General features: G+C 72.1%; 213 protein-coding genes, 3 tRNA genes and 1 other RNA gene (2 of these 217 running past the window's edge). 116 read left to right on the forward strand and 101 right to left on the reverse strand.

The window, feature by feature from the left end; translation table 11 throughout:
* From Bra3105_RS16960 to Bra3105_RS17010, 11 genes are all read left to right on the forward strand, one after another.
* Positions 1-1566 carry the 3' portion of a transglutaminase TgpA family protein gene (locus Bra3105_RS16960; RefSeq protein WP_228357851.1) on the forward strand. The gene continues 1203 nt to the left of window position 1, outside the view, so the window shows 1566 of its 2769 coding nt (coding positions 1204-2769); the start codon falls outside the window, past its left edge; the stop codon is at positions 1564-1566.
* Complete coding sequence (locus Bra3105_RS16965) at positions 1563-3647, forward strand: RDD family protein (RefSeq protein WP_228357852.1); 2085 nt, start codon at positions 1563-1565, stop codon at positions 3645-3647. The genes Bra3105_RS16960 and Bra3105_RS16965 overlap by 4 nt, the downstream gene beginning before the upstream one ends.
* Entirely contained in the window at positions 3644-4588 is a 945-nt protein-coding gene (locus Bra3105_RS16970; RefSeq protein WP_228357853.1) for a PP2C family protein-serine/threonine phosphatase, read from the forward strand. The genes Bra3105_RS16965 and Bra3105_RS16970 overlap by 4 nt, the downstream gene beginning before the upstream one ends.
* A complete protein-coding gene (locus tag Bra3105_RS16975; protein ID WP_228357854.1) occupies positions 4585-7026 on the forward strand; it encodes an FHA domain-containing protein in 2442 nt (813 codons plus the stop codon). Before Bra3105_RS16970 ends, Bra3105_RS16975 begins: the two co-directional genes overlap by 4 nt.
* Complete coding sequence (locus Bra3105_RS16980) at positions 7023-8696, forward strand: serine/threonine-protein kinase (RefSeq protein WP_228357855.1); 1674 nt, start codon at positions 7023-7025, stop codon at positions 8694-8696. The genes Bra3105_RS16975 and Bra3105_RS16980 overlap by 4 nt, the downstream gene beginning before the upstream one ends.
* 48 nt (positions 8697-8744) lie before the next feature.
* Complete coding sequence (locus Bra3105_RS16985) at positions 8745-9464, forward strand: FHA domain-containing protein (RefSeq protein WP_228357856.1); 720 nt, start codon at positions 8745-8747, stop codon at positions 9462-9464.
* 15 nt (positions 9465-9479) lie between these two features.
* Complete coding sequence (locus Bra3105_RS16990; protein WP_228357857.1) at positions 9480-13946, forward strand: type VII secretion EssC family protein; 4467 nt, start codon at positions 9480-9482, stop codon at positions 13944-13946.
* 184 nt (positions 13947-14130) lie between these two features.
* On the forward strand, positions 14131-14397 hold the full coding sequence (locus tag Bra3105_RS16995; protein WP_228357858.1) for a WXG100 family type VII secretion target: 267 nt from the start codon (positions 14131-14133) through the stop codon (positions 14395-14397).
* Positions 14398-14643: 246 nt separating this feature from the next.
* Positions 14644-15123, forward strand: a complete 480-nt coding sequence (locus Bra3105_RS17000) for a hypothetical protein (protein WP_228357859.1) — start codon at positions 14644-14646, stop codon at positions 15121-15123.
* Positions 15124-15482: 359 nt separating this feature from the next.
* Positions 15483-15749, forward strand: coding sequence for a WXG100 family type VII secretion target (locus tag Bra3105_RS17005; RefSeq protein WP_200503017.1), 267 nt, complete (start codon positions 15483-15485; stop codon positions 15747-15749).
* A 105-nt stretch (positions 15750-15854) separates the two neighbouring features.
* Entirely contained in the window at positions 15855-16127 is a 273-nt protein-coding gene (locus Bra3105_RS17010) for a WXG100 family type VII secretion target (RefSeq protein WP_200503018.1), read from the forward strand.
* Positions 16128-16279: 152 nt separating this feature from the next.
* On the opposite strand, the gene Bra3105_RS17015 is transcribed toward Bra3105_RS17010, so the two are convergent.
* Complete coding sequence (locus Bra3105_RS17015) at positions 16280-16768, reverse strand: YajQ family cyclic di-GMP-binding protein (RefSeq protein ID WP_228357860.1); 489 nt, start codon at positions 16766-16768, stop codon at positions 16280-16282.
* Positions 16769-16939: 171 nt separating this feature from the next.
* Here Bra3105_RS17015 and Bra3105_RS17020 point away from each other — a divergent pair.
* The 11 genes from Bra3105_RS17020 (at position 16940) to Bra3105_RS17070 (ending at position 24801) form a co-directional block, all read left to right on the forward strand.
* A tRNA-Tyr gene (locus Bra3105_RS17020) sits at positions 16940-17021 on the forward strand.
* Positions 17022-17111: 90 nt separating this feature from the next.
* Positions 17112-17184 (forward strand) — tRNA-Thr (locus Bra3105_RS17025).
* 53 nt (positions 17185-17237) lie between these two features.
* Positions 17238-17314: transfer RNA gene (locus Bra3105_RS17030), tRNA-Met, on the forward strand.
* An 87-nt stretch (positions 17315-17401) separates the two neighbouring features.
* Positions 17402-17572 carry a 50S ribosomal protein L33 gene (gene rpmG / locus Bra3105_RS17035; RefSeq protein WP_017823818.1) on the forward strand — a complete coding sequence of 57 codons (171 nt, stop codon included), beginning with the start codon at positions 17402-17404 and terminating at the stop codon, positions 17570-17572.
* 146 nt (positions 17573-17718) lie between these two features.
* Entirely contained in the window at positions 17719-18168 is a 450-nt protein-coding gene (locus Bra3105_RS17040) for an FAS1-like dehydratase domain-containing protein (RefSeq protein WP_228357861.1), read from the forward strand.
* A gap of 17 nt (positions 18169-18185) precedes the next feature.
* Positions 18186-18719, forward strand: coding sequence for a MaoC/PaaZ C-terminal domain-containing protein (locus tag Bra3105_RS17045; protein WP_228357862.1), 534 nt, complete (start codon positions 18186-18188; stop codon positions 18717-18719).
* A complete protein-coding gene (locus Bra3105_RS17050) occupies positions 18716-19843 on the forward strand; it encodes a UDP-N-acetylmuramate dehydrogenase (protein ID WP_228357863.1) in 1128 nt (375 codons plus the stop codon). The genes Bra3105_RS17045 and Bra3105_RS17050 overlap by 4 nt, the downstream gene beginning before the upstream one ends.
* A 168-nt stretch (positions 19844-20011) precedes the next feature.
* Entirely contained in the window at positions 20012-21280 is a 1269-nt protein-coding gene (gene glyA / locus Bra3105_RS17055) for a serine hydroxymethyltransferase (RefSeq protein WP_228357864.1), read from the forward strand.
* 128 nt (positions 21281-21408) lie between these two features.
* Entirely contained in the window at positions 21409-22308 is a 900-nt protein-coding gene (locus tag Bra3105_RS17060) for a bifunctional methylenetetrahydrofolate dehydrogenase/methenyltetrahydrofolate cyclohydrolase (protein ID WP_228357865.1), read from the forward strand.
* Positions 22309-22474: 166 nt separating this feature from the next.
* A complete protein-coding gene (locus Bra3105_RS17065) occupies positions 22475-23788 on the forward strand; it encodes a WXG100 family type VII secretion target (RefSeq protein ID WP_228357866.1) in 1314 nt (437 codons plus the stop codon).
* Between the two features lie 146 nt (positions 23789-23934).
* Entirely contained in the window at positions 23935-24801 is an 867-nt protein-coding gene (locus Bra3105_RS17070; protein WP_228357867.1) for an exodeoxyribonuclease III, read from the forward strand.
* Between the two features lie 180 nt (positions 24802-24981).
* Here the strand turns inward: Bra3105_RS17070 and Bra3105_RS17075 are convergent, their stop codons facing one another.
* From Bra3105_RS17075 to sdhC, 4 genes are read right to left on the reverse strand one after another with little or no spacing between them, the layout of a single operon-like run.
* The gene (locus Bra3105_RS17075) at positions 24982-25749 is read right to left on the reverse strand and encodes a succinate dehydrogenase iron-sulfur subunit (protein ID WP_228357868.1); all 768 of its coding nucleotides are present in this window, start codon (positions 25747-25749) and stop codon (positions 24982-24984) included.
* The gene (gene sdhA / locus Bra3105_RS17080) at positions 25749-27521 is read right to left on the reverse strand and encodes a succinate dehydrogenase flavoprotein subunit (RefSeq protein ID WP_228357869.1); all 1773 of its coding nucleotides are present in this window, start codon (positions 27519-27521) and stop codon (positions 25749-25751) included. Before sdhA ends, Bra3105_RS17075 begins: the two co-directional genes overlap by 1 nt.
* A gap of 18 nt (positions 27522-27539) precedes the next feature.
* Entirely contained in the window at positions 27540-27989 is a 450-nt protein-coding gene (locus Bra3105_RS17085; protein WP_152354435.1) for a succinate dehydrogenase hydrophobic membrane anchor subunit, read from the reverse strand.
* Positions 27990-27993: 4 nt separating this feature from the next.
* Positions 27994-28374, reverse strand: a complete 381-nt coding sequence (sdhC, locus tag Bra3105_RS17090; protein ID WP_152354434.1) for a succinate dehydrogenase, cytochrome b556 subunit — start codon at positions 28372-28374, stop codon at positions 27994-27996.
* A 306-nt stretch (positions 28375-28680) separates the two neighbouring features.
* Here sdhC and Bra3105_RS17095 point away from each other — a divergent pair, with 306 nt between their 5' ends.
* The 8 genes from Bra3105_RS17095 to Bra3105_RS17130 all read left to right on the forward strand — a co-directional run bounded on the left by Bra3105_RS17095 (position 28681) and on the right by Bra3105_RS17130 (position 39225).
* On the forward strand, positions 28681-29901 hold the full coding sequence (locus tag Bra3105_RS17095) for a mannose-1-phosphate guanylyltransferase (protein WP_267061932.1): 1221 nt from the start codon (positions 28681-28683) through the stop codon (positions 29899-29901).
* Positions 29902-29957: 56 nt separating this feature from the next.
* Entirely contained in the window at positions 29958-31184 is a 1227-nt protein-coding gene (locus Bra3105_RS17100; RefSeq protein ID WP_228357871.1) for an amidohydrolase, read from the forward strand.
* Between the two features lie 375 nt (positions 31185-31559).
* On the forward strand, positions 31560-32675 hold the full coding sequence (locus tag Bra3105_RS17105) for a BMP family lipoprotein (RefSeq protein WP_228357872.1): 1116 nt from the start codon (positions 31560-31562) through the stop codon (positions 32673-32675).
* Between the two features lie 202 nt (positions 32676-32877).
* Entirely contained in the window at positions 32878-34449 is a 1572-nt protein-coding gene (locus Bra3105_RS17110) for an ABC transporter ATP-binding protein (RefSeq protein WP_228357873.1), read from the forward strand.
* A complete protein-coding gene (locus Bra3105_RS17115) occupies positions 34446-36023 on the forward strand; it encodes an ABC transporter permease (protein ID WP_228357874.1) in 1578 nt (525 codons plus the stop codon). The genes Bra3105_RS17110 and Bra3105_RS17115 overlap by 4 nt, the downstream gene beginning before the upstream one ends.
* Positions 36020-37375 (forward strand): ABC transporter permease, encoded by a 1356-nt coding sequence (locus Bra3105_RS17120; RefSeq protein WP_228357875.1) that lies wholly within the window; start codon positions 36020-36022, stop codon positions 37373-37375. Before Bra3105_RS17115 ends, Bra3105_RS17120 begins: the two co-directional genes overlap by 4 nt.
* Before the next feature lie 4 nt (positions 37376-37379).
* Positions 37380-37859: a cytidine deaminase gene (locus tag Bra3105_RS17125; RefSeq protein WP_228357876.1), complete on the forward strand. Its 480-nt coding sequence runs from the start codon at positions 37380-37382 to the stop codon at positions 37857-37859.
* Between the two features lie 79 nt (positions 37860-37938).
* Positions 37939-39225: a thymidine phosphorylase gene (locus Bra3105_RS17130; protein ID WP_228357877.1), complete on the forward strand. Its 1287-nt coding sequence runs from the start codon at positions 37939-37941 to the stop codon at positions 39223-39225.
* Between the two features lie 20 nt (positions 39226-39245).
* Here Bra3105_RS17130 and Bra3105_RS17135 read toward each other — a convergent pair whose 3' ends face one another.
* The 4 genes from Bra3105_RS17135 to Bra3105_RS17150 all read right to left on the reverse strand — a co-directional run bounded on the left by Bra3105_RS17135 (position 39246) and on the right by Bra3105_RS17150 (position 43704).
* Entirely contained in the window at positions 39246-40367 is a 1122-nt protein-coding gene (locus Bra3105_RS17135; protein ID WP_200503037.1) for an NUDIX domain-containing protein, read from the reverse strand.
* Positions 40368-40419: 52 nt separating this feature from the next.
* Positions 40420-41430, reverse strand: a complete 1011-nt coding sequence (locus tag Bra3105_RS17140) for an L-idonate 5-dehydrogenase (RefSeq protein ID WP_228357878.1) — start codon at positions 41428-41430, stop codon at positions 40420-40422.
* Positions 41431-41500: 70 nt separating this feature from the next.
* Positions 41501-42292, reverse strand: coding sequence for a FadR/GntR family transcriptional regulator (locus Bra3105_RS17145; protein WP_200503039.1), 792 nt, complete (start codon positions 42290-42292; stop codon positions 41501-41503).
* Complete coding sequence (locus tag Bra3105_RS17150; RefSeq protein WP_228357879.1) at positions 42289-43704, reverse strand: Nramp family divalent metal transporter; 1416 nt, start codon at positions 43702-43704, stop codon at positions 42289-42291. The genes Bra3105_RS17145 and Bra3105_RS17150 overlap by 4 nt, the downstream gene beginning before the upstream one ends.
* Positions 43705-43908: 204 nt before the next feature.
* Here Bra3105_RS17150 and deoC point away from each other — a divergent pair, with 204 nt between their 5' ends.
* Positions 43909-44577 carry a deoxyribose-phosphate aldolase gene (deoC, locus tag Bra3105_RS17155; RefSeq protein WP_200503041.1) on the forward strand — a complete coding sequence of 223 codons (669 nt, stop codon included), beginning with the start codon at positions 43909-43911 and terminating at the stop codon, positions 44575-44577.
* 22 nt (positions 44578-44599) lie between these two features.
* The gene (locus tag Bra3105_RS17160) at positions 44600-45364 is read left to right on the forward strand and encodes an SDR family NAD(P)-dependent oxidoreductase (RefSeq protein ID WP_228357880.1); all 765 of its coding nucleotides are present in this window, start codon (positions 44600-44602) and stop codon (positions 45362-45364) included.
* 25 nt (positions 45365-45389) lie between these two features.
* On the opposite strand, the gene Bra3105_RS17165 is transcribed toward Bra3105_RS17160, so the two are convergent.
* On the reverse strand, positions 45390-46139 hold the full coding sequence (locus tag Bra3105_RS17165) for a VOC family protein (protein WP_228357881.1): 750 nt from the start codon (positions 46137-46139) through the stop codon (positions 45390-45392).
* A gap of 132 nt (positions 46140-46271) precedes the next feature.
* Here Bra3105_RS17165 and Bra3105_RS18600 point away from each other — a divergent pair, with 132 nt between their 5' ends.
* Together Bra3105_RS18600 and Bra3105_RS18605 are read left to right on the forward strand one after the other, a co-directional pair.
* Positions 46272-46586 carry a hypothetical protein gene (locus tag Bra3105_RS18600; RefSeq protein WP_323188832.1) on the forward strand — a complete coding sequence of 105 codons (315 nt, stop codon included), beginning with the start codon at positions 46272-46274 and terminating at the stop codon, positions 46584-46586.
* A gap of 30 nt (positions 46587-46616) precedes the next feature.
* Positions 46617-46952 (forward strand): dihydrofolate reductase family protein, encoded by a 336-nt coding sequence (locus tag Bra3105_RS18605; RefSeq protein WP_323188864.1) that lies wholly within the window; start codon positions 46617-46619, stop codon positions 46950-46952.
* On the opposite strand, the gene Bra3105_RS17175 is transcribed toward Bra3105_RS18605, so the two are convergent.
* The 4 genes from Bra3105_RS17175 to Bra3105_RS17190 are packed head-to-tail and all read right to left on the reverse strand — an operon-like array spanning position 46953 to position 51089.
* Positions 46953-47963 carry an alpha/beta fold hydrolase gene (locus Bra3105_RS17175; RefSeq protein WP_228357882.1) on the reverse strand — a complete coding sequence of 337 codons (1011 nt, stop codon included), beginning with the start codon at positions 47961-47963 and terminating at the stop codon, positions 46953-46955.
* Positions 47963-48523 (reverse strand): P-loop NTPase family protein, encoded by a 561-nt coding sequence (locus tag Bra3105_RS17180; RefSeq protein WP_228357883.1) that lies wholly within the window; start codon positions 48521-48523, stop codon positions 47963-47965. Before Bra3105_RS17180 ends, Bra3105_RS17175 begins: the two co-directional genes overlap by 1 nt.
* 8 nt (positions 48524-48531) lie before the next feature.
* Positions 48532-50265, reverse strand: a complete 1734-nt coding sequence (locus Bra3105_RS17185; RefSeq protein ID WP_228357884.1) for a phospho-sugar mutase — start codon at positions 50263-50265, stop codon at positions 48532-48534.
* A complete protein-coding gene (locus Bra3105_RS17190; RefSeq protein WP_228357885.1) occupies positions 50265-51089 on the reverse strand; it encodes a purine-nucleoside phosphorylase in 825 nt (274 codons plus the stop codon). Before Bra3105_RS17190 ends, Bra3105_RS17185 begins: the two co-directional genes overlap by 1 nt.
* Positions 51090-51129: 40 nt before the next feature.
* On the opposite strand from Bra3105_RS17190, the gene Bra3105_RS17195 reads away from it, so the two are divergent.
* On the forward strand, positions 51130-52638 hold the full coding sequence (locus tag Bra3105_RS17195) for an NAD(P)H-quinone dehydrogenase (RefSeq protein WP_228357886.1): 1509 nt from the start codon (positions 51130-51132) through the stop codon (positions 52636-52638).
* Positions 52639-52702: 64 nt separating this feature from the next.
* Here Bra3105_RS17195 and Bra3105_RS17200 read toward each other — a convergent pair whose 3' ends face one another.
* The 5 genes from Bra3105_RS17200 to Bra3105_RS17220 form a co-directional block, all read right to left on the reverse strand.
* Positions 52703-54481, reverse strand: a complete 1779-nt coding sequence (locus tag Bra3105_RS17200) for an acetyl/propionyl/methylcrotonyl-CoA carboxylase subunit alpha (RefSeq protein ID WP_228357887.1) — start codon at positions 54479-54481, stop codon at positions 52703-52705.
* Between the two features lie 108 nt (positions 54482-54589).
* Positions 54590-55237: a Maf family protein gene (locus tag Bra3105_RS17205; protein WP_228357888.1), complete on the reverse strand. Its 648-nt coding sequence runs from the start codon at positions 55235-55237 to the stop codon at positions 54590-54592.
* Positions 55234-56922, reverse strand: a complete 1689-nt coding sequence (locus Bra3105_RS17210; protein ID WP_228357889.1) for a DUF885 domain-containing protein — start codon at positions 56920-56922, stop codon at positions 55234-55236. The genes Bra3105_RS17205 and Bra3105_RS17210 overlap by 4 nt, the downstream gene beginning before the upstream one ends.
* 48 nt (positions 56923-56970) lie before the next feature.
* On the reverse strand, positions 56971-57276 hold the full coding sequence (locus Bra3105_RS17215; RefSeq protein WP_228357890.1) for a hypothetical protein: 306 nt from the start codon (positions 57274-57276) through the stop codon (positions 56971-56973).
* Positions 57273-58862, reverse strand: coding sequence for an acyl-CoA carboxylase subunit beta (locus tag Bra3105_RS17220; RefSeq protein WP_228357891.1), 1590 nt, complete (start codon positions 58860-58862; stop codon positions 57273-57275). Before Bra3105_RS17220 ends, Bra3105_RS17215 begins: the two co-directional genes overlap by 4 nt.
* A 144-nt stretch (positions 58863-59006) precedes the next feature.
* On the opposite strand from Bra3105_RS17220, the gene Bra3105_RS17225 reads away from it, so the two are divergent.
* The 13 genes from Bra3105_RS17225 (at position 59007) to Bra3105_RS17285 (ending at position 74733) form a co-directional block, all read left to right on the forward strand.
* Positions 59007-59930, forward strand: coding sequence for a biotin--[acetyl-CoA-carboxylase] ligase (locus tag Bra3105_RS17225; RefSeq protein ID WP_228357892.1), 924 nt, complete (start codon positions 59007-59009; stop codon positions 59928-59930).
* Positions 59927-61159 (forward strand): adenylate/guanylate cyclase domain-containing protein, encoded by a 1233-nt coding sequence (locus Bra3105_RS17230; protein ID WP_228357893.1) that lies wholly within the window; start codon positions 59927-59929, stop codon positions 61157-61159. The genes Bra3105_RS17225 and Bra3105_RS17230 overlap by 4 nt, the downstream gene beginning before the upstream one ends.
* A 73-nt stretch (positions 61160-61232) precedes the next feature.
* Positions 61233-61928 (forward strand): response regulator transcription factor, encoded by a 696-nt coding sequence (locus tag Bra3105_RS17235; RefSeq protein WP_228357894.1) that lies wholly within the window; start codon positions 61233-61235, stop codon positions 61926-61928.
* A gap of 3 nt (positions 61929-61931) precedes the next feature.
* Positions 61932-63356 carry an ATP-binding protein gene (locus Bra3105_RS17240; protein ID WP_228357895.1) on the forward strand — a complete coding sequence of 475 codons (1425 nt, stop codon included), beginning with the start codon at positions 61932-61934 and terminating at the stop codon, positions 63354-63356.
* Positions 63357-63365: 9 nt separating this feature from the next.
* Positions 63366-64592 carry a 5-(carboxyamino)imidazole ribonucleotide synthase gene (locus tag Bra3105_RS17245; protein ID WP_228357896.1) on the forward strand — a complete coding sequence of 409 codons (1227 nt, stop codon included), beginning with the start codon at positions 63366-63368 and terminating at the stop codon, positions 64590-64592.
* Positions 64589-65116 (forward strand): 5-(carboxyamino)imidazole ribonucleotide mutase, encoded by a 528-nt coding sequence (purE, locus tag Bra3105_RS17250; protein WP_228357897.1) that lies wholly within the window; start codon positions 64589-64591, stop codon positions 65114-65116. The genes Bra3105_RS17245 and purE overlap by 4 nt, the downstream gene beginning before the upstream one ends.
* 27 nt (positions 65117-65143) lie before the next feature.
* Entirely contained in the window at positions 65144-65839 is a 696-nt protein-coding gene (locus Bra3105_RS17255) for an acyltransferase (RefSeq protein WP_228357898.1), read from the forward strand.
* Entirely contained in the window at positions 65836-66960 is a 1125-nt protein-coding gene (locus tag Bra3105_RS17260) for a DegT/DnrJ/EryC1/StrS family aminotransferase (protein WP_228357899.1), read from the forward strand. The genes Bra3105_RS17255 and Bra3105_RS17260 overlap by 4 nt, the downstream gene beginning before the upstream one ends.
* A complete protein-coding gene (locus tag Bra3105_RS17265; protein WP_228357900.1) occupies positions 66957-67997 on the forward strand; it encodes a Gfo/Idh/MocA family protein in 1041 nt (346 codons plus the stop codon). The genes Bra3105_RS17260 and Bra3105_RS17265 overlap by 4 nt, the downstream gene beginning before the upstream one ends.
* Positions 67998-68011: 14 nt before the next feature.
* Positions 68012-69592, forward strand: coding sequence for a glycosyltransferase (locus tag Bra3105_RS17270; RefSeq protein ID WP_228357901.1), 1581 nt, complete (start codon positions 68012-68014; stop codon positions 69590-69592).
* Positions 69589-71661: a DUF6541 family protein gene (locus Bra3105_RS17275; protein WP_228357902.1), complete on the forward strand. Its 2073-nt coding sequence runs from the start codon at positions 69589-69591 to the stop codon at positions 71659-71661. The genes Bra3105_RS17270 and Bra3105_RS17275 overlap by 4 nt, the downstream gene beginning before the upstream one ends.
* Positions 71662-71752: 91 nt before the next feature.
* The gene (locus Bra3105_RS17280) at positions 71753-73609 is read left to right on the forward strand and encodes an ABC transporter ATP-binding protein (protein ID WP_228357903.1); all 1857 of its coding nucleotides are present in this window, start codon (positions 71753-71755) and stop codon (positions 73607-73609) included.
* On the forward strand, positions 73606-74733 hold the full coding sequence (locus Bra3105_RS17285) for a glycosyltransferase family protein (protein ID WP_228357904.1): 1128 nt from the start codon (positions 73606-73608) through the stop codon (positions 74731-74733). The genes Bra3105_RS17280 and Bra3105_RS17285 overlap by 4 nt, the downstream gene beginning before the upstream one ends.
* 221 nt (positions 74734-74954) lie before the next feature.
* Here the strand turns inward: Bra3105_RS17285 and Bra3105_RS17290 are convergent, their stop codons facing one another.
* Together Bra3105_RS17290 and Bra3105_RS17295 are read right to left on the reverse strand one after the other, a co-directional pair.
* Entirely contained in the window at positions 74955-75242 is a 288-nt protein-coding gene (locus Bra3105_RS17290; protein WP_228357905.1) for a hypothetical protein, read from the reverse strand.
* A 38-nt stretch (positions 75243-75280) separates the two neighbouring features.
* Entirely contained in the window at positions 75281-76111 is an 831-nt protein-coding gene (locus Bra3105_RS17295) for a DeoR/GlpR family DNA-binding transcription regulator (RefSeq protein ID WP_228357906.1), read from the reverse strand.
* 104 nt (positions 76112-76215) lie between these two features.
* Here Bra3105_RS17295 and melA point away from each other — a divergent pair, with 104 nt between their 5' ends.
* The 6 genes from melA (at position 76216) to Bra3105_RS17325 (ending at position 82024) form a co-directional block, all read left to right on the forward strand.
* Positions 76216-77532, forward strand: coding sequence for an alpha-galactosidase (melA, locus tag Bra3105_RS17300; protein WP_228357907.1), 1317 nt, complete (start codon positions 76216-76218; stop codon positions 77530-77532).
* A gap of 44 nt (positions 77533-77576) precedes the next feature.
* A complete protein-coding gene (locus Bra3105_RS17305; RefSeq protein ID WP_228357908.1) occupies positions 77577-78914 on the forward strand; it encodes an extracellular solute-binding protein in 1338 nt (445 codons plus the stop codon).
* Between the two features lie 10 nt (positions 78915-78924).
* Positions 78925-79881 carry a carbohydrate ABC transporter permease gene (locus Bra3105_RS17310; RefSeq protein WP_228357909.1) on the forward strand — a complete coding sequence of 319 codons (957 nt, stop codon included), beginning with the start codon at positions 78925-78927 and terminating at the stop codon, positions 79879-79881.
* Entirely contained in the window at positions 79878-80756 is an 879-nt protein-coding gene (locus Bra3105_RS17315) for a carbohydrate ABC transporter permease (protein WP_228357910.1), read from the forward strand. Before Bra3105_RS17310 ends, Bra3105_RS17315 begins: the two co-directional genes overlap by 4 nt.
* A 55-nt stretch (positions 80757-80811) precedes the next feature.
* Entirely contained in the window at positions 80812-81738 is a 927-nt protein-coding gene (locus tag Bra3105_RS17320; RefSeq protein WP_228357911.1) for an N-acetylglucosamine kinase, read from the forward strand.
* 85 nt (positions 81739-81823) lie between these two features.
* Positions 81824-82024 (forward strand): hypothetical protein, encoded by a 201-nt coding sequence (locus Bra3105_RS17325; protein ID WP_228357912.1) that lies wholly within the window; start codon positions 81824-81826, stop codon positions 82022-82024.
* Between the two features lie 79 nt (positions 82025-82103).
* Here Bra3105_RS17325 and Bra3105_RS17330 read toward each other — a convergent pair whose 3' ends face one another.
* Genes Bra3105_RS17330 through Bra3105_RS17340 form a run of 3 tightly spaced genes read right to left on the reverse strand, consistent with a single transcriptional unit; the run spans position 82104 to position 85749 of the window.
* Positions 82104-83228 carry a glycosyltransferase family 2 protein gene (locus Bra3105_RS17330; RefSeq protein ID WP_228357913.1) on the reverse strand — a complete coding sequence of 375 codons (1125 nt, stop codon included), beginning with the start codon at positions 83226-83228 and terminating at the stop codon, positions 82104-82106.
* The gene (locus tag Bra3105_RS17335; RefSeq protein WP_228357914.1) at positions 83225-84367 is read right to left on the reverse strand and encodes a glycosyltransferase; all 1143 of its coding nucleotides are present in this window, start codon (positions 84365-84367) and stop codon (positions 83225-83227) included. The genes Bra3105_RS17330 and Bra3105_RS17335 overlap by 4 nt, the downstream gene beginning before the upstream one ends.
* Positions 84364-85749 carry a glycosyltransferase gene (locus tag Bra3105_RS17340; protein ID WP_228357915.1) on the reverse strand — a complete coding sequence of 462 codons (1386 nt, stop codon included), beginning with the start codon at positions 85747-85749 and terminating at the stop codon, positions 84364-84366. Before Bra3105_RS17340 ends, Bra3105_RS17335 begins: the two co-directional genes overlap by 4 nt.
* Positions 85750-85829: 80 nt before the next feature.
* Here Bra3105_RS17340 and wecB point away from each other — a divergent pair, with 80 nt between their 5' ends.
* Together wecB and Bra3105_RS17350 are read left to right on the forward strand one after the other, a co-directional pair.
* Complete coding sequence (gene wecB, locus Bra3105_RS17345; protein ID WP_228357916.1) at positions 85830-86897, forward strand: non-hydrolyzing UDP-N-acetylglucosamine 2-epimerase; 1068 nt, start codon at positions 85830-85832, stop codon at positions 86895-86897.
* Positions 86894-88078 (forward strand): glycosyltransferase, encoded by a 1185-nt coding sequence (locus Bra3105_RS17350; RefSeq protein ID WP_228357917.1) that lies wholly within the window; start codon positions 86894-86896, stop codon positions 88076-88078. The genes wecB and Bra3105_RS17350 overlap by 4 nt, the downstream gene beginning before the upstream one ends.
* A gap of 51 nt (positions 88079-88129) precedes the next feature.
* Here Bra3105_RS17350 and Bra3105_RS17355 read toward each other — a convergent pair whose 3' ends face one another.
* Genes Bra3105_RS17355 through Bra3105_RS17370 form a run of 4 tightly spaced genes read right to left on the reverse strand, consistent with a single transcriptional unit; the run spans position 88130 to position 92988 of the window.
* Positions 88130-89257, reverse strand: a complete 1128-nt coding sequence (locus Bra3105_RS17355; RefSeq protein ID WP_228357918.1) for an acyltransferase — start codon at positions 89255-89257, stop codon at positions 88130-88132.
* Between the two features lie 20 nt (positions 89258-89277).
* A complete protein-coding gene (locus Bra3105_RS17360; protein WP_228357919.1) occupies positions 89278-91278 on the reverse strand; it encodes a DUF6541 family protein in 2001 nt (666 codons plus the stop codon).
* Positions 91275-91646 (reverse strand): DUF2304 domain-containing protein, encoded by a 372-nt coding sequence (locus Bra3105_RS17365; protein ID WP_200503070.1) that lies wholly within the window; start codon positions 91644-91646, stop codon positions 91275-91277. Before Bra3105_RS17365 ends, Bra3105_RS17360 begins: the two co-directional genes overlap by 4 nt.
* Positions 91647-91659: 13 nt before the next feature.
* A complete protein-coding gene (locus Bra3105_RS17370; RefSeq protein WP_228357920.1) occupies positions 91660-92988 on the reverse strand; it encodes a nucleotide sugar dehydrogenase in 1329 nt (442 codons plus the stop codon).
* Positions 92989-93143: 155 nt separating this feature from the next.
* Between Bra3105_RS17370 and Bra3105_RS17375 the strand changes: the two genes are divergently transcribed.
* Positions 93144-93854 (forward strand): glycosyltransferase family 2 protein, encoded by a 711-nt coding sequence (locus tag Bra3105_RS17375; RefSeq protein ID WP_228357921.1) that lies wholly within the window; start codon positions 93144-93146, stop codon positions 93852-93854.
* Between the two features lie 7 nt (positions 93855-93861).
* Here Bra3105_RS17375 and Bra3105_RS17380 read toward each other — a convergent pair whose 3' ends face one another.
* Positions 93862-95238, reverse strand: coding sequence for an LCP family protein (locus Bra3105_RS17380; RefSeq protein ID WP_228357922.1), 1377 nt, complete (start codon positions 95236-95238; stop codon positions 93862-93864).
* A 233-nt stretch (positions 95239-95471) separates the two neighbouring features.
* Here Bra3105_RS17380 and Bra3105_RS17385 point away from each other — a divergent pair, with 233 nt between their 5' ends.
* From Bra3105_RS17385 to Bra3105_RS17400, 4 genes are all read left to right on the forward strand, one after another.
* A complete protein-coding gene (locus tag Bra3105_RS17385; RefSeq protein ID WP_228357923.1) occupies positions 95472-96449 on the forward strand; it encodes a glycosyltransferase in 978 nt (325 codons plus the stop codon).
* Positions 96446-97324, forward strand: a complete 879-nt coding sequence (locus tag Bra3105_RS17390; RefSeq protein WP_228357924.1) for a glycosyltransferase — start codon at positions 96446-96448, stop codon at positions 97322-97324. The genes Bra3105_RS17385 and Bra3105_RS17390 overlap by 4 nt, the downstream gene beginning before the upstream one ends.
* A gap of 192 nt (positions 97325-97516) precedes the next feature.
* Positions 97517-98677 carry a UDP-galactopyranose mutase gene (gene glf, locus Bra3105_RS17395; RefSeq protein ID WP_228357925.1) on the forward strand — a complete coding sequence of 387 codons (1161 nt, stop codon included), beginning with the start codon at positions 97517-97519 and terminating at the stop codon, positions 98675-98677.
* Between the two features lie 45 nt (positions 98678-98722).
* The gene (locus Bra3105_RS17400; protein ID WP_323188833.1) at positions 98723-100840 is read left to right on the forward strand and encodes a glycosyltransferase; all 2118 of its coding nucleotides are present in this window, start codon (positions 98723-98725) and stop codon (positions 100838-100840) included.
* Positions 100841-100847: 7 nt separating this feature from the next.
* Here Bra3105_RS17400 and Bra3105_RS17405 read toward each other — a convergent pair whose 3' ends face one another.
* The 3 genes from Bra3105_RS17405 to cofE all read right to left on the reverse strand — a co-directional run bounded on the left by Bra3105_RS17405 (position 100848) and on the right by cofE (position 104478).
* Entirely contained in the window at positions 100848-102449 is a 1602-nt protein-coding gene (locus Bra3105_RS17405) for an HNH endonuclease signature motif containing protein (protein ID WP_228357926.1), read from the reverse strand.
* A 185-nt stretch (positions 102450-102634) separates the two neighbouring features.
* Positions 102635-103339 carry a TIGR03089 family protein gene (locus Bra3105_RS17410; RefSeq protein WP_228357927.1) on the reverse strand — a complete coding sequence of 235 codons (705 nt, stop codon included), beginning with the start codon at positions 103337-103339 and terminating at the stop codon, positions 102635-102637.
* The gene (gene cofE / locus Bra3105_RS17415) at positions 103336-104478 is read right to left on the reverse strand and encodes a coenzyme F420-0:L-glutamate ligase (RefSeq protein ID WP_228357928.1); all 1143 of its coding nucleotides are present in this window, start codon (positions 104476-104478) and stop codon (positions 103336-103338) included. Before cofE ends, Bra3105_RS17410 begins: the two co-directional genes overlap by 4 nt.
* A 164-nt stretch (positions 104479-104642) precedes the next feature.
* Between cofE and Bra3105_RS17420 the strand changes: the two genes are divergently transcribed.
* Genes Bra3105_RS17420 through Bra3105_RS17430 form a run of 3 tightly spaced genes read left to right on the forward strand, consistent with a single transcriptional unit; the run spans position 104643 to position 109973 of the window.
* On the forward strand, positions 104643-104942 hold the full coding sequence (locus tag Bra3105_RS17420) for a WhiB family transcriptional regulator (RefSeq protein WP_152354387.1): 300 nt from the start codon (positions 104643-104645) through the stop codon (positions 104940-104942).
* A 28-nt stretch (positions 104943-104970) separates the two neighbouring features.
* Positions 104971-108393 carry a hypothetical protein gene (locus tag Bra3105_RS17425; RefSeq protein WP_228357929.1) on the forward strand — a complete coding sequence of 1141 codons (3423 nt, stop codon included), beginning with the start codon at positions 104971-104973 and terminating at the stop codon, positions 108391-108393.
* The gene (locus Bra3105_RS17430; RefSeq protein WP_228357930.1) at positions 108390-109973 is read left to right on the forward strand and encodes a DUF5719 family protein; all 1584 of its coding nucleotides are present in this window, start codon (positions 108390-108392) and stop codon (positions 109971-109973) included. The genes Bra3105_RS17425 and Bra3105_RS17430 overlap by 4 nt, the downstream gene beginning before the upstream one ends.
* 6 nt (positions 109974-109979) lie before the next feature.
* Here the strand turns inward: Bra3105_RS17430 and Bra3105_RS17435 are convergent, their stop codons facing one another.
* Positions 109980-110444 (reverse strand): metallopeptidase family protein, encoded by a 465-nt coding sequence (locus Bra3105_RS17435; protein ID WP_228357931.1) that lies wholly within the window; start codon positions 110442-110444, stop codon positions 109980-109982.
* A gap of 68 nt (positions 110445-110512) precedes the next feature.
* Here Bra3105_RS17435 and Bra3105_RS17440 point away from each other — a divergent pair, with 68 nt between their 5' ends.
* Together Bra3105_RS17440 and Bra3105_RS17445 are read left to right on the forward strand one after the other, a co-directional pair.
* Complete coding sequence (locus tag Bra3105_RS17440) at positions 110513-110881, forward strand: DUF3499 family protein (RefSeq protein ID WP_228357932.1); 369 nt, start codon at positions 110513-110515, stop codon at positions 110879-110881.
* Positions 110874-112517 carry a phosphohexomutase domain-containing protein gene (locus tag Bra3105_RS17445; protein WP_228357933.1) on the forward strand — a complete coding sequence of 548 codons (1644 nt, stop codon included), beginning with the start codon at positions 110874-110876 and terminating at the stop codon, positions 112515-112517. The genes Bra3105_RS17440 and Bra3105_RS17445 overlap by 8 nt, the downstream gene beginning before the upstream one ends.
* Positions 112518-112551: 34 nt before the next feature.
* Here Bra3105_RS17445 and Bra3105_RS17450 read toward each other — a convergent pair whose 3' ends face one another.
* Entirely contained in the window at positions 112552-113406 is an 855-nt protein-coding gene (locus tag Bra3105_RS17450) for an RDD family protein (protein ID WP_228357934.1), read from the reverse strand.
* Positions 113407-113522: 116 nt separating this feature from the next.
* On the opposite strand from Bra3105_RS17450, the gene Bra3105_RS17455 reads away from it, so the two are divergent.
* Positions 113523-114518 carry a stage II sporulation protein M gene (locus tag Bra3105_RS17455; RefSeq protein ID WP_228357935.1) on the forward strand — a complete coding sequence of 332 codons (996 nt, stop codon included), beginning with the start codon at positions 113523-113525 and terminating at the stop codon, positions 114516-114518.
* A 39-nt stretch (positions 114519-114557) separates the two neighbouring features.
* Here Bra3105_RS17455 and Bra3105_RS17460 read toward each other — a convergent pair whose 3' ends face one another.
* Genes Bra3105_RS17460 through Bra3105_RS17480 form a run of 5 tightly spaced genes read right to left on the reverse strand, consistent with a single transcriptional unit; the run spans position 114558 to position 119806 of the window.
* Positions 114558-115862, reverse strand: a complete 1305-nt coding sequence (locus Bra3105_RS17460; protein ID WP_323188834.1) for a DUF58 domain-containing protein — start codon at positions 115860-115862, stop codon at positions 114558-114560.
* Positions 115863-115872: 10 nt separating this feature from the next.
* The gene (locus Bra3105_RS17465; RefSeq protein ID WP_228357936.1) at positions 115873-116859 is read right to left on the reverse strand and encodes an AAA family ATPase; all 987 of its coding nucleotides are present in this window, start codon (positions 116857-116859) and stop codon (positions 115873-115875) included.
* A complete protein-coding gene (locus Bra3105_RS17470) occupies positions 116856-118058 on the reverse strand; it encodes a DUF4350 domain-containing protein (protein WP_228357937.1) in 1203 nt (400 codons plus the stop codon). Before Bra3105_RS17470 ends, Bra3105_RS17465 begins: the two co-directional genes overlap by 4 nt.
* Positions 118055-118669 (reverse strand): DUF4129 domain-containing protein, encoded by a 615-nt coding sequence (locus Bra3105_RS17475; RefSeq protein ID WP_228357938.1) that lies wholly within the window; start codon positions 118667-118669, stop codon positions 118055-118057. Before Bra3105_RS17475 ends, Bra3105_RS17470 begins: the two co-directional genes overlap by 4 nt.
* Before the next feature lie 6 nt (positions 118670-118675).
* On the reverse strand, positions 118676-119806 hold the full coding sequence (locus tag Bra3105_RS17480; RefSeq protein WP_228357939.1) for a glycerophosphodiester phosphodiesterase: 1131 nt from the start codon (positions 119804-119806) through the stop codon (positions 118676-118678).
* Between the two features lie 169 nt (positions 119807-119975).
* On the opposite strand from Bra3105_RS17480, the gene mtrA reads away from it, so the two are divergent.
* The 7 genes from mtrA (at position 119976) to secA (ending at position 130505) form a co-directional block, all read left to right on the forward strand.
* Positions 119976-120662: an MtrAB system response regulator MtrA gene (gene mtrA, locus Bra3105_RS17485; RefSeq protein WP_200503088.1), complete on the forward strand. Its 687-nt coding sequence runs from the start codon at positions 119976-119978 to the stop codon at positions 120660-120662.
* Positions 120663-120697: 35 nt separating this feature from the next.
* A complete protein-coding gene (mtrB, locus tag Bra3105_RS17490; protein ID WP_228357940.1) occupies positions 120698-122452 on the forward strand; it encodes an MtrAB system histidine kinase MtrB in 1755 nt (584 codons plus the stop codon).
* Positions 122445-124148: an LpqB family beta-propeller domain-containing protein gene (locus Bra3105_RS17495; RefSeq protein WP_228357941.1), complete on the forward strand. Its 1704-nt coding sequence runs from the start codon at positions 122445-122447 to the stop codon at positions 124146-124148. Before mtrB ends, Bra3105_RS17495 begins: the two co-directional genes overlap by 8 nt.
* A gap of 127 nt (positions 124149-124275) precedes the next feature.
* Positions 124276-125079, forward strand: a complete 804-nt coding sequence (locus Bra3105_RS17500; RefSeq protein WP_228357942.1) for a ComF family protein — start codon at positions 124276-124278, stop codon at positions 125077-125079.
* Between the two features lie 140 nt (positions 125080-125219).
* Positions 125220-125921, forward strand: a complete 702-nt coding sequence (hpf, locus tag Bra3105_RS17505; protein WP_200503091.1) for a ribosome hibernation-promoting factor, HPF/YfiA family — start codon at positions 125220-125222, stop codon at positions 125919-125921.
* 135 nt (positions 125922-126056) lie between these two features.
* Positions 126057-127367 (forward strand): winged helix-turn-helix domain-containing protein, encoded by a 1311-nt coding sequence (locus Bra3105_RS17510; protein WP_228357943.1) that lies wholly within the window; start codon positions 126057-126059, stop codon positions 127365-127367.
* Between the two features lie 201 nt (positions 127368-127568).
* The gene (gene secA, locus Bra3105_RS17515; protein WP_228357944.1) at positions 127569-130505 is read left to right on the forward strand and encodes a preprotein translocase subunit SecA; all 2937 of its coding nucleotides are present in this window, start codon (positions 127569-127571) and stop codon (positions 130503-130505) included.
* Positions 130506-130520: 15 nt separating this feature from the next.
* Here the strand turns inward: secA and Bra3105_RS17520 are convergent, their stop codons facing one another.
* Together Bra3105_RS17520 and Bra3105_RS17525 are read right to left on the reverse strand one after the other, a co-directional pair.
* Positions 130521-130922: an Rv3235 family protein gene (locus Bra3105_RS17520; protein WP_228357945.1), complete on the reverse strand. Its 402-nt coding sequence runs from the start codon at positions 130920-130922 to the stop codon at positions 130521-130523.
* Positions 130919-131881 carry a LysM peptidoglycan-binding domain-containing protein gene (locus tag Bra3105_RS17525; RefSeq protein WP_228357946.1) on the reverse strand — a complete coding sequence of 321 codons (963 nt, stop codon included), beginning with the start codon at positions 131879-131881 and terminating at the stop codon, positions 130919-130921. The genes Bra3105_RS17520 and Bra3105_RS17525 overlap by 4 nt, the downstream gene beginning before the upstream one ends.
* Positions 131882-132043: 162 nt before the next feature.
* On the opposite strand from Bra3105_RS17525, the gene Bra3105_RS17530 reads away from it, so the two are divergent.
* The gene (locus tag Bra3105_RS17530) at positions 132044-132598 is read left to right on the forward strand and encodes a hypothetical protein (RefSeq protein WP_228357947.1); all 555 of its coding nucleotides are present in this window, start codon (positions 132044-132046) and stop codon (positions 132596-132598) included.
* A gap of 5 nt (positions 132599-132603) precedes the next feature.
* Here Bra3105_RS17530 and Bra3105_RS17535 read toward each other — a convergent pair whose 3' ends face one another.
* Positions 132604-132855 carry a helix-turn-helix transcriptional regulator gene (locus Bra3105_RS17535; protein WP_228357948.1) on the reverse strand — a complete coding sequence of 84 codons (252 nt, stop codon included), beginning with the start codon at positions 132853-132855 and terminating at the stop codon, positions 132604-132606.
* Positions 132856-133081: 226 nt separating this feature from the next.
* On the opposite strand from Bra3105_RS17535, the gene Bra3105_RS17540 reads away from it, so the two are divergent.
* The 3 genes from Bra3105_RS17540 to Bra3105_RS17550 are packed head-to-tail and all read left to right on the forward strand — an operon-like array spanning position 133082 to position 135464.
* Complete coding sequence (locus Bra3105_RS17540) at positions 133082-133720, forward strand: SAF domain-containing protein (protein ID WP_228357949.1); 639 nt, start codon at positions 133082-133084, stop codon at positions 133718-133720.
* A complete protein-coding gene (locus Bra3105_RS17545; RefSeq protein ID WP_228357950.1) occupies positions 133717-135015 on the forward strand; it encodes a CpaE/TadZ family protein in 1299 nt (432 codons plus the stop codon). The genes Bra3105_RS17540 and Bra3105_RS17545 overlap by 4 nt, the downstream gene beginning before the upstream one ends.
* Before the next feature lie 5 nt (positions 135016-135020).
* Positions 135021-135464, forward strand: a complete 444-nt coding sequence (locus Bra3105_RS17550; protein ID WP_228357951.1) for a DUF6912 family protein — start codon at positions 135021-135023, stop codon at positions 135462-135464.
* Here Bra3105_RS17550 and Bra3105_RS17555 read toward each other — a convergent pair.
* Complete coding sequence (locus Bra3105_RS17555) at positions 135440-135943, reverse strand: DUF2505 domain-containing protein (protein ID WP_228357952.1); 504 nt, start codon at positions 135941-135943, stop codon at positions 135440-135442. The two genes, Bra3105_RS17550 and Bra3105_RS17555, sit on opposite strands and share 25 nt — an antisense overlap.
* A gap of 144 nt (positions 135944-136087) precedes the next feature.
* Between Bra3105_RS17555 and Bra3105_RS17560 the strand changes: the two genes are divergently transcribed.
* Positions 136088-137593, forward strand: a complete 1506-nt coding sequence (locus Bra3105_RS17560) for a sensor histidine kinase (protein WP_228357953.1) — start codon at positions 136088-136090, stop codon at positions 137591-137593.
* A 108-nt stretch (positions 137594-137701) separates the two neighbouring features.
* Here the strand turns inward: Bra3105_RS17560 and Bra3105_RS17565 are convergent, their stop codons facing one another.
* Entirely contained in the window at positions 137702-137950 is a 249-nt protein-coding gene (locus Bra3105_RS17565) for a WhiB family transcriptional regulator (RefSeq protein WP_152354364.1), read from the reverse strand.
* A gap of 261 nt (positions 137951-138211) precedes the next feature.
* On the opposite strand from Bra3105_RS17565, the gene Bra3105_RS17570 reads away from it, so the two are divergent.
* On the forward strand, positions 138212-138682 hold the full coding sequence (locus Bra3105_RS17570; protein WP_228357954.1) for a hypothetical protein: 471 nt from the start codon (positions 138212-138214) through the stop codon (positions 138680-138682).
* A gap of 36 nt (positions 138683-138718) precedes the next feature.
* Here the strand turns inward: Bra3105_RS17570 and Bra3105_RS17575 are convergent, their stop codons facing one another.
* The 5 genes from Bra3105_RS17575 to Bra3105_RS17595 all read right to left on the reverse strand — a co-directional run bounded on the left by Bra3105_RS17575 (position 138719) and on the right by Bra3105_RS17595 (position 145559).
* Positions 138719-141244: an FtsX-like permease family protein gene (locus Bra3105_RS17575; RefSeq protein WP_228357955.1), complete on the reverse strand. Its 2526-nt coding sequence runs from the start codon at positions 141242-141244 to the stop codon at positions 138719-138721.
* Positions 141241-142038, reverse strand: a complete 798-nt coding sequence (locus Bra3105_RS17580) for an ABC transporter ATP-binding protein (RefSeq protein WP_228357956.1) — start codon at positions 142036-142038, stop codon at positions 141241-141243. The genes Bra3105_RS17575 and Bra3105_RS17580 overlap by 4 nt, the downstream gene beginning before the upstream one ends.
* A 197-nt stretch (positions 142039-142235) precedes the next feature.
* Positions 142236-142964: a response regulator gene (locus tag Bra3105_RS17585; RefSeq protein WP_200503106.1), complete on the reverse strand. Its 729-nt coding sequence runs from the start codon at positions 142962-142964 to the stop codon at positions 142236-142238.
* Positions 142964-144220, reverse strand: coding sequence for a sensor histidine kinase (locus Bra3105_RS17590; protein ID WP_228357957.1), 1257 nt, complete (start codon positions 144218-144220; stop codon positions 142964-142966). The genes Bra3105_RS17585 and Bra3105_RS17590 overlap by 1 nt, the downstream gene beginning before the upstream one ends.
* Before the next feature lie 94 nt (positions 144221-144314).
* Positions 144315-145559: a YihY/virulence factor BrkB family protein gene (locus Bra3105_RS17595; protein WP_228357958.1), complete on the reverse strand. Its 1245-nt coding sequence runs from the start codon at positions 145557-145559 to the stop codon at positions 144315-144317.
* Positions 145560-145886: 327 nt separating this feature from the next.
* On the opposite strand from Bra3105_RS17595, the gene Bra3105_RS17600 reads away from it, so the two are divergent.
* From Bra3105_RS17600 to Bra3105_RS17630, 7 genes are all read left to right on the forward strand, one after another.
* Positions 145887-147116 carry a TadA family conjugal transfer-associated ATPase gene (locus tag Bra3105_RS17600; RefSeq protein ID WP_228357959.1) on the forward strand — a complete coding sequence of 410 codons (1230 nt, stop codon included), beginning with the start codon at positions 145887-145889 and terminating at the stop codon, positions 147114-147116.
* Positions 147113-147985, forward strand: coding sequence for a type II secretion system F family protein (locus Bra3105_RS17605; RefSeq protein ID WP_228357960.1), 873 nt, complete (start codon positions 147113-147115; stop codon positions 147983-147985). The genes Bra3105_RS17600 and Bra3105_RS17605 overlap by 4 nt, the downstream gene beginning before the upstream one ends.
* Positions 147982-148926, forward strand: coding sequence for a type II secretion system F family protein (locus Bra3105_RS17610; protein ID WP_228357961.1), 945 nt, complete (start codon positions 147982-147984; stop codon positions 148924-148926). The genes Bra3105_RS17605 and Bra3105_RS17610 overlap by 4 nt, the downstream gene beginning before the upstream one ends.
* Positions 148927-149014: 88 nt before the next feature.
* Complete coding sequence (locus Bra3105_RS17615) at positions 149015-149176, forward strand: hypothetical protein (protein WP_228357962.1); 162 nt, start codon at positions 149015-149017, stop codon at positions 149174-149176.
* 133 nt (positions 149177-149309) lie between these two features.
* Positions 149310-149516, forward strand: coding sequence for a hypothetical protein (locus Bra3105_RS17620; protein WP_228357963.1), 207 nt, complete (start codon positions 149310-149312; stop codon positions 149514-149516).
* Between the two features lie 41 nt (positions 149517-149557).
* Positions 149558-149722 carry a hypothetical protein gene (locus tag Bra3105_RS17625; protein WP_228357964.1) on the forward strand — a complete coding sequence of 55 codons (165 nt, stop codon included), beginning with the start codon at positions 149558-149560 and terminating at the stop codon, positions 149720-149722.
* Positions 149719-150063 carry a hypothetical protein gene (locus Bra3105_RS17630; protein WP_228357965.1) on the forward strand — a complete coding sequence of 115 codons (345 nt, stop codon included), beginning with the start codon at positions 149719-149721 and terminating at the stop codon, positions 150061-150063. The genes Bra3105_RS17625 and Bra3105_RS17630 overlap by 4 nt, the downstream gene beginning before the upstream one ends.
* A gap of 156 nt (positions 150064-150219) precedes the next feature.
* On the opposite strand, the gene Bra3105_RS17635 is transcribed toward Bra3105_RS17630, so the two are convergent.
* The 45 genes from Bra3105_RS17635 to Bra3105_RS17865 form a co-directional block, all read right to left on the reverse strand.
* Positions 150220-150489 (reverse strand): holin, encoded by a 270-nt coding sequence (locus Bra3105_RS17635; protein ID WP_228357966.1) that lies wholly within the window; start codon positions 150487-150489, stop codon positions 150220-150222.
* The gene (locus Bra3105_RS17640) at positions 150486-151442 is read right to left on the reverse strand and encodes a collagen-like protein (RefSeq protein WP_228357967.1); all 957 of its coding nucleotides are present in this window, start codon (positions 151440-151442) and stop codon (positions 150486-150488) included. Before Bra3105_RS17640 ends, Bra3105_RS17635 begins: the two co-directional genes overlap by 4 nt.
* Complete coding sequence (locus Bra3105_RS17645) at positions 151442-151708, reverse strand: hypothetical protein (RefSeq protein ID WP_228357968.1); 267 nt, start codon at positions 151706-151708, stop codon at positions 151442-151444. The genes Bra3105_RS17640 and Bra3105_RS17645 overlap by 1 nt, the downstream gene beginning before the upstream one ends.
* Before the next feature lie 35 nt (positions 151709-151743).
* Positions 151744-152637 (reverse strand): hypothetical protein, encoded by an 894-nt coding sequence (locus Bra3105_RS17650; RefSeq protein ID WP_228357969.1) that lies wholly within the window; start codon positions 152635-152637, stop codon positions 151744-151746.
* A gap of 66 nt (positions 152638-152703) precedes the next feature.
* Complete coding sequence (locus Bra3105_RS17655) at positions 152704-152862, reverse strand: hypothetical protein (RefSeq protein ID WP_228357970.1); 159 nt, start codon at positions 152860-152862, stop codon at positions 152704-152706.
* Positions 152855-154123, reverse strand: a complete 1269-nt coding sequence (locus Bra3105_RS17660; protein ID WP_228357971.1) for a tail fiber domain-containing protein — start codon at positions 154121-154123, stop codon at positions 152855-152857. The genes Bra3105_RS17655 and Bra3105_RS17660 overlap by 8 nt, the downstream gene beginning before the upstream one ends.
* Positions 154117-155334 (reverse strand): siphovirus ReqiPepy6 Gp37-like family protein, encoded by a 1218-nt coding sequence (locus tag Bra3105_RS17665; protein ID WP_228357972.1) that lies wholly within the window; start codon positions 155332-155334, stop codon positions 154117-154119. Before Bra3105_RS17665 ends, Bra3105_RS17660 begins: the two co-directional genes overlap by 7 nt.
* Entirely contained in the window at positions 155331-156206 is an 876-nt protein-coding gene (locus tag Bra3105_RS17670; RefSeq protein WP_228357973.1) for a hypothetical protein, read from the reverse strand. Before Bra3105_RS17670 ends, Bra3105_RS17665 begins: the two co-directional genes overlap by 4 nt.
* A gap of 13 nt (positions 156207-156219) precedes the next feature.
* Positions 156220-160221: a carbohydrate binding domain-containing protein gene (locus Bra3105_RS17675; RefSeq protein ID WP_228357974.1), complete on the reverse strand. Its 4002-nt coding sequence runs from the start codon at positions 160219-160221 to the stop codon at positions 156220-156222.
* Positions 160222-160233: 12 nt separating this feature from the next.
* Positions 160234-165105 (reverse strand): phage tail protein, encoded by a 4872-nt coding sequence (locus Bra3105_RS17680; protein ID WP_228357975.1) that lies wholly within the window; start codon positions 165103-165105, stop codon positions 160234-160236.
* A gap of 9 nt (positions 165106-165114) precedes the next feature.
* Positions 165115-165348: a hypothetical protein gene (locus Bra3105_RS17685; protein ID WP_228357976.1), complete on the reverse strand. Its 234-nt coding sequence runs from the start codon at positions 165346-165348 to the stop codon at positions 165115-165117.
* A gap of 140 nt (positions 165349-165488) precedes the next feature.
* On the reverse strand, positions 165489-165863 hold the full coding sequence (locus tag Bra3105_RS17690; RefSeq protein ID WP_228357977.1) for a hypothetical protein: 375 nt from the start codon (positions 165861-165863) through the stop codon (positions 165489-165491).
* Positions 165864-165968: 105 nt separating this feature from the next.
* A complete protein-coding gene (locus tag Bra3105_RS17695; protein WP_228357978.1) occupies positions 165969-166556 on the reverse strand; it encodes a phage tail tube protein in 588 nt (195 codons plus the stop codon).
* Positions 166557-166638: 82 nt separating this feature from the next.
* Positions 166639-167052, reverse strand: a complete 414-nt coding sequence (locus Bra3105_RS17700; protein ID WP_228357979.1) for a hypothetical protein — start codon at positions 167050-167052, stop codon at positions 166639-166641.
* A complete protein-coding gene (locus tag Bra3105_RS17705; RefSeq protein ID WP_228357980.1) occupies positions 167052-167357 on the reverse strand; it encodes a DUF5403 family protein in 306 nt (101 codons plus the stop codon). Before Bra3105_RS17705 ends, Bra3105_RS17700 begins: the two co-directional genes overlap by 1 nt.
* Positions 167357-167710: a hypothetical protein gene (locus Bra3105_RS17710; protein ID WP_228357981.1), complete on the reverse strand. Its 354-nt coding sequence runs from the start codon at positions 167708-167710 to the stop codon at positions 167357-167359. Before Bra3105_RS17710 ends, Bra3105_RS17705 begins: the two co-directional genes overlap by 1 nt.
* Positions 167707-168177, reverse strand: coding sequence for a Gp19/Gp15/Gp42 family protein (locus tag Bra3105_RS17715; protein ID WP_228357982.1), 471 nt, complete (start codon positions 168175-168177; stop codon positions 167707-167709). Before Bra3105_RS17715 ends, Bra3105_RS17710 begins: the two co-directional genes overlap by 4 nt.
* Before the next feature lie 87 nt (positions 168178-168264).
* Entirely contained in the window at positions 168265-169176 is a 912-nt protein-coding gene (locus Bra3105_RS17720; RefSeq protein WP_228357983.1) for a phage major capsid protein, read from the reverse strand.
* A gap of 27 nt (positions 169177-169203) precedes the next feature.
* Positions 169204-169674: a hypothetical protein gene (locus Bra3105_RS17725; RefSeq protein ID WP_228357984.1), complete on the reverse strand. Its 471-nt coding sequence runs from the start codon at positions 169672-169674 to the stop codon at positions 169204-169206.
* 62 nt (positions 169675-169736) lie between these two features.
* Positions 169737-170693, reverse strand: coding sequence for a VG15 protein (locus Bra3105_RS17730; RefSeq protein WP_228357985.1), 957 nt, complete (start codon positions 170691-170693; stop codon positions 169737-169739).
* Positions 170693-171949, reverse strand: a complete 1257-nt coding sequence (locus tag Bra3105_RS17735; RefSeq protein ID WP_228357986.1) for a phage portal protein — start codon at positions 171947-171949, stop codon at positions 170693-170695. Before Bra3105_RS17735 ends, Bra3105_RS17730 begins: the two co-directional genes overlap by 1 nt.
* Entirely contained in the window at positions 171946-173559 is a 1614-nt protein-coding gene (locus Bra3105_RS17740; protein ID WP_228357987.1) for a hypothetical protein, read from the reverse strand. The genes Bra3105_RS17735 and Bra3105_RS17740 overlap by 4 nt, the downstream gene beginning before the upstream one ends.
* Positions 173560-173582: 23 nt before the next feature.
* On the reverse strand, positions 173583-173984 hold the full coding sequence (locus Bra3105_RS17745) for a phage terminase small subunit (RefSeq protein WP_228357988.1): 402 nt from the start codon (positions 173982-173984) through the stop codon (positions 173583-173585).
* Positions 173985-174172: 188 nt separating this feature from the next.
* Positions 174173-174493, reverse strand: a complete 321-nt coding sequence (locus Bra3105_RS17750; RefSeq protein ID WP_228357989.1) for an HNH endonuclease — start codon at positions 174491-174493, stop codon at positions 174173-174175.
* Positions 174493-174702 carry a hypothetical protein gene (locus Bra3105_RS17755; RefSeq protein WP_228357990.1) on the reverse strand — a complete coding sequence of 70 codons (210 nt, stop codon included), beginning with the start codon at positions 174700-174702 and terminating at the stop codon, positions 174493-174495. Before Bra3105_RS17755 ends, Bra3105_RS17750 begins: the two co-directional genes overlap by 1 nt.
* Before the next feature lie 22 nt (positions 174703-174724).
* Positions 174725-175552, reverse strand: coding sequence for a hypothetical protein (locus tag Bra3105_RS17760; RefSeq protein WP_228357991.1), 828 nt, complete (start codon positions 175550-175552; stop codon positions 174725-174727).
* A 246-nt stretch (positions 175553-175798) separates the two neighbouring features.
* Positions 175799-176080 (reverse strand): hypothetical protein, encoded by a 282-nt coding sequence (locus Bra3105_RS17765; protein WP_228357992.1) that lies wholly within the window; start codon positions 176078-176080, stop codon positions 175799-175801.
* Positions 176077-176712, reverse strand: a complete 636-nt coding sequence (locus Bra3105_RS17770; RefSeq protein WP_228357993.1) for a hypothetical protein — start codon at positions 176710-176712, stop codon at positions 176077-176079. Before Bra3105_RS17770 ends, Bra3105_RS17765 begins: the two co-directional genes overlap by 4 nt.
* Complete coding sequence (locus Bra3105_RS17775) at positions 176709-176903, reverse strand: hypothetical protein (RefSeq protein WP_228357994.1); 195 nt, start codon at positions 176901-176903, stop codon at positions 176709-176711. Before Bra3105_RS17775 ends, Bra3105_RS17770 begins: the two co-directional genes overlap by 4 nt.
* Complete coding sequence (locus tag Bra3105_RS17780) at positions 176900-177391, reverse strand: hypothetical protein (RefSeq protein WP_228357995.1); 492 nt, start codon at positions 177389-177391, stop codon at positions 176900-176902. The genes Bra3105_RS17775 and Bra3105_RS17780 overlap by 4 nt, the downstream gene beginning before the upstream one ends.
* The gene (locus Bra3105_RS17785; protein WP_228357996.1) at positions 177388-178857 is read right to left on the reverse strand and encodes a DEAD/DEAH box helicase; all 1470 of its coding nucleotides are present in this window, start codon (positions 178855-178857) and stop codon (positions 177388-177390) included. Before Bra3105_RS17785 ends, Bra3105_RS17780 begins: the two co-directional genes overlap by 4 nt.
* Positions 178851-181286 (reverse strand): bifunctional DNA primase/polymerase, encoded by a 2436-nt coding sequence (locus tag Bra3105_RS18525; RefSeq protein WP_267061962.1) that lies wholly within the window; start codon positions 181284-181286, stop codon positions 178851-178853. Before Bra3105_RS18525 ends, Bra3105_RS17785 begins: the two co-directional genes overlap by 7 nt.
* Positions 181287-181288: 2 nt before the next feature.
* Positions 181289-181696, reverse strand: a complete 408-nt coding sequence (locus Bra3105_RS17805) for a hypothetical protein (RefSeq protein ID WP_228357997.1) — start codon at positions 181694-181696, stop codon at positions 181289-181291.
* Positions 181693-182154 carry a hypothetical protein gene (locus Bra3105_RS17810; protein WP_228357998.1) on the reverse strand — a complete coding sequence of 154 codons (462 nt, stop codon included), beginning with the start codon at positions 182152-182154 and terminating at the stop codon, positions 181693-181695. The genes Bra3105_RS17805 and Bra3105_RS17810 overlap by 4 nt, the downstream gene beginning before the upstream one ends.
* Positions 182151-182486 carry a hypothetical protein gene (locus Bra3105_RS17815; RefSeq protein WP_228357999.1) on the reverse strand — a complete coding sequence of 112 codons (336 nt, stop codon included), beginning with the start codon at positions 182484-182486 and terminating at the stop codon, positions 182151-182153. The genes Bra3105_RS17810 and Bra3105_RS17815 overlap by 4 nt, the downstream gene beginning before the upstream one ends.
* Positions 182483-182782, reverse strand: a complete 300-nt coding sequence (locus Bra3105_RS17820; RefSeq protein ID WP_228358000.1) for a hypothetical protein — start codon at positions 182780-182782, stop codon at positions 182483-182485. The genes Bra3105_RS17815 and Bra3105_RS17820 overlap by 4 nt, the downstream gene beginning before the upstream one ends.
* A gap of 40 nt (positions 182783-182822) precedes the next feature.
* Positions 182823-183080 (reverse strand): hypothetical protein, encoded by a 258-nt coding sequence (locus Bra3105_RS17825; RefSeq protein WP_228358001.1) that lies wholly within the window; start codon positions 183078-183080, stop codon positions 182823-182825.
* Entirely contained in the window at positions 183077-183472 is a 396-nt protein-coding gene (locus Bra3105_RS17830) for a hypothetical protein (RefSeq protein ID WP_228358002.1), read from the reverse strand. Before Bra3105_RS17830 ends, Bra3105_RS17825 begins: the two co-directional genes overlap by 4 nt.
* Positions 183473-183566: 94 nt before the next feature.
* A complete protein-coding gene (locus Bra3105_RS17835; RefSeq protein WP_228358003.1) occupies positions 183567-184211 on the reverse strand; it encodes a hypothetical protein in 645 nt (214 codons plus the stop codon).
* On the reverse strand, positions 184208-185023 hold the full coding sequence (locus Bra3105_RS17840) for a hypothetical protein (protein ID WP_228358004.1): 816 nt from the start codon (positions 185021-185023) through the stop codon (positions 184208-184210). Before Bra3105_RS17840 ends, Bra3105_RS17835 begins: the two co-directional genes overlap by 4 nt.
* Positions 185020-185382 (reverse strand): hypothetical protein, encoded by a 363-nt coding sequence (locus tag Bra3105_RS17845; RefSeq protein WP_228358005.1) that lies wholly within the window; start codon positions 185380-185382, stop codon positions 185020-185022. The genes Bra3105_RS17840 and Bra3105_RS17845 overlap by 4 nt, the downstream gene beginning before the upstream one ends.
* Positions 185382-185735 carry a lipoate--protein ligase family protein gene (locus tag Bra3105_RS17850; protein WP_228358006.1) on the reverse strand — a complete coding sequence of 118 codons (354 nt, stop codon included), beginning with the start codon at positions 185733-185735 and terminating at the stop codon, positions 185382-185384. Before Bra3105_RS17850 ends, Bra3105_RS17845 begins: the two co-directional genes overlap by 1 nt.
* Entirely contained in the window at positions 185732-185875 is a 144-nt protein-coding gene (locus tag Bra3105_RS17855; RefSeq protein WP_228358007.1) for a hypothetical protein, read from the reverse strand. The genes Bra3105_RS17850 and Bra3105_RS17855 overlap by 4 nt, the downstream gene beginning before the upstream one ends.
* Positions 185872-186111, reverse strand: a complete 240-nt coding sequence (locus Bra3105_RS17860) for a hypothetical protein (protein WP_228358008.1) — start codon at positions 186109-186111, stop codon at positions 185872-185874. The genes Bra3105_RS17855 and Bra3105_RS17860 overlap by 4 nt, the downstream gene beginning before the upstream one ends.
* Before the next feature lie 64 nt (positions 186112-186175).
* The gene (locus tag Bra3105_RS17865; RefSeq protein ID WP_228358009.1) at positions 186176-186448 is read right to left on the reverse strand and encodes a helix-turn-helix transcriptional regulator; all 273 of its coding nucleotides are present in this window, start codon (positions 186446-186448) and stop codon (positions 186176-186178) included.
* Between the two features lie 260 nt (positions 186449-186708).
* Here Bra3105_RS17865 and Bra3105_RS17870 point away from each other — a divergent pair, with 260 nt between their 5' ends.
* The 16 genes from Bra3105_RS17870 (at position 186709) to smpB (ending at position 199200) form a co-directional block, all read left to right on the forward strand.
* Positions 186709-187359, forward strand: a complete 651-nt coding sequence (locus Bra3105_RS17870; RefSeq protein ID WP_228358010.1) for a helix-turn-helix domain-containing protein — start codon at positions 186709-186711, stop codon at positions 187357-187359.
* Positions 187356-187619 carry a hypothetical protein gene (locus Bra3105_RS17875; protein ID WP_152353276.1) on the forward strand — a complete coding sequence of 88 codons (264 nt, stop codon included), beginning with the start codon at positions 187356-187358 and terminating at the stop codon, positions 187617-187619. Before Bra3105_RS17870 ends, Bra3105_RS17875 begins: the two co-directional genes overlap by 4 nt.
* A gap of 32 nt (positions 187620-187651) precedes the next feature.
* Positions 187652-188272: a hypothetical protein gene (locus tag Bra3105_RS17880; RefSeq protein WP_228358011.1), complete on the forward strand. Its 621-nt coding sequence runs from the start codon at positions 187652-187654 to the stop codon at positions 188270-188272.
* The gene (locus Bra3105_RS17885; protein WP_228358012.1) at positions 188269-188781 is read left to right on the forward strand and encodes a hypothetical protein; all 513 of its coding nucleotides are present in this window, start codon (positions 188269-188271) and stop codon (positions 188779-188781) included. The genes Bra3105_RS17880 and Bra3105_RS17885 overlap by 4 nt, the downstream gene beginning before the upstream one ends.
* 30 nt (positions 188782-188811) lie before the next feature.
* Positions 188812-189195 carry an ImmA/IrrE family metallo-endopeptidase gene (locus Bra3105_RS17890; protein WP_228358013.1) on the forward strand — a complete coding sequence of 128 codons (384 nt, stop codon included), beginning with the start codon at positions 188812-188814 and terminating at the stop codon, positions 189193-189195.
* Positions 189196-189281: 86 nt separating this feature from the next.
* Positions 189282-189719, forward strand: a complete 438-nt coding sequence (locus Bra3105_RS17895) for a hypothetical protein (RefSeq protein WP_228358014.1) — start codon at positions 189282-189284, stop codon at positions 189717-189719.
* Between the two features lie 3 nt (positions 189720-189722).
* On the forward strand, positions 189723-191168 hold the full coding sequence (locus tag Bra3105_RS17900) for a recombinase family protein (RefSeq protein WP_228358015.1): 1446 nt from the start codon (positions 189723-189725) through the stop codon (positions 191166-191168).
* Between the two features lie 130 nt (positions 191169-191298).
* On the forward strand, positions 191299-191667 hold the full coding sequence (locus Bra3105_RS17905) for a TadE/TadG family type IV pilus assembly protein (protein ID WP_228359688.1): 369 nt from the start codon (positions 191299-191301) through the stop codon (positions 191665-191667).
* A 53-nt stretch (positions 191668-191720) separates the two neighbouring features.
* Positions 191721-192269 carry a TadE/TadG family type IV pilus assembly protein gene (locus tag Bra3105_RS17910; protein WP_228358016.1) on the forward strand — a complete coding sequence of 183 codons (549 nt, stop codon included), beginning with the start codon at positions 191721-191723 and terminating at the stop codon, positions 192267-192269.
* Complete coding sequence (locus Bra3105_RS17915; RefSeq protein WP_228358017.1) at positions 192266-192757, forward strand: pilus assembly protein TadG-related protein; 492 nt, start codon at positions 192266-192268, stop codon at positions 192755-192757. Before Bra3105_RS17910 ends, Bra3105_RS17915 begins: the two co-directional genes overlap by 4 nt.
* Before the next feature lie 77 nt (positions 192758-192834).
* On the forward strand, positions 192835-193989 hold the full coding sequence (locus Bra3105_RS17920) for a glycerate kinase (protein WP_228358018.1): 1155 nt from the start codon (positions 192835-192837) through the stop codon (positions 193987-193989).
* A gap of 76 nt (positions 193990-194065) precedes the next feature.
* The gene (gene prfB, locus Bra3105_RS17925) at positions 194066-195190 is read left to right on the forward strand and encodes a peptide chain release factor 2 (RefSeq protein ID WP_228358019.1); all 1125 of its coding nucleotides are present in this window, start codon (positions 194066-194068) and stop codon (positions 195188-195190) included.
* 131 nt (positions 195191-195321) lie between these two features.
* Entirely contained in the window at positions 195322-196293 is a 972-nt protein-coding gene (gene ftsE / locus Bra3105_RS17930; RefSeq protein WP_228358020.1) for a cell division ATP-binding protein FtsE, read from the forward strand.
* A complete protein-coding gene (gene ftsX, locus Bra3105_RS17935; protein ID WP_200503116.1) occupies positions 196290-197207 on the forward strand; it encodes a permease-like cell division protein FtsX in 918 nt (305 codons plus the stop codon). The genes ftsE and ftsX overlap by 4 nt, the downstream gene beginning before the upstream one ends.
* A 2-nt stretch (positions 197208-197209) precedes the next feature.
* Positions 197210-198547 carry a M23 family metallopeptidase gene (locus Bra3105_RS17940; protein ID WP_200503117.1) on the forward strand — a complete coding sequence of 446 codons (1338 nt, stop codon included), beginning with the start codon at positions 197210-197212 and terminating at the stop codon, positions 198545-198547.
* A 146-nt stretch (positions 198548-198693) separates the two neighbouring features.
* Positions 198694-199200, forward strand: a complete 507-nt coding sequence (smpB, locus tag Bra3105_RS17945) for an SsrA-binding protein SmpB (RefSeq protein WP_228358021.1) — start codon at positions 198694-198696, stop codon at positions 199198-199200.
* A gap of 52 nt (positions 199201-199252) precedes the next feature.
* Here smpB and Bra3105_RS17950 read toward each other — a convergent pair whose 3' ends face one another.
* Positions 199253-199822, reverse strand: coding sequence for a hypothetical protein (locus Bra3105_RS17950; protein WP_228358022.1), 570 nt, complete (start codon positions 199820-199822; stop codon positions 199253-199255).
* 188 nt (positions 199823-200010) lie between these two features.
* Between Bra3105_RS17950 and ssrA the strand changes: the two genes are divergently transcribed.
* Positions 200011-200381, forward strand: a transfer-messenger RNA (tmRNA) gene (gene ssrA, locus Bra3105_RS17955).
* 332 nt (positions 200382-200713) lie between these two features.
* Here ssrA and Bra3105_RS17960 read toward each other — a convergent pair.
* A complete protein-coding gene (locus tag Bra3105_RS17960; RefSeq protein WP_228358023.1) occupies positions 200714-202801 on the reverse strand; it encodes a glycoside hydrolase family 3 protein in 2088 nt (695 codons plus the stop codon).
* A 130-nt stretch (positions 202802-202931) separates the two neighbouring features.
* Here Bra3105_RS17960 and Bra3105_RS17965 point away from each other — a divergent pair, with 130 nt between their 5' ends.
* The 3 genes from Bra3105_RS17965 to Bra3105_RS17975 all read left to right on the forward strand — a co-directional run bounded on the left by Bra3105_RS17965 (position 202932) and on the right by Bra3105_RS17975 (position 207121).
* Positions 202932-204416: a SulP family inorganic anion transporter gene (locus tag Bra3105_RS17965; RefSeq protein ID WP_228358024.1), complete on the forward strand. Its 1485-nt coding sequence runs from the start codon at positions 202932-202934 to the stop codon at positions 204414-204416.
* 224 nt (positions 204417-204640) lie between these two features.
* On the forward strand, positions 204641-206050 hold the full coding sequence (locus Bra3105_RS17970; protein ID WP_228358025.1) for an MFS transporter: 1410 nt from the start codon (positions 204641-204643) through the stop codon (positions 206048-206050).
* Positions 206051-206113: 63 nt separating this feature from the next.
* On the forward strand, positions 206114-207121 hold the full coding sequence (locus Bra3105_RS17975) for a phosphotransferase (protein WP_228358026.1): 1008 nt from the start codon (positions 206114-206116) through the stop codon (positions 207119-207121).
* A gap of 21 nt (positions 207122-207142) precedes the next feature.
* Here the strand turns inward: Bra3105_RS17975 and Bra3105_RS17980 are convergent, their stop codons facing one another.
* From Bra3105_RS17980 to tdh, 3 genes are all read right to left on the reverse strand, one after another.
* The gene (locus tag Bra3105_RS17980; protein WP_228358027.1) at positions 207143-207661 is read right to left on the reverse strand and encodes a hypothetical protein; all 519 of its coding nucleotides are present in this window, start codon (positions 207659-207661) and stop codon (positions 207143-207145) included.
* A gap of 5 nt (positions 207662-207666) precedes the next feature.
* A complete protein-coding gene (locus Bra3105_RS17985) occupies positions 207667-208884 on the reverse strand; it encodes a glycine C-acetyltransferase (RefSeq protein ID WP_228358028.1) in 1218 nt (405 codons plus the stop codon).
* A 191-nt stretch (positions 208885-209075) separates the two neighbouring features.
* Positions 209076-210140 (reverse strand): L-threonine 3-dehydrogenase, encoded by a 1065-nt coding sequence (gene tdh / locus Bra3105_RS17990; protein WP_228359689.1) that lies wholly within the window; start codon positions 210138-210140, stop codon positions 209076-209078.
* Positions 210141-210330: 190 nt separating this feature from the next.
* On the opposite strand from tdh, the gene hrpA reads away from it, so the two are divergent.
* The 9 genes from hrpA (at position 210331) to Bra3105_RS18035 (ending at position 224633) form a co-directional block, all read left to right on the forward strand.
* Positions 210331-214236: an ATP-dependent RNA helicase HrpA gene (gene hrpA, locus Bra3105_RS17995; RefSeq protein WP_228358029.1), complete on the forward strand. Its 3906-nt coding sequence runs from the start codon at positions 210331-210333 to the stop codon at positions 214234-214236.
* 332 nt (positions 214237-214568) lie between these two features.
* Positions 214569-215153 carry a hypothetical protein gene (locus Bra3105_RS18000; protein ID WP_200503123.1) on the forward strand — a complete coding sequence of 195 codons (585 nt, stop codon included), beginning with the start codon at positions 214569-214571 and terminating at the stop codon, positions 215151-215153.
* Positions 215154-215283: 130 nt separating this feature from the next.
* Positions 215284-216735 carry an NAD-dependent malic enzyme gene (locus Bra3105_RS18005; protein WP_228358030.1) on the forward strand — a complete coding sequence of 484 codons (1452 nt, stop codon included), beginning with the start codon at positions 215284-215286 and terminating at the stop codon, positions 216733-216735.
* Positions 216736-216858: 123 nt separating this feature from the next.
* A complete protein-coding gene (locus tag Bra3105_RS18010) occupies positions 216859-218061 on the forward strand; it encodes an exo-beta-N-acetylmuramidase NamZ family protein (RefSeq protein ID WP_228358031.1) in 1203 nt (400 codons plus the stop codon).
* Positions 218058-219194: a GNAT family N-acetyltransferase gene (locus Bra3105_RS18015; protein WP_228358032.1), complete on the forward strand. Its 1137-nt coding sequence runs from the start codon at positions 218058-218060 to the stop codon at positions 219192-219194. Before Bra3105_RS18010 ends, Bra3105_RS18015 begins: the two co-directional genes overlap by 4 nt.
* On the forward strand, positions 219191-220870 hold the full coding sequence (locus Bra3105_RS18020; protein WP_228358033.1) for an ABC transporter substrate-binding protein: 1680 nt from the start codon (positions 219191-219193) through the stop codon (positions 220868-220870). The genes Bra3105_RS18015 and Bra3105_RS18020 overlap by 4 nt, the downstream gene beginning before the upstream one ends.
* 11 nt (positions 220871-220881) lie before the next feature.
* Positions 220882-221859 carry an ABC transporter permease gene (locus Bra3105_RS18025; RefSeq protein ID WP_228358034.1) on the forward strand — a complete coding sequence of 326 codons (978 nt, stop codon included), beginning with the start codon at positions 220882-220884 and terminating at the stop codon, positions 221857-221859.
* Positions 221860-221862: 3 nt separating this feature from the next.
* Positions 221863-223722: a dipeptide/oligopeptide/nickel ABC transporter permease/ATP-binding protein gene (locus tag Bra3105_RS18030; protein ID WP_228358035.1), complete on the forward strand. Its 1860-nt coding sequence runs from the start codon at positions 221863-221865 to the stop codon at positions 223720-223722.
* Complete coding sequence (locus Bra3105_RS18035; RefSeq protein WP_228358036.1) at positions 223719-224633, forward strand: ABC transporter ATP-binding protein; 915 nt, start codon at positions 223719-223721, stop codon at positions 224631-224633. Before Bra3105_RS18030 ends, Bra3105_RS18035 begins: the two co-directional genes overlap by 4 nt.
* Here the strand turns inward: Bra3105_RS18035 and Bra3105_RS18040 are convergent.
* Both Bra3105_RS18040 and Bra3105_RS18045 read right to left on the reverse strand, forming a co-directional pair.
* Positions 224548-224979, reverse strand: a complete 432-nt coding sequence (locus tag Bra3105_RS18040; protein WP_228358037.1) for a VanZ family protein — start codon at positions 224977-224979, stop codon at positions 224548-224550. The genes Bra3105_RS18035 and Bra3105_RS18040 overlap by 86 nt on opposite strands.
* Positions 224976-225541, reverse strand: partial view of a serine hydrolase domain-containing protein gene (locus Bra3105_RS18045; RefSeq protein ID WP_228358038.1) — the final stretch only. It continues 658 nt past the right edge of the window; the window shows 566 of its 1224 coding nt (coding positions 659-1224); the start codon falls outside the window, past its right edge; it ends in the stop codon at positions 224976-224978. Before Bra3105_RS18045 ends, Bra3105_RS18040 begins: the two co-directional genes overlap by 4 nt.

Genomic DNA, 225541 nt, shown 5'->3' on the forward strand with positions numbered 1-225541 from the left:
ATCGGCGGCTACCACGGGGTGTGGATGCCCAGCCTGGGCACCACGACCGATCGCGTCGACCCCGATCAGGAGCCGACGGCGCAGCGGCCTTCGGGGTCCGCGCGACTGGGCGACTCCCTCTTCCTCAACCGTCGCTCCCAGACGCTCGTGGACTCGTCCTCGCTGCGCGAGGGCGACAGCTACGACGTCACCTACGAGCCGTACAGGAGCGCGTCCGAGGACGCGCAGCACTCGATGCGCTTCGCCGCCGGCGTGGCGGACGAGCTCCCGCCCCTCGAAGGGCTGGACCCGAAGTTCAAGCAGGCCGCCGAGGAGTGGGCCGGCGACGAGCCCAACGACTACGCGACCATGAGCAACCTGATGGTCGGCATCAAGACCGAGGCCGAGTACTCCCACGGCATCGAGGACCAGCAGGCCTCGCTCTCCGGTCACGGGGAGTCCCGCCTGCTCGCGATGCTCAACGATCCGAGCTTCGACCGCTCCGAGCCCGACGCCATGCCGCAGGGCAGGATCGGCGACGAGGAGCAGTTCGCGGCCCTCACCGCCGTCCTCGCCCGGGAGATCGGGATCCCCGCCCGCGTGGTGATGGGCTTCGAGGTCTCCGGCTCCGATGCGGGGACCGCGACCGTCACCGGCGACGACGTCACCGCCTGGGTCGAGGTCGCCTTCCAGGAGCCCGGATCCGACACCGTCCACTGGCAGCGGTTCGATCCGGCTCCCGACAACGACGACACCCTCACCCAGCCCGAGCAGAAGACCACCGACAAGCCGCAGCCGCAGGTGCCCCAGCCCCCGCCGCCGCCCGCGGACCCGCCGACGCCCCCGCCGGGCGCCACGGCGGAGGACCAGCCGGACCCGCCGGATCCGCCCGAGCCGGCCCCGCTGTGGGTCGGGTACGTCTCCGGAACCGGCCTGCTCGCCGTGCTCGTCGCCGCGACGCTCGGCGCGATCGCCGGCGCGAAGGTGTTGCGCCGACGCCACCGCAGGCTGCGCGGAGCCCCCGGGGACCGCATCGACGGAGGCTGGCGGGAGATCGTGGATCTGCGCACCGACCTGGGACGGCGCGGCGCGCCGTCGGACACCAGGAAGGAGACCGCCGAGGCGATCATCGCCGAGCTCGACGCCGAGGCGGCCGCGGACCTGCGGCATCTGGCCTCCGGCGCCGATCGGGCGACCTTCGCGCCCGACGCCCCGTCGGAGTCCGACCTCGAGTCCTACTGGGCCTCGGTCGCCGCCGCGCGCCGTCGGATGACCGAGGACCTGCCCTGGCACCGTCGGGCGCGCGCAGCGGTCTCGCTGCGCTCCTTCCGGGTGCGGCGCCGCGCGGACCGTCGCGCCGAGCAGCGGCTGCGAGCGGCCTCCGCCCAGCGCTCCGCGGAGGACTCCCGCAGAGGGAGCGTCGCGGATCGTGCATCCCGGACAGGCGGCGCGTTCTCCCTGCGCGGCGCCCCCGAGCGGGCCATGCAGAGGGTCCGATCGTTCGTGGGCGGGGCCGCGGACCGATACCGTGCATGGCGCAGAACATCGAGCGCACGGCGCGGACCGCGCCGCAGGAGGGACCGATGATGAGCATCCAGGCAGGCCACGGGGGTCCGTCCGGCGCGCAGGGCGGGACGCCCCGCTACTGCAGCACCTGCGGGGCACTGCTGAGCGCCGGTGCGGCCCTCTGCGGCGAGTGCGGCGCCCGGTACCGGGAGTCGCCCTACGAGAAGCGCGCGACCGACGCACCCGGCGCCTGGTCGGCGCCGCCGCGGCGACGCGCCGAGGCGGCCGCGGACAGCGCGCCCGCCGAGGACTCCGATCAGATCCAGCTGCTGGGCAGCAGCGCCCCGGAGCCGCCGGATCCCGCCGGGACGGCGCTGCGGGGACGGCCCCAGTACGATCGTGGGATGGACGCACAGCAGCCCGCCGGCGTGTGGGGGCAGCCGCCCTCCCCGGCGCAGGACCGACCCGCCGACCCCGGTGGGCCCGCGCCCCTCGAACCGCCGCTGGACGGTTGCGCCCCAGCGGGCACCGGCAAGCGCGTGCTCGCCTTCATCATCGACGGAGTGATCGCGGGCATCACCGCACTGCCCCTGTGGATCGGCACGATCCTCCTGGTCCTGCAGTCGCATCCGACGCTCGCGACGATCCTGACCGGCCTCGGCGCGGCCCTGCCGATCGCTTACGCACTCGTGATCGTGTGGCTGCAGGGGAGCCGCGGCTTCACCTTGGGAGGACTCATCATGGGCCTGCGGGTCGTGCGCGAGGACACCGGCGCACCCCTCGGCTTCGGCCGCTCGCTGGCCCGGTACGTGGTGCTCGCGCTGCTCACCTGGATCGCGGGGCTGACGACGTTCCTCGACCCCGAGCGCCACGGGCGCGGCCTGCACGACCGCATGATCAGCACGATCCTCGTGGACGCGCGCGCCGGTCGCGACCCCTACGCCTCTCGGCCCGACGACTTCGCCCGGCCCGACGCCGCCCAGTACCTCGGTGACCCCTCGGTGCCGGTGTCCGTGCGCGAGAACCTCACCGCGAAGCCCGGTGCCGCCTGGGAGGAGCCTGCCGCGAACGGGAGCCCGGCTGGCGGCACGTCGCAGGGCGGTGCCGCATCACCGGCCGCCGCATCAGCCGCCCCTGCACCGCCCGCGTGGGGATCTCCGGCGCCCGCGCCGTCCCCGGCGCAGGCACAGCCCTCGCCCGCGTGGGGCTCGCCACCCGATGGTGCGCGCGAGCAGTCCTGGGACGCTCCCGCGGCATCTCCCGAGGCCCCTCAGGGCGCCGTCGCACCGTCGTCCGACCGGGTGGAGGAGCCGATCATCACCTCCTCGCCCTGGGCCCCGCCGCCCCCGGCACCGCACGACGAGTCATCCGCGCCTGCGCCGGCCGCCGCCGAGGACTCACCCCCCGCGGACCCCCGTCCGGCCGACTCGCACAGCGCACAGGCCGACGAGATCGTCGACCCCTGGGCCCCGCCTTCGGAGGGATCGGCCGCGGCGGCGAGCGAGCCCGCCGAGCCCGTGCAGCCCATCGAGCCCGTCGCCGGCAACGATCCGAGTGCTGCGTGGACGAGCTCGCCGGCGCCCGAGGCCGAGCCCGTGCAGTCGGCCACGGAGCCTGCTCCCGCTCCGGCCGCGGAGCCTGCTCCCGCTCCGGCCGCGGAATCTTCTCCTGCCCCGGCGCCGACGCCCGCGCCGGCCCAGGCTCCGGCACCGTCCTCGACGCCCGCGCCCGTCGGCGCTCCCGCCGACCTCGACGAGTCGACGCGTCTGACGCACCCGACGGAGGACCTCGGCGATGTCGAGGCGACCCGGGTCGTCCCCGCGCGCCGCGATCGCCGCCCTGGCTACCGCCTGCTGCTCGACGACGGCTCCGTGCACGAGGTGCGCGGCGTCGCGACGCTCGGGCGCAACCCTGCGGCCGAGACCGGGGAGGAACGGCTCGTCCTCGCGGACGAGACCCGCTCGGTCTCGAAGTCGCACCTCCGTCTCGAAGCCACCGTCGAGGGCCTGCAGGTCACGGACCTCGGCTCGACGAACGGCTCGGCGCTGATCCTCGCCGACGGCTCCTCCCAGGATCTCGACCCGCACTCGCCCCTGTCTCTGCCCGATGGCGCCACGCTGTTGATCGGGGACCGAACCCTCACCGTGGAGCGCATCCAGTGATCGACGCATCCCTCACCGATCCCGACCTCCCCGGCACCGTCCGCGTGGTCTCCGCCCATGCGACCGATGTCGGCCGCGTACGAGAGACCAACGAGGACTCCGTGCTCGACGCGCACCCGATCCACATGGTCGCCGACGGCATGGGCGGGCACAACGCCGGTGAGGTCGCGAGCGCGATCGCCGTCGAGGAGTTCGAGAAGCTCACCGTCCAGGAGAACGTGACCATCGAGCAGCTCGGCGACGCCCTGCGCTCGGCGGGAGCCCGCATCAGCGGTCTCAGCGCCGACGACGAGCGCGGCGCGGGCACCACGGTCGCCCTGGTCGCGACGATGGTGCTGGACGGCGTGGGCTACTGGGTGGTCATGAACCTGGGCGACTCCCGCGTCTACCGCCTCTCCGGCGAGCTGTTCGAGCAGGTCAGCGTGGACCATTCCGTCGTCCAGGAGCTCATCGACCACGGCGACCTCACCGATGCCGAGGCCCGCGTGCACCCCTACCGGCACATGATCACCCGCGCCCTGGGCGTGGGCGCGGAGCCGGATCCGGACTTCTGGCTGATCCCCGCGGAGGTGGGCGACCGCATCCTCGTGTGCTCCGACGGCCTCACCAACGAGATCTCCGACGAGGCCATCGAGCGCCTCCTGCGCAGCGACGCCGACGTCGACGACCTGAGCCGCGCGTTCGTGCGCCATGCCGTCGAGGCCGGAGGGCACGACAACGTGAGCGTCGTGGTCGTCGAGGCGACGGCGCTCGTCGGGCTCTCCGCGGGCGACGCCCAGCAGCGGGGGAGCGGTGCGCCCCAGCCGGCCATCGAGGTCGAGGAGGACACCCACCCGCGCGGTGCGGACGGCGCCGGGAGCAGCGGCGAGGACGCGCAGCACGAGACGGACGGGACGGACGACGCAAAGGACGGCGACGGGACCGAGGACCGATCGCAGTGAGCGGGGATTCCTCGCTCCTGGGACGCGGCACCTGGTTCAATCCCGGCCCCGCGACGCTCGTCGTGCGGCCCTCCGGCTGGATGCTGCTCGTCCCCGGCGTCAAGAGCTCCCTGGTCGCGTCCGCATGGCGGGTGCTCGGCGAGCCCCCGGCGGCCGACGCGCTGCTCGGGGACCTCGCCTCGGGCAGCGAGTTCGAGACCGAGGACCGCCTGCCCCCGGTGCTGTTCGCGCTCGGCGACGGCACGCGCCGGACGATCGGTCTCACCGGTACGAGTCCCCTCGCGGTGTACACGGCAGAGGGTCGGCAGCTGCTCGCGGGAACCGAGGAGGGCCCCGCCGTCATCACCGAGCTCGACGGCGTGCACCGGATCGCCTTCGGCGATCTGCCGGCGGAGAATCCGGCCGCCGCGCTGAGGACTGTCGAGGGCATGAGCCGCGTCCGCGGGTTCGTGCTCATGACCATCGACCCCGCGGAGCTCGAGGAGACGGCGCGCACTCAGCTCGCCGAGCAGGTCGAGGCCGACGGCAGCTCCATCCTCGACCCCGCCGCCAAGGAGCGCGCCGCGCAGCGCAAGGCGGCGCGCGACAAGGAGAAGCGCGAGCGCGAGGAGCGCCGCGCGCAGGAGTCCGCCGCGCGGGCGGAGTCTGCGTCCGCACCGTCGAGCTCGCGGTCCTCGTCATCGCCCGCACGGAATGCCGCCGCGGAGGCCCCCGCCGGGCCCAGCATGTTCGACGACCTCTTCGCACCCTCCGCCGCTGCCCAGGCCTCGCCGCCCGCGGCCGACGCGGGGACGTCCGAGCAGCCGTCCCCGGCCGCGGCGCCTGCGTCCTCGTCGGCAGACCCCGCGCCCGCATCGTCACCTGCACCTGCACCTGCACCCGCACCTGCACCTGCACCCGCACCTGAACCTGCGCCTGCGCCCGCACCCGCGCCGGTCCCCGCCAGGGCCACGCCTGCACCCGTCGCCGCATCCGTCGAGTCCGCCGAGCCCGTTGCGGCGCACCGTCCGCAGACGCCCGCGTCCGGCCGCTCGACCAGGCTGGTGACCTCATCGCTGTTCGATCGCCGTGCCGCGCGCAGCGCTGAGCGCACGACGGAGACGACGACGGGCCCGACGCCCTCACCGTCGCCCGCACCCGCACCCCCAGCCGCTCCCACAGCCACACCCACGCCGACGCCGACGGGAGACAGCGCCCAGGCGCCGGCGCCCACGGAGATGGCCGCGACCGACTCGGCACCCGTGACGCGGGTCGAACCGATCGACCCCGACGCCGCGGAGCAGGCCGGCGCCCCTGAGCCCGGTGCCTCGCCGGTCCCGATCGCCGATCCTCCGCACCCGGATCCCGCTCCGCACCCCGATCCCTCCGCCGCCGCAGCCGCCCGTGATCCCGACGCCGCCGCCACCGACGCGGAATCATCTCCGGGGCCCGCCCGGGCCGCCGGCGCGAGCGACCTCGGCGCGGTGATCGGCGAGGGCGGGAGCGCCTACGACGATCTGTTCGGGCGCACCCTCCACCGCAGCATCGAGGCCGCCGCGGTCCGCGCCGCGGGTGAGGACGGGGACGCCGCGGAGGGCGAGCGCGCCTCGGAGGCGACGCTCGACGTCGAGTCCCTCGACCTCGACGCCGCCGGTGCCACGGGCGAGGAAGCACCGTCCGACGGAACAACCGCCGAGCCCGTCGGCCCCGAGCCCACCCTCTCGATGACCGGGGACGAGCCACGGGAATCCTCCGGGGACTTCATCGACTGGGTGCCCGGCATGCGACGCACCGCCCCCGAGGTGGCGCAGGCGGCGCGCGCTGCGGCCCGCACCGGCGCCGAGCGAGCGCAGGCCCCGAACGCGCCCGCCGCAGTCCCGGGTCCCGGCACCGGTCGTGATGGTGCCCCGTCGGATGCCGCGGCCCTGCCGCGCTCCGCGACCTCGGCCGGCTCCCCTGCGCAGCCGACCGGCCAGGCGCCCACCGCCCCCGCCCAGGCGGTCACCCTTCCCGGTGCCGTCTGCGAGAACCGCCATGCGAATCCGCCCGAGGCCACGACCTGCCGCTGGTGCGGCGCCCGCATCCGCGGGGGAGTGCGCACCGTCGCGCGCCCGCCGCTCGGGATGATCGAGATCAGCACCGGCGGACGGTTCCTGCTCGACCGCTCGGCGATCGTCGGCCGCCGACCCCGCGCCTCGCGCGTGAGCGGCGACGACGTCCCCCAGCTGATCACCGTCCCCAGCCCCCAGCAGGACATCTCGCGCTCCCACGTCGCGCTGCGCCTCGAGGGCTGGCACGTGGTCGCGGAGGACCTGCGCACCACCAACGGCACCACCCTGCTGCGCTCCGGCGAGGCGCCGCAGCGTCTGCGCTCGGGCCAGAGCTCCGTCCTCGCCGACGGGGACCGCCTCGACCTGGGCGACGGAGTGGTCCTCACCCTGCTGGGGAGGCCCTCATGAGCCCCCGCCCGCCGGCCCCGCCGCCGCAGCTCGCGGGGTACGAGTACGAGCGTCTGCTGGGATCGGGCGGCTTCGCCGACGTCCACCTGTACCGCCAGCTGCGCCCGCAGCGGAGCGTCGCGATCAAGGTGCTGCTCGCGAGCGTCCTCGACGACGCCGTGCGCCGGCAGTTCGACGCCGAGGCGAACGTGATGGCGACCATGTCGACCCATCCCTCGATCGTCACCATCCACCAGGCGGAGGTGACCAGGGAGCACCGCGCCTGCATCGTCATGGAGTACTGCCCGCGCCCGAACTACGGGGCGCGCTTCCGCCGCGAGCGCATCTCCGTCGCCGAGGCGCTGCGCGTGGGCGTGCAGATCGCGGGCGCCGTGGAGACCGCGCACCGCGCCGGCATCCTGCACCGCGACATCAAGCCCGCGAACATCCTGGTCACCGAGTACAACAGGCCGGCGCTCACGGACTTCGGGATCTCCGTGGCCGCGGGCAACGCCCTCGAGCCCGAGTCCAGCCACGGGCTGTCGATCCCCTGGTCCCCGCCGGAGGCCTTCGAGGACCCGCCGAGCGCCGACGAGCGCAGCGACGTGTTCTCCCTCGCCGCGACCCTGTACTCGCTGCTGGCCGCGCGCACCCCCTTCGAGCGCAGCGCGGGCGGGAACACCGCGAGCGATCTCATCGCCCGGATCTCCTCCGAGCCGCTCGCTCCGCTCAGCCGCCCCGACGTCCCCGAGATGCTGAACCGTACCCTCTCGGTCGCGATGGCGAAGGACCCCGCGAGCCGCTACGAGTCCGCGCTCGCCCTCGGCCGCGCCCTCCAGCAGGTCGAGATGGCCCTCTCCCTGCCCATCACGCAGATGGACGTGCTCGACGAGCACGGCCCCGAGCACCCGCCCGAGCACACGGGGGAGGGAGACCTCGAGGCCCACACGAACATCCGCCGCGTCTCCACCGTCGACCCCGACGCCCCGTCGTCGCGCGTCCTGGACCCCTTCGCCGGTGTCGCCCCCGCGCTGGGCGGCGGGCGGCCCGCCCGGTCCCGATCGCTCGCGCCCGGGCAGGGGGACGACACCACCCTCGTGCGTCCCTCGCCGGCGCCGGATGCGCCGTCCGGCGCCTCCGCGGGAGCCGGAGGATCGGCCGGGCCGGGTGGATCCGGGGCACCGTCCGCTGCTGCGGCGCCCGGAGCGCCCGTGCGCCGCCGGCCGATGTGGCCCCTAGTGACGCTCGCCGCCGTGCTCGTGCTGGGCATCGGGGTGGGGACGATGGCGGTCGTGCGCAGCACCTTCATCGAGCCCGAGGAGCCCACGACCGCCGCCCCCACGACCAGCGAGGACTGGAAGCCGGGCGCGCAGGACCCTCCGAAGGACATCTCGATGACGGTCCTCGAGAAGGAGCGCGGCACCACGCCGGGCAGTGTGAAGATCAGCTGGAGCACGCCCGAGGGGATGACGTCGAACGACGACATCAAGATCGCCTGGCAGAACCTCCCCGAGGAGTACGAGGGCGTGGAGACGGAGACGCTCGCGCGGGGAAGCTCCAGCATCACTGTCAACGTGCCGCTGGCCTGGGACAAGCCGTGCTTCGTGCTCACCGTGGTGACGAAGAACGGCGGGATCGGACCGTCCACGAAGCAGCAGTGCGTCGACACGAAGGAGCTGCGGGGATCATGAGGCACGCAGAGCACGCAGGCAGGACCGCACGAAGAGGGAGGCAGGGGCATGGCAGCGTCGATCTCGGTCGAGTTCTGCGGTGAGTGGTACCGCGCGGAGGAGGGCGGGGAGCTGAGCATCGGCCGCGAGGCCGATCTCGTCGTCGACGAGGACAACCCGTACCTCCATCGCCGGTTCCTCACGATCACGCAGGTGGACTCCCTGTGGTGGCTCTCGAACGTGGGGTCGCGGCTCTCCGCGACCATCACCGACTCCGCGGGCGCGCTGCAGGCGTGGCTCGCGCCCGGTGCTCGCCTGCCGCTGGTCTTCGACGTCACCAAGGTGGTGTTCACGGCGGGGCCGACGACCTATGAGCTGGACGTGCACACCGAGACCCCGGAGTTCGAGCGCTCGCCGTCCCCGGAGGACCCGGTCGGCGAGACCACCGTGGGTTCGGTGCAGCTCACCGAGAGCCAGAAGCAGCTGATCCTCGCCCTCGCCGAGCCCATGCTCGTGCGCGAGGGCAGCGGCATGAGCGCGGTGCCCACGTCCGCCCAGGCCGCGGAGCGCCTGGGGTGGCCACGCACCAAGTTCAACCGCAAGCTCGACAACGTCTGCGACAAGCTCGATCGGATGGGCGTGCGCGGACTGCGCGGCGGGCCGGGAAAGCTCGCGAGCAATCGGCGGGCGCGACTCGTCGAGCACGCCGTGTTCACCCGTCTGGTCACCGCCGAGGACCTTCCGCTGCTGGACAGGGCCACCGCCGACGCCGACGCCGACGAGGACTGACGAGGACACCACCGCATGCGCATCAAGCTCACGCTGCGTCGACCCGAGGACCGGATGACGGACCTCGAGGTCACCGCCGACGCCACGGCCACCGTCGCCGACGTCGCCGGCGCCCTCTACCTGGGCGATCCGCTGCGCGGCGCCGCCGAGGCGCCCGAGGGACTGACCCTGCAGGTGCAGGACGCCGGGGCGGGCCCGGGCGCGGCCGGAGTGCGCTCCCTGGACCGCGGCATCGACCTGATCTCCGCCGGCCTGCGCTCCGGTTCCGTGGTCTCCATCGCCCGCTCCTCCACCGAGTACGCCACGCGCGCCGAGTCGCGCGGCGCCGCCGTCGCCCTGCTGCGCGTGCTCTCCGGCCCCGAGGAGGGACGCGAGTTCCCCCTGCCCAGCGGCTCGAGCGTGATCGGTCGCGAGGGCGATGTGGACATCCGCATCGCCGACCCGATGCTCTCCAAGCGCCATGCCCGCATCAACGTCGCCGACGCCGTGGAGATCGTGGACCTGCGCTCGGCCAACGGCGTGGAGATCGGCGGGGAGCGCGTGGGGCGCGCCGTCGTGGGCCCTGCCGACACGGTCGAGGTGGGCGGCACCACCTTCTCGGTGATCATGCTGCACCGCGCGGGCGGCAGCGCCCCGAACTCCCCGGTCGTCGAGTTCAACCGCTCCCCGCGCGTGGTGCCGCGCTTCGAGTACCGCGAGATGACCCCGCCGCAGCCGCCGCGCGAACCGCAGCCGCAGTTCTTCCCGATCTTCATGATGTTCGCGCCGCTGCTCATGGGCGGGCTCATGTTCGCGGTCACGCGCAGCCCCTACTCGCTGATCTTCGTGCTGATGATGCCGATGATGGCGACGGCCGGGTACCTCAACCGCAAGTACCAGTCGCGCAAGCAGCTCGAGCGGCAGATCAAGAACTTCGAGGAGTCCCTGGCCTCCCTCAAGCGCCGCGTCACCGCCGCCCAGGACCTGGAGCGCGCGGTCCGGCTCGTGGAGACCCCCTCCACGGCGGACGCGGTGGACTCCGCCTACCGGCTCGGCCGCCTGCTGTGGACCCATCGACCCGAGCACGAGGCCTTCACGACCGTGCGCCTGGGCCTCGGCGTCGCCGAGTCCCGCGTCGGCATCCCGATGCCCGGTGAGAACAACGCGATCGCCCAGTACTGGGACCAGCTCGACGACATGCACGAGGAGTACAGGATGATCGCGGGGGTGCCGATCGTCGGCGACCTGCGGGAGTCCGGCGGGATCGGCGTCGCCGGGGGAGGGGAACAGGCCGACGCCGTCGCCCGCGGCCTGGTCACCCAGCTGTTCGCCCTGCACTCGCCCACGGACCTCGCGATCGCCGCGATCACCTCGCGCTCCTCGCGCGCCCTCTGGGACTGGCTGAAGTGGCTCCCGCACACGTCGAGCCCCCATTCGCCGCTGGACGGGGATCATCTGGCCGACGGCGCGCTCAGCGGCATCTCCCTGGTCTCGCGCATCGAGGAGCTCATCGAGGAGCGCTCCGAGGGCGCGCCGGCCCAGCTGCGCCGCGCGGTGCGCGCCCCCGTCTCCGCCGACCCTGTGCCCGCGCCCGACCCGGTCACCCCGAACCTCGTGCTCGTCGTCGAGGACGACGCCCCCGTGGACCGCGCCCGCCTGGTGCGCATCGCCGAGCGCGGACCCGACGTGGGGGTCTTCGTGATCTGGAGCGCGGCGACTATCGCGGCCCTGCCCGCCGCCTGCCGCACCTACCTCTCGAGCGAGGACGGCGTGGACGGGGCGAATGCCGGCATCGTGCGCCGCGGCGAGCGCTACTACCCCGTGAGCGTGGAGACCGTCGGCCTCGACGTCGCCGCGGGCGTGGCCCGGCACCTCTCCCCGGTGGTCGACGCGGGCGTGCCGGTGGACGACGACTCCGACCTCCCGCGCGCCATCTCCTACCTCACCCTGGCCGGGACAGAGCTCGCCGAGGAGCCCGGCGCGGTCATCGAGCACTGGAAGGAGACCGGCTCGCTGACCCCGCGCGACGGGTCGCCGCCGGTCCCGCGCAAGCACGATGCGAACCTGCGCGGGCTCATCGGCCACGACGGCCAGGACGCCTACCACCTCGACCTGCGCACCCACGGCCCGCACGCCCTGGTCGGCGGCACGACGGGCGCCGGCAAGTCCGAGTTCCTCCAGGCCTGGGTGATGGGCATGGCCACCGCCCACTCGCCCGACCGGGTGACGTTCCTGTTCGTCGACTACAAGGGCGGATCCGCCTTCGCCGACTGCATCGAGCTCCCGCACGCCGTGGGCATGGTCACCGACCTGTCCCCGCACCTGGTGCGCCGCGCGCTGACCTCCCTGCGCGCCGAGCTGCACCATCGCGAGCACCTGCTGAACCGCAAGAAGGCCAAGGACCTCGTGTCCCTCGAGCGCACCGGCGACCCCGAGGCGCCCCCGAGCCTGATCATCATCGTCGACGAGTTCGCCGCCCTCGCGAAGGAGGTCCCGGAGTTCGTCGACGGGGTTGTCGACGTCGCCGCCCGCGGCCGCTCCCTCGGCCTGCACCTGATCCTCGCGACCCAGCGCCCGGCGGGCGTCATCAAGGACAACCTGCGCGCGAACACGAACCTGCGCATCGCACTGCGGATGGCCGACGAGGCGGACTCGAAGGACATCCTGGGCGACGCCATGGCCGCCCATTTCGATCCCGGAATCCCCGGTCGCGCCGCCGCGAAGACCGGCCCGGGCCGCATCGCGACCTTCCAGACCGGCTACGCGGGCGGATGGACGACCGACGAGCCCGAGCGCGCGCGCATCGACATCGTCGAGCGGGAGTTCGGCACCGGCGACATCTGGGACGTCCCGAGGCCGCCGTCCCCCGCGCGCAGCGAGCTGGGCCCCAACGACATCTCCCGCATGGTGCGCACGATCGGACGCGCCGCCGACGATGCCGGGGTCCCCGAACCGCGCAAGCCCTGGCTGTCCGAGCTCGCCCCCGCCTACGACCTCTCCCTGCTGCCCAGCCGCCGTACCGACGAGGACCTCCTGCTGGGGGTCATGGACACCCCGGAGGACCAGGCCCAGCCCACGGTCTCCTACGTGCCCGACCGCGACGGCAACATGGCGATCTACGGCACGGGCGGCTCGGGCAAATCCACGACCCTGCGCACGATCGCGATCTCCGCGGCGAGCGCGACCGCCCGCGGCGGCCCCGTGCACGTGTACGGGATCGACTTCGGCGCCTCGGGGCTGCAGATGCTCGAGGAGCTGCCGCACGTGGGCGCGATCATCCCCGGCGACGACGAGGAGCGCGTGATCCGCCTGCTGCGCACGCTGCGCGGTCTGATCGACGAGCGCGCCAAGAAGTTCGCCGCGGTGCGCGCCGGTTCGATCGCCGAGTACCGGGAGCTCGCGGGGGAGCCCGAGGCTCCGCGCATCCTGCTGCTGCTCGACGGCATGGCCGCCTTCCGCGAGGCCTACGACTTCTCGAACCTCTCCAAGTGGTTCACGACGTTCGTGCAGATCGCGACCGACGGACGCCAGGTGGGCGTCCACGTGATCGTCACCGGCGACCGGCCGAACGCCGTGCCGACCTCCCTGGGCTCCTCCATCCAGCGTCGGCTGATCCACCGCATGGCCTCGACCGACGACTACATGAACTTCGGCGTGCCCCGGGACGTGCTCGACGGCGCCTCCCCGCCCGGACGCGCGATCCTCGACGGCCACGAGGCGCAGATCGCCGTGCACGGCGGGGACTCGAACGTCGCGATCCAGGCGCGCGAGGTCGGCGAGCTCGCGAAGGCCATGCGGCGCGCGGGAGTCGACCCCGCGCCCGGCGTCGAGTCCCTCCCGGAGCGGGTGGAGCTCTCGCGTCTGCGGCCCGTGGTGGACGGTCGGCCCGTGATCGGCGTCGGAGACGAGGACCTCGAGGAGATCACCATCGAGCCGCGCGGCGCCTTCATGGTCACCGGGCCCGGCAGCTCCGGCCGCACCACGGCGGTGCGCACGATCGCCACGAGCCTCAGGGCGCTCCCGCAGGGCATGCGCCTGGTGCGGTTCTCCGCGCGCCGCACTCCGCTGACCGGCCTGGACCTGTGGGACGTCGAGGCCTCGGACGCCGAGACGGTCAAGGAGCTCGCCGGGCAGCTGCGCCAGACGCTCGAGTCGGGGAACCTGGGGGAGGGGCGCCTCACGCTGATCCTCGACGGGATCGCCGACTTCACCGGCAGCGGCACGGAGAAGGACCTCGACGCTCTGGTGCGCTCGTGCGTGCGCGAGGGCCAGTTCGTGATCGGCGAGAACGAGAACTCGACCTGGAACCAGGCGTACACCCTCGCCCAGCCGTTCAAGGCCGGGCGGCGCGGACTCCTGCTCCAGCCCTCGGACATGGACGGGGATTCGCTGCTGGGCACCCCGCTGGGCCGCTTCCGCCGCGCCGACTTCCCGCCGGGACGCGGGTTCCTCGTCGGCTCGGGCCGCGCCTCGAAGCTCCAGGTCGCCCAGATCACGGAGTGAGGGAGCGGGTCCTCCCCAGAGGGGCGTCGTCCACATGGGTACTTGTCCCCATGTCGGATCCGCCGAACACTCCCTACAGTGGCCGCAGGAGCACGGCGGACGACCGTCGGACCCGGTGGGGCGCAGACAGGCCCTGCCGCGGTGACCGGAGGGTCCGGGAGGCCCCAGAACACGAGGAGGAGCCATGGCCGAGAAGGGCATGGACGTCGACCAGGTGCTGAAGATGGCCAAGCAGCTGAACAGCGCGGCCGAGGACATCACCACCATGCAGAGCGACCTCACCACCGGTCTCGAGGAGGTCGACTGGACCGGCCCCGACGCCGATGACTTCCGCGGCAGCTGGGAGTCCGAGATGGTGCCGGCGCTCAAGAACATCCAGACCGCGGTCGAGCAGCTCGGGGCCACCGCCGAGTCCAACGCGAGCGAGCAGACGACCGTCTCCTCGCACTGACGCGCGGCGATGGTGCTCGACAGCACTCGGCCCTGCGGCCGGCGCCGACGGGACGCGTGAGCGGGCCCGGACCACCAGGACAGCAGCCGTCCGGGGTCCGGGCCCGCTCATGCGTCCTGCGCCGCTCGCGTGCGGCCGACGGGGCGCGGCGCCCGTTCCCGACAGGGAGTCCGCACCCGGGTCTGCACCGCGAGGGGCCCTGATAGATTCGCCGGGATCTTCCCGGCACGGACGGACGGAGCGGCAATGACGGTGCAGATCTCCTATCCCAGCGAGAAGTTCCCTCCGCCGGTCGGCTTCCGTCTCGAGGTCCCGGACGACTGGGAGACCCTCTCGGTCCCCGGCGTGCAGATGGCCGTCGCCGCACCGCGCCGCGAGGGCAGCTTCCGCGCCAATGTGGTGCTCACCGTGCAGCGCTGCCCGGCCGCGACGCCTATGCAGAGCGTGCACGAGAGCCTCGAGGCGCGCAAGGCGGCGCTCCCGCAGCTCGAGGAGATCGACACCGGCGAGCTCGAGATCGACGGGGTCCCCTGGCTCGCGAGCGAGTACGGCTACACCCAGCCCGGTCAGCGCACGGTCGTCCAGGCGGCGCGGTACACGATGGTGCCGCGCTCGGCCCATGCCTCCGACATCCTCGAGGTCGTCGCGAGCTGCGGCGCCGAGGATGCCGATGCCCAGATCTCCGTGCTGCGCCGGATCCAGGACTCCGTGCGACCGGTCGTCTGAGCCGGCCGCCGATCCGCCGACGGTCCCGCGCCCGTGGGCCGACGGACCTCCGCCGACGAGTCGGCGGACCTGCGCCGACGGGGTGGCGGAGGCCCCAGGGGGACGCCCGAGGGACCGTTGTGGACGGCCGCCACATGGGGAGGAAGCGCGAAAGCGCCCCATGACCTGCATCGAGGGCAGGGTCGGGCCGTCGGAAGACGGTGCGGGGCGGGCATGGGTACTTCTCCCCATCGCCAATCCGTGAGTGCCTGCATACGGTTGTCACATCACCTGGAGAACAGGGATGAACGGAACGGGATCGGCCGCCGCATCGACTCTCCGCGGTGCGACCGAAGTACACAGCGACACGAGGAGTGGACATGGCTGAGAAGAAGGGTATGGATCCTGAGGCCGTCAAGCAGATGGCGCAGAGCATCCGTGATGCGGGCGAGGACGCACAGGCGGCCTTCGACGACGTCAAGGGCAAGGTCGACGAGCTCGACTGGACCGGTGAGGACCACGACGACTACGTCTCGGAGTTCGAGGATCTCGCGGACAAGGTGAAGCAGCTCAAGCAGAAGGCCGATGACTTCGCGGAGTCGGCCGAGAAGAACGCCAAGGAGCAGACGACGGCGTCGTCGCGCTGATCCCGGCGATCGGCATGAGCGCCCGGCGCGCTCCCAGCACATCACCCATCACAGAATCCAGCACAGAGCACGGGCCGTGAGAGCGGCCGGGAACAGGGGAGAAACATGTCTTTCAAGGGAATGGATCCGGAGCAGGCACGCGATGTCGCCAAGGACGTGACCCAGGCGGGCGAGAAGATCAAGCAGGCCTTCGCCGACCTCGACGGGACCGTCCAGGGCATCGAGTGGAAGGGACCCGACGCGGACACCTTCAAGGACGACTGGCGCAGCTTCCAGTCGAGCGATGTCTCGAGCGTCGCGGACCTGTTCAAGTCCCACGGCGACAGCCTCTCGGACCAGGCCGACGAGCAGGATCAGACCTCGAACTCGAACGCCTGAGCCGCCGGGAGCGGGTGAGCACGGGCATCGCAGCCCCTCACCCTCCACGGAGACCACGAGGGCCCCCGGTCGTACGACCGGGGGCCCTCGTGCTCACGTGGACGGGACACCGGACGCGGCCGCCGCGCCAGGTCCCACCCGCCTCCCGAATGTCAGCGGTAGTTGACGAACTGCAGCGCGACCTCGAGGTCCTCGCCCTTCAGCAGGGCGATGACGGCCTGCAGGTCGTCGCGCTTCTTCGAGGAGACCCGCAGCTCGTCGCCCTGGATCTGCGCCTTCACGCCCTTGGGGCCCTCGTCGCGGATGATCTTGGAGATCTTCTTGGCCTGCTCCGAGCTGATGCCCTCCTTGAGGTCGGCGACCAGACGCACGGTCTTCCCGGACTGGACGGGCTCGCCCACCTCGATGCTCTTCAGGGAGAGGCCGCGCCGCAGCAGCTTGGTCTGCAGGACGTCCAGCACCGCGCGCACGCGCTCGTCGGCGTTGGCGGTCATGACGATCTGCTCCCCGCTGAGCGTCACCGAGGCGTCGGTGCCGCGGAAGTCGTAGCGCTGGGAGACCTCCTTCGCCGCCTGGTTGACGGCGTTGTCCACCTCCTGGCGATCGAGCTTGCTGACGATGTCGAACGACGAATCGGCCATCTGCTGTCCTCCTGCGGGGATGGGTCGATGAAACTGCTGGTCAGAACGCTGTGAGGAGCATCATGCGCGGTGAGGCCCCTTCTGGTTGGCCCCGCTCCTGCGCGCCCAGTATGCTAGTCCAGGTCCACGAGCGGACGAGGTCGAGAGGCCTTCCGCGCATGGATCGGACTCGGCAGGTTACCCAAGCGGCCAAAGGGATCTGACTGTAAATCAGCTGGCATTGCCTTCGGGGGTTCGAATCCCTCACCTGCCACGCCGAGGATCACCACCGTGTGATTCCAGGCACCGAGTTCCACCAGCGGTTTGCTCGCCGAGCGGGCCGCCGGTAAAGTTCTCGGGGCTTGCCCTGATAGCTCAGTCGGCAGAGCATCTCCATGGTAAGGAGAAGGTCAAGGGTTCGATTCCCTTTCAGGGCTCTGATGGATGGTCGGCCCGGTCTCGGATGAGATCGGGCCGTTCCATCGATCGCGCCGGGGTAGCTCAGACGGTCAGAGCGCACGACTCATAATCGTGAGGTCGCGGGTTCGATCCCCGCCCTCGGTACCACGCCGGCCCCGCCGGAGTGCACGAACGCAGCCCCCATCGCGGGGACCACGTGGCGCGGCAGACGCGCCTTGGAGAAAGAGGCGAACCATGGCGAGCAAGAGCTCGGACGTGCGTCCCAAGATCACCATGGCCTGCACCGAGTGCAAGGCGCGGAACTACATCACCAAGAAGAACCGTCGGAACACCCCCGACCGTCTCGAGCTGTCGAAGTTCTGCCCCACCTGCGGCAAGCAGACCGCGCACCGCGAGACCCGCTGAACGGTCCGCGTGCGACGCACGCTTCTCGACGAGAGCCACCCGGCGCTGCCGGGTGGCTCTCGTCATGTCCGGGGGAGGACGCGGGACAGTGGCAGGATGGTTCCGCAGTTCCCGTCCGCCCCGCCCGTCCTTCCAGGAGTGCATCGATGACATCCACGCCGGATCCGGCCTTCGCCGGCCGCACCTACCCCAGCGGCCCCGTCCACGTCGTCTCCGGCGCGAAGATCGCCGAGTTCGCGCGGGCCACGGGCGCCACCGACCCGGTGCACACCGATGACGCCGCCGCCCGCGCCGCGGGATACGCAGGCGTCGTGGCGACGCCGACCTTCCTGGTCTCCCTGGCGCAGTCCGCCGAGGCCGCCTACATCGAGGACCCCGAGGCGGGCATCGACTTCTCGCGGGTCGTCCACGGCGAGGAGGGCTTCGAGCTGCACCGCCCCGTCGTCGCGGGCGACCGTCTGATCCCCACCCTCACCGTCGAGTCGGTCCGCGCCGCGGGCGGGCACTCCATGATCACCACCCGTGTGGACGTGGCCGACGAGGACGGCAGCGCCGTCGCCGCCGTCCGCTCCGTCATCGTCGTGCGCGGCGAGTGAGCGCAGGAAGGAACGCCATGACCAGCACCTCCAGCACCTCCAGCAGTCCCGGCGCCCCGCGCGGGGGCGCCGCCGGACCAGCGCTGCGCCTCGACGACCTCGCCAAGGGCCAGGAGCTCGCGCGGCGCGAGTACCCGATCTCGCGCGACACCCTGGTGCGCTACGCGGGCGCCTCGGGCGACTTCAACCCCATCCACTACAACGACGCCTTCGCGACGCAGGTGGGCCTCCCCGGGGTCATCGCCCACGGCATGCTGACGATGGGCACGGCGATGAGCGCCGTGCTGGACGTCGTCGGCGACCCCACGGCCGTGCGCGCGTGCGCGACCCGCTTCACCAAGCCCGTCGAGGTGCCCGCGCTCGAGCCGACCACGCTGAGCGTCGTCGTCACCGTGCGCGGGGTCGACGCGGAGGCCGGCACGGCGGAGCTCGACGTGACCGCCGAGGCCGGCGGCGCGAAGGTGCTCGGCCGCGCCCGGGCGACCGTCGCCCTGGCACTGCGCTCCGCGGACGGCGGGACCGCGGCTGCCCCTTCGGAGCCGACGGCGTGAACCTCTCCGAGCTCACCACGCTGCGCGTGGGCGGGCGCATCCGCACGCTCGTCGAGGCCCGCACCGACCAGGAGGTCATCGACGCCGTTCGCACCGCGGACGACGCGGGGGAGACCCTGCTCGTGCTCGGCGGCGGCTCGAACTTCCTGCCCTCGGACGAGCCCTTCGACGGCACCGTGGTGCTGCTGCGCGATCCCGAGCAGCCGCCGGCCCTCGACGCGACCTGCGACATCGTCCCGTCGGGCGAACCGGACACGACGCCCGCCGACCCTGCGGACCTCACCCCTCTCGAGCCGAGCTGCGGCGGAGCCCTCGCCGAGCACTTCGCGGGGGTGTCCTGGGACCGGGCGGTCGCCTACGCCGTCGCCCGCGGCATGATCGGCATCGAGGCGCTCTCGGGGATCCCCGGCTGCGTGGGCGCCACCCCCATCCAGAACGTCGGCGCCTACGGCCAGGAGGTCGCCGACACGATCACCCGGGTGCGGACCTGGGACCGCGAGGACCGCAGGGTGCGCACCTTCTACGCGGCCGACTGCGGCTTCGGCTACCGCACCTCCGTCTTCAAGCACACCCCGTACGGCGGCCCGGTCGCGTCCCCGACCGGGCGGTACGTGGTGCTCTCGGTGAGCTTCCAGCACCGGGTGGGGGAGATGTCCGAGCCGATCCGCTACGGCCAGCTCGCCCAGCACCTGGGCGTCGAGGCGGGGGACCGGGTGCCCATGGCGCGCGTGCGCGAGGCGGTCCTCGCGATCCGAGCCTCGAAGGGCATGGTCCTGGACGCCGCCGACCACGACACCTGGAGCGCCGGCAGCTTCTTCACCAACCCCCTCCTCGCGCCGGAGCAGGCGGCGACCCTCCCCGAGGAGGCGCCGCGCTTCCCCGCGGAGGGAGGCCGCGTGAAGTCGAGCGCCGCCTGGCTGATCAGCCATGCCGGGTTCGATCGCGGCTTCTCCGTCGGCCCCCGCGCGAGCCTGTCCACCAAGCATTCGCTGGCCCTGACCAACCGGGGCGACGCCCGTGCGGCGGACATCGCCGACCTCGCCCGCGCCGTGCGCGACGGCGTCGAGGACGCCTTCGGGGTGCGGCTCGAGCCCGAGCCCGTCCGCTGGGGAGTGGACATCTGAGGAGGCTCCAGGTCCTCCGCGGCCGCAGTGGACATCCGCCGCGTCGCGGGGCCGCACGCGCCTAGGATGGACGCGCGGTCCCGCGTCGCCCGACGGCCGGCCCCGCACCCCGGCACCCGTCCACGACCCGTCGCCGATCCCCGCGTGCGACACCGCCCAGGAGGCCCAGTGAACGTCCTCGACCAGTCCATCGCCGACCTCGACCCCGACATCGCGCGGGTCCTGGACCGGGAGCTCGACCGCCAGCGCGGTACGCTCGAGATGATCGCCTCGGAGAACTTCGTCCCCCGCGCCGTGCTCCAGGCGCAGGGCTCGGTGCTCACCAACAAGTACGCCGAGGGCTACCCGGGTCGCCGCTACTACGGCGGCTGCGAGGAGGTCGACGTCGCCGAGGAGATCGCGATCGAGCGCGCCAAGAGCCTGTTCGGCGCCGACCACGCGAACGTCCAGCCGCACTCCGGCGCCACCGCGAACGCCGCGGTGATGCACGCCCTCGCGCGTGCTGGCGACACGCTGATGGGACTCTCCCTCGCCCACGGCGGCCACCTCACGCACGGCATGAAGATCAACTTCTCCGGTCGCCTCTACGACATCGCCGCCTACGAGCTGGACCCCGCCACGGGCCGCATCGACATGGACAAGGTGCGCGAGCTCGCCCTGGAGACCCACCCCAAGGTGATCTGCGCCGGCTGGTCGGCCTATCCCCGCCACCTGGACTTCGAGGCCTTCCGCTCGATCGCGGACGAGGTCGGTGCGTCGCTGTGGGTGGACATGGCCCACTTCGCGGGCCTGGTCGCCGCCGACCTGCACCCGAGCCCCGTGCCCTTCGCCGACGTCACCTCGACCACGATCCACAAGACGATCGGCGGCCCCCGCTCCGGCATGATCCTCTCGACCCAGGACTGGGCGAAGAAGATCGACTCCGCCGTGTTCCCCGGCCAGCAGGGCGGCCCGCTCATGCACGTGATCGCCGCGAAGGCCGTCGCCCTCAAGATCGCCGCGGGCGAGGACTTCGTGGACCGCCAGCGCCGCACCCTCGAGGGCGCGCAGATCCTCGCGGACCGTCTGCAGGCGGCCGACGCCGCGGCGGCGGGCGTCAAGGTGCTCTCCGGCGGCACCGACGTGCACCTCGTGCTCGTGGACCTCGTCGACTCCCGGCTCGACGGCCAGCAGGCCGAGGACCGCCTCCACGAGGTCGGCATCACCGTGAACCGCAACGCGGTCCCGAACGACCCGCGCCCGCCGCGCGTGACCTCCGGCCTGCGCATCGGCACCCCGGCGCTCGCCACCCGCGGCTTCGGCAAGGACGAGTTCACCGAGATCGCCGACGTCATCGCCCTGGCGCTCCAGGACGCGCCCGACGTCGAGGCGCTGCGCGCTCGCACCCGCGCGCTCACCGAGAAGAAGCCCCTGTACGCGGGGCTGCAGCAGTACTGAGAGCACGGGACCGCCCGCGGGCAGATGCCGCGGGCGGCCCCGTGATCCCCGCCCCGCACACCAGCAGCCACCGCACGCACCTCCGCGTGCCGCCCCGCATGCCGCCGTGCATGCAGCGAGGAGTCCGCATGACCGCACAGACGCTCGACGGCCGCGCCACGGCCAAGGAGATCACCCAGGAGCTCGCCGAGCGGGTGGCCGCGCTCAGGGAGCGGGGCGTCACCCCGGGGATCGCGACCGTGCTGGTGGGCGATGACCCGGGGTCGAAGCTCTACGTCGGCATGAAGCACCGCCGCTCCGAGGCGATCGGCATGAACTCGATCCAGATCGAGCTTCCCGCGAGCGCCACCCAGGAGGAGGTCGAGCAGATCGTGGACCGCCTGAACGCGGACCCCGAGTGCCACGGCTTCATCGTGCAGCTGCCGCTTCCCGACCATCTCGACACCGACGCGATCCTGGAGCGCATCGACCCCGACAAGGACGCAGACGGCCTGCACCCCACGAACCTGGGGCGCCTGGTGCTCAACGTCAACGCGCCCATCACCTCGCCGCTGCCCTGCACGCCGCGCGCGGCGATCGAGCTCCTGCTGCGCCACGACGTGGACCTCAAGGGCAAGGACGTGGTGGTCGTGGGCCGCGGCGTGACCATCGGACGCTCGATCGGGCTGATCCTCACCCGCCGCGCGATCAACGCGACCGTCACCCTCACCCACACCGGGACCACGGACCTCTCCTCCCACCTGCGTCGGGCCGACGTCATCGTCGCCGCCGCGGGCGTCAAGCACCTCGTGCGCGCCGAGGACGTCAAGCCCGGTGCGGCGGTCCTCGACGTGGGCGTCACCCGCGGGGAGAAGATCCCCGAGACCGGGAAGTACAGGGTGTACGGCGACGTCGCCCCCGACGTCGTCGAGGTCGCGGGGCATCTCTCGCCGAACCCCGGCGGGGTCGGGCCGATGACCGTCGCCCTGCTGATGACCAACGTGGTCGAGGCGGCCGAGCGTGCTGCGGGGATCGCGCCGGAGGGTTGAGCAGGACGGGGCCGAGCTGATCCGGCAAGACGGTGTGCGCACCGCCTGCACGCTCCGACGGGGCGGGTCCATGGGGAGTTCTCCCCATGGACCCGCCCCCTCCGCTCTGCGAGGCTGACCGAGCGCGAGAACGACCCGCGCGAAGCCGAGCGGAGGAGACGTCCTGATGAGCGGTTTCCTGGGCATGGACACCGCGGCCGTCCGTGATCAGGGCAGTCGCACGAGGGACGCCGCAGCCCGGCTCGAGGAGATCCTCCGCGGGATCTCAGCGGCCGTCGCAGACGCCGAGTGGACAGGACCCGATGCCGAGGCCTTCCGCGGGCGATTCTCGACCGACGTCACGGCTGCCGGGGCGCGCGCGTGCTCGGCACTGTCGACGTATGGGCGCGATCTCGCCGAGCAGGCGACGGAGCAGGAGCAGGCCTCGTCCACGGACGACGGCGGACCGGGTCCTCACGCCGGAGCGCCCGCGCCGCCCCATCCCTGGCCGGACGTGCTCACGGCGACGGCCACGGCGAGCGGGACGAGCGATGCCATCGGATGGGGCAAGGATCGCCTCCACGACGCCGGGAACCTCCTGGGCGGGGCGGCGCACACGGCGTCCGACGCTGTCGGAGGCGCCTGGGACGCGGTGAAGCCCGAGTTCAAGACGGTCCAGCCCGTGCGCGAGGACGACATCGACCGCAGCCCGAAAGGGCTCAAGGACCCGCACAGCACCCAGGACCTCCTGGAGAACCTCAGCCGCGCGAGCGCAGGCACCCGTCACACCGACGACCACGCCAACATCACCGTCCAGACGATCCATGGGCCCGACGGCGAAGACCACTACGTGGTCTACGTGCCCGGCTCGAAGGGGCCGATGGCCGCCACGGCCAACCCCCTCCACGAGGGAACCAACAATCCGATGGGCTGGGACCAGAACGGGCCTGCCCTCATGGGCCGGAACACCGATTCAGCCGATGCCGTTCGTGCGGCCATGGCGGCGTACGGCGTGCCGAAGGGCGCGGACGTGACGATGGTGGGTCACTCGCAGGGCGGGATCGCGGCCTCCAACCTCGCTGCGGATCCGCACTTCAACGGCGGCGACGGCTACCACGTCTCGACGGTGGTCACCGCGGGCAGCCCCGTCGAGAACGCACAGGTGCCCCGAGGCACGCAGACCATCAACTTCGACCACCAGGGCTCCTACGGCGTCGGTGACGATCCGGTCCCCAACCTCGATGGCGACCCATCGATCAGCGCGAGGCTCCCCGGTCCCCTGGATCGGGCGTCCAACCGCCACGAAGTGCCGCTGTACGGACGCTCGGAGTACCTCTTCGCCAACCATGGCGCGGACACGTATGCCCAGAGCGTCGGCGACGAGGTCTCACGGCACCCGCACGGTCCCACGGCGCGCTTCGAGCACGATCATCTCGCGAACGTCGTGGGTCCCGGGACGCGCGCCACCGGCGGAGCGGACATCCCCGTCACCCGCCGCTGATCCGGCGGGGCGTCCTCATCGGGATTGTTGACCGACCCTGGTGATCGGCCCGGCTGCCCGGCCCGCAGCATGCCGCAGCATGGATGCATCCGCCCTCTCGTCGCGGCCGTCCCTGTCCGTCCGTCCCGGCTGGAATACTGGCGGACATGACATTCACACTCGCCACCGTCAACGTGAACGGACTGCGCGCCGCGGCCCGCAAGGGCATGGGCGACTGGCTCGCCGAGACCCCCGCGGACGTCGTCACCCTGCAGGAGGTGCGCGCTCCCGAGGAGCTGCTCGCGGACCTCGTGGGGGAGGGCTGGAGGATCGTCGGCCTGCCCTCCGAGCTGAAGGGCCGCGCGGGCGTCGCGATCGCCGCGCGCACCGAGCTCGACAGCATCGACCTCGACGGGGTGCGCGCCGGGCTGCCCGGTCTCACCGAGCCCACCCACACGGGCCGCTGGCTGGAGGCGGACCTCGCCGACCCGCTCGGCGACGGCCGCACCCTCACGGTGATCTCCTGCTACATGCACTCGGGCAACACCGAGAAGCCGCAGACGATGACCGACAAGTACGCCTTCCTCGACGTGATGATGCAGCGGCTCGCGGACCTGCGCTCCGACGGCCGGCACGTCGTCCTCACGGGCGACCTGAACATCGCCCACACCGAGTGGGACATCAAGAACTGGAAGGGCAATCTGAAGTCCGCGGGCTTCCTGCCCGAGGAGCGCGCGTACCTCGACCGCCTGGTCGGCACGGACGGCCCGACGGTCCGGGCCGAGGGCGGCGGCACCGGCGACGGCGCCGACTGGGTCGACGTGCAGCGACGCGTCGTCGGCGAGGGCCCCGGCCCCTACACCTGGTGGTCGCAGCGCGGGAAGGCCTTCGACAACGACTCGGGCTGGAGGATCGACTACCAGCTGGCCGATCCTGACCTCGCCGCCCGGGCGACGAGCGCGCAGGTCGATCGGGCCCCGAGCTACGACACCCGCTGGTCCGACCACGCCCCGCTGGTGATCAGCTTCAGCTGACGGACCGGCCCCGCCGCCGGTCGCCGAGCCGCTGGTCCCCGAGGCCGGCGGACCGCAGCGCAGGCAGGACGCGGAAAAGGGAACGTTCCGTGCCATGGACGCCGGTCCATGGCACGGAACGCTCCCTTCTCCGTGCTGCGCGGCGGCCCGAGGGCCGACGGTGCAGACGCGGCCGCGGGGTCAGACGCGGCCGCGGATGACCGCCTGCTTGACCTCGGCGATCGCCTTGGTGATCTGGATGCCGCGGGGGCACGCCTCGGTGCAGTTGAAGGTGGTGCGGCAGCGCCACACGCCCTCCTTGGAGTTCAGGATCTCCAGGCGCTGCTCGCCCGCATCGTCGCGCGAGTCGAAGATGAAGCGGTGCGCGTTCACGATCGCGGCCGGACCGAAGTACTGGCCGTCGGTCCAGAAGATCGGGCACGACGAGGTGCACGCGGCGCACAGGATGCACTTGGTGGTGTCGTCGAAGACCTCGCGCTGCTCGGCGCTCTGGAGGCGCTCGCGGCTGGGCTCCTGGCCCTCGGCCACGAGGAACGGCATGACCTCGCGGTAGGCGTCGAAGAAGGGCTCCATGTCGACGATGAGGTCCTTCTCGACCGGGAGGCCCTTGATCGGCTCGACCGTGATGGGCTTGGAGATGTCCAGGTCCTTCAGCAGGGTCTTGCAGGCCAGGCGGTTGCGGCCGTTGATGCGCATGGCGTCGGAGCCGCACACGCCGTGCGCGCACGAGCGGCGGAAGGTCAGCGACCCGTCCAGGTGCCACTTCACCTCGTGGAGCGCGTCCAGGACACGGTCGGTGCCGTGCATGATGACGGTGAACTCCTGCCAGTAGGGCTTGGGCTTGCCCTCGGCGTCGGGGTTGAACCGGTTGATCTTGAGCGTGACCTCGAAGGAGGGGATCTCCTGGGCCTGCGGCTCGGCGTCGGTCCTCTCTGCGACAGCAGTCATCAGAACGTGCGCTCCTTCGGCTCGTAGCGGGTGATGATGACTTCCTTGGTGCCGAGCACGATGTCCGTGCCCTCCAGGCCCTCGCCGTCGAGCGTCTTGTAGGCCATGGTGTGCGTGAGGAAGTTGACGTCGTCGCGCTTCGGGAAGTCCTCGCGGAAGTGGCCCCCGCGGGACTCCTTGCGCTCGAGGGCGCCGAGGGCGACGACCTCCGCGAGCTCGAGGAGGAAGCCCAGCTCGACGGCCTCGAGGAGGTCGAGGTTGTAGCGCAGGCCCTTGTCCTGCACGGCCACGGTCTCGTAGCGCTTCTTGAGCTCGGTGATGTCCGACAGGGCCTTGCGGCAGGTCTCGTCGGTGCGGAACACCTGGACGTTGGCGTCCATGGTCTCCTGCAGGTCCTTGCGGATGTCGGCCACGCGGTCCTCGGTGGCGGGACGGTCGCGCAGGCGCTGCAGCAGCTCGACGACGGGGGACTCGACGCCCTCGGGCAGCTCGGCGAGCTCGACCTGCTGGGCGTGCTCGGCGGCGGCGACGCCCGCGCGCTTGCCGAAGACGTTGATGTCCAGCAGCGAGTTCGTGCCCAGACGGTTGCCGCCGTGCACGGAGACGCAGGCGACCTCGCCTGCCGCGTACATCCCGGGGATCACGTCGTGCTCGTTGCGCAGCACCTCGCCCATGATGTTCGTCGGGATGCCGCCCATGCCGTAGTGGGCCGTCGGGAAGACGGGCACCGGCTCCGTGTAGGGCTCGACGCCCAGGTAGGTGCGCGCGAACTCGGTGATGTCCGGGAGCTTCGCGTCGATGTGCGCGGGCTCGAGGTGCGTGAGGTCCAGCAGCACGTAGTCCTTGTTCGGACCGCAGCCGCGGCCCTCACGGACCTCGTTGGCCATCGCGCGGGCGACGACGTCGCGGGGGGCGAGGTCCTTCAGCGTCGGCGCGTAGGTCTCCATGAACCGCTCCATGTTGGAGTTGCGCAGGATGCCGCCCTCGCCGCGGGCCGCCTCGGAGAGCAGGATGCCCAGACCCGCGAGACCCGTCGGATGGAACTGGAAGAACTCCATGTCCTCGAGCGGGATGCCGCGGTTCAGCGCCATCGCCGGGCCGTCGCCCGTGAGGGTGTGGGCGTTCGAGGTGGTCTTGAACATCTTGCCGAAGCCGCCGGTCGCGAACACGACCGACTTGGCGCGGAAGATGTGGATCTCGCCGGTCGCGAGCTCGTAGGCCACGATGCCGGCGGCGCGGACGTTCTCGTCGTTCCGGGGATCGCCCGTGAGCAGCACGTCCAGCGCGTAGTACTCGTTGAAGAACTCCACGTGCTGCTTGACGCAGTTCTGGTAGAGGGTCTGCAGGATCATGTGGCCGGTGCGGTCCGCCGCGTAGCAGGAGCGGCGCACGGGCGCCTCACCGTGCTCGCGGGTGTGACCGCCGAAGCGGCGCTGGTCGATGCGGCCCTCGGGCGTGCGGTTGAAGGGCAGGCCCATCTTCTCGAGGTCGAGCACCGCGTCGATGGCCTCCTTGGCCATGACCTCGGCGGCGTCCTGGTCCACCAGGTAGTCGCCGCCCTTGACGGTGTCGTAGGTGTGCCACTCCCAGTTGTCCTCCTCGACGTTCGCGAGGGCGGCGCACATGCCGCCCTGGGCGGCGCCGGTGTGGGAGCGGGTGGGGTAGAGCTTCGTGATCACGGCGGTGCGTGCGCGGGGGCCCGACTCGAGGGCCGCGCGCATTCCCGCGCCGCCGGCGCCGACGATGACCACGTCGTAGGTGTGGATCTGCATGTCAGGGGGTCTCCAGGATCACTCGGAGCAGATGGAGGGCAGGAGCGAGGGGTCGGCGCCCGCGGGGCACGGCGAGAAGGTGAAGATCACCAGGGTGCCGAGCACGACGGTCACGACCACGGCGACGTACAGCAGGACCTTCAGGACCAGGCGCAGCGTCGAGGAGCGCGCGTAGTCGTTGATGATCGTGCGCACGCCGTTGCCGCCGTGGAACATGCCCAGCCACAGCATGAGCAGGTCCCAGGTCTGCCAGAACGGGTTGGCCCACTTGCCCGAGACGAAGGCGAAGTCGATGCGCTGCACGCCCTCGCCCAGCCACAGGTTCACGAACAGGTGGCCGAACACGAGGATCACGAGGATCGCGCCGGAGAAGCGCATGAACAGCCACGAGAGCATCTCGGCGTTCACGCCGCGCCGGCCGGTGCGCGCGTAGCGCGTGCGGGGCTCGGGGATCTTGGTCGCGGTCATCAGGTCACCACCATCCGAACATGTGGCCCAGCTGGCGGGGCACGAAGCCGATCATGAGCAGCACCCACACCACGACGACGCCCCAGAACAGGGCGCGCTGGCGGCGGGCGCCCTGGGACCAGAAGTCCACGAGGATCACCCGGATGCCGTTGAGGGCGTGGAAGCAGATCGCGGCCACGAGGCCGATCTCTCCGAGCCCGAACACGATCGTCTTGTAGTGCCCGATCACCTCGTTGTAGGCCTCGGGGGACACGCGCACCAGGGCGGTGTCCATGACGTGCACGATCAGGAACAGGAAGATGAGCATTCCCGAGATGCGGTGCGCGACCCAGGACCACATGCCCTCGCCGCCGCGATAGAGCGTCCCGGCCTCTGCTGATGCCACGGATTCCTCCGACTTGTACTGGTGTGTGCCGGGCGGCTCCGACCTGCGCAGTCCAGGTGGGGCCTCGGTGCCCACGGGCCAGCGCCCGTGACCACGACGACGTCCTCATCGTGCCCGGCGTGGGGCTCTGCCACAGTAGCACCGCCGCAGGTCGCGACGGGGACGGCCGACACCCCGGATACCCTGGGCGCCATGCCGAGCGCCGTATCCCACGACGACCCGCTGACAGCGCCCCGAGAGGTTCCTGACCAGGTGTCAGGACACGACCCGGAGCGGACGGCGGCCCCTGTGCGTCCTTTCGTCCCCGTGGTCCCCGCCGGGGGCGCGGGTACACGCCTGTGGCCACTCTCACGCGCCGACCGGCCGAAGTTCCTCCTGGACCCGCTGGGGCAGGGGCGCTCGCTGCTGCAGGCCACGCTCGCCCGCGTCGAGCCCTCGGCCGATCGACCCGCGATCGTGGTCACCGGCGCCCGGCACGCGCAGGCCGTCGCCGCGCAGCTCGGGTCCCGGGTCGCCGGCGCGGAGGGGGCCGTCGGGGCCGGTTCCGACGCGAGGCCGCGCATCCTGCGCGAACCCTCGCCGCGCAACTCGATGCCCGCGATCGCCCTCGCCGCCGCTCTCGCCGAGGCCGAGGACCCCGACGCCGTGATCGGCTCCTTCCCGGCGGACCACCTGGTGGGGGACGAGGCCGCGCTCACCCGCGCGATCGCCGCGGCCCGCGCCGCCGCCGCCCGCGGGTACCTCGTGACCATCGGCATCGAGCCCACCCGCGCCGCCACGGGGTTCGGCTACATCGAGAGGGCCGACGAGGCACCGGACGCCGGCGGACCGCTCGCCCAGCCCCTCCCGTCCCTCGCCGGCACGGGCGCGCAGCGGGTCGCGAGCTTCGTCGAGAAGCCCGACGCCGAGCGCGCGGCCCGCTATCTCGCCGGAGGTCGTCACCTCTGGAACGCGGGCATCTTCGTCGCGGGCGCCCGCGAGCTGCTCGACGCCCTCGCCGCGCAGATCCCGCCCCTCGCCGCAGGGGTGCGCAGGATCGCCGCCGCTCGGGTCCGCGACGAGCCGCGCGAGCACCCGGGCGACCGGGATGGCGACCAGGTCGCCGACCGGGCTGCCGACCGGGCTGCCGACAGGGTGCTCGAGGAGGTGTGGCCGACCCTCACGAGCATCGCGATCGACCACGCGCTGGCCGAGCCGCTGGCCGCGCAGGGGAGGGTCGCCGTCGTCCCCGCGGACCTCGACTGGGACGACGTCGGCGACTTCGCGGCGCTCGCTCGGCAGCTGCGCCGGACAGGGGACGCGGAGGGACGCGACGTGGTCGTCGTCGGCGGCGCCCGGACGGTCGATCGGGACGCGCACGCCACGGTGTACGGTTCGTCGCAGCGTCCGATCGCACTGGTCGGCGTGGACGGTCTGAGCGTCGTCGAGACCGATGACGTGCTCCTGATCGCCGCCGACTCCGGTGCCCGCGACCTCGCCGAGCTCGTCGCCGGGCTCGAGGACGAGGGCCTCGCGGATCTGCGCTGAGGCGGACGGACGGCGCGTTCGACGCGCAGTGGACGAGGGGAAGGGCGGACGAGGTCGTGGACAGCGGTGTCGAGGAGCAGGTGCGCACGATGCTGGGGGAGGACGGACTGATCCGTCGGACCCTCGTCGAGCGCGGTGACGAGCTGCGGGAGGTGCGGCGGCATCTGCACCGCCACCCCGAGCTGAGCCACGAGGAGCACGCGACGACCGACGTCATCGCCGCGCATCTCAGCGACCTCGGACTCGCGCCCGTGCGCATGCCCCGCACCGGGCTGATCTGCGACATCCCGGGCTCCGATCCCGACCTCGCCCCGATCGCGCTGCGCGCGGACATGGACGCCCTGGGCATCCCCGAGCTCACGAGCGTGCACTACCGCTCCGAGGTCGAGGGCGTCTCCCACGCCTGCGGCCACGACGTCCACATGAGCGCCGTGCTCGGCGCCGCCATGGCCCTCGTGAGGGTCGCCGACGCCGGGGCGCTGCGCCGCACCGTGCGCCTGGTCTACCAGCCCTCCGAGGAGCGCCACCCCTGCGGCGCGCTCGAGCTCATCGGCGAGGGCGTCGTCGACGGCATCGACTCGATCTTCGCGCTGCACTGCGACCCGGGCGTCGACGTCGGGCACGTGGGCCTCAAGCCCGGCCCGATCACCTCGGCCACCGATCCCGTGCGCATCGAGGTGCGCGGCGCCGGCGGCCACACCTCCCGGCCCCACCTCACCCAGGACCTCATTTACGCGCTCGGGCAGATCGTCACCCAGGTGCCCGCGGCCTTCAGCCGGCGGATGGACCCGCGCAGCGGCGTGAACCTCACCTGGGGGTCGATCCACGCTGGCTCCGCGTTCAACGCGATCCCCTCCTCGGGCGTCCTCGAGGGGACGCTGCGCTGCCTCGACCACGATGCCTGGGACCGTGCCGAGGAGCTGCTCGAGGAGCTCCTGGGCGAGATCGCCCGCATGTGGGGCGTGACCGTGACCGTCCAGCACGATCGCGGCGTCCCGCCCGTCTCCAACGACCCGCTCAGCGTGCGCTTCCTCGAGGAGGCCGTGGTGCGCGTGCGCGGCCGCGACCAGCTCGACACCGCCCGCCAGTCGCTCGGCGGGGAGGACTTCGCCTGGTATCTCGAGAAGGTGCCGGGCGCCCTCGCGCGCCTGGGGACGCGCACCCCGGGCGGGCGCACCTACGACCTGCACATGGGCGACTTCACGGTCGACGAGCGGGCGATCACGATCGGTGCGGACGTGCTCGCCCACGTCTGCCTGCTGCGGGACGCGCCGCTCGCCTGAGACCCCCGCAGTGCTCCTGCTGCGACCCGCGCTGCGAACCCCGCCGGGGCCCGCTGCGCACCCCGCGGGGACCCCTGCCCGCCTCACCCCGCGGACGCGGGATGCGCGCACGGGCACGGTCTGATAACGGTTCGGGCACAGGCGACGGATCGGGCATCGTGTGATGCAGGCGACGGCTACTGTGAACGCCGTGCGTCCCGGACGTGGACGATCGGGGCACGGGAGCTTCCCCCATCCCTCTCCCGGCGGCCCGCGAGCGATCGCCCGCGCTCGGGCCACCCCGCTCCTCATCCCTCGTCGCAGCGCACCGCAGCAGTGCACCACCGCGTCGCAGCATCGGCGACATCCCTTCCGCCCGAACCTCCGGAGGACCCGTTGAAGAACCTGTCCCGCTCCCTCGCCCTTCTCGGCGTCAGCGCCCTCGCCCTCGCCGCCTGCGGCAGCGCTCCCGAGGAGGCATCCTCGGGCAGCGACGGCGGCGGCAAGGCCGCCTCCTCCGACTTCAAGGCCTGCATGGTCTCCGACTCCGGCGGCTTCGAGGACAAGTCGTTCAACGAGTCCGGGTACAACGGCCTGAAGACGGCCGAGTCCGATCTGAAGATCCAGACGCAGACCGCCGAGTCCACCGATCCCTCGCAGTTCTCGACGAACATCGACAACCTGGTCACGGGCGACTGCAACCTCATCTTCACCGTCGGCTTCCTGCTCGCCCCCGCGACCGGCACCGCCGCGAAGGCGAACTCCGACGTCGAGTTCGCGATCATCGACTCGACCGCGCAGGACGAGGACGGCAAGGCCATCGAGGTCGACAACGTCAAGCCGCTCTCCTTCGACACGGCCCAGGCCGCCTACCTCGCCGGCTACGTCGCCGCGGGCACCTCGGAGACCGGCACGGTCGCGACCTACGGCGGCATGCAGATCCCGACCGTCACCATCTTCATGGACGGCTTCGCCGACGGCGTCGCCAAGTACAACGAGGTCCACAAGAAGGACGTCAAGCTGCTGGGCTGGGACAAGAAGACCCAGAAGGGCTCCTTCACCGGCAACTTCGAGGACCAGTCCAAGGGCAAGGCCCTCTCCGACAGCTTCTACTCCCAGGGCGCCGACATCGTCATGCCCGTCGCCGGGCCCGTCGGCTCCGGCACCCTGGCCTCCGCCAAGGAGGGCAAGGACCGCTACGTCATCTGGGTCGACTCCGACGGCTACGAGTCCGTGACCGACGGTGACGCCAAGAAGCTCATCCTCACTTCGGTCCAGAAGGGCATCGGGAACTCCGTCGAGGACGTCACGAAGGCCGCGGCCGGAGGGAAGTTCGAGAACGAGCCGTACGTCGGCACCCTCGAGAACGGCGGCGTGGACCTCGCGCCGTACCACGAGCTCGATTCCAAGGTCCCCGCCGACCTCAAGAAGGAGGTCGACGGGCTCAAGCAGGACATCATCGACGGGAAGATCACCGTCGAGTCCGCCGCCTCGCCCCAGAACCTCGGCTGATCCCTCCGGCGGGCCGATGCCCGCCGACCCCGACGGCCCCGGATCCCGGGGGCGCGACCGCTCGGTCCGCCCCGGAGCCCCGGGGCCGTCGGCCCGCCGTCGGACCCCTCCGCCGGCATCCCCGCCGACGGACCGCCCGTCGACCCCGCGCCGCCGGAGCCCGTCGGCCCGACCCAGCCCCGTCCTGAGGAGGAGAGCCGGCGTGAAGCTCGAGCTCAGAGGGATCACGAAGGTCTTCGGCACCTTCGTGGCCAACGATTCGATCGACCTCGTGGTCGAGCCCGGCCAGATCCACAGCCTGCTGGGGGAGAACGGCGCCGGGAAGTCCACGCTCATGAACGTGCTGTACGGGCTCTACCGGCCCGACGGCGGCCAGATCCTGCTGGACGAGCAGCCGGTGCGCTTCGGCGGGCCCGGCGATGCGATGCGCGCCGGCATCGGCATGGTCCACCAGCACTTCATGCTCGTGCCGCCCTTCACCGTCGCCGAGAACGTGGTGCTCGGCCACGAGCCGACCTCCGGGGGCCTGCTCGACCTCGCGAGCGCGCGCCGCACGGTCCGCGAGATCTCCTCCCGCTTCGGCTTCGACCTGGACCCCGACGCCGTCGTCGAGGACCTGCCCGTCGGCGCCCAGCAGCGCGTCGAGATCATCAAGGCGCTCTCGCGCCGCGCCGAGATCCTCGTGCTCGACGAGCCCACCGCCGTGCTCACCCCGCACGAGACCGACGAGCTCATGGACATCATGCGCCAGCTGCGCGACGAGGGCACCTCGATCGTGTTCATCACCCACAAGCTGCGCGAGGTCAAGGCCGTCTCCGACACGATCACCGTGATCCGCCGCGGGAAGGTCGTGGGCACCGCAGACCCCGCGACGGACCAGACCGAGCTCGCCTCCCTCATGGTGGGCCGCGCCGTCGAGCTCAGCCTCCAGAAGGAGGCGGCCGAGCCCGGGGAGACGGCCCTGTCCGTCCGCGGCCTAGGCGTCACCGATCCCTCGGGCGTCACCGTGCTGGACGACGTCGACCTCGACGTCGCCGCCGGCGAGGTGCTCGGCATCGCGGGCGTTCAGGGCAACGGCCAGACGGAGCTCACCGAGGCGCTGCTGGGCCTGCAGAAGGAGCTGCGCGGCTCCGTGCGCCTGGACGGGAAGGAGCTCGTGGGGCGCTCGACCCGCGAGATCCTCGACGCGGGCGTGGGCTTCGTCCCCGAGGACCGCACCCACGACGCCCTCGTCGCCGACTTCTCCGTCGCCGAGAACCTCGTGCTCGACCAGCACCATCGCGCCCCCTACGGCACGGGACCCGTGCTGCACCCCCGCGCGGTCCGCGAGAGGGCGGTGCGCGACGTCGCCGAGTACGACGTGCGCACCGGCTCGATCGACGACCCGGTCTCCACGCTCTCGGGCGGCAACCAGCAGAAGGTCGTGATGGCCCGTGCGCTCGGGCGCGACCTCTCGCTGTTCATCGCCTCCCAGCCCACCCGCGGCGTCGACGTCGGCTCCATCGAGTTCCTGCACCGGCGGATCATCGCCGAGCGCGACAAGGGCACCCCCGTCATCATCGTCTCCACCGAGCTCGACGAGGTCATCCAGCTCGCCGACCGCATCGCCGTGATGTACCGCGGCGGGATCCTGGGCGTCGTCCCGGCCGACGAGGACCGCGACGTCCTCGGCCTGATGATGGCCGGCTACACCGTCGAGGCGGCGCGCGAGGCCGTCGCCGCCGGCGCCCGCACCACCGACTCCCAGCTCGTGGACGAAGGAGAGATCGCATGAGCGCGAGCATCGACGGCGAGGTCCGCCCGGTCGCCCCCGGCACCGCGGTCCAGCCCGGCGACCCCGGCACCACGAGCGAGACCGGAGGGCCGGGGGACTCCTCGCGCCCGACGTCCGTCGCGGGCCTCGCCCAGCGCCTGGCGCGCGGCAACGTGGTCGTGGTCGTGGGCGCCTTCGTCTTCGCCTTCATCATCGGCTCGGTGCTGATCCTCGTCTCCGACGCGCAGGTCCGCACCGCCCTCGGCTACTTCTTCGCGCGCCCCGCCGACACCTTCAGCGCCGGCTGGAGCGCGATCTCGGAGGCGTACGCGGCGATGTTCCGCGGATCGATCTTCGACTACCGGGCCTTCGGCAAGGTCGCCGACGACCTCCGCGCGCGGGGAGGCTCGGGCACCTACGTCCTGCTGCCCGCCCTCGCGCGCGGCTTCAAGCCGCTGCTGGAGACCCTCACGGTCGCGACCCCGCTGATCATCGCCTCGGTCGGCATGGCCGTCTCCTTCCGCTCGGGCCTGTTCAACATCGGCGGCACCGGCCAGCTGATCGTGGGCGCGTCGGCCGCCGGGTACGTCGGCTTCGCCGTGCCGATGCCGCCGGTCATCCACCTGATCGTCTGCCTCGTGGTCGGCATCGTCGCGGGCGGCGTCTACGGCGGAATCGCCGGATACCTCAAGGCCCGTTTCGGGTCGAGCGAGGTGATCTCCACGATCATGCTCAACTGGATCGCGACCTACGGGCTGGCATTCGCCCTGACCACCTCGGCCTTCACGGGCTCGAACAAGGCACAGCCCACCTCGCCCTCCGTGCTCTCGAGCGCCCGCCTCCCGCTGCTCGCGGGCGAGGGGTACCGCCTGCACCTCGGGCTGCTCATCGCGCTCGCCTCGATCGTGTTCCTGTGGTGGCTGATGAGCCGCTCGACCATCGGCTTCCGCTTCCGCGCCGTGGGATCGAACCCGCGCGCGGCCGAGGTCGCCGGCATCGACGTGGGCCGCAGCGCGATCGGCGTCATGTTCGTCGCGGGAGCGCTCGTGGGCCTCGCCGGCGCCGTGCACGTGCTGGGCACCGAGCACCGCCTCACCGGGTCGATCGCCGGATCCATCGGCTTCGACGCGATCACCGTGGCGCTGCTGGGCCGCTCCGGACCGATCGGCATCCTGCTCGCCGGCATCCTGTTCGCCGCGCTCTCCACCGGCGGGCGCTTCATGGAGACCTCGCAGGGCGTGCCGATCGACCTCGTCCAGGTGATCCAGGCGCTCGTGGTGCTGTTCATCGCCGCGCCGCCGCTCGTGCGCTTCCTGCTGGGTCTGCGCCGCGTCGACCAGCCCGGCAGGGCTCGTCGGGTGCGCCGCGCGAAGCCCGCCGGCGAGGCGCGGCCGGGCACCGATGTGGAGACGCCTGGTGCTGACGCGCCCGACGGCACTCCCGACGGCACCGCCTCCGAGGCCCCGTCCTCCTCCGGGGACCACCCGGACCCGGATCCGGGCGGGCCCCCGGCATCGGCCGGACCCCCGGCATCGTCCCGACCGGACCCGGACGCATCAGACGCAGAGAACACGACGGGAGGCCAGGAGCGATGACCGCCCTCGACCAGTCCAGCCCCGCAGCCGCGCCCACGCCCGAGCCCTCCCGTGCGGGCGCATCCGGCGGCGCCGGCGAGCGCCCCCGGCGCTGGTGGCTGCTGCCCACCGTGCTCACCGCGCTCGCCCTGATCGCCGTGCTCGTCTTCGGCCTGCTCGCCCCCTCGGGCGTCCAGACCGCCTACCGGATCGCCGCGCCCGGCGACCTCAACCCCGGCGGGATCATCCCCGGCGACGTCCCCGTGCCCACGAAGGTCGCCGCGATCGTGCTGGCCGTGCTCGCGCTCGCCGTCGCCGTCTACCTGTGGGTGCGCGCCGCCCGGGGCGCCATGCCCCGCGGGCGGGCCCGCGTCGCCGTGATCGTCGGCTTCGGCGTGCTGTGGGTGCTGTCGTTCCTCACCTGGGCGTTCAAGGGCGCCACCGTGGATCTGGGCGCCCTGCTGCAGACCATGATGCTGCTCGCCGTGCCGCTCGCCTTCGGCGCGCTCTCGGGCGTGCTCTCCGAGCGGGCGGGCGTCATCAACATCGCCATCGAGGGCCAGCTGCTGTTCGGCGCCTTCGGGGCGGTGCTCGTCGGCTCCGTGACCGGCAGCGCCTGGGCGGGGCTCGTCGCCGCGCCGATCATGGCGCTCGTGATCGGCGCCCTGCTCGCCCTGTTCGCGATCGGCTACCAGGTCCAGCAGATCATCGTGGGCGTGGTCCTCAACGTCTTCGCGATCGGGCTGACCAGCTTCTTCTTCGGCACCGTGATGAAGCAGAACCCCGGCATGTTCAACCAGCCGCTGCGCCTGCTCACGATCCGCATCCCTCTGCTCGCGGACATCCCGATCATCGGCCGCGTGCTGTTCGAGCAGACCGTGCTGGTCTACCTCATGTGGATCATCGTCGCCGTGCTCACCGTCGCCCTGTTCCGCACCCGCTGGGGCCTGCGCGTGCGCGCCGTCGGCGAGCACCCGCGGGCCGCGGACACCGTGGGCATCGACGTGAGCCGCACCCGCTGGTCCAACGTGCTGCTGGGATCGGCCGTCGCCGGGCTGGGCGGCGCGACCCTCACGATCGGCACCGGCGTCGCCTTCGGCGAGGAGATGAGCGCCGGCAAGGGGTACATCGCGCTCGCCGCCATGATCCTGGGCCGCTACCACCCGGTGGGCGCGCTGCTCGCGGCGCTGCTCTTCGCCTTCGCGGACGCCCTGCAGCTGAACCTGTCCTCCCTGCCCTCGGGAACGGGCGCCGGGATCCCGAGCCAGTTCCTGCTGATGCTCCCGTACATCGTCACCCTGTTCGCGGTCGCGGGAGTGGTGGGGCGCGTGCGCGTCCCCGCCGCCGACGGCGTCCCCTACGTGAAACAGTGAGCGCATGACGAGCGAGCAGCAGGCGAGCGAGCGGACGACGAGGGCGCGCACGGACGCCGAGCGCACCGGCGACGGGACCGCGGACTTCGACGAGCTGGTCGAGGCCGCGCGCGCCGTCGCCCAGCGCGCCTACGCCCCGTACTCCCGCTACCGGGTCGGGGCCGCGGCCACGACGGACGACGGCCGCGTGGTCACGGGCTGCAACGTCGAGAACGCCGGCTACGGCGTCACCCTGTGCGCCGAGTGCGGCATGGTCAGCGACCTCGTCGCCGGCGGAGGCGGGACGCTGCGGCGCTTCGTGTGCGTGGGCGGGGACGAGCACGTCGCAGCCGGCGACCGCGAGGTCGTCATGCCCTGCGGCCGCTGCCGCCAGCTGCTCTCCGAGCACGCGGGCCCGCAGTTCCGCATGCTCTCCCCGCACGGGGTGCTCGACCTCGAGGGACTGCTCCCGCAGGCCTTCGGCCCCGCCGACCTCGCGGGATGATCGAGGGACCCGTCGGGCACGCCCCGTCGACCCCGACGACCCCGCCGCTGCACCGTTCGAGACCCGAGGAGACGGCCCCATGACCGAAGCATTCGACGCGATCGACGTCATCCGCGACAAGCGCGACGGCGCCCGCCTGAGCGACGAGAAGATCGACTGGGTGATCGACGCCTACACCCGCGGCGTCGTCGCCGAGGAGCAGATGGCGGCGCTCGCCATTGCCATCTTCCTGCGCGGCATGGACCGCGAGGAGATCGCCCGCTGGACCGCCGCGATGATCGCCTCCGGCGAGCGCATGGACTTCGGCTCGCTGTCCAAGGACACGACGGACAAGCACTCCACCGGCGGCGTGGGCGACAAGATCACGCTCCCGCTCGCCCCGCTCGTGGCGAGCTTCGGCGTCGCCGTCCCGCAGCTCTCCGGGCGCGGGCTCGGCCACACCGGGGGCACCCTGGACAAGCTCGAGTCCATCCCGGGCTGGCGGGCCGACCTCGGCAACGAGGAGATGATGGCACAGCTCGAGGACGTGGGCGCCGTGATCTGCGCGGCCGGCTCCGGACTCGCCCCGGCCGACAAGAAGCTCTACGCGCTGCGGGACGTCACCGGCACCGTCGAGGCGATCCCCCTGATCGCGAGCTCGATCATGAGCAAGAAGATCGCCGAGGGCACCGCCGCGCTGGTCCTCGACGTGAAGACCGGCGCCGGCGCCTTCATGCGCGAGGAGTCCGACGCCCGCGAGCTCGCCCGCACGATGGTCGACCTCGGCACCGACGCGGGCGTGCGCACCGTCGCCCTGCTCACCGACATGTCCGCGCCCCTCGGCCGGATGGTCGGCAACGCCCTCGAGGTCCGCGAGAGCGTCGACGTGCTCGCGGGCGGCGGCCCCGCGGACGTCGTCGAGCTCACGGTGGCGCTGGCCCGCGAGATGCTCGCCGCCGCCGGGAAGGACGACGTCGACGTCGAGGCCGCCCTCGCCGACGGCCGCGCGATGGACACCTGGAAGCGCATGATCTCCGCCCAGGGCGGCGATCCCGAGGCGCCTCTGCCCGTGGCATCGGACACCGAGGAGGTCCGGGCGTCGGCCGACGGCGTGGTCACGGGCCTGGACGCCCTGCAGGTCGGCGTGGCCGGCTGGCGCCTGGGCGCCGGGCGGTCCCGTCCCGGCGAGGCCGTGCAGGCCGGCGCGGGCGTCGAGCTCCACAAGGTGGTGGGGGAGAGGGTCGCCGCGGGCGAGGTGCTCGCGACCCTGCACACCGACACGCCCGACCGCTTCGGCCGCGCGCTCGAGGCGATCGACGGCGCCTGGACGATCGAGGCGACCGCCGCCGAGGACACGCGCCGGATCGTGCTGGACCGCATCGCCTGAGGCCCGCGGGGCGGTCCCGCTCAGCCCAGCAGCGAGCGCAGGCGCGGGACGATGTGATCGGTCATCAGCGGCGCGAGCTGCACCCCGGGGGCATCGTCCGCGCCGAGAGGGAACCAGCGGCCCTCCTCGAGCTCCGCGAAGACCTCGACGTCGCGGGGCAGGGAGTCCGAGGGGGCGAGGAACACGCTCGCCCGCACGATGGTCTCGGCCTCGTTCGCGGCCGGGGCCTCGAACTCGCCGAGCAGCTCCAGGCCCTCCTCCTCGAGCACGACGTCGAGCTCCTCGATCACCTCGCGGACGGCCGCCTCACGGGCGTCCTCCCCGGGCTCGAGCTTGCCGCCGACCTGCATGAACGCGTCGGTGCCGCGCTTGCGGACCGCGAACAGCTCGAGTCCCGACGGGCCCTCGCGCAGGAAGCAGACCGCCGCGATGGTGAGCACGGCCGGCCCGGTCCCGCCCGATGCCGGCCCGGGGGCTGCCTCGGGAACGCCGACGGAGCGCGCCGGGCTCTGCGCCCGGGCCTCGGCGCGGGCCGTGTCCGCGAGGGCCCGCAGGTGGGCGGTGCCCTCGCGCAGGCCGACGCAGCGCATCCCGGCCGCCCTCCAGCGGGCCACGTCGCCGCGCTGGTCGCGGGCGAGTCCCCAGCCGCGTCGCACGAGCGTGAGCGGGGGCTTGCGGGACTGGGAGAGATCACGGGCCAGGCGCAGGGAGAACACGAGGGGCGCGGGGCGGTCGACGACGAGGGCGTCGGCGAGCAGGCCCGCCGCCCGCAGCGGGGCGATGAGCTCGGCCGCGAAGATGCCCTCGGCGACGATGACCCGCTCCTCGTCGACCTCGAGCCTGCGTGTGCCGGTGCGCCGCGAGCGGGAGATCGAGTACTCGGGGATGTCCGCCCGGCCGTCGTGGGCGAGAGCGGTGAGCGCCTCGAGCGCCGCGCCCACGTTCCAGGACGCCGGGTCGTCCCAGTCGACGATCCCGAAGCGCTGCGGGAGGGCCTCGTCGTCGCCGTCGCGGTAGAACTCGTCGAGGGGCACGAGCGGCAGCCCGCTGCGCTGCGTCATCACGCCCTTGCCGCTGCCCGAGGGGCCCGCCACCAGGACGATCCGACGGGGTGGGGCGGGGGCTGCGGCGGGGTCTGTCATGGGGTCCGAGTCTAGGGGATCGGGCCTCGACGAGGACGCGGGAACCGCCCGCTCAGCCGATGCGCAGGATCACCTTGCTGCTCGTGGGATCGGTCGCGGCGGTGGTGAAGGCGGCCTCGGCCTCGTCGAGGGGGAACTCGTGGCTGATCACGCGCTCCGCCGTGTCGCTCCCGGCCAGCAGGCGCACCGCGACCTCGATCTCGGCGACGAAGCGGAAGGTGCCGCGGTAGTCGATCTCCTTGGAGACGATCGGCCCCAGGGAGACCGTCACGGGGGTCACGGGCAGGTTCCCGACCTGCACGATCGTGGAGGCGCGGGGGATGCAGCGGATGATCCCGTCGAGGGAGGCGGGCGCCCCGGAGCACTCGAAGGCGACGCTGATGCGCTCGTCCATGCCCTCGGGGGAGTCGGTCGTGACGTCGGCCCCCACGGAGGCGGCCGCGGCGCGCGCGGGCTCGGCGAGGTCGATCGCGGTGACGTGGGCGGCGCCCGCCGCCTTCACGGCGAGGACGACCAGGAGGCCGACGGGGCCGCAGCCACTGACCAGCACGTGCGCGCCCTCGACGTCGCCCGCACGGTGGACGGCGTGCATCGCGACGCCCAGCGGCTCCGCGAGTACGGCCCGTCGCGTGTCGAGGCCCTCGGGCAGCGGGACCACCTGCGCGGCGCGCACCTGCAGCACCTGTGCGAAGCCGCCGTCGGTGTGCGGGTCGCGCATGGCGGAGCCGAGGTAGGTGAGATCGGGATGGAGGTTGTCCCGTCCGGCGAGGCGCTCGGGCAGGGGACCGGTGGTCCGCGCGGGGTGGACGGTGACCGCCTGGCCCACCGTCAGCCCCGCGACGTCCGGGCCGAGGGCGCGAATGCGGCCGGAGACCTCGTGGCCCAGCACGAGCGGGTGGCGCATCTGGGCGGTCCCGGTCGCGCCGTGGCGCCAGTAGCCGAGGTCCGAGCCGCAGACGCCGCCCCACTCGACGTCGATCTGGACGTCGTCGGGACCGAGCTCGGGGATTTCGCGGTCGACGACCCGGAGGTCCTGCGCCTTCTGGAGCTGGAGAGCGCGCATGGTGTTCGCCTTTCGAGGGAGCGGTGGAGTGGAAGTGCAGTGCGAGGGGAGCGGGAGCGGCCCCGCGGGGTCAGCCCGGGTGCGGGTGCGTGCGCCGGGGCGCGGTCGGCGCGTCCAGGGAGGCGACGGCCTCCATGTGCTCGGCCATGGCGGCCTCGGCGCCGCGGGCGTCTCCCGCGAGGATCGCCTCGACGATGCGGACGTGCTCGGCGTGCTCGGCGCCCACGAGGCCGCGGGTGTCGCGCGTGGCGCGCAGGTCCTGCATGGCGCGGAACAGGGGAGTGCGCACGGCGTCGAGCACGCCCTGCAGCGCGAGGTTCCCGCTGAGCCGGGCGATCTCGCCGTGCAGGCGCAGGTCCAGCTGCGGGTAGCGCTCGGAGTCCTCGAGCGCCTCGCCCATCTTCCGGAGCAGGTCGGCGAGGCCCTGACGGTCCGCCGACCGCTCCTCGGACGCGAGGGACACGGCGGCGAGGCGGGCCGCCCGCGCCTCGAGCGGGGAGCGCAGGTCCATGAGGGCGGTGAATCCTCCGCCCGGCGACTCGCGCAGGGCGCGCGCGAGGGAGAAGCGGATGAGGGAGTGGTCCTGTGCGCGCACGCTCGCGCTGCGACCGTTGGCGATCTCGATGATGCCCAACGCCGCGAGCGCGCTCAGGGCCTCGCGGACGACCGTGCGCGAGACCCCGAAGCGCTCGGCGAGCGCGCCGGTCGCGGGCAGGGTGTCGCCCTCGCCGAGCCCGTCGTCGTCGATGAGGTCGAGCACCGCCTGGCGGGCGCGGGCGGCGAGGGACTCGCGGCTGAGGGCGGTCCCCTCCTCGCCGGTCCCGTCGTCCGAGAGGTAGGCCCAGGCGGGCGTCGTGCTCACAGGGAGTTCACCAGTCCGATCACACCCACCATGATGATCGCGATCGCGGAGATCCACAGCATCACCGAGGTGGGACGCCCGTCGCGGATCGCCGGCGAGGTCTGCGTGCGCGCGAGGTACAGGGTCGCGATCGCGGCGCCGATGAGGAAGATCGCGTTGAGGATGCCCGCGATGACCACGAGGGTCAGCGGCGAGGAGACGAGCGTGCCGAGCACGCCCCATCCGATCGGCAGCACGATCATGATCACCCGCTGCCAGCGGTCGCGGACCACCTGGTCGGACCAGTCGTAGGCGCCGAAGATCGCGAGGGTGTGCCCGACCTGGCGGCCCAGGCTCGGGACGTTCGCGAGGATCGTCTTGAACAGGGCGAGGCCCGCGCCGGCGAGGAAGACGACCCCGCCCCAGGTGCCGACCGTCGAGTCGAAGATCGACGAGATCGTCACCATCACCTCGTTGCCCTCCGGCACCAGGCCCTGCGGGTGCAGGACGGCCGCGCCGAGCATGAAGAAGGCCGCGGTCGAGCAGGTGTAGATGACCCAGGAGACCCAGACGTCGACCTTCATCACCGAGATCCATCCGCGGGCGCGGTCGATCCAGGCCTGCGAGCCGTCGTCGACGCCGGTCCAGGCCGCGTAGCCCTTCTCGACGACCCAGTAGGTGTAGGCGGTGGTCTCGCCGGCGCCGACGCCGGTCATGCCGAACATCGCCAGGGCGACGCCCGCGGATCCCGCGGCGATCCGCAGCTGCATGCCGTCGGCCACGTCGCCCAGGGTCCAGGCGTACTCGGTGCCGTTGAGCAGGAACAGCATGATCACGGCGAAGGCGGTCACCACCAGCACGAGCACCGTCGAGACGTTCTCGACGACCGCGTAGCGGTTGAAGACATGGATCCCGATCGCGACCACCACGAGGATCGCGACCCACACGCCGATCGACAGCAGCGAATAGGGCTCGGAGCCGATCGGCATCAGGGAGCTGAAGGCGAAGGCGGAGGCGCTGATCACGCCGGCCTGGCCGATGAAGAACTGCAGGAACATGAGCAGCACGAGCCAGGAGATCCAGCCGCGCTTGAGGATGCGGGGAGGGACGTCGTCGTAGCCGTCGATCGCGACCCTGCCGGTGGAGATCGACCAGCGGGCGAGCTCGATCTGCACCCACACCTTGAGGAACGTCGAGACCAGCACGAGCCACAGCAGCATGAAGCCGACCTGCGCGCCCAGCGTGGTCGCGGTGAGCAGCTCACCGGAGCCGACGACGGCGGCCGAGGTGATCATGCCCGGACCCAGGAAGCGCAGCTTGCCGCGGAAGGTGCGCGGCGGATCGGTGATCTGCGAGCCGTCGACCCTGTACGGATCCACTCGCGCGGACAGGGTGGCGCGCTCTGGGGGTGACGACTGCACGGACGTCGACATCGACGGGACTCCTCCGGAGAGACTGGGTGGGGATCGCTGTGCCCGGCGACGGGGCGCATCGGGTGCGCCGGGGGTGAAGCCCTCGGGGCGGATCCTGCGTGCGGCGCCGAACGACGAATCGAACCTATCACACAGGTAGATAGGTGGCGTTGGCGTGTGATGGGGCAGTCCCGCCCCCGAGCTGCGCGTGGAAGAATCTGCGTCATGACGAACCTCCCGAATGATCAGCTCGCCCCGATGATCGACCACACCCTGCTCAAGCCCGAGGCCACGCGGGCCGACGTCGACGCCCTCGCCCGCGAGGCCGAGGAGCTCGGCACCTACTCGATCTGCGTCTCGCCCTCGATGCTCCCGGTCGAGACCACCGTCAAGGTCGCGACCGTGTGCGGCTTCCCCTCGGGCCAGCACCAGAGCTCGATCAAGGCCGCCGAGGCCGCGGACTCCGTGGCGCGCGGGGCGGACGAGGTCGACATGGTCATCAACGTGGGCCTCGCGGTCTCCGGCGACGTCGACGGCGTCGAGGCCGACATCCGCGCCGTGCGCGAGGCGGTTCCCGCGCCGACCGTGCTCAAGGTGATCATCGAGTCGGCCGTGCTCAGCGACGAGCAGATCGTGGCCGCGTGCGAGGCGGCCGAGCGCGCGGGCGCCGACTTCGTGAAGACCTCCACCGGCTTCCACCCCGCGGGCGGAGCCACCGAGCACGCGGTCGCCCTCATGCGCAGGACGGTCGGCGACCGGCTCGGCGTGAAGGCCTCGGGCGGCGTGCGCACGCGCGAGGCCGCCGAGGCGATGGTCGCCGCCGGCGCCTCCCGGCTCGGCCTCTCCGGCTCCCGCGGCGTCCTCGAGGGCGACGCCGCCGGCTCCGGGTACTGAGCACGGGGTCGGGAGAGCACCGATGACGCGGACGTCGCTCATCACCGGGGCGAGCGCGGGACTGGGCGCGGAGTACGCCCGTGCCCTCGCCCGTCGCGGCGATCATCTGGTGCTCGTCGCGCGCCGGGCATCGGCGCTCGAGGAGCTGGCGACCGAGCTCGAGGGCCTCGGCGCCGACGGCATCGAGGTGCTGTCCGCGGACCTCGCGCAGGACGCGGACGTGCAGGCCGTCGTCGCCCGCCTCTCGGAGCCCTCGCGTCCCGTCGACGTCCTCGTGAGCAGCGCCGGCTTCGGACTGCCCCTCGCCTTCGAGCGCAACGACATCGAGGACGAGGTGCGCCATCTGCGCCTGCACGACGAGGTGCCCATGCGACTGATGCATGCGGTCCTCCCCGGCATGCTCGAGCGCGGGCGCGGGGCGATCCTGAACATCGCCTCGGTCGCCGCCTTCACCCCGCGCTCCACGTACTCGGCCGCGAAGGCCTGGACCGTGAGCTTCTCCCGCTGGGCGAACGCCCGATACCGGCCGCGCGGCGTGAGCGTCACGGCGGTCTGCCCCGGCTTCACCCACACGGAGTTCCATGCCCGGATGGGCCTGGCGCGGGGCAAGGAGGGCATCCCCGGGTGGATGTGGCTCGATGCGCCGCGGGTCGTCGAGGAGGCCCTGCACGACATCGCCCGCGGCAGGGCGATCTCCGTGCCGAGCCGCCGCTACCGGGCGATCGTCGCACTCACCCGCTTCCTCCCCACGGGGCTGCTCGCGAAGGCGGCCGCCCGCGGGCGCTGAGTTCGGGTCGGGCGTGCAGATCCGCTCAGTGCGGCAGGGCGACGCGCACGACGAACTCGTTGCCGTCCGGATCCGTCATCGTCCTCGACGACGCACCGGCCGGCGGACCGCCCGCTGATGCGACGCGCGCGCCGAGGCGCTCCAGCCGCTCGCACGCGGTGCTCAGCTCCGCGGCGTTCCCCACGCGGAGGGCGAGGCGGATCCGGTCCCTCCCGTGGCGCGGCATCAGAGGCGTGCCCGACCAGGTGATCTTGGCACCACCGCGGGGCGACTGGATCGCGGTCTCCTCACCCTCGTCCCAAACCAGCGGCCAGCCCAGGGCCGCACTCCAGAACTCGCCCAGCGCGCGGGTGCCGTCGCAGTTGACGGCGCCGATCACCCCGGTGCCGCGGAGGAATCCGTTGTCCGGCTCGATGATGCACATCTTGTTGCCCTCGGGATCCGCGAGGACCTCGTGCGGGTCCTCGTCGCCCTGGCCGATGTCGGCCCGCCGACCCCCTGCGCGGAGCGCACGCGCGATCATCGCCTCCATCGACGAGGCGCTCGCGGTGGTGAGATCGAGATGGATGCGGTTCTGCGAGGCCTTCCGGACGCTCGTCGGCACGAAGCGCAGGCGGAGGCCCTCTCCCTCACCCCCAAGGCCGGGCGGGACGACGCACCAGTCGCTTCCCGTCCCGGGTGCCGCCTCGCGGTCGAGGAGGGCGGCCCAGAAGATCGCGAGCGTCTCCGGCGAGTGCGCGTCGACATCGATGCCGTCCAGAGCCAGTCCGGTCATGGCGCGAGGGTATGCCCGCGCTCATCGGCGGACCAGCGAATTCCGAGCAGCCGGGAGGACCTGCGGGAGAGCGAGGTCAGGGCCCGCACGAACGGACACGCGCGCGAAGAGCACGGCGCGCATACTCGAGGCATGAGCGCCGAACGCACCGACCCCACGTCCTCCGCCGATGCCTCGCGGACCCGCGTGCAGGGCATGTTCGTCTCCCTCGACGGGTACGCCGCAGGCTCCTACGTGACCTTCGAGGAGCCGTTCGGCGAGGCGATCGCGCTCACCCGAGGGTTCGACGGCCGCGCCATCCACGGCGTCGACAAGATCGAGGACCTCAGCTTCGACGCCGCGATGACGAGCCTGTGGGGCCAGGGCATCGGCGTCGAGATCATGGGCCGACGCAAGTTCGGCCCGCAGACGGGGCCGTGGACCGATGACGGCTGGCGCGGCTGGTAGGGCGAGGAGCCGCCGTTCCGCACGCCCGTCATCGTCCTCACCCACCACGAGCGAGAGCCGATCGCCTTCGACAACGGCACCGTCTTCCACTTCCTGGACGCCTCGCCGCAGGAGGCGCTGCAGAGGGCGCATGAGCTCGCCCCGGGCACGGACGTGCGGATCGGCGGCGGCCCGACCACGGTGCGGGAGTTCCTCGCGGCCGACCTCGTGGACACGATGCACCTCACGATCGTGCCGGTCACCATCGGATCGGGCACGCGCCTGCTCGACGGGGGCCTGCCCTCCTCCGACGACTTCTTCATCGAGTCGGTCACGCTGCCCAGCGGTCGCGCCCATCAGATCTGGTACCGGCGCCGCGAGGACTGATCAGCGGCCGACGCGATCCAGCAGCCTCGCGTTCGCGGCGCTCCACGACTCGACCATGGACGTGCCGCCGTGCCCGTCCTGCTCGTCGATGACGAGCGTCGATCCCGGCCAGCGCCGGTGCAGCTCCCACGCCGTCACGGCGGGGCCCGAGACGTCCCGACGACCATGGATCAGCACCGCGGGCACACCCTCGAGCGCCGCCATGTTCTCGAGCAGCGGCGGATCCAGGAATCCGTCGTGCGACCAGTGGTGCGTGGTCAGGCGCACGAAGGCGAGACGGAACGCGTCGTCCTCCCAGCGCGGATCGCGGCGGACGGCAGGAGGGAGCCCCCTGTGCTCCGCATCGTCACGAGAGCCGGGACCGCCGGTGCCGATCGAGACGTGGATGTCCTCCCACAGCGCCCACTCCCGCGAGGCCTCGTCGCGCACGGCCGCGTCCGCGGAGTTCACCAGGCGAGCGTAGGCCTCGACGATCCGGCCCTCGCCGCGCCTGTATCCGATGCCCGCGCCCTCGGCGAAGGAGGCGAAGCGGTCCCAGGCCTCCGGGAAGATCGCCCCAACGCCCTCGGTGATCCAGTCGATCTCCCGGCGGCGGGTCGTCGTCACCGCGAACAGCACCACGCCGAGCACCCGCTCGGGATGGGACTGCGCGTACGCGAGGGCGAGGGTGGAGCCCCAGGACACCCCGTTGAGGATCCAGCGCTCCACGCCGCGCGCCTCGCGCAGGGCCTCGATGTCGTCGATGAGGTGCTGCGTCGTGTGCGCCGCCAGGGGCACCTCGGGATCCGAGGCGTGCGGCAGCGAACGCCCGCAGCCGCGTTGCTCGAGTCCGATCACCCGGGTGCGCTCGAGGTCGAACCGGTGGCGATACCCGCTCCTGCCGAGCCCGCCGCCCGGTCCGCCGTGGAGATACAGGGCGGGGACACCGTCGGGGGCGCCCCACTCCTCCCAGTAGATGCTCTGGCCGTCGGCGACGGGGAGCAGACCGCTCTCGCGCGGACCATCGGTCATCACTGGTCATCTCCTCCGTGCGCCGTGGGGTGCGCGTCTCGCACCGGGCTCGTCGATCGGCGCGCCGAGAGGTCACGCAGCCAGCGCCGCGCCCGCCGTCGGCTCGTCAGCCGCACGACGTCGACGTGCTCGGCGACCTGGGCCATCTCGGCGATCATCCGGGGACGCATGCGCTGCCGGTAGGTCACGACGTACCGGAGCACCTCGAGGTTCAGCCGATTGTGCACCCCGTTCGCGTGCTGACCGGCGCCATGGCGCACCTGCCGCCAGAGGACCCCGAGGAGTGCGCTCGTGGTGGGAACGTCCATCATCACCACGGTGTCGCATGCGGCAAGACGGATCGGAAGCGTCGTGCAGTGATTCCCGTCGATCACCCACCGGTCCCCGCTGACGATCTCGCGCTGGCGGGTCGCGAACGACTCGGCGGGCAGCGGATGCCAGTCCTCGTCGTAGTACTCGGCGTCGAGATGCGTGACCGGGACATCGAGCATCTTCCCGAGCGCGCGGGACACGTAGGTCTTGCCGCTCCCGCCCGATCCGACGACGGCGATCCTCTGCATGGCGCCCCTCATGCCCCGGTCAGGGACGTCCGCATCTCCTGGGTGATCTGCTCGAGGTGCGCGGCGGCGGTCGTGCGCACGTCGCCGAGCGCTGCCGCGTCGGCCTCCGGGTCCACGGCCTCGTGCACCTCGATGTAGCACTTGAGCTTGGGCTCGGTGCCGGAGGGGCGGACGATCACACGGGAGTCGTCGGCCGTGGCGAGCAGGACGCCGTCGGTGGGCGGCAGGCCCGTGGTCGCGACGGAGCCCTCGGCGAGGTCCTGCACCTCGGTGACGGCGCTGGCCGCGAGCGCGCGGGGCGGCTGCTCGCGCAGGCGGGCCATCATCACGTCGCGCTCGGAGAGCTCGGTGACGCGGATCGAGAGCTGCGAGGTCGCGAAGAGGCCCGTCGACCGCGCGAGGTCGTCGAGGTCCTCCACGAGGCTGCGCCCGCGGGCACGCGCATCGGCCGCGGCCTCGGCGACCAGCAGCGCCGCGGAGAGCCCGTCCTTGTCGCGCACCACGTCCGGCAGCACGCAGTAGCCGATCGCCTCCTCGTAGCCGAAGACGATCCCGGGGGTGCGGGCGATCCACTTGAAGCCCGTGAGCGTGGTCGCGGCATCGCGCCCGTCGGCCCGGGCGATCCGCGAGAGCCAGCGCGAGGAGACCACGGAGTTCGCGAACACGCCGCGGGCGCCGTGGCCGCGCAGCAGCCGCGCCCCCAGCAGCACGCCGAGCTCATCGCCCGTGAGCATCCGCCAGTCGCCCAGATGCGGATCGACGACGGCCGCGGCGCAGCGGTCCGCGTCGGGATCGTTCGCGATCACCACGTCGGCCTCGAGCGTCCGCGCGAGCTCGAGGGCGAGGTCGATCGCCCCCTTCTCCTCGGGATTCGGGAAGGCGACGGTCGGGAAGTCCGGATCCGGATCGGCCTGCTTCGCGACCGAGTGCACGTCGGTGAAGGCGTTCTGGTGCAGGGCGGCGATCGCCGTCGCCCCGCCCACGCCGTGCATGGCCGTGTGCACGATCCGCACCTCGCGCGGCGAGTCCGGCTGAAGGATCGTGGAGATCGCCTCGAGATAGGCCGCGGGGACGGAGGGGTCCATGACCTGCCAGCCCGAGGCAGCGCGTGGGATCTCCCGGACGGGGCCGACGGCCGCGATGCGCGCGGCGATCTGCGCGTCCGACGGCGGGACGATCTGCACGCCCCGGCCATCGGGCTCGCTCGCGCGTCCGCCCAGGTAGACCTTGTAGCCGTTGTCGGCCGGAGGATTGTGGGATGCGGTGACGACGACCCCGGCGTCGGCGTCCAGGTGCCGGGTCGCGAAGGCCACGAGCGGGGTCGGGCAGTGCCCGTCGGAGAGGACCACCCGGCAGCCGGCGGCCGTCATGATCGCCGCGGACTCCCGCGCGAACGCCTCGGAGTGGTGGCGGGCGTCGTGCCCGATCACCACGAGAGGCGCCGCGTCGGTGCCGCCTCCGCCGAGCTCGCCGAGCAGGTGGTCGGCCAGCCCGCGGGCGGCGCGGGAGACCACGGAGAGGTTCATGCGGTGCGGGCCGGGGCCCATGCGACCGCGCAGGCCCGCGGTGCCGAAGGCGAGGGTGCCGTCGAAGGCGTCGGCCAGCTCCTCGGCCGCGGCCGCCGCCTCCTGGCCCGTGCCGTCCGCCTGGTCGAGCAGGCCCTGCAGCGCGGCCCGCGTCGACGGGTCGGGATCGTCGTCCATCCACTCCTGCGCGCGGGAGCGCAGCTGCACGTCGATCATCACGCCGCCTCGGCGATCCTGCGCACCACGCGCGCGAGCAGATCCGCGATGCGCGGCCCTGCCTCGCGACCCGCCTCGACGACCTCCTCGTGGCTGAGCGGGGTCGGGCTGATGCCCGCCGCCAGGTTCGTCACCAGGGAGATGCCCAGGATGTCCATGCCCGCCTCGCGGGCGGCGATCGCCTCGAGCGCGGTGGACATGCCCACGAGCGTCGCGCCCATCGTGCGTGCCATGCGGACCTCGGCGGGGGTCTCGTAGCTGGGGCCGCGGAACTGCATGTACACGCCCTCGGCGAGGGAGGGGTCGACCTCGTGGGCCACGTCCCGCAGGCGCGGGGTGTACAGGTCGGTGACGTCCACGAAGGTCGCGCCGCGCAGCGGGCTCGCGCCCGTGAAGTTGATCTGGTCGGAGATCAGCACCGGGGTGCCGGGCGCCCAGGACTCGTCGATCCCGCCGCACCCGTTGGTCAGCACCATGGTGCCGGCGCCGGTCGCTGCGGCGGTGCGCACGCCGTGCACCACCGCCTCGACCCCCGCGCCCTCGTAGTAGTGGGTGCGGGCCCCGATCACGAGCGCGTGGGCGTCGCCGCCCTCGATCGCGATGGAGCGCAGCGTCCCCACGTGGCCCGCGAGGGCGGGCGCGCGGAAGCCGGGGACCTGGGTCGCGGGAGCCTCCCAGACGGTCTCACCCAGCAGGTCGGCCGCGCCGCCCCACCCGGAGCCCAGCACCAGGGCGATGTCATGACGGGGGACGCCGCTGAGTTCCGCGATGCGGGCGGCCGCCTCGCGGGCGGCGGCCTGTGGATCGACGTCGAGTTCGCTCATGCGCCCCAGCCTACGGCGGCTCGTGGGCCACAATGAGCAGATGGCCGATCCGAGCACAGCACTGCCCCCGGACCCCGACCGCACCGGCCCCGACGACGGCGCGGAGCCGCGGGTCGTGATCATCGGCGGAGGTCCCGGAGGATACGAGGCGGCGCTGACGGCCGCGCGCACCGGCGCCCGGGTGACCCTCGTCGAGGAGCGCGGCATCGGCGGCGCGGCGGTGCTCACCGACGTGGTCCCCTCCAAGAGCCTCGTCGCCACGGCCGACGTCCTCGACGTCGTCGGCGCCTCGGCCGGGCTCGGCATCCGCGACGCCGAGGACGCCGGAGAGCCCGTCGCCGGATCCCTCACGGTGGACCTCGCCCGCGTGAACGAGCGCCTGCGCGCCCTCGCCCGCGCCCAGTCGGAGGACATCGCGGCCTCGCTCGCGGCCTCAGGCGTCGTGGTGCGCGCGGGGCGCGGACGCCTCGAGGACGCCGAGCACGTGGCGGTGCTCTCGGCGGACGGCGAGGTCGTCGAGGTGCTCCCGGCCGACGTGGTCCTGCTGTCCGTCGGCGCGCGACCCCGCGAGCTGCCCGAGGGGCGTCCCGACGGCGAGCGGATCCTGTCCTGGACCCAGCTCTACGACCTCGACGAGCTGCCCTCGCACCTGATCGTCGTCGGCTCGGGCGTCACCGGTGCCGAGTTCGCGAGCGCCTACCGCGCCCTCGGCAGCGAGGTCACCCTGGTCTCCTCGCGCGACCAGGTGCTCCCGGGAGGCGACGAGGACGCCGCAGCTGTCCTCGAGGAGGCCTTCACCCGCCGCGGCGTCACCCTGTGCTCCCGCTCGCGCGCCGCGTCCGCGCGGCGCGAACGGGTCGCCGACGGCGACGGCGCCGACGGCGGGGACGACGGTGACGGCAGCGGGGAAGGAGTCGTCGTCACCCTCGAGGACGGCCGGGAGATCCGCGGGAGCCACGTGCTGATGGCCCTCGGCGCGGTCCCCGCGACGGCGGGGCTGGGGCTCGAGGAGGCGGGCGTGCGCCTGCGGCCGAGCGGTCACATCGACACCGACCGGGTCTCCCGCACCTCCGTGCGCGGGGTCTACGCGGCGGGCGACTGCACGGGCGTCCACCCGCTCGCCTCCGTCGCCGCCATGCAGGGGCGCATCGCCATGCACCACGCCCTCGGCGATGCGGTGAGCCCTCTCATCCACCAGCAGGTGTCCTCGGCCGTGTTCACGAGCCCCGAGATCGCCATGGTCGGGCTCGGCGCCCGCGAGCTCGTCGACGGGGCCGACGGCGAGGTGCACGTGCTCCCGCTCGCGACGAACCCGCGCGCGAAGATGCAGGGGCTCACGGCCGGTTTCGTGAAGCTCGTCGTGCGCCCCGGATCGGGGACCGTGATGGGCGGGGTGGTCGTCGCCCCGCGGGCGAGCGAGCTCATCCACCCCATCACCCTCGCCGTCGCGCAGCGGATGACGGCCGACGAGCTCGCCTCGGCCTTCACCGTCTACCCCTCGCTCACCGGCTCGATCGCCGAGGCGGCGAGACGGCCCGCGGGGGAGTAGGCGTCGCAGCACCCCGGGACGCGCCGGGGAGCGCGTGCCCGCGCGGGTGAGGTGACGAGCGCTCTCAGTCCTCGATGCTGCAGAGCACGGCGCCCGCGGACACGGTGGCGCCGACCTCGGCGTCCAGGCCCGAGATCTTCCCGGAGCGGTGCGCGGTGATGGGCTGCTCCATCTTCATCGCCTCGAGGACGAGCACGAGGTCGCCGTCGGCGACGCTCTGCCCGTTCTCGACCATGATCTTCACGATCGTGCCCTGCATCGGCGCGGTGACGGCGGCGCCGCCCGCGGAACCGGCCTCCGCCTGGCGCTTGCCGACGCGGCGACGCTGGCGCACGGGCTGCTGCGGGGCGCGCAGGGAGGCCGGCAGGCTGACCTCGACGCGGCGGCCGTCGACCTCGACGACCACGGACTCGCGGCCCTCGGGCTCCTCGGGCTGCGCCGGCAGCGCGGCCTGCGGGATGTCGTTGTCGAACTCGGTCTCGATCCAGCGGGTGTGGACAGAGAACGGGGTCTTCGCATCCGACGGGGCGAACGCCGGGTCGCTCACGACCTTCCGGTGGAAGGGGAGCACCGTGGGCATGCCCTCGATGCGGAACTCCTCGAGCGCGCGGCGGGAGCGCTCGAGCGCCTCCTGGCGGGTGGCGCCGGTGATGATGAGCTTGCCGAGCATCGAGTCGAAGGCGCCGGAGACCTCGTCGCCCTCGCGCACGCCGGAATCGACGCGCACGCCCGGGCCCGACGGCGGGGAGAAGAGCTTGACGACGCCGGGCGAGGGCAGGAAGCCGCGCCCCGCGTCCTCGCCGTTGAGGCGGAACTCGAAGGAGTGCCCGCGCGCGATCGGATCGGTCGAGGAGATCTTCTCGCCGGCGGCGATGCGGAACTGCTCGCGCACCAGGTCCACGCCCGCGACCTCCTCGGAGACCGGGTGCTCGACCTGGAGGCGCGTGTTGACCTCGAGGAAGGAGATGGTGCCGTCCATGCCCACGAGGAACTCGCAGGTGCCGGCGCCCACGTAGCCGGCCTCGGCGAGGATCGACTTGGAGGCGGCCACGAGCTCTGCGTTCTGCTCGCGCGAGAGGAAGGGTGCGGGCGCCTCCTCGACGAGCTTCTGATGGCGGCGCTGCAGGGAGCAGTCGCGGGTCGAGACGACCTGGATGTTGCCATGGGCGTCGGCCAGGCACTGGGTCTCCACGTGCCGGGGGGCGTCGAGGTACTTCTCGACGAAGCACTCGCCGCGGCCGAAGGCTGCGGTGGCCTCGCGCACCGCGGAGTCGAACAGCTCGCGGACCTCGGACTCCTCGCGGGCGACCTTGAGGCCGCGGCCGCCGCCGCCGAAGGCGGCCTTGATCGCGATCGGCAGGCCGTGCTCGCGGGCGAACTCGACGACCTCGTCGCTGCCCTCGACCGGGTCCTTGGTGCCGGCGACGAGCGGGGCGCCGGCCTTCTCGGCGATGTGGCGCGCGGAGACCTTGTCGCCGAGGGACTCGATGGCCGACGGGGGCGGACCGATCCACACCAGCCCCGCATCGATCACGGCCTGCGCGAACTCGGCGTTCTCCGAGAGGAAGCCGTAGCCGGGGTGGACGGCCTCGGCGCCCGAGCGCTCGGCGATGTCCAGCAGCTTGTCCACGACCAGGTACGAGTTCGCGGCGGTCTCGCCGCCCAGCGCGTAGGCCTCGTCGGCCACCGTGGTGTGCAGGGCGTTGCGATCGGGGTCCGCGTAGACGGCGATCGAGCGCAGTCCCGCGTCCTTGCAGGCCCTGGCCACACGTACCGCGATCTCCCCGCGATTGGCGATGAGCACCGATCCGAACGGGCGGTGCTGGGAGCTGCGAGATGCCATGGGGCGGGTCCTTCCGGGGGAGATGATCGGGTCGAGTCTAGTTCAGCGGGCGCGCGCGTCGAATCCTCCCGGGCGGCGCGCCGCGCACGTCACTGGGCGCCTGCGGTCTCAGTCCTCGCGCCAGAGCTCGTGCACGCCGATGCCGATCAGGCCGAGCAGATCGCGCAGCAGGGGGAGGCTCAGACCGACGACCGCGTGCGGATCGCCCGTCACGGAGGTGATGAAGGGCCCTCCGAGGCCGTCGATCGTGAATCCGCCCGCGACGCCGAGGGGCTCGCCGGTGGCGACGTAGGCCTCGATCTCCTCGTCGGAGAGATCGGCGAAGGAGACCTCGGCGCTCGCCGTCGCCCCGATCGTCGCGCCCGTGCCCTCGTCCTCGACGTCCCGGTCGTCCACGAGCCAGTGCCCGCTGTGGAGCACGGCGGTGCGGCCGCGCAGCTCCCGCCAGCGCTCCGTCGCCCGCTCCGGGGTGTGCGGCTTGCCGATGACCTCGCCGTCGACCTCGAGCATCGAGTCGCAGCCCAGGACGACGTACCCGCCCTCGGACTCCTCGAGGACCGCATGGGCCTTCTCCCGGGCGAGCAGCAGCACCGCCTCGGCGGGCTCGAGATCGCCCGCGGCCGCGAGCAGGGCGTCCTCGTCGAGATCGGCCGCCATCGCATCGAACTCGATGCCCGCCCGCTCGAGGGTCGAGCGCCGGCCCTGCGAGGCGGAGGCGAGGAGGAGCAGGGGCAGGGACTCGTCGACGGCGCTCATGCCAGGGCCTCCTTGAGGACGGACAGCGGCAGGCTGCCGAGCTCGAGGGCCCGGCGGTGGAAGTCGCGAGGGTCGCCGCCCGCGGGGACGTGCTGCGCGCGCAGCTGCTCCCAGGTGCGGCGGCCGACGGCGTAGGACGGCGCCTGGCCCGGCCAGCCCGTGTAGCGGTTGAGCTCGAAGCGGCGCTCGGCCTCGCTCGCGCCCCAGTTCGGCGCCATGAAGTCCCAGGCGGCGTCGAAGGTCCACGCGCCGCCGTCGGCCCCCGGCAGTCCCGTGGGCATCGGCAGCTGCAGGTGCAGGCCGATGTCCAGGACCACGCGGCCCGCGCGCATGCGCTGGGAGTCGAGCATGCCGAGGCGGTCGCCGTCGTCCTCGAGGTACCCCAGGGAGTCCATGAGCTTCTCGGCGTACAGCGCCCAGCCCTCGCCGTGCGCGGAGACCCAGCACATCAGGGCGCGCCAGCGGTTCAGGGTCGCCGCCTGGAGGGTCTGCGTGCCGACCTGCAGGTGATGCCCGGGAACGCCCTCGTGGTAGACGGTCGTGGTCTCCGTCCAGGTGCGGAACTCGGTGTTCTCGGGCGGCACGTCCCACCACATGCGGCCGGGCCGCGTGAAGTCCTCGCTGGGACCGGTGTAGTAGATGCCGCCCGAGCCCGTGCGGGCGATCATGCACTCCAGGCGCTGGAGCTGCTCGGGGATGTCGAAGTGGGTGCCGGTGAGCTCGCGCAGCGCGGTGTCGGACTTCTCCTGCATCCAGGTGCGCAGCGCCTCGGTGCCGTGGAGGATGCGCGCGGGATCCGCGTCCAGAGAGGCCCGGGCGGCCTCGATCGAGGAGCCGCCGCCGTTGCCGTAGTGGGCGTTCAGACGGCCCGCCACCTGCTCCTGCTCCGCGATGATCTCGTGGAGCTGATCGATGCCCCACGCGTACGTCTCCTCGAGGTCGACCTCCTCGCCGAGGAACACGCGGGAGGCCAGCCGGTAGTGGTCGCGCCCGACGGCGTCCGCGTCCGGGGCCTGCTCGCGCAGCGACTCGAGGACCTCGGCGATCCCGCGGTATCCGCGGGAGGCCTCCTGCGCGGCGGCGGCGACGTACTCGCGCTGGGCGTCGTCGCCCTTCGCCTCGCGGGCGAAGGCGGGGAAGAAGTCCTCGGCGTAGCCGCGCGCCTGGGCGGCGCCCAGATCCAGCTGCCGGCGGGCGGAGACGACCCCCGCGGCGGCGGCCTCGCGCAGGGACTGCGCCCAGCCCTCGAGCGAGTCGGGGATCTTCGCGAGGCGCTCGGCGATGACCTCCCAGTCCTCCGCGGTCCCGGTCGCCATCTGGTCGAACACGTCACGGATCTGCAGCGTCGAGGCGAGATTGTTGACGGTCGCGACGTCGAGGTGCTGCTCGGCGAGCTCGATCTCGAGGCCCAGGCGCTCGCGCATGGCGGCGCGGGTGACCGCGTCGACCGCGTCCTCGTCGGGGGTGCTCTCGATGCGCTCGAGGGTCCGACGGGCCTGATCGGTGCGCGCGGCGATCGCCGCGGGGGAGAAGTCGGTGACCTCGCCCTCGTGCCCGGGGACCCCCAGCTCGGTCGCGAGGAACGGATCGGCGGCGATGGAGCGCTCGACGTGCTCGTCGGCGACGGCGTCCAGGGCCGTGCGCGTGCGCTGCGAGGGGGACTGCGGGGGAGCGTCTGAGGTCATGGCGCCAGCCTAGGCGAGGAGCCCCGGCGTCTCGGCCGAACGCGCGGGTCAGCGGTCCGAGAACATCCAGGCGGACTCGGAGGGGAGGGCGCGCAGCGCATGAGAGCGGGGGAAGCTGTGGGCGGCGTCGGACCAGGCCCCTGCGGCCCCGCGGTGCTCGTCGGCCAGGGCGCGCTCGCCGGCCTCGATGCGACTCGCGACGCTCATCGCGGAGACCGCGACGGCGATCGCGGCGAGCTCGTCGTCGGCCAGGCGCCCGGCGACCAGCCGCACGTCCCCGCCGGCGACGGCGACGGCCTGGCCGCCGCGCAGGTCCGGCTCTCCCGCGCCGCCGTTCGCGCTGCCCGCGCTCACAGCGGGATGTTCCCGTGCTTCTTGGTGGGCAGCGACTGGCGCTTGGTGCGCAGCATGCGCAGCGCGCGGGCGATCTGGATGCGCGTGGCGGAGGGCTCGATGACGCTGTCGATCCAGCCGCGCTCGGCGGCGGCGTACGGGGTCGCGAACTCCTCTTCGTACTCCGTCTGCAGCTTCGCGCGCTCGGCCTCGACGTCGCCGCCCTCCTCCGCGACCTTCTTCAGGTTCTGGCGGTGCAGGATGTTCACGGCGCCCTGGGCGCCCATCACGGCGATCTGCGCGGTGGGCCAGGCGAGGTTCACATCGGCCCCGAGGTCCTTCGAGCCCATGACGATGTAGGCGCCGCCGTAGGCCTTGCGGGTGATCACCGTGACCAGCGGCACGGTCGCCTCGGCGTACGCGTACAGCAGCTTCGCGCCGCGGCGGATGATGCCGCTGAACTCCTGGTCGGTGCCGGGCAGGAATCCGGGGGTGTCCACGAAGGTCAGCACGGGGATGTTGTTCGCGTCGCATAGGCGCACGAAGCGGGCCGCCTTCTCGGAGGCGTCGATGTCCAGGGTGCCCGCGAAGTGCGAGGGCTGGTTGGCGATGATGCCGACGCTGCCGCCCTCGATGCGGCCGAAGCCGACCATGATGTTCTGCGCGAAGCTCGGCTGGACCTCGAGGAACTCGCCGTCGTCCAGCACCGTCTGCAGCACCTGCAGCATGTCGTAGGGCTGGTTGGGGGAGTCCGGGATCAGCTGGTCCAGCGTCCGGTCCTCGGAGGTGGTCTGCTCGTCGAACGGGGTGGGGAACGACGGGGCGGGGCTCAGCGTGTTCGAGGGCAGGTAGCTCAGCACGTCCTTGACGTACTCGATCGCATCGTCCTCGTCGGGCGCCATGTAGTGGGCCACGCCCGAGCGCGTCGAATGGGTGCGGGCGCCGCCGAGCTCCTCGAAGCCGACGTCCTCGCCGGTGACGGTGCGGATCACGTCGGGCCCGGTGATGAACATGTGCGAGGTCTTCTCGACCATCACGATGATGTCCGTGAGCGCGGGGGAGTACACGGCGCCGCCCGCGGCCGGGCCCATCACGAGCGAGATCTGCGGGATCACGCCCGAGGCGCGCGTGTTGCGGCGCATGATGCCGGCGAACATCGCGAGCGAGGCGACGCCCTCCTGGATGCGCGCGCCGCCGCCGTCGAGGATGCCGATGATCGGCACGCCCGTGGACAGCGCGAGGTCCTGCACCTTCTGGATCTTGCGGCCGTGGGCCTCGCCGAGCGAGCCTCCGAAGACCGTGAAGTCCTGCGAGTAGACGCACACCTGGCGGCCGTCGATCGTGCCGTAGCCGGTGACGATGCCGTCGCCGTCGGGACGGCGCTTCTCGAGTCCGAAGGCATGCGACTGATGCGTCACGAAACGATCGGTCTCGACGAACGAGCCGTCGTCCAGGAGGTCGGTGATGCGCTCGCGGGCGGTCTTCTTGCCGCGCGCATGCTGCTTCTCGACCGCGACCTCGTCGGCTGCGTGGACGACTCGGTCCTCGCGTTTCTGCAGGTCGGCGAGTCGTTCGGCCGTGTTCAGAGGCCGGGGGGCGTCGGTCACGGAACCTCCTGTGCGGACCGTCGGGGAAACACGGGGATACTACGCTACCCAGGCGCTCCGCCCCCGCATCAGGGGCGGTGCGGGCAGGTCGCGGCCCTCATGAGGGGACGCGAGGAGCGGGACGATCAGGAGGGCGGAGCGGGCATGGCCAGCAGCGAGTCGACGTCGCGAGGCGGGGGTGCACCCTCCCTGCATGTTCTCGCCCACACCTCCTCCACCCAGGACGCCGCCCGGGAGCTGCTGCACGCGGGCGCCGGGGCTCCGCTGGCGGTCCTCACCCGGGACCAGCGCAGCGGGCGCGGCCGCCTCGGCCGCCCTTGGAGCACGCCGCCGGGAGGGGGGCTCGCGCTCACGCTCGCCCGCAGGAGCACGATCGGCCCCGCGGCTCGCACCTGGTACCCGCTGGTGGTGGGGCTGGGCGCGCTCGAGGCGCTGCGGGGTGCGACCGGTGCGGGCGAGCGCATCGGGCTCAAGTGGCCCAACGACCTGCTGACCGCCGACGCGCGCAAGCTCGGCGGCATCCTCCTCGAGGGGGACGGCGCAGACCATGTGCTGGTGGGCATCGGGATCAACCTCGCCGGACCCATCGAGCTCTCCGATCCCGCGGCGCTCCCGCCCGCCTGGCTCTGGGGCGAGGGCGGCATCGCCGTCTCCGGGCCCGGGGTCGGCGTCCCCGTGAGCGATGCCGCCGCGAGCGCCCTGGCCTCGGCCGTCGCCGAGGGAGTCGAGCGCGAGCTCGCCCTGCTCGATGCCCACGGAGGGGACGCGATGGCGAGCGGCCAGCGCGGGCGCTATGGTATGGCGTGCCTCACACTGGGGCGCGAGGTGCGCTTCGACGATCTCTCGACGCCGACCGCGGCGGCCCCTGCGACGGGCCGGGCGCAGCGCCTGGACGGCGACGGCCGGCTCGTCATGCGCCTGCCCACGGGTGCGGAGCGGGTCGTCTCGGCCGGGGACGTGCGGCACCTGCGCGCGCTCGGCGACGACCCTCCGTCCTCGCCCGCCGGTCGTCCCGATGCGGCCTGCGCCCCTGCTTCCCCCGACGACACCCAGGAGACCCATCCGTGACCGACGAGAACCCGGACCTCGCCTCGGACCTCGAGCCCGACGCCCGCGACGCCGACCTCGGCGCGGAGCCCGCGGACGCCGCGCCCGGAGAGCGCGTCCCGCACGACGCCCTCGCCGCGATCGACGACCTCGAGGGCTCCGAGACCCTGCGCGAGGGGGAGATCTCCCCGGAGGAGATGGCCGCCCTCAACCGCCGCTTCCAGTCGGTGCGCCGCAGCGTGGGCGCCCTCGAGCGCGTGCTCCTGCAGGGGCCGCGCGAGCACTCCCGGCGCGACCTCGCCGAGCAGCAGGGCATCCCCGAGCGCCTCATCTCCACCTACTGGCGCTCGCTCGGCTTCGGACCCGTCGACGAGGACACCGTGGTCTTCACCGACGAGGACGCCTTCGCGATCGGCGACCTCGTCGCCATGGTCGACGATGGCGCGATCTCCGAGCGGGCCTTCACCTCGATCTCCCGCGGGCTCGGCTACCACATGGGGCGGCTGGCCATGTGGATCACCGAGGCCCTCGTCGAGGAGGCCAAGACCCGCGACGGGAAGGACGACGGCGAGGCCCGCGAGCAGATGCTCGAGACGGTCCCGCAGCTCATCGAGACCCTCGAGACCCAGGTGCTGTTCACCTTCCGCCGCCAGCTCGCCGCCTACTCGGCGCGCGCCGGCTCCGAGGTGCTTCAGGCCACCGAGAACGGCACCCACGACGAGGTGTTCCCCCTGAACCGGGCCGTCGGCTTCGCGGATCTCGTCCAGTTCACACGGCTCTCGCGCTCCCTCGGCGGCGCGGAGCTGGCCGACGTCGTCACCCAGTTCGAGGTCACCTGCCGCGACATCATCTCCGTCGGCGGCGGGCGCGTGGTCAAGACCGTGGGCGACGAGATCATGTTCCTGGCCGACGCGCCCGAGGACGGCGCACAGATCGCGGTGTCGATCGCCGAGGCGATCCGCGACGACCCCGACCTGCCGTCGGCCCGGGTCGGCATGTGCTGGGGGTCGATGTTCTCGCGCTACGGCGACGTCTTCGGCCCGACGGTGAACCTCTCGGCGCGCCTGGAGAGCGTCGCCGACCCCGGCGGGGTGCTCGTGGACCTCGCCACCGCGGAGGCCGTCGAGCGCGCGCTGCCCGGGGGCTTCGAGTCGTCGGAGATCCGGCCCACCGAGCTGCACGGCATCGGCACGGTCGAGGCCGTCGCCCTCACCCGCGGCACCTCCGAGCCGCTGGACATGGGCCTGTGATGCGGGCGGCCGGGAGTGCGGATCCGCACGCGCCTCGGAGCGGGCGCACAGGTCGGGACGTAGGATGCCTCCTGTGACACGTCTGCTGCTCGTCGAAGACGATTCCGCGATCGCCGAACCGCTGTCCCGCGCGCTCGACCGCGAGGGCTACACGGTCACGCGCGCCTCGCGCGGTATGGATGCCCTCGGCATCGCCGCCGCCGGGGACCCGATCGACCTGGTCATCCTGGATCTGGGGCTCCCGGACCTCGATGGCCTCGAGGTCGCTCGGCGCCTGCGCAAGGGCGGCCTGGAGTCCCCGATCCTCATCCTCACGGCCCGCGCCGACGAGGTCGACGCCGTCGTCGGCCTCGACGCCGGGGCCGACGACTACGTCACCAAGCCCTTCCGGCTGGGCGAGCTGCAGGCGCGCATCCGCGCGCTGCTGCGACGCGCCCAGACCGTCGAGGAGTCCACGAGCGCCTTCGACGTCAACGGCGTGTCCCTGGACGTCTCCGCCCGGCGCGCCTACGTCGACGGCGAGGAGCTCAGCCTCTCCGCCAAGGAGTACGACCTGCTCACCGTCCTCGTGCGCGAGGCCGGCAGCGTCGTCACCCGCGACGACCTCATGCGCGAGGTCTGGGGCGCCGAGTGGTGGGGCTCGACCAAGACCCTCGACATGCACATCTCCTGGCTGCGTCGGAAGCTGGGCGATGACGCCACCAATCCCCGCAGGATCACCACCGTCCGCGGCGTCGGCTTCCGTTTCGAGACCGGCGACGGGAGCTGACGCGTGCGCACGCGAGTGCTGCAGGCGACGGTCATCACGGTCATCCTCACGGTCCTGCTGCTGGGCATCCCGCTGGCGTACTCGTGGCTTCAGCTGACCGACCAGAACCTCACCGCGCGCGCCACCTCCATCGCCAACGAGGTCCGCACCAACGCCGAGAAGCGCATCAGCGACGACCGGCCCATCGACAAGGCGATGCTCCAGCAGATCGCCGATTCCCAGCCCGACCTGGCCGTGCACATCACGGTGACCTATGAGGGCCGCACCATCGAGGCGGGACCCGACCCGGGCAACAGCACGAAGGTGATCTCCACGCCCGGCACCTCCGGCGTGAACGTCACCGTCACCATCACCAAGGCCGACGTGCGCGCGCACACCGCGAGCGCGGCCGTGCTCATCATCGTCGCCGGCCTCGCGGCGATCTCCATCGGCGTCTCCGTCGCCCTCTGGCAGGCCCAGCGGATCTCCGCGCCGCTCGCTCGGCTCACCCGCCGGGCCGAGGAGATGGGCTCGGGCCGCGCGCGCGGACCCTGGCGGCCCAGCGGCATCACCGAGATCGACACCGTCGCCGAGGAGCTCGCGAACTCCGGCGCCCAGCTCACCGAGCGGCTCGAGGCCGAGAGCCGACTCGCCTCCGATGCCTCCCACCAGCTGCGCACGCCGCTCACCGCGCTCTCCATGCGCCTGGACGAGATCCTCGCCACCAGCTCCGAGGAGTGGGTGCGCGACGAGGCCCGGATCTCGCTCGAGCAGATCGACCGCCTCACCGAGGTCGTCCACGACCTCATCAACGCCCCGCGCTCCTCGCAGCGCCGCACCCCCGGCGTCGTCGAGCTGCGCACCGTGCTCACCCAGCAGAGCGAGGAGTGGTCCCCGGCCTACCGCGCCGCCGGCCGCGAGCTGCGCATCCAGGTGCCGCGAGCCGCCGCCGTCTGGGGCTCCACCGGCCCGCTCACCCAGGTCGTGGCGACCCTCGTGGAGAACTCCCTCACCCACGGCGGAGGGCGCACCCTGGTCAAGGTGCGCCGGAACGAGAAGTCCACGGTCGTCGAGATCTCCGACGAGGGCCCCGGCATCGACCCCGCGCTGGGCAAGCGCATCTTCGAGCGCTCGGTCTCCGGGCGCACCTCGGGCACGGGCGTCGGCCTCGCGCTCGCCCGCACCCTCGTGGAGGACGACGGCGGGCGCCTCGAGCTGCTCAGCGAGCAGCCCGCGACCTTCGGCGTCTTCCTCATCTCCGCGCCCGACGAGGACACCGCCGGCGCGGAGGACATGGTGCTCGGCGCCGAGTCGGCCGACGAGCTGGGCTCCCTTCCGCAGGGCGCGGTGCTGCCGCGCCGCCGCCGGGGGAGCGCCGGGCACGGACACGGCCACCGCGCGCGCACGTCGGTCCGGACGGCCGCACCCGAGGACCGCAGCCGCTCCTAGGATGGGGCCGTGCCCCCGAACTCCGCGCCCCACGACCCCGCCCCGACCAGTGCTCCCGCGGCTCCGCGCATCGGCGTCGTCGGCGGCGGGCAGCTCGCCCGGATGATGCTCGGTCCGGCGATCGAGCTCGGCCTGCCGCTCACGGTGCTCGCCACCGATCCCGCCGAATCGGCCGCCCAGGGCGCTGCCCGCGTGAGGATCGGCCGCCATGACGACGAGGAGGCCGTGCGCGCTCTCGCCGCCGAGGTCGACGTCCTCACCTTCGACCACGAGCACGTGCCGCCGCGCATCCTCGAGGGCATCGAGCGCGACGGCCTCGCCGCGGTGCGGCCGGGACCCTCGGCCCTCGTCCACGCCCAGGACAAGCTCCTCATGCGCGAGCGCCTCAGCGCCCTCGGCCACCCGTGCCCGCACTGGTGGCGCGCGGTCTCCGCGGCCGATGTCGACGCCGCGCTCGCCGAGATCGGCGCGGCCGCCGGGGAGGGCGCCGCGCCAGCGCCCCGCGCCGTGGTGAAGACCCCGCGCGGCGGCTACGACGGCCACGGAGTGCGCATCGTCTCCGCGGGCGGCGACGTCGCCGACTGGTTCGAGGAGCACGACGAGCTGCTCGTCGAGGAGCTCGTGCCCTTCACCCGGGAGCTCTCCGCGCAGGTCGCGCGCCGGCCCGGCGGCGAGATGCTCGCCTTCCCGGTGGTGCGCTCGACGCAGAAGGACGGCGTGTGCTTCGAGGTGCTCGCCCCCGCCCCGGACCTCTCCGCCGCCGATCAGGAGCGCATCCAGCACCTCGCCCTGCGGATCGCCGAGGACCTCGGCGTCACCGGCATGCTCGCCGTCGAGCTGTTCGAGACCACCGCCGGCGAGGTGCTCGTCAACGAGCTCGCCATGCGCCCCCACAACACCGGCCACTGGTCGATGGAGGGCGCGGTCACCGGCCAGTTCGAGCAGCACCTGCGGGCCGTCGCCGACCTCCCGCTCGGGGCGAGCGCGCCCCGCGCCCCGCACGCCGTCATGGTGAACCTCCTGGGCGGCTCGCGCGAGGACCTCGCCGCCGGCGCCCGCGAAGCCATGGCGCGCGACCCCGAGCTGAAGATCCACCTCTACGGGAAGACCGTGCGGCCCGGCCGCAAGGTCGGCCACGTGACGCTCGCGGGGGAGGACCCCGCGGACCTGCTCGCGCGCGCCCACCGCGCCGAGCGCCTCATCATCGACGCCGTGCACGAGGAGCAGAGCGCATGAGCACACCCCAGGACCACACCGCCCCGCGCGTCGCGATCGTGATGGGCTCGGACTCCGACTGGCCGACGCTCAGCCCTGCCCGCGACGCCCTCGCGGAGTTCGGCCTGGACGCCCACGTGGACGTCGTCTCCGCCCACCGCATGCCCGAGGACATGGTCGAGTTCGGGCGCACCGCCGCGGGCCGCGGCCTGCGCGTGATCATCGCGGGAGCCGGCGGCGCCGCCCACCTGCCCGGCATGCTCGCCGCCCTCACCCCGCTGCCCGTGATCGGCGTGCCCGTCCCGCTCAAGCACCTGGACGGGATGGACTCCCTGCTCTCGATCGTGCAGATGCCCGCCGGGGTTCCGGTCGCGACGGTCTCCATCGGCGGCGCCCGCAACGCGGGACTTCTCGCCGCCCGCATCCTCGGTGCGGCCGACGACGCCGAGGGCGAGCGCCTGCGCGAGCGCATGCGCGCCTTCCAGGGCGAGCTGCGCGACCTTGCGCACGCCAAGGGCGAGTCGCTGCGCTCGTCCCTGTCCTGAGCGGCGGCCTCCGATAGATTCGGGGGCATGAACGAGACCTCTGAGCCGTCCGGGGCGGCCCCCGCGCGCGCGGGCGTGCGCATCGTGGACTCCGCCGACGTCGCCGAGACGGCCCGCATCGGCGAGGGGAGCGCGATCTGGCACCTCGCCCAGGTGCGCGAGGACGCCGAGCTGGGCCGCGACTGCATCGTGGGCCGCGGCGCCTACATCGGCACCGGCGTGCACATGGGCGACGGCTGCAAGGTCCAGAACTACGCGCTCGTCTACGAGCCCGCGCGCCTGGCCGAGGGCGTCTTCGTCGGCCCCGCGGCCGTCTTCACCAACGACCATCGGCCGCGCGCGATCAACCCCGACCTCACCCCGAAGTCCGCCGACGACTGGGACGCGGTGGGCGTCACCTGCGAGACGGGCGCCGCGATCGGAGCGCGCGCCGTGTGCGTCGCCCCCGTGACCATCGGCGCCTGGTCGATGGTCGCCGCCGGATCGACCGTCACCCGCGACGTCGTGCCCCACGCCCTGGTCGCGGGCGCCCCCGCCCGCCGCATCGCCTGGGTGGGCCGCTCGGGGGAGAAGCTCGAGCCGGCCTCCGACGGGACCGACGCCTGGGTGTGCCGGACGACGGGCGAGTGGTACGTGGCCGACGAGACGACGGGCGGGCTCACCCTCGCCGCCGACGCCGGGGCCGAGAAGCAGGACGAGACGACGGACGGAGAGCACGCATGAGCGAGCAGATGATCCCCGCGGCCCGCCCCCTCATCGGGGACGAGGAGCGCGAGGCCGTGGACCGGGTGCTGAGGAGCGGCATGGTCGCGCAGGGCCCCGAGGTGGCGGCCTTCGAGCACGAGTTCGCCGCCGAGCTCGCCGCCTCCCGCCCCACGGTCGCCGTGAACTCCGGCACCTCCGGCCAGCACCTGGGGATGCTCGCCCTGGGCCTCGGCCCGGGCGACGAGGTCATCGTCCCCTCCTTCACCTTCGCGGCGACCGCGAACTCCGTGGCCGTCTGCGGCGCGACCCCGGTGTTCGTCGACATCGACCTCGAGACCTTCTGCATCGACCCCTCCGCGATCGAGGGCGCGATCACCGAGCGCACCGTGGGCATCCAGCCCGTGCACCTCTACGGCCACCCCGCCGAGATCGACACGATCGCCGAGATCGCCGCCCGCCGCGGCCTGTGGGTCGCCGAGGACGCCGCCCAGGCGCACGGCGCCGCCTGGAAGGGGCAGCAGGTCGGCACCTTCGGCCGCTTCGGGATGTTCTCCCTGTACCCGACGAAGAACATGACCAGCGGCGAGGGCGGCATGGTCGCCTGCGAGGACGAGGAGCTCGCCCGCGCCGTGCGCCTGCTGCGCAACCAGGGCATGGAGGTCCAGTACGCCAACGAGGTCGCCGGCTTCAACAACCGCATGACCGACCTGCACGCCGCCATCGGCCGCGTCCAGCTCACCAAGCTCGCCGGCTGGACCGCGCAGCGCCGGGCGAACGCCGCCGCGCTCGACGAGGGGCTCGCGGGCATCGCGGGCGTGCGCACGCCCGTCGTCCGCGAGGGCGCCGAGCACGTCTACCACCAGTACACGATCCGCCTCGAGGGCGCGAGCGCCGCCGAGCGAGACGCCTTCGCGACCGCCCTGCGCGAGGAGCACCAGGTGGGCTGCGGCGTCTACTACCCGACGCCCGTGCACCGCCTGCCCTCCTTCGGCCTCGACCTCGACCTCCCGGTCACCGAGCAGGCCGCCCGCGAGGTGCTGTCCCTGCCCGTCCACCCGAGCCTGACCGCGCACGACCTCGATCGCATCATCGCCGCGGTCTCGGCCGTCGCCGCTGCGGGAACCGGGAGCGCCGCATGAGCACGAGCACCCCGAGCACCGGCGCGAGCCCCCACCGGCCCCTGCGGGCCGGACTCATCGGCCTGGGCATGATGGGCCGTCACCACGCCCGCAACCTGCGCGCCCTCGAGGGCGTCGAGCTCGTCGCCGTCGCCGACCCCCAGGGCGACCCACACGGCGCGGCCCCCGGCTACGACGTGCTGCCCGATGCTCGCGCCCTCGTCGAGGCCGGCATCGACTACGCCGTCATCGCCGTGCCCACCCAGTTCCACCGCGACGTCGCGCTCACCTTCGCCGAGGCGGGAGTCCACTGCCTCGTCGAGAAGCCGCTGGCCTTCGACGTCGCCGAGGCCGAGGAGATCGCCGCCGCCTACGAGCAGGCGGGCCTGGTGGGCGCCGTCGGCTACATCGAGCGCTTCAACCCGGCCCTGCAGGAGATGCGCCGGCGCCTGGCCGACGGCCAGCTCGGCGAGATCTTCCAGATCTCGACCCGCCGCCAGGGCGGGTTCCCCGCCCGCATCTCCGACGTGGGCGTGGTGAAGGACCTCGCGACCCACGACCTCGACCTCACCGCCTGGGTCGCCGGCAGCGATTTCGCGCAGGTAGCGGCGTTCTCCACGCGCCGCTCCGGGCGTGAGGACGAGGACATGGTCTCGGTCTCCGGGCAGCTCGCGAGCGGCACCATCACCAGCCACCTGGTCAACTGGCTCTCGCCCTTCAAGGAGCGCGTGACCGTGGTGACCGGCGAGAACGGCTCCCTGGTCGCGGACACCGTGAACGCGGACCTCACCTTCTGCGCCAACGGTGAGAGCGCGACGAACCTCTGGGACTCCATGGCCTCCTTCCGCGGGGTCAGCGAGGGCGACATGGTCCGCTACTCCCTGCGCCGCACCGAGCCGCTGCGGACCGAGCACGAGGCGTTCCGCGACGCGGTCCTCGGCGATCCCTCGAACATCGTCACCATGCGCGAGGGTCTGCAGACCGTCCGCGCCGTCGAGGCCGTGCTGTGCTCGGCCCGCGAGGGTCGGATCGTCCGCCCCGACGACGTCGCCCCGTGAGCGCGGGGGAGGGCATGAGCGCCCGTCGCGCGTCGTCGGCGGGATCGGCGTCGTCCGCACTCGCGACGCTGCGGCGCCGGGCCCTGGGCGCCGGCGTGGCCGCGGCCTCGGTGCTCCCGGGCGGATTCGGTGCGCGGGCGCGCTACCTCCGCCTCACCCGGCGCATGGACCGCGGCGAGGTCCCGTCCGTCTGGCGCGGAGAGATGCTCGCGCAGCTGCGGCGGGCCGATGCGCTGCTCGCGCGCGGTGACGACGACGGGGCCGTCGAGTGGTTCGACAAGGCCCTGCGCGTGGGCTATCACGCCTCGCTCCACTACGGGCTCGAGGACTCCCCGCTGATCGCCGACCCCGAAGGATTCCTCGCGCCCGTGCGCGCGAGCGACGTGGGCCGCCTGCTGCTCGCCCCGCCCACGCGCGACGACGGCCCCTCCCGACCCGCCCCGCGGCAGCGTGCGGACTCGGCCGGCGCCGGCGCGGGAGCGTCGGACGCGCCCGTGCGGCTGCTCGTGATCGCCCAGCGCAACTGGACCTTCGTGAACCCCGTCATCGACGCCCTCGAGCAGAACGGCTTCGAGGTGCGGCGCTTCGAGGTCGACGATCTCCCGCCCTCCGAGCGGCCCACCCGCGAGCGGGTGCTGCGCGCGCGCATGGAGCTCGCCCGCACGGGACGGCGCCTGCCCACTCCCGCCGTCCTGGCCGCGGAGTTCGACTGGGCCGACGTGGTGCTCGTCGAGTGGGGCCATCACGTGCTCACCTGGGTCTCCCTGCTCGCGGAGATGCCGCGCGTCACCGCCGCGCGGATCCATCGCTTCGAGGCCTACACCCCCTTCCCCCTGCTCACGGTCTTCGACGTCGTCGACCGGGTGCTGTTCGTCTCCCCGCACGTGCGCACGCTCATCCAGCACCTCACGGCGAACCTCGAGCGCGCGGGGGAGATCATCGGCGTCGACAACTTCCTCGCCTACGGGCTGGGTCCGGAGCCGCGCGGGGACCGCGATACCCACCTGCTCGCCCAGGTGGGATGGCTGCGCCCCGTGAAGGACGTGCTGTTCACCCTGGACCTGCTCGAGCGCGTGCGCGCCGAGGACCCTCGGCATCGCCTGCAGCTCATCGGCCCCGGACTGCCCGAGGACCCCGCGCAGGACACCGCCTTCCAGGCCCGCGTGCGCCGGCGGCTCGCCGAGTTCCCCACCGGCGCCGTGCAGGTGCTGGGCGCCCGCTCGGACGTGCCCGACCTGCTCGCGATGGCCGGATGGATCGTCTCCTCCTCGCTGCACGAGGGAGTCCACGAGGCGGTCATGGAGGGCATCGCGGCCGGCTGCGTCCCGCTGATCAGGAACTGGCCCGACGCCCGCCCCTACGGAGGCGCGGGCGTCATCTATCCCGACCGCTGGGTGGTCGAGGACCTCGACGGGGCCGTGGACCGCGTGCTGCGCATCGAGCGCGAGCACGCCCTCGCCGAGGTCTCGGCCGAGGCGCGCGCGTGGGTCGTCGAGCGCCGCACCGCCTCGACCGTGACCCGCGGGTACATCGAGGCGCTCTCGCCGCAGGAGCCGCCGGCCGGTGAGGACCCGACCGGATCGACGCCCCGATGACCTTGGACTGGCTCCTGCCCGTGGTGGGAGCCTGGGCACTGCTGTGCGCCCCCGGCGCACTGCTGCTCGCCGCGGGCGGAGCCCGCATCGGATGGCGCTGGGGAGCGGCCCCCGCGATCACCGTGCTGCTGGCCGTGCTCCTCGGCGCCCTCGATCACCTGCTGGGCATCCCGTGGACGCCGCTCGCCGCCGGCGTGCAGCTGCTCGTGGTGCTCGCCCTCGTGGTCGGCGCGCGCCTGCTGATCGAACGGTCCCGGGACACGAACCGACGGGTCGACAGGGGCGGAGCGGACCTCGCGCGCCGGCGGACCGGCGCGCCGCTGCGGCCGCACGGACCCCTGCGGGAGAGCGCACCCCTGCGGGAGCGCGCCCTGCTCCTCGCGCCGGGCGCCCTCGCGCTCGCCCTGGGACTGCTGATGGCGGGCTCGGCCGCCCACCACATGGGCGGCATCGCCACCCTCAACGGCAGCTACGACGCCTCCTTCCACATCGCGGCGATCGCCTTCGCGCGCGCGGACCACGACGCGTTCCTGCTCACCGCCCTGCAGGGCATCTACCACGAGCCCACGTTCTACCCCGCCGGCTGGGACGTCCTCGCGGCGCTGCTCCCGGGCGATGCGATCAGCGCCGCCAACGCCATGGCGCTCGCGATGGTCGCCGCGATCCCCGGCGCCCTCGGCGCCATGGTCGCGCTGCTCCAGGGCGCCCGGGGCACCGTGCGAGAGGTGCGCGTGCTGCCCCTGCTGGCCGCGCTGTGCGCACCGATGTTCCTCTCGCTGCCCGTGATGATCCTGGTGATGGGACTGTGGCCCTCTGCCCTGGGCGCGCTGTGCCTGCCGCCCGCGCTCGGCGCCCTGTGGGCGATCTATCGCGCCTTGCGCACCGGTGAGCGCCGCGCCGCCGAGCTCTGGCCCTGCGTCCTGCTCCTGGTCGGAGCGGTCGCGGCGCATCCCTCGACGCTCTTCTCGCTCGCCGTCGCCCTGCTCGCGGGGATCCTCGGCCAGGGCATCCTCGACGTTTCGCGCGCCCGCACGCGCCGCCGGGGGATCCTCGAGCTCGCCGCGATCGCTCTCGTGCTCGTGGCCTACGGGATCACGTCCCATCTGCTGCTCGCCTCGATGGACCTCACCACCACCCGGTCGTGGCCCTGGACGGCGTTCCTCGCCTCGCTCGTCACCGACCGGCCCCGCGTCTCCGCGCTCGGGAGCTTCCAGTGGCCGATCCTCGCCCTCTGGGGGCTGTCCCTGCTCGGCGCGGTGCAGGCGATCCGCGAGCGCCGCCGGCTGGGCGCCACGGCCATCGTGCTGCTGGCCCTCGCGATCGGCCTGAGCGTCCTGACGAACCTCGACTCGATCTGGGCGCGCACCTGGGTGAACCCCTGGTACGGGGCGCGCGAGCGGATCGCCCCGCTGCTCATGTGCGCCCTCGTCGCCCTCGCGGCCATCGGCCTCGACGCGCTGTGGACGCGCGACGCATCGGCCGCAGCGGCGGGCGGCGGATCAGGGCGGGGCGGGTCAGCCCGCGGAGCGCCCCTGGGCGGCAAGTCCCCGCGCGGCACGTCGGCCCTGGTCATCATCGCTCTCATCTCCCTGGTGGCGGCCGTGCTGCCCGGTCGTCTGCCCTTCGCGGGGTCGCTGGCCTACACCGACTACGGCGTGCAGATCGCCTCCTATGCGACCCCCGAGGAGCGCGCCTTCATCGAGCGCACCGCGGCCGCGCTGCCCGCGGACGCCGTGGTGATCGGCAACCCGCGCGACGGCGAGGGCCTGTACTGGTCCGTCGGCGGCGTCGAGACCGTCTTCCCAACCCTGGCCGAGCCCCAGACGCTCGACTCGCGCCGCGTCGCCCGCTACGCCTTCAAGGCCGACCGCGATCAGAAGGTGTGCACCTCGCTGCGCAAGGTCGGCCCCACTCATCTCTACGTGGACAGCTCCGCGGAGTCCGGCGAGCAGATCGCCCCCGAGCAGTCCGTGCTCTGGGAGGGGCTCGCGAAGATCCCGCGCTCCAAGCTGCGCCTCGTGGACCGCGAGGGGCCGTACGCCCTCTACGAGATCGAGCCCCTGTGCTGACCCCCGGCGCAGGATCCTCACGGTCCGCGCACGGTAGCGTGAGCGCACCCGGCGCGGTCCGCCCGCCCGCACCCCGCGAAGGAAGGCCCCTGTGAAGCGCACCGTCCAGACCGTGCTGCGCACGCTGTCCGTGCTCCCGCGCGAGTCCCGGAGGTTCCTGTGGACCTTCGCGATCATCATGAGCCTGCTCGCGCTGCTCGACGTCGTCGCCCTCGGGGCCATGGCCATCGCCCTCCAGGCCCTCCTGGGCGGCGAGGAGGTCGTGGTCATCCCCGTGGTCGGCTGGCGCTTCGAGGGCTTCGGCCAGGTCGTCTGGCTCGTCGCCGTGTTCGTCGTGCTCACGATCATCAAGAGCGCCCTGAACCTGCTGACGATCCGCGAGGCCACCAAGCGCTTCGCCAAGCACGAGGTCGCCATCGGCCAGATGCTCTTCCGCTCCTACATGGCCTCACCTTGGGTGGACCGCACGTCCCGCTCGAGCCAGGAGATCATCCGCATGGTCGACTCGGGCGTCGCGGCCGTGGTCGCGAACGTCCTCATGCCCTCGATGACCGTGGTCAGCGAGTTCGCGACGATCTCCGTCATCACCGTGGGCCTGTTCGTCATGGATTGGAAGCTCGCGCTCGCGACGATGCTCTACCTGGGGCTCGTGGCCCTCGTGATGTCGCGCGTGATCTCGCCGCTCGCGGTGCGGAACGGCGCCGTGAACCGCGACAACTCGATCCGCGTGGTCCGCCTGCTCGGCGAGGTGCTCTCGGCGCTCAAGGAGATCACCCTCAAGGGCAACGAGAAGGAGGTCGAGGACATCGTCGCCGACCGTCGCAACCTCGCCTCCGAGACCCGCGCCTTCGCCCAGTACTACAACCAGATGCCGCGCTTCGTGCTCGAGGCGGGGCTCGTGGGCGGCTTCGTCGTCGTCGGCGGCGTCGGCTACCTCTCCGGCGGGCCGACGGGCGCGCTCTCCTCGGTCGCGCTGTTCGGCGTGGCGGGCTTCCGCCTCGTGCCCTCCCTGACCCGCTTCCAGTCCACGCAGAACCGGATCCTCACCAACGCCGCGTTCTCCGACTACATCATCGACGACATCGAGCAGGCCCGCGAGAACGTCTCCCGCACCGAGCGCCCGGACTCCGCGGAGCTCGCCCCCGGCGATCGCGACATCGTCCTCGACGACGTCACCTTCGTCTACCCCAGCCGGGAGGAGCCCGCCGTCCGCGGCGTCTCCCTGCGCATCCCCGCCGGGGCGTCGGCCGCCTTCGTCGGCACCTCCGGAGCCGGCAAATCCACCATGGTGGACCTGCTGCTGGGACTGATCACCCCCACCGGCGGTCGGATCCTGGTGGGCGGGCAGGACATCACGACGGTCATGCGCCAGTGGCGCTCACAGGTCGGCTACGTGCCCCAGGAGGTCGCCCTGTTCGACGTGAGCGTCGCCGAGAACGTGGCGCTGACCTGGGACCCCTCCGACGTCGACGAGGACCGGGTGACCGAGGCCCTCTCCCGCGCGCAGCTGCTGGAGACGATCGAGGAGCGCCCCGGGGGCATCCACGGGGCCGTCGGCGAGCGCGGCACCACGCTCTCCGGCGGGCAGCGCCAGCGGCTCGGCATCGCCCGCGGCCTCTACGCGGACCCTCGCGTGCTCGTGCTCGACGAGGCCACGAGCGCCCTGGACACCTCCACGGAGGCCGCCGTCACCGCGGGCATCCGCGACCTCGGCGAGGAGGTCACCACGATCACCATCGCCCATCGTCTGGCCACCATCCAGCACTGCGACATCGTCTTCTACATGCAGGAGGGCGAGGTGCTCGCCCAGGGGACCTTCGAGGAGGTCGTCCGCGCGGTGCCCGCCTTCGCCGAGCAGGCCGCGCTCGCCGGGCTCGTGAGCGCCGGCGCCCAGGCGGAGGTCGCCCGGGGCGTCGAGGACGGACTGGGGGAGGAGAGCGCCCGATGAGCCCGAGCCTCGTGATCCTGTCCTTCTCGCGCCTGGTGAGCGACCCGCGCGTGCAGCGGCAGATCGCCCTGTTCGCACCGCTGTACGACGTGACCACCGTCGGCTTCGGCCCGAGCCCGCACCCCGGCGTCACCCACGTCGAGATCCCCGAGGGCACGCGCGCCTGGCCCGACTCCAAGCAGCACCTGCTCACGCGCCGCTTCCGCGGCGCCTACTGGGCGATGAGCGCGGTGCGCGCCGCCCACGATCTCCTCGAGGGCCGACGGGGCACGATGGATGCGGTCCTGGCCAACGACACGAACACCCTGCCGCTCGCCCTCTGGCTCGAGCCGAGGCGCGGCGTCCACGCGGACCTGCACGAGTACGCGCCGCGCGAGAAGGAGCACCAGCGCAGCTGGCGCTGGTTCGTCGCGCCGTACCAGCGCTGGCTGTGCCGCACGTGCCTGCCGCGCGTCGCCTCGGTGACCACGGTCTCGCCCGGCCTCGCCCGCGAGTACGCGGCGCGCTTCGGTGTGGACGTCGAGGTCGTCACCAACGCCTCGGCCCACCGGGAGCTGCCGGTGCGGCCGACGGGGAACCCGATCCGCCTGCTGCACACGGGCGTCGCCCGCGCCAACCGGCACCTCGAGTCGATGCTCGAGGCGATGCGCGGACTCGAGGGCCGGGCGACCCTCGATCTCATGCTGATGCCCAGCGAGCCGGGGTACATCGAGCGCCTCGCGCAGCTCGCCGAGGAGGTGCCCGGCGTGGCGCTGCGCGACCCCGTGCCCTTCGCGCAGCTCGTGGACACGGTCGCCGAGTACGACGTCTCCCTCGTGGTCTTCCCGAACACCACGTTCAACCTCGAGTACTCCCTGCCCAACAAGCTCTTCGAGGCGGTCCAGGCGCGCACCGGCGTGATCGTCGGCCCCTCCCCGGACATGGCGGAGCTGGTGCGCGCGCACGGCCTCGGCGCCGTGCTCCCGGCGGCCGATGCCGAGGCGATGCACGCGGAGATCGCGGGCCTGACCCCGGGGACGGTCGACGGGTGGAAGCGCGCGAGCGATGCGGCCGCGGGGGAGCTGAGCGCCGAGCAGCAGGTGAGGACCTGGGAGAAGACGGTCGCGGCGATCCTCGGGGACTGAGCAGTCCTCAGCCGGCGAACGCCATGATCACATCCTCCCGATCGACCGCGCCGGGGACGAACCCCGGTGCCTGGACGAACGTGAGGTGGATAGTCGCGCCGTCGCGCGAGACCGACCCGTAGAAGGGCGGGGCTCACCGTGCAGGAAGTCGATCCGGAAGCCGAGGCGATCGAGGTAGAACGCGGGCGCCGCGACATCGGCGGCGAACAGCACCGGGATGGCTACAGCGGACGGCGTCGTCGGCGCCGGACACACCGTCGCTGGAGCAACGCGCGGGAGAACAGGGGATCGACCCGAACCGCGAGCTCGTCCCAGCTGACGCATCCTGCCTCGAGGGCAATGACCTCCTGGGCCTCGACGCGGGTGAACGGCCGGGCGAGCACGTCGAGGTCGTTGAGCTCCGCATATCCCGGCAGGCGGCGGATGCGCCCGCCGACGGGCCGGTTGCCCTCGCGGTGCCAGCGCACCAGCTGCTCGGCCTGCGCCGTGCACCTCTCGAGTGCGGCCATGGTTCCTGCTCCATCGGAGCCGATGACGGTGCAGATGCTCAGCCGGCCGTGGTGGTGATCACGTGGAGCCGGACTCCCGCCGATCGGAGCTCGTCGATGACCTCGAGGTCCACGCCGTCGTCCGTCACCAGATCGTCGATCTCGCCGACCTCGGCGACCTGGGCGAAGGTCGCGCGCCCGATCTTGCTGGAGTCGGCGACGACGATCGTGCGCTCCGCGCTGCGGATCATGGCCGCGTTCGTGCGCGCCTCGACCTCATCGTGCGTGGTGATCCCGCCCTTGAGGCTCACACCGTCGGCACCCAGGACTGCGGTGCCGATGTTGACGGCGCTGAAGGTTTGCTCCGCCAGCCGTCCCACGAGTTCATAGGAGCTGGAGCGGACGATGCCACCGGTCATGATCACGCGCAGGTTGGGCAGCATGGAGATCTCGTTTGCCGTGCTCAGAGAATTCGTGACGATCGTGAGCTGCTGCCTCTCCACGAGGCCATGAGCCACAGCTGCTGCCGTCGTACCGCCGCCGATCGCGATGGCGTAGGGCCCCGGCGGCAGGAGAGCCGCCGCCCGCTGCGCGATGCGCTGCTTGGAGACCTGGGATTTTCCGACCCGCAGATGCACCGGGACCTCCGTCATCGACGGGTTCCCCTGAGCCCCGCCGGAGGTGCGCAGGAGGAGTCCCTGGCGATCCAGGTCGGAGAGGTCTCGTCGCGCCGTCGCCGGCGAGATCAAGAGCTTCTCGACGAGCTCTTGGACCGAGAGCTGTCCGTGCTCGCCGAGGAGCTCGAGAATGCGGAGCATCCGTCGAGAGCGCTTGTCCGAGCCCGAGATCGGCGTCGGGGCTGAGGACTCCGACGAGAGTGAGCGAATCATAGGACGAGCATAGTGCTCATTCTGATCGGTACACGATCATAAAAAATGAGCAGATCGAGCGGAATCGTTGCTCGCGAATGCCAGGCCCGCGCATGCTGTCCACCATGACTCGGATCACGTTCGTCGGCGCAGGAAGCGTCGTCTTCACCCGCCAGCTGCTCGCGGATCTTCTCGGGTATGACGATCTCCCTGCCCTCGAGCTTCGTCTGCTCGATATCGACGAGCGTCGTCTCGATGTCGCCGTCGCCACTGCCAGACAGGTCGCCGACAGGCTGGGTCGGGATCTCGACATCATCGCCACGACCGACCGCCGACGCGCTCTCGCCGATGCCGACTTCGTCGTGAACATGGTGCAGATCGGCGGGATCGACGCCACGCGCAAGGATCTCGAGATCCCCGAACGCTACGGGCTGTATCAGACGATCGGCGACACCACGGGTGTCGGAGGTGTGTTCCGCGGTCTGCGCACCTTCCCCTTCCTCACGGCGCTGACCCGAGACATGCGTGACGTAGCACCCTCTGCGGTCCTGCTCAACTACACCAACCCGATGGCGATGAACATCTGGTGGGTTCATGAGGTCGCCCCTGACATCACCGCGCTGGGCCTGTGCCACAGCGTCTACTGGACGGCTCACGATCTCGCCGACCTCGTCGGTCTCGACGTCGAGCAGACTCAGTACCGTGCTGCGGGGGTCAACCATCAGGCATGGATGCTGCAGTGGACTCACGAGGGCGAGGACCTCTATCCCCGGCTGCGCGAGACGATCCGCAGGGATCGAGAGCTCGAGCGCCGCGTGCGCGTCGAGATCTACCGACGCATCGGCTACTACCCGACGGAGACGAGCGAGCACTCGTCGGAGTATCTTTCCTGGTTCCTCCGGTCGCCCGAGCAGGTCGAGCGCTTCCGGCTGCAGCCGCTGGAGTACATGGGCATCTCCGAGCAGAACGTCGCGGAGTTCGAGGCCGCCGAGCGGGATCTCGCGGAGGGCAGGGAGCTCCATCTCGAGCAGGAGGCGGCCGAGTACGCGCCCCAGGTGATCCATTCGCTCGTCACCGGGACCGAGCGCGAGATCCACGCGAACGTGGTCAACGACGGTCTCATCGACAATCTCCCCCAGGGGTGCGTCGTGGAGGTGCCGACCCGCGTCGGCGCCGACGGGATCCGGCCGCAGCCGATGGGCGCTCTGCCCCTCGCTGCTGCGGCGACCAACCGGCCGTACGTCTCCGTCAACGAGCTCACGATCGCTGCCGCCCGGACCGGTGACCCGCTCCTCGTCCGCCAGGCGGTGCTCATGGACCCGAACGCCTCGTCGACCCTCTCGCCGGCTCAGATCTGGGCCCTGTGCAACGACCTGGTGGATGCCCATGGGGACCTGCTGCCGGAGGCGCTCCGCACGCACATCGACCCCACTGCGCTCTGAGCGGCCCGTACCAGTCCGCGTCACGACGTCCGAAGGAGGATGCCATGAGACCGAGATACGCCGCGCCGGGCGCGCCGTCGCGCCGGCAGCTGCTGCACGCCGTTCCGCTCGCCGTCAGCGGGGCCCTCGGTGCCTCGTCGCTCGCGGCCTGCGCGCCCGAGCCCGTCACGGTTCTGGACACTGAAGCTCCCACCACTGTGACCATGTGGTCCGGGCAGAGCCAGGAGGCTCAGGAGATCCTCGAAGAGCTGGTCGCGGAGTTCGAGGACGCGAACCCCCAGGTGACCTTCGATCTCTCCCCGGGAGCATCCTCGACCGAGGAGCTGCTCCAGAAGCTCGCAGCCTCCTTCGCGAGCAACGACACCCCCGACATCTCGTACGCCTTCGGCTCCTGGGCGAGCCAGCTCGAACGCTCCGGCCGCACTCTGGATCTGCGCCATCACGTGGAGGACCCCGCAGTGAAGTGGAAGCAGTTCACGAAAGCGGCACGGGCGACGGCCCAGCCGACGGGCGCCAGAGTCATCGGCTTCCCGGCGGTCGTCGACAACATCTCGCTCTTCTTCAACACCACGATCTTCGACCGCGTCGGCGTCCCGCACCCGACGCCGGACTGGACCTGGGAGGACTTCCGTGCAGCGGCGAAGCAGCTCACGGACCCTGAGAGCCAGACCTTCGGATACGGGTATTCCGTGTCCGGCAGCGAGGAGACGACGTGGCAGTTCTGGCCGCACCTGTGGCAGAACGGCGGATCCGTGCTCGACGCACAGGGAACTGCGTCGTTCGCATCGGATGCCGGGGTTTCGGCGCTCACCTTCCTCACGGATATGGCGATCACGGACAAGAGCATCTATCTCGACCAGACGGACACCAAGTTCTCCCAACTCTTCGCGAGCGACCGCATCGCGATGATGACGTCCGGACCCTGGCAGCTGTCGGAGCTGAAGACCGCCAAGACGTCGTACGGCGTCGTCCCGCTTCCCGGCACCGAGGGCGACCACCAGACGGTGTCCGGTCCGGACCTGTGGGCGCTCTTCGACAATCAGGACGTGAACCGTGCGTACTGGGCCACGGAGTTCGTGACCTGGCTGACCGCCGTCGAGCAGGATGTCCGGTTCAACGTGGCGATCGGCAACCTTCCCCTGCGCTCCAGCGAGGCGGAGACCGAGGACTTCCGCGCGCAGGTCGAGGAGTTGCCCGGTCTCGATGTCCTGCAGGCCAACTCGAAGAACGCGGTGACGGCACGTCCCACCGTCGCCGGCTACAACGGACTCAGCGAGGCGGTGGGCAATGCCATCGCCCATGTCCTCCAGGGCGATGGAGACCCCCGATCTGCCCTGATGGCAGCCGCTCAGGACGCAGACAAGGCCCTGAGCCGTGCCTGAGGAGGCCACGATGTCCCACACGGCAACACTGCCCGCTCCCGCGGCTGCTCCGCCGGCCCCTGCACCGCAGAGACGGCAGGCGCGCTCCCGCGCTCGTGCTCGAGAATCCCTCGCGGGGTGGGGGTTCGTCGCGCCCGCTCTGCTCGTCGTGCTCGGACTGACGCTCTTCCCCGGGATCTGGGCACTCGTGCTGTCGTTCCAGAAGTGGGACGGGTTCAGTCCCGCGGAGTTCGTCGGGGTGAGGAACTACACCGACATCGTCGTCGATGACTCGGTGCTCGCGGCGGTGCTGCACACGATCATCTACACAGCCGTGTTCGTCCCGGCATCGATCGCTCTCGGCGTGTTCCTCGCGACGGCGCTGAACCGCAGAATCCGCTTCATCGGTCTGTATCGCACGGCGATCTTCGTCCCGTTCGTGGCCTCCCCGGTGGTCACAGGCATCCTCACGACGTATCTGTTCAGCCCCCAGTTCGGCATCGTGAACAACATCCTCAGGAAGCTCCATGTCCCGCCCCAGGGGTGGTTGGAGGACCGTTCGCTCGCGATGGTGGTCGTCATCATCATGTCGCTGTGGGGGCAGGCGGCATTCACGACGGTCATCTACCTCGCTGCGCTCCAGGACGTTCCCGGTGATGTCCTGGAGGCGTCCACGATCGACGGTGCATCGCGCTGGCAGCGCTTCCGTCATGTGGTGTGGCCTCAGCTGCGACCGGTGACTGCCTTCATCGCGGTCTACCAGGCCATACAGGCGATCCAGCTCTTCGACCTCGTCTACGCGACCACTCGGGGAGGTCCCCTCGGGGCGACGGAGACCATCGTCTATTACGTGTGGAAGATCGCCTTCCAGAAGCTCCAGTTCGGGTACGGATCGGCGATCGCGTACGCGCTGTTCTTCGTGACCCTCATCGTGACAGTGATCGTGACCCTCGCCCAGCGCAGGGCCGGAGCGCAGGAGGCTCGATGACCACCCGAACCCACGCACCCGCCGCGAGGACCGGGGATGCTCGACGCCCCTCGTCGCGCCGACGTCTGCCCTTCAGCCCCTGGCACCTTCTGCTCCTGCCCGTGGCGATCGTCTTCCTGGTGCCCTTCCTGGAGATGTTCCTGACCTCGCTGGAACCGGCATCGGAGATCAACAAGTTCCCGCCCACCCTTCTCCCGCGTGAACTCACGCTGAGCGGCTATGGGAAGCTCTTCGCGCAGTCCGACGTCCTGCACTGGCTGGTCAACACGGTGATCGTCTCCGGGGCCGGCATCGTGTCGCACCTGGTGCTCTGCTCGCTGGCCGGCTACGGCTTCGCCCGCCTGCGTTTCCCCGGGAGGAACGTGGGGTTCGTCGCCGTGCTCGCGACGATCATGATCCCGGCGCAGCTGCTGATGATCCCGACGTACGTCATGTTCTCCAAGCTGCATCTGATCAACAATCTCGGTGCGGCGATCGTGCCGTGGCTGGCGTCTGCGTTCGGGATCTTCCTCATGCGGCAGTTCTTCATGTCCCTGCCGCGAGAGGTGGAGGAGGCAGGGATGATCGACGGGTGCAGCCGCCTCCAGGTCTTCTTCCGCATCGTGCTCCCGCTTGCGCGTCCAGCTCTGACGACGCTCGCCATCTTCACGCTGCTCGGTTCCTGGAACGATCTGGTCTGGCCGCTCATCGCCATCAACGACCAGGACTCGTTCACCCTCCAGCTGGGCCTCACCAACTTCCAGGGAACACGTCGCACCGACTGGTCGCTGCTGATGGCGGGGAACGTGATCGCGACCGTCCCGCTCCTGGTCCTCTTCCTCGTCGCTCAGCGACAGTTCGTCGCCACCATGGCATCGGCAGGTCTGAAAGGCTGACGGCTGCGCCCGAGCAGCTCCGACCGCGTCGTCCCTCGAACCCCTGGGAGCACTGATGCACCTCTATCTCGGCATGGACGGCGGCGGGACCAAGACCGCCTTCGTGCTCATCGACGAGCGACGTCGGATGCTTGCGAGCTGCCGGCGTCCCTCGGGGCCGTGGTTCGAGGAGGGGACCGCCGCGGTGCGCGAGAACATCGCTGCGGGCGTCGAGGCCGTGCTGGGGGAGGTCGGAGCAGCACCGGGGGATCTCGACCATGCATTCTTCGGCTTCCCAGGTCACGGGGAGGACTCCGCGCGCTCGGCCGCGCTGGAACAGGCCCCGTTCGAGGTGCTGGGACACCACCGGTACCACTGCGGCAACGACATGCTGTCGGGCTGGGCCGGTGCGCTCGACGGCGCCGACGGGATCAATGTCGTGGCGGGAACGGGGTCGATCGCGTACGGCGAGTACCGCGGGCGCTCGTGCCGGATCGGGGGCTGGAGCGAGGTCATGGGAGACGAGGGATCCGCCTATTGGATCGGTGCCCGCGGCCTGCGTGCCTTCGCGCGCATGGCCGATGGGCGGTGTCCGCGCACCTCCCTGTACATGCGCGTCCGGGATCATCTCGGGGTCATCAGCGACCTCGATGTGATCGGACTGGTGATGACCCGATGGGAGGGCGACAGGGCGCGCATCGCAGCATTGGCGCCGGTGGTCGTGGCCTGTGCGGAGCAGGGGGATCCCGAGGCGTCGCCCATCGTGGAGGACGCGGTGGAGGAGCTCGTCCGGCACGTCAGTGCCGGAGCCGATGCTCTGGAGGTGGACGGGGACGGAGTCATACCCGTGACAGGAACCGGCGGAGTGTTCAGCTCGTCCCATGTCCTGCAGCTGTGGAAACAGTCTCTGGCCTCTGAGCGTCGCGCACGGTGGACCCCCTCTCGACACGGACCGGAGTTCGGCAGTGCGCTGTGCGCACTGCGCGGGGCCTCCGCGGTCTGATCCGGGTCGCCGCGAAGCACCGCACGCGTGCGTTCTCGCACCATCGCCCGCTGGCCTCGAGCGCTGCGATCCCACCGAGTCCTGCATGGATACCTACGGTGAGGTCCCCACCGATGGCCTCGGGATCCTCGACGCCCCGTCGTCCCGCATGAGAGCGCCGGGCCGTCCGGAGACGGAGCTGCTCGGGGAGGTGCCGAATGCCAACGCGCGACGGGGAGTCGAGCTCGGGGGACTGCGGGACGGCCAGGTCCTCCTCGTCGACGGCGGTCTGCCGCGGATCATCTGAGGTCGAAGCGCATACCGAACGATCCGACGAGACGATCGATCTGACGTCTCCACCCCCAGGTGACGTTCCCGCGGGAACGTCACCGCGGCTGCTGGGCCTTCCTTCGCCGCACTCGCGGCAGCATCTGCACGGCGAACGACGCCGCCATGAACCGCGGCGGCGCCTCGCGCGCGAGCACCTGGGTGATCTCGCGGGGGAGCAGCGTCGCGGGACGTCCGTGGCGGCGCCGCTCGCGCGCGGCGGCCATGAGCTCGTCGGCCCCGATCCCGGGGTCGAGGCACGCATCGAGCAGGCGGCGGTCGGCCCGCGAGAGCGGACGCTCGCAGCCGGGCGCGCGGCGCAGCACGTCGGCCGAGATCTCCGCGAGCGCCTCGCGCTCCTCCCGGGTCCAGATCTCGGCGTCCTGGCGGTAGAAGACAGCCCCGAACACGTGGATGCGCAGCAGCTTCGTGCCGATCGCACGGTGCGCGGAGCGGGGGAGCGCGGTGAACCAGTCGGCCTCGAGCAGGTCGGGGAAGAAGCCGAGCTGCTCGCGCATCGGCCGGATCACGTAGGTGACGCGGTCCCCGGCGTCCTCGCCGATCACGTACGGTGGGCCGAAGCGGTCGTAGGCGGTGGGCACGGTCCCCATCAGCCGCGTCACCATGCCCACGTCGCCGCCCACGGTCGCGCCCTCCACGAGGTGCGCGCCGGTGCGCGCGAGCATCGCCCGGCTCATGAGCCCTAGCGGGGCCGAGCGGTAGGCGAGGCGGTCGCGCGCGAGGTCCACGAGGCCCCCTCGCAGCATCCGCACCGCGGGCGTCGGCACCCCGTGGCCGGCGGTGCCGAGGGCCAGCCGGGTGATGACGAACTCGGCGCCCGTGCGCTCCTGCACGGCGAGCCAGGAGGCGACGGCGCCCGGGGCGAGGGTGTCGTCCGAGCCCATGATCGCGACGAAGGGCGCCGTGTCCTCGCCGCTGCCGGCGTCGCGCATCCCGGCGTTGAAGGGACCCGAGGCGGAGCGGAAGGAGTCGCGGTGCTCGAGGATCCGCACGCGGTCGCGGTGCTCGGGGCGGATCGCCCCGCGGATCTCCCCGGCGGGCCGGTTGTGGGCGACGACCAGCACGTTCGCGTGTTCGGCATTGCCCTCGAGGATGGAGGTGACCGCGCGGCCGACGGGGCGCTCGGGCGTGTGGCAGGCGATGACGACGTCGACGGGCTTCATCGCGGCAGCCCCGCCCTCTCGAGCCCGTCGCCCGCATCGCCGGCGGCCTCGTCCAGCAGCCGCGTGTACTGGGCGGCGTAGGCGGCGCCGACGGCCCGGGTCGAGAAGCGCTCGCCGATGGTCGCGGCGATCTCCTCGCTGCCCAGATCCCGGGTGCGGGCGTCGACCTCGAGGATCGCCTCGGCGTAGCGCACGGGGTCCTGGGCGTCGATGAGGGAGCCGACGGAGGGCTCGACGTACTCGCCCTGCCCGCCCGTCGCGCCGAGCACCACGGGGCGGCCGGCGACGATCGCCTCGGCGGCCGAGACGAAGAAGTTGTCGGCCCGCGTCGGCCCGAAGAAGAGGTCCGCGCGGCCCAGCGCCTCGCGCACGCCCTCCCCGCTCGCCGTGCCCGGAAGCGCGATCCGGCCCGCGATGCCGAGCTCGGCCGCGAGGGCGAGCGTCGCCTCGCGCAGCGGGCCCTCCCCGAGCCAGGTGAGGTGGGTGTCGATGCCGCGGCTGGTCAGCTCGGCGACGGTGCGCACCGCGACCAGCGGATCCTTGCGGTCGATGAGCCCGCCCGTGGAGACCAGCCGCAGCATGTCGTCTGCCCGCTCGCGGCGGGGGACCAGAGGGCCGGGATCCACGATGCACGGGACGACGTCGGTGGGACGGTGGCCGCGCACGGCGCGCAGCGGCTCGGCGAGGTACTCGCACACGGCGGTCGCCCGATCGGGCCTCGCGAGCAGACGGGAGAGGGCGGGCAGCGCGATCCGCGCGGGGGCCGGCAGCGTCTCCGGGGTGGTGAGCGCCGACCAGTGCTCGGTGTGCAGCCAGGGCGCGCGGGGCCGGCGCAGGGCGAGCGGCAGCAGGGTCGAGAACGCCATCGAGTGGACCACGTCGGACCCCTCGAGCGCGGGGCCGAGCGCCCGGGCGGCGCGTAGCACCCGGTCGGGGCGGCGCGGATCCATGGGGAGCCGCAGCACGTCCAGGCCCTCGTGGACGAGCCGACGGGTGCCGTCGTCGTCGGCGGGCGGCACCAGGTGCACGAGCCGGACATCGGCGTGCTCGGCGATCGCGAGCGCGTCGCGCACCACGAAGGACCCGCGGGAGGGCGCCTCCTGCGTGGGGAACCAGGTGGTCAGCAGAGTCGCTCTCATGCGTCCTCCCCGGTGAGCACCGGACGGTAGGCCTCCAGCAGGCCCTCGGCCTCGACCTCCCAGGTGAGGTCCGGTGCGGCCTCGCGGGCACGCTCCCGATAGTCCTCGGGGGAGGCCAGGATGCGCTGCAGGGCGGCGGCGAGCTCGACGGGGTCCGAGCCCTCGAAGACCTCCCCGACGCCCAGCTCCTCGACCACGGCCCGCATGTCCGGGAGGTCGGCGGCGGCGATCGGAAGGCCCGCGCGGATCGACTCGAAGAGCTTGTTGGGCAGGGCGAAGCGGTAGGACAGGCACACGGGCTGCACGTGCACCACCGCGACGTCACCATCGGCCAGCGCCGCGGACACCTCCGCGGGGGCGACAGCGCCCACCAGATGCACGCGGTCCTGGACCCCGGCCGCCCGGGCGGCGGCGAGGATCGAGCGCTCGTAGTCTGCCTCCCCGTAGCCGAGCAGCACGAAGTGCACGTGCGCATCCAGATGGGGGAGCGCGGAGATGGTCTCCTCGATGCCTCGCGCGGTGGTGAGCCGGCCGCCGTAGGCGATCACCAGGTCGTCCTCGGCCAGGCCCGCGCGCTCGCGCAGCACGCCCTGCGCCCGCTCGGGCACAGGTCCGGCCGCGGGCACGTTGCGCACCAGCAGCGGGCGCGAGCGCAGGTCATAGGTGCGCTGCAGCCAGTCGGCGATCGAGGGGGAGACCGTGATCACGGCGTCCGCGCGCGGGACTGCGACGTACTCGATGAGCGCCTCGAGCAGCGGGGCGAGCAGACGGCGCTCGCCGACGTTGCGGTGGCGCCAGAGCTCGTGGGAGTCGAAGACGATCCGCACCCGGCGACCCTCGCGGCGGGCGAGCAGCTGCACGGCGAGGGCGGGGACCAGCGTGTTCGTGTCGTTCGCGTGGATCACGTCGGGAGCGAAGGCTCGGGCCGCACGTGCCGAGCGCCACCAGTAGGTGCCCAGCTCGATCGTGCGGTATGCGCGCCGGCCGAGGTCCCCGGCGACGGCCGTGCCCCGACGGCGCAGGCGGGCGGCGGGGCCCGGTGTCGTGGCGGTGCGCGAGTCAGTGCGTGCCGAAGGAGCCCCGGCGGCCGACGGCGGGGCCACCGGTTCACCCGGCGCGGCGTCCCCGCCGCGCCGGGTGAACCGCGTCAGCTGCGGCGCGATCCGCTCGAGGGCGAACTCGGGGACCCGCTCGAGGACGATCCCGCCCGCGAGTTGGGTGAGCCCCGCCGCATGCCCCTTCAGACGGCGCTCGACGGCGATGATCCTCACGTCCAACCCCGCCGCGCGCAGCGTCGCGGACTCCTTGAGGACCCGCGAGTCGTTCGCGGCATCGTTGTGCACGAGGACCGCGACGCGCGGCGCGGGGGCAGGCTCGGGCATGGCGCTCCTGGGACGAATATCGTGGGTCGGGCACACTGTACCTGCGTGATCGTCCCCGAGCCCCCAGGAGAACCAGCCCGATGAAGATCCTGTCCGTGGTGGGCGCGCGCCCGCAGTTCGTGAAGCTCGCGGCGGTCGCCGACGCCGCCGCGCAGCGGGATGACGTCCAGCACGTCATCGTCCACACCGGGCAGCACTACGACGCCGCCATGAGCGACGTCTTCTTCGCCGATCTGCGCATCCCCGCTCCCGACGTGAACCTCGGCGCGGGCTCGGGCAGCCACGGCCGCCAGACGGGCTCGATGCTCGCGGCGATGGACGAGGTGCTCGAGCAGCAGCAGCCGGACTGGGTGCTCGTCTACGGCGACACCAATTCGACGCTCGCGGGCACCCTCGCCGCGGTGAAGATGCATGTGCGGGTCGCCCACCTCGAGGCGGGGCTGCGCTCCTTCAACCGCCGCATGCCCGAGGAGCACAACCGCGTGCTCACCGACCACGCGGCTGATCTGCTGCTGGCTCCCACCGAGGTCGCCCGCGAGCACCTCGAGGCCGAGGGCCTGGCCGCCCGCACGCTCGTGGTCGGCGACGTGATGACCGACGTCTGCCTGCGGGTCGCGGGCGCCGTCGCCGGTCAGGCCCTGCGCCTCCCGGACGGGATCGATCCCGCGGGCGAGTTCGCGGTCGCCACCATCCACCGGGCCGACAACACCGACGACCCGGACCGCCTCGCCGCGATCCTCGCCGCCCTGCAGGATGCACCCCTGCCGATCGCCCTGCTCGCCCACCCCCGCCTGGCCACGAAGGCCCGCGAGGCGGGCCTCGCTCTCGAGGGCGGCAGCGTGCATGTGGGGGAGCCGCTCGCCTACCCGGATCTGATCGCGGCCGTCTCCCGCGCCCGCGCCGTCGTCACCGACTCCGGCGGTCTGCAGAAGGAGGCCTACCTGCTGGGCACACCCTGCGTCACCGTGCGCACCGAGACCGAGTGGGTCGAGACCCTCGAGGACGGGTGGAACCAGCTGGTCCCCGACCCCGCGGGCATCGCGCGGGCCCTGGGCCGTCCCCGCCCCGACTCCGAGCGGCCCGACCACTACGGCGACGGGCACGCCGCCGAGCGCGTCGTCGACGCCCTGCGCGAGCGCACCCGATGAGCCGGGCGCGCGGAAGCATCCCGCCCCGCATCGTCCTGGCGACCCGCGTCTTCACCCCCGAAGCCGTCGCCGCCGCCTTCCGCGAGGAGGCCCTCGTGCGCGCCCTCGAGGAGGCGGGCGCCGAGGTCACCGTGCTCACCACCCGCCCCCCTCGCGGCGTCAACGGGAGGGACCGGGCCCGCCGCGTCTCCCGCTTCCCCGTCAAGCGCGACCACCAGCAGCAGGTGCGCGGCTACCTCTGCTACATGAGCTTCGACGTGCCGCTCGCCCTGCGGCTGCTGCTGCGGCGCCGGCCCGACGTGATCATCGCCGAGCCGCCGCCCACGACCGGCCTGGTCGCGACCGTGCTCGGCGTGCTGCGGCGGGTCCCGACGGTCTTCTACGCGGCCGATGTCTGGTCGGACGCGACCGAGAGCGTCGAGGGCGTCCCCGCCCCGATCCGCGCCGCCGTGCGGCTCATGGAGACCACGACCTGGAAGCGCGCCGCGAAGGTCCTCACGATCTCCCCGGGGGTCGACGACCGGGTCGCCGCCCTCATCGGCCGCCGCCCCTCGCTCACCATGGTCGGCAACGGCATCGACACCGACGTCTTCACCCCCGACGGGCCGCAGCCCGACGAGGAGACCGCGGCCGGGCCGTACTTCGTCTACGGCGGGACGGTCTCCGAGTGGCAGGGGGCCGACGTCTTCGTCGAGGCCTTCGCGCGCGTGAGCGCCGAGCGCCCCGACGCCCGCCTGCTGTTCTTCAGCGAGGGCAGCGGCAAGGAGGCCCTCGCGCAGAAGGTGGCCGACGAGGGCATCGAGGGCATCGAGTTCCGCGGCCGTCTCGCCCCCGCGGACATGTCGCGCGTGCTGCGCGGCGCGGTGGCCGGGCTCAGCTCGATCACGCCGGGGCTGGGCTACGAGTTCGCCCTGCCCACGAAGATCTACGCGGCCACGGCCTCGGGCACGCCCGTGATCCACGCCGGCGAGGGCGCCGCCTTGGAGCGGGTGCGCGATGCGGATCTGGGCTGGGCGAGCGCCTACGATCCCGCCGCCGTCGCCGCCTCGATGCTCGCCGCGCTCGCGGGCGAGGACCGGCCGACGCCGGAGCACCTGCGCTCCTGGACCCTGGAGAACGCCTCCCTGCAGGGCGCCGCCGAGCGCGCCGCCGCAGCCGTCCTCGAGGCGGCGCGCGGATAGAGCCGGCCCGAGAACACCGCCCCGAGAACACCGGCCTCAGAGCACCCGCGTCTAGAACACCAGGCGCACTCCGGGGATCCTCTGCGCGAGCAGGGAGAGGGCGAAGGAGACCGGCACCACGACCGCGTACGCGACCGCCATCTGCCAGAGCTCGTCGCCGTCGCCCATCGGCGGAAGCTGCCGCAGCAGCACCAGGATCGCGAAGTGCGCGAGGAACACACCGAAGGTCGCGTCGCCGAGCGTGCGCAGCACGCGCTGGGCGCGCGGTCCGACTCGCCACCCCAGCGCGAGCGCCGCGACGCCCGCGAACAGGGCGATCGAGTAGATCATCACCAGCGGGGAGGTGTAGCCCGAGCCGAGCACGGCGATCCCCGCCGAGGCCGCAGACCCCGACCCCGCGCCGCCCCGGCCCGCCTCGTACACGGCGGTCAGGGCGATCACGCACGGCAGGCACATCGCGAGCAGCCACACGCCGGTGCGTCGGGACGGCGGGGCGGCGACGGCCGCCCGCCCGATCACGAAGTAGCCGGCGAAGGCGAGGCCGAAGGTCAGGGCGCCCGCCTCGAGCGGCCGGTGCTGGGAGAGGCCGCCGAGGGCCCCGCCCGCCGTCGGCCCGGCGGTGAGGAAGGGGACGGCGAAGGCGAGGGCGGTCCACCCGCACCCGAGAAGGCCCATCCACCACGCCCGTCGCCCCTCGCGGGATGCGTCCTCGTGGAGGAACGCGGCGATCACGGGCGCGAGGGCGTAGAGCCCCAGCACCGCCCACAGGAAGTAGAGGTGGACGGCGGTCTTGGCGGTGATGATCTCGTCGAGGGCGGAGCCGAGCGTGACGTCGGCCCCCGCGAGGGGATCGATGAGCAGCATGTACACGACCGACCACACCACGAGGGCGGGCACCACGCGCACCGCACGGCGCCTCCAGAAGACGCCCGGGCCGCGCCGAAGGGCGGCGGGATGCAGGTTCAGGGCGCCGGTCATCATGAGGAAGACGGGGACGGCGGCGGAGGCCGCCATGTCGAGCGCCGTCACGCCGATGCCGACGGTCCCGGCCTCGACGCCGCCTCCCAGCACGTGCACCAGCACGACGCCGAGGATCGCGGTGATCCTCAGGACGTCGAGGAGGGGCAGGTACACGCGCGCCGGGGCGGGCGGCGCCGGCGAGTGGGCGGAGGAGGTCATGCCGGGAGAGTGCGGTCCTCTCAGGTGCCGGAGTCGCAGTCGACGCGGATCAGCTGCGAGTGGTCGGTCGTGAACACGGTGGTGCCCAGGTCCTGCGAAGCGCGGTTGACCAGGTCGAACGTGGAGGACCACGAGTAGGTGGTGTACTCCTTGTAGATGTAGCCGACGTTCGCGTCCTCGAGCATCTGGCACTGCTCGGCGAGCGGCACGGGGCCGTTCGACCCGGAGATGGCGTAGAGCAGCGCCCTGTCCTGCGAGGTCAGGGCCATCCCGGCGACGGGGAAGTACACCTGCTGTCCGTGGATCGCGTACATGTGGGAGGCACCGGAGAACGGGCTCGCGAGCACCTTCCTGCTCGTGTCCATCTCCGGAGCGGCCTTCGCCCAGGCCTCGACCTCGTCCTGCTGGAGGAAGCGTCCGCGGCCCTCGTAGGTCCAGGCCAAGTTCATCTGGGCGTTGTCGATCCGGGTGGGCACGGAGCTCGCGGCCGCGACCACTGCCAGGAGTGTCAGCACGGCGGCGCCCCAGCGCGGGATCTTCTCGCCGTGCGGCGCGATCACCCGGGACCAGGCGCGCAGCCCGGGGATCACGAGAACGCTCGTGAGCATCGTGACCGGCATCGAGAGGCGGTCCTGGCCGCGGTAGTAGAGGGTCGAGAGGTTCAGCGGGGAGTCGATCGCGGAGTCGAAGTAGAGCACGCCCATCACGATCCAGGCGATCACGAGCCAGCGCTGCGGGCTGCGCCAGGAGGCCACGAGGCCCGGCCACCACAGCAGGGCGAGGATGACGCCGAGCGCCATCGGCCAGACCGTGAGCAGGCCGAGCAGCAGCTCGCCCAGGCCCGTCCACCACGAGACCTTCAGCCCTCCGCCGAAGTCGGTGACGACCGCGGCGAGGGGAGTCCAGGAGAGCAGGCCGACGGGCACGAGCGCCGCGATCGGCACGGCGAGCAGCCAGAGACGGCGCCGGGCGTGGGGGAGGGCGGTCACCGCGCTCAGTGCGGCGATCAGCAGCAGGGCAGTGACGGCGACGTTCGGGTGCATGAGCGCGAGCCCCAGCCCCGCCCCGCCGAGCGCGAGCACGGAGGCCAGATGCCGCAGCACCGGCCGACCGGGGATGCCGTGGCCGGGGGCGGGACTGTCGCCCGGGCCCTCACCGGTGGCCTCCTTCAGCAGGGCGCCCCAGAGAGCGACGATCGCCGCGGTCACGCCGGGCAGCATCGCGAAGCCCACCATGTTCGGGATCGCCGAGAGGTGGATCCACTCGTCCCACGGCGCGGCGGGGGCGAGCAGCCCGACGACGCTCGCGGCGAACGGCCCCCAGCTCACCTCGGGCCACAGTGCCCGGGCGAGCAGGGCCAGCCCGCTCACCCACGGCACCACGGCGAGCACCAGGCACGCGGCGTTCAGCAGCACCGGGATCGGCACCAGGGGGACCAGGGAGGCGAGCGCGTGGAAGCCGCCGGGGTACGGGTTCGGCTGCCCGGTCGTGCTCGCGACCGTGCCGATCACCAGGGAGGACGCATCGCCCGTCTCGCGGATCCGCTCGAGGGCGGAGAGATGGTAGAGGGTGTCCCAGCGCTCGAGGATCCGGTCGGCCCCTCCCGCCGCGTACGCGATCGGGACGATCGCGACGAGCGCCGCACCGAGGATCCACCAGGGGCCTCCCGGGACACGACGACGCAGAGCGGGCCCGTCGGAGGCGTCGGCCCCGTCGGAGCCCTCGACGACAGGGCGCCCGTCGAGCACGGTCGCCGGCAGGCGCAGGCCCAAGCGTCGGGCGAGCAGCCCGATCGCGATCATGAGCGTGGAGAGCACCCCGAAGGTCGCGAGCGACCAGGGCACGCCGGCCTTCCCAGCGATCACCGCTCCCACGCCCGCGATCGCGGAGCCCAGGGCGGGGGCGAGCGCGAGGGCGAGCAGGCGCCCGCCGCCGAGGACGCGCACGGCGAGGAACCCGGGGACGACGGCTGCGGCGAGGACCACGATCCCCGCGACCACCAGCAGCAGCAGGTCGGTCATGCGCCGCCCTGCGTGCGCTCGCGGTAGGCGGCGGGCTGCTCGGCCTCGTCCAGGGCGATCCGGCGGGCGAGGTAGGTGATGCGCTTCTCCTCGTTCTTCGCGCGGACCTCCTGCAGGGCGATGACGCCCAGCAGGACGATCACGGTCGCGTACAGCAGCAGGTCGGCGCCGCGGCCCACGCCCACCAGGTGGGCGACGCGCGTGAGCAGGCGGGGGGAGACGACGGCGGCGACGGCGAACAGCGCGAAGCCGAGGATCAGCAGTCGCCGCACGGCCAGCTGCCGGGCCCCGCGCGTGCGGAACAGCCAGAACGTGATCCCCAGGATCCCGAGGATCAGCAGGATCTGGATGACGAGCGTCGACCCCATCGCGCCCACCACGTCAGCCCCTGTCGGAGGGCTCGTCGTGGGTCGAGGCCGACCCGTCGCCGAGGACGAGGCGGGGCACGCCCTGCCAGTTCTCGGCGGTGGTGATGTCGCGGCCGTCGACGACGAGGCGGACGCCCGGGACGTCGCCCGCGCCGAGCTCCCGGTACTCCGGGTGGTTGGTCTGGACGATCACCAAGTCGGCGTCCTCGCCCCGGTGCCAGGCGGCCCAGCCGAAGGAGGAGAGCTCCTCGTCGGAGTAGAACGGGTCCTGCACGCTCACCTGCGCGCCGCGGCGCTGGAGCTCCGCGACGACCGGGAAGACGCCCGAGAACGCCGTCTCCTTGACGCCCGCCCGGTAGGACGCGCCGAGGACCACGGCCCGCAGACCCGCGAGCGATCCGAGCAGCTCCTCGGCGCGCTGCACGAGGCGCGCCGGCACGGAGGCGTTCAGGGCGCGGGCCGTGCGCACGGTCTCGGCGTGCGGATCGGTCGAGAGGTACAGGCGCGGGTAGACAGGGATGCAGTGCCCGCCCACGGCGATGCCGGGCTGGTGGATGTGCGAGTACGGCTGGGAGTTGGAGGCCTCGATCACCTTGTAGACGTCGATGCCGTTGTCCTGCGCGAACAGGGCGAACTCGTTGGCCAGAGCGATGTTCACGTCGCGATAGGTGGTCTCGGCGAGCTTCGCGAGCTCTGCTGCCTCGGGGGAGCCCAGGTCCCACACGCCGTTGGGGCGGGCGAGGTCGGAGCGCTCGTCGAAGGTGAGCACCGACTCGTAGAACTCGCGCGCGCGCCGGGTGCCCTCGTCGTCGATCGCGCCGATCAGCTTCGGGTACTTGCGCAGGTCCGCGAACACGCGCCCGGTGAGCACGCGCTCGGGGGAGAAGACCATGAAGAAGTCCTCGCCCTGGGTGAGGCCGGAGATCTCCTCGATCATCGGGGTGAAGCGGCCGCGCAGCGTCCCCACCGGCAGGGTCGTCTCGTAGATGACCGTCGTGCCTGCGGTGAGGTGCTGGGCCAGGGAGCGGGTCGCCTCGTCCATCCAGCCGAAGTCCGGCTCGGAGGTCTCCTCGTCCACGAACAGCGGGACGACCAGCACCACGGTGTCGGCCTGGGGGATCGCCTCGGCGTAGTCGGTGGTCGCGCGCAGGCGCCCGGAGGGGACGAGTTCGGCGAGCTTCTCGGCGAGATGGGCCTCGCCGGGGAAGGGCTCGCGGGCCTCGTTGATCGCCTCGACCTGGCGCGGGTTCACGTCGACGCCCACCACCTGGCTCCCGGCCTCGGCGAACTGGACGGCGAGCGGCAGCCCGATCTTCCCGAGAGCGACGACGGCTGTGTTCACCGGTACCTGCTTCCTCCCGCGCGCGGGAGCGCGGATGTGACGTGCTGTCTGGGCGGGGCGCGCCCGGCGTGCGGGCGCGGGATCGTCCCCGGTGGACAGGGTATCGTCCTGGGCCTGAGCGCACCCAGCGCGGACGTCGTCCCGGGAGGAAGTGGATGAGCGAGTCCCCCGACGGGACCGTCGAGCAGGCGGATCCGGGCGTCACCTCGACCTGGTTCGTCATCCCCCTGTTCAACGAGGCCCAGGTCATCGGCGACGTCGTCACCGAGCTGCGCCGCCGCTATCCGCTCGTGGTGTGCGTGGACGACGGCAGCCGCGACGGCTCCGCGGAGATCGCGGCCGAGGCCGGGGCGGCCGTGGTGCGTCACCCCTTCAACATGGGCCAGGGCGCCGCCCTGAAGACCGGCATCGACTATGCGCTGCGCGATCCCGCGATGCGCCAGGTCGTGACCTTCGACGCCGACGGCCAGCACCAGGTCGACGACGCCTCGGCGATGATCGGCCTGCGCGAGCGCGAGGACGTGGACCTCGTGCTGGGGTCGCGCTTCCTCGACCAGCGCACGCGCCCGGGTCTGCTCAAGCGCCTCGTGCTGCGCGCTGCCGTGCGCTACACCAACCTCACCACCGGGGTGAAGCTCACCGACGCCCACAACGGTCTGCGCGTGATCGGCCGCGGCGCCTGCCGCCGGATCACCATCGAGCAGAACCGGATGGCGCACGCCTCCGAGATCGTTGAGGAGATCGGGAGGCTGCGCCTGAGCGTGCGCGAGCACCCGGTGCACATCCTCTACACCGACTACTCGAAGCAGAAGGGCCAGTCGATGCTCAACTCGGTGAACATCGTCATCGACATGCTCTTCCGCTGAGCCTCGCTCAGTCCCCGGACTTCGCGGTCGCGGTGCCGTCCTGGATCGAGGAGAAGAACTGCTTCGTCTCGGTCTCGTCGGTGAGGATCGCGACGCCCGAGTTGTTGGTCTGGTAGTTCTCGGTGACGATCGGGATCGACAGGTTCGTGCCGTCCTTCATCGAACGCCGCATGGCCAGCCCCGCCCGTCCCAGGTCCACGAGGCCCGTGTGGTCGTCGGTCAGCAGGGCGCCCGAGCCGGCGCCGGCGAGCTTCGCCTGCGCGAAGGGGTTCAGCAGCACCGCCGGCGAGGTCACGCGGTCCATGAGCGCGGCGACGAACTGCTGCTGGCGGGCCTGGCGGCCGATGTCGGCCGTGGGGTCGAAGTAGCGGGCGCGCACATAGGCGAGCGCCTGCTCCCCGCCCACGTCGTGGCAGCCCTTGGTCATCTTCAGCCCGGACTTCTTGTCGTCCACGTCCTTGTCGATGCACAGGTTCACGTGGCCCACGGCGTCCACGGTGTCCGTGACGCCGTCGAAGCCCACCTCGACGTAGTGGTCGATGGTCATCCCCGTGAACTCCTCCACGGTCTTGACCATGAGCTTCGGCCCGCCGAAGGAGTAGGCGGCGTTGAGCTTGTACTTCCCGTGCCCGGGGATGTCCACGAGGGTGTCGCGCGGCAGGGAGACCAGGTACGACTTCCCGTTGGCGGCGCGGTGCAGGAGCATCATCGTGTCGGCGCGCCCGCCCTCGGTGCCGTCATCGGCGACGCTCTTGCCGCCGCGGGCGTCCGAGCCCGCGATGAGGTACGTCGTGCCGGGCGTGTCCGCCGCCCCCGAGAGCGCGTCGACGTGCTCGATCCGCGAGTTCGCCCAGAGGGCGAGTCCGGCGCCCCAGCCCAGCACGATCACCAGCAGCAGGGCGACGAGGGTCATGCCCAGCCGCATCGGCCGGGGGATGCGGGAGCGCCGACGGGGGCCTCCGGGCCGCTGCGGTCCGCCGGGCTGGTCCGGTCCCTGAGGGCCCGAGGGCGGGACGGCCGCGCCGCCGCCCGCGGAGCCGGCGCCCTCGTGGTGATGCACCGGGGCGGCCTGGCGGGAGGACGGACGGGACGGCGAGGCGGGGGAGGAGCCCTGCTGCGCGGAGGGGCCCTGCGGCGCCCTCTCGCTCACGGGGAGGGCTCGCGTGGGCTGCTCGGGCTGTCGGGCGCGTGCGCCCGAGGCGGGGCCGACGGCCTGGACGCTGCTGCCGACGCGGGCCCGAGAGCGCGGGGTGGGCCGGCGCGGTGCGCCGGGTCGTGGTGCGCGAGGGCGCGCGCCGCCGCGGGCGGGATCAGCGCGAGGGGTGTCCTCGAACGGGTCCTCCTGGTCGGAGGGGCGTGCCGAGCGTTCGTCCCGGTCGTCCACGGGCAGGATCCTTCCGTCGTGTGCGCCGACGAGGGGGAAGCGGGGTCGGCGCGCGTGCCCGACAGACTAGCCCCGGGATCTCCGAGCGCCCAGCGGCTGCGCGGCGCGGACGTGACGTGTTCGTGGCGCGCGCCCGGACGGCTGGGTGAACACGGGGCGGCCTCCGTAGACTTCGACGCACGCGGAGGCGCCGCCGTGACCTGCCCTTCGCCCGCAGACCCGGAGGAGACCCCGTGCAGGACGCCCCCATCACGCGAGACGCCGCGAGCAGCGGTGTGAGAGTCGTCGCGGTCGTCGTCACGTACAACCGCGCCGAGCTGCTCGAGTCCTGCCTCGATGCGCTCGCGGCGCAGGACCGTCGGCCCGACGCGGTCGTGGTCGTGGACAACGCCTCGACCGACGCCTCGGGGAGCGTGGCCGACGCCCACCCGATCGGGGCCGACGTGGTGCACCTGCACGAGAACGTCGGCGGAGCCGGCGGCTTCGCGACCGGCATCGCCCGCGCGCTCGAGCAGCACCGCGCCGACTGGGTGTGGCTCATGGACGACGACACCATCCCGCGGCCGGGCGCCCTGGCCGCCCTCACGGACGCGATCGACGCCTCTCCCGCGCGTCTGTCCGTGCTGAGCTCGCGGGCCGTGTGGACCGACGGCCGTGCCCACCCCATGAACCTGCCGCGCCTGCGCGTGGGCGCGAGCGCGCAGGAGCGGGCCGATGCGCAGGCCGCCGGCGGGTACCCGATCCGCACCGCGAGCTATGTCTCGGTGCTCCTGCGGGCCGAGGACGTGCGCCGCCTGGGCCTCCCGCACGCGGACTACTTCATCTGGTCCGACGACTTCGAGCACACGGGCCGCCTGCTGCGCCGCGGGCGCGGCATCCACGTCCCCGCCTCCGTCGTCGAGCACCGCACGAAGGTCTTCGCCAACGCGCAGGCCTCCCCGGGCGACCGCTTCTACTTCGACGTCCGCAACCGCCTGTGGGCGCTCACCCGCACGCGGTCGTTCACCCTCTGGGAGCGCGCGATGTACGGCGGGAGCACCGTGCGCGGATGGCTGCGCCAGCTCGTGCGCCACCCCGAGCTCGCCCGCGTCGGCGCCCGCGGTCTGCGCGACGCCCTGCGCGGAGGCCCCCGCCCCGGCGCACAGGTCCTCGACCAGGACCCCGGGGCGGCGTCCTCGATCGCCCGCGTCGAGCGGTCCGCCGGGCGATGAGCGCGACCACCCCGTCGGACGGCCCCGTCCCGTCGGACCGGCCCGTCGCCCGCGACGTCACCGTGCTCATGCCCGTCTGGCGCGGCGACAGGGCCGATCGCTTCGCGGCGGCAGTCGCCTCCGCGACCACGCAGCAGACCCTCGCGCCGGCCGAGCTGCTGCTGAGCATCGACGGGCCGCTGACCCCCGAGCTCGACGTCGTCGTCGCCGCGATCGAATCCGGCGAGCACGGTCCCGCCCGGGTGCTGCGCGCCGAGGCCCACCAAGGCCTCGCCCTCACCCTCCAGCGAGGCCTCGAGGCCGCGGCCACGGCGCTCGTGGCCCGCGCCGACGCCGACGACCTCTGCCGCCCCGAGCGCCTCGCCCTGCAGGTCGGCGCGATGCGGGAGGGCGGCCTGGACCTGCTCAGCGGCACCCTCCAGGAGTTCTCCGACGCGGTGCCCCTCGGCACCGGCCCTCTGCGCACGCGGCCGCTGACGCACGCCGAGATCCTCGCCTACCTCCCGCGCCACAGCCCCTTCCAGCACCCGGCGGTGATGATGCGCCGCGAGGCCGCGCTCGCCGTCGGCGGCTACCTCGAGCTCGACCACCTCGAGGACTACTGGCTGTGGGAGCGCATGCTGCTGGGCGGCGCGCGCAGCGCGAACCTCCCCGAGGTGCTCGTGGACTACCGGGTCGACGAGGACCTCTTCGCCCGCCGCGGCGGCGCCCGCATGTTCCGCTCGGATCTGCGCCTGCAGCGCACCTTCCTGCGCGACGGCATCACCACGCCCATCGGGGCGGCGACGAACCTCGCGCGCCGCGGGGCCTACCGCTTCGCGCCCGGCTGGATGCGCCGTCTGGGGTACCGCCTGCTCGTGGAGCGCATGCGCTGACGTGACCTGGGCCTCGCCCGCCCCGACGCCGGGTGAACACCCGGTGACATCGGATCGGCCGGGCGGTGACGCCTCCGTGAGCGTCCGGTGGAGCATGCACGCCATGCCCTGATCAGGGCTCTGAAGTGCGCGGACGCGCCGCAGCGCTGGGCTAGGGTGGTCGCGATCGAGCACCCGTCGAAAGGTATCCCCGTGGCGTCTCCTGACCTGCTGATCGTCGGCTCCGGCCTCTTCGGACTGACGGTCGCCGAGCGCGCAGCCGTCGAGCACGGCGCGAAGGTCGTCATCATCGACCGCCGCGACCACATCGGCGGCAACGCCTACTCGGAGGTCGACGAGACCACCGGGATCGAGATCCACAAGTACGGGGCGCACCTCTTCCACACCTCGAACGAGCGCGTGTGGGAGTACGTCAACCGCTTCACGGAGTTCACCGGCTACGTCCACAAGGTCTATACGAACCACAAGGGCGTGGTCTACCCGCTGCCGATCAACCTGGGCACGATCAACCAGTTCTTCGGCGCCTCCTACTCGCCCGACGAGGCGCGGGCGCTGATCGCCGAGCAGGCCGGCGAGCTCGCGGGCACCGACCCCGAGAACCTCGACGAGAAGGGGATCTCGCTCATCGGCCGGCCCCTCTACGAGGCGTTCATCAAGAACTACACCGGCAAGCAGTGGCAGACGGACCCCAAGGACCTGCCCGCGGGGATCATCTCCCGCCTGCCCGTCCGCTACACCTACGACAACCGCTACTTCAACGACACCCACGAGGGCCTGCCGGCCCAGGGGTACACGGCCTGGCTCGAGCGCATGGCCGACCACCCCAACATCGAGGTGCGGCTGGGCACGGACTACTTCGACACCACGCAGGAGTACCACCGCGACGCCGTGCGCGGGCAGCTCCCGGTGATCTACACGGGGCCCGTCGACCGCTACTTCGACTACGAGCTGGGCGACCTCAAGTGGCGCACCATCGACCTGGAGACCGAGCACCTCGAGAGCACGGGCGACTTCCAGGGCACGTCGGTCATGAACTACGCCGACGCGGACATCCCCTACACCCGCATCATCGAGCCGCGCCACTTCCACCCCGAGCGCGACTACCCCGCGGACCGCACCGTCATCCAGCGCGAGTACTCCCGCTTCGCGGCGCGCGAGGACGAGCCGTACTACCCCGTGAACTCGGGGACGGACCGCGAGACCCTGCTGGCCTACCGGGAGATGGCGGACGCCGAGCCGGGCACCCTGTTCGGCGGTCGCCTGGGCACCTACAAGTACCTCGACATGCACATGGCGATCGGCTCTGCCCTGAGCCTCGTGGACAACAAGCTGGCCGACCTGCTTCGCCAGTGAACGATCAGCCGCGCCCCTGAGTGGCCGGCCGGGAGGACCCCCACAGTGAGCATCACCAGCACCCCTGCGACAGCCATGCCCTCCTCCGCGGAGGAGGCCGACGGCACGAACACCCCGTCGACCCCGCAGCGCGTGATCCAGCGGCTCATCATGCCGCTCGTGCCGACGCCGGACATCGTGCCCCTCTACGTCGAGTCCCACACGGCCCGCTCGGGCATCTCGACGGCCTCCTTCGGCCTCGGCGGCGAGGAGGAGGAGACCCACGAGGCCGCCGCCCCCAGCGCGGAGAACCCGACCACGGACGTCGACGAGCTCAGCGCGCGCCACAGCATCGAGGTCGGCCCGCACTCGGTGCGCTCGTTCGGCACCTACTTCAACGCCTTCCCCGCCGGCTACTGGCGGCGCTGGACGCCCGTGCGCTCCGTGCGGCTCACGGTGAGCACCTCCGGCAGCGGTCAGGTCATCGTCTACCGCTCGAACGCGCGCGGAGCGATCCAGCGCCACGAGTTCCGCACGGTGCGCGAGAACACGGAATCGGTCTTCGAGCTGCCGCTGACGGCCTTCGGCGACGGCGGCTGGTACTGGTTCGACGTGATCGCGGGGGCGGACCCCGTCGCCGTCGTGAATGCCCAGTGGACCGCCGACGCCGACCTTGCCCGCACCGAGGGCACCTTCTCCATCGGCATGACCACGATGAACAAGGTGTCCTACTGCCTGGACAACATCGGCCTGATCAGCCGCGACGACGACCTGCGCGAGCGGCTGGACGCCATGTACGTCGTCGACCAGGGGTCCGACCGTCTCAGCGACCACGAGGAGCTCGCGCCGCTGCAGGCGGCGATGGGCGAGCAGCTGCAGATCATCGGGCAGGGCAACATCGGCGGCTCCGGCGGCTTCTCGCGCGGCATGTACGAGGCGGCGACCAACGGGCGCTCGACCTACGTCATCAACTGCGACGACGACATCGACATCGAGCCCGAGTCGCTGCTGCGCATGCTGACCTTCGCGGACTTCACGACCACGCCCATGCTCGTGGGCGCCCACATGTTCGACCTGAACAACCGCTCGGTGCTGCACGCCTTCGGCGAGGGCGTCGACCCGTGGGCGATCCAGCCGCGCGTGGTCAGCCCCGGCGGACGCCTCGGCCACGACTTCGGCTTCGAGCCGCTGCGCTCGACGCCGTGGCTGCACCGCCGCGCCGACGTCGACTACAACGGCTGGTGGACCTGCCTGATCCCCACCGAGACGGTGCGCGCGATCGGCCTCAGCCTGCCCGTGTTCATCAAGTGGGACGACGCCGAGTACGGGCTCCGCGCGAAGGCCGCCGGCTACCCGACGGTGTCCCTGCCCGGCGCCGCGGTCTGGCACATCACCTGGACCGACAAGAGCGATGCCCTGGACTGGCAGGTCTACTTCCACGAGCGCAACCGCATCATCACCGCGCTCCTGCACTCGGTCTACGAGCGCGGCGGCCATGTGATCACCGAGTCGCAGAGCATCGACTTCAAGCACATGATCTCCATGCAGTACTACACCGAGTCCGCGCGGCTGATGGCGCAGGAGGACGTGCTGCGCGGGCCCGACGGCCTGCACGACCAGATCGGGACCAAGCTGCCCGAGCTGCGCGCGATGGCCAAGCAGTACGACGATTCCGCGACGCTCACCGACGCCCAGCAGTTCCCGGCCGTGCGCATGGCCAAGCCCCCGCGCAAGGGCCGTGAATTCGCGCCGCCGCGCCGCTCCCGGCTGCCGCTGTGGGCCGCGCGCACGATGGCCCGGCAGATGTTCGCTCCGCCGCGCGAGACCTCGCGGCTGCACCCGCAGGCCGAGATCCCGCACCTGGATGCGAAGTGGTGGACGCTCAGCCACTACGACAGCGCCGTGGTCTCCAACGCCGACGGCACGAAGCTCGCCTGGTACAAGCGCCGGCCCGATCACGTGCGGGAGATGCTCACCCGCAGCCTGCGCACCCATGCGGACCTCTACCGCCACTGGAACGACCTGCGTCGTCAGTACCGTCGGGCCGCCGCGGAGCTCACCTCCTTCGAGGCCTGGGAGAGGACCTTCGCCGCGAACCCCGCTCCCGTGAGGGCGCAGGACGCACAGGAGAAGAAGCCGGAGACGGGAAACGATTCGGGGTCGGCGAGCGAGTCCGTCGCCTGAGGGCCGTTCACTCGTCGGGGTCGGGGTCGGACTCGTACAGCGCGTCGACGACGTCCCGCAGACGGAATCCGAAGCCGGCGGTCGTCGGCGCGATCCTCGTGTCCCCCTCGCCCCACTGGTAGCGCGGACCGCTCTCGCCGTCCCGCACGAGAGGGTGCTCCGGCTCCAGCGGGACGATGACCGCCTGCTCGAGCACGTGCGGCCAGTACGCCTGGACGGGCGTCCCCGTGGAGTCGAGCACGTCGACGCGCGGACCGTCGGTCGGCGCATGCGGCGCAGATGATCGCGCCGGCCGGATCATCAGCCCGCCCTCGTGGACGAGCACGTGATGGCGCCGGCACAGCAGCACGAGGTTCTCGATGTCCGTGCCGCCGCCGCTCGACCAGGGCGCGAGGTGGTGGGCGTCGAGGTGCCTCGTCTGATGGCAGCCCGGGAAGCCGCACGTGCGCTGGGCGACGCGCAGGGCGCGGCGCTGTGCGCGGGATGCGAGACGGCGAGTGCGTCCCAGGTGCAGGATCTCGCCGTTCTCACCGGTGACCAGCAGGGCGATCAGCCCTGTGCAGGCAAGCCGCTGCGCCGTGGCGGCCTCGAGGGGCCCCGCACCCACGATCTCGCAGCGGTTCCGGAGGGGAGGGGACGCGGCGGACGCATCGGGGCGGGTGGCTGAATGCGTACCGGCGTCTGTCGCAGGCGTTCCCGCGGGAACGTCACCGACTGCCAGGACTGTCAGATCCCGAGTGGGCTCCGAGCGGTCTGGTCCGACGGACCCCTCGTGCGGTTCCGATCCCCGAGGGTCCCCGGACACCAGCGTGTCCGGTGTCGCATGGACGACGACGAGATGCCGGTCCTCGCCGCTGCGGTCGGAGGGCGTCGTGTCGAGGTAGGCGCGGGCCATGTCGACGAGGGCGTCGGCCCGGGTCTGCTCGATGATCGGCGGGACATCCTGTTCGGCGTCCGCGGGAACGTCGCCTGCGTCCTGCTCGCGCTGCGTCGCGAGGTCGAGCGCCGCGGCGACCTCCGCGCCCACCTCGGCGGGCAGGACCGCGCGGACCTCGATCATCCCGTCCTCCCGCATCCGCCACGAGGCCTCGCGGCGGGCTTCCTGCGGGAGCCGCGTGCCCTCCGCGGCCCGGTACGCGCGCAGCGCAGAGGCGAGCTGCGCGGCCGTCATCTCCCGCGCGAGCAGCACCAGCGTCTCCTCGTCGACGAGGCCCGCCACGCGGGTCATCTCCCGCACCTTGGAGAAGGACAGGCGGCCCCGGGCGAACTCCTCGTGGGTCGGCGGCATCCCGCGCAGCGCCCGGGCGACCCGCACGTGCTCGCGGGCGGTGCCGGGCGTCATCGAGCACGTCCAACCCAGCCAGTGCGCGAGCGACTTCACGCCCACGTACCAGCGGGTCCCCTCGCCCGCGTCGAACTCGCCGATGAGGTCCAGCAGCGCGCACTCGGCCTCCGCGACGTGCGCGGCATGCGCCTGGATCCGGGTCGCGAGCTCCTCGGCCTCCGCGTCGTCGAGCAGGCGGGGGCCGTCCTCGGGCGGCACCGTGCCACCGCTCCCGCCGCTCTCAGCGCTGCTCGCTGCGGGCGGTCCCTCCATCACCGTGCTCATCACGACCCCCTCGTCGCCGTCCGTCGATCGCCGTCCCGACCGGGAACCACGCAGGCCCCGCGGGACGACCAGACCTCAGCACATCACGAGGGTGGGACATTCCGGACAGGCATGCGGAGGATGTGGACGACGGGGGAGTGGGGAGGAACGGCGGGCCCCGACGGCGAGGGAGGGGGCGGAGGCGACTACGCCTCGCGCGCGTCCTCCTGCTGCGCCTGGTGCGGCGTGACCGACTCCGCCGGGCCGACGATCCCGCGGCCGTCGAGCAGTGCCGCGAGCAGGGCGGACGGGTCGGCGAGACCGTCGGCCGCGACCAGGAGACGGGATCCCGAGGCCTCGATGAGGGAGGTCGGCAGCGGCGAGGGCTCGGGCCCCGCCCAGGGTCCGAGCGGCACCGAGAGGTGATCCGGGTGCGCGCGGACCTCCTGGGCCCAGTCGTGGACGAGCGGCGGCAGCTCGCCGTCGAAGCGCAGCGAGAGGGAGCGTGCATCCAGGGCGAGGACCTCGTCGGCGTCGTCGGCGCGCGCCGCGGAGCCGGGGCGGTCCGTGGCCAGCACGCGCACCTCGGCGTCGGCGGGGAGCGCCGGGTCGGAGCCCGGGCCGTCGCCGATCGCGACGCGTGCGCCCAGACCCCAGGCGGCGAGGGCGAGCACGAGCCGCTTCCAGTGCGGCGGGAGGTCGAGCAGCACGAGGTCGTCGCGCTCGAGCATGACCTCGGCGTCGAGGTGGCCCACGGTCTTGATCACCCAGTTCGCCAGCACGTGTCCCGAGAGCTCGATCCGACTCTGCTCCCCGTACCAGACCAGGGCGGGCCGTGGGCCGAGCGCCTCGAGGGAGGAGAGCAGCGCCTGGAGGGAGGGGAGCGGGAGAGGGGACGAGGCGGAGGTCATGGCTCCATCCTCGCGCGGGGGCCCTCGACGCGCACGTCGACGGGAAGATCGCGGGCGATGGACTCGGCCCCGATCGCGGTGCGCAGGCGCTCCGCGAACTCGCCGGCGGCCGCCCAGGACGCTCCCCGGTCGTCGTGCGGGCGCACCACCAGCGCGAGCCGCCCCGTCGGCCCGGGTCCCTCGTCCTCGAGGATCGGCGCGGGGGAGGGCGTGGTGGACGTGGAGGGGAACGGACGGGGAGCCGTCCGTGCAGGAGTGCGCGCGATCTCGATCGCCCGGTGCAGGCGCAGAGCGTCGGACTCCGGGTCCATCGCCGCGACGGGCTCGTCCTCGGCCGCGATGCCGAGGGCCTGCCAGACGGACTCGAGGCTCGGACGGCGGAACCAGTCGTCCTCCCCGGTGCGGCTGAGGGCGCGCGCGGGGACGGCGTCGGCCGGATCGACGACGACGCCTCCGAGGCCGCGGACGACGACCGCCGGCACACCGCTGGCCTTGCCCTTGACGAGGTCCGCCGCCGCGGAGATCTCGTCGGCCAGCGCGCGCACGGTGACGTGGAGGGGACGGCCGTCGGCATCGGTGCTCCCGCGCAGGTCCTCGAGCGCGCGCAGCCCCGCCGCGCCGAGCGCGATGTCGCCGACGCCCACCCGCCAGATGCGTGAGGAGGTGTCCGAGAGCACCACCCCGAGGCGCCTGCCCGTGGCGCGCACGAGCGCCGCGCGCAGCTCCTCCGCCTCGGTGTCCGGGTCCCCGGGCAGGAGCAGGAGGCCGCCGGGGGAGTTCGAGCCGTCGATGCCTGCGGCGGCCATCACCGGGCCCGCCGGGACCTCGACGATCGAGGTGGTGGTGCGCACGTGGCGTCGGCGGGCGACGAGGCGCACGGTCTGCTCCGCGATCGCCTCCTGCTTGCCCTCGGCGGGGATGACAAGACCCCTGGTCTTCGAGATGATCTTGGTGGACACGCACAGCACGTCGTCGTCGGAGAGGGCGACCCCGGAGGCCTCGAGCGCGCCGAGCAGGAGCGCGGCGACGTCGTCACCCGCACGGACCTCGCCGAGTCCGACCACCGGCAGCACGCGGAGACCGGACGAAGCGGACGGCTGGGCGGGCCCCACGGGCTCGGCGGGAGGGGTCGTGGTCATCGCATCTCCTGGTCGCGGGCGTGCACCGGCTTGACGGGGCCGAGTTACACGGGTGTATTTTAGGCTGTATCCCGGCGGCTCCCCCCGCCTCGTCCCGAACCCCGTCGGTCGCCATGGAGCGGCCTCACGACGTGAAGCGTCCCCCTGAGGAAGGAACTGTGCCGATGGAACGCACGCGCGACGAGGATGATGCGCAGTCGGAGGAATTCTCCCTCCTACAGCTGGTGGCCGACGGCGAAGAGGCCGAGGTCTCGTGGCAGGAGCGCGCACTGTGCGCCCAGACGGACCCCGAGGCCTTCTTCCCCGAGAAGGGCGGGTCCACGCGCGAGGCGAAGAAGGTGTGCGTCTCCTGCGAGGTGCGCGCCGAGTGCCTCGAGTACGCCCTCGAGAACGACGAGCGCTTCGGCATCTGGGGCGGTCTCTCCGAGCGCGAGCGCCGCAAGCTCAAGCGCCGCGCCGTCTGACCGGCCCCGCGAACCCGGCCCGCCGCCTGTGACCTCGCGCGACGTCACCGCCGTCCTCCTGCTCGGCGGACGCGACGACCCCGAATCCCTCTCGACCGCCCTCGCCGCTCTCTCCGCCCAGGAGAGGGCGGCCGATCGCGTCGCGGTGATCGCCCGCGGGCAGCTCGGCGAGGAGCGCGAGGCACAGGTCGCCGCGTTCGCCGACGAGGGAGCGATCGACGAGGTGCTGCGGATCCCCGCCGGCGCGGGACTCGCGAGCGCGGTCCGGGAGATCATGACGTCCCTGTCCAGCGGGGTGCTCACGAACGTCCAGCAGCGGGACGTCTCCGAGGCCGCCCCACGCGCGGGCGGTCACATGCGCCCCATCGACCGCGATGCGCACGAGCGCGGACTCGTGCGCGAGGCCGAGGAGACCGCGCAGATCCCGACCCGCCTGCGCGAGGGCGGCGCGGCGATCGCCGCTCCCTCGGCGGGCAGGCGCCGCGCCTCCGCCGACTCCGAGAGCTGGTTCTGGCTGCTCACGGAGGACGCGCTGCCCGGTCGCGCCTCCCTGCGCGCCCTCGTGGACGCCGCCGAGGCCTCGCCCACGGCCGCCCTCATCGGCTCCAAGCGCCTGCGCCCCGCGGAGTCCAACGAGGACGACGACGCCACGGACGAGACCCCGGGCGAGAGCACCTCCCGCCCGACGGCCGACGACGCCGACGTGCTCGTGGACGTGGGTCTCACTCTCACCCACAGCGGCCGGATCGTCACCGGCGTGGAGCCCGGCGAGATCGATCAGGGGCAGTCCGACTGGCGCCACGACGTGCTCGGCGTCGCCCTTCCCGGTCTGCTCGTGCGCGAGAGCACCCTCGCGCGGCTCGGCGGCACCGACCCCGCGCTCGGCTCGCCCTTCGCCGAGATCGACCTCGGCCAGAGGGTCTGGCGTGGCGGGGAGCGCGTCGAGGTCGCTCCCGACGCGCGCGTGCTGACCCCGCATCGCGAGGCTCCCGCCCCCGACCTGCTGCGCGAGCACCGGCGCGGGCAGATGCTCCTGCTGCTCAAGCACCGCCCGCTGCTGGGCGTCGTGCTCACCCTCCTGCTGAGCATGCCGCTCGGGACCCTGGCGCGGATGCTCGGGCAGGTCGCCGCCCAGTCGCCCTGTCTCGCGCTCGCCGAGCTGCGTGGGACCCTCGCCGCATACCGGCGCGCTCCCGGCGTCATCGCCCGCGGCGCGCGGGCCTCCCGCAGGGCGCTCGCGCCCCGGCGGCGCCTCGCGCCCCTGTACCTGCCGCGCACCGAGGCGCTGCGCCGCCGCCTCGAGGCGATCTGGACGCGTGTGTTCGCCGACGACGAGCGCGCCCGCCGCATCCGCCGCACCACGTGGGGGATCGCCGGCACCACCCACGGCTCCGACGACGCGGACTTCGGCCGGCACGGCGTGTGGACGATCATCCTCGCGGCGCTCGCGCTGGTCGCCGGGATCGTGGGCGCGCGTCCGCTGCTCGCGCGCGGCCACCTCGAGGGCCCGCAGCTGCAGACCCTCGCGGACGACTGGCGAGAGCGCACGCAGATCGCCTGGTCGAGCTGGGTGCCCGGCGGCGACGGGGGACTGGGCGCGCGCGGACCGGGCGACGCCCTGCTGCGCCTGATCGCCCCGCTCCCTCTGCCCGAGAGCGCGCTCGGCGCGCTGCTCGTCCTCGCGGTGCCGCTGGCCGCGATGGGCGCCTGGTGGGCCGCCGGCGCCCTCACCCGCGCCGTCGGCGCCCGCCTCGCCCTGGCCGTGGCCTGGGCCGTCGGCCCGCCCCTCCTCGCCTCCCTGGGCTCCGGCGCCTGGCCGCTCGTGCTCGTCCACCTGCTGCTGCCCCTGCTCGCCCTCGCGGTGGGCCGGGCCATCGGACTGGTCCACAAGGTCTCCCAGGCGAGCGTCTCCGCGGCCGCCGCCGCGGGGCTCGTGCTGCTCGTGATCGGCGCCGTGCAGCCCGTGCTCGTGATCCTCGTCGGCCTCGCCCTCGCCCTGCTCGCGGCCTTCGTGCCGGGCAGGCGGCGGCGCCTCATCTGGGTGCTGGTGCCCTCGCTCGCCCTGCAGCTGCCCTACCTCGGCGTCTTCATCGCCCACCCGTCCGCGCTGCTGCACGTCGCCGGCGTCCCCGCCTCCGCCGAGGCCCCCTCGGGGCTCGAGCTGCTCGCCCTGTGGCCCGCGCCCGCACCCTCCTGGACGGCGCTCGAGGGGCTTCTCGGCGCGTCCGCGGCAGGCGCGCCGCCCGTGCTGCTGATGGCCCCGGTGCTGCTGGGCGCGCTGCTCGCCCCCTTCCAGCAGGCCGACGCGGGCCGCGCGGGGCGGCTCGCGATCGTACTCGCCGCTCTCGCCATGGCGACGGCCCTGCTGGCCCACGCCGTGCCCACCGAGGTCGGTGACGAGAAGCTGCTGAGCGCACCGATCGGCGGCGTGCTCAGCCTCGCCCTTCTCGCCCTCCTCGTGGGCTGCGCGGCGACCTGCGACGCCCTGGCGCGCCGCAGCGGCCGCGAATCCGGCGCGCGCCGCGCGGCGACCGTCGCGATCGCCGGTCTCGTCGCCGCCTGCTGCCTCGTCGCCACGATCGGTTGGACCCTCGGCCTGCCCGACGCGCTGCAGGTGCACCGCACGCAGAGCGACGAGGTGCCGCAGGCCGCGAGCGACCTCGGGACCTCCGAGGCGCGCGGACGCGTCCTCGTGCTCTCCCAGGGCGACGACGACTCGGTCGATGCCCACCTCGTCGTGGACGGTGGGCCCACCGCCCAGCAGGACTCCGGCACCATCGCCGCGCGCACCCTCGCCGCGGCGGGCTCGGGCGCCGCCGTCGACCAGGATCCCGCCTCGACCGCGCTGCGCGAGGCCACCGGCGAGCTGCTCACGGCCGACGCCGCGAGCGATCCCGTGCGCCTGCGCACCCTCGGCGTCGGCTACGTCGTCGTGCCCGGGTCCTCGCAGGACGCGCCGGCCCTCACGGACGCCCTCGACTCCTCCCCGCAGCTCGAGAAGGTCACCGAGGGCAGCAGCGGCGGCATGTGGCGCGTCGTCGATGCGGGAGCCCGCGTCGTGATCCGCCCGGCGGGGGAGAACCCGTCGGCCGACGACGAGACCACCGTCGCGAGCGGCGTGATCGACGCCGAGGGCGAGGTGGCCGCAGCCCAGGGCGAGCGCACCGTGGTGCTCTCGGAGCGCCGTGAGGGCGGCTGGGAGGCCACGCTCGACGGCGAGGCGCTCGCGCCCGTCACCGTCGACGGCTGGGCCCAGGGCTTCACCGTCCCCGCCGGCGCCTCGGGGCACCTCGAGATCCACCGCCAGGATCCCTGGCGCCTGGTGCTCGCGATCGTGCTCGCGCTGACCGTGCTGATCACCGCCGTGGTCGCCGTGCCCTGGCGGGCCGGCCCCGGCCGCCGTCGGGGCGAGGAGCCCTGGCAGGAGAGCCAGGAGAGTGGTGCCCTGTGACCCGATCGATGCGGCCCGCACTGGCCCTCGCGAGCGTGGTGCCGATCCTCGTGCTCGGCGCCGGAGCGCTCGTCGGCCCTCTGGCCGGCGGGTCCCCGGACCGCTCGGTCGAGCGCGCCGAGACCACGGCCTCGCCGAGCGCCGCCGCGCTCGTCTGCCCCGGGCCCGTCCAGGTCCCGAAGGAGCTGCAGGGGAGCACGGGGGACAAGAAGCTCTCCTCGAGCGGGCCGAACGGACGCGTGGGTGTGCGCAGCCTGGGCCTGGATGCGGACTCCTCGCTGCTCTTCGGCCGCGTCGCCGCCTCCAGCACGAGGCAGGACGCCGACGGCAACCCGCTCGCGCCGTCGATCAGCGCCGCCGATGCCGCGGGCGAGGACCTCGGCATCGACACCGCGACGGGCGACCTGGGCGCGAGCGCCCAGACCATCTCCTCGATCTCGAACGGCCCGCAGGTCACGGTGCGCGGATCGCAGGATCAGCAGGTCGTCGCGGATGCCGTGCAGACCACGACGACCGACGCGGGCGACTTCCGCTCCCTCAGCGCGACCCGCTGCACCGGCGCCTCCACCCAGGCGAGCTTCCTCGGCGCCTCCACCGCGAGCGGCGCGAGCGCCTCCCTGCTGCTGCGCAGCACCACCGACCGGCCCGCGACCGCCTCCATCCAGGTCTGGACGGCCGACGGCCCCGCCGACATGGGCGGCCGCTCCCAGGTCGTGGTGGCCCCGGGCAAGGAGGAGCGCGTGCTGCTCGAGTCGATCGTCCCCGACCAGGACGTGATCGGTGTGAGCGTGAGCACCGTCGGCGCGCCGCTGGCGATGTCCCTCCAGGACACCGAGCGCGACGGGCTCACCCCGCTGGGAGGCGAGATCCTCTCCGACCTCCCGGAGGCCTCCCGCAGCTCCGTGATCCCCGGCGTGCGCATCGGCAAGGGCACGAAGGCCCAGGTGGTGCTGATGAACGAGTCCGGCGCGGACGCGCACGTGCAGCTCGCCGCCCAGGACGCCAAGGGCGCGGTGGATCTGCCCGGGCTCGGCGACGAGGTCACCGTGCCCGCGGGATCGGTCACCACGGTGCCCGTCGAGGGCGTCGACGGCGACCTCGCGATCACCGCTGACTCCGACCAGAAGGTGAGCGCCGTGGTCCGCTCGCACGTCCAGTCCGAGAAGAAGCTCGGCAAGACGATCGGGAAGCCCTCGGACCTCGCCGTCGCCCAGCCCGCCCCGGCGCTGCGCGACTCCGGGGTGATCGCCCTCCCGACCGACGGCGCCCACGGCGCCCTCTCCCTGGCCGCGACCGACGACACCCACGTCACCGTCATCCCCGTCGGGGCCGACGGCGGCGCGGGGAAGAGCGTCGAGCTCGACCTCGCCGGCGACAGCGCGACCGACGTCCCCGCGGGAGACCTCACGGGCACGAAGGGCGGCATCGCCGGGCTCGTCGTGGTCCCCGACGATCCCGATGCGGTCCACGCCGCCTGGATCCAGACCGAGGCGAACGCGAAGGCCGGGCCCCTGCTGACCTCGGTCCCCGTGATTCCCGCCGCGACCGGCGGCTCGGGGACGACGGTGCGACTGGGCTGAGGGGCTTCAGTCCTCGCCCCAGGCCTCGGGGTCCACGTCCTCGGGGTCCAGGTGCAGCAGGGAGGCGATCTGGTCGGCCAGGACCTGGCGCACCAGCAGCTCGAGATCGCCGGGCAGGGAGCAGCGGGTCTGGATCGGCCGACGGAACAGCACCACGCGCGGCGGGTGGTCGCGGTCCGCGGGGAACGCCCGGCCGAGTGCGACGGCGCTCTCCTCCCACGGCGCAGGATCCGTCAGCGGGACCTCCTCGACCGCGACCTCGAGATGCTCGAGGCGCCGCGGGTATCGCTCCACGAGCGCGCGAGCCGCGTCGAGCACGGTGTCCTCGAAGAGCTCGCGGCGGGAGAGATGACCGGGCAGGTGGGGCGGCAACAGGTCACCGCGCAGTCCGCGTCCGTGCCGGTCACGACGCCGTCCGCGCGAGCGGCCCACCGGGCCCGAGGCGCCGCCGAGAACTCGCTGACCCGTCATGCATCGCACTCTAACGCGCTCGTGTCGCGGGCCGCGGCCCGGCTCGCCCACTGCGTACACTCGAGGGCGTGCCTCATCGCGACTGCTCGAAGACCGGCTGCACCCGCCCCGCCGTCAGCTCCCTGACCTTCGTGTACGAGGACTCGACGCTCGTGGTGGGACCGCTCGCCCGCACCGCCGACCCCCACGCCTACGACCTCTGCGAGGAGCACGCGTCGCGGATGACGCCGCCGCGCGGCTGGACCATGCTGCGGGTCGCGGGCAGCGCCGACGCCGTCGACGACCTCGTCGCGCTCGCCGCCGCGCTCGACGCGCACGAGACGGAGGACGCCGCCGGCGCCCCGCCCGTCGACCGCGACGCCGCGCGCGCGAACGGCCGCCCCGAGCCGCGTCCCGCCGAGCGCCACCTGCACGTGGTGAGGTCGAGCGATGACTGATCACGATCTGCGCCCGATCGTCCTGGCCAATGACGTGCGCGGCGTCGCCGGGAAGACCCTGGACGAGGACGTCGTGCGCGCCTTCGGCGCCGCGTTCGCCGACAGCCTCGAGGCCAAGGACCTGATCCTCGGCCACGACATGCGCCTGAGCTCCCCTCAGCTCGCCCGTGCCTTCGCCGAGGGCGCGGTGCGCCGCGGAGCCACGGTCGGCCTCGCCGGGCTGAGCGCGACCGACCAGCTGTACTGCGCCTCCGGCCTCTACCGGGCGGCGGGCGCCATGATCACCGCCTCCCACAACCCCGGGCAGGACAACGGCATCAAGCTGTGCCTGCCCGGCGCGCGCCCCATCAGCCGCGACACCGGCCTCGACGGCCTCCGCATGCGCGCCGAGGAGCTGCTCGACGCCGGGGAGATCCCCGAGATCCCCGGCGGCCGGCTGCAGGAGCTCGACACCCTCGAGGACTACGTCGCGACCGTGCTGCGGCTCGCCCCCGTGCCGGGGACGCGGGCGCTCAGGGTGGTCGTCGACGCCGGCAACGGGATGGCCGGGCTGACGATGCCCGCCGTGGCCGCCCACCTGCCCGGCGTCGAGATGATCGGTCTGCACCTCGAGCTCGACGGCTCGTTCCCGCACCATCCCGCCGATCCGACGGACCCCGCGAACCTCGCCGATCTGGCCGCGCGCGTGCGCGAGGAGGACGCCGACCTGGGGCTCGCCTTCGACGGCGACGCGGACCGCTGCACCGTGGTCGACGAGACCGGCGCCCCGGTGCCGCCCTCGGCCGTGACCGCGCTGATCGCCGCACGGGAGATCGCCCGGGCGCGCGCCCGGGGCGAGGAGTCCCCGACGGTGGTCGCGAACGTCGTCTCCTCCCGGCACGTCGCCGAGACCGTCGAGGCCGCGGGCGGGCGCTTCCTGGTGACCCCCGTCGGGCACTCGCTCATCAAGGCGATCATGGAGCGCGAGGACGCCGTGTTCGGCGGCGAGCACTCCGCCCACTACTACTTCCGCGAGTTCTTCCGCGCCGACTCCGGCATGCTCGCGGCCCTGCACGTGCTCGCGGCGCTCGCGGAGAGCGGATCGAGCATGTCCGCGCTGGTCGCAGGGCACACGCCCTATGCCGCGAGCGGGGAGATCAATCGCCGTCCCGCATCCGCCGCCGCGATGCGCGAGGCGGTCCGTGCGGCCTTCGCCCCGCTCGAGGGCGTCGAGATCGACGAGCTCGACGGGCTGACCGTGCGGCACTGGGACGCGGAGGGGGTGCAGTGGTGGTTCTCCCTGCGCTCCTCCAACACCCAGCAGGCGCTGCGGCTGAACGTCGAGGCTGCCGACGAGGGGACCATGCGCGCCGTGCGCGACGAGGTGCTCGCGATGATCGACGAGGGCACGGGCGACGACACGGTGCGCGAGGACGAGAGCGGGGGCGGGGACGCGATGAGCAGCGAGGCCGGATTCGACGGGCCGGCGTGGCTGCGCCGGGTCCTGCGCTGCCCCCAGTGCGGGGCGGAGCTCTCCGACGCCGTCTCGCAGGATGGTGCGGAGGACGGCGCGGCCGACGTGCTGCGCTGCACCGAGCAGGGGCACGAGTACCGCATCCGCGGCGGCATCCCCGTGCTCATCGCCGGGCGCGACTGACCGCTGCGCGCCCCTCCCTGCAGCGCGGCGAACGCTACTGCGCGAAGGGCACCACACGCACGTCCGCCGCGAGCTCGCGCTCGCGCTCCGCGGCGGCGCGCAGCTTCTCCTCGTCGCGTCGGGAGCGCTCGGCGAGCACGGCCCGCAGGAACATCTCGGGATCGGTCCCGGGCGGCGGCGCGGGCGTCACCGAGGGCATGGTGCGCTGCAGCAGATCGCGGGCGATCTCGCGGCGCGAATCCGGATTCAGCGCGTGCGCGCGGGGCAGGAACGAGCGCACGTCCTGCAGCAGCGGCAGCGGCAGGCGGCCCACGTCTGCCCCCGCCGCCCAGGCACTGAGCTCTTCGGGCATCCGCTCGCGCACCGGACGCGGGGCGCGCATGCGCTCCTGGATCACCATGGTGCCGGCGAGTATGTCGCCGAGCCGCCGCGAGCGCCGGTCGACGAGCGCCGTGACCAGGGCGATCGCACCCGTCGTCGACCAGATCTCGAGCATCGCCATGAGGGCCCGCAGCAGGCTCTGGCGCGCATGCACCGGGCCTCCGTCCTCGCGCACCACGCGCGTGCCCGTCGCCAGGCGGCCCAGGCTGCGCCCGCCCATCAGCAGCTCGGTGAGCACAGGGTAGCCGAGGAAGGCGAGCACGCTCGCGAGGACCAGGGCGGCCTGCACGAAGCCGGAGTCCAGCCCCGTGCGGGAGGCGAGCGCGACGACGCCCACCGTCGACCCGATGCTCAGGGCGAGCATGACGGCGCCGTCGATCAGATAGGACAGCAGGCGGGTCGCGAAGGAGGCGGGGCGCAGGTCCAGGTGGACGGCCTCGCCGGTGACGATCGCATCGCGCGAGGCGCTCGGGGCGCTCCCGTTCGTCGGACCCGCTGCCGTGGACATGCGCCCAGTCTCCCATCGGCGCGCGCGAACGGCCTCACCCGGTGGTCGACGAGCGCACCGCGGCGCCTCGACTTTCGTCGCACGTGCGCTCCGCGCGCCTCGCCTACGCTGGCGAGGTGGACACCGACGCCTTCATCGCCGTGCACCGCGAGGACTGGGACCGCCTCGCGGTGCTCACCCGCACCCGCGATCTGGACGCCGCGGGCATCGACGAGCTGATCGCGCTGTACCGGCGCACCGCGACCCACCTGTCCACGGTGCGCTCGACGAACCCAGATCCGGTGCTCACCGCGCGCCTGTCCGTGCTGCTGCAGCGCGCGCGGCTGCGGATCACCGGGGCGCGGGTCCCTCTGTGGCGGCGCGTGCGCGACCTGCTCTGGGAGGACCTGCCCGCGGCCCTGCACGAGGCCCGCTGGTGGGTCGCCGGATGCGCCGCGCTGCTGCTCGTGACCGCGCTGGTGTCCGGCTTGTGGTTCGGCCTGGACCCGTCGGCCCGCTCCGCCGTGCTCACCGAGGCCGAGCAGCGCCGGCTCGCCCAGCACGACTTCGTCGGCTACTACTTCCAGGGCGAGGCCAGCGGCTTCGCGGCGAGCGTATGGACGAACAACGCCTGGATCGCCCTGCAGTCGGTGGTCCTCGGCGTGACCGGCGTGTGGCCGGCGTGGATGCTGCTGAACAACGGACTGAACATCGGGCTCTCGGGCGGGGTCCTCGCCGCGCACGGCCACCTGGGCACGCTGCTGGTGTACCTGCTGCCGCACGGGCTGCTCGAGCTCACGGCGATCTGCGTGGGCGCGGGCGCCGGTCTGCGCCTGTTCTGGGCGTGGGTGCACCCCGGGCCGCTGCCGCGCACGTGGGCGCTCGCCCGCGCGGCCCGCGCGATGATCACCGTGGGCGTGGGGCTCGTGGCCGTGCTGCTGGTCTCCGGGCTGATCGAGGCCTTCGTGACTCCCAGCTCCCTCCCCGCCGCCGTGCGCATCGGCATCGGCGTGCTCGCCTGGGCCGCGTTCCTCGCGGTGATGATCGTCCGCGGGCGCCGGGTCGCCCGCGCCGGGATCACCGGCGACCTCCCCGAGGAGGTCGTGGGGGATCAGGTGGCCGTCGCCGCCTGAGCGCCGCCGGCGACCGGCGAACGGCGAACGGCGAACGGCTCAGAGCCGGCCGGCGGCCTTGAGGGCGAGGTACTGATCGGCGATCGCCTGGGGGAGGTCGTCGGGGACGACGTCCACGACATGCGCCCCGCAGCGCTCGAGCGCACGTGCCGTGCCCTCGCGCTCGATGGTCTCCTGCTCGGCCGACGCGGCACGGTAGACAGCGCCGATGCTCCCGCGCTCGCGCGCCATGCTCGTGAGCGCCGGGTCCGCCGCGGAGCCGACGATCAGCGGATGATCGGCGGCGATGCGGGAGGCGACGGGAAGCAGTCCCTGGCCCGCCGCTCCCGGCTCGATCGGCGTGAGCAGGACGACGAGGGCTCCGCGGCGGGCCCGTCGGCGGATCTCCGAGGCCACCATCTCCCAGTCGGTCTCGACGAGGGCCGGCTCGACCGGGGCGGTCGCCGCGACCACGTCGTGCAGCACCGTGCGGGGGTTGCCGCCGTGCACCTGCACGTGCGGGACGCGGTCGGCGCACAGCACGTCCACCCGATCGCCGGCCTGCGCGGCGAGCGCCGTGAGCAGCAGCGTGGCATCGAGCGCGGAGTCCAGCCGCGGGGCGTCGCCCACGCGGCCCGCGGACGTCCGCGAGGTGTCCTCGACGATCAGTACGTGACGGTCGCGCTCGGGCCGCCAGGTGCGCACCACGACGCTGCGGCGGCGGGCGGTCGCCCGCCAGTCGATCGAGCGCACGTCGTCGCCGTCCACGAAGTCCCGCAGGGAGTCGAACTCCGTGCCCTGGCCGCGCTGGTGGACGGCCGCGAGGCCCTCGATCTCCCGCAGGCGGCGCATGCGCGAGGGCAGGTGTCGGCGCGAGCCGAAGGCGTGCAGGGCCAGCAGCTCCCCGGGCACCTGCCGCGTCCCGCGGCGCTCGATCAGACCCAGCCTGCCGCGCACGGCGAGCACGAGCGCGCGGCTCGTGTGCCGGCCGCGCCGGGTGGGGCGGAACATCTGGTCCACGGCCCGGCGCTCCCGCGCGGGGATCGTGAGCTCTGCGCGCTGGTCGGCGAGTCCGGCCGTCGGGTTCCAGGCGTCGCGCAGGCGGACGTCGACGCCGCGGTCGCCGGGGTTCGTCACCAGCAGGCGGCCCGTGCCCTCCTCCCCGAGACGCACCTGCCCGGGGGAGCGGCGCCGCACCAGCAGGGTCTTGGGCGACGGCGTGAGCAGGAGGTCGAGCACCAGCAGCGCGACCCACACGAGGGCGCACACCAGCACGGTCGCCCAGTGCGGGACGAGCACGATCGGCAGCGCGCCGACGACGCCCAGCAGGGCGCCGCGCAGCCTCAGGGCGGGCAGGTCCCTCACGTCCGGCTCCTCAGCGGGGGACCGGCACGCCGGCCAGCGTCGCGGCGAGCACCGCCTGCACCTGCGAGCCCTCGAGCTCGGCCTCGGTGGTCAGGCGCACCCGGTGGGAGAGGGTCGCAGGGCCCATGGTCTTCACGTCGTCGGGCGTCACGAAGTCGCGGCCGGTGAGGTACGCCCAGGCGCTCGCCGTGCGCAGCAGTGCGATCGCCCCGCGCGGGGAGACGCCGAGGGACAGGCTCGGGGAGCGCCGGGTCGCGCGGCACACGTCCACCACGTACTCGAGGACGCTCTGCTCGGCGCGCACCTGGCGCACCTCCTCCTGGGCGGCGCGCAGGGAGGCGGGATCGGCGACGGTGCGCAGCCCCGCCGCGGCGAGGTCCCGGGTGTCGAAGCCCTCCGCGTGGCGGCGCAGCACGTCCACCTCCTGCTCGCGCTCGGGCAGCGGCAGCACGGCCTTGAGGAGGAAGCGGTCCAGCTGCGCCTCGGGCAGGGCGTAGGTGCCGTCGAACTCGATGGGGTTCTGCGTGGCGACCACCATGAACGGATCCGGGAGCGCGCGCGGCCGGCCGTCGATCGTCACCTGCCGCTCCTCCATCGCCTCGAGCAGCGCCGACTGGGTCTTCGGGGGCGTGCGGTTGATCTCGTCGGCCAGCAGCAGGTTCGTGAACACGGGGCCCTCGCGGAAGACGAGGTCCGAGGTCGAGTTGTCGTAGACCAGGGAGCCGGTGACGTCGCCCGGCATCATGTCCGGCGTGAACTGGACGCGGCGCATGTCCACGTCGAGCGCCTCGGCGAGGGAGCGCACCAGCAGGGTCTTGGCGACGCCCGGCACGCCCTCGAGGAGCACGTGGCCGCGGCACAGCAGCGCGACCACCAGGCTGGTGACGGCCGCGTCCTGGCCCACCACCGCCTTGTGGATCTCGTCGCTCAGGGCGCGCAGGCGCTCGCGCGGGCTCTCGGGCGCGGGCGGCGTCGGCTGATCGGGGACTGCGCTCATCGGTCGATCTCCTTCTCGAGGGCGTCGAGGTCTTCGCTCAGGCGCAGCAGCTCCTGGTCGCTGCGCACGGGGGTGGGGCCCAGCAGCGTCCGCAGCTGCTCGGGCGCGAGAGAGGTATGGGGCGCGAGGGCCGCGATCAGCGCGTCCAGGCGGCCCTCGCGGCGCACGCCGAGCCGGGAGGCCAGACGCACGGCGGTCCGCGCCCGCAGCGAGCGGGCCGCGGCGTCGCGCGCATCGGCCCGATGCAGCAGGTGGGCCCGGCCCACGGTCAGCTCGCGGGCGCGCACGCTCACGGGCAGGGGCTCGACGACCACCGGGCCGAGCCGGCGCGAGAGGGCGAGGAGGACGGCGAGGATGATCGCGCACGCCCACAGCGCCAGCGGCAGCGCGAAGTCCGGCAGCCGGTCCAGGAGCGAGGGGTGCTCCTCGGCGAGGGGGTCCGTGGGCGAGGGGACGTACCAGGTGAGGGCGGAGGCGCCGTCGTCCCCGCCGAGGGCGTTCAGGGCGACCGCCGCGTTGTCGAGGTCCCCCACTCCCGCGTTGGTCAGCAGCGTCGCCGAGCCCAGCACCGTGACGCCCTCCCCGGTGACCACGGCCGCGCCGTCGCCATGGCGGAAGCACGCATCGAAGCCGTCCCCCGCGCGGTAGAGGGTCGCGCTCTTCGCGACGTCCTCCGCGGGACCCACGCGGATCTCGCGGGCGTGCAGGGACGCCGCCGCGCAGGAGTCGTCGGCCCCCAGGCTCGTGGTCTCCTTCAGCGACCCGGCGGGACGGATGTCCGGGGCCAGGTGCGCGAGGACGAAGAAGCTCGGGCGCACGAGCACCAGGTGCCCGTGGCCGCTCGCGCGGGCCTCGGCCAGGCGGTCGAGCTGGGCGGCGTCGAGCGCCGAGGGGTCGGTGACCAGCACCGTACGGCCCTCGGCGAGGGCCTGCGCGGCGTCGGTCGTGTACCGGCGGACCTCGAGGTCCGTGCCCTCGCGCTCGAGGACGCGGGCCACGGCCTTCGAGCCCTGGGGCGTGGGCGCGGCGGGCTCGAGGGGGCCGTCGCGGAAGGTGCCGCGCAGGGCGACGACGAGCACCGCTGCGAGCACCACGAGGGCGAGCGCGACCGTGAGCACGCGCGTGGAGGCGCGCGGCCCGGTCCGCTCGGGAGCGGCGGGTGCGGCCGGTGCGGCGGCGGAGGTGGTCGGAGCCGTCATGCGGACTCCGTCTCCCGCAGCTGCGGGGCGGCCTCGGCGAGGTACTCGGCCAGGCGCACCACGTCCTCGGCGCTCTTGGCATCGACCTGATGACGGGAGTAGGCGGCGGTGTCGAAGACCTGGGCGGCGCGCAGCAGGCGCGTGCGCACGTCGGGGAAGGCCCGGGAGGCCTCGTCGGCCGCCTCGTGCGCGGTCATGCCCTCGGCGAGGTCGAGAAGGGTGCGCTCCTGGAGGTCGCGCACGAGCGCGCGCATGCCCAGCACCGCCGCATCGCCGGGGCGGTGCTCGTCGGCCGCGGCACGGGCCCGTCGGCGCAGCTCCTGCCCGCTCAGCACGGGATCCGCGTCCAGGCGCGAGGAGACTCTGAGGGCGGTGTCGCGCCGCATCCGCCCGCTGCGGCGCAGCACCGCGAGGAGCGAGAGCGCCACGAGCAGGACGAGGACCGCGAGCACGACGATGAGCACCGTGGAGGCGCCGCCCGCGCCGCCGGTCAGGGAGTCCAGCCAGTCCTCGAGCATCCCCAGGAGCCGGGGGAGGAAGCCCTGGTCGCGGTGGTACTCGCCGCGCGCGAGCTCCTCGAGGACCTTGCGGCGCGCCTCATCGGGATCCACGCTCGCTCACCTGCCGTCCGCGTCCTGCTGCGCACGCCGCAGCGCGATGTCCCAGGACTCGTGGCGCATCCGCAGGTCGGCGTAGAGGGCGGTGAGGCCCGAGGCCCAGAACGGCACGGCGACCACGGAGGCCGCGTACGTGCCGAGCATCGAGATCACCATCAGGATGATCATTCCCGGCACGATCGCGGCCATCTGGGTGGACAGCAGGATGATCCCGTAGATGATCATGCCGACGGTCCCGAAGACTCCGCCGATCACCTGCTGCACGAGGGTGTACGAGCCCGTCAGCAGCACGCCGATGCCGAGCGCGCGCCACAGTCGCCGGCCCCGGGTGAGCGCGAAGGAGCGGCGCACGGCGCCCGGCACGCTCGTGTCCTCGAGGACCAGCGCGGGGGTCGAGAACATCGTGCGCGCCCACACCCACAGCGAGGCCAGCAGCCCCAGGACGAGGAACAGCGGCAGCGGCAGGATCGTCCACCAGTGCGCCTCGCGGACGAGGAGCAGCGGCAGGCCGCCGATCAGGGAGACCACCGCGAAGGCCGCGAAGCCCATGAGGGAGACGAGGATCGCCGTGAGCACGGCCCGCGGCCCGTGCGTGCGCAGCGAGGTGCGCAGGGAGGCGTCGTCGGCGCGGGAGCCGACGGCCTCCGCGAGTGTGACCCGGGTGAGGACCACGAGCACCAGCTGCATGGCGATCAGTGTGATCACGCCCGAGACCATGGAGGAGCCGATGGTCGCGAACATGTCTGCGAGCGAGGTGCCGAGCGGCTCGGTCGCGCCCGAGGACTCCGTCGGGTCCTGGGAGACGGACTGGAGCTGCACGGCCGTCGGGGCGACGCCGATGCCCGCCGCCACCGAGTTGAGCACGAAGGCGATGCCCAGCACGATGGCGCTGACGCCGAACACGAGCTTCGGGCGGCGTCGGTAGATGCCGACGGCCGCGGAGAAGATCTCGCCGACCCCCAGCGGACGCAGCGGGAACAGACCCGCGGCCTGGACGAGCTCGCGCTGCACGGGGCCGGGTCGACTCGGCGCGTCCGACGGGCCGGGCGCGGGGGAGGCGGGGGAGGGGTGCGTCGGAGCACCTGCTCCGGGAGCGCTCCAGGGTCCGCTCGGTCCGGTCACGTCGCTCACCTCTCGTCGTCCTCGATGGTCCGTGGTCGCGCTGCCCGGCCGGGGCGTCGGCCGCCGGGCGTCCGCCCCACCGTACGGTGCCGGGTGCCTGCGGCGGGTACGACGATGGTCGAGACCTGCGACGACGTCGGTCCACGTCGGACGACGGGACGAATGGCACAATGAGCCCATGACGACGTCCTCACGCATCCTGGTGGTCGATGACGATCATGCGATCGCGGAGATGGTGGGCATCGTGCTGCGGGGCAAGGGCTTCGACGTGGTCACCACGGCCGACGGCGCCTCCGCGCTGGACGCCTTCGACCGCCTCCACCCCGACCTCGTCCTGTTGGACCTGATGCTCCCGGGCATGGACGGCATCGAGGTGTGCCGTCGCCTGCGCCGCCACTCCGGGGTCCCCATCCTCATGCTCACCGCGCGCTCGGACACGGCCGACGTGGTGGAGGGCCTCGAGGCGGGCGCCGACGACTACCTCACCAAGCCCTTCGAGCCCGACGAGCTCGTTGCCCGCATCAAGGCGCGGGTGCGGCGCAGCGAGGCGCCCAGCACCGAGCAGCTGAGCGTCGGCGACCTGGCCATCGACGTCGACGGGCACGAGGTGCGCCGCGACGGCGAGAAGATCCCGCTGACCCCGCTCGAGTTCGAGCTCCTCGTGCAGCTCGCCCGCCGGCCCTGGCAGGTCTTCACGCGGGAGACCCTGCTCAAGGAGGTCTGGGGGTACCGCCACAGCGCCGACACCCGCCTGGTCAACGTGCACGTGCAGCGCCTGCGCTCGAAGATCGAGATCGATCCCGAGCATCCGCGCATCGTCGTCACCGTGCGCGGCGTGGGCTACCGCGCGGGCGGCGCGTCCTGAGCGTCCTGGACGCCCGGGGCGCGCGCATCATCGCCATGGACGGCGCGGATCGGACCGGAGCGGGCGGGCGCGGCGAGGAGCGCGGGCCGACGGGGCCTTCCGGGTGGCAGCGCCTGCGCCTCCTGCTGGGCCGCTACGCCCACCCGCGCCTGTGGCTGGATCCGCGGCGCTGGAGCCTCGCGGTGCGCGTGGTGGCGCTGACGATCCTGCTCGCGGCGATCTCGGTGATGAGCGTCGGCACGTACCTCTCCTCCGTGATCTCCGACGGGCTCTACGAGCAGCGCCGCGTGCAGGTGCTCGAGGAGTCCACGACGATCCGCCAGGACCTGCTGGACACCCTGAACGGCACCGCGGGCGCCACCTCGACCCAGTCGCAGGACGCGGCGGCCAGCTTCATCCAGGGTCTGCGCAGCACCGACAGCGGGGCCCGGCGGGATGCGGCCCTGGTGCCCGTGGACACGACGAGCGCGACCTCCACGATCGCCTCGGACCGGGCGATGCTCGACCTCGTCGACTCCGACATGCGGACATCGGTCGCCGAGAGCTCGGACGCGCTGGTGTGGCGCAGCGTCGGGCGCCCCGACGACTCCGGTGCGACCGAGCCGCAGCTGCTCGTGGGCACCCGCGTGGTGGTGCCCGGCAGCGGCACCTACGACCTGTTCCTGCTGTACTCCCTGGGCCAGGAGCAGCAGACCCTGCAGTTCGTGCAGCGGGCCCTGATGGGCGGCGGCGCCGTCATGCTCGCCCTGGTCATGGGGATCGCGATCGTCGTCGCGCGCCTGGTCACCGCGCCCCTGCAGCGCGCCGCGAGCGCCGCGGAGAAGATCGCCGCCGGCGACCTGGGCAGTCGCGTCGAGGCCACGGGGTCCGACGAGATCGCGAAGGTGGGGCGCTCCTTCAACGCGATGGCCAGCAACCTCGAGCAGAAGATCGAGGACCTCACCGAGCTCTCCCGGGTCCAGCAGCGGTTCGTCTCCGACGTCTCCCACGAGCTGCGCACCCCGCTGACGACGATCCGCATGGCGACCTCGGTGCTCGACGAGCACCGCGAGGACTTCACGCCCGAGGTCGCCCGCACGACCGAGCTGCTCTCCGCGCAGGTGCGGCGCTTCGACACGCTGCTCGCGGACCTCCTGGAGATCTCCCGATTCGACGCCGGAGCCGCCGTGCTCGACGCCCGTCGCCACGATCTCGGGGATCTCGTCATGCGCGCCGCCGAGGACGCGCGCCCCCTCGCGGGCTCGCGCGGCTCCCTGCTGGACGTCCAGCTGACCTCGCTGTCGACCGAGGCGGTCGTCGACTCCCGGCGCATCGACCGCGTGCTGCGCAACCTGCTCACCAACGCCATCGAGCACGGGGCCGGTCGGCCCGTCGTCGTGCGCACGGGGGCCGACGACCAGGCGGTCGCCGTCATCGTCCAGGACTTCGGCGTCGGCCTCACCCCCGAGGAGGCCGAGCGGGTCTTCGCGCGCTTCTGGCGCGCCGACCCCTCGCGCGCCCGCACCCTGGGCGGGACCGGGCTGGGCCTGGCGATCTCCCTCGAGGACGCCCACCTCCACGGAGGCTGGCTGCAGGCCTGGGGGCGCAAGGGCCAGGGCGCCGTGTTCCGCCTGACCCTCCCGCGGCGGCCGGGCACCCAGATCGCGCGCTCGCCGCTCGCCCTCGAGCGCTCGTTCACCGGGCTCGACCGGGGACAGGCGAGCGTCGGCACGGTCACCGGGGAGATCCCCGTGCGGGCCGACGCGCTGCCGTCCCTCGGTGAGGACACGGAGGCGGACGACGATGCGTGAGATCGGTCGACGCGGACTGCTGCGCGGCGCGGGACTGCTGGGGACGGCGCTCGCGCTCGGCGCGTGCGCGCGCATCCCCACCTCGGGCGACGTGCACCGCGAGAGCCTCTCCGGGGCCGCGGCCTCCGACGTCCCCTACGTGCAGCCGCAGCCGCCGGCCGACGGCGCGAGCCCCGAGCAGATCGTCTCGGGCTTCGTGCTCGCGGGCGTCGGCCCCGAGGACGACTTCGGCGTCGCCCGCCAGTACCTCACCTCCGCGGCCCGCGCGAGCTGGGACCCCGCGGCGGGAGTCACCCTGTACTCTGCGGGCACCGAGCTCGCGATCACCGTCGTGGACCGATCGAGCGTGCGGCTGAGCGTGCAGGCCGTGGGGCACGTCGACCGCGCGGGCGTGCGCACCCTCTACGGCGGCGCGAGCGCGCGCGAGGTCGAGCTCGGCGTGGTGAAGGAGGACGGGCAGTGGCGGATCAGCGATCCGCCCGCCGGCATCTTCCTCTCCGACTCCGCGTTCTCCCTGCTGTTCCGCGCCGTGCGCCTCTACTTCCTCGACCCCCGGCAGATCCACCTGGTGCCCGATCCGCGCTGGTTCTTCGCGCGCGACGTCACCGCCTCGGCCCTCAGCGCGCTCGAGTCCGGTCCCACCGCGCCCTTCACCAAGGCCGTGCGCACCGCGATCCCCGAGAGCGCGCACCTGGGCTCGGCGCCCGTGAGCGCGGGCGGCGACGGCGTCCTCCAGCTCGAGCTGCCCGGGACCATCACCTCTCTCGGCGCGGACGCGCGCGATCTCGCGATCGCCCAGATCCAGGCGACGCTGCGCTCGGTGCCTGCGCTCTCGGACGTGAAGCTGCTGCGCGAGGGGAAGGACCTCGAGCCTCCCGCCTACGGGCCCTCGCGGGCGCTCCCCGGACACCGGCCGATCGCCGCCGGAGCGCAGGGCGTCGTCTCCCTCGCGGACGTCGGCGCCGGGGCGAAGGCGGAGCAGATGATCCCCGCCCTGGCGAAGGAGACCGTGCACGCCCCGGCGATGTCCCAGGCCTCCCCGCTCGCGGCCGCCCTGCGCAAGGACCGCTCCGCGGTGGTCCTGTGCTCGAGCGACGGCAGCATCCCCCGTCGGGAGGTGGCCGTCGGCGCGGACCTGCTGCCCCCGCGGATCGACGACGCGGGCTTCGTGTGGGCGCCGACGCGCACGGCCTCGGGCGCACTGCTCGCCCTGTCCAGCCGCAGCACGCAGGAGGACGCGAAGGTCGACGCGAGCTGGTTGGACGGTCGCCGGCTGCTCTCCTTCGACATCGCGGCCGACGCCACCCGCGTGCTCGTGCTCTCGAGCGACGACGGCACCCCGCGCCTGGACCTGAGCGCCGTGGTGCGCGACGAGCACGGCGTGCCCCGCGCCCTCGCCGAGCCCGTGCAGCTGCCCACCGCCCTCTCCTCCCTGCGCATGGCCACCTGGTACGACGAGTCCACCGTGCTGCTGCTGGGCGAGGACACGGAGAGCGCGGCGCCGCGGGCCCAGATCATGGGCCTGCAGGAGGACGGAGATCGCCTGCCCGCGCCGCCGGCCACGGTCGACTGGGTGGCGGGCACCGGCGTGACCGTCGCCGTCTGGGCGACCACGAGCGACGGCCGGCTGCTGCGCGTCGAGGGATCCTCCTGGGGCGACGTCGACATGGACGCGCGCGACCCCTCCTTCTACTGACGCTTCTCCTGACGTCGGGCGGCGGGCCCGCCGCCGGGTGCCGGTTGCCGGTCCTCCCCAGAGGCCCTTCGTCCACAGCCTGAGCCCGCTTCCGGCGGGGCGACGACACGGGTGCTGTGCTGTGCCGATGACGGATCCCACCCGCGCCGCGGCGCTGCTCGGCGCGATCGTGCGCGAGACCTGCGGCCTGCTCGTGCCGCTCGAGTGCCCCTGCGGCAGCGAGGGGCGCCTGCTGTGCGAGGACTGCGCCGCGCTGCTCGCCGCCGAGGCGCGCCGGGTGGAGGCGGTCTGCGACGCGCTGCAGATCGTGCAGGACGTCCGGGTCCGCGCGGGGGAGGGCGGCGCCCCCGCGGGCGTGGACCATCGCGCGCTGCTGCCGGTGATGGCGCTCGGCGAGTACGCGGGGCCTCTCCAGGACCTGGTGCTGGCGTGGAAGAACGGCGGCAGGGCCCACCTGGTCCCCCTCCTCGCACGGGGCCTCGCCCCGGCGGCCCGGGCGCTCGCCGAGGGGGCGGGGGAGCCCGGCCATGGTCCCGATGCCGTTCCCGATCCCCTTCCCGCACCGGTGCTCGTGCCGGTGCCCAGCAGGCTCGGCTCCCGCGTGCGGCGCGGGGAGGACCACACCGCCCAGCTGGCCGCGGCGATCTCGCGCCGCACGGGCCTGCCGTGGGAGGCGCTGCGCGGCAGGCTCGGCGAGGGGCAGGAGGGGCGCACGGCGCGTCAGCGCCGTCGGCGCCACCTCGCCGTGCGCGGCGGGGCGCTGTCGCGCACGCGGCGCGAGGGCGCACCGGTGATCCTCGTGGACGACGTGGTGACCACGGGCGCGACTCTGCGGGCGAGCGCCGAGGCGCTCGGGCGGCTGGGCATCGGGGTCGTCGGGGCGGTCGTGGTGGCCTCTGCGCGTCTGCCCGCCACTCGGACGTTCCCCTGACGTCACCCAGGATTCCGTGCCATGCTGTACGTCACGCTCGCAGCGGACGAGTGGATCCCTCGCACGAGGAGGTGGCAGTCGGACCAGCCAATGCGGCCGGGCTGATCATCGGCCGCGTTCGTTCGAATGAGGAGGACCTCATGGAGATCAACGTCGTCGGACGCCACATGGACGTCCCGGAGCGCTTCCACCGCCATCTGTCGGAGAAGCTCGAGAAGGTCACCCAGCTCGCACCCGCGGTCATGCGGGTGGACGTGGAGCTCTCCGAGGAGAGCAACCCGCGCCAGGCCGATCAGGCAGCCCGCGTGGAGATCACCGTGCATGACGACGGCGCCGTGATCCGCTCGGAAGCCCGGGCCGATGACCTCTACGGCGCGCTCGACGTCGCCTACGGCAAGCTGTTCGAGCGCCTGCGGCGCGCCCGCGACCGCCGCAAGGACCATCGCCGCGGCCGTTCCCGCGGGCACGGCGCCGAGAGCGTGCGGACCATGGGGCACACCGGGGAGATCCCGCTGCTCCCCGAGGACTCGGTGGCCGCGGCGTCGGCCGACGAGGCCCCCGCGGCCGCGGACGAGGACGAGACCAGCGAGGCGGCCGACGAGAGCCCCGTCGTGATCCGCGAGAAGAAGCACAAGGCCGCCCCCATGAGCATCGACGATGCCCTGAACCGCATGGAGCTCGTGGGCCACGACTTCTACCTCTTCATCGACGAGGCGACCGGGAACCCCAAGGTGGTCTACCGCCGCAAGGGATGGAGTTACGGCGTCATCGAGCTCGAGCGCGTGGAGGAGGTCGCCCTCGACATCGACCCCGAGGACGAGCTCGCCGCCCGCAGCGCCTGAGAGACCAGCGCCCTGCGCGCCGCGCAGTGCGCCACCGACCATCGACCCCCGCATGCTCCGCCCGTCGCGCTCCCCGCGGCGGGCGGAGCCGCGTGCAGCGCCGTTCTGTCCCACCCTGCTCCTAGGATCGGATCCATGCCCGAGCGACTGAGCTGGAGATCCGCCCGCCGCATCGCCCTGCGCGCGCAGGGCATCGGCGGCCGCCGCGCCGACGACCTGCCCGCGCGCGCCGCGAGCCGGCGCGGCCTCGAGCGGACCCTCGAACGCACCCACCTGCTGCAGATCGACTCGGTGAGCGTGTTCGCCCGGGCCCACCACATGCCCGTGTTCACCCGGCGCGGCTGCTGGGACGTGGACGTCCTGGACCGTGCGAGCCGGCCCGGCCGCGGGCGCCTCGTCCAGGAGGCCCTCGCGCACGAGGCCGCCTTCACGACCGCCGAGGTCCACTCCCTGCTGGGCTTCCGCCGCGAGCGCGCCGCGCGCAGGGACTGGGGCGCCGTGCGCCGCGCCGCCGGGTCGGACGCCGGGGCGATGCGCCGCGTGCTCGACGTCATCGCCGAGCACGGGCCGATCAGCGCCGCCGCCGTCGCCCGCCTCGTCGGCGACGACGAGAAGCCCGCCGAGGGCTGGGGATGGCGCCGTTCGGACACGCAGTGGCTCGTCGAGTACCTCTTCCGCGCCGGTCACGTGGACTGCGTCGGGCGCAGCGCCCAGTTCGAGCGGCTCTATGCGGCCGACGCGGGCGCGCCGCTGCCGGACCACGCCTCGTCCTCCGACCCGGAGAGCCGGGAGGATGTGACGGGCGCGGAGGGCGCGGGCAGCGACCCGGACCCGTCGGCGGCGCAGGGAGAGCTCACCCGCCGCGCCGCGAAGGCGCTCGGGATCGCCTCCCCGGCCGATATCGCCGACTACTTCCGGCTGCGCGCCGCCGAGGTCGCCCCGCACATCCGGGACATGGTCGCGACCGGGACCCTGCGGGAGGTCACCGTGCGCCGCGGATCCCAGGACCTCCAGCTGCTGCTGCACCACGAGGCTCCGCGGCCCGCCCCCGTCACCGCGGCCGCCCTCGTGAGCCCCTTCGACCCCGTCGCCTTCCACCGCCCCCGCCTGCGCGACCTCTTCGACGTCGAGTACCGGATCGGGATCTACACGCCGCGCGCCCAGCGCACCCACGGGTACTACGCCCTTCCTTTCCTGGTGAACGATCGGATCGTCGCCCGCGTGGACCTGCGCAGCGACCGCCGGCGCGGCGTCCTCGAGGTCTGCGAGGCGCACCTCGAGCCGCTGCCCACGATGAGCGCCCGCGAGAGCGTGCCGGGCGCCGACGAGGTCGCTCCCGCGCTCGCCGAGGAGCTGGGCCGCGCCGCGCGCTGGCAGGGCCTGACGAGCATCGAGGTGCTCGGCGTCGGCGACCTCGCCCCCGCGCTCGCGGAGATGCTGTCGTAGACGTCCTCGGATCCCCGCCCCGCCGTGTGCCCTGTGGCACGGCGCTCGCAGGAGAGGGCACGTAGGATGGGGCGGCGCCGCGCCCTCCGGGGCCGTCGGCGTCCGCGCACTGCCGACCCGCCCCGCGGGCCGGAACACCATCCGCCCTCCCGGGCGGACGAGACGAACCGGGCCGGTCACGGTCCACCCCGAGGAGCACGAGTGGTCAACCTCTTCGACACGATCCTGCGCGCCGGCGAAGGCCGCGAGCTGCGCAGGCTCACCACCATCTCCCGTCGCGTCGACGACGCGGCCGCGATCTACGAGGACTACAGCGACGAGGAGCTGCGCGAGGAGTCCGTGCGCTTCCGCGAGCGCCTCGAGGACGGCGAGACCCTCGACGACATCCAGGTCGAGGCCTTCGCCGCCGTGCGCGAGGCCGCGAGCCGCACCCTGGGCCAGCGCCCCTACGAGGTGCAGGTGATGGGCGGCGCGGCGCTGCACCGCGGTCGCATCGCCGAGATGAAGACCGGTGAGGGCAAGACCCTGGTCGCGACCCTCCCCGCCTACCTCAACGCCCTCGCGGGCAAGGGCGTGCACGTGGTCACGGTCAACGACTACCTCGCCTCCTACCAGAGCGACATCATGGGGCGCGTGTTCCGCGCCCTGGGGCTGAGCACGGGCTGCATCGTCTCCGGGCAGAAGCCCGAGGAGCGCCGCGAGCAGTACGCCGCGGACATCACCTACGGCACGAACAACGAATTCGGCTTCGACTACCTGCGCGACAACATGGCGCTGAGCGCCGACGAGCGCGTCCAGCGCGGCCACTTCTTCGCGATCGTCGACGAGGTCGACTCGATCCTCATCGACGAGGCCCGCACGCCGCTCATCATCTCGGGCCCCGCCTCCGGCGACGCCAACAAGTGGTACGCGGAGTTCGCGAAGGTCGTCCAGCTGCTGCGCCGCGACCGCGACTACGAGGTCGACGAGAAGAAGCGCACCGTGGGCGTGCTCGAGACCGGCATCGACAAGGTCGAGGACCACCTGGGGATCGACAACCTCTACGAGTCCCTGAACACCCCCCTGATCGGCTTCCTGAACAACGCCATCAAGGCCAAGGAGCTGTTCAAGAAGGACAAGGACTACGTGGTCCTCAACGGCGAGGTGCTCATCGTCGACGAGCACACCGGCCGCATCCTCGCCGGTCGCCGCTACAACGAGGGCATGCACCAGGCCATCGAGGCCAAGGAGGGCGTGGCGATCAAGGCCGAGAACCAGACGCTCGCCACGATCACCCTGCAGAACTACTTCAAGCTCTACGAGAAGCTGTCGGGCATGACCGGCACGGCCGAGACCGAGGCCGCCGAGTTCATGAACACCTACAAGCTGGGCGTGGTGCCGATCCCGACCCACAAGGACATGATCCGCAAGGATCAGGTCGACAAGGTGTTCCGCACCGAGAAGGCCAAGTTCGACGCGGTCGTCGAGGACATCGTCTCCCGCCACCACCAGGGTCAGCCCGTGCTCGTGGGCACCACGAGCGTCGAGAAGTCCGAGTACCTCGCGAAGCTGCTCAAGGCCCAGGGCGTGGACCACGAGGTCCTCAACGCGAAGAACCACGCGCAGGAGGCCGCGATCGTCGCCATGGCCGGCGCGAAGGGCGCCGTCACGGTCGCCACCAACATGGCCGGCCGCGGCACCGACATCATGCTCGGCGGCAACGTGGAGTTCATGGCCCACCGCGCGCTCAAGGAGCGCGGCCTGGACCCGGAGGAGGACTCCGAGGCGTACGAGGAGGCGTGGGACGACGCGATCGCGGAGGCCGAGTCCCAGGTCTCCGCGCAGCACGACGAGGTCGTCGAGGCCGGCGGCCTCTACGTGCTGGGCACCGAGCGCCACGAGTCCCGGCGCATCGACAACCAGCTGCGCGGCCGCTCCGGCCGCCAGGGCGATCCGGGCGAGTCCCGCTTCTACCTCTCGCTGCAGGACGACCTCATGCGCCTGTTCAACGCAGGCGCGGCCGAGACCCTGCTGGCCCGCGGCGGCGTCGACGAGTCGGTCCCGCTGACCGGCCGCATGGTCTCCTCCGCGATCCAGCGCGCCCAGCAGTCCATCGAGTCGCGCAACGCGGAGATCCGCAAGAACGTCCTGAAGTACGACGACGTCCTCACCAAGCAGCGCAAGAAGATCTACGAGGAGCGCACCCGCATCCTCGAGGGCGAGGACCTCGAGGAGCATGTCGGGCGCTACATCGACGAGGTCATCGGCGGTGCGGTCGACGCTGCCACGCGCGGCGTCACCCCCGAGGACGTCGACCTCGAGGAGCTCTGGGGCACCCTGCGTCCCACCTACCCCGTCTCGATCTCCGCGGAGGAGCTCGTCGAGGAGCACGGCGGCAAGGAGAACCTCGACGCCGCGACCCTGCGCGAGGAGATCCTCTCCGACGCGCACCTGGCCTACGAGAACCGTCAGGCCGAGCTCGGCGAGGACGCGATGGACCAGCTGCAGCGCCGCGTGCTGATGTCGGTCATGGACCGTCGCTGGCGCGAGCACCTCTACGAGATGGACTATCTCAAGGAGGGCATCGGCCTGCGCGCCATGGCCCAGCGCGACCCGCTCATCGAGTACGAGCGCGAGGGCCACCTGATGTTCAGCGACATGATCGCGGGCATCAAGGAGGACGCGGTCGGGTACATCTTCAACCTCGAGGTGCAGGTGCAGCCCGCCCCCGTCGTGCCGCAGTCCGTCTCCGACCTGGTGACCAAGGCCGCCGGCGCGGTCGGGGCCCTCGCCGGGACCCCCGCGTCGGAGGCGTCCGAGGACGCTTCGGGCGAAGAGGGGTCGGCCGAGGACGGAGCGGCCGACGACGAGCCGACGGACGACGCGGCGGACGCGGCCCCTTCCGTGACGCTGCGGGCGAAGGGCCTGGACGAGGGGCCGAGCGCGCGCGAGCTGCGCTACTCCTCGGCCGAGGGCTCCGGCGCCCAGGACATCTCCTCGCTCTCGAGGGCCGAGCGCCGACGTCGCGAGCGCCAGCAGCGCAAGCAGGACTCGAAGAGCCCGCAGGGCTCGTCGAGCGCACGCGGCTCCGATTCGCCCACGGCGTCCGGCGGGAACACCAGCGGTCCCTCGCGCGGGCGGCGCGCCAAGCGCTCCTGACGCCCCGGGGGAGGGTCAGCCGACCTCCAGGACGGTGACCCTCCACCCGGTGTGCCGCAGTTCCCAGCGCATGGCGAGGAATCGTGCGCGGTCGGCGTCGCGCACCACGGTGCTCGCCTCGACGACCCCGGACGTGACCACGCAGGTGCGGGTCCCGGAGATCGCCAGGCGCACGCGCGGAGTGCGGCCGGTGAGGCCGCGGATCCTGCGGGTGAGCGCCGCGCGCCGCGCCAGATAGGCCGAGACCTCCGGGGTGACCAGGCGGGAGAGCGTGCTCACCGGCCGGGAGTCGCGCACGATCTCGACCGCGCAGCGGGCCACGCTCTCCACGAGCCGGAGGCCGTCCTCGGGGTCGCGCGGATCCACGCCCGCGACGAGCTGCTGATCGGTGGGCACGAGGCCGTCCGTCGTGGTCATGAGTTCTCCTGGGAGGTGGGGAGGGCATCGGGGACGGTGAGCACCTGTCCGGGCTCGATGTGGTCGGGGTCGGGGCCGATGACGTCGGCGTTCTCGGAGAAGAGCTCGGGCCAGGCCGCTGAGATCTCCCGTGGGGAGTCCGGGCCGACGCCCATGAGGTCATCGCTGATCGACCAGAGCGAATCGCCGTCCTTCACGACCACCGTGAGGGTGTCCGGCCGCCCGTTGTCATCGGAGCTGCTGTCGTCGGCGCTGCTGTCATCGGCACCGGTGGCGCCGGACCCGGCGGGGGTGTTCTGGCCGTCCGCGGGGGCCTCCTGATCGCCCCAGCCGAGGCCCGGGAGCTCCTCGTCGCCGGCGTCCGGCTGATCCGTGGGCTCCTCGGGCGACGGTGCGTCGGGCTCGGCGGGCAGCTGGGCGGAGGGGGTGTGATCCGTGTGCGCGGGCGGTGGATCCTGCGAGCCGGGCAGGCGCATCAGCGGAGCCGCGGCGGGAGCCGAGGCAAGAGAGGCCGTCGACCCCGCCGCGCTCGTGACGCCGACCGGCGTGCCCTGGGCCTGCGCGGGCCCCGCCAGGAGGCCCGCGGCCGCCGTGGTCACGGCGAGTGTCGCCAGCGCGCGGGAGGCGAGGCGCGGCGCGAGCACGCGCAGCGCCCGCAGCAGCGCTCTCGAGCCCACGGCATCGGCCCCGCGCAGCATCACCACGGCGGCGAGGGCGTGCACGAGGGCGAGGTACGCGCACAGCAGGACGCCGAGGGCCGCGACCGCGAGCAGCACGAGCGCCGTGAGCGCGTCGGTGCCGTAGCTCGAGCGCGCCTCGACCTGCAGGGCGGCGGCCGCCCTCAGCAGGACAGTGCCGGCGGCGAGCGAGGCGATGGCGATCAGCGGCATGGCCAGCGCGGCGCGCCGACCGGTCGCCCTGGTCGTCACGTGCGTGCTCGGTCGGTCCGTCGTGCTCATCTCGTCCCCTCGTCATGCGCACCGGCAGACCGCCGATGTCGTGAGTACGCCTTCATCCGTGTTGTTTGATGCAGTTTGCTGTCGGATGAAGCGATGTGCGGGAATCTATCGCGATGTGATGTGAAGCGCAAACGTGCTCGTGGCAGCGCTTAGAGTGGGCGGATGAGCCTGGAGCGGATGTTCGAGGACCTCGAATCGCGCATGGACCACCTCGAGAGCGAGGAGCGGCGCGCGGTCACCGAGGACCTCACGCGCGCCGAGCGCGCGCAGGTGCTCGTCCTCGATCGCCTGCGCGGCGCGGTGGGGCATGACATCCGGGCGCACCTGCGCGACGGTGCGGTCGTCGGGGGAGAGATCGTCGAGGTCGGCGCCGACTGGGTGCGGCTGCGGTCCCGGGCCGACGCGCGCTCGACGTGGGCGGTGCTCGGCGCGATCGTGCTGCTCGAGGACCTGCCTGATCGTGTGCGCGAACCAGGCAGCACGCGACTTCGCCCTCCGGGGCTCGGCACGGCGCTGCGGGCGCTCGCACGGGACCGTGCGCTCGTGCACGTGCGCACGGCGGCGGGGGAGATGCAGGGCCGGATCTCGGGCGTGGGTCAGGACGCCCTGGATCTCCGTCTGCTGCCCTCGGGCGAGCAGCGCCCGGCCTCCGGGGCGCGCGGGGTGACGATCCTGCTCTCGGGGATCCTCTCGCTCACCGCGCAGCGGCCGGACTGATCAGGTCAGCGCTCGCTGCGGTGCGGGGCCGACGAGGTCTGCGGCGCCTCCGTGCGCTCCTGCTCGAGGAAGGTCTCCGTGGCGGCATAGGAGCGCTCGATGTACGCCTCGAGCTCCGAGAGCTCGACGCGCCACTGCCCGCGACCGCCCACCTTGATCGCGCGCAGCTCGCCGGAGCGCACCAGGGCATAGGCCTGGGACGCGGAGATCGAGAGCTGCTCGGCGACGTCGGAGAGCGGGATGAAACGCGTGGTCATGGGTCTCCTCGGAAGGGGAAGGGCCTCATTGTCGCACCCGTGCGCTCTCGGATCCTGAGCATTGTGGACGAGTGGTCGCGGACGCCGGACAGTGCTCCGCTCGCCGCCTCGTCGTCCACAGGATCGATCGGCGGGCGGCGCGCGGACGAGCAGTGCCGTAGCCTCTCGCTCGAGGGTCGGATCCCCCGAGTCCGCCGGCCCTGCCCGCTCCCCGGAGGTAGCTCTCGTGCCCCCTGCCCCTTCTCTCATGCGCCTGCGCCGACCTCGCTGGAAGGATCCGCGCCTCCTCATCGGCATCCTGCTGGTCGTCCTCAGCGTGCTGCTGGGCGCCCTGCTCGCCTCGCGCGCCTCGGCGACCACGACGGTGCTCGTCGCGCGCGACGAGGTGGTGGTCGGCGATGAGATCGGCCCCGACGCCTTCACCACGGCCGAGGTCCGCCTCGGCGACCAGTCCGCGCGCTACGCCTCCTCGCCCGGGGACATCCCCGAGGGGTCCACGGCCCTGCAGTCCGTGCACTCCGGGGAGCTTCTGCCCGTCTCCGCGATCGGCCAGGGAGGCGGGGGCGACCTGCGCCCCGTCGTCATCCCCGTCGACAGCGCGGTTGCGGACTCCGTGAGCCCGGGCCGTCCCGTCGAGCTCTGGCGCACAGCGGCCGACGAGCAGGACAGCGATGCCCTCGCGGAGAAGCTCGTGGACGGCGCCACCGTGCGCCGCGTCTTCGAGGGCAGCACCCTGGGCATGCGGTCCATGAGCGTCGAGGTGCTCGTCCCGGCCGACGATCTCCCCGAGGTGCTCGAGGCCCTGGGATCCGGCGACAGGATGGACGTCATCGGCGTGCCCGGCGACCAGCAGGCCGGCTCATGATCGACATCGTGCTCTGCGCCTCCGGGCGCGATGAGGTGAGGATCGTCCACGACGTGGCCCGGGGGTCCTCCGGGAGGGCGCGGATCGTGCGGCGCTGCGCCGATCTCGCCGAGACGGCGGCCGTCGTGGCCGCCGGCATCGGCGACGTCGTCGTCATCGATCTCGCCGTGCGCGGTCTGGACCGCGAGGCCGCCGCCGAGATGCTGCGGGGCGGGGCGGGCGTCGTCGGCCTGCGCAGCGAGGAGGGCGCGGCGGCCCGCACCTCGCTCGGCCTGCGGATCGTCGTGGACGCCTCGGCTGACGTCGAGGAGCTGCTCGAGGCATGCGAGCGCGCCCTGCGGCCCGAGTCGGAGGAGGAGTCCGCCGGCGACGCGTGGGTGCAGGACACCGCCGATGGTCTCGAGGATCTGCCGCCGCAGCGGGCCCCGCTGATCGTGACCTGGGGGCCGGGAGGTGCTCCGGGCCGCTCGACCGTCGCCGTGAACCTCGCGGCCGAGCTCGCCGACGCCGGCGAGCCGACCGTGCTCGTGGACGCCGACACCCACGGCCCCTCCCTCAGCCAGATGCTCGGCGTCCTCGACGAGTCCCCGGGTCTCGTGGCGGCCTGCCGCGCCGCCGCCCGGGGCACGCTCGACGACGAGACCCTCGATGCGCTCGTCCCCGCGGTGCGCGGGCGCCTCCACCTGCTCAGCGGCATCGGCGTGCCCGCCCGCTGGGCGGAGGTCCACCGCAGCTCCCTCGAGGACGTCTGGGAGGTCCTCGCGGACCGCGGCGGCGCCGTGGTCGTGGACGTCGGGGCCCCTCTCGAGGAGGACGAGGACCTCAGCTACGACACCGCTGCCCCGCAGCGCTGTGCGGCGTCGCTCAGCGCCGTGCGCCGCGCCGACGTGCTGCTCGCCGTGGTCTCCTCCGACCCGGTCTCGATCACGCGGCTGGTGAGGGAGCACGAGCGGCTAGACGAGATCGGCGTCGGGCCGCTGCACGTGGTGATCAATCGCGCGGGACCGCCCGCACGCGGGGAGAGGGTCGAGGAGCTGCTGCGCTCGCGCATGGACGTGGCCTCCGTGACGATCCTGCCGGAGGAGGCGACCACCTGCCGCCGCGCCGCCTGGGACGGCGCGGTGCTCGCGGAGGCGGCGCCGCGCAGTCCCCTGCGCAGGGGACTGCGCGACCTCGCCGCCCGGGTGCGCGCGGAGCATGCCGCCGACGAGCGCGAGGGGAGCGGAGCCGTCGCGGAGGCCGCCGACGCGGGCGGCGCGGACCCGGAGCGCGCGGGCGCCGGCGTGGCAGGATGAGAGCCATGAGGATCTTCGCGCCCGTCGGACCCGCCGATCATGACGCCCTGCGCTCCGGCGCCGCGCGGATCGCGCTCGAGACGGGGCGCCTCGTCTGGGGCGTCTCCGATGCCGCCCGCGCCGAGCGCGCGGACGAGGACGTCGAGGAGCTCGAGTACGACGCGCTCCAGGACGCCGTGTTCAGCGCGCTGGGACAGGTCGACCCGCGGATGCGGGCGCTGGTCCTCGCCGGCGACGTGCCGGACGCCTCCCTGGCCGACGCGAGCGAGGTCGGCGGAGCGTTCGGGCTGCGCCTCGCCCGCGAGGGCGCCCTCGTGATCGCGAGCGCCCACGCCACCGAGCTCGACGCCGCGGCGGCCGAGGTCGACGACACCGACCCCGCGCTGCTCTGGTTCGATGCGAGCGAGCTGCCCGCTGCGCTCGACTACGCGGAGGCGCCGCTGCGGTAGTCCTCGGCCGAGCGCTCCTCGGCCCGCAGCACCTTCGTCACGTACGGCAGCGCGGCCTTCTCGAGCCGGCCGCCCAGCAGCGGGACCTTCGCCGTGAAGTCCCCGTCGATGCTCACGGCGGAGTTCTCCCCGGCGGGCCGCAGCTCGAGATGCCCGCGCATCGAGGCGGGGGCGCCCTGCACGGTCAGCTCGATGGTGCCCTGGCGCGCGCCGCCCTCGGCAGGGGCCTGCCAGGACTGCACCTCGAGGATCTTCACGCTCCTGCCCACGAGCGAGCGGGCGATGTCCGGGATGCCCTCGGTGGCCAGTTCGAGATGCGTGGTGACGGTGAAGGCGCCGGCAGGATCCCCCTCCACCTCCGAGGTCGCGGACTCCGCGTGCAGGGTGCGGCCGCGGATCCGGGTGTAGGCGGGATCGGCGTACATCGCCGCGGCCGCCTCGGGCGGCATCGGCAGGTTCAGGTTCTCGCTCAGGCGCATGCTCCCACTATGCCAGCTGAGCCGGCCCGCTGACCGCCTCGTCTCCGCCTCGTCCACGTCTCTTCCCCGCCGGGGCGGCTCGTGCGGGAGTCCGGAGCTGGGCACCCGCGCGGAGCACCCCTGCACAGGACCTATCCTGGCCGTATGCCGAGTCTCGCCAAGTACCTCTCCGACGTGCCGGACATGGATGAGAAGACCTCCGAGTGGCTGCAGCTCCTGGTGGGGGACTGGGCCCTGCTGTCGGACCTGCTGCGCGCGGACCTCGTGCTGTGGGTCCGCACGCCGGCCGGCGCGCTCGCGGTCGCGCACTGTCGTCCGTCGACCGGCGCCACCGTCTACTACGAGGACCCTGTGGGGATCGAGGCCGACCCCGAGGAGAAGCCCCTGGTGCGCGCGGTCCTGGACGGCGAGGAGCCGTACTTCGAGCCCGCCGTCGTGATGCGGGAGGGCCAGGAGGCGCTGCGCCAGCTCGCCCCCGTCCGCCACGAGGGGCAGACCATCGGCGTGCTCACCATCGAGGCCCCTGTGCCCGCCGGCGAGCCCAGCCGCAACGAGACCCGCCAGCACGAGCTGGGCGAGCGGCTGCTGCGGATGATGGGGGAGGGCGCCTACCCGATCGCCGGAGCCCCGATCCCCCCGCGCCGCGGTGCGCCGCGCGTGGGCGACGGCATCGTCGAGCTCGATGCGCAGGGCGTGATGATCTGGGGGTCGCCGAACGCGCTGTCGGCCTTCCATCGCTTCGGCGTCGCCGGTGACATGACCGGCAGCACGCTCGCCGAGCTCACCACGGAGCTGCTGCAGACGCGCGCGCCCGTCGACGAGTCGCTGCCGCTCGTGCTCATGGGGCGCGCGGCCTGGCGCTCGGACATGCAGGCCCGCGGCGGGACGCTCTCGCTGCGAGCGATCCCGTTGACCGCAGGCGGCAAGCGCGACGGCGCGATCATCCTGGTGCGCGACGTCAGCGAGCTGCGCCGCCGCGAGCGCGAGCTGATCACCAAGGAGGCGACCATCCGGGAGGTGCACCACCGGGTGAAGAACAATCTCCAGACCGTGGCCGCCCTGCTGCGCCTGCAGTCGCGGCGGATGAAGAGCGACGAGGCCCGCGACGCGCTCGCCGAGGCGCAGCGCCGGGTCGCCACCATCGCGCTCGTCCACGAGTCGATGCTGCAGGGCAGCGAGGAGGCCGTCTTCTTCGACGAGGTCATCGAGCGCTGCCTGCGCCTCGCCGTCGACGCCGCGAGCGCGACCGTGCACCGCGAGGGGGCCGACGTCACGGACCCGCACCAGGTCGAGGTGCGCACCCAGCGCGTCGGCAAGGTCGGCTCCGTGAGGCCGGAGGAGGCGACGCCGCTCGCGCTCGTGGTCACCGAGCTCGCGACCAACGCCGTGGAGCACGGGCTCTCGGAGACCGGCGGCACGCTCACCATCCGCGCGGAGCGCACCGGCAGCCACCTCGTGATCCACATCGAGGACGACGGCGCGGGCATGAAGTCCGCCCAGCCCACAGGGCTCGGCACGAACATCGCCCAGACCCTTGTGCAGGGCGAGCTCGGGGGGACGCTGGACTGGGAGAACCGCCCCGAGGGCGGCACCCGGGCGACGATCGACGTCTACCTCGACCCCGTCAGCGTGGACGCCGCGAACGCCTGAGGCCGTGTCCGTCGGCCGCCCGCGTCCGACGGTCCCCGCGGAGTCCTGACATGCGACGACGGGCGACCCCCGGAGGGATCGCCCGTCGTGGAAGCTGCGGTGGCCGGGTCAGCCGGCGCGGCGAGCGCGCGCGTTGCGGCGCTTGAGGGATCGGCGCTCGTCCTCGGAGAGGCCTCCCCACACGCCCGAGTCCTGGCCGGACTCGAGGGCGAACTTCAGGCAGGAGGTCATCACGTCGCAGCGCTGGCACACCGCCTTGGCCTCCTGGATCTGGGTGATCGCGGGACCCGTGTTCCCGATCGGGAAGAACAGCTCGGGGTCCTGGGTCAGGCATTCCGCGCGGTGGCGCCAATCCATCTGCTACTCACTTTCCGGTCACCCCGCAGCGGCTCGGGAGCCACGGCGCGGCAGGTGGTCGCCTTCGGCAAGGCGATACGGATCTACGGGCGGACCGATGCCGAAGCGGCCGATCCTGGGTTCTCTCCATTGTCGGAGGCCTCGCGGTGGGGGACAAGAGCGCACGGGCACGACCTGGGTGGCACTTCCCACAGCGCCGTGAGCGCCCGGGGACTGCTACGGGGCGCTCCCGGTGCGGCACGCGTCGATAGGGTGCAGCACATGGCCTCCTCCGGATCCTCGTCCCCCTCTCCCCGCGGGAATGCTCCGCGTCCCGCCACGACGGAGGACCGACCGGGCGCGCGGCGCCTGGGGACCGTGCTGCTGGGCGCCGAGGCGCTGTGCCTGCTCCTCCTCGGCGGCTTCATGATCACGCGGGTCGGCTCGCAGGACGTCGGCGCGTCCCTCGCGATCGGCCTGGCCGTGTTCATCCTGCTCTTCGCGATCGCGGTCGGCCTCGCCTCGCTCTCGCTCTCCCGCCGCGGCCGCTTCGGGCTCGGCTTCGGCGTCACCTGGCAGCTGTTCCAGGCGCTCGTCGCGGCGAGCATGCTGCGCGCCGCCATCGTGGTCGTGGGCGGGATCGGCATGCTGCTGGCGATCGCGACCTTCGTGGTGCTGCTGACCCTCGTGCGCGCGACCCCGCTCCCGTTCGACGACGAGGAAGCGAAGAACGGACGCGGCCCCCGCGGCTGACGCCGCGAGGGCCGGAGTCCACCGGGACGGTCCCGACTACTCGTCGGCCGAGGCGAGGGCCTGCGCCGGGGCTGTGCGCGCCGCCCGACGGCCCGGCAGCACCGAGGCCAGCAGCCCCGCCGCGAGCGCGAGGCCGAGGACCAGTGCGATCTGCCCCCACGGGATCGTGACCTGCAGCGGGAACTGCCCGCCCAGGATCGTCGCGATCCCCAGGACCCCGTAGACCGAGCCGAGCACGATCCCGACCGCCGCTCCCACGAGGGCCAGCAGCAGTCCCTCCCAGGCGAGCATCGCGCGCATCTGGCCGCGCGTGGTGCCCAGGGCCCGCAGGAGGGCGTTCTCCCCGGTGCGCTCGATCACCCCGAGGCTCAGCGTGTTCGCGACGCCGACGAGGGCGACGAGCACGGCGACCGCGAGCAGCGCGACGGTGATGCCCAGCAGCACCGTGAGGATCTGCCCGTAGCTCTCGCGTTCGACGCCGGCGGCGTCGACCTGCGCGTCCGGGGCGCCGTGCTGCGCGAGGGTGTCCTGGATGCCGGTGACGATGCCCATGGCGTCCTGGCCCTCGCGCGCGGCGGATCCCTTCTCGGCGAAGGCCGCGAACAGGGCGGGCTGGGCGTCCTTCCCGACGAGCGCCGTGAGGGTGCTCGGGGTGACGATCGACATCTGCAGGTTGGAGTCCACCTTCACGCGCAGCTCGTGCGAGGCGCCGTCGGCCCCGTCGACCTGCAGCACCTGGCCGTCGTGGACGCCGAAGCGCTCCGCGCGCTCCTCGCCCAGCAGCACGGTGCCGTCCTCGAGGGAGTCGGCGAGGTCGGGGCGGTGGGAGTCCTCGCGCATCTGCGCGGGCGTCGCCGCGTACAGGGTCATCGGCTCGTCGGCCCCGACCTCGACGTCCCCGTGCTCGGTCGCGGAGGCGTGGGCCACGCCGGGCACCTCGGACACCTCGGTGAGGGCGTCCTTCGGGAGCTTCTCGGCGGTGACGACGGAGTCGATGGGCTTGCGGCTGTCGAGCTCCGTGGTGAGCGTGGACTCGGTGGTGCGGGCGCCCACGGCCATCATCGTCATCAGCGTGGTGCCGATGAGCAGGGCCGCGACCGTGGCCGCGCTGCGCCGTGGGTTGCGCGAGGTGTTCGCGCCCGCGATCCGCGCCGGAAGCCCGCCGATCCTCGCCGCGAGCGCGCCGGCGAACCGGGTCAGCGGCCGCGTGAGCACTACGAGTCCCACGAGCAGTCCGGCAAAGCTCACGACCCCGCCGAGGAGCCCGACCGCGACGCCGAGGCCCACGCTGCCCGTGAAGGACACCGCGACCGCGCCGACCAGTGCCAGCAGTCCCAGGGCGACCGCCGCGAGGCTCAGGACACCGCGCGCCCCGAGGCGCCGGTGCAGGGCCGGGGGAGCGGGACGCAGCGCCTGCAGCGGCGCGACGCGCACGGCCGCGCGCACCGGCCCGAAGCCCGCGAGCACCGTGAGGGCGACCCCGACGACGACGGGCACGATCAGCGACAGCGCCGAGATCGGGACGAGCAGCAGGCCGTCGAGCAGGCCCAGCCCGGCGGCGGCCGCCAGCAGCGCCTGGGCCAGCACGTGCGCGCCGAGCGCGCCGATCACCGCACCCACCAGGCCCACCAGGGCGCTCTCGCGCAGCACGGTGCGGGCGACCTGGCGACGGGTCGCGCCGAGGGTGCGCAGGAGCGCGAGGGCGCGGGTGCGCTGGGCGAGGGTCACGGCGAAGGTGTTCGCGACCACGACCGCGCTCGTGACCAGGGCGATCACGACGAACACGACGAAGACCATCGCCAGGGCGTCGAAGCCCTGCATGACGTCCGAGACGCCGTCGTCGATCGCCTGCTGGGCGGTGAGCGCGGAGAGGGAGTCGTCCTGCAAGGCGGAGACGACCTGATCGGGATCGGTGCCCGGCTCCAGCGCCGCGAGCCACGTGCTGGTGGTGCCCGGAGCGATGAGCGTGTCCTGGTTGTCGGAATTCACGTGGACGACGGGGGTGGCGCCGAGCGCCGTGGCGGTGCCGCTCGCGCTGATGCCGGAGACGGTCAGCTCGAGGTCGCCCGGCTTGCCGTCCGCGCGCGACTCCGCGGGGATCTCGACCTTCTGGCCGACGCCGACGCCGAGCTGCTCGGCGGCCGCCTCGTCGAGGACGACCTCGTGCGCGGAACGCGCGTCGTGGCCGGCGGTCAGCTCGAGCGGCTCGACCTCGTGCGGGGGATCGCTCTGCTGCTGCAGGAAGGCCGAGCGCCCCGAGCCGGCATCCAGCTGCATGTACCCCTCGGACAGGGGCCAGACGGCGCGGGCGTGCGGGACCTCGGGAGCCGTCGTCGCGGAGTCGGCATCCGACGAGGAGCCGTCGGCGGGAGCCGCGTCCTGGTCCTCGTCGCCGATGACGACGTCGGCCCCCTCGTAGCGCTGCTCGACCCCTGCGGAGAGGGAGGTGGTCATGAGGTTCACCGCGATGAGCATGATCGCGACGAAGCCGCTGGCGAGGGCGACGGTGATGAGCGCCGCGAGGTGCCTGCGGGGCGGGGTGAGGCGGATCCGGCGGCTCATCGCAGCACCTCGTCGGCGCTGATCCGGCCGTCGGCCAGGGTGATGATGCGGTCGGCGCGCTCGGCGGCGTCGCGCTCGTGGGTGACCATGACGACGCTCTGCCCGAACTCGTCGACGCTCACGCGCAGGAAGTCCAGCACCTCCTCGGTGGTCGTCGAGTCGAGGTTGCCCGTGGGCTCGTCGGCGAAGACGACGGCGGGGGAGGTGACCAGCGCCCGCGCGATCGCCACGCGCTGGATCTGCCCGCCCGAGAGCTGCGAGGGCAGGTGGTCCAGGCGGTCGCCGATGCCGAAGGCGCCCGTGATGGTGTCGAGCCAGGCGCGGTCCGCGCGGCGGCCCGCGAGGTCCAGGGGCAGCAGGATGTTCTGCTCCGCCGTGAGCATGGGCAGCAGGTTGAAGGACTGGAAGACGAAGCCGATGCGGTCGCGGCGCAGACGGGTCAGGGCGTCGTCGCCGAGGCCGGTGATCTCGGTGCCGTCGATCTCGATCGAGCCCGCGTCGACGGCGTCGAGGCCCGCGAGCACGTGGAGGAGCGTCGACTTCCCGGAGCCGGAGGGGCCCATGATCGCGGTGAACCCTCCGCGGGCGATGTCCACGTCGACGCCGTCGAGCGCCCGCACGACGCTCTCGCCCGTCCCGTAGGACTTGCGCAGACCGCGCGCCCGCAGGACGGCGTCGGTAGTCGACGGCTCGGGCTCGGTCGCGGTCGCCGCGTGCGCGGCAGGAGCGGGCGAGGGGACGGCCGAGGTGGGGACCGCGTCGGCGGCCCGGTGGTGGGGAGCGGGGGAGTGCATGGAGTTCCTCCGTGGATCGGGGCGAGGGCGGTTCCCTCGCGGCGGCATCCCGGCTGCGACGGGACACCACGATGCTCTCCGTGCAGGGGGCGGTGTGTCGTCAGCGTCCGGTCGTCCCTGCCCCGCGCGCCGCCCCACCGGGGTCGGGCGGGGCCCTCCGCCCTGGGTATGACGCGGGGCCGGAGGGCGTCCCTGGATCAGGAGCCGGGCGTGACCAGCCCGCTCTCGAAGGCGATGATGACGGCCTGCACGCGGTCGCGGGCGCGGAGCTTGGCGAGCACGCGGCCCACGTGGGTCTTCACGGTGGCCTCGGCGACGAAGAGCTCGGCGCCGATCTCCTGGTTGGAGAAGCCGCGCGCCATCAGGGCGAGCACCTCCCGCTCGCGCTCGGTGAGGGCCTCGAGGACCGAGTCGTCGCGCTCCTCGGGCGGAGGGGTGCTCACCATCTGCGCCATCAGTCGGCGCGTGGCGGACGGCGCGATCACGGCGTCCCCGCGGTGCACGGTGCGGATCGCGGCCAGCAGCTCCTCGGGCTGGGCGTCCTTGAGCAGGAAGCCGCTCGCGCCCGCCCGGATCGCGGCCATCACGTAGTCGTCGATGTCGAAGGTCGTGAGCACCACGATCTTCGGCGCCCTGCCCTCCGGGGCCTCCTCGAGGATCTGCCGGGTCGCCTCGATGCCGTCCAGTCGGGGCATGCGCACGTCCATGAGCACGACGTCCACCCGGTGCGACCGCAGCTGCTCGACCGCCTCGGCGCCGTCGGCGCTCTGCAGGGCGATCTCGAGGTCGGGTTGGGAGTCGATGACCATCGCGAAGCCGGCGCGCACGAGCGGCTGGTCGTCCACCAGGGCGATGCGCAGGGGACGATCGGCCGACGGCTCGACGGCCGGGTCCGGCGACTGCTCGGGGGTGTGCTCCGGTGTCATCATCGGGTCCTTCCGTTCAGGGGGATGCGCACGCTGACCCGGTACCCGCCCGCGGGCTGGGGACCGGTGTGCAGGGTGCCGCGGAACATGTTGACACGCTCGCGCATGCCGGTGTGGCCGTGCCCGAGGCCGTCGGACTGCGGGTCCACACCCTGCCCGTCATCCTCGACGTCCAGGGCGAGCAGGGAGTCGTCGCGACGCAGGGAGACCCGGGCGGAGGCCCCGGGGCCCGCGTGCTTCATGACGTTGGTGAGGGCCTCCTGCACCACCCGGTACAGGGTGAGTCCCATCGGGCCCGGCAGGTCGGTGACCTCGCCCTCCTGGGCGAGCTCGACCGGCAGGCCCGCCGCGCGCACCTGCGCCACGAGCTCGTCGAGCGAGGCGAGGCCGGGCTGGGGGCCGAGGTCCTGGGCCTCGTCGCTGCGGAGCACGCCCAGCAGGCTGCGCATGTCGGCCAGGGCGCGCCGACCGGTGCTGCCGATCGTCTCGAGCACGTCGGTCGCCTTGGTGGGGTCCTGGGAGGCGATGAAGCGTCCGCCGTCGGCCTGGGCGATGATGACCGAGAGCGAGTGGGCGACCACGTCGTGCATCTCACGGGCGATGCGGGCGCGCTCGTCGGCCACGGCGAGGCGCGTGCGCTGCTCGCGCTCTCGCACGGCCTGCGCGGCCGCCTCCCGGGCCATGCGCAGCTGGTCCACGCGCACCCTCTGGTAGCGACCGGTGGCCCAGGTGGCGAGCACGAGCGCGCATCCGAACATGAACACGACGATGCTCGCGACGATCTGCAGGTACCAGACCTCACCGTTCCCGAGCACGAACGCGAGCGCCACCGACTGCAGGAGTGCGCCGACGAAGCCGCCGATCAGGGCGAGCGTGGGCACCCGACCGCGGCCGTGGACGGTCGCGCAGTACAGGGCGTAGAAGATCATCACGTCGCCCAGGACGAGCACCATCCCGAGCACGAAGTGCACGATGGCGAGGAGTGCGATCGCCAGGACCGCCCAGCCCGTGCGGGTGCGCAGGAACGCCCCGGCGACGAACATCGGGATCGACCAGATCAGCCAGCCGTCCACGGACATCGACCCCACCAGGGGCAGCGATCCCAGCACGAGCAGCAGGGCGATGCCGCCGAAGAGCACGCCGTCGACGATCTGGGGGTGCGTCGCGAGCCAGCGGAAGGGCGCGTCGAGACGGCTCGGCGGCGGGTCCACCGGCTCGGGGGCGGTCCGGCCCTCGGGAGGCGGGGAGATGGTCATGGCCAGAGCCTAGGTTCCCGGGGCCGACGGGGCGTCCGACCGCGGGCGGAAGCCCGCCGCAGCGGATCCGCCCGGGGATGGAGCGGGGACGGAGTCAGCGGTCCGCGCCGTCGGCCGCATCGGAGGAGCCGGAGGGATCCTCTCGGTCCTCGCCGCCGTCTCCCGCGGCGGTGGGGTCCTCGGCGTCCTCGTCGCCCTGGGCAGGGATCGCGCCCGTGGGGTTCCGCGGGACGATGCGGGCGTTCTCGCCGGTGTAGGAGTCCTGGTCGCGGTGGAGGTTCTGCAGGCGCAGGTCGCGCCCCTGGTCGACGACCTTCTCGTACTTCGCCTCCTTCTTCTCCGCGCCCTTCTCCCCGCGCATGGGCACCTCGAAGCCGTTCTCCGCGGGCAGGCCCGCCTGCAGCTCCTTCGCGCGCTCGTACTCGGCGTCCACCTCGGCACCCAGGATGATCACGATGTTCATCACCCACAGGGCGAACAGGATCGCCATCACGCCGCCGATCGCGCCGTAGCTCGAGTAGCTCGCGAAGGTGCTCATGTAGATCGAGAGGACCACCGCTGCCACCGCGATGCCGATGATCGCGAAGACGCCGCCGGGGGAGATCAGGCGGAAGGGCTTGGCGATGTTCGGGGCCGCCCAGTAGAGCACCGAGACCAGCACGAACATCAGGACCACGATGACGGGCCACTTGAGCCATGCCCAGATCGGCAGGAAGGAAGTCACGAGGAACTCGACGAAGCCGGTCATGTGCAGGGGCTCGGCGATCGGCCGCAGGAGGCTCTCGGCGATGGTGGCGTTGAGCATGAAGGAGATGCCGATGACCAGCAGGCCGACGACAAGGCCCGCGGTGACCGCGAGCATGCCGAGGGTGAAGCGCACGGGGTTGCGGCCCTCGGGGATCTCGTAGATGCGGTTGGCGACCCGGGAGAACGCCTTGACGTAGGCCGAGGCGGACCAGAGGGCCACGGCGATGCCGATGACCAGGGCGATGATGCCGCCGGATGCCTTGCCCATGAGGCTCTGGAGTGTGGTGTTCACCAGCTCCTCGAGCGTCTTCGAATCCCCGAGCTGCTGTCCGAGGCCGGAGTTCATCACGGCGTCGGTGACGAGCTTGGCGATCTGATCCTTGATGCTCGAGAGGACGAGCGCGGCCAGGGAGAACACAGCCAGGAGCATCGGCGCGATCGAGAGCACCATGAAGTAGGTGAGCTTCGCGGCCTGGTCGGTGCCGCCATCGCGACCGAACTCGCTGAGGACGCGCTTGATCATGTACATGATCGCGGGGCGCTTGAGACGCACCTTCTCGTCGTCGGCGGTGCCGCTGGGATTCTCGGCCATCGTTGCCTCCGCGGGAATCAGGGGGAAGGGACGCGCCCATCGTGCCACGGGAAGGCGTCGCGACCGGCGCGAACACGATGATCATCCCGCGCGGACGAGAGAAGCGGAGGCTCCGCCGAGACCGGGGAAGGACGACTCCCCGCACATCCGCCTGTGCGTCGTGGGGTTGTCCACAGCGGCCGTCCGTGCGCGCCGTCGCCCGGGGGTTGTCCACATCGGCGCGCCGGGAATTCCCAGACCCCGTACAGTATCGAGCGTTGAGAGGCGCATCACGGACTCGTGCCGCGCCGGCGGGGCACGTGCACACGGAGCAATGAAGGGGACCGGATGGAAGCGGCGGCCATCATCGAGGCCGAGGCCAGGGAGCTGATCAGGCGGCGGGGTCTCGACGCCCGCGCCGATCAGCTCGAACCCCTCATCCGCGAGGTCGTCACCGACTACGACCAGCGCTCGGCCGGGGGCGCCGTCCCCGTCGTCCGCGATGCGGAGACCGTGGTCGCGGAGGTCGCCGCGAGGATCGGCGGCTTCGGTCCGCTCCAGGAGTTCCTCGACGACCCCGAGGTCGAGGAGATCTGGGTGAACTCGCCCAGCGAGATCTTCTGCGCGCGCTCCGGACGCAGCGAGCTCACGCCCGTGGTCCTCACGGACGACGAGGTCCGCGGGATCGTCGAGCGCATGCTCGTGAGCTCCGGCCGGCGCCTCGACCTCAGCTCCCCGTTCGTGGACGCCCTCATGCCCGACGGCAGCCGGCTGCACGTGCTCATCCCCCCGATCTCCCGCAGGCACTGGTCGGTGAACATCCGCAAGTTCGTCGCCCGCGCGCACGACATGCGCGACTTGGTGGCGCTCGGCTCCCTCACCACGCAGGCCGCGGACTTCCTCGACGGCGCCGTCGCCGCCGGGCTCAACGTGATCGTCTCGGGGGCGACCGGCGCCGGGAAGACCACCATGCTCAACTGCCTGGCCGCCGCGATCGGTCCTCGCGAGCGCGTGGTCACCATCGAGGAGGTCTTCGAGCTCGACCTGCGCCTGCGGGACGTCGTCGGCATGCAGACCCGACAGCCGAACCTCGAGGGCACCGGAGAGGTCACGCTGCGCCGCCTCGTGAAGGAGGCTCTGCGCATGCGGCCCAGCCGCATCGTCGTCGGGGAGGTCCGCGAGGCGGAGAGCCTCGACATGCTCATCGCGCTGAACAGCGGGCTGCCGGGGCTGGCGAGCATCCACGCGAACTCCGCGCGCGACGCCGTCACCAAACTGTGCACGCTGCCGCTGCTCGCCGGCGAGAACGTCTCCAGCCGCTTCGTCGTGCCCACCGTCGCCAGCTGCATCGACCTCGTCGTCCATCTCGACATCCTCCCCGGTGGCCAGCGGCAGGTGCGCGAGATCGCCGCCCTGCCCGGTCGCACGGAGGAGGGAGTCGTCGAGATCGCCGACATCTTCCATCGCAGCGGCGACGGCCGGCTCGAGCGCGGCGAGGGCTACCCGCCGCACGCCGAGCGCTTCGAGCGCGCGGGCCTGGACCTCGGGCGCCTGCTCGGGACGAGGGAGCGCGCATGATCGACGGCGCGTTCATCGGCCTCGTCGCGGGGATCGGGCTGCTGCTCGTGTGGCTCGCCTTCTGGGAGTCCCCCGCGCACGAGCCCCGGCACGGACCGGTCTCGCGATGGCTGGATCGCGTGCGCGACGACCTCATCGCCGTGGGGCTCGGCTCCGTGCCCGCGGGCGCCGTCCCCGTCATGTGCCTGGGCCTCGGACTCGCCGTCATGATCCTCGTCTGGTCGATCTCCGGTGCGACGGTCCCGGCCGCGGCGATCGGCGCCGTGGTCAGCGTGCTCCCTCCGATCCTGCTGCGCGCCCTCGCGCGCCGGCGCCGCACCCAGCTGCGCGAGCTCTGGCCCGAGGTCGTGGACCACATGAACTCCGCGATCCGCGCCGGCATGTCCCTGCCCGAGGCGCTCGCCCAGGTGGGAAGGCGAGGGCCGGAGGAGCTGCGCCCTCCCTTCGAGGAGTTCGGGAGGGACTACCAGGTCAGCGGCGACTTCGCGAGCAGCCTCGATCGCCTCAAGGATCGCCTCGCGGATCCGGTCGCCGATCGCATCGTCGAGGCCCTGCGCGTCACCCGCGACGTGGGCGGCACCGACCTCGGCGTGCTGTTGCGCACCCTCTCCGCCTTCCTGCGGGAGGACGCCCGCACCCGCGCCGAGCTCGAGGCCCGCCAGTCCTGGACCGTGAACGCCTCCCGGCTCGCGCTGGCCGCCCCCTGGATCGTGCTCGCGCTCATGTCCACCCGGCCGCAGGCCGCGCAGGCCTACGACTCGACCGCCGGGCTCGTCGTCATCGTCTGCGCGGGCGTTGTCTCCGTGATCGCCTACCGCGTCATGCTGCTCATCGCGCGCCTCCCGCAGGACGAGAGGGTGCTGCGATGAGCGGGGCGGCACCCGTGCTGATCGGGGCGGGGATCGGGCTGGTCGCGGGCCTCGGCCTCACCCTCGTGGTGGTCGGCAACCCGTGGCTGCGCCGGCGCGACCTCGCCGCCCGCATCGATCCCTACCTGCGCCGCGACCGCGGCAGCGCGCTGCTCGAGCACGGTGCCTCCGCCTCCGGGGCCCGCACCTTCGTGCGCACCCTTCTCGGCCCTGTCGCACAGCGCATGCTGGGCCTGCTCGAGCGCCTCACGGGCGGATCCGAGCAGCTCGAGAAGAGGCTGCGCATGGCCGGCCGCACCAGCGGCATCGAGGCGTTCCGCGTCGAGCAGGTGCTCTGGGGCATCGCCGGGCTCGTCGTCGGGCTCGTCCTCGCCTTCGTCGCCGTCGGCGCGCGCGGTGCGAGCCCGCTGCTCGGACTTCTCATCGTCCTGCTCGGGGGCGTGATCGGGATCGTGGGCCGCGACCACTTCCTGCAGCGAACCGTCGCCCGTCGCGCAGCCCGCATGGCCCGCGAGTTCCCCACCGTCGCGGACCTGCTCGCGCTCGCCGTCGCCGCCGGGGAGAGCCCCGTCGCGGCGATGGAGAGGGTCGCGCGCTCCAGCCGAGGCGCCCTGCCCGAGGAGTTCGGGCGCACCGTGGCGGAGATCCGCGCCGGCTCGAGCGTCTCCCAGGCCCTCGTCCAGCTCGGCAACCGCACACCCCTCGAGGCGCTCGCGCGCTTCGGGGAGGGCGTCTCGATCGCCATCGAGCGCGGCACTCCGCTCGCGGAGGTGCTGCGGGCGCAGGCGCAGGACGCCCGGGAGGCCTCCAAGCGCGACCTGATGGAGCTCGCCGGGCGCCGCGAAATCCTGATGATGGTCCCCGTGGTGTTCTTCGTGCTGCCGCTGGTGATCGTCTTCGCCATCTTCCCCGGCCTCGCCGTCCTGGACATCGCTCTGTGAGCGCCCATGACCAGCTTCCGTTCCTCCCCACCCACCCTCCCCATCCCTGACCCCATGCGCCGCGCCACCGCGGCAGAAGGAGAGCACCATGACGATCCACCGACTGACGATGCACCGCACGCCCCCCGCATCCCTGCGCGTCGGGCCTCGCCACCGGCGCCCGATGCCCGCGGGCTCCCGGGCCTCCCTGGCGGACGAGCGCGGGGACGTGCCCGGCTGGGTGATGATCACCCTCGTGACTGGTGCCTGAAAGATCGTTGCGCTGACCAGCGCAGACGGCCTGATGTTCGGCGCGGGAGATAAGATCGGCCGCAGATCCCGGGAGGGGCACGGCAGCTCAACGAGGAGCAGGCACACCTCCCCGAACAGGCGTGGAGCCTCCGATGACCACCCTCGAACTCACCGATCCCGACGGCGACTGCCTCACCATCACCATCGACGCCGGATCCATCTGGATCACCTGCACCAGCGAACTCGACGAAGTGACCGTCGGCCCGTTCGCCCCCAACCAGCTCGGCTCACTCTCCCGCATCGCAGCCCGTTACGAGCGTCCCTGGGCCGAAGCCAACAAGCGGCACCCGCGACGATGAACGCACGGTCGATCGTCCGACCCATCCATCACACTGGCCCCATGACGAGCATGCGGGAGCGGGACGCGGAGTGGGCACATGAGGTTCGGCTGAGGATCGAGCAGCGGGTGCACCCGTTCTTCGAGCCCCCGACGCCGCCGGCCGACGACGAGTGGGCGCGCAGGGGCGAGGAGTCACAGGACCCGGGCGACTGGGAGGCGGCATGAGCGACGTCGCCCAATACGAGGCGTCGCAGCGGATCGAGCAGATCATCTCCTCGGTCCTCATCGGGTACCGGCTCACCATCGGCGGCGGCACCCCGGTGGAGTCCATGCCCTGGCACCGGGACGACTCGCTGCCCCGGTACTCGGTGCGGGTGTCGACGGCGGACGACTCGATCGTCTACACGGCGCTCGTGTGGGCGGGCCGGGATGCCGAGCTCGAGGAGCACCTGCGCCGGTGGCTGCTGCAGCGGATCCACCTCGAGGGGACGAAGCGCGGGCACGGCAGGCGGCCGGACCCATGGTGGGTGCGGGTCTGGCAGGCCGCGAACCCCGGCCGGACATGACGAAGCGCCCCACCCTCCCGGAGGAGAGTGGGGCGCAGGTGTCACAGGTGTCGTCGGCGTGCCCGCTCGACGCGGTCTGCTTCGGCGTCGCGGAACGCGCACAGGTCGCGGGCGGTCTCGGATCCGTAGCGGGCCCCGCACTTGGGGCACTCGTGGTCAGCCATCGGCCCGATGAGTCGGCACGCGGTCGGACTCGAGGGTCTCCCCGACCGCAGACGGGCCATCCCCGGCGAGGGGGATCGACCCGAACGACGTCGCCACCGAAACGAGCGTCGCGAGGCCGACGACCGAGAGAGCCTGCACGGGGTCGACCTCGAGCAGCCCCGTGATGTCCGTGGTGAGGACGGCGACGGCGGTCTGCCCGGCGGTCTTCACCGCGCGCTCGGCCATGGCGATGTAGAAGGCGGGCTGGTTGAGCACGCTCATGATGGGTCCTCCTCGGATCCGGTGGGTGTTGGGGTGGGGGCCTGCGTGGGGTCTTCGGTGGCGGCGAGGCATGGGCCGCCGTCGCTGGTGGTGTCGTCGGTGTAGGTGATGGTCCAGCGGCCCGAATCGGCCGAGCAGCTGGCGGATGCGATGCCGCGCCCGGCCGGACCGGTGTCGCCCTTCGCGCCGTCCTTGCCGTCCACCCCGGCGGGTCCACGGTCGCCCGTGTCGCCCTTCGGGCCGGTCGGGCCTTGGGGTCCGGTCGATCCGGTGTCGCCCTTCGCCCCGGTGGAGCCGGTGGCTCCGGTGTCGCCCTTCGCTCCTGCGGCCCCTGTGTCGCCCTTCGCGCCGGCTGCACCGTCCGCTCCGGCTTCGCCTGGTTCGCCGGCCTGGCCGGTGTCGCCTTGCGGGCCGACGGGCCCGATCGCTCCGGGCTTCCCGACGTCGCCCTTCGCGCCGACGACGCCCTGCAGCCCCTGGTTCCCCTGGGGTCCGGGGTCGCCGTCCGCCCCGTCGCCACCGTCGGAGCCATCGGCACCGTCCGCGCCGGGGAGGCCCTGCGGCCCGGCCGGGCCCTGTGCGCCGGCGGGGCCGGTGTCGCCCTTGACCGACTGGACCTTCTCCTGCGCGGACGTGTCCGCCGCCTCGGAGGCCTGCTCGCAGACGGCCTTCCCGCGGGCGGTGTTCGTGTCGACCTCGCCGGAGCGGCAGAGCTCGCTGACGGACTTCGCCTGGTCCTGCTTCTCCTGGGCGACCTGGACGGCGGCGGAGTCGGCGTCGTCGCGCTGGTCGCGGAGTGCCCCGATCTCGTGGCGGTTCGACGTCGCGATCAGGATCAGCACGATCAGGGCGGCGAAGAACGCGAGCACGAGGGCGACCGCACCGATCCGCTTGATGCGCGAGTTCCGTCGGCGCTCCCGGTCCATCTGCTCGATGTCCTCGTGGCGTGTCATCAGTCCACCCCCCACGGTGGTGTCGGGTCGATCCCGGCGTCGACGAGCTGCTTGTACCAGGCGATCGCTCGCTTCTCCCACGTCACCCGGAGGGCCTTCTCCTCGGCCGACTCCTTCTCGGCTTCGGCGACTTCGGCCTTGAGACGCTCGATCATGCGGTCCTCTTTTCGGTCGGCCCGCTTGAGCCAGAGGTTGACGACCCATGCGACGCCGCCGCCGACGACGCCGAGGAAGGCCCCGATCGGGCCGAGGGTGTCCCAATCCATCGCATGCCCTCACCTCCTGGCGTCGTGGCGGTCGTTCAGTGGCCCTTGGTGAACGCGGTCTTGTCCTTGTTCAGCAGGCGCTGCAGGGCGAGGGTGGTGCCCTCGTAGGCGACGCCGTCGGCGGTGACGCCGACCTTCTTCTGCAGGGCCGTGATGGCCTGGGATCCCTTGGAGTGGCGACCGGTGTACTCCCACCACTTCGGGACGATGCCGTTGCCGAGCTCGGTCGCCTTGTAGGACTGGCGGGAGATCTTCCCGTCCTTGTAGGGCGCGTCGAGGTACTCCTCGAGGGCGGTCCAGGACTTGGCTCCCATGCGGCCGTCGACGGCGAGGTCGGGCTCGATGGTCTTGAGCCGCTCCTGGAGTTCGCGGGAGGTGTCGGTTCCCCAGCGGGAGTCCTCGGCGAGTGCCCCGGAGGTGACCTTCCCGGCGTTCGGCTTCGCGGGGGCCTTCGCGCCGTAGTGGTCGAGGACCTTGTCCATGCGGACGTAGCCGCGGATCCACGAGGACCGGTAGCGGACGTAGACGCCGCCGCCGTTGGCCTGGGAGCCGGACGAGCCGGACGAGGTGTTGCCTTCGACGGCGCGCTTCCCGGTGGCCTTCTCGTCGCGCCAGACGATGCCGATGTGGACGGCGAGGCCGGTGCCGTAGAGGACGAGGTCGCCGTCGTTGTGGGTGCTGGTGGACCAGGCGCCGATCTTCTTCGCCCACTGCTCGATGGAGGGGCAGTAATAGGGGGAGGGGATGTGGCCGCGCATGTCGAACCCGGCGTGCTTGTAGCACCACATGACGAAGGCGGCGCACCAGGCCTGGCCCTGGAAGGCGGGGTAGAGCTCGGCCCAGTACTTGGTGCGGTTCACGCGCTGCTCGGTGTAGCCGACCTCCTTGCGGGCGATGGCGAGGGCGGTGGACTGGATGGTTGCGGACATAGGGGCCTCCTTCGGGGCATGAGAAAGCCCCACCGGACGATCCGATGGGGCTGGCGTGGGAAGGGGTCAGGCGTGCTCGGTGCGTTCCGCGAGCAGTGCCTCGAGGTGATCGGCGCGGACCTCGGCCTGCAGCATGCGCGCGGTCAGCGAGGCGATCTCCACCTGGTAGGCGGCGATCAGCCGGTCGACGGGGATCCGCAGGGAGTCGTCGTTCTGGTCATCCATCGGTGAGCCTTCCTTCGAGTTCGGTGACCCGCGCCTCCAGGGCAGCGACACGGGAGTCGTGATCCTGCAAGACGACCTGTTGGGCCGCGCCGATGCCGTCGTAGTTCAGCGCGTCCGGCCGCCAGCCACCCTTGCCATCGCCCGCGTAGATCACGAGATCGCGGAGGCCCGCGGCCTCAACCTCCTCGGCCACGAAGCCGACGGTCCACGACTCCTCGATGCGCTCCGGGAAGTTCGGGTCGCGGTGCTGCCACTGGCGCGGCTCGAGCGCGAGCACGCGCTTCGCGTCCGGCTGGAACGGTGAGATGTTCCGCTTGTACCTGGCCGAGGATGTCTTCTTGCAGATCGCCCCGTCGGAGCCGATCGCCGCGTTCGTCGCGGTCGACGAGGACGGGGGGTCGGCGGTGTAGAGCCACTTCCTCGCGAAGACGTCCTTGCCGTTCACGGTGCCCGTCGCGCTGACCGCGCCGTTCGTGGCGAGGCTGCCGTAGGCGTAGACGCCGCCTCCGTTCGCGCCCCGCAGGAGCAGGTCCTCGGGATCGCTGTCGCTGTAGGCGTCACGGAACACGCCCGCGGTCTTGCTGTTGTGCTTCCCGTCGCTCGTGAAGAACAGGCCGCCGGTGCCGAGGGCTGTCTTCGGCTCAAGCATCACGCCCGACCCCGCCGAGTCGGTGGCGCGCAGCGTCGCCGCGATCTGCACGGCCCCCGTGTCCGGGTCGAGCAGGAATGTCCTCGTCCCGTCCTTGTCCCAGCCGCGGATGCCATAGGTCTTGTCGATGCGGATCGCGCCGCCCACGGACGTCTCCGAGGTGCGGAAGATCGCGCCGATGAAGTCGCCGCCGATGAACTGCTTGCCCTCGAACGAGCCGCCGAGGATTTTCTCGGCCGCGATGCTGTTCGCGCGGATCTTGTCGCCCGTGATGGAGTTCGCGATGATCTGGTCGGCGCCGACCGCGTTCGCGGCGATCAGCCGCGTCGTGATCGAGTTGTCGTCGATGTAGGTCGCGTTCTTGATCTGCGGCAGGATCGTGCCGTTGAGGTAGGACAGGTCGGAGGAGACCTGTCCCATCTCGGTGCTCAGCTCCCGCATCGACTGGATCTCGTTGCCGTTGCTGTCGGTCCAGACGACGTCGCCCCGGGCGCCGAGGTCCTTCACCCCTGTCGGGGTCGTGTTCTTGTCGGTGCCGGACGCCTGCAGGCGCTTCACGAGCTCGGCCATGGCCTTCGCCGGGTCGGGCCGCAGGTTCGTGCGTCTCACCATGTCAGGTCCTCCCCGAGGTAGTCCTCCTGGCAGTCGACGGTCACGAGGTCAGAGCCGAGCGTGTACTCGGTCTGGATGATGCGGAGCTTGTGCTCCCCGTCGGGGACGTCGAGCCAGCCCTTCGTGGTGACGCGGGCCTGCTCGCCGCACCACCAGGTGCCGATCGGCTGGTCCCGTGGGTCCGCGTTGACCGTCATCGTGATCTGGTCGAGGGCGTTGTTCAGCAGTGCCGCCTGCGCCTTCTGCGTGAGCAGCTTCGACGTGCCCGTGTTCGCGTCGTCGATCTCGGCGTCGGAGTCGCTGATGGCGGTCTCCACGAGCGGCATGTATTCCGGCAGGGCGGGCATCTCCGCCATGGACAGGGCGATCGCCGCGCCCTCGCCGGCCCCGGTCGCGTACACGCGGTGAGCGATGGTCTCCGCGCTCGAGGTGACCTCCATGGTGGCGACGTCGGAGCCGGGCACGGTCGCGTCCCAGTTCAGCTCCCGCGCCTGGGGGAGGGTCTGCTGGGCGTCCGTGCCGACGAGCACCTCCCACTCGAAGCGGGTGCGCTCGTCGTCCCGCCAGCGGGGACGGAACTGGATGTCGGGCCCGCCGATCACCTGGGTGATCTCCTCGATGCGCTTCCAGGCGCCGTTGTTCGCGACGTTGTAGCCCTCGTAGGTGCGCTCGTGGTCGCCCTTCTCGAGCTCGTTCGGGAGCACCAGCGGCAGGAACCCCTGTCGGCGCTCGCGCGCGGTGAGGCGGATAATCAGCGAGATGATCGCGGCGAACGACCGGCCGGTGACGGCGACCGTCGACTTCCGCAGGCCCGCGTAGTCGTCGGGCTGGTAGTCACGGTCCGTGACGACACGGTCCTCGAGGAGCCACGTCGGGCCCTTGCCCTCGATGGTGATCGTCCGCGCGTCCCGGTCCTGCTTCACCGGCTTGCTGATCGGGGTCGCGGACACGATCCGTTCGATGCCGAACGCATCCGTGTAGGTGACGATCAGGCACCCGGCCCGCACGGTTCGGAACTCCTTGGCGATCCCGTCGAGTGCCCCGAGCGAGGTGACGATCTTGACCTCGTCGTGATCGTTCAGGGTGTGCCGGACGGTGCCGGACTGCCAGGCGATAGGGATGCGCTGCCCGAGCTCGCCCAGCATGGACAGGCCGAGGTAGACCCGCCACGGCGTGCCGGGCTGCACCCGCCGGGTGAGGCGCGCCGTCATTCGATGCCGCCGCGGTCGACGATCGACAGGGACGTGTCCGGCCAGGCACCCGACGATGTGCCGCCCTTGTAGACGATCACGCCGCCCGACTTCATCCGCCGCGAACGGTACAGGTCGACAGTGTGCGTCCCGGCGGTGAGGTTGAACGACGCGCTGTTCTGCTTCGTCTCACCCCACGAGTGCACCGCGAGCTCGATCGACCGGCGCTTCTTCCCATCGATCCAGATCTCCCAGATGAACGACGCCGCCTTGCCGGTGTCCTCGCTCGTGTTCGCCGCGGCCTTCTGGTCGTAGGACACCTGGAGGGCGAAGTCGAGGGTGCGGTCGGAGTCGATGGTGAACGTCAGCGTGCCGACCTTCTTCCGGGCATCGGAGACCGTGGCGAGGTACGCGAGGGGGTCCTCCCAGCGGGAGATGATGCCCATCGATGCCCCGTAGATCGGCGCGTACTTCCGGTCACCGAGCAGCGACTTCGTGGCCGTGGTCGCCGTGATTCCGGCGGGGACCTCGCGCTTGTCGATGAGCGCTGTCCCGGCGGGCTGCGTGGCGCCGACGCGGATCACGCCGTCGTTGGAGACGTAGATGTACTCCGTGCGCTTCCCGGTAGACGGTGCCTCCGGAGTCTGCAGGAGCAGCGCCTCCGTGGGCACGGCGACCGCGAGGCGGTCGCCGGTGGGGATGATCGACAGGCCCCGCTTGATGGAGTACGCCATCGTGGAGGTGCCGGTCACCTCGAGTCCCTTCGCGATCGCGCCGTAGTTCCCGAGCCGGTACAGCGACCAGATCCAGGTCTGGATGTCGGTCGGTGTGGTGCCGACGACCTGCCCCGTCTCGGGGTCTCGTGCTCGGTCCTTGCCGATGGGCCAGTTCATCGTGGGTCTCCTGTCAGATGTAGGTGTCGCTGATCTGCACCTGCAGGTAGCCGGTGCCGCCCTGCAGGCCGTCCAGGAACACCGATGCGGTGGACTCCGAGGCGACCTGCAGGACTGTGAAGTCGCGGGCGGTCAGCAGGTGGGTGACGTTGGTGTCACCGATGAACGCGCTGCCCTGCCCGTCGAGCTGCAGGGGTGCCTCGCGGGTGATCTCCCACGGGTACGTGAGGGCCGTGCTGCCGGCGCCGGCGGAGATGGTGACGCCGCCGGGGAATTCGCCGATCACGGCGGCCAGCAGGTAGGCGTCCGCGTTGCCGCCGTTGGTGACGACGGCTTCCGGGTCGGACAGCTCCTCGCCGTAGGTGAGGATCCCGTCGGGCGTGACCACTTCGCCGGGCTCGCCCGCGTTGGCCCACTCCTCCCTGTAGAGGAACTGGGGGAGCTGCAGGTCGTGGACGGACATGATGCGCTCGTGGAGGTCGCCGCCGTTGATGCCGAACACGAGGGTGTCCTCAGCCGGGGTGGCGCCCTCGCGGATCGCGACGCCCTCCATCTCGTGGCGGGTGACGCCGCCGCCGACGCCCTGCCCGCCGGAGGTGCGGATGATCGTGGGGTCGGCCTTGTCAGAGCCGTCCCACGCGTACCGCCAGATGCCGATGGCGTCTTCCTTGGAGCCGCCGTGGGCGACGTACAGGAAGGAGCTGTCGAACGCGTACCCCTGGTAGGCGTGCGGCACCTTGGGGATGTCCGTGAGGCGTCGCTTCACCGTGAGCCCGCCCGCCTTGTAGGCCTCGAGGTCGAACACCTCGTACGTGCCCTCGATGCCGTCGGAGCCGTCGGTGTTCCTCGTGCGCACGCAGATCTCGCCGCGGAGGATGGAGTAGTCGACGACGATCTTCCCGGTGACGCCGAGGCCCTGGATACCGGTGTCGCCGGGGTAGACGATGCCGGGCCGGTACTTCATGCGAACACCGAAGCCGGGGGTCGCGTCGTACTGGATCCAGATCCAGGCGTGGTCGGGGTCGGCCGGGTCGTGTTCGACGGCGACCTCGTTGACGTGCCCGCCGCCGGTGAGGAGCATCTGGTCGAGCTCGTTGCCGTCAGGGTCGAGCCGGCGAATATAAGCGTCCTGGTCGCTGTACGTCGACGCGAGCTCGGATGCGGAGGCGTTCGCCGCGCCGGTCCAGCGGGCCATGGCCGTGCTGCCGTCGAAGTAGGGCCGCAGGTTCGGCCCGTTCTCGATCAGGAGCGCGTCCCACCAGCAGGCTTGCGCTGTCGACCCGTTGCAGAGACTGAGGTTGAACGCCGTCGCTTCTGTAGGGATGGTGACCGTCATCGAGACGCGGTGGGCGCCCGCGGTGTTCGGTGCGGGCGTGCTGCGTGCGAGCATCGTCGTCGACCCATTCCGGGTCGCCCACAGTTCGATGCAGCGCGCCCCGTCGTGAAGCGAGCCGGTCTGAGCCTCCGCCAGGCGGATCGTGGCCGAGACCGTGAGCGTCATCCCTGCGGCCCATGCCGTCACGCTGTTGCCCCCGGTGTTCAGGTTGACGCGTGAGGTGTTCGAGCCGGTCGGGGTGACCTTCACCGAGGTGGTGCCTGTCGCGGACCAGTCGGTTGCCACGTCGAGCGACGCGCCGCCGGATGAGGTGAACGAACCGGGCTCGCCGAACTGCCGGGCCAGGGACGTGAACGACGGGTTCGTGGCGTAGTTCTTCCGAGCGACGAGTGTCCCGCGCTCGGCGACGAACCAGGATCCGTCGGTCTCGCCCTCTTCGATCGTCACCGCGTCCCACCACACCGGCTGTGTCTGGGAGCCGTTGAACAGGCGCACGAACCAGCCGCCGGACTCCGGCAGACGCGTCGTCACCTTCAGGCGGTACACGCCAGGCGTGTTCGGTGCCTGCGGAGACACCGCGTAGTGCCAGTTCGTGACGGTGGTGCCGTCCATCTGGCCGACCATGATCGCGCGTGGCACGTTGTCGGCGTCGCCCGCGAGGTCCGTCGCGACCGCGGTGGTGCGGATGGTCGCGCCGATCGTGACCAGGCGGCCCTTCCACTCGTCCGTGAGGTCGCCTCGGCCGACGATGTACGCGGCCCCGGAGGCGTTCGTGCCCGCGGAGATCTTGAGCGAGCTGCCACCGTCGAGCATCCACGCCGTGTCGAGGGTGCCGGTCGCGCCGCCACCGACCGCGATCGGATCAGCGGACTCGATGCGGACCTGGTCGCGGAGGGTGGTGAACGTCGGGTTCTTCGCGAGGTTCACGCGCTCCGTGACCGGGTTGCTGGACTCCGCGCCCGCGTCGAACCAGGAGCCGTCGGTGACGCCCTCCTCGACGGTCAGGGCGTCCCACCAGACGGTGTCGGTCGCCGAGCCGTTGCAGAGGTTCATGTGGATGCCGACGCTGTTCGAGGGCACGGTAAACGTGACCTTCACGCGCCAGTCGCCGGCCGCGTTCGGTGCCGCCTCCGAGAGCGCCCACTCCCAGTCCGTCACTCCCGACTGCCGGTTGTTGATGCGGATCCGGCGGGCATGCCCGTTCAGGGTGCCGGTCTGCGGCTTCGTCAGGTGGATCGTCGCGCCGACCGTGAAGGTCTTGCCTGGGGTCATGCCGAGCGCGGCGGCGATCACGTCCGACTGGTTGCCGAACGGGTAGAACGTCGTGTCGTTCGTGGAGGTCGACGACTTCGGGCCGATCTTGAGGGACTGCGTGCCGTACGCGGCCCAAGCCGTATCCACGCCGCCCGAGGCGTTCCCGGACCACGGGTTGCCCGGCGCATCCGCGCCGTTCAGCTGCTGCAGGAGCCCGTTCTCGAATGACGGGTTCGTCGCCAGGTTCACGCGCCGCGGATAGGCGAACGTCGACTTCGGCTGCGCCACGTAGTAGCCGCCCGTCACCTGGTCGAGATCCCAGCCCTGGCAGACGCGCCACCCATCGATGTAGAACTCCGTCGAGCGGGCTGTCTCCGCGGTGGGCACCTCGTATCCGGTCACCTTCAGGTTGTCCCACCAGACGGGGACGGTCTTCGAACCGTTGAACAGGCGCAGGAACCATCCCGAGTAGACCAGCAGGTCATCGGGCATGAGGAAGCCCGTGCTGATGTGGTATGTGCCGGGCGCGGTGGGGCCCGGGCCGGACGACCCGTAGTCGTAGCGCGGCTCCCTGCCGTCGGTGAAGTTGACGCCCGCGATGATGCTGGTGACCGGCGCCGAGTTCGTAGAGTCCGCGTCGGGGATCGCCGTCTCGATGTGCAGGTCCGCCTCGACGACCACCCACCGTCCAGCCCACTCCCCGATGGGTGTCTGCTGCGGGACGATGTAGGCCGCCGAGGACCGCGTCGACCCCGGGTTGACGCGCAGGGACGTGAGCCCGTCCGACGCCCACAGTGTGTCGATCGCCAGGGACGCCCCGCCGCCGGCGCCCATGACACCTGTGCCCATGAGGTCGGACAGGTCCATGAACGTCGAACCGATCTCCCACTGGTGCACGCCAGTGTCAGCTGGCGGGTCGAAGAACCCGGAGAACCAGGGGTACACGAGGCCGATGCCTGTGCCGGCCGGGTACGAGAACTCGGTGCGCGGCTCCCCGTAGAGGAACGGGTCGGAGGCGAGCAGGGGGATCTGGAACGTGAGCTCGCGATCGCCCGTCTCGACGACACCGATCTCGCCGTCAAGACGGACACGGGCGGAGAGCTTCAGGTCGTTCTCGACGGTGAGGGTGCCGTAGCCGCCATGCCACAGGATCGACGACATGCGCCGCTCGAGCGGGTCACGATCCCACGGCTGCGGCACGATCACGGACACCTTGAGGGTGAGCGCCCGCTCGGTCCTCCACGCGCGCGACTCGAACTGACCGTGCCCGTATCGGTCCACAGGGTTCGACCGCACGGAGACGCCGCCGAACCAGCCGGGCAGGTCCTCGAAGTAGTACTCGTGGCCGTCGATGGTCGTCCCGCCGGGGGTGAAGTCCCAGTGGGTGTCTCCGTCCTGGAGCGTCACGAGACGAGCTCTGGTCATGCTGTCCGCCTTTCAGGAGACGCTGGCTGCGAGGTCGGCGAGATCGAGGGTCTCGACGATGCGGCGGCCGATGCGGTTGCCGTCGTCGGTCTGCCCGACGTTCACGGTGAGGTTCGTGGTCGACGTGGACGCCCGTCCGGCACGCTGGCTGTCCCAGCCGAAGGCGGACGCCGACGGTGGGGAGACGAGCGCGGTCATGGACCGGTTCACGGATCGGGCCGAGGACTCGAGGCCCTTGACCATGCCGGCGCCCGTGTACTCGCCCAGCTGCGCCATCACCCTGGACGGGGAGTGGATCTGCAGCTTCTTCTTCGTCGCGGTCACGACGGTCTTCGCGAGGTTCGCGGACGCCTTCTCGAGGGCCTTCTGCTGCGACTTGAGGCCGTTGACGAGGCCCTGCGCGGCCTGCACGCCGGCCCCGTACATGCCCTGAGCGAGACTCTTCGCGGTCGAGTCCGACACCGAGTTCAGCTTCTTGTACGACGAGGCGAGCGACTTGATCTGCGACTTCGACGCGGTGAGCAGGTTCGCGGCGACCGCCGTGCCCTTCTCCGCGCCGAGCTGCGTGATCTGGTCGACCAGCCCGGAGGGGAGGCCGGCCTTCCGCAGGGACGCGAGCTGCTTCCCGAACGTCGCCACCGTCGAGGCAGCCTTCTTGAACCCGGCGATGAGGTCGGTGACCGACGTGGTCGCGGCGGACTCGTCGAGCTCGAACGTGCCCGAGAGGTTGTCGGCCACGCTGGTCTTGTAATCGTCGCGGACCTTGACCGCGTCGGCGAGCTTGTCCTGCGCGGCCTTCAGCTTCTTCGCGACCGCGTCGCGCTTCTTCGCGAGGTCCTCGAGGCGAGCCGTCGATGCGGCGAGGTTCTTCTCGAAGAACGACTTCGCGGCGGCGGTGGCCGCGCCCTTGGTGTCGCCACGGCGGGCGGCCTTCAGCCCCGACTCGGTGTAGGCGATCTGCTTCTTGACCGAAGCCATCTGCGCGGCCGCGGCCTTCGCCGCCGCTGTCGCGACCTTCTTGGTGCGCGTGATGTCCTTCGGCTTGACCGTCCACTGGCCCTTGGAGTTCTTCCGGCCCTTCGTCTGCCCGACGACCTCGACGACCTTCCGGGTCGCCTTCGCCTGCTCCGACAGGTTCGACAGCTTCTTCTTCAGCGTCGACAGGTGGTCGGAGAGCCCGTTCACGCGGGTCGCCTTGGAGCCAGCGGCCTTCTTCTCGAAGACGTCGGTGACGCCCCGGGCGAGCTTGTCGACGGTCGACTTCACGGCGGACTCGCCCTGCTCGAGGCCCTGGATGAGGCCCTCGACCGTGTAGGAGCCGATCTTCTTGAACTCGCGCGACGGGGAGTGGATGCCGAGGGCGTTCTTCGCGGAGTTCAGCGCACCGGACGCGAGGCCCTTGAGCTTGCCGTACAGCTTCCCGGCCATGCCGCCGACGCCGTTGATGAGGCCCTGCACGATGTTCCGGCCGACGGACGTGAACTTCCCGACGAACCCGGTGATCGCAGCGAGCGCCCGGTTGCCCATGTCGCGGAACTTGTTGACGACCTGCGCGGCCTTGCCGGTGACGACGGAGATGACGGCCGCGAGGATGGTGGAGAACGCCGACTTGATGGCGTTCAGTCCGGACGACACGACGGAGCGAGCAGCGGCGAGGGTCGACGAGAAGATCGACCGGATGCCGTTGAGCACCGAGGAGACGATGCTGCGGGCCGCGTTCAGGACCGACGAGAAGGTGCTCTTGATGGCACCGAGCACGCTGGTCACAATCGCCTTCGCGGCGTTCAGGACCGTAGAGAACACGGACCGGATGGCGTTCAGGGCGGTCTGCACGGCGGCGCGCGCGGCCGACAGGTTCCCGCGGAAGAGGGCGACAACGGCGACGAGGACGCTGCGGACGATGACCTGGGCGGCACGGAGCACGCTGGTGAACACGGCCTTGACCGCGTTCAGGATCGTGGTGACGACGGAGATCGCGCCACGCAGCACTGTCCCGATCACAGACACGATCCCGGTGATGATCGAGGTGACGACTGCGCGAGCGGCCGTGAGGATCGTGGTGATGACCGTGCGCACGGCGGTGAAGATGCTGGTGACGACGGTGACGACGCCTTGGAGGATCGCCTGGGTGCCGGTGACGATGGCCTGCCAGACCGTCATCACGCCGGTCACGATCGCCTGGACGGCGGTGATGATCGTCGTCGCGATCGACTGGAAGATCGCGACGACGGCACCGACCATCGCCTGGATCCCCTGGATGAGGCCCTGGATGAGGAACCCGCCGATCTCGGCGAAGATCGTCGACGGGGAGGCGACACCGAACAAGGACTTCACGGAGTCGATGACGCTGGTGATCCAGGTGGTGAAGAAGGTGATGACGCCGCCGGCGGCGGACATGATGCCCTGGATGAGGCCCTGCACGAGGTTGATGCCGATCTGCACGAACTGCAGCACGACGGACTGGAGGGTCTCGCCGATCCCGGTGAACATCTGGACGAGCCCGTCCCAGGCGCCGCGGAAGTCACCGGAGATCAGGTCGGCGATCACGGACAGGGCGGTGCCGAGGGCAGAGAGCGCCCCGCCGACGAGTGTCCCGATGACGCCCATGAGGCCCTGGAGGAGCCCGCCGACGGTCGACAGGGCGGGGCCGAGGATCGAGACGAGTAGGTCGACGACGGGCTTCGCACGCTCGAGGAGCGCGCCGATGACTTCGGCGAGGCCGGTCCACACGGGGATGAGCCCCGCCTGGATCTGCGACACGAGCGACATGAACCCGGCGGCGAGCTGCTGGACGACGGGGACGACCATGCCGATGATCGGCTGGACGACGCCCATGATGCCCTCGGCGACTCCCGCGATCGCGTCGCGGAACTTCTGCGAGGTGGCCCAGGCGTGGGTGAGGGACGCGACGAGCGCGGCGATCCCGCCGACGATCAGCGCGACCGGTGCGGCCGCGGCGGCAATCGCCCCGCCGACGGTCCCCATGACGGCGGAGAGCCCGCCGGCGGCAGCGATCGCAGAGGACACGGGGCCGACGAGGCTGATGATCGCGCCGACCACGGGGGCGAGCGCGGACACGAGGCTGACCGCCCCGGCGACGAGCCCGCCGACAGCGACCGCGACGGCCGCGAGACCGGCAGCGAACCCGGGGTTCTGCTGCACCCAGGTGGAGATCGCGGCGACGACCTGCTGGATGAACGGGGCGAGAGTCTGGATCGCGGAGACGAGGACTCCACCGAGCACGGGGGCGATCGCCGAGAGGGCGCCCATGAGGCTGGTGACGACGGGGGCGAGGCCCTGGATGGCGGCGCCGAGCACGGGCCCGAGGACCCCGGCGAGGGTGCCCGCGAACGAGGCGACGGCCCCGAAGGCGGTAGCGAGCGCGGGGATCGCGGGGGCGATGGCCTGGACGCCGGCGAGGACGCCGTTGAAGAAGTCGACGAGGCCGCCCTGGAACGCAGGGTTCTGGAACGCGGACGAGATCGCGGTCAGCGCGACGGAGCCGATTTGCCCGGCGAGCGTCATGATCTGGGCGAGCGTCGGCGCGAGCGCGACGAACGAGTCGCCGAGCGCGGACACACCGGGGCCGAGGGCGGCCATGGCGTCGTGGGCGCCCTTGAACACGGTGGTGAGAGCGCCCTGGAAGGCGGGCCCGTTCACGGCGGTGTTCACATTCGCGAGACCGTCTGCGAGCGCGCCAAGCGAGGCCCCGCCGGCGTTCGCGGCGGCGGTCGCGAACCCGGCGAGGATCCCGCCCGTGTTCGCGAGGACCGAGCCGAGGTCCTGCAGCGCGGCGACACCGGAGTCGATCCACGTGAACAGCTCACCGTTGTCGGTGTTCGTCTGCACCCACTCGTTGAACGACTCGCTGATCCGGTTGAACCAGGACGCAAGTTGCGGCAGGTACGCGGAGCCCGCGTTGGTGAGGTTCAGGAGGCCATCGGTGAAGTTCGCGATGCCTTCGGCTGCGATGTCGATGGAGTCGCGGACGTTCACAAGGATCCCGTTGATGAACCCGAGGTTCGTGGGCGTGTTCAGCGCGTTCGCCATCGACGCGAAGAACGAGCCGAGCTGAGCGCCGACCTCGGCGAGGCGGTCCGACAGCATCGGCAGGGCGTTGTTCGCGAGGTCGCGGATGGGCTGAGCGGCCTTCGCCCAGAAGTTCCCGGAGATCTTGTCCTGGATCGCCCCGAACTTCGGGCCGAGGTCGCCGAGGTACTTCCCCGCGTCCTTGAGGGCGGCGACCATCACGCCGACACCGACACCGAACCCGGCGAACAGGCCAGGCAGGGCGAGGGCGGCGGGCGCGATCGACGCGAGGCCGGCGCCGATGCCGAGGAGGTTCGACGTGCCGGCGAGGGCGGCGGCGGACAGGGACGTGAGCGCGGTGGAAGCGGCGGCGAACGCGGGCAGCGCCCGGTCGAGGTTCGCGATCGCGTTCTTCACGTTCCGGCCGAAGTTCGACAGGACCCGGGCGCCGGACAGGGCCGCGAGCGCAGCGGTGGCCTTCGCGAGGGACGCCTTGGTGACGTTCACGTTGACCGGTAGGGTGCGCGGCCTGGTGAACGCGGCCATCTTCGCGGTCGCGGCCCCGTGGTCGAGGTCGGTGTTGACGGTCGCGGTGGCGTCCATCCCGTCGAGCTGGTCCTGGACCTTCTTCTTCGACGACCGGGCGAGCTCGGCGGCGACCGGGACAGTCGCCTCGAGGCCCTGCAGCTGCCGCTTCACGTTCGCGAGGGACGCCTTGGTGACGTTCAGCTCGACGTCGATGGTTGCCTTGACGGACTTCTCGACGCGGGTGATGGCCTTCCGCAGGTCGTTGCGGAACTGCGTGGTGTCGGGGAGCACCCGGATGCTGAGCCTGCCGACCTGTCCACCTGCCATGTCGGCCTCCTATCGGATCTTCCCGAAGAACCCGGAGAGATTCATCTCGGCAACGGATCGCGGCGCGTACACGACCGCTTCCTTCTTCCCTGGACGTTCGACCGGGTTGCGCAGCTTGGCCTTCTTGTTCGTCGCGGTCGCCGACGTGTTGAAGTTCAGGGCGTCGAGGAGGTCGGCCTCGAGCGAGGTCGCGAGGGACCAGCCGAGCCACTTCTCGCCGCCGAGGGAGATCGCCCGCCACATGGACTGCGGCTCGTAGGGGAGCCGACCCAGGCAGGCCTCGAGGAGGCTGGTCGACGGCTTGTCGAGCTCGGTGTCGAAGTCGAGCCGGTACAGCGCCCAGAGGTCCCCGACGACCTCCGGGCGCTCATCGACCAGCTGCCTCAGCTCTGCCCTTTTCCCAGCTCTCCGGCGTAGGCGACGGCGAGCTGCATGGCGCGGTCGTAGCCGCCATCGCCGGTGGTGAACTCGTCGAACTTCTCGGGGTCGATCGCGAACCGGGCGGACACGTAGTCGATGAGGTCGGCGACCTTCTCGAAGTCGAGGTCGTCGATGTTGACGTCCTCGCTGGTGTCGTCGGCGTCGTCGACGATGCCGAGGCCGCGGAGCTGCGCGAGGAGGCGGAGCTGATCGGAGCCCTTCACCTTGGAGAAGGGCTTGAGGAGCTCGTGCCCGTCGATGTCCTCGAAGCGTTCCTGCTTCTCGGCGTCCTGGGCGGCCTGGCTGGTCTTGTGGTCCTGCGGGGTCTTCGTAGTCATGGCGTGAGCCTTTCTGTGAGCCGTGAGCCTGGATGAAGGTGTGGGGCCTGCCGCCGCGTCGGCTCACGGTGACGCGACGGCAGGCGGTCGGGGAGAAGCTGTGGATCAGGCGCCGCCGCCGCTGGCCGCGGCGTAGGTGCGGGGCTCGAAGATCTGCACGAACTTCTGGGTGGTGGGGGAGCCGAGGATCGCCGCGGACAGCGGCAGCTCCATGTACTCCTCGAGGTCGAGGGTCGGCAGGGACCCCTTGATGTCCGTGTTGGGGAAACGGAACGCGGCGACGTTCTGGCCGTCCTCCATCACGACCATGAGGGCCTTCTGCGAGGACCCGCCGGACGCGACGGAGTACGACTGGGTCGCCTCGTCGTACTCGCCGCCGGGGAACGCGAGCTCGAAGACCTCGCGGGCGATGGACACCGAGTTGATGGTCGCGGTGATGGTCTCGTCCTCGCGGACGACGCCGGTCTTGAGCCGGTCCCAGGTCCGCTTGTAGGTGACGTCGCCACCGTCGGACTCGAACTCGATGAGGTTCTCGCTCGAGGTGTCGCCGAGCCAGGTCCACGCGCCGTACGTGGCGTCGTCGCCGAACTTGAACTGGGTGACGTTCAGGGCGGCCGTGTCGACGTCGGCGTAGAAGACGTGCCCGATCCCGGGGATCATGAGCTTGTCGCTGGCGGTCTCCAGATCTGCCATGGTGTGCCTCCTTGGGGGCATGAGAAGAGCGCCCCCGGTGCGGGAGCGTTCAAGGGTGGGGTGGTGTTGCAGGGGTGCCCGGTCAGTGGCGGGCGATCACGTCCAGCACGCAGTCGAACCGGTGGACGTTGTCGGCCTCGAGGTCCGAGGCGACGAGCGTCGGCTGCTGCGAGGTGGCCGTGATGCGGGAGATCCAGCCATGCTGGGTGACGATCCCTGCCCGCCACGCATGGAAGAAGCCCGCGTACATGAGGTCGCAGTTCTGCGCCGCCTGTGCGCGTCTGCTCGAGTAGGAGCGGATGGAGATGGTGAACGCGGCCGACGACTCGACGGGCCCGTTCTGGACGCTCACGGGCGCCGACGCGCCGACGATCACGAGGGGGAACTGGAGGGACGCCTCGGCGTCCACCTGGGTCTCCACGGTCATGTCGTCAGGTGCGGCGGCGGCCGCGAGCTCGTAGGCGAGGCTCAGGGCGTCGACCGTGAACCTGGGCATCAGAACCTCCGTGCGGCGTTCGAGAAGATGAACGTCCCCGGCACGTGGGTGCCGCCCTTGGTGACGTGGCCGAACTCGATCGGCCACGCGGCCGGGTCGTCGGACCAGACGGCACGGTCGGTGACGCCCTTCTTCCCGCGCACGCGGCCGGACTGGATCGACGACTGGAAGTCGCCGGTGTCGCGGTGCTTCGCGGCCTCAGTCTGCACGGCCCGTTCGACACGGTGCATGGCGGCGTCCATCTCCGGCATCTCACCGGCGATGCGCGCGGCGATGATCCCCGCGTTCTTGTTGATCTTCGCCATCACATCCCCTTCCCGTAGCGAGAGGTGAGGGTGACGTCGTAGTGCGCCGTCCTCGGGGACATGCCGTAGATGCGTGCCTCACCGGACTGGTCGAACGCGCGGCCCTCGTAGGGGCCGGCCGTGACGGTCACCGTGGAGTTCACGCCGCCCGGCCAATCACCCCGTCCGATGAGCGTGTACGAGGTGCGGGCCTGCACGCCGAGCGCCTCGGCCTCCTCGGCCGTCACCGGCTGCAGGGCGACCCCACCGACGTGGATGGGGTCGCCGGGCTCGAGGGTGGTGCCCATCGAGTCCTTCACCTCGACCATCGGGGTGACGGTCACGGCGTGCGGGCCACGATCGAGGAGACTCATGGGCCCACGTCCTCGCCGAGGGGAGTGGACAGCTGGTCGCCGCCGCCCCAGCCGAACTGGAACCTCCACTGCGGAGGCACCTGCCGGCGTGACGTGAGGTAGCCGTCCGTCTCGACGGCGACGGAGCGAATCTGGCCGATGCCGAGCTTCGCCCAGTCGTCGTCGAGGATGTCGAGCAGCCCGGATGCGACCTGCAGGTTCAGCGAGTAGGAGTAGTTCCCCTCGCCCTCCTGCCGCATGATGCCGTTGTCGGGGGCCCGCAGGACCCTCGCGACGGCTTCGGCTTCGATGTCCGCGACCAGCAGTGCGAACTCCTGGTCTTCCTCGGCACGCTGGTCAAGGTCAGGAATCCTCGCGCGGAGCAGCCTTTCGGCTCGCTCGAGGAGCTCGTCGACGTACTGGCTCTCGGTCTCCGTCAGATCCCGCATCAGCGACGTCTCGACGTCGGCCGGCTTCCCGATGGCCATCACCGGCCTCCTCCCAGTCAGGTCCGAGGGACCGGGCGTCGTGGTCGCTGTGGACCACGACGCCCGAGCGCTTGTTGCGGAGGCGCATCAGCCCTCGCCCCCGGTGCCCTCCTCGAAGGCCGAGAACGCGGTGGCGTCGATGTACCAGCCGGCCTCGAACTCGATGCGGTAGAGGATCATGTTGTCCTGGAACGCGTTCCAGGTCTTGCCGGCGCCGTCGACCCACGAGGCCTGGTCGGAGCGGGTGAGCTCGACGTTCTCGGAGAAGCCCCAGTGGAGCTTCGTCCAGTCGCCCACGTAGCCGCGGACGCCGGTGTCGGCGTTGGAGCCGACGCGGCCGGAGACGGCCCGGCCGAACGCGGTCTTGAGACCGGCGAACTGGCCGACCACGCTGTTGAGGTTCGGCATCGGGGAGGTGCCGCCGGCCGGGGCGAGCTGCTGCTGGGAGGCCAGCGCGAGCTTCGTCCGGTAGCGGGGGTCGAACGCGAACCCGTCGGGGTCGGAGTCGACCGCGGCGAGGTCGTAGCCCGCGAGGATCTGCGGCACCAGGTCACCGTCGGTGAGGGTCACACGGTTGGTGGTCTGGTTGATGAAGGGCGCGTTCGGGATCGGAGTCCCGTTGAACGCGGACTTCCCGTAGAAGATGCCGAGGTCGAGCTGCCGCTGGACCGCGTTCTGCATGTCCTGCTGCATGATCGTGAGCATCTGCGCGGGGTTCGCGCGGGCGGCCTCCTTGGACACGCCGACAAGGCCGGCGAACTTCCACGGGACGACGCTCTTCGTGGTGAAGGTGACGTCGGAGGCGGGCTTCGGCGAGGCCTCCGCCGTGTAGCCGACCTCGAAGCCACCCTCGTACACGGGGATGACCTTGCCGTTGGTCGGCATCGGCTCGGAGGGCGAGAGCTGTCCGGCGACAGACTGCTCGAACGCCTGCTTCATGGTGGTCGCTGCCCAGTCCTGCGGCAGGGGGACGGAGAGTCCGTCGAGGGTGATAGCCATGGTGGCTGTCCTTTCAGATGAGGGGGATCAGAGTCCGAAGAACTGCTTCGCCACCGCGTCAGCGGAGGGCTCGGCAGGGTCAGCCGCCTGGGCCGGGTCGAGACGACGCTCCTGGGGCGTCTCTCCGCGCAGCTCCGCGAGGGACTGCACGGCGTTCTTCCACGCCTCCTCGTCGTCACCGACGACCTGGGGCGCGTACTTCCGGGGGAGGCCCGCGTCGATCAGCAGGTTCTCCTTCGCACGGATCGTCGCGAGCTCGGACAGTTCCGACTCCTTCGACTTCACCGCGTCGTCGGTGAGCTGGACCGTGGCCTGCAGCTCCTCGACGGTCTTGGTGGACTCGTCGCGGGCCTTGACGGCGTCGTCGCGCTCCTGCGCGAGGGCGGTCTTGTCGGCCTTCAGACGGTCCACGTCGCCGCGGAGGTTCTGGATCAGGGTCCACGCCTTCTCGGCGTCGAACTCGGAGTCGTCTCCCCACGGCTTCTGCTGGTCGGACATCGGTGCCTCCTGGGCATGGTGAGGACCGCCCACCTGGGACGGTCGCTGTCGGATGGTGGCGGTCAGGCCGCCGTCCGCGTCGCTCCGACGGAGCCACGCAGGTCTGTGATGGGCAGGCTGTCGCCTGCCTCCTCGAGCCGCCGGAGCGCCTGCTCGACGGCGGACAGGTTCGGATTCTTCGCCGAGATCTTGTCCCAGTCGGCGTTCTCGATCGCGTCCTTGTAGAACTGCTCGAGCTTCCGCCAGTCCTCCCGGCCGGGCCACGCCTCGAACGTGTAGATCGGCACGACGAGGCAGTCGCAGTTCGGGTGGTACGTGTTCACGTACCCCGCGGTCGTGGTGTCGTACAGATCGGACGCCTTGACCCGGCCGGCCGCCGACGCGGACTCGTAGACGGGCCCGCGGGATGCGAGCATCACGCAGAAGCCGCAGTTCTCGGCGCCCGTGAGCATCCGCGCCCACGACACGGCCCGGGACTCGCGCAGCGACCGGTCGACACCGTCGAGGCCGCGCAGCTTCCGGTACAGGTCGCCCTGGCGTTCCTCGAGGCTCTTGAACTGGCTGGGCGTGAGCGCATCCCTGGACCAGTGCGACCGGTCCATCTCCGACGCAGGCTCGCGGCCGTCCTCGACGGTCCGCACGACGGTCTGCCTGGCCGCGTCCTCGACGTGCTGGCCGAGCATCGGTGCCACGATCTGCACCGCCTCATCGGGCGAACCCCGCAGGTTCTCCTCAAGGACCGTCCGCACGGACGCCTCCGAGTAGCCCGACGGCGCCGACACGTACGGTGCGACCCTGCCGCCGGTCTGCTGCTCCGCCTGCGTGCGGATCATGTCGACCGCATGCGTGTGCGCCTGCACCCGGTGCGCGCGCACGGTCTCCGTGAGCGCCGGTGTGAGCGCCGCGATCGACGCGTCCCGCTCGGTCCGGTCGTACATGGACCGGATGAGCCGGCCGACGGCAGCCTCAGCGGCACGCCGAGTCGCGTCGAGCGCGAGCCGGTAGGCGGCGAGGATCATCAGGCCCCCATCTGGTTCCGCATCCCGGCGACGGCGTCACCGCGCGCGTCCTCCCGGGCCTTCTGCTCCGGGGTCAGCTGCAGGTAGTCCCGTGCGGTCTGCGCCGACACGACGCCCTGCGCGTGCGCCTGCAGGATGTTCGCCGACTTCGCCGACGCCGACGTGAGCGCCGGATCACGCCACTGCAGCTCGAGCGTCTCGAGCCCGGCGACCGTCTGGCCCTGCATCTCGAGAGCGAGACGCGCCGTGTCCTCGATCGCGTCGCCGAACATCGACTGCTTCACCTCGGCCCGCGCGATCAGCCGGTCCTTCGCGACCCGCATCGCCTCCGCACTCGATGGGTTCTCCGTCGCGATGCCGAGCATCGACGGCGGGATCCCCGTGACCGACGAGATGATCTGCGCGTACAGCTTGTAGGTGTTGATGATCTGCGACAGATCGGCGCCCGGGATCTGCCCGGCCGACGCACCCGACGGGCCCGTGATGAAGTGCCCGAAGTACGACTTCAGGGCCTGCTCCATCGAGGCCGGCGACGCAGCACCGTCCGCGAACACGTACCGCGTCGGCATCGCCAGGAGCTCCTGGGCGACCTGAAGGTTCGTCAGGGACCTCGACGCAGCGTCCGTCGTCGTCGTGATCTCGATGATCTCCGACCGGCCGTTGACGTCGCCGAGGCGTGCCTTGTTCGTGATCGGCACGACCGCCGGCCGCGACGCACCCGTCGCGATCCGGGCCTCCCGCAGCTCGACCCACTGGCCGCCGTCGTGACGGTAGTAGCGGGTCTCGCCGGGCAGGTAGTGCGCCACGAAGCTCTGGCCGTCGCGCTTGTAGCGGCGCAGTGCCTCTGCGACCTGGCCCATGTGGTCGTACTCGACGGCCATGCCGAGGCGCCGGTGCGCGGTGATCCGCGGGATGTCGCCGGGGCCGGGCCCGACGATGAGGAACGACTGGCCCTGCACGAGCGCCTCGACGATCGCGAGCTTCACCGCCGTGTCGAGGTTGTTGGCCTGCCACCAGGCGCGCAGCAGATCCGGGACCGCCTGGTCGGCCGCGAGAGTGAACCCCTCCGGGTTGAGCACCTCGGCGAGGACGTCGACGGCGAACTTCGGGAACGGGGCGACCTGCTCGAGGACCCGCACCTGCGGGGGCAGGGACACGCCGAGCGCGTCGAGCTGCACCGTGCCCTCGTAGTAGCCCTCGAGCTCGGCGAACTTCAGAGGCATGCCGGACCGGCGGATCAGGGACTCGAAGCTCACCAGATCACCACCCTCGTCTTGTTGTGCCGCTTCTCGTAGTCGTCCGACGCCTTCACGATCCGGTAGACCATCCGGGCGCCGATCACGCACACCGCCGCGTCGATCTTGTTCGGCGACTTCGGCGACTCCTTCTTGATCGAGAACCGGCCCCGCGTCTCGTTCACCCGGGCGTTCCCGATGTGCCTCGACGTGTCCCAGTTCCCGTCATGCGTGAACCCGCCATCCTGGATCTCCGCGAAGCACATCTCCGCGGCCTCCGCGAACTGGTACGCATGCGAGCGCATGTCCCAGGCGATCGCCGCCGGCTCCTTGCCCTTCGGCACCGCCCACAGCAGCAGATCGTCGCCGTACGTCTCCGGCCAGGAGGTCTTCACCTGCGACTCCCACTCGCGAACGTCCGCCCAGAACGCGAGCACCGTGAACCGCTCGAACACGCGGGCGAGTGCGACCTCGACCGCGCCGACGTTCACAACCCCGGTGGCGCGCTCCGGCGCCCACACTCCGACCGTGAACACGTGCCCATCCGACAGGCAGCAGCCCACCAGTGCCGTGTGGTCGTTGCTCTTCGACCCGTCGAAGAACAGGACGATCTCCTCACCGTCCTCGAGCTCACGGGCAGGCTCCGCGAGGACCGACCACTCCTGCAGGGTGATCCACGCGTTCTCCGCAGCGTTCGGCTGGTTCAGGAAGAACCGGCGCGCCCGCGACACCGGGTAGTTCGTCGCCCAGATCTGGTTGCGGATCGCGTCGATCTTGTCGCCAGTGACCCACGGGCAGTCCGCGTACACGAACTCCAAGGCCTCCGTCAGACCAATCTCGCCCGGCTCCGGCTCATCGTGCAGCACAGCATTCGGTGGGGCCACCACGGCGTCGTACAGGATCCCCTGCGTCGCCCGCGTGTTCCCCTCCTGCTGCTCACACCACGCCTCGAACGTCGACTCCGACACCGACTGCGCGCCCGGCGTCCACGCGTTCGACGTCTCCAGCACCCGCGAGCCCGTCTTCACCGCGTTCTGCGTCAACGTCTCCATCAGCCCCGGCCCGCCCATCCCCGGCGTCCAGTGCTCCGTCTCGTCACCGATCACGAACGACACCTCGGCGCCCTCAGCGGACCCCTCCGACGACGTGATCTGCTCGAGCTTCCCGCCGTACGGCGTCTCGATATACGTCTTCCCCGAGTCCAGGCCGAACTTCTTCGCCAGCGGCGTCCGCTTGTTCGCCATCGCCCGGATCATCCGCATCGTGTTCGCCGTCTGCTTCTCCGACGTCGCCGCGATCTGCACCAGCGGCATCGACACCGGCATCCCGACGACACCGCCGGGAACCTCGGGATCGAACTGCGCAACCCGCACCGGGCCCAGGAGCTCAGCGAGCGCGAGGACCGCCGCGAACGGCGACTTCCCCGACCCCTTCGCCAGGCGCCGCACACCCCGGTTGTACAGCCAGCGACCATCACGATCGACCGCGTAGAACCACAGGATGAACCGGGCCTGCCCCGTCGTCGGCTCGAACGGCCGACCAGCCGCCGGACCGTTCGGCTGCCGGATGTTGTCCTCGATCCACCACAGGACCTCGTAGCCCAGCGTGAACTCCGGGGCACCCTCCGGCATGGTGACGGTCCGCTCACGAGGAGCTACCCGAGTCGCTGCCTCCACTTGTCCATCACCACGACCTTCGAATCGTCATCGTCCTCAGCGGACGGGCGGGACAGCTCGATCTGCAGGCGGCGACGGTCTCCCTCGGTCAGCATCAGCCCGGTCAGCGCCGACATGATCGTCTGCAGCATCTGCCCGGACCGCTTCGCGCCGTTCTTGTAGTAGGACAGGTCGTCCATCAGCGAGTACGCGACCGCCCAGTCCGACGGCTCGTAGAAGCGTGCCTGCCCGGACTGGCCCATCGCCTTCCACAGGCGCTTCGCGATTGGATGCCAGTCGCGGGACGCCGCCGGCTGCTTCACCGCGTCGGCGCCCGCCGCCTTCACGACGTCACGCTCGGGAGCGTTGCGCCGCTGCCGGGAGTCGGAGCGCTTCGGCATCGGTCCTCGAGTGCCCATCGTCCGCGCCTCCTATGCATACCCATACATGCGGTGGTGACGATCGAGGGTCAGAACGACCTCAAAACCCGTACAGGATCCGAGAGCCTAAACGCGGAGCGGCGCGGGCCGGGTGGGGGAGGGTATCCCCCGGGTAGGTATGCACAGGATGCATAGGCATGCAGTGCGTGTCAGCTGCGATTCGCGCGCTTCTGCGTCTTGATCAGCCCTGGATGGGTCTCGGTCGGCCGGTGCTGTCGCTTGGGCCGGCGGCGGGCGGTGCCGCCGTCTCGGCCGGTGCGCTTCATGTGGCAGGACCGGCAGAGGAGCCGGAGGTTCTGGAGGCTGTGGTCGGTGCCGCGGACGATGTGGTCGACGTCGCGGCCTTGGCGTCCGCAGAGGACGCAGACCTTGTCGCGCGCGATGACTGCGCGTCGTCGCACTGCCCAGTCGCTGGGCAGTTCGGCCATGCGCCTGTGGTCGTTGTTCCAGCCGCTGCGCCTGGTGCTCATCAGTGCTTGCCTGGCCGGTGGCCGGTGGCGCGCAGGTGGAGGTTGGAGCAGTAGCCTTCGGCGCGGCCTGGCATGTACTTGGTGAGGTGGCGGACGCAGCGGTCGAAGTCGCCGGGTGTGCCCCAGCGGATCTTGAGGCCGCCCTTGCCGGTGGTCCAGTAGCGGCGGAGTTCCTCGGCGTTGCCGTCGCCTGGTCGGAGGTCTGCCATGGCTCGCCTCCTTGCGGGGTGACTACCGGAGCTGGGCCTTCTGGAGTTCGGTGAGGCGGTCGTGGTCTTCGCGGGCGAAGATCTCGAGGAGCTGCCGGGCCTCGCCGGGGAGGGTGTCGGGGAAGCTGTCGAGGGGGCGGGTGCTGTAGAGCGGGGCGAGGGGCGGGAGCGATGAGGGGGCGGGGAACTCGCGGGGGCCCCGGGTGATCGTGTCTGTGATGAGGCGGGGGGCTTCGTTGAGCCGCTCGAGGGTGAGGTCGGTGTGCCAGCTGGGGTTGTTGCCGTAGCGGGCGTGGGCGTCGCGCTCGGCTGCCGTGTGGGCGTCGGCCTGTGCGGTGGCGCGTCGCTGTCCGGTCTTCCTGATGTTGAGGATGAGGAGGACGGTCATGACGATCGCGGCGATGGCGAGGACGCCGCCGAGGCTGGCGAGGGGGCCTTCGTTCTGGCCGGCGAGGCCGACGAACAGGAACGCGAGGATCCAGAGGGCCGCGGTGGCGATGCCGTAGATGCGGGTCTTCTTGCGGATGTCGTCGACGTTGACGGGGCCGGCCTGGGCGTGGGCTCGAGCGTTCTCGATGCTGGTGTCGCGGACGGCGTTCCAGATGTCGTTGCGAGCGAGGGTGGTCTCGGCCGTGGGCGCGGCGGCGCTCTTCCAGGTCTCGAACTGCTGCCCTTCGGGGGTGACCCGCCACTGCGCGTAGTGGGCGTTCTGGGCGGTCTGTGCTGCCTCGTTGGTGATGCGCTGCAGTTCGAGGTCGCGTTCGGCCTGCTCCTTGGCGAGACGGTTCTGCTGGAACGTCATCCCGGCCATCTGCAGACTCATGAGCCCGAGGTAGGTGTTGGTCTTCATGGTGTGAGCCCTCGCTGTTGGATCCTGCCTGGATCTTAGCTGTGAGGGCGGACGGTTGGGCCCGCCCCTGGCGCGTGGGGTGCGCCTGTGCGCCAGGGGCGGGGTGCGCTGCCCTCCCGCGGGGGCTGCGCGCCGGGGAGCCGACTCGGGGGATGAGGTGGCTCGACCCGGGGTATGCGAGAAGCCCTCGTGCACCGTGATGGTGTCCGAGGGCTTCTGGGCATGCTGGTTCCTGGGGTCAGTGTCTCACGGCTTTTCGTCGCCTGCAACGTCGTCGAGGAACTCGATCGGGAGGCCGTCGGGGAGAATCATCTCGGCGCGGCGGGTGATGACGTTGCCGTCGTTGGACAGGAGGGCTCCGGCGATGAGGTGGCCCTCGGGCTTCGACGGATGGGTGGGGGTGACGTGCTCGTCCACGCGAATGATCACATCGGTGCCGTCGTAGCGGGGCGTCGGCGGGGTGAGCTTGATGGTGCGCCCCTTGATGTCCCATCCGTCGCCGAGGTGCTGGATCTGGCGGAAGCTCATGCGGTTCTCCTTGCGTGGAGGATGTCGCCGGCGCGGTACCGGCCTGGGCGGGATTCGCTGATCTTCCCACGGTGCCGCCACGTGGTGATGGTGGACGGGTTGATGCCGAGGTGGGTGAGGTCGCGGCGGGTGAGCTCGTGGTCGGGGTTCTGCTCGAGGGCGTCCCAGACGTCGTCGATGCTGCGGGTCGGGGGCGGGGCGATGTTGGGGGCGTTGCCGGTGAGGCGGGCGAGCCTCCACCAGAGGGCGTCGATGTCGGTCCGCCAGGCGTCGGCCCAGGGGGATTCGAGGATCATCGGGGTGAGGTCGTGGAGGCGCCGCCAGTTCTCGGTCCAGGTGCGGCGGGCCCGGCCGTCGAGGGTCTCGACCCATTCGCGGATGATCTGCTGGGGGTGGGGGAGGTCGTCTCCGTGGTCGGCGTCCGAGGCGTAGGGGGCGAGCATGGCGAGGGCGTCGCCGCCGGGCATGCGGGGTGCGGTGCCGCGGACGGGGGCGAGGCTCATGCAGTACCCGGTGATGGCGGTCATGGTGTCGGACAGCTGGGGGAGCCATTGGCGGATGTCGTCGAGCCGGTTGCGGTAGCGGGCGATCTGGTTGAGCTGCTCGAAGTCGCCGGGCAGGTCGGTGGTCATCGGTGTGCCTTCCTGGTGGGTGCGGGCTGGGCCCAGGTGGTGCGGTTGCCGGTGGTGGTGACGATGAGCCCGGCGCCGTACATGCGGGCGAGAGTGCGGGTCATGTCGCGGATCTTGGCGGGGTCGCGGGTGGCGAGGATCGCGATGGGCCGCGGGTCGGCGGGCAGGTGGACGGGGATCGTGGTGGTCATGCGGTGGCCTCCTCGTCGAGGGCGGGGGTGATGGGGTCTCCGTAGCCGGCGGCTCTCAGCTGCGCGAGGAGGCTGTCGAGGGTCATGCGGATGGTGTGGTCGGGGCCGGCCTGCATGGTGGCGGTGAGGTCGGCGGGGTAGGCCCGCCAGGTGGCGAGCCAGGACGCGCGCACGTACGCCCACCAGCGGTGTGCGTTGGCGGCGGAGACGCCCTTGCGCTTGGTGATGAGGGCGCCGGCGAGGGCGTCGGCGTGGTCGAGTTCGGCTTCGAGCTCGAGCATCCACGCTTCGATCTGGGCGTCGGAGGCGGTCTCGGCTGCGTGGCCGCCCTTGACTTCGAGGTGGACGTAGGGGGCGAGGCGGACGTCGCCGATGTCTTGGGCTCCGGCGAGGGCGAGTCGTTCGGCCCAGGGGAAGCCGAGGGGGCGGGCGGCTCGGACGACGGCGGTCTCGGCGGCGGTGCCGATGTTCTTGGGCCGGTTGGTCATGCTGCGGTCTCCTGTCGGGTGGTGAGGCGGTCGTTGATGAGCTGGCGGATGATGTCGCGGGGCCCGGTGGTGTCGGTGCTGCCGGTGGTGACGTGGTGGTCGGAGCCGGGGGTGAGGTCGTCGAGGACGCCGATGGTGCGGGTCAGGACGGCGTGGATGCGGGCGTCGAGGGTGTGCTCGGCGATGAGAGTGGTGATCTGCACGGGCCGGGTCTGGCCGATGCGATGCTGTCGGTCTTCGGCCTGGACGACGTTGGCCGGGGTCCAGTCGGTCTCGGCGAACAGGGCGGTGGATCCGCGGGTGAGGGTGAGGCCGACGCCGGCGGCGACGATCTGGGCGATGAGGACGTCGACGTGGCCGGCCTGGTAGGCGTCGACGGCTTCGGCGCGGGCGTCGTGGGTCGTGGCGCCGTCGAGGGTGCGGACGCGGGTGTCGGGCCGGTCGGTGGCGATCTGGTCGGCGAGGGCTGAGGTGACGTCGCGGTGGATGGTCCAGACGATGAGGGGGTCGTCGGGTGCGCCGTCGAGGTGCGTGGAGATCCAGTCGACGGCGGCGGGGACCTTGGCGAGGCCGGTGGCGCGGCGTAGCTGGGAGATGAACGGGAGGGCGTCGGCGACGAGCTCGCTGATCTGCTCGTCGGTGGGGGCGGGGTGCCGCTCGAGCCAGGTGTCGATGGTGTCGTCGAGGTCGGCGTGGGCGGTGCGGATGGCGGCGGGGTCGGGGGTGACGTGGTGGAGGGCGCGGAGCTTCGCGGGGAGCTGGGGGAGGACGTCTGCCTTGGTGCGGCGGGTCCAGACGTGCTCAGCGAGGAGCTGGTGGAGCTGGGGGAGCTTGGAGGTGATGGGGAGGCGGCCGCCCTTCCAGGGGGCGGGGGTCGTGTACTGGTCGACGATGTCGCGGCCGGTGAGGCCGATCGCGTCGTTCTTGTCGAGGATCGCGAGGAGGGGGATGACGTCGAGGGGTGTGGAGACGATCGGGGTGCCGGTGAGGCAGATCCGCTCGTGGGCGGCCTTCGCGATGCGGATGACGGCCTTGGTGCGGCGGGTGCCGGGGTTCTTCATGCGGTGGGCTTCGTCGACGATGAGGAGGTCCGGCGCCCAGGCGGTGAGGTCTTGCTCGAGCTGCCGGCGGGCGGAGATGAGGGAGTCGGCGGCGATGACGTAGCCGGCCTGGGGGAGCTGCTGGCCGGGGTTCTTCGTGGCTGGGGTGATGGCGAGAATTTCTCCGTCGGTGCATTCCGCGTTTCGGGTGCGGCGTGTTTCTTTTTCCCAGTTGGTGACGAGGATGGGCGGGCAGATGATGAGGGCTCGGTGTGCATTCATCATTCGCGCGGCGAGGAGTGCCTGGATGGTTTTCCCGAGGCCGGGTTCGTCGGCGATGAGGGTGTGGCCGTTCCAGGCGGCGGCGCAGGCGCCGTCGAGTTGGTAGGGGAACGGGGTGGGGGTGAAGGGCGGCGTGGTCACCATTGGGGGTCCTCCGGTCCGACGTGGATCTCTCCGGTGAGCTTGTTGATGTGGACGTCTGTTCCCGGGGAACGGTGGGGCTTCGAGTGCTCCGTTTGGGAACCCTGACCGTTCCCCTCCCCCTCGTAGAGGGAGGGGGAGGGGGGAACGGTCGATGAGGACTGTTCCCGCGTGCTGTCGGGAACGGTCGGGGAACGGTGGGGAACGGTCGTGGTGTAGGCGTCCAGGTCGCCGGTGAAGTCGTCGCTGTCGGGGTCGCTGTGGGACCGGTAGACGTTCGCCGAGCGGAACATGCGGGCGTTGCGCGGGCCGGAGGTCTCGAGGATCCAGCCGCCGTCGGCGAGGAGGTTGATGGCCTCTATGACGGTGTCCCGCTTGGCCTTGGACCCGGATTCCTTGTACGTGTCGAGAAGGCCCCGCAGGGAGGTTTCTTCTCGCATTGTTTCGAGAATGCGGGAAATCTTTTCCATAACCTTCGTGGGCCTGAACGGCTTATCAGGGTCGGCGGCCTGGAGTTCCCCGTATTCGGGCGGCTGCACGGTGACGGTGGTGGTGCCGTCCTGCAGTGTGGAGTCGAGGCGTACGCGTGCGGCTTCCTGGGTGCGGTCGGACTTCCGCCATGCCCCGGCGTGAGCTCGGACGGCTCCGGGGCGGTCCTTGGTGACGCGGACGGTGAGGGCGCCGTCGAGGCCGACGCCGAGCGCGGACACGGGTTCGATGAGGAACGCTGCACCGTCGATGGCGGCCATCTTGGCCTGCCCGCCGATGGGGAACCTGCCCCGGCCCTCCGCGGACTTGACGACGTGGTCGACGAGGGCGACGGCGGCGCTGGTGTCGCGGGCGATGCGGCGGGGGATGTCGCGCATCCACGCGGTGATCTCGTCGTTGTCCATGGTGGACTTCCCGGCGAGGCCGAGGGCTTCGGTGACGCCGTCGAGCACGCACAGGTCCCACTGCTGGGCGAGGAGCCGCGTGAACTCGGGGGCTTCGTGGAAGGTGTGGGGAGAGGCTTCGGGGCGGACGTACGCGAACGTGTCGCCGAGGAGCTGGGCGGTGGTGGTGCCGAGGGCGGTGAGGCGTCCGGTGACGTCGGGGGCGTCGGACTCGAAGTCGATGTAGAGGACGCGGCCGCCGGCGGCGAGGGTGGTGGCGGCTGCGTGCTGCACGATCCAGGACTTCCCGGATTCGGACTCGCCGTACACGGTGTGGACCTTGCCGGGGTAGAAGAGGCAGGGGCCGTCGGTGCGGGCCATGATGGTCGGTTCGGGCCTCTGGTAGGTGCCGTCGAGGATGCGGGTGAGGTCGACGGGCCGCCATGAGGGAGCGGGCTCGTCGCTGGCGGGCGGTGCGGTGGGGTCGAGGAGCCGGTCGAGGTCGGACGCGGGCTCGTCGGCCGGGGCCGCCGTGCTGCTCGGCGCCGGCGCCGAGGCAGGGGCCTGGTCGACGAGCGTCGACAGGTCGGTCGGGCCGTGGTCCTGGGCGCGTTCGATCGTCGCTCGGGGGTCGGCGTGGGCGGCTTGGGCGACGGCCCACGCGAGGATGCCCCGCCATTCCTCGAGGGCGGCGTGCCCGGTGCGGGGAGTGCCTTGTTGGCCGTGGCCGGGTTGGGCGACGGCGTCGAGGAAGGCTTCGCGGAGCTGCTGCTCGGCGAGCTGGGCGGGGTAGTAGCCGGCGGCGGCCTCCTTGAGCATCCCGGCGAGGATCGAGACGGCCCGCTGGTGGCGGGAGTCGCCGGCCGTGATGGCCTTCTTGTAGGTGGCGGTGAGGGTGCGGAGCTTGTCGAGGTCCTGGCCGGTGTCGTGCCGGGCGATGAAGTCGCGGATGGTCTGGTCGGTGGCGACGTCGACCGGGGTGGTGGTGTCGGCGAGGAGGCGGGCGATGCTGTCGGGCAGCTGGGGGACCTGGCCGGTGCGGCCCCAGGCGTAGTGGCCGTCGGGGTCGGGGTGCTCGGTGGGGGCGACGATGATGACGCCGTTCGCACCTCTCAGGTCGCCCCAGCCGGTGGGGAGGCGGCCGAGGCCGTTGCCGAGGGTGCGGCCGGGCGGCTGGGCGTAGATGTAGTGGCGGCGGGCGGCGTCGGAGCGGCGGGTGCGTTGGAAGGGGGCGGGGTGTTCGGTGAGGGCGGTGGTGAGGACGTCGGGGAGTCTGGTGGGGGTGTCGACGTCGATGACGATGGCGCCGGAGCGGCCGACGTGGAGGAAGATGCCGGCGTCGGTGTGGGTCATCCAGGTGTCGGCGATGATCTCGGGGTCGCGGGTGGTTTTGGACTGCCACTGCTTGCCGAGGATGGAGCCGGGGTGCTTGGTGCCGGGGCGGACGGGGCCGACGTGCCAGCCGTGCTTGGCGTATTCGAAGGCGGCGGCGAGGGTGTCGAGGCCGGTGATGTCGGGGATGGTGAGGGGTGTGGCGGGGTGGGGCTGGGTGGCGGTCATGGTCACGCTGGTCCTCCCAGGTAGTCGTCGATGGTGAGCTGCTCGAGGGGGCGGGTCTGCTCGAGCAGGGCGCGGGCGTTCGCGGCACGGCGCGCCATGACGGCGTTGATCTCGTGCGCGAGCCGGGACCGCTTGACCGCGCACGCGGCGGAGTCCTCGCGGGTGCGGGCGGCGAGCGACGGGACGGCGTTCATGGCCTTCGCGAGGTCGATGTGCTTCTCGTAGAGCCGCTCGTCCTCGGCCTGGTAGGCGGCCGTGGTCCGCTGCTCGGCTTCGGCGAGGAGGACGTCCCAGCCGTCCATGCCGCGCTCGTGGAAGTCGCGGCGGGCGGGCGGCTTCTCGCCGTCCTGGCCGGACAGGAGCGCCACGACGATGCCAATGTGCTTGATGGCGAGGTCGTCGAGGGTCACGCGGCGACCGCCTGGAGGAGGAACGCGGCCCGCTGGTGGCCGGTCCGGTGTGCGGCGCGTAGCGCGGAGCGATCCTGCGTCCAGCCGCAGCGGCGGATGGCGTCCTCGCGGGGGACGCCTTGCTCGAGGAGGTCCACGAGATCGTCGAGCCGCTCGGCGGCGGTGGCCCGGGTGCGGCCGGGGCCGCGCTCGAGGGTGACGCCGCCGCGGCCGCGCCGGACGGACTCGACGATGGCGAGGAGCCGCACGATCTCGTCACGACGTGCAGGGTCAGCGACATGCTCGGCCCGCGCCTCGAGGTGATCCACGAGGACGTCCAGGTCGGTGCCGGCGGCGACCGCGTCGCGGATCCGCGCATGTCGGCGGTCTCGCTCCCGCGCGTACTCCCGGTTCGCGGTGCGGCAGAGGCCGCAGCGGCAGCCGGTGACGTACCTGGTTCGGGTGCCGTGGGTGCTCATGGGTGGGTCTCCGGGGTGGCGGTGTAGCAGGTGTGGTCGATGGCAGCCGTGTAGCCGGTGCCGCCGTAGTTGATGTGGGCGCCGTTGGCGTCGTGGCGGGTGCCGAAGGGGATGCTGGCGCCGTCGAGGGGGCCGCCTTGGAAGGTGACGTACTGGTCGCCGCGGGCGGGCCGTGGGGTGGGGCAGGTGTGGAGGGCGTGGACGCTGATCCACACGGCGGCGATGGCCGCCCATTCCGCGGTGACCCAGTCGTGTTGGTAGGCGGCGATGGCAGCGCCTGCGGCGGCGCTGGCTGCGGCGGCCCAGGTGAAGATGCGAGCGAGGCGGCTCATCGCTGGGCCTCCCTCGCGGCGGTCAGGGCGATCCGTGCGAGCTTGGTCCAGTCCTCGGATGCCTCGTCAAAGGTGCCGGGCTCCTCGGAGTGGAGCCACAGCGCCCCGGCCGCTTCCCGCACCTCCTCGTCGGTCGGCGGGAGGGACGCGGCCCACTCGGCACCAGTGACGAAACCGCGCCGGTAGGCGATGTGCTCGTCGGAGTCGTAGGTGGTGCCGTCCTCCCGGCGGATCGGGGAGTGCGCGATAGTGGCGGCGTCCTCGGCTTCGGCTCGGGCGCGGTCGGTGATGCTCATCGCTCCTCACCGGCCTCGGTGCGCTGTCGGTCGGTGATGGTCATGCGATGTCCCCCAGGTCGGTGAGGTAGGTCAGGAGCGCCCATGTGGTGAGCGAGGTGATGAGCGTCAGCGGCAGCGCCCTGGCGACCCCGGCGGCGTCGCCGCGCTCGAGCGCGATGTTCGTGGCCTCAGCGGTCAGGAATGCGGTGATCGAGTAGGCGAGGAGGAGCCCGCCGAGACGCACCGAGGTGCTGGCGGCCGCGCGGTTCATGAGCCGCTCGTACTCGGCGGCCTCATCCGCGGTCGCGGGGCTCATGCGGTGCGCCGCATGGGGACGATTCCGCCGCCGGCGGCGGGCATGTCGGACAGGTCGGCGATGAGGGAGAGGCGGGTGTCGCGGCGTGCGGGGAACTGGCGGGTGGTGCCCTTGGGGTCGAGGCCGAGGTCGCGCAGCACCTGCCGGGCGCCGAACTTGGTGCCGTTCTTGTGGCCGAGGGGGAAGCTGTTCGGGTCGTCCCCCGTGCAGGCGACGATCCGGAGGAGGCAGGCGTCGGTGTCCCATTCGAGGTAGCAGTGGGCGGGGGCGCCGATCGCTTCGTAGGCGGCCTGGTTGAGGCCGATCATGTGGGCCTTGCTGACGGTGACGATGGGGTCGGCGGCGGCGCGGCCGCGCTTGGACTTGTTCTTCTTGACCTTGGTGAATGCCATGACGGCGGGGTCCTTCCTGGTTGCGGGATTGAAGGAGAGATAGGGGTGCCCGGCCGACGTCTCGAACGTCGCGTTGCCAGCGCCGGGCGGCCGCTCAGGCGGCGAGGTTCTGGCGGAGGATGCCGATGACGTCGACGTCCATGCCGAGCTGGGACGCGATCGTGGCGTCGTCGAGGCCGAGCTGGATCAGCTGCTTCGCCTTCTCCTGCGGCCCCGGACCCTGCGCAGACGCGGCCGCCGGGGCGGCCTGGGCGGCGGGCGCTTGAGCCTGCGCCGCCGCCGGGGTCGGGTTGTCCTGCCCGGTGAGGTTCGACAGGCCCGCCGTGCCCGCGGTCACCTCGTACTGGAACAGCTTCGGCGGGTTGAACCGCGGGTTCTTCCGCTCCCCGTCACCGACATACGTCGCGGTGAACTGGTCGCCCTGGCGGGGGTTCCGGCCGAGGCCCTTGGCGGCCTGCCGGAAGGCCTTGAGCTGGTCGCCCCAGCCCTTGATGTAGACGTTGCGGTGGCCGTCGTCGTCCGGGCCGGTGGACTCGCTGGTGGCGATGGTGACGACGATCTGCTCCTGGGGGCGGCCGTCGTCCCAGAACGCGGGCTTCCCGGAGTCGTAGTCGTTGACCTGCCGGATCTGCACGTCGACGATCTCGCCGGTGTACAGGTCGCCCGGTGCCTCGAACTTCGCGGTCGCGCCGCCTCCGGCGAGGATCTGGTCGAGGGATGAGAGGTCGCTCATGGTCATGCTGCCTTCCTGGTTGTGCGGGATGCGGTGGTGATGCCCAGCTCGGTGGCGAGCCGGGACGGTTGGGTGGCCCAGTCCGGGTAGCGGCGGCAGGAGAAGCAGCCGGGTGCCCGGTCCAGGGCCGTGATCCACTCGTCGCGCGCGGTCTCGGAGATGGAGGCGAGGGCGGTGACGTTCGCGTGGACTCGGTTCGCGCGCTCGAGGGCGGCCCGGGCGATGGCCGGGTCGTAGTCCTCGACGTGGATGACGTCCTGGGTGAGGGAGACGGCGTTGCGGGGGAGGTGCGCGATGGCGACCCGCTCCGGGGTGTGGCCGGCGTTCTCCCAGCCGAGGCCGTACAGGTGGGCCTGCACCCGGTACACCTCCTTGACACCGGCCTTGGCGGTGCGGAGGGTCTCGGCGCCCACGATCTTGTGGTCGAGGACGGTGCCGGTCGCCTGGTCGTACAGGTCGCAGGAGCCGGTGATCGGGTGGGGGCCGATCATGCCGACGTAGACGCGCTGCTCGACGAGCCACCGGCCGCGGCCGCCGGTCTTCACGGCGGTCTGGGAGGCGGTCTCGAAGATGCGGGCGAGTTCGGCGTGGACGGCGGTACCGATGAACGGGAGCCACGGGATGTCGCGTTCCTGCTCGGCCCATCCGGCGAGCTTCGCGGCGAGGCAGTGGGTGCAGTCGGTGCCGAGTTCGGAGGGGCCGATGATCTTCTGCAGGGAGCGGGGCTGGTTCCGGATGGCGTCGGTGATCGTGGACAGGTAGTCGTCGATCGGGTTCGCCGTCTGGTCGTGGCCGAGGAGCTGCTCGAGGGTCGTCATGCGATCACCTCGGCGGCCTCACGGGCGAGACGCTCCACCCAGCTGATGACCGTCTCGGGGGTCATGTGCAGTGCGCCCTCGCTGGGGCCGTACGGCTGTCCCGGCCAGTACTGGCCGGCGTGAAGCGTGTCGAAGCCGATCCAGTTGCCGCGCCCGTAGGTGATCTCGCCCCAGGGGACGCTGGTGTCGATGTCCGAGAGGTCTCGCGCCGCGAGCCACGGGTGCGCCTCGGGGAGGCGCACGTACCCGTTGACCGCGTCGTAGATCGGTGCGGAAGCGGCGACCCACGTGATGCCGTCGACCTCTCCCGAGGCGACGATCTTCGACTTGAGCGGGAAGTCCGTCAGGTTGGTGCTCATCAGGAGATCCGGACGGTGGGGGAGCCGGCGGTCTGGTAGTCGGCGAGGGTGAGCTGGCCGAGCTCGCCGGCGGCCTTGACCTTCGCCGTGTCGACCTTGGGGGCGTACAGCTCCGGGTGGGATGCGACGGGGAACGCGGCCTCGACCTTCTTCGCGTCGAGACGGCGGGGCACGGTGACCGTCACCTTGTAGGGGCCGGCCTGGGTGGTGCCTTCGCCGGCGAGGAGGGCGATCTGGTCGTCGTATTCCTTGCGGAGGGTGTCGAGGTTCTTGATCTCCTCGGCGATCTTGGCGCGGTGCATGGCGAGCTGTTCGAGGTCGGCGGCCTGCTGCTCGGGGGTGAGGGTGTTCATCGGTTCGTGTCCTTCCGGTTGCGGGTGTGGCGTTGGTGGAGTTCGCGGATGGCGGCGATGGCCATGAGGAGGGCGATGGTGGTGAAGCCGCCTGCGGCCATGACGACTCCGCCGATGACGTCCCAGTCGGGGCTGTTCATGCGGCGGTGCCCCAGGCGTGGGCGCGGCGGGCGCGGATCTTGGCCTCGAGTTCGGTGACGCTGGGGCCGGTGGGGGTGTGGGCGGCGCGGGCGGCGTCTTCGACGCTGGTGCCGTCGAGGCCGAGCATCTTGCGGTAGGCGCGGGAGAGGGCGACGCCGGTGCCGAGCGGCATGTCCATGCGGGTGCGGGCGTTGATGCCGGCCTGGATCTGGTCGCGGACGGTAGGCTGGGCCATGAGAGTTCCCTTCGGGGTTCGTGCGCCTCCACCCATGCCCGGGTGGGGGCGCTTCTTGTTGTGGTCAGGCGGCTGTCTTGATGCGGCGCCGCGGCTCGGGGGTGTCCACCTGTGCTCTGGGGGAGTCCACTCGAGTCACGAAGAGGTCGTCGACGTCGAGATGGAGGTAGTGGGCGATGCGCAGGGCCGGGTCCGTGTTGAGGGTCTTGGCCTCGCCGGTGATCAGTCGCCGCATGTAGCTGTGCGACTTCCAGCCCGCTGCGCGTGCGAGCTCACGTTGGGAGACGTTGAGCTTGCCCATGCGGCGGATGAGCTTGTCGCGGTTGATGAGCTCCATCCAGATCGCTCCGATAGTTGGGGGTGCGGTGACGAGATGCACTGTACTTCCTCCGAGTCCAGGTGTCCACTGATGGAGCACATCATGCACCTCGCAGTGTCCACGCGCAAGCACCGGGTTGTGACCTGCGGTTTGCGGCGTGTCCTGCTGTGACGCACGCACGTCTGCACGATCTGCGAAACTCTTAGTGTCCACTTGTGCTGTGCGTGTCGGTGCCCGGCCTGGTGGCGCTTCGTCGTCCGACCGCAGAGGATTCCGCCGTGAACGCATTGCACCCGCTCGGCCAGCTGATCCAGTCCGTCGAGGACTCGAGAGGCTGGACGCTGCGCGAGATCGCGCGGCGCATCGACGAGCGGGCAGGGCGGACGATCTCTCACGCCTACGTGGCCCGGCTGAAGAAGAAGCCGATCAGCTCGGTCACGTACGAGACGATCCATGCCCTCGCTGTCGGGCTCGACGTTCCGGAGCGCCTTGTTGGTGCTGCGGCTCTCGAGACGATGGGCGTTCGCGACCTCGACCAGTCAGAGGCCGGCGCCGCCGTCGCTATCGCCCGGGACCCCGGCCTCTCCGAACGCGACCGCAGGATCCTCCTCGCGGCAGTACGGGAGATGCAGGATGCGACCGACACCCAGCAGCACGAGCCCGCGCCGACATCGGCCTTCGACGTGGAGGATCCGGCTCAGCCAGATGGCGCAACAAGCAGACGGAAGCCGCCGCATGTCCGGCGGCCCGAGCGGCGTAGTGGTCCGGGCGACGAGGTCGTCACGCCGCAAGAGCTGCCTGCGGAGATGGATGGCATCGAGTTCCCGTGGCAGCTGGAGGACTTTGACCTCGCCGCCAAGCGTGGCAGGAACCGCGGCCGCGAGGCCCGGGAGCAGCAGGACCGCGACGCCGAGGACGGCGGGGCGTGAATCTGGCCAGCAGGGATCATCTCTCCGCGAAAGTAGTGCGCAAGGAGTGCAAGCCGCCGGTCGCGGCAATCGTCATTGCGCTGATGGGGGAGGGGTGGACAGTCGTGCGTGCAGGTCACAAGTTCAGGCTCCTCTGTCCGTGCGAGCACGACCAGCGTTCCATCAAGGTGAATGGCACGCCGCGCGTCCCGGATGTCCACGCTCAGCAGGTCGAGCGCTCAGCCAGGCACTGCCCGTTGAAGCACGACCTGATTCAGTGACGTAGTACTGTTTCGACTAGACAACACTCGGCATGGGGGAGAAGATGACGCACATGCTGTACGCCCTGACCTTTGAGGTTGCATCAGCCACCGATGACCAGCTTGATCAGCTCGATGCGCAGTTCGATGTGATCGCCGCCGAGGGGCACGGAGCCCCGACAATCACCGCCTTCGTCGAGGCGGACGGAGCCCAGGACGCCTTCCAAATCGCTCGCCGTGCGATGGGGCAGGCTGGCATCCGAGTCCGTCGCTACGTCCCCGAGCTCGTGACCCGCAGCGAGATAGCGCGCCGAGCGAATCTGACAACGCAGGCCGTGGGCAACTACGTGCGCGGCGACCGGGGGGCCGAGTTCCCCTCGTCGTACTTCAACGCGCCCGACCCGATCTGGCTGTGGTCAGAGGTGCTCGAGTGGCTCCGTGCCCGCGGAACAGTCGTGGACGATGCCGCGTCGTATCCGTCGCGCATGGAGACGGAGTCCTTCATGCATCGCGTGTGGGACGAGATCAAGGTCGACGGTGGCTGGACCAAGACCCGCACACTGCACAAAGAGCCGGTTCGTCTGGCATCAGCGTCCATCCGTGGAGGATGGTCGGGCCCCACCTACGCTGAGAGCGCGTCCGGTGAGTCTGCGAAGGGTTGGGCTGTCGCGTGAGCGACGATCTGAACCTGCCCGACGGCGACGTGGTCGCCGACATCCACGCTCTCGTTGCTGCCGCGGACGGCATGACGCCGTACTTCTACGCCATCGCGGGGGTTCCGTGGGACGGCGAGGGGCTGCCGCCGATACGAGTCACCGACACGGTCACCGACACGGACAGCTTGGATCTGTCGGTCAACTTCCGCGCGAGCCGAGGGCAGTTCGAGCATCGGTTCGTAGCATCTGTCGCATACGAGGGGTACCAACTCATCGTCGACGTCGTCGTCAAGGTCGAGATTCCGACGAATCTCAGGCCGACCAAGGCTGCGGTGGACGAGTACGGCGCGCGCGTCTCGATGTTCGCCGCGTACCCCTACATCCGCGAGGGCTTCTCGTCTCTCGCCTCGAGGTTCGAGCTGGACAGCTTCACGCTCCCCATCCTGCGGCAGTCCGATGGCTTGCGCTTCGACTCCGCGGATTCCGATGAACTCGTTGAGTTCGAGGACGCTGACGCCGAGGCCTGAGATGTCGCCATGGCCGGTTACCTTCCGGTCATGCTTGAACCTCGGATCCTCGATGCACCGCTGCCCGAGGGCCTGCTCGGCTTCACCGACGGCACCTCCACGATCTGGCTCGACGAGCGCCTGACCGCTGTCGACCGCCGCGTCGTTCTCGAGCACGAGCTCACCCACTACGCCCGCGGCCACACCGGCCACTGTCTCGCCGTGATCGAGCACGGCATCGACCGCGAGGTCGCGTGCGGGCTCATCCGCGTCGACGAGCTCGGCGAGGCTGCGGCGTGGTCGCCGCACCCGATCGTGATCGCCGAGGAGCTCGACGTGATGCCGGAGACCGTCGTCGACCGCCTCCACGCCCTCACTGACGGTGAGCGTGCCGCCCTCACCGAGCGGCTCCGCGACGCCTACTGGGCGCAGTAGGGCACGTCACGGTCTCATCACAACGCGTCCGAGATGTCCGGGCACGTGCCTACGCTCAGCTCATCCCGCCCCCGAAGGAGTCCTCCATGCGACGCATGCCCGCACTCGCCGCCGCCACGGCGATCATGACCATCCTCGTCGCGTCCTGCGGCGTCGCCGAGAAGGCAGAGTCCGCCCCGACGTCCACGGCACCGCCAACGCCGCCTCTCCAGGCCGCCGCGCAGACGTGCAATCTCCCGGACGCGGCCGTCGGCGACGGCGGGAAGACGCTCATCCTCGACGGCGCCGGGAAGGACGACAAGAACTACGTCGACGGCGAGTGGACCACCACGGAGGGCACGCTGCCGATCGAGGACATCGGGTGCGCCCTGCGAACCGTGGGCGCCCCGGACTCCGTCGTCTCCATGATGGAGGGGACCCGCGCGATCGACGGCCGCCAGAGCCAGGACGCCGGCGACTACACCTACAGCTGGTCCTACCACCCCGATAGCGGGCTCGACATCATCATCACGGAGAACAGCTGACCCGTGGCCGCTCGTCGTGCCGTGGTCTACATGCGGCAGTCCACGTACCGGGAGGAGTCCATCAGCCTCGAGCTGCAGGAGTCCGCATGCCGGCAGTACGCCCACGCCCAGGGGTACGAGGTCGTCGCGGTCGAGGCTGACCCGGGGATCTCCGGGCGGACGTTCGACCGGCCCGCCGTCCGCCGCGTCATGACCATGGTCGAAGACCGGCAGGCCGACGTGATCATCCTCTGGAAGTGGTCCCGACTCTCCCGCTCACGGAAGGACTGGGCGGTCGCCGCCGACACCGTCGAGCAGGCCGGCGGCGCCATCGAATCCGCCACCGAAGCCATCGACACCTCGACATCCACCGGCCGCCTCGCCCGCGGCGTCATGGTCGAGTTCGCCGCCTTCGAATCCGAGCGCATCGGCGACGGCTGGCGCGAAGCCCACGCCCGCCGCCTCGCCGAAGGCAGGCCCGCGAACGGCAAGGCCCGCTTCGGCTACCGGTACGACCGCGACCAGAAGCTCCACATCCCGGATCCGATCACCGGGCCGGTCCTCGCCGACGCCTACCGTCGCTACCTCGCTGGCGAGTCGGTCTACTCGCTGACCCAGTGGATCCGGTCCACAGGGGTGGAGCCGGCCGCCGGGTACGGGTCGGTGACCTCGGCGCCCTGGCACTCGCGGACGCTGCGCCGTGTCCTCGACTCGGGGTTCGGGGCGGGGAAGCTCCTAGTGCGCGGCGAGTACCACGACGGGATCCATGAGCCGGTGATCACGCCGGGGGAGTGGGCCCGGTACCAGCGGCGCCGGGAGGAACGATCCGCGCGGCCACGTGGTGAGCGGTCGGAGTACCTGCTGTCGGGGCTGATCCGGTGCGGGGTGTGCGGTGGCCGCATGCAGTACTCGAAGCGGCCCGCACGGGAGTCCGGCCCGCAGATCCGATGCCGTGAGGGCGTCGAGGGTCGGGCGCATGGGCAGGGCATCACCCTGGCCGCGCACGCGGAGCGCGCTGTGGAGACGTGGGTGGGGGAGACCGCCGCCCAGCTCGAGGGGGCCGTGGACCTGGATGCGCCGGTGGCTGTCCAGGATCCGACAGGTGCGCTCGAGCGGGAGCTGGAGAAGACCTACGATGCGATGGGGCGGCTGGCGATGAGGCTCGCCGAGGAGAAGATCAGCGAGGAGGCTCATGCGCGCGCAGCAGCGACGTTCGAGTCCCGTCTGCGTCAGCTCCAGGGCGACCTCGAGGCGGCGCGGGAGCGGGCCGCTGCGCCGCCCCCGCTTGAGCGGGACGTCGTGCGTCTCGCGGAGGACTGGCTGCTGCTCGATGTTCCCGCGCGCCGCGAGGAGCTCACGCTGCTGCTCGAGGACGTCACGGTCACGGCGGGCGGCCGGTACGGGAAGGTCCACGTGGAGGTGCATCCGAGGGTGGGGGAGCCACGATCGTTCGAGTACGTGTCACGCTGATGACGGCGGCGATCGTCGTCGCCCTGTGGGCCGTGGCCTCCGATCAGATCGTGCAGATCTTCAACAACGCCATGGAGCCCTTCCTGAACCGGAAGCTCTGAGCACCCGCGCCGGTGCGCTGCGCCGCCGCCTGCGCGATGACGAAGGGTCCGCCGTCGTCGAGTTCCCGCTCGTCGCCGTGCTGATCATCGTGATCGCGCTGACGATCATCCAGTGCGCGCTGGTGGTGCACACCCGCAACACGCTGACCGATGCCGCCGTGCAGGCGGCGCACACGGCCTCGCTCGAGGGCAATTCGCCCGCGGACGGCGAGGTGCGCGGCGCGCAGCTCGTCCACGACCGCTTCGGCGAGGACTACGAGGTCGACGTCGAGGCCGATGAGGACGGCGACGGAGTGATCCGCGTCCGCGTCAGCGCCTCGTTCCCGCTCGTCGGGCTGCTCGGCCCCGCCGGCACGATGCACGTGGACGGCCATGCGATCGATGAGGACACCTGGTGAGCGGACGCGACAGGGATCACCGTGCCCGGTGCCGGGAGCGGTCGGATCTCCACGTGCCGCACGGAGTGCGAGCGCTGCGCTCACGACTCGCCCGCGAGGACGGCAACGCGCTCGTGGAGTTCGTCGCGCTCTCGGTGATCCTGCTGATCCCCTCCCTCTACCTCGTGCTCTCGCTCGGATCGGTGCAGGGCGCGGTGTTCGCCGCCGATGTGATCGCGCGCGACGCCGCCCGGATCCACGCCACCGAGCCGGACGCGTCCCGGGCCGAGGCCCGCACCGAGGCCATGGTGAGGTTGACCCTCGAGGACCATGGGCTGTCCTCGCAGGACGTCGTCACCATCCACTGCTCGAAGGACCCGTGCTCCGCGGCCGGCAGCGAGGTCACCGCGGAGGTGACGATCGGCGTGCCCATCCCCGGCCTCGGACCGATGCTCGGAGCGGACGGCCCCGTGCACGTCGGCGCCGAGCACGTCGTCGAGGCCGACCAGTTCCGGGCGCCGGGAGAACGCGCCGGGAAGGATGGAGAGGGCGATGTCCCTGCTGCCGACGACGCTCCGAAGTCCCCGCGACCCGGAGACCAGGAGCGAGGCGACGGCTCATGAGCGTGCGACGGAGACAGGTCGGCTCCTCGAGCACGGGACCCCTCGCGCGACTGCGCACCGCACTCGGCCGGGACACGGGCACGATGACCGTGCTGACCACCGGCGTGCTCGTCGTGATCCTGATGGTGATCGGCGTGGGCACCGCCATCACGGGCGTCCAGCTGGAGAGGAACCGCCTGCAGAACGCGGCCGACGGCGCGGCCCTCGCGGCCTCGCAGGCCTATGGCGAGGACTCCGTCTACGACGACGGTCCCACCTCCCTGCGGAGCACGGACGTGCGCCGCGAGGCCGAGGAGTACCTCGAGTCCTATCCGCCGGGATCGACCCGCACCCGCGACATCCACGTCGAGGACGCCCGGGTCCTCGAGGACGGCAGCGTCGAGGTGCGCCTCGGGGCCGTCACGGATCCTCCGCTGATCGGCTGGATCACCCGCACGGGGGTCATCAGCATCCCGCTGGACGTGAGCGGGAGCGCCCGGTCCGACTGAACGCACGAGCCCGCGGGAAGCACCCGAGCAGACACCACGGCGGATCCCGCGCCGCCGACCACAAGGAGCCAGATCGCATGCCGACCGTCCTCATCGCCCCCGACAAGTTCAAGGGCTCCCTGAGCGCCGCAGAGGTCGCGGCCGCCCTCTCCCGCGGCATCGCCGCGACCAGCCCCGATGCGCGCACCGATCTGCTCCCGATCGCCGACGGCGGCGACGGCACCGTGGAGGCCGCGCTCGTCGCCGGGTTCACCGCCCACGAGGCCCGGATCGCCGGGCCGACGGGAGAGCCGATCACCGCGCGCTGGGCCCAGAGCGGCACCGAGGCGGTCCTCGAGCTCGCCGAGACCTCCGGCCTGCGCCGTCTGCCCGGCGACGCCGCCGGCCGCACGCTCCTCGACCATGCCCGTGCGAGCACCCGCGGACTGGGCGAGCTGATCCTCGCCGCCCGCGACGCGGGTGCCGCGCACCTGGTCATCGGACTCGGCGGCAGTGCGAGCACCGATGGCGGCGCAGGTCTGCTCGCAGCCCTCGGAGCCCGGCTCCTCGACGGCGACGGCACTCCGATCCCCGACGGCCATGACGGCCTCGCGGGCGTCGCGAGCGCGGATCTCGGCCCGGCCCTCGCAGCCCTCGAGGGCGTGCACCTCGAGGCGGCGTGCGACGTCACCAACCCCCTGCTCGGGCCCGACGGCGCCGCCGCGGTCTTCGGCCCGCAGAAGGGACTCGCCGACGCCGACATCCGGACGGCCGACGAGATCCTCGGCCGCTGGGCCGACGCCGTCGAGCAGGCGAGCACGGGCCCGTCGGCCCCGACGCCCCTGCGCGAGCGCCCCGGCGCCGGTGCCGCTGGCGGCACCGGGTTCGCGCTCTACGCGCTCGGCGCGGACTTCGTCTCCGGGGCCGACGCGGTCCTCGACCTGCTCGGCTTCGACGCCGCCCTCGCGCGCGCCGACGTCGTCATCACGGGGGAGGGGCGGCTCGACCGCCAGACCCTCTCGGGCAAGGGGCCCGCCGAGGTCGCGCGCCGCGCGGCGGACGCGGGTGCCCGGGTGATCGCCGTCGCGGGCTCCCTCGACCTCGCGCCGGACGAGCTCGAGGGAGCCGGCATCGACCTCGCCCTGGACCTCCTCTCCCGCGCTCGCGACGTCGAGGACGCGATGGATCGCACCGCGCAGCTGCTGGAGGACGTCGGCAGGGAGATCGGCGAGGACGTGGGCGGGGAGGGTTGACGGCCGAGCGCGCGGTGACGCATCCGATCCCACGCCCCGCCCGGCGTGCAGGCGCTCTCCCGTAGACTCGCCTCTCGTGGCGACCATCGACTTCACCGAAGAGATCCAGCACCTGCGCACGACCCTGGGGTCGATCGAGAAGGTGACGGACCTCGACGCCCTCAAGGCGAAGATCGCCGATCTCGAGCAGCAGGCCTCGGCTCCCGACCTCTGGGACGACGTCGAGAACGCGCAGAAGGTCTCCGCGGCCCTGTCGCACGCGCAGAGCGAGCTGCGCCGCATCGACGACCTCTCCTCCCGCATCGACGACCTCGAGGTCATGGTCGAGCTCGCCGCGGAGGAGGACGACGCCGAGACCGCCGACGAGGCGGAGAAGGAGCTGACCTCGATCCGCCGCACCCTCGACGAGCTCGAGGTGCGCACCCTGCTTTCCGGCGAGTACGACGAGCGCAACGCCGTGGTCACGATCCGCGCGGGGGCCGGCGGCGTCGACGCCGCGGACTTCGCCGAGATGCTCCTGCGCATGTACCTGCGCTGGGCCGAGCGCCACGGCTACCCGACCAAGGTCATGGACACCTCCTACGCCGAGGAGGCCGGGCTGAAGTCGGTGACCTTCGAGGTCTCCGCCCCCTACGCCTACGGCAACCTCTCGGTCGAGGGCGGCACCCACCGGCTCGTGCGCATCAGCCCCTTCGACAACCAGGGGCGGCGCCAGACCTCCTTCGCCGCGGTCGAGGTGATCCCGCTGATCGAGTCGACCGACTCCATCGAGATCCCCGACAACGACCTCAAGGTCGACGTGTTCCGCTCCTCGGGACCCGGCGGTCAGAGCGTGAACACGACCGACTCGGCCGTGCGCATGACCCACCTCCCCACGGGCACCGTGGTCTCGATGCAGGACGAGAAGTCGCAGATCCAGAACCGCGCGGCCGCCCTGCGCGTCATGCAGTCCCGCCTGCTGCTGCTGAAGAAGGCCGAGGAGGCCGCCGAGCGCAAGGAGCTCGCGGGCGACGTCAAGGCCAGCTGGGGCGACCAGATGCGCTCCTACGTGCTGAACCCGTACCAGATGGTCAAGGACCTGCGCACCGAGCACCAGGAGGGCAACCCCTCCGCCGTGTTCGACGGCGAGATCGACGAGCTCATCGAGGCCGGCATCCGCTGGCGCGTTGGCCAGCAGAAGGCGGAGGCGGCGGAGGGCTGAGAGGCCGCGTGCCTCCACGGCCCGACGCCTTGACCAAGGTTTGACCCGGCGCCTGCGCGCGCCCGCGCGGCGTCGGCGCTGATCGACCCTAGCCTGGTCGGGTACGCACCCCCGAAACCCCCAAGGCCGCCGTGATCCGCTTCGACGACGTCTCCAAGACGTACCTGCGAGGACAGTCGCCCGCGCTGCAGGACATCGACCTCGAGTTCGCGCGCGGGGAGTTCGCCTTCCTCGTCGGGGCCTCGGGCTCCGGCAAGTCCTCCCTCATGCGCCTCGTGCTCAAGGAGGCCACCCCCACGCGCGGCAGCGTGCACGTCGCGGGCAAGGACCTCTCCCGGATCCCCTCGTGGCGCGTCCCCGCGCTGCGCCGCGAGATCGGCATGGTCTTCCAGGACTTCCGGCTGCTGCCCTCCAAGAACGCCTACCAGAACATCGAGTTCGCGCTCGCGGTGATCGGCACGCCCCGCCGCGTGGTGCGCCGCCTGGTCCCCGAGATGCTGGAGATGGTGGGCCTCGAGGACAAGGGCCGGCGCATGCCCCACGAGCTCTCCGGCGGCGAGCAGCAGCGCGTGGCGATCGCCCGCGCCTACGTCAACCGCCCCTCGATCCTGCTGGCCGACGAGCCCACCGGCAACCTCGACCCGGCGACCGCCGAGGGCATCCTCGACTTGCTCGCGCAGATCAACGAGCGCGGGACCACCGTGCTCATGGCCACCCATGACCGCGCGGCCGTGGACCGCATGCGCCGCCGCGTCGTCGAGCTCGTCGACGGGCGCGTCGTCCGCGACGAGGCCGAGGGCACCTACGAGTCCCCGACCCCCGTGAGCGTCATCTCCGGGAACGTCGAGGACGGGGACGATGCGACCGAGGGCGACGCTGGGGGCGCGAAGCCGGCCGGCGAGGGCTCGGTCGCCGCGGGCTCCGCCGCCGCAGCGTCCGGTGCCGCAGCGACCGGCTCCGCAGGATCCGATGTCGTCGAGGAGGAGCTGGTGCCCGACGCCCGTCCCCGCGACCTGCTGGACGAGGCCGAGGAGGCCTTCTCCGAGGAGGCGCTGGCCGAGGACCTCCCGCACGCCTCCGACCGCGAGGAGGGCGCACGATGAGGGGCCGGTACATCGCCTCCGAGATCCTCAGCGGCCTGTGGCGGAACATCGCCATGGTGATCTCGGTCGTCATCGTCACCGCGGTCTCCCTGAGCTTCGTCGGCGCGGGTCTGCTCATGCAGAAGCAGATCTTCGACATGAAGGCGACGCTGGTGCAGGAGTCGCAGGTCACGATCTTCATGTGCTCGCCGCACTCCACAGCGTCCACGTGCGCCGGGGGAGCCGCGACCGACGCGCAGATCCAGTCGGTGCGCGAGGCGCTGGACGGGGACGTGCTGGCCCCGTACATCGACTCCTACTCCGAGCGCGACCAGGACGAGGCCCTGAAGATCTACCAGGAGCAGTTCTCCGGGCAGGGCTTCGCCTCCGACTTCACCGCGAAGGACATGCCCGTCTCCTTCCACATCACGCTCGACGACTCCTCGAAGTCCGATGCGGTGGTGGAGTTCTTCCAGGGTCGTGACGGCGTCGACGAGGTCTCCGACCTGCTCAGCGCCTACGCCCCCTTCATCGACGTGCTGAACCAGACCACGGTGTTCGCGGTCGGCCTCGCGGTGCTGATGCTGGTCGCCGCGGTGCTGCTGGTGGCCACCACGATCCGGATGTCCATCGCGAACCGTCGGCGCGAGATCGCGATCATGCGCCTGGTGGGCGCCTCGAACGTCTTCATCCGGACTCCCTTCATGCTCGAGGGGGCGGTCGCCGGCATCCTCGGCGCGCTCATCGCGGGAGGCCTGCTGTGGACCGGCACCCACTTCCTGGTCGAGGGCTGGCTCGCGCCGACGCTCGGATCGGAGCTGATCACCGTGGGCAGCGCCGACCTGCTGTGGATAGCGCCGATCCTCGTGCTGATCGGGGCGATACTGGCGATCGGCTCCTCGATCGTCTCGCTCAACCGCTACCTGAAGGTGTGACCATGACGTCCCGCGCTCGGAACCTGCGGATCCTCACCCTGCTGGTGCTGGCACTCGCGCTCGTCGCGACCCAGATGATGCTCTCCCCGCTGGCTCCCGCGCGCGCCGACGGGGACCGCAAGCAGAAGGAGCAGGAGAAGGCGAGCGTCGAGGACCAGCTCGACGATCTGCGCATCGAGCTCAGCGACGTGAACTCGGACCTGGCGGACACCTACCTCGCCCTCGCCAAGACCGAGCTGAAGATCCCCGACGCCCAGAAGGCCCTCGAGAAGGCGAAGTCGGAGCTGTCCGACGCCGAGGACGAGGACGAGGAGATCGGCGACCGCCTCGCTGACGCGAAGGCCGAGGAGGCCGACCTCAGCGGCCAGGTCGACAGCGGTAAGAAGGAGGTCGACGCCTCCGGGGAACAGCTCGACGAGGTCTCGCTGTCCGCCTACAAGGGCGGCGGACTGCCCGACCCCACCAGCGTCTACGTGGGCAACGCGAACCCGCAGGACGCCGTCGACCGCTCGATGAACTTCAAGCTCACCCTGGAGGCGCAGGGCACCCGCTTCGACGACCTCCGCACCGACCAGTCGGTCACCGAGAACGCCGCCGACCGCCTGGACGCCGTCCGCGCCGAGATCGACGACCTCAAGAAGGAGTCCGAGGCAGCGGTCGCGCGCAAGGAGAAGGCGAAGACGTCGGCGCAGGACGCCAAGGACACCCTCGACGACCTCTACGCGACGCAGAAGAAGCAGGCCGACGCGCTCGAGAAGAAGAAGGAGAAGTACAAGGACGACCAGTCCGACCTCGAGGACCGCAGCTCGGCGCTGGACTCCGAGATCTCCGACCTCATCAAGGAGGAGAAGGAGAAGGAGGCGGCCGCCCGGCGCGCCGCATCCGCGAAGAAGTCCTCGGGCTCCGGCGGGTCCTCGGGCGCCCTGTCCACCCCGGTCTCGAAATCCGGCTGGCTCGCCCCCTCGAACGCCCGGCGCTCCTCGCCCTTCGGATGGCGCGTGCACCCGATCTACCACACCCGCAAGCTGCACGCCGGCATGGACTTCGCCGCCGCCTGCGGATCGGCCGTGAAGGCCACCAAGGACGGCACCGTGCTCGCCACCACGTCGAACGCGAGCGCGGGCAACAAGCTCATCGTCGGCCACGGCACCTCCGGCGGGCACGTGATGACGAGCTCCTACCACCACCTGGAGCGCTTCGCCGTCTCCACCGGACAGCACGTGAAGCAGGGGCAGACGATCGCCTACGTCGGCACCACCGGCTCCTCGACGGGCTGCCACCTGCACTTCGAGATCCACGAGGACGGCACCGCCGTGAACCCCGTGAACTACATCGGCTGACCTGCTCCCTCCCTGCCCTCTCGCCGCGCCCCGGGTCTGCGCCCCGAGCGAAAACCCATGGCCCGCTCGCAGGCGGGGCCGATAGGCTGTCGTACCGCACAGGCGGGGCGCAGCCCCGGGAGCCGCGAGACGTGAGGAGGGGCGACATGGCCGCCACCAAGCCGGCGAAGAAGAAGCAGCAGCAGGCCGACGGACCCAAGAAGACCCTCATCGCGTCGAACAAGAAGGCCCGCCACGACTACCACATCGACGACACCCTCGAGGCGGGCATCGTGCTCACCGGCACCGAGGTGAAGTCACTGCGCGACCGCGGCGCCTCGCTCGTCGACGGCTTTTGCTTCATCGAGGGCGGGCAGATGTGGATGGAGGGCGTGCACATCGCCCCCTACGTCAAGGGCACCTGGACGAACCACGCCGCCCGTCGCAAGCGCAAGCTCCTGCTCCACCGCGCCGAGATCGACAAGCTCGCCGGCAAGACCCGCGAGAAGGGCTTCACGCTCGTGCCGCTCGAGATGTACTTCCTGGGTTCTCACGCCAAGGTCGTCATCGCCCTGGCGCGCGGCAAGAAGGACTGGGACAAGCGCCAGACCCTGCGCGAGAAGCAGGACCTGCGCGAGGCCCAGCGCGCCATGCGCCGCCGCGAACTGGTCTGAGCCGCCTGGTCTGAGCCGTCTGGTCTGAGCCGCGCGCCCGCTCAGCTCCCGCTCAGCCCGCGCCGTCGCGCTCCAAGCGCGCGACAGTCTCGCGGCTGCTGAGGACCTGGTCCTCGCTCGCGCGCAGACCCTCGCGGATCGCGAGCGCCCGTCGTGCGTCCTCCCGGGCGGCGTCCATGAGGCGCGCCGAGAGCCGCGGACGCTCCCCGGCCTCCGCGACCAGGGCGTGCTCGAAGCGGTTCTTCGCGCGGTGCTGGAGCACCGCGGCGAGCGCGAGGATCGAGCTCGGAGCCGTCGGATCGTCCGAGAGTCCCGTCTCCTCCGCGGCGCGCGAGAACTCCTCGTCGGCCGTCTCGAAGCGGCCCTGCCACTGCAGCACCTGGGCCAGCCGGGTGCGCAGGGCGGCACGGGCGACGGGATGCGCGGGGCTGTCGGCGAGCAGGACGCGACCCAGGGCCTCGGCCTCCTCGAGTCGGCCGAGGATCCGCAGGTGGCCGACGGCGCGGGGGTCCCGCGGGTTCCCCGCGCACCAGCGCGCGAGCGCTCCAGGGTCGTCCACGCTCTCGCGCAGCGTCATCGGGTCGATCGTGAAGGTCATGCCCTCGAACTCGAAGCTGCTCACCGCTTCACCGTACGGCCGGGAGAGGGCGCCGCGGCGTTCACCGTGGGCTGAGCGATAAGCGCTGGCCACCTCGCGGACACCTGGCTACACTGGAGGGACAGCGCGGCACGCCGCGCCTGTGGATTGATACGTGAACAGCGGCAAAGTGCTCGGCGACCGAGGTCGCCGTCTTCACGCGACCCACACTCGGGGACGATCGGTTTCGACGGTAGTTGTCCAGTGAGGGGAAGCGGGCCGAGGATCCCAGGTCATCTCGTCAACGCTCCTGGGAAACCAATAAGTGCCGAACCCAAGCGCACTGACTTCGCTCTCGCTGCCTGATCAGCGTTAGCAGTCTGGAACCCCGGGGGTGCTCCTGACCCGGATCGTTCCATCATCAAAGGAGCCACTGCTTCCGGCCTTCGTCATCGAGGTCGGGTGAACACCTCAGAGTGACTGAGTCCGTCGACGACGTGTCCGTGGGATCGTCGGGACTGAGAAAACGCCAACACGGACTGCGCCCGGAGAAGCCCTCGCTCAGCACTATCGGACGCGGGTTCGATTCCCGCCGTCTCCACCCTCAGAAGGCCCCCTCACCTGCATCGACGTGCAGGAGAGGGGGCCTTTTTTGCGTGCGCCGCGTGTCGTGGGGTGGGCCGTGTGTCGTGGGGTGCCGTCAGGGACGGGCCGATGGTGAGGAGCCGTGGCGATATCGCCACGGCTCCTCACCATCGGCCCGTCGACGACAGGACCCCCCGGAATGTCCGCGGCCAGGAGTGGACACGGATGCGGGGGCCGGCCCGGAAGCCGGTCCGGCAGGCATCCCGGAAGCCGGTCCGGCAGACATCCCGGCAGCAGGCCCGCACGGCATCCCGCAAGGACGCCCGGTCACCGACTGCGGCGCCCCGCCGATCAGGCGTACTCGAGGCCGAAGCCGCTCACCCAGCGCCCGCCCTCGGAGTCGACGTACACGTACGGGCGGCCGTCCATGTGCTGCTCCTTGGCGAAGCCGGGGACGTCGTTGGGGGAGGCGCAGATCCCGTTCTCGTCGACCGCGATCGCCTCGTCGGAGATCGGGAAGGTCAGCGGCAGGCGCCCGGTGGGGGAGAACTCGCCCAGGATCGCGTCGACGAGCGTCTCGGGCCGGGTGTCGAAGCCGCACACGAACGCGTCCGCGAGGGTCTCGAGGGTCCCGGGCAGCCAGGCCATCACCGCGTTCAGACCCACCACCAGGGTGCCCACGCTCCCGCGGATGTCCCGGATCTTCGCGAGGTCCACGCCGGAGTGCTCGTCGATCGCCAGGTCCAGCAGCCCGGTCGAGCGGAAGTAGTCCCCCGTGAACGGGCGGGCCAGCACGATCGCGACGTCCGCCTCATGGAAGTCGGTCGTGAAGGTGACCTCGGAGTGCTCGCGCGCGATGCATGCGCGCAGGGCGTCCAGGCGCTTCACGGTGATGCCGTCCTCGAACATCTCGACGTACACGCGCCGGCCGGTGAGCGCGTCGGGGCGCATCGGGAGGACGCGGCGCCCCTCCTCCGTGGCCGTCCCCGCCTCGCCGGGTCCCGGGGAGCGGTCGGCGGGGTTCTTCAGCAGCACCACCGAGCGGCGGTGCGCCTCGAGGGCCGCCTCCTGGGCCTGCGGGTTCGCGACGACCTCGTCGGCCCGCTCGGGGTCGACGTACGGGTTCTCGAACAGCCCCAGGGCGAACAGCTCCACGAGCAGCAGCCGGGCCGCCTCGTCGAGCCGCTCGGCCGGGAAGAGCCCCTTGACGAAGGCCTCCCGGATCGAGCGGACGTCGTTGGTGTCGGCGATCATGTCGGTGCCCGCCGAGATCGCGGCGCCCGCGCGCTCGGGGACGGACAGGTCCTGGACCCCCCAGGCCATCTTGTTCAGGATCCCCGAGTCGGAGTTGATGTAGCCCGAGTGGCCCATCGCGCGCAGCAGCGCGAGCACCTCGGTGTTGAAGGCGAATCCGACCTGCTCGAACTCCGTCAGCCGGCCCTGCGGGGTCGCGGACTTCTCCTTCGACGGGATCGCGTAGTACGGCATGACGCTCGAGGTGCCGGCGTCGATCGCCGCCTGGAAGGGCGGCAGGTGATAGACCTCGAGGGAGCCCGGGGTCGGGTACACGTTGAAGCGGCCCTCCGCGTAGTGCGGGTCGAAGCCGTTCTCGCGGGCGCCGCCGCCGGGGAAGTGCTTGGTGGTCAGGGCGACCCCGTCGGCGCCGAGGCCGTCCTCGCCCTGGAAGCCGCGCACCACCGCGTCGATCGCCGCGGCGTTGAACGCAGGGTCCTCGCCGAAGGTGCCGTAGGAGCGGAACCACCGGGGATCGGTGACGGTGTCGGCCATGTACATGTAGCCCTTGCGCAGACCGCTCGCGGCCCACTCCTGCCGCGAGAGCTCGGCGAAGCGCCGCACGAGCTCCGGGTCGCGGGTAGCGCCGAGGCCCAGCGTGCCGGGCCACTGGGTGAAGTCCTGGTCCTCGGGGGTGGCGCCCATCCGGAAGCCGCCGGCCTCGTTCTTCGAGTTCGCGGCGACGATCACGGGGATGCCGAAGCGGGTGGTCTCGGCGACCTCCTGCATGGCGTTGATCCAGGTCGCGATGCGCGATCCGGTGGGGGTCTCGCGCATGATGAAGTGGCGCATGTGCATCTGCGTGATCTGCTCGGTGGTGCCCTCGTAGGGGTCCCCGGCCGAGTTGTGCGGGTCCAGCTTGATCGGGTGGTACTGCTCGTCGAGTGCGCCGTCGTGGCTGGTCAGCTCCGGATCCTGCTGGGAGATGCCCATCGAGCGGGAGTTGATGACCATGAGGCCGATCTTCTCCTCGGGGCTCATGCGCGCCACCAGGTCGGCCGCGCGCTCGGCGGCGGGCAGGCGCCAGTCCTCGAAGGGCGAGAGCTCGCCGTCGCCGTCGAGATCGCGGAAGCGCAGAGAGTCGACCTCGATGATCTGCTTCACGCGAGAGCCCAGGGTGACCTGCTGCGGGGAGGGATCGGACACGTGCACTCCTTCGTGACGGGCGGCGCCGACGCGCCGCGGGGGCCATGCTCGCGACGCTACCTGTGCGGTGCGCGGTCCACGACGCCTTGCCGTGCGTTGCTGCTGGCGCCGCTGCGGGATACTTCTGCCCATGCCCTCGCCCCGGCCCTCGTCGGCCCCCTCCCACCGCGCCCCGACGGTGCTCGATGCCCTGCGCGATCCCCGTCTGCTGACCGTCGAGATCCTCGGCGGGCTGGTCACGGCCTTCGCCCTCATCCCCGAGTCCCTGAGCTTCGCGATCGTCGCGGGCCTCGACCCGCGCATGGGCCTCTACGCCGCATTCACGATGGCCTGCGTGACGGCGGTGCTCGGCGGCCGACCGGCCATGGTCTCCGGCGCGGCGGGCTCGATCGCCCTGGTCGTCTTCCCCGTCGCCCGCGACCACGGCGTCGACTTCCTGCTGGCCACCGTGATCCTCGGCGGCATGCTGCAGGTGCTGCTCGGCGCGCTCGGGGTCGCCCGGCTGATGCGGTTCATCCCGCGCTCGGTCATGGTCGGGTTCGTCGACGCGCTCGCGATCCTCATCTTCTCCGCGCAGCTGCCGCAGCTGATCGGGGTGCCCTGGCTCGTCTACCCGCTGGTCGCCGTGGGCGTCGGGATCGTGGTGCTCTTCCCACGCCTGACCCGTCGGATCCCCGCGCCGCTGGTGTCGATCCTGCTGATCACCCTCGCCGTCGTCAGCCTCGGGGTCGACGTGCCGACCGTCGGCGACGAGGGCGCGCTGCCCCACAGCCTGCCCGTGCCGGGGATCCCGCACGTGCCGCTCACGCTGCACACCCTGCAGGTCATCGCCCCGTATGCGATCGCCATGGCGCTCGTCGGCCTCATGGAATCCCTGCTCACGGCGAACCTCGTCGACGACATCACGCAGGTGCGCACCTCCCGCACCCGTGAGGCCCTCGGGCAGGGGGTCGCGAACGTGGTCACCGGCATCTTCGGCGGCATGGGCGGCTGCGCGATGATCGGCCAGACCATCGTCAACGTGAAGCAGGCCGGGGCGCGCACCCGCCTCTCGTCCTTCCTCGCCGGGGCCTTCCTCATCGTGCTGTCGGTCGCCCTCGGCGACACCGTCGGCCGCATCCCGATGGCGGCGCTGGTCGCCGTGATGCTCGTGGTCGCGGCCACCACCTTCGACTGGCACTCCCTGCGCACCCTCGCGATCATGCCGCGCAGCGAGACCCTCGTGCTGCTGGTCACCGTGCTGGGGACCGTCATCACCCGCAACCTCGCCGTCGGGGTGATCGCGGGCGTGGTCACCGCCGCGATCGCCTTCACCCGCCGCGTCGCCCACATGACCGAGGTGGCGCGCGACCTCGCGGACCCCGGGCTGTACCGGGTGCGCGGGCAGCTGTTCTTCGCCTCCAGCAACGACCTCGTCGAGCAGTTCGACTACGAGGAGGGGCCGGCCCACGTGGTCGTCGACCTCAGCGGCGCGACCGTCTGGGACGCCTCGAGCGTCGCCGCCCTCGACGGGGTCCGCGAGCAGTACCACCGGCGCCAGCGCACGGTCGAGTTCACGGGCCTCGACCGGGTCTCGGCGCACTTCGTCGAGCGGCTCACAGGGCGACTGGGCTGACCGTCGGGCCGGTGGGCTCGGGCCCCCGGGCCGACGGACAGGGCTCTCACCGGCAACTTCGTGCAACAGGTCACAGGGTCGGGCCGCGCCGGGAGACATTCTGGCCACGGCACGACGCGGAGCCCCCACCGGGGCGATCACGGCGCGGCCGGATCCCTCAGGACGGCGCCCTGCCGTCCGCACGACCGTGCCGCACCGCCGCGGCCCAGCCCTAGGAGACGTCGATGTCTCATCTCAACGACACCACCGAGCACGCGGGATACGCGTACTACGGGTCCGGACTGCCGAACCTCGCGCCGCCCAGCTCCGAGGCGCCGAAGCCGCCCAAGCGCGGACGCGCCGTCGCGGCGCTCGGCTTCTCGAGCGCCGTGGACAACTCCGAGTCCGGCCTGACCAAGACCTTCTTCCCGCTCATCGCCGCCGCCTTCGGCCTCGGCTACACCCAGCTGGGGATCCTCTCGGCGATCCCCATGTTCGCGCGCATGATCTTCGGCCCCGTGTGGGCCATCGCCGCGGACCGCTTCGGCCGCAAGCGCATCCTCGTCCTGGTCACGGGCGTCTGGGGCATCTGGACCGTGGCCTGCGGCTTCGCCCCGAACTTCAGCGCGCTCGTGGTGCTCTTCGCGATCGCCGCGATCGGCACCGTCGCCTCCGAGCCGGTGCTCAACGGCATGCTGCCCGACCTCTTCAAGCAGTCCGAGCGCGGCAAGGCCTACGGTCTCGTGCGCGGCATCGGCGGCGGCGTGGGCATCGTGATCGGCCCCGCCATCGGCCTGTTCGGCAACGACCCCGAGGGCTGGCGCTACGCCCTGTGGACCATGGGCGCGATCTCCATCCTCTCCGGCGTCATGATCATGATGTGGGTGCCCAAGCCCGCCGTGAAGTCCGTGAGCGTCACCGACGACCCCGAGTCCGGCACCTTCCGCTTCCGCGACATCGGCCAGCTGTTCCGCATCCCCACGATCTGGATGATCGTGATCATGCTGCCGTTCATCACCTCGCTCATCCTGCTGAGCTTCTACAGCCAGTTCCTCGTGGACGTGCGCGGCCTGGGTGTGCCCGAGGCGGCCCTGGTGATGGCCGTGTTCTCGCTCGGTTCGATGTTCTCCGCCTTCCTCGGCGGCATGCTCGGCGACCTGGCCACCAAGCGCTTCGGCTACAAGGGCCGCATCATCCTCATGCAGGCCTACCTGGTCTGCTTCGCCGGCACCATCTTCGTCGCCACCCAGATCGACACGAGCAGCCGCGCATTCATCTACGCCTCGACGTTCGTGATGGGCCTCGTGTTCTCGATCGGCTTCTCCGGCTGCGTGCTCCCGATCGTCTCCACGGTCGTGCCGAAGAAGCTCGGCGCCTCGGCCTTCGCCTTCCTGTTCTCCTTCGTGCAGGGCGGCATCACCGCAGTGCTCTCGATCAACATCGGCGTGATCGCCGACGCCTTCGGCGACCTCCAGGTCACCTTCCTGTGGTTCTGCGTCGTCCCCTACCTGATCAACGCCGTGATCTGGTGCGGCTTCTACCTCTGCTACCCGCGTGACGCGGCCCGCCAGGCCGAACGCGAGCGCCGCGAGGCCGAGGCGCTCGCCGCCCGGGCCGCAGGGGACGGGGAGAGCGAGCAGCCGGTCGGCGTCTGACGGCTGCGGCTTCGGGCCGACGGGCCGACGGGCCGGGCAGTGCGTTCGGCCTACCCTGGCCCGGTGGACCATCCCGACAGCGGGCCGACGACCCCCGCGCAGGTGAGCGCCCTCCTCGACCGGATCCGGTACGAGGAGGGCGTCTCCCGTGAGCAGATCACGCGCGCGCCGCGCCCGTCCCGGATCGGCCGCGGCTGGGACAACACCCAGTGGCACGTCGGCGCGCTCGAAGACGGCACACGCGTGGTGCTGCGGGTGCCCGAGCGGCAGCTCGCCCGCGAGATCCTCCCGCACGAGATCGCGCTGCTGGGCGACGGGGCGTCGCTGCCGCCGTCGCTGCCCTTCTCTCGTCCCCGCCTGCTCGGGCAGATCCCGACCGACGCGCCGGGCGGGCCCGCGGCCCTGCTCACCTGGATCGAGGGGCACGTGGTCGCAGAGCTCGTGCGGAGCACGCCGGGGGCCGCGCCCGACCTCGCCGAGCAGCTCGCGATCGCTCTCGCCGCGCTCCATCGCCCGGCACCGGACGGGCATCCCCGAGGGCGCGTGCGCGGCGTGCCCCTCGTCCGCCGCGGCGCGGCCGTCCTCGCGGAGCTGCCGCTCCTGGACCGGCCGACGGGGGAGAGGGTGCGCCGCGCGTGGGAGCAGGGACTGGGCGCGGACGTCTGGGACGGGCCCGACCTGCTGCTGCACGGCGACCCGCACCCGGGGAACCTGGTGGTGCCCGCGCCGGGATCCCCGCGCGAGGACACGACTCGTCTCGGTCTCATCGACTGGGGCGACACCTGTGCGGGCGACCCCGCGAGCGACCTCGGGGCCCTGTTCCACCTGGACCCGAGCGGCGGCGCGCTCGGGATCTATCTGAGCCGCGCCGACTGGGCGCGGGAGGCGGATGCACGCACCCGGGACGCGCTCGTGCTGCGCGCTCGGGCGTGGGCCGCGCGATATGCCGCAGCGATCCTCTCCCACCCGGCGCATGCCGAGGAGACGACGCACGCCGCCCTCGAGGCCAGCGCCCGTCGGATGATCGACGGGATGTCCGCGCATTCCCCGGCGCGCAGAAGCGGTCGATGAGCGTGCGCGGTGAGCCGGAGGTCAGCGGTCGCGGTCGACGTCGTCGGAGGGCGCGCTGAGCGCCCGCACCAATGCCTCGGGCTCAGGAGTCGAGAACGCGAGGCGGCGGCCGTCCTCCAGCAGGATCGTCACCATCGGACCGCCGGCCCGCAGGGCGATGTCCCTCGGTCCCTCATGCCGTCGACCCCAGCCGAAACCCATGCCCGCGAGGTGGTACCCGGAGCGGGCGGCGCGGATCGCGGAGCGGGGGATCCGTCGTGCGCGCCCGAAGAGGATCCCGCCCTGCAGGCGCAGACCGCCCTGGTCGACCGTCGCCCGGAGGCGGAGCCTCCAGAGCATGCCCGCCAGGAGGATCCCACCCAGGGCACACGCAGCGGCGACGAGGATGTCGGCCGTGGTCGCCGAGCGGACGGGCCACAGCACGAGCGCGGCGCAGCCCAGCATGATGACCAGCAGGACGACCCCGACCGCGCGAGGCCCGGCGTCACCGCGCGCGATCGTGGCGACGCTGACCGACGGCCGGTCCTCCCGTATCTCCACCGCGCTCAGCACACCTCGCTGGCGCCGCGCGCGGTGACGAAGGCCTGGACGCAGGTCTCGATGTCCTCGGGGGAGTGGGCGGCCGAGAGCTGCACGCGGATGCGCGCACGGTCCTTGGGCACCACGGGGTAGGAGAAGGCGGTCACGTAGACGCCCTGGGCGAGCATGGCGTCGGCGATCTTCGCCGCGCGGCGGGCATCGCCGAACATCACGGGGACGATCGCGTGCTCGCCGTCCAGCAGCTCGAAGCCCTCCTCGCTCATGCGCCGACGGAACAGGGACGCGTTCTCGAACAGCTTCTCGCGCAGGTCGGCGCTGCCCTCGACGAGGTCGAGGGCGGTGAGCGTCGCGGCCACGATCGAGGGGGCCAGGGAGTTGGAGAACAGGTAGGGCCGGGCCCGCTGGCGCAGCAGGTCCACGATCTCGGCGCGCCCGGAGACGTAGCCGCCGCTCGCGCCGCCGAGGGCCTTGCCGAAGGTGCCCGTATAGATGTCGACGCGGTCGCCGACCCCGAAGTGCTCGGGGGTGCCGGCGCCCGTGGCGCCCATGAAGCCGACCGCGTGGGAGTCGTCCACCAGCACGAGCGCCCCATACTCGTCGGCCAGATCGCAGATCCGATCGAGCGGCGCGAGGTAGCCGTCCATCGAGAACACGCCGTCGGTGACGATGATCGTGCGGCGGGCCGGGGCGCCGTCGTTCTGCGTCCGGGTCGCCTCGAGCTGGGCGCGCAGATCGTCCATGTCGGCGTTGCGGTAGCGGTAGCGGGAGGCCTTGGACAGGCGGATGCCGTCGATGAGCGAGGCGTGGTTGAGCTCGTCGGAGATGATCGCGTCGCCCCGACCCAGCAGCGACTCGAAGACGCCGCCGTTGGCGTCGAAGCACGAGGAGAACAGGATCGTCGCCTCGGTCCCCAGGAACTCGCTGACCTTGCGCTCGAGCTCGAGGTGCAGGTCGCCGGTGCCGCAGATGAAGCGCACCGAGGCCATGCCGAAGCCGCGCTCGTCCAGAGCCGTCTTCGCGGCCTCGATGAGGCGGGGGTCGTCCGCGAGGCCCAGGTAGTTGTTCGCGCAGAAGTTCAGGACCTCCGCGGGGGCGTCGCCGAAGGCCGCGGCCTCGATGTGCGCGGACTGCGGGGTCGAGATCGTGCGCTCGTTCTTGAAGGTGCCCGCCTCGCGGATCTCCTCGAGCTCGGCGGCGAGCTGGTCCTTCACGTCGGCATACATCAGGGGTGCCTCCTCAGGCGGGTGATGATCGGTGCGGTGGTGTCCCGCGGGTCGGGCGGTTCGGTCAGATTCTGTGCCAGGATCCCGCTGATCCGGCACGTCTCCTGGCCGATCATGGCTGTGGAGCGGGAGCGGGAGCGCGAGCGGGCGGCGGGGTCGGAACGGTCGCCACGACCGCGCCGCGGCGCGGGTCAGTCGAACACGGTCCAGTCCAGCACGACCTTGCCGCCGCTGCCCGAGCGAGCGATCTCGAAGGCGCGCTCCCATGCGGTCGCGGGCAGCACGTCGGTGACGGTCGCGCGGATCCGCTCGCGCAGCACGGGGCTCGTGGAGATCATCGCGCTCATCGCGTTCCAGGTCTCGAACATCTCGCGTCCGTAGATGCCCTGCAGGGTGAGCATGTGGGTGATCACCGTGGTCCAGTCCAGCTCGAAGTGCCGTGCGGGGAGGCCCAGCAGGGCGATCCTCCCGCCGTGGTTCATGTTGGTGATCATCTCCTGCAGGGCGCTGGGCTGCCCGGAGATCTCCAGACCCACGTCGAAGCCCTCCTTCATGCCGAGCTCGCGCTGCACGTCCGTGATCCTTCGCTCGCCGACGTTGACGGCGAGGTCGACCCCCGCGGCGCGGGCCATCTCCAGCCGGTGCTCGTGCACGTCCGTGATCGCGACGAAGCGGGCACCCGCGTGGCGGGCGACGGCGGCGGCCATCAGGCCGATGGGGCCGGCTCCGGTGATCAGCACGTCCTCGCCGACCAGCGGGAACTTCAACGCCGTGTGCACGGCGTTCCCGAAGGGATCGAACACGGCGCCGAGCTCGGGGCTGATCACGTCCTCGCGGCCCTCGTGCTCGTGCACCCAGACGTTCTGGTGGGGGATCACGACCTGCTCGGCGAAGGCGCCGTCGCGTTGCACGCCGACGCTGCGTGTGCGGATGCACATCTGGCGCCGGCCCGCGCGGCAGTTGCGGCAGACCCCGCACACCACGTGGCCCTCGCCGGAGACGCGGTCGCCCACGCGCACGTCGGGGACCTCGGAGCCGATCTCGACGACCTCCCCGTAGAACTCGTGCCCCGGGGTGAAGGGGACCGTGTCGCACATGGCCTCGGCGGAGGAGTCCCAGGCGAGAAGATGCAGGTCGGTGCCGCAGAGCCCTGCCCGCAGCACCCTGATGCGCACGTCCCAGGGGCCGATCGCGGGGACGGGCACCTCGGTGAGCTCGAGCCCCGGTCCCGGCGCCGTCTTGCGCAGGGCGCGCATCGTCTCTGTCATCCCCGTGTCTCCTCCTCGAGAGCCGTCGCCCGTCACCTTATCCGCCCCTGCGCAGGTGTGCGCGTTCAGCGCGAGAACGCGCACGGATGCCGAGGGGCGACGGCAGGGCCCGGCCCCGCGGGCGGGCACCGGGAATCGGGGCGACCCCGACGCCTCCGAACGCCTAGCATGTCCCATCATGAGCGCGCGCCCGAGCACCACCGAGACCCACCCCGAGGCACCGCAGCTCGCGATCACCTACCCGGGCGAGCTGCCCGTCTCCCAGCAGCGCGAGGAGATCCTCACCGCGCTGCGCGAGAACCAGGTCGTCGTCATCGCCGGCGAGACCGGATCCGGCAAGACCACGCAGATCCCCAAGATGCTCCTCGAGCTCGGCTTCGGCGGGAACGGCAAGGTCATCGGCCACACGCAGCCGCGACGGCTCGCCGCGCGCAGCGTCGCGAGCCGCATCGCCTCCGAGCTGGGGGAGAAGCTCGGCGAGGGGACCGTCGGCTACCAGGTGCGCTTCACCAAGGAGGTCGCCCGCGGCGCCCGGCTGAAGCTGATGACCGACGGCATCCTGCTGGCCGAGCTCGGTTCGGACCGCCTGCTGCGGCGCTACGACGCGATCATCATCGACGAGGCCCACGAGCGCTCGCTGAACATCGACGTCATCCTCGGCTACCTCCGACAGATCCTCCCGCAGCGCCCCGACCTCAAGGTCGTCATCACCTCGGCGACCATCGACCCCGAGCGCTTCGCCCAGCACTTCGCCACCAGCGGGGCCGACGGCGCGATGCACCCGGCGCCCGTCCTCGAGGTCTCCGGGCGCACCTATCCCGTCGAGGTCCGCTACCGGCCGCTCGTGATCGACGCGGAGGTCGCCGCCGAGGAGGCCTCGGAGGCCGACGAGCTCGAGGACATCCACTCCATCGAGCGCGACCTCGACGAGGCGATCATCGACGCGGTCGACGAGCTCGCCGCCGAGGGCCCCGGCGACATGCTCGTGTTCCTGCCCGGCGAGCGCGAGATCCGCGAGATCCGCGACAGCCTCGAGCAGCACCTGGGCTCGGGAGGCCGGGGCCGTCTGCCCACCGAGGTGCTGCCGCTGTTCGGCCGGCTCTCGGCGAGCGACCAGCAGCGGATCTTCTCGCCGCGCCCCGCGGGCACGCACCGCCGGATCATCCTGTCGACCAATGTCGCCGAGACCTCGCTCACTGTCCCCGGCATCACCTACGTGATCGACTCGGGCCTCGCCCGCATCTCCCGCTACTCCCAGCGCACCAAGGTGCAGCGCCTTCCGATCGAGCCGATCTCCCAGGCCAGCGCGAACCAGCGGTCGGGCCGGTCGGGCCGCACCCATCCCGGCATCGCGATCCGTCTCTTCTCCCGCGAGGACTTCGAGACCCGCCCGGAGTTCACCGAGCCCGAGATCCTGCGCACCAACCTCGCCTCCGTCGTCCTGCTGATGACCTCCCTCGGGCTCGGGGACGTGGAGTCCTTCCCGTTCGTGGAGCCCCCGGCCACGCGCGCCGTGACCGACGGCGTGCGCCTGCTCGAGGAGCTGCGCGCCATCGAGACCGACCCGAAGGCGCCGGGCGGACGGCGCCTGACGGACATCGGCCGACTGCTCGCGCGCTTCCCGCTGGACCCCCGGATGGCGCGCATGCTCATCGAGGCCGACCGCCTCGGCGCGCTGCGCGAGGTCCTCGTGATCGTCGCGGGACTCTCGATCCAGGATCCGCGCGAGCGTCCGCTCGGCTTCGAGCAGCAGGCCAAGGAGAAGCACAGGCGCTTCGAGGACGAGACCAGCGACTTCCTGGGCCTGCTGAACCTCTGGAACCACCTCCAGGAGCGGCGCAAGGAGCTCTCCGGCAGCGCCTTCCGCCGCGAGGTCCGCGGCGAGTACCTCCACTACCTGCGCATCCGCGAATGGTGGGATCTGCACTCGCAGCTGAAGGACATGGCGAAGGACGCCGATCTCCACCTCAACAAGAGCGAGGCCGATCCCGCGCGCATCCACCAGGCGCTGCTCGCGGGGCTGCTCTCCCACGTCGGCCTCTACGACGACCGCAGCCGCGAGTACTCCGGCGCCCGGGGCGCGCGGTTCGCGCTCTGGCCCGGATCCGCCCTCGCCAGGAAGCGCCCCGAGCTCGTCATGGTCGCGGAGCTCGTCGAGACGTCCCGGCTCTGGGGGCGCACCGCCGCGAGGATCGACGCCGCCTGGGCCGAGGAGATCGGCGCGCACGTGGTGCGCCGCTCCCACTCCGAGCCCTACTGGTCCTCCAAGCAGGCCTCCGCGATGGCGCACGAGAAGGTCACTCTCTACGGGGTGCCCATCGTCGCCGACCACGTGGTGCCCTTCGGCCGGGTGGACCCCGAGCTCGCCCGGGACATCTTCCTGCAGAATGCCCTCGTCGAGGGGGACTGGCGGACCCGCCACCACTTCTTCCGCGACAACCGGGCGCTCATCGAGAGGCTCGAGGAGCTCGAGGCGAAGACCCGTCGGCGCGACCTCCTCATCGGCGACGAGCAGGTCTTCGCCTTCTACGACGCGCGCATCCCCGCCGACGTCGTCTCCGGCCGCCACTTCGACGCCTGGTGGAAGAAGCAGCGGCACATCACCCCCGACCTGCTCACGCTCACCGAGGACGACCTCCTCGCGGCCGACGAGTCCGTCACCGCCGCGATCCAGGCCGATTTCCCCGACACCTGGGCGCAGGGGGACCTCACGCTGCCGCTCAGCTACTCCTTCGGGGACGTGGGCGCGCGCGGCAGCGACGGCGTCACCGCGACGATCCCCCTCGCGGTGCTCAACCGCGTCACCCCGCGCGGCTTCGACTGGCTGGTCCCGGGGATGCGCGAGGAGCTCGTCACCGAGCTCATCCGCTCCCTGCCCAAGCCCCTGCGCCGCCACCTGGTCCCCGCCCCCGAGCGCGCGAAGGCGGTCGCGGCGACCCTCCACGACGACGACCCGGACGCCGGCGAGGCGTTCGTCGAGGCGGCGGCCGACGAGCTCGTCGCCCTCCCCGGCGTCCCGCAGGACCTCGAGCTGTACGGCCCCGAGTTCGCCCTCGACCGCATCCCCGCCCACCTGCGCATGCACTTCCGGGTGGTCGACGCGAAGGGCCGGGAGATCGGCGCGGGCGACGACCTCGGAGCGCTCCAGAAGCGCCTGAAGACGCGCATGGACGCCTCGGTCACCACGCAGGGCGAGGACCTCGCCCGACGCGACCTTCCAGCCTTCCCCGAGGCGGGCGTCCCCGCGGTGCACCGCAGCCGCGTCGGCGGACTCGAGGTGACCGGGTACCCGGCGCTGGTCGCCGTGCGCGGGGCCGACGGGCAGCTCGAGCGTGTGGACCTGAAGGTGCTCGCGACCGCCGAGGAGCAGGCGAACGCGCACCCCGAGGGCGTGATCGCGCTCGTGGACCGCGAGCTGCACCCGGACCTCGCCTCCGTGCTGAACGCGCTGCCGAACCCCACGAAGCTCGCCGTCGCGCAGTCCCCGTACCCCTCGAGCGCCGCCCTCCTGGCCGACGCATCCGCGGCCGCGACCGCTCATCTGGTGGGCGACGCGGGCTCCGTGCGCACGCGCGAGCAGTTCGACGCGGCGCTCGCGCGGGTGCGCTCGGACCACGACCGGGTCGCGGCGCAGGCCGTGCGCGACGCCGCCGCGGCCCTCGCCGCCCACGCGAAGCTCGCGAAGTCGCTCGGCCGCGTCTCCTCGCTGACGATCCTCCAGCAGCTCACCGAGATCCGCGAGCACGCCGCGGGCCTGGTGGGGGAGCGCTTCGTCTCCCGCACGGGGGTCGAGCACCTGGGCGACCTGGTGCGCTACCTCCGCGCCGACGGGATCCGGCTGGAGAAGCTCGAGGAGAACCCTCCGCGCGACGCGAAGCTCGCCTGGCAGGTCCACGACGTCGAGCAGCTGTGGGAGCGCGTGCGCGCGACGCTCTCCCGCTCGCGGGCCGCCCAGGAGGACGCGACGCGCATCCCGTGGCTGCTGGAGGAGTACCGGGTGAGCCTGTTCGCCCAGACCCTGGGCACCCGCGAGACCGTCTCCGACAAGCGCCTCCGCACGGCGATCGCGACGCTCTCGGCCTGAGCCGGCATCGCGGGACGTGACACACGCCCCCTGATCCGTGTGCTCGTAGCCACCTCCGTCGATCGCATACGCAACTTTTGCGTTCGCCGTGGTGAGCGCACTGCGGAGGATCCCGGAGGGCGCTGGGCGGCGTCTGAACGCCCGCTCGACCGGTCACGATGAGGTCACGGAGGCTCTGCGGGCGCTGGGTCAAGGAGTTCATGCCCGCGCAAAGAACCGTGGTCGGACTCGGGCGAACCGGACAGATGCCCTGTTCACAGCGCTTCGTGCGCTCGCTAGCGTCATCGGCGTCCTTCCGGATCCCGGAACCACAGACCTCGAAGGTGCCTCGCATGACCCTCTCCCGCCGCCGCCTGCTCCTCGCCGGGACCATCGGACTGACCGCCCTCGCCACGGCCGCCCCGGCCATGGCCGCCGACGCCGACTCCGACGACTGGACCGAGTCGTTCATGACGCGCGCCGAGACGCGCGAGGGCTTCGCGCTGGACGCGATGGACGACTGGCAGGTCGAGAACGCGCGCTTCATCATCGCCGTCTGCAAGGGCCATGACATCAGCGCCCACGGCACCCAGATCGTGCTCGCGACCGCGATCGTCGAGGCGTGGCTGTACAACTACCAGCCGGCCGTCGACCTCGACTCCGGCGGTCTCTTCCAGCAGCGTCCCTCGGCGGGATGGGGCACCGAGTCCGAGGTGCGCCACAAGAAGAAGGCGATCGACGCGTTCCTCGGCCTCGGCGACCACTCGAGCGCCCCGGGTCTCCTCGACGTCGCCCCCGACTACGACGACTGGGACCTCGGCGAGGCCGCCCAGGCCGTCCAGCAGTCCGCCTACCCCGACCGCTACGCCGAGCAGGCGAGCGCCGCGGAGACCCTGTGGGAGCGCTACTCCGACGAGGTGAAGTCCTTCACGGACTGAGCCGTCGACCGCCCGTCGCCCGGTGGCTGAGCCGCCTCCGTACGGGCGGACGGACACGGCGGGGAACCGTCCCGGGCGCGCCGCGCCGAGGCGTCCCGCGGCGGCGGCCCGCGACGTTACGATGAGCCGCATGTCACCGGCGCCATCAGTCAGCTACTCCATCACGATCCGTCTCGAGTTCGCCGCCCACTCCGCGGCGGTCAGCGACATCACCGGGACCATCGAGGCGCACCGCGCCCTGGTCACCGCGCTCGATGTCTCCGCCTCCGGGCCCGAGCGGATGCGCGCGGACCTCACCGTCCTCACCGCGGACAACGACCACGCCATGGAGGTGGTCGAGGCCCTCAAGGACCTCGAGGGGGTCGAGCTCGGCAAGGTCTCGGACCGCACGTTCCTCGCGCACCTGGGCGGCAAGCTCACCGTCGAGTCGAAGGTCCCGATCCGCCACCGCGACGACCTCTCGATGGTCTACACCCCGGGCGTCGCGCGCGTCGTGAAGGCGATCGCCGAGCACCCCGAGGACGCCCGCAGCCTCACCATCAAGCGCAACACCGTCGCCGTCGTCTCCGACGGCTCCGCGATCCTGGGTCTGGGTGACCTGGGTCCGCTCGCCGCGATGCCCGTCATGGAGGGGAAGGCCGCCCTCTTCAAGCGCTTCGCGGACATCGACGCGTTCCCGATCTGCCTGGACGCGCACTCCGTGGAGGACATCGTCTCCCACGTGGAGGCGATCGCCCCGGTCTTCGCCGGCATCAACCTCGAGGACATCTCGGCCCCGCGCTGCTTCGAGATCGAGGACCGCCTGCGCCAGGAGCTCGACATCCCCGTCTTCCACGACGACCAGCACGGCACGGCGATCGTCGTGGTCGCCGCGCTGCGCAACGCCCTCCGCGTGGTCGGCAAGAGCATCGCCGACGTGCGCATTGTGCTCTCCGGAGCGGGCGCCGCGGGCACTGCGATCCTGCGCCTGCTGCGCGCCGCGGGCGCCCGAGACGTGGTCGTCACCGACATCGACGGCATCGTCCACGAGGGCCGGGAGAACCTCGAGGGCCGCCTGCCCTGGATCGCCGAGGTCACCAACCCGCGCCAGCTCACCGGCACGCTCAGCGACGCCATCACCGGGGCCGACGTGTTCATCGGCGTGAGCGCCGGGAACATCCTCACCGCCGACGACGTCTCCCGCATGGCGGACCGCTCGATCGTCTTCGCGATGGCGAACCCGACCCCGGAGATCGACCCGGCCGAGGCCGCGAAGCACGCGGAGGTCGTCGCGACCGGCCGCAGCGACTTCGCCAACCAGATCAACAACGTCCTGGCCTTCCCCGGGGTGTTCCGCGGCCTGCTCGATGCACGCGCCACGAACGTCTCGGACCGGATGCTGCTCGCGGCCTCGAAGGCCCTGGCCGACGTGGTCTCCTCCGAGGAGCTGAACCCCACCTACATCGTGCCGAGCGTCTTCAACGAGGGCGTCACCAAGGCGGTCGCCGCCGCCGTGGAGCACGTCGCCCGTGAGGAGGCCGGCACCGTGGACACGATCACCGGGGCGATCCCCGCGGTCTACGCCGAGGAGATCCACCTCTGAGTCGAGGACCCGCGGCCTTCCACCCTCCCGGGCGCGCGGCCCGCACGGTCCCTCCGCCCCGTGAAAGCACCAAGTTCACCGAAAACGGGTGACACGCGGAGGTAACTTCACTACCCTCGAGGGATGTTCCCTGCGTCACACCAGAGGGTGTCGGGGCTCGACGTCCTGATCGCGGACCCCGGGAGGCTCGAGGCCGAGCTCCCGGGGTGCGCGCGTCCCGGCCTGCTGACGAACTTCGCCGCCACGACGTCCGAGCTGCTGCGCGGCGTCGATGCGCTCGTGGAGGCGGGCATCCGTCCGCACTGCCTGATCGCCCCCGAGCACGGGTACTGGGGCAGCGAGCAGGCGGGGGAGGGCGGCGCGGACCAGCGGGATCCCGCGACCGGCATCCCGGTGCTCTCCTCCTACGGGGTGCACGGCGACGATCTGGTCGCCCTGCTCGAGCGCAGCGGGATCGACGGACTGCTCGTGGACCTGCAGGACATCGGCTGCCGCTTCTTTACCTATCCCTGGTCGATGGTCGACGCCATGCAGGCGTGCGCCCGCCTCGGCCTGCCGGTGCACGTCCTGGACCGCCCGGCCCCGCTGCCCGCGGCGCCCCTGGGCCCCGGTCTCGACCCCGCGTGCGCGAGCTTCGTGGGGCGCATGAACATCCCCCTGCGCCACGGCGGCCGTCTGGGCGACGTGGCACGTCACGCCGCGGCCCACCACCTCGAGGACCCTCTCGACCTCTCCATCACCCCTGCACCGGGGGCCGACGGGTCCGCCCGCTGGGTGCCGCCCTCCCCGAACATGCCGACCCCCACCGCGCTCGCCCTCTACCCGGGCACCGGCCTCGTCGAGGGCACCACCTGGAGCGAGGGCCGCGGGACCACGACCCCCTTCGAGGTGCTCGGCGCACCATGGGCCGAACGCCGCTTCGCGCACGCCCTGCGCGAGCTCGAGCTGCCCAGCGTCCTCGTGCGCGAGGTCCAGGTGCGCGCCACGCACGGGGACTTCGCCGGACAGATCCTGCACGGTGTCCAGCTCCACCTCGCCGACGATCCCGCCGCGCTCGTCGGCGGCGCTCCCGTCGACAGCGGGACCGCGACGAGCGGCGCCTTCGACCCGATCCGGATCGGGCACGGCGTGCTCGCGGTCATGCGCGCCCAGCACGCCGGCGGGGAGTTCTGGCGCCGCAACGCCCCGGAGCGCCCTCCCTTCGTCGACCTGCTCTGGGGCTCGAGCGCACTGCGCGAGGGCGTCGACGACGGCGCCGATCTCGCCGAGATCCTCGCCGCCTCGCCCGCTCCCGAGCTCCTTGGCAGGGACGGTGCGACCGCATGACGAGGACGGCAGGGCCGACGGGGCTGACGGAGCCGGCGGGGCCGACGAGCGGGGCCATCCGCGTGCGCGAGGAGCTGCGGCCCGGGGATCTCCCGGCGCTCGCCGCGCTCACCACGGGCACCGCGCGGCCCCTCGCCGTGCAGGAGCTCACGCAGCTCGTGCTCGCCGACCCCGATCCGCGGAGCTCGATCGTGCTGGTCGCCGACGACGCTGAAAACACCGGGGACACCGAGGAGGCGGCGGGACGCGCAGGGGATCCGGCGCCGGTGGGCTTCGCGCACGTCGCGACGCAGGACGGCGCGGCGTACCTGGTCAGCGGCGCGGTGCACCCCGCGCACCGCCGCCGGGGCGTGGGCACCCACCTGCTCGACGCGGCGCTCGCTCACGCACGCCGGTGGGGCGCCGAGAGCCTCGTGATCAGCGGACGACCGAGGGGCTACGCGGCTCCCGGCATCGACGAGGCCGCCGACCCCGGCACCGCCGCCTTCCTCCGCGCCCGCGGAGCGCACGAGGCGGGGAGCGCGCTCGCGATGGAGCGCGAGCTCACGGAGCCTGCGGAGGGGACCCCGGTCGGCGGCGCCCAGCCTCCCGATGTCCGGATCGCTCCGTGCGCCCCCGAGGAGGTGCCCGGGATGCTCGCCGTTGTGCGCCTCCACCTGTCCGAGGACTGGGCGCAGCTGCTCGGCGCCCACGTCGCGCACCGCGCGGAGGAGGAGGCCCGCGGGCACCAGCCGACGGACGGCCCGGCCGGCACGATCCTGCTCGCCCGTGACGCGACGGGGTCCGCGGCGGAGCCCGTGGGGGAGCTGCTCGGCATCGCCGCATGGGACGTCGTCGGCGCGGATCCCGAGCGCTTCGGTCCCATCGGTGTGCTGCCCTCCGCCCGCGGACGCGGTGTCGGCGGCGCCCTGCTCGATGCCTCCCTGGTGCGCATGGCGCGCGCGGGCGCCCGGCGCGCCTGGTTCCAGTGGACGTCGGCGAGCGGTCCCGCCCACCGCATGTACCTCTCGCGGGGCTTCCGTCCGCTCGGGACCACCACGCCCTTCGAGCTCCCCGTCCGCCCCGATGCAGCTCCGATCCCGGAAGTCCCGATCCCGGCAGTCCCGATCCCGAAGGAGAGGTCGCGCCCATGACCGCCCCGTGCCCGCCCCCGTCGTCCCCGCGTCCCGCGCGCCGCACCGTGCTCGGCGCGGCGGTCGGCGCCGCCGGCCTCACCGCCGTCGGACTCTCCTCGTGCGGTCCCGCCGCGCAGGACTCCGAGAACCCGCCGCTGCGCATCCACGCGAACGACGTGACCGTCTACCAGCCGAACTTCAACCCCTACTCGCCCACGGCCCTGCAGGGCGCGAGCGGGCTCATCTTCGAGCCGCTCATGGTGTACACGGCCATGGACCCCGAGAAGCCCGTGCCGTGGGTCGCCGAGAAGATCACCTTCGGCGACGACGGCACGAGCGCGGAGATCCTCGTGCGCGAGGGCATCGTGTTCACCGACGACCATCCTCTCACCGCGGAGGACGTGGAGTACTCCTTGCTCATGCTCCGCGACAAGCCCGCGACCAACGGCTCCGCGCTGCCGATCAAGGATGCGAAGCGCACGGGGGAGCGCACCGTGGAGGTCTCCTTCGACGGGCCCTCGTTCGCGCACGCGCCGACGCTGGGCGGCTCCTACGTCGTCCCCAAGCACATCTTCGAGACCCTCGACGTCGAGAAGGACGCGATCGCCGAACCCGTCGGCTCCGGTCCGTACATGCTCGATCGCTTCTCCGACCAGCTCTACACCTTCCGACGCAACGAGAAGCACTGGGCGGTCGAGGACTTCGAGGTCCCCGAGCTCTACTACCCCTCGTACTCCACGGAGACCTTCAACACCGCGCTGCAGGCCGGCGAGATCGACTGGTCCGGCGGGTTCGTCGCCAACGTCGACAAGATCTTCGTCGCGAAGGATCCCGAGCACCGCGGCTACTACTACCCGGGCCTGGGCGTCGTGAACCTGACCTTCAACCTCGAGAAGGACCTCTGGCAGGACCTCGAGCTGCGCCGCGGCATCTCGCTCGCGATCGACCGGAAGCAGATCGCGGACATCGCGATGCTCGGCTACGTGGGCCCGCCCCATCCCACCGGTCTGCCGCGCCCCACCTTCGAGCAGTACATCGCGAAGAGGTACCAGGGGAAGGAGTTCGAGTTCGACCCCGATAAGGCGGAGAAGGTCCTGGACGACGCCGGCTACCGGCGCGGTGCGGACGGCGTGCGCGCCGCCGAGGACGGCACCAAGCTCGAGTTCCCGCTGCAGATCCCCTCGGGCTTCGTCGACTGGGTGAGCGTCACCCAGGTGTTGAACGAGCAGCTGCAGAAGATCGGTGTCCGCTTCACCCCGCAGGGCGTCTCGATGGAGTCCTGGACGGAGAAGCGCAACGCCGGGAACTTCGACGTCACCCTCTCGATCGTCTCTGCCGGAGCCAGTCCCTGGTTCATGTACCGCTCGATGCTCTCGAGCGAGCACCGGAGCAAGGACGGCACCGTGCTCGCGAACTTCCAGCGCTGGTACGACGACGACACCGACGAGCTGCTGAACGCGTTCACCGCGACCGACGACGAGGCCGAGCAGCAGCGCTGCATCGACGGCCTCGAGGACATCGTCGTCGAGAAGCTCCCCGCACTCGCCCTGGTCACCGCCCCGAACTGGTTCAACTACAGCACCGAGTTCTGGTCCGGATTCCCCGATCCCGACCATCCCTACGCGCTCGGCGCCCCCTACAGCCCGATCGACAGGATCCTGGTGCTGCGCGAGCTCACCCGGACCACCGACTGACGGAGGATGCGATGAAGTACCTCGCGCGCAAGATCGGGCTCTACGTGTTCATCGCGTGGGCGGCCCTCACCCTGAACTTCCTCATCCCGCGGCTCATGCCCGGCGATCCCGTGACCCTGCTGCTGGAGAGCTCCCAGGGGGCGATCGATCCCGAGGCCAAGAAGGCGATCGCCGAGGCCTACGGGGTCAGCGACGACCCCCTCCCGGTCCAGTACCTCGACTACCTGAAGGACCTGCTGCACGGGGACCTGGGCACCTCCATCAGCCACTTCCCGGTGCCCGTCATCGACATCATTTCCGGCGCCCTGCCCTGGACCCTCGGGCTCGTGGGCGTGGCGACGATCGTGAGCTTCCTGCTGGGCACCGCCCTGGGCGTGCTCCTCGCATGGCGCCGCGGCACCTGGTCGGACCATGTGCTGCCGGCGCTGACCTTCCTCAACGCCATCCCGTACTTCTGGATGGCGCTGATCCTGGTGCTCGTGCTCTCGGTCCATCTGAGCCTGTTCCCCAACGCCGGCGGCTACGAGAGGATCCTCTTCCCCGGCTGGACCCCGGAGTTCATCGGCTCGGTCCTCTACCACGCCCTGCTCCCGGCGATCACGATCGTCATCGGCTCCTTCGCCGGCTGGGTGCTCTCGATGCGCAACATGACCGTGACCGTCATGGGCGAGGACTACGTGTCCCTCGCGGAGGCCAAGGGCCTGCCGCCGCGGCGGGTGCTCGTCACCTATGCCGCCCGCAACGCGATCCTGCCCTCGATCACCGGCTTCGCCCTCTCGCTGGGGGCGGTCGTCGGCGGCTCCATGCTCACCGAGGTCATCTTCAACTACCCGGGCGTCGGATACACCTTGTTCAGCGCCGTGCAGGCCCAGGACTTCCCGCTCATGCAGGGCCTGTTCCTCATCATCTCCCTCGCGGTCATCGCCGCGAACCTCGTGGCCGACGTGGCCTACGTGTTCCTGGACCCGCGAACCCGGCAGGGGGCCTGACCCATGTCCACCACGAGTACCTCCCTCACCCGCCTCGTGCCCCGCAGCGGCAAGGTCCGCGCCGGGATCCTCATCGTCGTGGTGTTCGTGCTGATCGCCGTGATCGGCCCGCTCACCGCCCGCTTCTCCCCGCAGGCGACCTCCTTCGACCTGCTGCGCCCGCCCTCGGCCGAGCACTGGATGGGCACCACCCAGACCGGCCAGGACGTCTTTGCGCAGTTCGTCACCGGAGCGCGCGTCTCCCTGCTCGTGGGCCTCGTCGCGGGCGTCGTCTCCCAGGTGTTCTCCGTGATCATCGGCCTGCTCGGCGGGTACCTGCGCGGCGTCGCCGACGACCTCCTGTACATCCTCACCGCGGTGTTCCTGGTGATCCCGGGCATGCCGCTGCTGATCGTCCTCACCGGCTACCTGCCCAGCCGCGGCATGTTCGCGATCGCGGTGGTCATCGCGATCACCTCGTGGGCGGGCTCGGCGCGCGTCATCCGCGCGCAGACGATGTCCCTGCGCGGCCGCGAGTTCGTCGAGGCGGCCCGCGCGAGCGGGGAGTCCCGCACCCGGATCATGTTCGCCGAGGTGCTGCCGAACATGCTCCCGCTGGTCGCCTCCGGCTTCCTGTTCTCGGTGATCGGCGGCATCCTCTCCGAGGCGGGCCTGTCGTTCCTGGGACTCGGCTCGCTGACCACGGTCTCCTGGGGATCGATGCTCTACTTCGCTCAGAGCGGGCAGGCGCTGCTCTCGGGCGCCTGGTGGTGGTACGTCCCGCCGGGCCTCGCGATCGCCGTGATCGGCGCGGGCCTCGCGCTCATCAACTTCGGCATCGACGAGTACGCGAACCCGCGGCTGCGCACGGGCTCCTCCCGCCACCGCGCCGTGCGCGGATCGCTCGCCGCGGGCGGCGATGCCACCACGGCCGACGCCGCCGCCGGCGGGGCAGCGGTCAGCGCGGGGCCGACGGGTCCCGCGGCGCCGTCGGACCCTGCGCGGGCGACGGGCGCCGCGCTCGCCGACACCGTGCCTGATGCGGACCCTGTGATCCGGCCGTCGGACGTGCCCGGCGACCCCGTCATCGAGGCCGATCACCTGAGCGTCGACTACCCGACCGAGCACGGCACCGTGCACGCGGTCGACGACGTCACGCTCACCCTGCACCGCGGGGAGATCCTGGGCCTGGCGGGAGAGTCCGGCAGCGGCAAGTCGACGCTCACCAACGCCATCACCCGGATGCTGCGCCCGCCCGCGCGCATCGCCGCAGGATCGGTGACCTACACCGACGCCGCCGGGGACAGCACGGACCTGCTGTCCCTGGACGCCCGCGGTCTGCGCGCGATCCGCTGGACCGAGATCGCCGTGGTCTTCCAGAGCGCCATGAACGCCCTGAACCCGGTCACCACGATCCACTCCCAGTTCGACGACGTGATCCGCGTGCACCGGCCCGACCTCGGCCCGGCCCGGCGCACCGAGCTCGCGCGCGAGCACCTGCGCCGCGTGGGCATCGACCCCGAGCGCCTGGGCGCCTACCCGCACGAGCTCTCGGGAGGGATGAAGCAGAGGGTCGCGATCGCGATCGCCCTGGTCCTCGAACCGGACGTCATCTTCATGGACGAGCCGACCACGGCCCTGGACCTTCTGGTCCAGCGCGAGGTGCTCGACCAGATCGTGCGCCTGCGCGAGGAGTACGGCTTCGCGATCGTCTTCACGACGCACGACCTCGCCCTACTGCTGGAGATCTCCGACTCGATCGCCGTCATGCGCCGCGGGCACCTGGTCGAGTACGGGCCCGCGGCCGAGATCTACCGCGACGCCCGCCACCCGTACACCCGGAGTCTCCTGGACTCCCTCGAAGCCCTCGGGAGCCTCGCATGAGCATCGCCGCAGACCCCAGCACCCCCGACCCCAGCACCCCGGACACCGACGCGCGCGGAGAGGTCGTCCTCGAGGGCAGGCACCTGGTCAAGGAGTACGGCGTGGGCGATCGCCGTGGGCTGCTGCGCCGTCGCCGCACCCTGCGCGCCGTCGACGACGTCTCCCTCGAGCTGCGCCGCGGACAGGTCACCGCGCTGGTGGGCCAGAGCGGCTCGGGCAAGTCCACGCTGGGCCGCCTGCTCGCGCGCCTGGTGCCGCTCACCGACGGCGAGATCCTGCTCCACGGGGAGCGCGTGGCCGGCGGGCCGGGCGGAGCAGGGGGAGCGACCGGATCCGGAGGTGCCTCACCGCGCGAGTACACGGGACAGGTCCAGCTGACGCTCCAGGACCCGTTCGCCTCGCTCAACCCCCTGCGCCGGATCAGCTACATCCTGGGTCGCGCGGTGCGGCTGCACCAGGACACGTCCGGGGCCGACGAGGTGCGCGAGCGCAGCGCGGCGCTGCTCTCGCGGGTGGGCCTCGAGCCCGCCGAGCACTACCTGGACCGCTTCCCGCACGAGCTCTCGGGCGGGGAGCGCCAGCGCGTCTCCTTCGCCCGCGCGCTCGCCGCCGGGCCGTCCGTGCTGCTGGCCGACGAGCCCGTCTCGATGCTCGACGTGACGATCCGCAAGGCCATGCTCGACCTCATCGACGACCTGCGGCGCGAGGAGGACCTCGCGGTCCTCTACATCACCCACGACCTGGGCAGCGCCCGCCGCTACTCGAACGAGGTCCTGGTCATGCACGAGGGACGGGTCGTCGAGCGCGGGGAGTCCGCGCAGGTCATCAGCGATCCGCAGGACGAGTACACGCGGCGTCTGCTCGCGGCTGCCCCGGATCCGCGGCGCTCTCTCGGGACGCCCGGCGCCTGATCCTCGGTTCCGCGGTCCACGCGAGCACCCCGATCGCAATCCCGACGAGGTCCGCGAGGACGTCGCCCGGGTCGGCCGAGCGGTGGGGGAGCAGCGCACCCTGGAGGACCTCGATGAGCACGGCGTGGGCCGCGGCGGCGAGCGCCACCCAGCCGATCGGGAAGCGCCGCGCGGGCGCGAGCAGACGGCCGAACGCCCAGACGGTGAGCGCGAAGACGCCCACGTGGTAGACCGTGTCGATGCGCACCGGGCCCGCAGGCCCGGTGTCGGGGACGCTGGGCAGGTAGAAGCCGATGTTCGCGAGGAGCGCGATGCCCGCGACGAGGACGCGGAGGCGAGGGGTCATGGGCGCGGCCCTGCCGATGCCGGTGCGAAGGCGAGGCGCGCCGTCTCCCGGCGCGCGCCGAGCACCTCGAAGCGCCCGCGCCGCGGGTGCACGCGGTTGGTCAGCAGCGCGGCGACGGTGCCCGTGGCGGGGTCGGCCCACAGGGCGGTGCCCGTGAACCCCGGATGCCCCAGCACGCCGGGCACGAGAGAGCCGTCCGGGAGCTCCTGGCCGATCCTCACGCCGAGCCCCTGGCACCATGGCGCACCCGTGGTCGCGGGGAGGGTCAGCTGGTCGCGTCCGATCTCGCGTCGCAGGTCCTCCGGGAACCGGGGCCCGGGCGCCGTGCCCGCGAGCACGCGCGCGATCGCGAGGGAGTCGTCGAGGGTCGCGAACAGCCCCGCGTTGCCGACGCCGCCGAGGGCCCAGGCGGTCTCGTCGTGCACCTCTCCGCGCACGAGCCCGCGGGGCGGATCCTCCTGGAACTCGGTCGCCGCCGCGCGGGCGCGCGCGTCGTCGTCGGGCCACCAGGTGGCACGGGTCGCGCCGGCAGGGGCCAGCACGCGCTCGCGGGCGAGGGCCG

Source organism: Brachybacterium halotolerans subsp. kimchii, from assembly GCF_020792675.1.
Lineage (GTDB): Bacteria > Actinomycetota > Actinomycetes > Actinomycetales > Dermabacteraceae > Brachybacterium > Brachybacterium halotolerans.

Excerpts from the sequence above, each read along its gene's own strand:
- Bra3105_RS17520 (WP_228357945.1), bottom strand. The coding sequence starts at position 130,922 with ATGACCACGACGGACGGCCTCGTGCCCACCGATCAGCAGCTCGTCGCG.
- Bra3105_RS17065 (WP_228357866.1), top strand. The coding sequence starts at position 22,475 with ATGAGCGGTTTCCTGGGCATGGACACCGCGGCCGTCCGTGATCAGGGC.
- Bra3105_RS17355 (WP_228357918.1), bottom strand. The coding sequence starts at position 89,257 with ATGACCTCCTCCGCCCACTCGCCGGCGCCGCCCGCCCCGGCGCGCGTG.
- Bra3105_RS18525 (WP_267061962.1), bottom strand. The coding sequence starts at position 181,286 with ATGACCGCCACCCAGCCCCACCCCGCCACACCCCTCACCATCCCCGAC.
- Bra3105_RS17225 (WP_228357892.1), top strand. The coding sequence starts at position 59,007 with ATGGCCAGCAGCGAGTCGACGTCGCGAGGCGGGGGTGCACCCTCCCTG.
- deoC (WP_200503041.1), top strand. The coding sequence starts at position 43,909 with ATGACGAACCTCCCGAATGATCAGCTCGCCCCGATGATCGACCACACC.
- Bra3105_RS17305 (WP_228357908.1), top strand. The coding sequence starts at position 77,577 with ATGAGACCGAGATACGCCGCGCCGGGCGCGCCGTCGCGCCGGCAGCTG.
- hpf (WP_200503091.1), top strand. The coding sequence starts at position 125,220 with ATGGAGATCAACGTCGTCGGACGCCACATGGACGTCCCGGAGCGCTTC.
- Bra3105_RS17530 (WP_228357947.1), top strand. The coding sequence starts at position 132,044 with ATGAGCCTGGAGCGGATGTTCGAGGACCTCGAATCGCGCATGGACCAC.
- ftsX (WP_200503116.1), top strand. The coding sequence starts at position 196,290 with ATGAGGGGCCGGTACATCGCCTCCGAGATCCTCAGCGGCCTGTGGCGG.
- Bra3105_RS17535 (WP_228357948.1), bottom strand. The coding sequence starts at position 132,855 with ATGACCACGCGTTTCATCCCGCTCTCCGACGTCGCCGAGCAGCTCTCG.
- Bra3105_RS17275 (WP_228357902.1), top strand. The coding sequence starts at position 69,589 with ATGACCTTGGACTGGCTCCTGCCCGTGGTGGGAGCCTGGGCACTGCTG.
- Bra3105_RS17830 (WP_228358002.1), bottom strand. The coding sequence starts at position 183,472 with ATGGCATTCACCAAGGTCAAGAAGAACAAGTCCAAGCGCGGCCGCGCC.
- Bra3105_RS17665 (WP_228357972.1), bottom strand. The coding sequence starts at position 155,334 with ATGACGGCGCGCCTCACCCGGCGGGTGCAGCCCGGCACGCCGTGGCGG.
- Bra3105_RS17920 (WP_228358018.1), top strand. The coding sequence starts at position 192,835 with ATGCCGACCGTCCTCATCGCCCCCGACAAGTTCAAGGGCTCCCTGAGC.
- Bra3105_RS17620 (WP_228357963.1), top strand. The coding sequence starts at position 149,310 with ATGACCACCCTCGAACTCACCGATCCCGACGGCGACTGCCTCACCATC.
- Bra3105_RS17255 (WP_228357898.1), top strand. The coding sequence starts at position 65,144 with ATGAACGAGACCTCTGAGCCGTCCGGGGCGGCCCCCGCGCGCGCGGGC.
- Bra3105_RS17835 (WP_228358003.1), bottom strand. The coding sequence starts at position 184,211 with ATGACCATGAGCGACCTCTCATCCCTCGACCAGATCCTCGCCGGAGGC.
- Bra3105_RS17880 (WP_228358011.1), top strand. The coding sequence starts at position 187,652 with ATGGGGGAGAAGATGACGCACATGCTGTACGCCCTGACCTTTGAGGTT.
- Bra3105_RS17210 (WP_228357889.1), bottom strand. The coding sequence starts at position 56,922 with ATGACCTCAGACGCTCCCCCGCAGTCCCCCTCGCAGCGCACGCGCACG.
- Bra3105_RS17700 (WP_228357979.1), bottom strand. The coding sequence starts at position 167,052 with ATGCCCAGGTTCACGGTCGACGCCCTGAGCCTCGCCTACGAGCTCGCG.
- wecB (WP_228357916.1), top strand. The coding sequence starts at position 85,830 with ATGAAGATCCTGTCCGTGGTGGGCGCGCGCCCGCAGTTCGTGAAGCTC.
- Bra3105_RS17010 (WP_200503018.1), top strand. The coding sequence starts at position 15,855 with ATGTCTTTCAAGGGAATGGATCCGGAGCAGGCACGCGATGTCGCCAAG.
- Bra3105_RS17780 (WP_228357995.1), bottom strand. The coding sequence starts at position 177,391 with ATGACCAACCGGCCCAAGAACATCGGCACCGCCGCCGAGACCGCCGTC.
- Bra3105_RS17585 (WP_200503106.1), bottom strand. The coding sequence starts at position 142,964 with ATGACACCGGAGCACACCCCCGAGCAGTCGCCGGACCCGGCCGTCGAG.
- Bra3105_RS18020 (WP_228358033.1), top strand. The coding sequence starts at position 219,191 with ATGACCGCCCCGTGCCCGCCCCCGTCGTCCCCGCGTCCCGCGCGCCGC.
- Bra3105_RS17785 (WP_228357996.1), bottom strand. The coding sequence starts at position 178,857 with ATGGTGACCACGCCGCCCTTCACCCCCACCCCGTTCCCCTACCAACTC.
- Bra3105_RS17175 (WP_228357882.1), bottom strand. The coding sequence starts at position 47,963 with ATGACCGATGGTCCGCGCGAGAGCGGTCTGCTCCCCGTCGCCGACGGC.
- Bra3105_RS17325 (WP_228357912.1), top strand. The coding sequence starts at position 81,824 with ATGGATACCTACGGTGAGGTCCCCACCGATGGCCTCGGGATCCTCGAC.
- Bra3105_RS17015 (WP_228357860.1), bottom strand. The coding sequence starts at position 16,768 with ATGGCCGATTCGTCGTTCGACATCGTCAGCAAGCTCGATCGCCAGGAG.
- Bra3105_RS16980 (WP_228357855.1), top strand. The coding sequence starts at position 7,023 with ATGAGCCCCCGCCCGCCGGCCCCGCCGCCGCAGCTCGCGGGGTACGAG.
- Bra3105_RS17705 (WP_228357980.1), bottom strand. The coding sequence starts at position 167,357 with ATGGCGAAGATCAACAAGAACGCGGGGATCATCGCCGCGCGCATCGCC.
- Bra3105_RS17315 (WP_228357910.1), top strand. The coding sequence starts at position 79,878 with ATGACCACCCGAACCCACGCACCCGCCGCGAGGACCGGGGATGCTCGA.
- Bra3105_RS17550 (WP_228357951.1), top strand. The coding sequence starts at position 135,021 with ATGAGGATCTTCGCGCCCGTCGGACCCGCCGATCATGACGCCCTGCGC.
- purE (WP_228357897.1), top strand. The coding sequence starts at position 64,589 with ATGAGCACACCCCAGGACCACACCGCCCCGCGCGTCGCGATCGTGATG.
- Bra3105_RS17195 (WP_228357886.1), top strand. The coding sequence starts at position 51,130 with ATGGCCGATCCGAGCACAGCACTGCCCCCGGACCCCGACCGCACCGGC.
- Bra3105_RS17510 (WP_228357943.1), top strand. The coding sequence starts at position 126,057 with ATGCCCGAGCGACTGAGCTGGAGATCCGCCCGCCGCATCGCCCTGCGC.
- Bra3105_RS17260 (WP_228357899.1), top strand. The coding sequence starts at position 65,836 with ATGAGCGAGCAGATGATCCCCGCGGCCCGCCCCCTCATCGGGGACGAG.
- Bra3105_RS17375 (WP_228357921.1), top strand. The coding sequence starts at position 93,144 with ATGAGCGAGTCCCCCGACGGGACCGTCGAGCAGGCGGATCCGGGCGTC.
- Bra3105_RS17075 (WP_228357868.1), bottom strand. The coding sequence starts at position 25,749 with ATGACTGCTGTCGCAGAGAGGACCGACGCCGAGCCGCAGGCCCAGGAG.
- Bra3105_RS17690 (WP_228357977.1), bottom strand. The coding sequence starts at position 165,863 with ATGACTACGAAGACCCCGCAGGACCACAAGACCAGCCAGGCCGCCCAG.
- Bra3105_RS17890 (WP_228358013.1), top strand. The coding sequence starts at position 188,812 with ATGCTTGAACCTCGGATCCTCGATGCACCGCTGCCCGAGGGCCTGCTC.
- Bra3105_RS17625 (WP_228357964.1), top strand. The coding sequence starts at position 149,558 with ATGACGAGCATGCGGGAGCGGGACGCGGAGTGGGCACATGAGGTTCGG.
- Bra3105_RS17360 (WP_228357919.1), bottom strand. The coding sequence starts at position 91,278 with ATGACCGACCTGCTGCTGCTGGTGGTCGCGGGGATCGTGGTCCTCGCC.
- Bra3105_RS17525 (WP_228357946.1), bottom strand. The coding sequence starts at position 131,881 with ATGAGCACGACGGACCGACCGAGCACGCACGTGACGACCAGGGCGACC.
- Bra3105_RS17840 (WP_228358004.1), bottom strand. The coding sequence starts at position 185,023 with ATGACGACCCTCGAGCAGCTCCTCGGCCACGACCAGACGGCGAACCCG.
- Bra3105_RS17040 (WP_228357861.1), top strand. The coding sequence starts at position 17,719 with ATGACATCCACGCCGGATCCGGCCTTCGCCGGCCGCACCTACCCCAGC.
- Bra3105_RS17635 (WP_228357966.1), bottom strand. The coding sequence starts at position 150,489 with ATGAGCGTGCTCAACCAGCCCGCCTTCTACATCGCCATGGCCGAGCGC.
- Bra3105_RS18600 (WP_323188832.1), top strand. The coding sequence starts at position 46,272 with ATGAGCGCCGAACGCACCGACCCCACGTCCTCCGCCGATGCCTCGCGG.
- Bra3105_RS17270 (WP_228357901.1), top strand. The coding sequence starts at position 68,012 with ATGAGCGCCCGTCGCGCGTCGTCGGCGGGATCGGCGTCGTCCGCACTC.
- Bra3105_RS17150 (WP_228357879.1), bottom strand. The coding sequence starts at position 43,704 with ATGTCGACGTCCGTGCAGTCGTCACCCCCAGAGCGCGCCACCCTGTCC.
- hrpA (WP_228358029.1), top strand. The coding sequence starts at position 210,331 with ATGAGCGCGCGCCCGAGCACCACCGAGACCCACCCCGAGGCACCGCAG.
- Bra3105_RS17420 (WP_152354387.1), top strand. The coding sequence starts at position 104,643 with ATGGAACGCACGCGCGACGAGGATGATGCGCAGTCGGAGGAATTCTCC.
- Bra3105_RS17450 (WP_228357934.1), bottom strand. The coding sequence starts at position 113,406 with ATGTCCACGGCAGCGGGTCCGACGAACGGGAGCGCCCCGAGCGCCTCG.
- Bra3105_RS17825 (WP_228358001.1), bottom strand. The coding sequence starts at position 183,080 with ATGAGCCCCGCGACCGCGGATGAGGCCGCCGAGTACGAGCGGCTCATG.
- Bra3105_RS17445 (WP_228357933.1), top strand. The coding sequence starts at position 110,874 with ATGACTGATCACGATCTGCGCCCGATCGTCCTGGCCAATGACGTGCGC.
- Bra3105_RS17265 (WP_228357900.1), top strand. The coding sequence starts at position 66,957 with ATGAGCACGAGCACCCCGAGCACCGGCGCGAGCCCCCACCGGCCCCTG.
- Bra3105_RS17470 (WP_228357937.1), bottom strand. The coding sequence starts at position 118,058 with ATGACGGCTCCGACCACCTCCGCCGCCGCACCGGCCGCACCCGCCGCT.
- Bra3105_RS17290 (WP_228357905.1), bottom strand. The coding sequence starts at position 75,242 with ATGGCCGCACTCGAGAGGTGCACGGCGCAGGCCGAGCAGCTGGTGCGC.
- Bra3105_RS17500 (WP_228357942.1), top strand. The coding sequence starts at position 124,276 with ATGACGGATCCCACCCGCGCCGCGGCGCTGCTCGGCGCGATCGTGCGC.
- Bra3105_RS17405 (WP_228357926.1), bottom strand. The coding sequence starts at position 102,449 with ATGAGCACGGTGATGGAGGGACCGCCCGCAGCGAGCAGCGCTGAGAGC.
- Bra3105_RS17765 (WP_228357992.1), bottom strand. The coding sequence starts at position 176,080 with ATGAGCTTCCGCCAGATCCAGCACCTCGGCGACGGATGGGACATCAAG.
- Bra3105_RS17645 (WP_228357968.1), bottom strand. The coding sequence starts at position 151,708 with ATGGATTGGGACACCCTCGGCCCGATCGGGGCCTTCCTCGGCGTCGTC.
- Bra3105_RS17650 (WP_228357969.1), bottom strand. The coding sequence starts at position 152,637 with ATGTCCGCAACCATCCAGTCCACCGCCCTCGCCATCGCCCGCAAGGAG.
- Bra3105_RS17680 (WP_228357975.1), bottom strand. The coding sequence starts at position 165,105 with ATGGCAGGTGGACAGGTCGGCAGGCTCAGCATCCGGGTGCTCCCCGAC.
- Bra3105_RS17565 (WP_152354364.1), bottom strand. The coding sequence starts at position 137,950 with ATGGATTGGCGCCACCGCGCGGAATGCCTGACCCAGGACCCCGAGCTG.
- Bra3105_RS17695 (WP_228357978.1), bottom strand. The coding sequence starts at position 166,556 with ATGGCAGATCTGGAGACCGCCAGCGACAAGCTCATGATCCCCGGGATC.
- Bra3105_RS17615 (WP_228357962.1), top strand. The coding sequence starts at position 149,015 with ATGACGATCCACCGACTGACGATGCACCGCACGCCCCCCGCATCCCTG.
- Bra3105_RS18005 (WP_228358030.1), top strand. The coding sequence starts at position 215,284 with ATGTCACCGGCGCCATCAGTCAGCTACTCCATCACGATCCGTCTCGAG.
- Bra3105_RS17390 (WP_228357924.1), top strand. The coding sequence starts at position 96,446 with ATGAGCGCGACCACCCCGTCGGACGGCCCCGTCCCGTCGGACCGGCCC.
- Bra3105_RS17115 (WP_228357874.1), top strand. The coding sequence starts at position 34,446 with ATGAGCGCGAGCATCGACGGCGAGGTCCGCCCGGTCGCCCCCGGCACC.
- Bra3105_RS17970 (WP_228358025.1), top strand. The coding sequence starts at position 204,641 with ATGTCTCATCTCAACGACACCACCGAGCACGCGGGATACGCGTACTAC.
- Bra3105_RS17670 (WP_228357973.1), bottom strand. The coding sequence starts at position 156,206 with ATGAACTGGCCCATCGGCAAGGACCGAGCACGAGACCCCGAGACGGGG.
- Bra3105_RS17555 (WP_228357952.1), bottom strand. The coding sequence starts at position 135,943 with ATGCGCCTGAGCGAGAACCTGAACCTGCCGATGCCGCCCGAGGCGGCC.
- Bra3105_RS17575 (WP_228357955.1), bottom strand. The coding sequence starts at position 141,244 with ATGAGCCGCCGGATCCGCCTCACCCCGCCCCGCAGGCACCTCGCGGCG.
- Bra3105_RS18000 (WP_200503123.1), top strand. The coding sequence starts at position 214,569 with ATGACCCTCTCCCGCCGCCGCCTGCTCCTCGCCGGGACCATCGGACTG.
- Bra3105_RS17740 (WP_228357987.1), bottom strand. The coding sequence starts at position 173,559 with ATGCCGGAGGGTGCCCCGGAGTTCACGCTGGGCTACGAGGTCCTGTGG.
- Bra3105_RS17865 (WP_228358009.1), bottom strand. The coding sequence starts at position 186,448 with ATGGAGCTCATCAACCGCGACAAGCTCATCCGCCGCATGGGCAAGCTC.
- Bra3105_RS18010 (WP_228358031.1), top strand. The coding sequence starts at position 216,859 with ATGTTCCCTGCGTCACACCAGAGGGTGTCGGGGCTCGACGTCCTGATC.
- Bra3105_RS17185 (WP_228357884.1), bottom strand. The coding sequence starts at position 50,265 with ATGATCGACGTGCAGCTGCGCTCCCGCGCGCAGGAGTGGATGGACGAC.
- Bra3105_RS17850 (WP_228358006.1), bottom strand. The coding sequence starts at position 185,735 with ATGAACACCCTCACCCCCGAGCAGCAGGCCGCCGACCTCGAACAGCTC.
- Bra3105_RS17660 (WP_228357971.1), bottom strand. The coding sequence starts at position 154,123 with ATGGTGAGACGCACGAACCTGCGGCCCGACCCGGCGAAGGCCATGGCC.
- Bra3105_RS17495 (WP_228357941.1), top strand. The coding sequence starts at position 122,445 with ATGCGTGAGATCGGTCGACGCGGACTGCTGCGCGGCGCGGGACTGCTG.
- Bra3105_RS17605 (WP_228357960.1), top strand. The coding sequence starts at position 147,113 with ATGATCGACGGCGCGTTCATCGGCCTCGTCGCGGGGATCGGGCTGCTG.
- sdhA (WP_228357869.1), bottom strand. The coding sequence starts at position 27,521 with ATGCAGATCCACACCTACGACGTGGTCATCGTCGGCGCCGGCGGCGCG.
- Bra3105_RS17350 (WP_228357917.1), top strand. The coding sequence starts at position 86,894 with ATGAGCCGGGCGCGCGGAAGCATCCCGCCCCGCATCGTCCTGGCGACC.
- Bra3105_RS16990 (WP_228357857.1), top strand. The coding sequence starts at position 9,480 with ATGCGCATCAAGCTCACGCTGCGTCGACCCGAGGACCGGATGACGGAC.
- Bra3105_RS17000 (WP_228357859.1), top strand. The coding sequence starts at position 14,644 with ATGACGGTGCAGATCTCCTATCCCAGCGAGAAGTTCCCTCCGCCGGTC.
- Bra3105_RS17895 (WP_228358014.1), top strand. The coding sequence starts at position 189,282 with ATGCGACGCATGCCCGCACTCGCCGCCGCCACGGCGATCATGACCATC.
- tdh (WP_228359689.1), bottom strand. The coding sequence starts at position 210,140 with ATGCGCGCCCTGCGCAAGACGGCGCCGGGACCGGGGCTCGAGCTCACC.
- Bra3105_RS17710 (WP_228357981.1), bottom strand. The coding sequence starts at position 167,710 with ATGAGTCTCCTCGATCGTGGCCCGCACGCCGTGACCGTCACCCCGATG.
- Bra3105_RS17135 (WP_200503037.1), bottom strand. The coding sequence starts at position 40,367 with ATGACAGACCCCGCCGCAGCCCCCGCCCCACCCCGTCGGATCGTCCTG.
- Bra3105_RS17560 (WP_228357953.1), top strand. The coding sequence starts at position 136,088 with ATGCCGAGTCTCGCCAAGTACCTCTCCGACGTGCCGGACATGGATGAG.
- Bra3105_RS17165 (WP_228357881.1), bottom strand. The coding sequence starts at position 46,139 with ATGACCGGACTGGCTCTGGACGGCATCGATGTCGACGCGCACTCGCCG.
- Bra3105_RS18025 (WP_228358034.1), top strand. The coding sequence starts at position 220,882 with ATGAAGTACCTCGCGCGCAAGATCGGGCTCTACGTGTTCATCGCGTGG.
- Bra3105_RS17820 (WP_228358000.1), bottom strand. The coding sequence starts at position 182,782 with ATGAGCATCACCGACCGCGCCCGAGCCGAAGCCGAGGACGCCGCCACT.
- Bra3105_RS17775 (WP_228357994.1), bottom strand. The coding sequence starts at position 176,903 with ATGACCACCACGATCCCCGTCCACCTGCCCGCCGACCCGCGGCCCATC.
- Bra3105_RS17320 (WP_228357911.1), top strand. The coding sequence starts at position 80,812 with ATGCACCTCTATCTCGGCATGGACGGCGGCGGGACCAAGACCGCCTTC.
- Bra3105_RS17675 (WP_228357974.1), bottom strand. The coding sequence starts at position 160,221 with ATGACCAGAGCTCGTCTCGTGACGCTCCAGGACGGAGACACCCACTGG.
- Bra3105_RS17005 (WP_200503017.1), top strand. The coding sequence starts at position 15,483 with ATGGCTGAGAAGAAGGGTATGGATCCTGAGGCCGTCAAGCAGATGGCG.
- Bra3105_RS17190 (WP_228357885.1), bottom strand. The coding sequence starts at position 51,089 with ATGAGCGAACTCGACGTCGATCCACAGGCCGCCGCCCGCGAGGCGGCC.
- Bra3105_RS17860 (WP_228358008.1), bottom strand. The coding sequence starts at position 186,111 with ATGGCCCAGCCTACCGTCCGCGACCAGATCCAGGCCGGCATCAACGCC.
- Bra3105_RS17285 (WP_228357904.1), top strand. The coding sequence starts at position 73,606 with ATGAGCCCGAGCCTCGTGATCCTGTCCTTCTCGCGCCTGGTGAGCGAC.
- Bra3105_RS17730 (WP_228357985.1), bottom strand. The coding sequence starts at position 170,693 with ATGATCCTCGCCGCCTACCGGCTCGCGCTCGACGCGACTCGGCGTGCC.
- Bra3105_RS17085 (WP_152354435.1), bottom strand. The coding sequence starts at position 27,989 with ATGACCGCGACCAAGATCCCCGAGCCCCGCACGCGCTACGCGCGCACC.
- Bra3105_RS17940 (WP_200503117.1), top strand. The coding sequence starts at position 197,210 with ATGACGTCCCGCGCTCGGAACCTGCGGATCCTCACCCTGCTGGTGCTG.
- Bra3105_RS18035 (WP_228358036.1), top strand. The coding sequence starts at position 223,719 with ATGAGCATCGCCGCAGACCCCAGCACCCCCGACCCCAGCACCCCGGAC.
- melA (WP_228357907.1), top strand. The coding sequence starts at position 76,216 with ATGACTCGGATCACGTTCGTCGGCGCAGGAAGCGTCGTCTTCACCCGC.
- Bra3105_RS17205 (WP_228357888.1), bottom strand. The coding sequence starts at position 55,237 with ATGAGCGCCGTCGACGAGTCCCTGCCCCTGCTCCTCCTCGCCTCCGCC.
- Bra3105_RS17200 (WP_228357887.1), bottom strand. The coding sequence starts at position 54,481 with ATGGCATCTCGCAGCTCCCAGCACCGCCCGTTCGGATCGGTGCTCATC.
- Bra3105_RS17140 (WP_228357878.1), bottom strand. The coding sequence starts at position 41,430 with ATGCGCGCTCTCCAGCTCCAGAAGGCGCAGGACCTCCGGGTCGTCGAC.
- Bra3105_RS17685 (WP_228357976.1), bottom strand. The coding sequence starts at position 165,348 with ATGTGGCGGGCGATCTCCCTCGGCGGCGAGAAGTGGCTCGGCTGGTCC.
- Bra3105_RS17130 (WP_228357877.1), top strand. The coding sequence starts at position 37,939 with ATGACCGAAGCATTCGACGCGATCGACGTCATCCGCGACAAGCGCGAC.
- Bra3105_RS17755 (WP_228357990.1), bottom strand. The coding sequence starts at position 174,702 with ATGGCAGACCTCCGACCAGGCGACGGCAACGCCGAGGAACTCCGCCGC.
- Bra3105_RS17070 (WP_228357867.1), top strand. The coding sequence starts at position 23,935 with ATGACATTCACACTCGCCACCGTCAACGTGAACGGACTGCGCGCCGCG.
- Bra3105_RS17365 (WP_200503070.1), bottom strand. The coding sequence starts at position 91,646 with ATGGGGTCGACGCTCGTCATCCAGATCCTGCTGATCCTCGGGATCCTG.
- Bra3105_RS17715 (WP_228357982.1), bottom strand. The coding sequence starts at position 168,177 with ATGGCCATCGGGAAGCCGGCCGACGTCGAGACGTCGCTGATGCGGGAT.
- Bra3105_RS17570 (WP_228357954.1), top strand. The coding sequence starts at position 138,212 with ATGGCCTCCTCCGGATCCTCGTCCCCCTCTCCCCGCGGGAATGCTCCG.
- Bra3105_RS17340 (WP_228357915.1), bottom strand. The coding sequence starts at position 85,749 with ATGCCCGAGCCTGCCCCCGCGCCGCGCGTCGCGGTCCTCGTGCACAAC.
- Bra3105_RS17465 (WP_228357936.1), bottom strand. The coding sequence starts at position 116,859 with ATGAGCGCAGTCCCCGATCAGCCGACGCCGCCCGCGCCCGAGAGCCCG.
- Bra3105_RS17845 (WP_228358005.1), bottom strand. The coding sequence starts at position 185,382 with ATGAGCACCAACCTGACGGACTTCCCGCTCAAGTCGAAGATCGTCGCC.
- Bra3105_RS17855 (WP_228358007.1), bottom strand. The coding sequence starts at position 185,875 with ATGAACAGCCCCGACTGGGACGTCATCGGCGGAGTCGTCATGGCCGCA.
- Bra3105_RS17965 (WP_228358024.1), top strand. The coding sequence starts at position 202,932 with ATGCCCTCGCCCCGGCCCTCGTCGGCCCCCTCCCACCGCGCCCCGACG.
- Bra3105_RS17295 (WP_228357906.1), bottom strand. The coding sequence starts at position 76,111 with ATGATTCGCTCACTCTCGTCGGAGTCCTCAGCCCCGACGCCGATCTCG.
- rpmG (WP_017823818.1), top strand. The coding sequence starts at position 17,402 with ATGGCGAGCAAGAGCTCGGACGTGCGTCCCAAGATCACCATGGCCTGC.
- cofE (WP_228357928.1), bottom strand. The coding sequence starts at position 104,478 with ATGACCACGACCCCTCCCGCCGAGCCCGTGGGGCCCGCCCAGCCGTCC.
- Bra3105_RS17655 (WP_228357970.1), bottom strand. The coding sequence starts at position 152,862 with ATGGATGACCAGAACGACGACTCCCTGCGGATCCCCGTCGACCGGCTG.
- Bra3105_RS17045 (WP_228357862.1), top strand. The coding sequence starts at position 18,186 with ATGACCAGCACCTCCAGCACCTCCAGCAGTCCCGGCGCCCCGCGCGGG.
- Bra3105_RS17335 (WP_228357914.1), bottom strand. The coding sequence starts at position 84,367 with ATGAGAGCGACTCTGCTGACCACCTGGTTCCCCACGCAGGAGGCGCCC.
- Bra3105_RS17750 (WP_228357989.1), bottom strand. The coding sequence starts at position 174,493 with ATGAGCACCAGGCGCAGCGGCTGGAACAACGACCACAGGCGCATGGCC.
- Bra3105_RS16995 (WP_228357858.1), top strand. The coding sequence starts at position 14,131 with ATGGCCGAGAAGGGCATGGACGTCGACCAGGTGCTGAAGATGGCCAAG.
- Bra3105_RS18040 (WP_228358037.1), bottom strand. The coding sequence starts at position 224,979 with ATGACCCCTCGCCTCCGCGTCCTCGTCGCGGGCATCGCGCTCCTCGCG.
- Bra3105_RS17600 (WP_228357959.1), top strand. The coding sequence starts at position 145,887 with ATGGAAGCGGCGGCCATCATCGAGGCCGAGGCCAGGGAGCTGATCAGG.
- Bra3105_RS17410 (WP_228357927.1), bottom strand. The coding sequence starts at position 103,339 with ATGACCTCCGCCTCGTCCCCTCTCCCGCTCCCCTCCCTCCAGGCGCTG.
- Bra3105_RS17915 (WP_228358017.1), top strand. The coding sequence starts at position 192,266 with ATGAGCGTGCGACGGAGACAGGTCGGCTCCTCGAGCACGGGACCCCTC.
- Bra3105_RS17310 (WP_228357909.1), top strand. The coding sequence starts at position 78,925 with ATGTCCCACACGGCAACACTGCCCGCTCCCGCGGCTGCTCCGCCGGCC.
- Bra3105_RS18015 (WP_228358032.1), top strand. The coding sequence starts at position 218,058 with ATGACGAGGACGGCAGGGCCGACGGGGCTGACGGAGCCGGCGGGGCCG.
- Bra3105_RS17060 (WP_228357865.1), top strand. The coding sequence starts at position 21,409 with ATGACCGCACAGACGCTCGACGGCCGCGCCACGGCCAAGGAGATCACC.
- Bra3105_RS17580 (WP_228357956.1), bottom strand. The coding sequence starts at position 142,038 with ATGCACTCCCCCGCTCCCCACCACCGGGCCGCCGACGCGGTCCCCACC.
- Bra3105_RS17760 (WP_228357991.1), bottom strand. The coding sequence starts at position 175,552 with ATGAAGACCAACACCTACCTCGGGCTCATGAGTCTGCAGATGGCCGGG.
- Bra3105_RS17180 (WP_228357883.1), bottom strand. The coding sequence starts at position 48,523 with ATGCAGAGGATCGCCGTCGTCGGATCGGGCGGGAGCGGCAAGACCTAC.
- Bra3105_RS17125 (WP_228357876.1), top strand. The coding sequence starts at position 37,380 with ATGACGAGCGAGCAGCAGGCGAGCGAGCGGACGACGAGGGCGCGCACG.
- Bra3105_RS17590 (WP_228357957.1), bottom strand. The coding sequence starts at position 144,220 with ATGACCATCTCCCCGCCTCCCGAGGGCCGGACCGCCCCCGAGCCGGTG.
- Bra3105_RS17815 (WP_228357999.1), bottom strand. The coding sequence starts at position 182,486 with ATGAGCCGCCTCGCTCGCATCTTCACCTGGGCCGCCGCAGCCAGCGCC.
- Bra3105_RS17770 (WP_228357993.1), bottom strand. The coding sequence starts at position 176,712 with ATGACCACCGACCTGCCCGGCGACTTCGAGCAGCTCAACCAGATCGCC.
- Bra3105_RS17120 (WP_228357875.1), top strand. The coding sequence starts at position 36,020 with ATGACCGCCCTCGACCAGTCCAGCCCCGCAGCCGCGCCCACGCCCGAG.
- Bra3105_RS17330 (WP_228357913.1), bottom strand. The coding sequence starts at position 83,228 with ATGAAGCCCGTCGACGTCGTCATCGCCTGCCACACGCCCGAGCGCCCC.
- Bra3105_RS17610 (WP_228357961.1), top strand. The coding sequence starts at position 147,982 with ATGAGCGGGGCGGCACCCGTGCTGATCGGGGCGGGGATCGGGCTGGTC.
- Bra3105_RS17725 (WP_228357984.1), bottom strand. The coding sequence starts at position 169,674 with ATGTCCGACCAGCAGAAGCCGTGGGGAGACGACTCCGAGTTCGACGCC.
- Bra3105_RS17640 (WP_228357967.1), bottom strand. The coding sequence starts at position 151,442 with ATGACACGCCACGAGGACATCGAGCAGATGGACCGGGAGCGCCGACGG.
- Bra3105_RS17435 (WP_228357931.1), bottom strand. The coding sequence starts at position 110,444 with ATGACGGGTCAGCGAGTTCTCGGCGGCGCCTCGGGCCCGGTGGGCCGC.
- Bra3105_RS16985 (WP_228357856.1), top strand. The coding sequence starts at position 8,745 with ATGGCAGCGTCGATCTCGGTCGAGTTCTGCGGTGAGTGGTACCGCGCG.
- Bra3105_RS18030 (WP_228358035.1), top strand. The coding sequence starts at position 221,863 with ATGTCCACCACGAGTACCTCCCTCACCCGCCTCGTGCCCCGCAGCGGC.
- Bra3105_RS17810 (WP_228357998.1), bottom strand. The coding sequence starts at position 182,154 with ATGAGCACCCACGGCACCCGAACCAGGTACGTCACCGGCTGCCGCTGC.
- Bra3105_RS17595 (WP_228357958.1), bottom strand. The coding sequence starts at position 145,559 with ATGGCCGAGAATCCCAGCGGCACCGCCGACGACGAGAAGGTGCGTCTC.
- Bra3105_RS17545 (WP_228357950.1), top strand. The coding sequence starts at position 133,717 with ATGATCGACATCGTGCTCTGCGCCTCCGGGCGCGATGAGGTGAGGATC.
- Bra3105_RS17630 (WP_228357965.1), top strand. The coding sequence starts at position 149,719 with ATGAGCGACGTCGCCCAATACGAGGCGTCGCAGCGGATCGAGCAGATC.
- Bra3105_RS16965 (WP_228357852.1), top strand. The coding sequence starts at position 1,563 with ATGATGAGCATCCAGGCAGGCCACGGGGGTCCGTCCGGCGCGCAGGGC.
- mtrB (WP_228357940.1), top strand. The coding sequence starts at position 120,698 with ATGGACGGCGCGGATCGGACCGGAGCGGGCGGGCGCGGCGAGGAGCGC.
- Bra3105_RS17985 (WP_228358028.1), bottom strand. The coding sequence starts at position 208,884 with ATGTATGCCGACGTGAAGGACCAGCTCGCCGCCGAGCTCGAGGAGATC.
- mtrA (WP_200503088.1), top strand. The coding sequence starts at position 119,976 with ATGACGACGTCCTCACGCATCCTGGTGGTCGATGACGATCATGCGATC.
- Bra3105_RS17720 (WP_228357983.1), bottom strand. The coding sequence starts at position 169,176 with ATGGCTATCACCCTCGACGGACTCTCCGTCCCCCTGCCGCAGGACTGG.
- smpB (WP_228358021.1), top strand. The coding sequence starts at position 198,694 with ATGGCCGCCACCAAGCCGGCGAAGAAGAAGCAGCAGCAGGCCGACGGA.
- Bra3105_RS17745 (WP_228357988.1), bottom strand. The coding sequence starts at position 173,984 with ATGCCGAAGCGCTCCGACTCCCGGCAGCGGCGCAACGCTCCCGAGCGT.
- Bra3105_RS17160 (WP_228357880.1), top strand. The coding sequence starts at position 44,600 with ATGACGCGGACGTCGCTCATCACCGGGGCGAGCGCGGGACTGGGCGCG.